This window comes from Lewinella sp. 4G2 (assembly GCF_001625015.1).
GTDB lineage: Bacteria > Bacteroidota > Bacteroidia > Chitinophagales > Saprospiraceae > Neolewinella.
In genome coordinates, this window is record NZ_LVWJ02000014.1 from 1,960,831 (window position 1) to 2,191,516 (window position 230,686).

Below are 230,686 nucleotides of genomic sequence, written 5' to 3' on the forward strand. Positions count from 1 at the left end.
AGACCGTAACTCCTTCCTGGGTAGCCAGATCAACCACAGCCCCTTCCTCGTCCTGAGCGATTACCTCACGCGGAAGGGCTTTGCCGTCCTCCGTTACGACGACCGTGGCGTAGGCGAAAGCACGGGAGATTATGCCACCGCCACTACCTACGATTTTGCCGCTGACGCAGGTGCCGCGGTAGGATATTTAAAAGGGCGCAAGGACTTCAAAAGGGTGGACGTAGGCATGGCCGGCCACAGCGAAGGCGGATTGATCACCCCGATCGTAGCCGCGGAAACGGGCGAACTGGATTTTGCCCTGCTACTGGCCGCCCCGGGTGTCTCCATTGACAGTCTGATGCTGAGCCAGCGACGGGCGGTGGGCCAAAGCATGGGAATGCCAAGTAGTATGATCGAATTGGACGACAAACGCTGGCGGGCTGCTTACGCCTTCATCAAGGAGAGCCCAGCGCTGGATACGGACCAATACATTGAAGCACTCTACGGCGTCTTCGAACGGCAAATGATGCACCTGCCGGAAGCACTGCAGCGCAGCATTAAGGACCCGAAAGCTTTTAATGCTCAGTTCGTGGAACCTATGGCCCAACCCTGGATGCGGAACTTCATCACAATGGACCCCACCCCCTACCTGGAAAAAATGACCATCCCAACCCTGGCCATCAACGGACTAAAAGACCTTCAGGTGGATGCCATGCAAAACCTGAATGGCATCAGCATCGCTATGGCCCGCAACGAAAACAAGGACGCGACGATAGCACCGCTACCCGACCTGAATCACCTCTTCCAACCCGCCGACACCGGCGCACCGAACGAATATGGCACCATCGAAACTACCTTCGATCCCACTGCTTTGGAGGTGATCGGAGCCTGGTTGGAGGAGCGGTATTAAACTGGAATACCAGGTCTAATAAGTGAAGACCTAAATAATGCTTGCTTGGGTAGCATAATAGCTACTCAATAGCCGGCCTTATCGCATTAACATCATGGTGCCGGAGAATTCAATGAGTTCACCGTCGAGCCGCCGTAATCCGCTGATGTAGGCGTAGGTCCCCGCACCGGCGAGTTCCCCGTTGATCCGCCCGTCCCAACCCGGTTGGCCGGGCTCGTATTCGTACACGAGGGCACCCCAACGGTTGTAGATGCGCAGGTAATCCACCGCGTCGTAGCCGATACCGGGGAAGACCTCGTAGGTATCGTTCACCCCATCAGCATTAGGGCTGAAGGCCGTCGGGAAGAAAGCGGGCGACCGCGTATCTACGGCAATTCTCAGCGTATCGCTGGCGAAACAACCCTCGTTACTGGTTGCCGTGAGGATGTAGGTCGTCTGGCCGGTAGGCACGGCGATGGGGTCCAGGCAGCCACGGCAGGAAAGCGTATCCCCGGAACTGAACCAGTTCAGCCGTAACCCGGGGATTTGATCCGCGGGCGGTGCGGTAAGCGTACGGATTTCGAGGGGTTCGCCGATCTTAAGCAAACGGTCTTCTCCGATCTCGATCTCAAACTCCGTGGGCCGCCGCAGGGTAACCATCTCACTGGTGACCGTACAGCCATTCGCATCGGCGACGGTGACGACGTAGTCTCCTGCCGCGGCCACGGCGACGTCCGAATCAAGACCGCCCGTTTCATTCTCCAAACCATATACGTAAGGAGAAGTGCCACCGCTGACGTTGGTGGCCAGCACGCCACCCGTCTCCGTACAAATGGCGAAAGGGACGACAGAATCGAGGCGTAAACCGATGACGGAGTCCACGGTCGTCCGGACTAGGTCTTCACAACCCGCTCCATCGCGAATGAGGAGGTCATAAACGCCGGAAGCCAGCCCGGCGGCACTTTCGTTGGTCGTGATCTCGACCCCAAAAGTATCCCGCCAGGAGTACTGGTAAGGAGCGGAACCGAGGGTGGGGATGGCTCCTAGTTCGTGCACATCTTCACAGTCCGAACTACTGATGGAGACGGCCGCACTGAAGTTATCGGTGAAGCCGACGGTGAAGGTCTCCCGTTCCACGCACCCGCCCGCAAGCGTGGTTTCGAGCCGGTAGTTTCCAGGCTCCAGGACGTTCAACGAAAGGGAATTTGCACCAGCGATAGCATCGCCATCCGGCCCGAACCACTGAAAGGTGGCGGGTTCGGTGAAACTGGTTGTGACGCTGAGTTCGCCCGTCGGTGAACTGCAATCCAGATCAGGAAGGGAAGGAGTAAAAGTCACTTGTTGGTTTTCCTGGCGCACGGTAAAGACCCGCTCCCGCGTGCAGCCTCCATTCAGGGTGTACACGAGCGTGTAGTTTCCGGCAGCAACGACGGGTAGGGTAAGATCAGTGGCGCCCGGGATGACCATCAGGTCCGGGTCTAACCAACTGTAGCTAAGGTCACCGCCAAAATCAGTACTTACCACCAGTTCCGTGCTGGGGTTGAGGCAGTCTACGGAAGGATCATTGTCGGTAAAGTTGATGGCTACTTCGTCGAAGGTCACATTGTAGTTACTCCGTTGGGTACAGGAGACGCCGTAGCTGACTTCAAGGCGGTAGCTCCCCTCTTCCGTGACGGGCAGGTTAGCCGTGGTAGCACCCGGGATTTCTTCGCCGTCGGGGTTAAACCAACGGTAAGTAATTGGGCCGGGGTCGTCGGTACTGATTCGAATGGTATCCTCTGGGTTAGCACAAGTGAGGACGGGTACCTCGGCGCTAAGGTTTACGGTCGTTGCCTGCTGCGTAACCCGGTGCAGGGTATTGTTCTCACAACCCGCTTCGGTAGTGGTGACCAGCGTGTAAATGCCGGGCTCAGTAACGGAAAGGCTGAGGCTAGTTTCCCCTACTAGCGTATCTCCCCCCGGGTCGATCCACTGGTAGGTGGCCATTTCGGTGAAATCGGGCGTCAGGGAAATACTGCCATCCGTATTGCGGCAGGAAATGGGCGTAATATCTTCTGTGAACGTAGGGGAGAGGTCACGTAAGTCAATCTCCCGAATGATGGGGTCGCCACAATCAAATGCCGCTTCAAAGCGAATTAAGGGAGAGGGGAGTACGTCAATAGTAAGCGGTGCCGCTTCCACGGCGCCGATAAAGTCGCTACTTCCGTCGTCAAAAACAGCGAAGACGAAGAAGAAACCAATATCCCAGTTAGTGATCACGGTAAACGTAGTGGGGTTATTGGGGTCGTAGCAATCCTGCCCTTCCGTCACGATCTCAAAATTGGGCACCCCGTCTCTGATGACGGAGTATTCCTCGATGGTCCGCTCGCAAGCGGTACTGATGGTTACGGCGTAATTGCCGGGCTCAAATACTTCGAAGCGGCGGCCGGTGCTGCCATCACTCCATTCGTAGTTGGCGGCAAAATTGGAAGCTGCACTAATGACAACGCTAGTCTGGTCACTACAAAGCGCGAAACTGTCCCGAATGACATTCGCCGGAATGATGGGGCGCTGGATAGTGACGGGGTCCGAAATCACACAACCGGCGGCGACGGTGGTCCGTAACTGGTAGTCTCCATCAATGTCCAGGCCGGGGACGACCCGGTAACTTTGGTTGGTGGCTCCGACGATGGCCACCCCGTCCTTGTACCACTGGTAGCCGGCGCCGGGTGCCGCGGTGCCCGTAAGGACGATGTTGTCGTCACAAATGCTCTCTCCCTGTACGGAAACGGGGCCGGGCGTGAAGCCACCGTTTTCAAAGGTCTCAAAGTTTTCGACGGTGTTTATGCGAATGTCGTCGACGAAATAATAATGGCGCCAGGAGGGGCGATCCTCAAAAAGGTTGTCATCGCAATTGGCTCCGATGGCAATGGCCTCGTAGCTAGTGGAAGGAGTGAAGTCAACCGTAGCCGCCGTCCAACTACCGGGGGTTCCGGTAACGGTAAAGTCGGTGATTTTTTCCCATCCCGGTGCGTCACTGTTTTCTACACATTCTCTTCCTTCAAACCGGACCTGATCGCAACGCCGAATGCCGTAGATGGCCAGGGGAGCAACCGGCGGGGAGCTCACGCGGCCACTATCCTGCGGGGCAACGGGTTCGGGCCCGGCGGGAAAAAAAGATTCCTCAGCGTAGCCGACGTTGATAGCTAGCCGGTAAGGTTCTCCGGCGGTGAGTCCGCCACCATCCTTGAGGCAGGCGGCAAAGTATTCGCGCGTAAAGCTGCGTTGCCGGCCGTTCCGGTCAAAGTCGTTTCGGTCCATTACGCCGGACCAAAAGCCCGCTACGCCGGAACCACTCGGTAAGGGTTGTGGGATGGATACGGGCCAGAACGGTGGGTTGCCGGAGTAGGTGAAGGCATTCCAGGAATCCGTCGTGCCGTCACTTGCTTTGATCCAGCCCACCAAACAGTCAACCTGCCCCGGGCCGTCGGGTAGGCCACCCGTCTGGCTGGAGGTGCAGCCATCCTCATTGCCATCAAAGTTTTCAAAGGAGGGGTTGGGGAAGATCGATTCCACGTTGGGCTCCAGATTGCAGCTGCAATCCGTGGTGTCCCGAATGTCCACCAGCCCGTCGGCGTCATCGTCGATCCCGTTGTCGCAGATCTCCTGGGCGGCAAGGCTGAGTGAAAACGTTGTGGTGAAAAAGAGTAATAGGGAAAGCCGTAAAAGTTGTCTCACTGGGTGCTCATTTGAATGCGTAACCCAAGGTAATCCCTTGCGTTGCGGATTTTGCCGAAAGTTTGTCCGTTTGTAGGCGTACTTGCCGGAGCGCAGATTTCTGTCCGTAAGCTTGGGGGGAACCGCGAATCAGGTGGCACCGTAGAAAGGGGTGCCGGCTAATAAAACTTTCCTTATCTTTGCACCCCCTTAGCGCGGAGCTCCGGCCCCGTGTTGGGTTTAACCAATTCTTTTCACCTCAATCAGTACGACTGATCCATATGAGAAATTACGAGACAACTTTTATCGTAGATCCGGTGCTGTCGACCGAAGACATTAAGTCGACGGCTCAGACGTACGTAGACACCCTTCAGAAAGAAGGTTGCGAGATTGTATTCGTTGACGAGATGGGCCTCCGCACCCTCGCCTACGACATCAAGAAGCGCAGCAACGGCGTCTACTACAGCGTAGAGTACACCGCTCCAAATGGTGCATTCCTTAACAACTTTGAGCTCGGTATGAAGCGCGACGAGCGCATCCTCCGTTTCCTCACCGTTAGCCTCGACAAGTACGGCGTTCAGTACAACGCCGACAAGCGTGCCGGCAAGATCGGCAAGGCCAAGCGCAAGAAGCAGGACAAGCCAGCCAAGAACGAACCCGCCGCCCACGGCATCAGCCGTAAGAAGGCCGACGCGCCCAAGCTCTCCGGTGTTCCTTCCGGCGACGCCGAAAGCTTCAAAGAAGAAGAGTAATTCGTTAATCCCCTAAATTAGACAATCATGGCATCTAGAGATGACATCAAGTTCTTGTCCAATCCAAAGATTGGCGGACGCAAAAAAAAGTACTGCCGTTTCAAGCGTTACGGTATCAAGTACATCGACTACAAAGATCCTGACTTCCTCCTCACTTTCGTGAACGAGCAGGGCAAGATCCTCCCCCGCCGCATCACCGGCAACAGCCTCAAGTACCAGCGCAAGATCGGCACGGCCATCAAGCGCGCGCGTCACCTGGCCATGTTGCCTTACCTGACGGACCTTTTGAAGTAAATAGTTTCGAGTTGCGAGTATCAAGTTGCAAGACTTGTCACTCGCAACTCGATACTTAATACTCGCAACTAATAACTAACCACTACTCCAATAGGGCACTGCCCTGAAAGAGTGGGACAACATAATTCAACATGAAAGTAATTATGCTGAAAGACGTCGATAAAGTCGGCGATAAGCACGAAGTAATCACGGTAAAGAACGGTTTCGGCCGCAATTTCCTCCTCCCCCGTGGCCTGGCCATCATCGCTAATGAGTCCAACATGGGCCGTCTGAACGAGATGATCCGCCGCGAAGATGCACAAGAGGCTAAGCGCCTGGACGTTTACAAAGAGATCGCCGAGAAACTCAAGGGCCAGGTCGTCAAAATTGGCGCCAAGGCAGGAGCAACTGGCCGTATCTTTGGTTCCATCACTGAACTCTCCGTTAAGCAGCAGCTGGAAGAGCAGTTCGGCGTAACCGTTGAGCGCAAGAAGATCAACCTTCCGGAAGACGCGAAGGAGATCGGTACCTACCCGCTCATCCTCAAGCTTCACCCCGAAGTGACGCACGAGATGCAGTTGGAACTGGTACAGGAGTAGAGGAGATTAACACCTTTACGACTCGATTAAAAAAGTCGCTATCCTTAATTGGGTAGCGACTTTTTTAGTAGCGTAGTATTGTAGTCGGGTAGTCGGGTAGTACCGTACTACCCGACTAACTCCTCATCGCCTCCACCGGGTCCATACTTGCCGCCTGGCTCGCCGGAATCACACCCGCCAGAACGCCAACGGCGGCGGAAAGACCGATGCCGAGTAATGCGTTCTTGAGGGAGAGCACGATGGAGAAGTCCTCCATGAAATTGTTCAGGATACTGGTGCCAATAAACACGAGCGCCAGCCCGGCCAAACCACCAATCAGGCAAAGGATGACGGACTCCGTCAGGAACTCCAGTAGGATCACGAATTGTCGGGCACCGAGGGCTTTTTTGACCCCGATCAAACCGGTCCGCTCTTTGACCGAAACGAACATGATGTTGGCTACACTGATCACGCCGACAATGATGGAGAAGCCACCGATGAGCCAGCCCATCAGGTTCAGTACGCCGAAGAAGGAGCCCAAAGCATCGGCCATCATGCTTAGTTCATTGAGGGCGAAGTTGTCGTCCTCCCGGGGCCGCAGCCGGCGGTTGGCGCGGATGACGCCACGGATCTCATCTTGCAACTGTGCGGTCGTGATGCCATCTTTTGCTTTGACGCCCACCGTGCCACCGTACTGATTGCGGTTCTTCAGATTGATGAACCGCGCGGCGTTGGTATAGCTCACTACGATGGCATCGTCGAAGTCGAGTGGGTTGATAAGGTCGCCTCCAGATGGCTTGAAGACGCCGAGTACCTGGTATTTACGGCCACCCATTTTCACCATTTTGCCAATGGGGTCGATGGTGCCGAATAACTCGTCCGCAATCGTAGCGCCGATGATCAGTTTATCCGCCCCACTATTGTATTCGCCTGGCGTCCAGTAACGACCCTTTTCAATTTCAATATTGAAGATGCGCTCCATTTCGTAGGTCGTCACGAAGAGGTAGCCGCCTTCCACACTGTTTTTGCGGTATTTCAGGGCCTTCGATCCGGGCACCGTCCAGTACGAAACGAGGCTGGCGGTAGCCATATTTTTCTTCAGCGCCTCGTAGTCGTCGTGGTCGGGGTAGGGGCGTTGGAAGAATTCCCACCAATCGCCGCTGTTATCCTTCCAGGGCCACTTATCGATGTACACCACGTCGTCGCCCAGTTTAGCTAGGCTACCGTTCAGGCTGTCCTCGAGCGAATCAACCGCCGAAAGCACCCCGATGATGCAAAAGATCCCGATCGAAATACCAAGTAGCGAAAGGAAGGCCCGCAGTTTATTACCCGCCAACTGCGCCATTGCCTGGCGTACACTTTCGGTGAAGACTTTCAGAAAAAGCATGGCGGGGGGGATTATTCCAATTTGGTAAGATCAATCACCAGAAGGGGACGATGGTTTAGGAAGCACCCATTTATAACTGAATTATGCGGGCGCTGCCGCAGGTGCGGTGTAGGGGGCGTTCCGTAACCTTAAAGGTAAGTACTACCCCAAGGTTGACGGCCGCATATCGACGAATGGGCCATCCGCAGGGATGAAGGTGGGGAACAATGCTTTTTAGTGGATAGAACTTTAGTTAGCGCCCAAGCCTTATTAAATGGATGCCCCCAGGAGGGCGGCCAAACGTAGAGAATCCTTTACCTTTGCCCGTTCATCCGGGCGTAGCCTTTCCGAAAATCAACAGAACCCCACAGGGAATGAGGACAAAATTATCACAATTCAAGTTCGAGCTCAACGATAAACTGATCGCCAAAACGCCTACCAAGCGGAGAGACGACAGCCGTCTGATGGTCGTTAACCGCGAGACGGGCACCATTGAGCACAAAATGTTCAGCGATCTGCTGGACTACTACGAAGAAGGTGATTCCCTCGTCTTTAATAATACCAAGGTCTTCCCCGCCCGTATGTATGGGCTAAAAGAAAAGACCCAGGCCCGTATCGAGGTCTTCCTATTGCGCGAACTCAACGCTCAGGCTCGCCTGTGGGACGTGTTGGTGGACCCCGCCCGCAAGATCCGCGTTGGTAACAAACTGTACTTCAACGACAAGAAGGGCAACAATCGTCTCGTCGCCGAAGTAGTGGACAATACCACCAGCCGTGGCCGGACGATCCGTTTCCTCTACGATGGGCCGAACGATGAGTTCCGGAAGATCCTCCACTCGTTAGGCAATACCCCCCTCCCGAAAGTGCTGGAGCGGGAGCCCGATAGCCGGGATGCCGAACGCTACCAAACCGTCTTCGCCAAGGAGATCGGTGCCGTCGCCGCCCCCACCGCCGGCCTCAACTTCAGCCGTGAGACACTGATGCGGATGGAGCTGAAGGGCATCAAGAAAGCCGAGATCACCCTTCACCTTGGTTTGGGGACTTTCCGCGACATCGAAGTAGAAGATCTGTCCAAACACAAAATGGACGCTGAGTACTTCAAGGTCACTCAGGAAGCCGCAGACATCGTCAATGCTACTAAGAAGGATGGTGGCTTGGTGTGCGCCGTCGGTACCACTGCCCTCCGTGCCTGTGAGGACAGCGTCAGTGCTGAGCGCTTGCTAGCTACGAACGAGGGTTGGACGAACCGTTTCATCTTCCCTCCCTACAAGTTCCACATCCCCGACCACTTGTTGACGAGCTTCCACCTGCCGAAGAGTAGCCTGTTCATCGTCACCTGTGCTTTCGGTGGCATTGATCTCATCCTGGAAGCGTACGCCCAGGCCCAGAAGGAGAAATACAAGTTCTTTGCCTACGGCGACGCGATGCTGATCATCTGACCCCCTCCGTTACCGATGCCAATTTAGTAGAAAGGCCGTTACGTTCAGCGTAGCGGCCTTTTTGCGTGGGGGAGTGTGAGTCCTAATTACTTTGCACCTGCGCGAGCGCCCAAACTCGTCCCGCTTTCTACCGAAGGCAGGGCTTGGTAAGGATAGTCGGGGACCAATGACCTTATTCTTCATAATAATCTGTGGAAAGGAACCCGCGCTATTGCGTGATATTGGATAAATCGGCTCATAACTAATTGTATACGTATTTATTCGCAAGTATACGTTTATTTGACTACTGCCGTTTGGGGGCGGCTTGATGTTTGTGCCATCAAATCACCCGCTAATTCTGCTACAGACATGAAAGCACAGCAACTACTCCGTATTGTAACGGACCTCGAAGGAGGCATCGACCCTACTACCCAACACCCTTTTGATCTGGCTACCTCCTCCATCGCGGTGCCGGACGTTCGTGCAGCCCTCTCCGAACTCAAACTGGTACTTACGGAGGGTAGCGCGAGTAACGAAAGTATACCAGATACTTTGCTGCTGGAGACCCACCGAGAGTTGGTGGCCCTCGGCTACCAGCCCGTGCCGGAGCAATTGGTGCGCGTGCTCCGTGGGAGCCGCTCGATCGCTGACGCGAACCTGAAGGCTGTGACTGCCTACGGGACGCTACGTGCGAAATACAGCAAACGCTACATTATCCAGACCATCGCGGATTTTGCCCGTCGCCACTCCGCTCTCTTTGCTAATTCGGGTGTAATAGCACCTAAACCAAAAAAGGAACGGTCGCCGCATTTGGACTTACCCTTCTTTCGGGAGGAGCGTTTCGACAAACTGACGGACGAAAAAGCGCTGGAATTGAAGACCGAAATCGATAAATTGGGCTTTGCGCGCCCGACGGACAAATTGCCGGAATTTAAACGCCGCGCCCGCAAGAATTACCCGAGGGCGTACGAGCCGTGGACGCGCGCGGAACATGCTCTCCTGATCGAAACGATGTGCTATACCAATGATGCGGAACGAATCGCTACGTTATTCGGGCGCACGGCCAAATCGATCACCGATGCGGGGCTAAAATTGATCTACAACAGCAAGCAGAATGCGGCCTGATGGAATTGAGGCGGTCCTAAGCCATGTTTAAGTGGAAGAAGGAGGTTTTGATGAACCTTCATTTTCTGAGGGGAAAGTTTTGCCGTACGAAAGGATGGCCGTCAGAATAAACGGTTATCCATAGCAGCGAATATTCGCTTAGCAATAGGGTAGTTGGAGTGGTCTCCGAATAATCTACGGAGCAAGTGTGGCGAGCGACAAACTTTTGTTATTTCGGCCTCAAAGTTATAATTTCGCGTTCGCTCACAATACCGCGGCCTTAACGGTAGTTAATTTCCCGTTAATGTGGTGTTGGCCACAGAGAACAAAACCTCATTTTTAAACGGGTAAGAGACCAAAGTCTTCTTTCATCATCTCTCCCAAACTTACCGCTCTAATATAATGGCTCTAACTAAGTCCCCCGCCTTTAAGTACGTTAAGAACTTCATCATCGGTGTCGGCGCCGCTATCGTAATGCTTGGTGCCCTCTACAAAATCCAGTCCTGGGAAAACCCCGCGTGGTTGCCCGAAGGTTGGGACCTCATCACGATCGGTCTCGGTGTAGAAGCATTCCTCTTCCTCCTCCTCGGCGTTCTCGGCCCTGAGCCGGACTACTACTGGGATAAACTCTACCCCGGTCTTTCTTCCTACAACGCTGACGTGCAGCCCCTCGCTACCGGTACTGGTGTGATGACTACCCCCGCCGCTCAACTCAACGGCGAAGTCGTCGAGCAGCAACTCGGCGGTATGTTGACTGAGCTCCAAACCATGTCGAAAAGCATGAGTAGCCTTAAGGCACTACAGGAAGCTGACTTCTCCGGAACCAGCGCCCAGATCAAGCAGATGGGTAACTTCTACGCCAAGCTCAACGAAGCCATGGCTGACCTCGCCGCTACCGCCGAGGACACGAAGACCTACAAGAAGAACATGGCCGAACTGAATGGCAACCTGACCACGCTCAACAGCGTCTACGGTAACATGATCAGCGCCATGCGCGCGCCTCAGGCCTAAGTGAACCACGCTATCCGTCTCTAAACAATCATCTTGCTCCGCGTACGATGATTTAGAAATGGGGTTCAACAACTCTCCAATTACAAACTATACTCCGGGTGTGGGAAGTGCGACTTCTTCGCCCAGAGCCTTAATATATATTATATGTCAATTCCAAAGGAACCCCGGCAGCTAATGATCAACATCATGTACCTGGTACTGATGGCGCTGCTGGCCCTGAACGTTTCCGCCGAGGTGATGAATGCTTTTCACACCCTGGATGAAGGAAATAAAAATTCCATCGCTACCGTCAATGAGCAGCTGAAAGGCACCGTTGAAGGTCTCGACGGATTGTTGAAGGACGACTCTAAAGCAAAATTCCGCCCCATCCAGCCGGCCATTGCTAACGTTCGTGCCATCTCTGATCAACTATCTAGTTACGTTACTGACCTTAGTAACGAGTTGATTGACCTTTCTGGCAATAACAATAATGAGCTTGACGAAGGCGATTACAAAGACTACGAAAACGGAGTCATCAAGGGCAAGAAGAACAAGGATGTCCCTACCCGTGTCCTCGTCTACGGCGAAGATGGAGCAGGTGGTGAACCCGGTAAGGGCGAAGACCTGAAAAATGAGATCCAGCGCACAGCCGACGAACTAATTGCTGCCTACTCCGCCTTGCTCACCGAGCACGGTGAAACATTCGGTCTGCAGGAAGCTGAAATCCAGACCCGTATCAACAACGTCAAGAACAATATGCCATTGGCGGTTGATGACGAGGAGTGGAGAAATGCTGCCGATAAAAAGGAGAGCTGGGCCGACTACAAGTTTGGCCACATGCCCGTTGCTGCGGTGCTTCCGCTGCTGTCTCAGATTCAGTCTGACCTGAAGTCAACCGAAGCCAACATGATTAACGATATGGTTAGCCTCGCGGGTGGCCGTACGATTGAAATTGACAAGTTCTTCCCGGTATTCTCTGCGGACCGTAGCTACGTTATTAGTGGTGAGAAGATCAACGCCAAGGTATCCGTAGGTTCTTACTCTTCAAGTCTGGATCCAAGTAACGTTCGCCTTACGGTAAACGGTCAGGCACTTCGCTTGAACGCTGACGGTACTGCTGACTACTCCATTACTGGAACTGGATCAGGCCAAAAGTCAATCAGCACCGCCGTTGCCGTAACGAACCCACTCACGGGTGAAGTGACACGTGGTGAAGGCAAGTTCACTTACGAAGTGGGTCAGCGCTCCGTCGCCGTATCCGCCGACAAGATGAACGTATTCTACATGGGCGTCGAAAACCCGCTTACCGTGTCTGCCGCAGGTGTACCCTCCGGTGATGTTCGCGTAAATGTATCCGGAGCAGCTCAGAAAAAATCTGGTAGTGGTAGCAAGTTTATTATCACTGGTACTAGCCAGGGAGAGGCAACGGTAACTGTCTCTGCCAAAGGGCAGAATCTCGGCACCTTCCCCTTCCGCGTGAAGCGCATTCCCAACCCGGTTCCCGTAGTAGGTAACTCTAAGGGTGGTAAGATTCCAATTACGCAATTCAAAGGTCAGAAAGGTATTTTCGCTAAACTCGAAAGCTTTGACTTTGATGCGCGCTGTGAAATCGCCGGCTATGAGTTGGTGTACGTCCCCAAGCGGGATGATCCACTGATCAGTAATAACGCTGGCCAGACCTTCAACCAAAAGTCCAAGCAGCTCATCGCTCGTGCTCGTCCGGGTGACAGCTTCTACGCCAACAACATTAAGGCGCGTTGCCCCGGTGATCAGGGCCCCCGCGCACTGGGTTCTATCGCGTTCCAGCTACAGTAAACCGTTAAGGTGTTGTGGCCAGTTTGGCTGCTGACCTAATAAAGCGGATATTTGCGAGCCTTCGCCCACCGATGATTCGGGGCGGAGGCTCGTTAATTTACCGCGGTGCTCACACTACGCGTTGGTGCTGTGGCGTTTGATCTATCGAATCAGCTCTTTTTCTTCCAATCAACCCCTCCATGAAGGCAGTTTTTCAATTGGCACTTACGTTGGCACTCTGTGTCTCCGCAACGCTTTCCGCACAGGTCCCAGGGCCTACCGGTAGCAACCCCAACAGTATTTCCCTCCCCGGCCAGGGCGACCCCACTGACCCCGCCAACGATCAGTTCCTGACGCCCGTCAACGACATCGTTGAGCGCACTATGGTCAACGAACGCAAGATCTTGGCCTACGAACACGTACGGGAAGCTGACCTCATGTGGTCCAAGCGGATCTTCCGCGTGCTGGACGTGCGGGAAAAGATCAATATGCCCTTCGCTAACCCGGAGCGCCCGCTGATCACCGTACTATTGGAAGCCGCCGATAGCAACAAAATCCAACTGTACGACCCCATCAGTGACGCTTTCAAAGTGCCCCTGAAAGACGCTGACCGCGCCGCACTCGCCGGTGGTATCGATACCGTCGAAGTAATTGATGAGGACTTCAACATCACCTACGAGCCCATCGCTCGTGAGTTGAATCCCGAAGACATCCGCCGCTACCGTATCCAGGAGATTTGGTTCTTCGATAAGGAGAGCAGCACCATGCAGGTACGCATCCTCGGTATCGCCCCACTGAAGAATCAGTTTGACGAGATGGGTAACTTACTTTACGAACTGCCCATGTTCTGGGTCTACTACCCCGGTGCCCGCCAGATGTTGGCCAACGAAGAAGCTTACGCTTTCGGAAACGACGCCGCTAACCGTAGCTGGGAGGACGTATTCGAAGCCCGCTACTTCAACAGCTACATCATTAAGGAAAGTAACGTACTCGATCGCCGGATCGATAACTACCTCACTTCCGGCCGTGAGCGCCTCCTCGAAGCCGAGCGCATCAAGCAGGAGATCTTCAACTACGAGCAGGATCTTTGGAGCTACTAAGGAGTACCGGATAGCTACTATCTGATCTTCGATTCAAAAATGCACCTTTCGCTTTCTGCGGGAGGTGCATTTTTCGTTGGTGGGCTATCGTTTCACTGGGCTTGTCCGAAAATCATGATTTGAGCTAGTTGTCTGGCTAGTCCGCTAGTTCTTTCCCTGGAGAGCACCTGGCAATTGCTACATTGTAGCTTAAAGTTGCTCATCAATGATCTCAAGGCTATTCGTACTCTGTTTGCTCCTTGCCAGTCTGTTCCAGTGCGCCTCCACGGAAGACATCTTACCACCGGGAATGGGAGAAGAGGAAATGGCCAGCGACCGTATTCGGCTAAATCAGATGGGGATCTACCCTAACTCAACGCTTCGCTTCAGCATCATCGCATGGGAGGGCACGACGGATACGCTGCCGGATGGCCAACCCGCCCCCGTAGCGGAAGAACCCGCCGCCTGGTACGTTACCGCGGAAGAGGGCAAGGTTATCATTGCGGATGGTCAGGTGGGTGAACTAATGGATTGGTCCGAACTAGGTGGGGTGAAGGCCTGGTACGTAGAAACCCCCGCTCCGGCCGAGGGAAGCTACCGAATCTACGTGCCGGGAGTGGGCTACTCCCACGAGTTCGACGTGCGGGAAGGTGTCTACCGGAAAGCCTTGTTGGGTTCCATGCATTCCAATTACCTACAACGGATGAGTATTGACCTTCCCGAAGAATTCGCTGGCCCCTACGCCCGCAAGGCTGGTCATCCGGATACCCGGGTAAAGTTCCACCCTTCATCGGGCCGGACGGGCTACACCTCCAGCCCCGGCGGCTGGTACGATGCGGGGGACTACGGCAAGTACGTCCTCAACGCCTCCTTCCCCCTGGCGCAATACCTTACCCTGCGGGAGGACGCCGGCCTGCAGATCCGGGAAGGTGATCTGCAAGTTCCCGAACGCACCAACGGGGTAGAGGACTACCTCGATGAACTCCGCTACGAATTGGATTGGCTCCTGACCATGCAGGACCGCGACGGCGGGATGTTCCACAAGTTGACGACTCTGAACTTCGATAAGATGATCATGCCGGAGGAAACGACGGAGCAGCGGTACATCATCGGGAAATCCACCGAAGCCACCCTCAATTTTGCCGCAGCCGCCGCCCAGGCAAGTCGCGTATGGACGGATGTAGACGATAAGTACGCGGCTACACTCCTAAAGGCATCAATAAGAGCTTATACCTGGGCCGTCGAAAACCCGGAGATGGGTTTTACTAACCCGGAAGACGTCACCACCGGCCAGTACGGGGATACGGACTGGAGTAGTGAACGGGCTTTCGCAGCAGCCGAATTGTACATCACGACGGGGGAGGAAAAGTACCTCGACGCATTTATGGCTGATTACCCCGGCGACCCGTTCCGAGCGGGCGGCGGCTGGAAGACCTTCATGGGGCAGATGGCGCTCTTTACCCTTACGCGCTTTCCTGACGGGGTGCCCGCTGAAGTCTACGACCGGGCGAAGGCAGACATTCTTACCACGGCGGATAGCCTCGTTGCCGAAGCTGAACGGCTACCCTTTCATCAACCAATATCCGTCTTTAACTGGGGGAGTAATTCAGACGTCCTCAACGCAGCCATGCTGGTGGCCACTGCCAATCGCCTGGACCCTAAACCCGAATACCGGGATATGATCCAAGCATCCGTAGACTATGTTCTTGGCCACAACGCAGTCGGTTACAGTTACGTAACGGGCTTCGGTGACCGGACGCCAATGTTCATCCACCACCGGCCCAGTATTGCGGATGACGTCGCTGAGCCTTTCCCCGGCTTTCTTTCGGGCGGCCCGAACCCCAAACAGCAGGATGCTGCCTGGGCCACTTACCCCGCCCGCGCCGCCCCCATGCAGAGCTGGACCGATCAGGAAGGAAGTTACGCAAGCAACGAGATCTGCCTGAATTGGAATGCCCCCCTCACTTACGTGCTTGGTTACCTGGAAGCGCTTAATAATCGCTAGCTTACCGAAAGGGCAAGTGTTCTAGCTCGCCCAATCACCCCCCGCGCCTTCGTAAATGGCGTAGGCGGCCAGGGCTGCTTTTAGTAGCAGGGCCAGGAACTCAAGCCAGGGCCGGCGTTCGGCTACCTCCTCAATCCGCTTAGTCGGGCTGATTGGGTAGAAGACGAATACGACCAACAGATCGCGGATCCGTTCCCGTTCCGGTGGTTTATCGCTGCTTGGGTCCACTACTGGTGGCGTTGCTTTAGGTTCTTCGTACTGGGTTTGTTGGTTTTTCATGGTCGCGTGAATTTTACCAAAACTAAGGGTTAGGTCGGTCAGATCAAACAAAATGTTTTAATTTAACCACAAATTGTTTTGAAAAGTTCCCGTATCACGTTTCCAAATGGCCGCGGCCAGGAGCTCTCCGCCCGCATCGAGCAGCCCGTCAATCGGGAACCCTTCGCCTGGGCGGTCTTCGCTCACTGCTTCACTTGCTCAAGCTCGTTGGCGGCGGTACGTAACATCAGCCGGGCGCTTAACCAGGCGGGTTTCGGCGTACTGCGGTTTGATTTCACTGGTTTAGGGAGTAGTGAGGGCGCTTTCGTAGATACCAACTTTACGACGAACATTTCGGACCTACTCGCCGCAGCGGAGTGGTTGGGCGAACACTATTTGTCTCCCGCATTACTGGTAGGACACAGCTTGGGTGGGGCGGCCGTGCTGTGCGCAGCCCACCGTTTGAACTCGGTGAAAGCCGTCGCCACGATCGGGGCTCCCTTTACTCCCGCCCACGTAAGTGACCACTTCAAGGAAGAATTGGCGACCATCGTTACGGAGGGGTCCGCCACCGTCGATATTGGAGGGCGGCCATTCCGAATTGCCAAACAATTCTTGGAAGACCTGGAGGCCCACCGCGTTGAGGAAAAGATCAAGGAATTGGATGCCGCCCTTCTCTTTTTGCACTCCCCGCAGGACCGGACGGTTCCCATCGAAGAGGCTGCCAAGTTGTACCAAGCCGCTCATCATCCGAAGTCTTTCGTTTCTCTGGATGGGGCCGACCATTTACTATCCGAGGAAGCCGATGCGCATTACGCGGGTAACGTCATTGCAGGGTGGTCCGCCCGCTATATCATTGCACCTGCGGCAGCGCCCCTGCGCTCTAAGAAACAAGTAGCCGTCCGCCTCGGAGACGAAGGGTTTACGACGGAAGTGATGGTCCGCCAACACCAGTTAATTGCCGATGAGCCGGAGAAAATCGGAGGTAACGATTACGGGCCGGGGCCCTACGAATTGGTATCCGCAGGTCTAGGCGCCTGTACGGCCATGACCATTCAAATGTACGCCCGCCGCAAAAAGTGGCCGGTGGAAGAGGTGGAAGTGCACATCGATCACCGCAAGGATTACCCGACGGACTTGCAGGAAGTGGAGGAAAAAGCCGGCAAGGTTGATCTATTCGAACGGACCATCGTGCTGCGCGGGGACCTTACTGAGGAACAATTGCAACGCTTACTAGAAATCGCCGATCGCTGCCCAGTGCACCGGACACTCCACGAAGCGGTAACAGTTACGACGACGCTAAAGCGCTAAACCTCTGCCAGGTATTGGTGGACAAACTTGATCGCCATCGCCCCTTCCCCCACGGCCGAGGCAACGCGGTTCATGGCCCCGGAGCGAACGTCTCCCGCCGCGAAAATGCCGGGCTGGCAAGTTTCGAGCAGGTAGGGTGGCCGGTCGTGCGTCCAGGCCTTGCTGTTTTTGGCGGAGCTGGTGATGTCCCGCCCCGTAACGACGAAGCCCCGCTCGTCGGTCAGGATGCTGCCGCGCTCGATCCAATCGGTACGCGGACGGGCGCCGATGAAGATGAAAAGGGCATCAGCTTCAGCGGTAAAGGTTTCCTCCTTCTCTAAGTTCTGGATGAGCAGTTCCTCGATGTGATCGTCCTGGCCGCGCACTTCCTGGATTTCCCGAAAGCCGTGCACGGTAATGTTCGGCGTGGCGTCGATCTGATCGATCAGGTAGCTGGACATGCTGGAGGTGAGATTCGGTTTACGGATGAGGATGTGGACCTCGTCGGCAAACTTGGAGAGATAGACAGCCCCCTGCCCGGCAGAATTGCCACCACCTACGACGTAGACTTTTTTGTTTTGGCAGGCTTTGGCCTCTGTCATGGCGGCTCCGTAGTAGACGCCGGCGCCGCTGAACTTATCCGCGCCCGTGGCGGGGAGTTTCCGGTACTGCACCCCGGTGGTAAGGATGACGGAACGGGTTTTAATTTCCGAGCCGTCGTCCAATGTCAGGATCTTGTAGGTATCCTGCACCCGAATATCTTCGACCGAACGAGGACTGACGATCTCCACCCCAAAGCGTAAGGTTTGGGCCATCGCCCGCCGGGTAAGTTCGGACCCAGATAGCCCGCTGGGGAAGCCGAGGTAATTCTCAATCCGACTACTCGAGCCAGCCTGGCCACCGGGTGCGCGGGCTTCGATCAACAGGGTCTTGAGGCCCTCGGAACCGCCGTAGACGGCCGCCGCCATCCCGGAAGGGCCACCTCCGACGATCACTACGTCGTACAGGTCTTCGCTGGCCGTTGCGCTCATGCCCAGTTTCTCGGCGAGGTCGGGAAGCTTAGGGTCAGATAGGGAGGACCCGTCTTCAAGGATGACGATGGGTAGGTTCTTGTGATCGCAGTTGTGTAACTCTAGTAGTTCCTTGCCTTTGTCGCTGGAGGCCTCTACCCACTGGTAAGGTTTCAGGTTGGCGGCCAGCCAGTCCTTGATGTTGTGGGACTTCGGCGAATACTGATAGCCCACCACCTGAATCCCCTGAAAGGAAGGGCGAAAGGTTAGCTTCCAGTCCTCGAGCAATTCATCGAGCACGGGGTAGAGCTTCTCTTCCGGCGGGTCCCACGGCTTGAGGAGGTAGTAATCCAGCTGGACGTCGTTAATGGCCTTGATGGCGGCCTGGGTGTCGGAGTAGGCGGTTAGGAGCGCCCGTTTGGCTTTTGGGAAGAAGACCTTAGCCTTTTCCAGGAAGTCCACGCCCAACATCTCCGGCATCCGTTGGTCGGAAAGGTAAAGGGCTACGGTTTCGTTCTTTTTCTTGAGTTCCTCAATTGCTTCGAGCGCTTCGCTGGCACTCGTAGTGGAGATGATCCGGTAGTCCGCCTTGTAGTGACTCCGCAGGTCCCGTTTGAGGGAGCGGAGGACCTGGGGGTCGTCGTCCACGGAAATGATGATGGGTTTTTGCTGGTCAGCCATGGGTTGGATTAAAGGGAGGTAACGGTAAGAAATGGACTGTGCTGAAACGAATACCTAAAACTACAAAGGGAAACATACCCGAAAGCAGGTCGAACCGGGCTTACTCTCCAACGAAACGGAACCTCCGTGGCGCTTGAGGACGCTGCGGACGATATCGAGGCCCATACCAGTGCCTTCCCCAATCCCCTTGGTGGTGAAGAAGGGCTCAAAGATCCGGCTTTGGATGTCCTCCGGTACGCCCGGTCCGTTGTCGGTGACGTCCACGCAGAGGTTATCTCTGCGGCGGTAGGTGCGGATGCCGATCTTTCCGGAGCCATCCTTGGCAACGGCGTCGAGTGCATTGGATATCAGGTTGGTCCAGACCTGGTTCAACTCGCCTTCCAGGACTTTGATGTTGGGGAGATCTTTACCCAGCTCTTTTTTCAGTTTGACGTTGCCCTGCTTGAATTTAAACTTGAGCATCGTTACGGTGGACTTGATACCCTCGTGGATATCCTTGAACTCCATACTGGCGTCATTGTCCATGTGGCTGTAGGTCTTGATCGAAGCGATCAATTCTGCAATGCGGGAGCTGGCGGTTTGGATTTCACCTACGAGGCCTTCGGTGGTGAGGTTGGTTTCAATCCACCAGATGACGGAACGGATGGCGTCTTCGGGGATGGCCTCCACGATGCGGTCCAGATGTTCCGTTTTAAAATCCCAGTCGATAAAGGTGTCGATCACTTCGTCCGCATCGTCGATGCCGTGGTCTTCGAACCAGTCTTCCAGCTCGTCATTGCGGTCTTCACGTTCCAGTAAGCTGAGGTCGGAGGTGTCGGAGCAATTGCGGATCCGATCGAAGAGCACTTCGTTGACGACGTCCACGGATTCCGGGGTAGCGTTCATCGTCATCAGGCTCTTAAAGCGCTCCGGGGTCTGGCCCAGGTGACGGTGTAGTTCCTGACTGGAGCGGACGATGGCGGAGGCGGGGTTGTTCAGTTCGTGGGCGAGCCCGGCGCTCATCTTACCGAGGGCCAGTAGTTTTTCGTCCATCAGCCGCATGTTCTGGAAGTCGCGTACCCGGTCGGTCATAATACCCACGAAGCTCTGGACGAGGTCGTAACTGACGTTGACCATTTCCACGAACTGATCCTTATGAATGCGGAGTAGTTGAACGTTTTCCAGGGCGAGGCCTTCGGCGGAGGTCTTCTTCATGCGGCTGAAAGGGAGGATGCCCATTACGTAGGGGGCCTCCCAGACACCCATTTCTTTGTTGCGGCCATCCTGGATCCGGCGGATGAGGTAGCTTCCCTTTAGCATGATGTCCATGTACTCTACGGGGGCGTCGTTTTCAAAGACGATTTCATCCTTATCAAAACAGACGAATTTGCTGTGCTCGATGAGCCACTCGAGGGAGGAATCCTCAAGGTGTTCGAACATGGGCATGGCCCGTAGCTGCTCGAGTAAATCACTGGGTTTTTCGCACTGGTACATGGTGATGGTTGTGGGGCTGGAACGCCACTGGCCCCCGATCGGTTCTATTCCCTTACCATTCGTACGAGGCTCGGCGGGGCTGCCGTATGTTTGTGGTTTAATCCACTAATATGGCGGCGACGACGCGTGGTTCTCACTTCACTTTTGAAGCCCTTTGGTGGGGATTCACCATCGTATTGGCGGCGCTGATCCTGCTGCCCCTGTACACGAAGGTGCCAGAGTTCCCCTTTTTTCTGCCCAACTTCGTATACGTAGTGGTTGCCATTACGCTGACGCGTTACCTTTTCTTGCTGGACATCAGCTGGCTCCGGGATAAGCTTTACTTGCAGGCGGCCATTACGCTGGCTTTGATTCCCCTCATTTTTTGGATGGGGCAGTGGTTTAATTACTTCATCATCCACTTCGACGAAAACGGGCCGGACGTCCTCGTCAAACACCTCCCCTGGGAGACCCGGACGATCATAGACAATTACATGCACGCCGAGTACCGGCTCTTTGGCGTTTGGGCCATCATGACGGCTGCCGTCATGCCGTTTCGGTTGCTTTATAATGCCTGGATACGGTATAAGGCGGGAGTGAGGAGTTGATCAGCTACCAAGTTTAAGCGTTTCTACTTCTCAATAGATAGGCATCCTCTTTAAAATTTACGCCGTGCACTTTGATATCATCACCGTCCTTCCCGAGCTGCTGCAGTCTCCACTTTCTCACAGCATCATGCAACGGGCGAAGGACAAGGAACTGCTAACGGTGGCGATTCACGACTTGCGGGAGTATGGCCTCGGCAAGCACCGGAGTACGGATGACTATCAGTTTGGGGGAGGCGCCGGCATGGTCATGCGCTGTGAACCCCTAGCCGCCGCCATCGATGCGCTGAAGGCGACCCGTGAATACGACGAGATCATCTACCTCACCCCCGACGGGGAACAGTACAAGCAAACCCGGGCCAATCAACTCAGTTTGGGTAAGAACTTACTCCTGATCTGCGGCCACTACAAGGGCATTGATCAGCGTATTCGGGACACCTACGTGACGTTAGAAATTAGCATTGGCGATTATGTCCTGTCGGGTGGAGAGCTGGCCGCGGCCGTCCTGGTAGATTCTATCGGTCGCCTCCTTCCCGGTGTGCTCAACGATGAAACCAGTGCTTTGACCGATTCCTTCCAGGACGATATGCTCGCTCCCCCCGTCTATACCCGACCAGCCGAATGGCGCGGCCAACGCGTACCGGATATCCTCCTCGGCGGCAACTTCCCCAAGATCGAAGAATGGCGCGAAGCCCAGGCCGAGCAACGCACTCGCGACCGCCGACCTGATTTGCTAGGGGAAGAGTAATACCCATTAAAGGAACAGAATGATCCAAATTACTTGGGGCGGTTGGGAATCCAAAGCACCACCACGAAGTAGCAGCGAAGCTAAAGCACCAAAACCTACTTCGGTAACCCAGTCGGCAACCCATCAATACTCACCCGGTTCTTCGCCTGTTGGTACTTACGAATCCCCGCCGGCCCCTGTTTCGCCGCTCCTTCTACGAGGCGGGTCCGTTCCTCCCGGAAATCCATAAAGGGAACCGCGTAGCCGCAGCTCGTCTGGACGCCCTCTATTTGAAGATCAAAAATCTGCCGGGCGCCGGGGTGTTGGAGGAGTTGGTCCGCCAACTCTTCAAAACCTGGCTCTCCGGGATGAATAGCCTTTGCCGTTCCGTAGGCCCGTAGGATTAAGGGCTTTCCTTCCATGGCGCACCACATCAGCGTCATCCGCCCGTTTTCGAGGACGTGAGCGGCCGTCTCATTGCCACTTCCGGTCAGGTTCAGCCAGATGATTCGCTGCTCGTCAATCACCCGGAGGGAGTCCATTCCTTTCGGGCTGAGGTTGACGCGACCTTCCTGCGGTGCGGTAGCCACGAAGAAGATGTGCTGCCGGTGGATGAAATCGGTGAGTTCTGCGCTGATCTTTTGGTAGAAGGTGGCCATGGGTGACTGCTTTTAAGCTTTATGGGTAAAAGTAAGGGGCACGCACCCCAATGCGCTAAAAGTCATTTAACCCATGCATCGAGTTGCAGTGGAAAGAAAAGATAGTCTATTGCGCACCCAACCACGCGGCGCGCTGCCTGGCCACTTTTTTCTTCACCTTTTCGTCAACCTCCAGGATCAATTCCGGGCTGGCGACGGCAGTAAAGGATCCTTCTTTTTCCTGACCCAAATGCTCAAACTTGAGGGTGTAGGCTTGGCCAATCTTCAACTGGTCAACGGCAGCTTCCCAATCTTCCATCGAAGCGATGCTGGTGCCGTTAAGGGCAATGATCTCGTCACCGCGGTCCAGGCCGGCGGCGTAGAGGGGGGAGTTTTCCGGGAGGGGGCGGGCGACCGTCAACGTACCGTCCCGTTCGCGGAGGCGGAGACCGTAGAAGCCGACTGAGTCCGGTTCAGCTTGGCGGAGGGTGAATCCGTAGTCGGCGAAACCAACCGCTAGGTCGGGCAATTCGGAATTGTAGATGTGGCGTTCGAACCAGCTGCTTGCCCATTCCTGGTCACCTGCGACAGCGCCCAGTGCCAATTGGATATCGCGAATGTGGTAAGGAATCTCCGGCTTGCCGTACCGCGTCCACATAAGTTCCATCAGGTCGTCGAGGCGTTTGCCGCGGCGGCGGAGTTCGAGGTCCAACGCTAAACCGATGGTGGAGCCGTAGGAGTAGTAGCTGACGAAGGTGTTACCGAAATTATCCGGGTCGTTCGCCGTGGCCGCATCCACGAAGGGGGCCTGCTGGCTCATCGCGATTGGGCCGCGATGGTTCCGGCCGGGGCTGTTCAGGACGTAATTGAGTTGCCGCGTCATGCCCTCCGCGTAATCTTCGGCGGTGAGGATGCCGGCGCGGACGAGCGTCAGGTCATCAAAATAACTGGTGAACCCTTCGGCAAACCACAGTTCCCCACTCCGGTTGGCGTGGTCGAAATGGAAGGGTTCCAAACTCGCCGGGCGAATGCGTTCCACGTTCCAGCAGTGGAAAAACTCGTGGCTTACCGTCCCGATTAGGCGTTCGGCGGCATCCGCCAGGCTAAGGGGGGCGGAGCAGATGGTGGAGTTGCGGTGCTCCATGCCGTCGCCGCCAATCCAGGGGTTGTAGGCACAGAGGAAGGTGTAGCGGCCGTAGTCAAATTCGGGCAACTCCCCGAAGATCTTTTGTTGCTCCAGTACGGTCGCTTCCGTCCAGGCTACGTAGTCATCGAACTCCTCCCGCGTGCCCTCGTGCATCATGGCGACTTCGATTTGCTGGGTTTTTCCGTCCGGGTTGGTTACGGTAAAGGCATCGCGCATGATGGTCCCCACCAGGGTAGGGGAGTCGTAGAAATAATAGTAGTTTGGTGCGGCGCTGGCGCGGGTGCCAACCGATGGGCCAGTAACCGGGACCAACTGGCTGGCCATGGACCAATCCGGCCGCTGACCCTCCTTAATCTTCAGTAAGACCGGCCGGTCGTTGAGTTCCTCCCCGTAAATGAACGTGGCCGGCATGTTGAGGTGCAGCTTACGGTCATCCACTCCGGAATACGTACCGTCACCACCATTCGCGAAAAGGGTGTAGGTAAGCCGGACGGCCCCACCGTGCCCCGCCACCTGCCATTCGGCAATGTCGCCGGGGTGGACGGCGATCTCCCGCCCGTCAGCGCCGTAAGCCTTCAGGTCGTAAACGTTCTTGGCGAAATTGTGCTGAGCGTAGCGGCCCGGGCTGGCCTGTGGCATCCGCAGTGTGAATACGCCGGGCGAGACGGCCGGGAAATCCACGGTGATCTTTAACTCGTGTTGCTGGACGTTCTCCAGATCGAGCGTGTACGTGATGGTGCCGGGGTGGTTCACCACCCAGTCCAGTTGTGCAGTCAGGGGAAGAAAGGCAGCGAGCGCCAGGGCGAGCAAAAGGGTTCTCATGCGGGAAAGCGTAAGGGATTGAGGAGTAGCCCAAAGGTAAGCCACGCCCCCGGCTACTAGAACCGATATCCGATCCGCCAAGTGATGTTGGTACCGGTATCCACCGTGTAACCATTGGCGTTGCTCGCCCGGTCAACGCTGACGTCGATACCCGCCGTAATTTCAAGGTCAAGGTGGTCCGAAAGTTGCTCCCGCATACCCCAGCGAGGGGTGACGTAAGTGCGGGCGCTGAAGTTCCGGTCGTCCCCCTCGTCAGCGTCCAGGAAAAGGGTATAACCGGTGCGGCGCAGGACGCGCAAGCCCAGAAAGCCGCCACTGTTGTTGGAAGTGATCTTGCCCTTAGCGGCGCGCTTGGCCAGGTTATAGTAATAACGGCCCTCAGCACCCCCGTAGAGGTAAGCGGTACGGTTCGTACCGTTGAACCAGCGTAGTGGCGTGAAGGCGGCAATCGGGTTAGCGGAAATGCCACCCACTACTTGCATGGTGTAAGATGATTCGCCAATCCGGCGTTCGTGAATAACCTCCATGGCCCGGAGGTTAGTCTGGATACTGGTAAAACGTTGCGTCAGGTAATCAGCGTTCTTTTCCGACGAGATGGCGTCCTGCGCATTGAGGTTGAGGAAGCCGATGATACAAATAAGGAAGATAAAAATACGGGTCATGTCTCAAGGGTGTAGTGCGTACCGGGGGAGTGTGAAGGCCAAGTCAAGTACGCGGGTTAACGGGTTGAATACGTCGTAAAGAAGCGGCGAAATCTTTAACGAAACCAGCCCCCGCACCCGGTTTGCGGGTTCGTTAACGGTGGTTTAAATGGATTTTAAGAGAAATTGGGTGACTTAAATGATTGTGGTTCGTGGTGGGGGAATAATCTGTGGGGATTTCGGTTCAGCCGGACGCTCGCAGGACCTCCTACGTCGGACGCTACGAGGACCTGGATAGTTTGGAAGTTGATTAGATTATCACCACCTGTAGAGGACCTCGTAGCGTGGTCAAAACGCGCGCAGCAAGTTTTGAACTCCTGCGAGCGTCCGGTTAATCTGCGGGATTGTGGTTCAGCCGGACGCTCGCAGGACCTCCTTCGTCGGACGCTACGAGGACCTGGAGATTTGGTAGTTGATTAGATTGTCACCACTTGTTGAGGACCTCGTAGCGTGGTCAAAACGCGCGCAGCAAGTTTTGAGCTCCTGCGAGCGTCTGATTAATCTGCGGGATTGTGGTTCAGCCGGACGCTCGCAGGACCTCCTTCGTCGGACGCTACGAGGACCTGGAGAGGGTTGAAAATTGATTAATATTCTACTACTTTTTAAGGACCTCGTAGCGTGGTCAAAATGCGCGCAGCAAGTTTTGAGCTCCTGCGAGCGTCCGGTAGGAACTGCACAGACCCTAAAATAGAGTCGGAGCACTAAAAAAGCCTTCCGGAATCATTTCCGGAAGGCTTTTCACTAAGGAAGTTGCTCCTTGCTCTTAGCGGCAGTCAGTGCTGGCGCGGTCATCTTCTACGTCCACTACGAGGCGGAGGGCGGGGAGGATGCCACCGGCGGCCTGGCCACGCGTGCGGCTGTTCATCTGCGTACGGGCGGCGGGGAGGCTACCGGAGGTACCACCGGCAGCGTCTGTAGTCGCTTCGATGACGAAGACGCCCGTATTACCCACTACGGTTACTGGCTGGCCAACGGTTGCTTTCGCGGCGGCGGCGATCACCTTCGGCTCGGCACCGACGAGGGGCAGGCTGTTAAGGCTAGGGTTCGTCGTTACGGAATCGACCTTCACTTCGTACTGTGCGGCAACGTCAGCTACGGACTTACCCGCCCAGTCAGCTTTTGCTTTCTGGCCAACGACGCGGTTGCGTACCTGTGGCGTAACGGCTTCCTTCACGGCGGCTACGGGAGCAACACCGGCGGGGATGACTTCCTTCACGGCTGCTACGACGTACTTGTTTTCGTAGAAAAGCTGAGGATCAGTAAAGCGGTAAACGCGACCACTGAGGTCACCCGCGTCAGCGGCGAAGGCCCAGCACATCATGTCTTTTACTTCCTGGCCAGTACCGAGGCCGGGGAGGTTGTAGGTAGACATCCGCAGTGGGTTGGTCGTCGACACGTCCAGGCCGGACTCTTCGAGCGCGGAGATGGAGGACTTACCGTTGATGAATTCCTGGGCCGTTGCGAGGCGGAGGTCTTCCGTTTCGGAAGAAGGCACGATTGGCTCCACTACGGTAGCGATCTTAGCGCGGGTGCTCGTTGAACGGCTACGCTCCATGATCTCCACGAGGTGGACACCGTAGGAGGTGCGGACTTTGTACAGTTTACCGACGTCGCCAGTACGGAAGAGTACGGCGTCGAAGGGGCGGACAAACTGGCCGGGAAGGACCTTCTCATAAACACCACCGTTGTCTTTGGAGCCGGGGTCTTCGCTGAACTCCTCGGCGAGGGCGGCGAACTTGCGGCGGCTGCGGCTGAGGACGGTCATCAGGCTATCCACCTTGGCGTCGGCAGCTTCGAACTGCTCGGGCGTCTGGGCGCTGATGAGGATGTGGCGGGTCTTGGCGCTGTCGGACATCACTACGCGGTCCACCAGTTTCACGAGGCGCATGGTGCCATCCTGCTGGTAAGGGCCGTAGATGTCGCCAATGGCCATGGTTTCGAGTACCTGGTCGGCTACTTCTTCACCGATCTGGGTGCGGGGCTGGTAGTTGCCGGTGTAGGTGCCACCGTTGGCTACGGCGAAGAGGCTGTCGCCATCCACGCTATTGTCGGCGCGCCAGTCGGCGGCGATCTCTTCGAGGTCGGTACGGAGTTTGGTTACGTCCTCGGGGGATGCTTCCACGTCGTACGTCACGTACTGGATTACGCGGGTTTCTTCGGGGTTGTTAAATACGCTCTGGTTCTCATCGATGTAGGCTTGTACGTCGGCGTCAGTGATGGTAGCGTCATCCGCACCGAGGGCGGTGAAGGGTACTTTGGCGACGGCGATCTTCCGGTTGCCCAGTTGGGCGTCGGCGAAAGTCTGGGCCTGCCAGCTCGGCGCGTACATGGCCTTCGTGACGAGGGCGCCCATTTTTTCCTGCAGGCGGTTCGTTACCACGTTACGGCGCTGGTATTTCCAGATCGTGCGGATGTTGGGGTTGAGTTCACCGTTTTCGATGGCTTCATCGATGGTTGCATTCTCGATGTGGCCCTGGATCTGCGTAAGTAGCTGACGGTTCAGCTGGCCCGTCTGCGGGTCGGAGAGGTTCTGGCGGACGACGGGGCTCGGGTTGGGGCCGAACTCGAGGTCGCGTACTTCTTCTTCGGTTACGGCGAGGCCGATCTCGTTGGCTTCTTCGGCGAGGATGCCCTCGTCCACGTAGAATTGCCAGAGGTTATCCCGGTTCTGGTAAGCGTCGCCGCCACTGAAAGCACCGTTTAGCGTGCGTTCGAAGTCGTTGCGGTCGATCTCCCGTTGGCCAACGCGGCCCATGATCTGCTCTACGGGGCCGATGGGGCCGTTGGCGCCACTCGTCATTTCCGAGAGGATAAAGAGCGCAATACCACCTCCGATGAAGAGGAGGACGATCAGCGGGTTGTTTCTAATTCTTCCAATCAATGCCATATTGCAAAATGCTTTAGCGAGATGCCCACCGTGAACGGCGGGTCTTTCAGTGATTCTTCGTTAACTAAATAGCCAAAGGAAGGCCCGCCTTTGGAAGGAGGGCCCTTTGGGTGCGCGAAGATACAACGGAAATTATTACGTAAGACGCTTCTTTCCCCGTCCTTATATATACGTGCGCGTCGTTTGGCTTACCCCGCCGCAACATTTTTTCCGCCGTCGCGTCCCACATAAGTGATCAAACAGCTCATTTTATGACGGACGCCCAACGGCTCTCCCTGCGCCCAACCCTTTCCCTGGCACCTGCGGCAGCGCCCGGAGAACAGTTTCAGAACGACACGCTCCGCCCCGTAGCCAAGCAGCAAAACGATCTGCTCGTAGCGGCTTTCCGGCTTTTTTTGAAGAAACGCAAAGTGAATTTCAGCAGCACCGCCATGGCTGCCCGTTTCGCGAAGGTGAAGGAGCTCGTGGCGCGCGATAACCGCCTGCGGGGCTTACTTTTCGGCATTATTATTGGCGGTTTCACCACCAAAGAAATGCAGTATTACGTGGAAAATGAAGGTGAGGTAAATCGACGGCTTACCAACTTATTGACCGAGAGGCTGCTAGCCGTTGCCCGTTCTGCGTAAAGTTCCGTTACTGCCCGCAATCCGACAATACGATACATACGGGCGCTGACGCGGGTACCGTGTTGATAGGCAAGCAATTATTCGTAGCAATATTGTTAACTTCGTTGACCTAATGCCCCGTGGTTACACCCCACCGAGGTGATTTGACCTGCTTTGTAATACTTCGAGATTTACTCAATTGGTAGAGTTGGCTGGCCTCCGGGCCGGTAGTTGTTTGGTCTGATCGCTTCGGAATTGTTGTTGGCTACGGTGGCTTTTCCTCAGTTTGACACAGTCTTTCTCATGAAGCATATTTACCTGTTTTGCCTGCTACTCTGTAGTGGGTTGATGACCGCCCAGTACGCGCCATTCACGGCAGCGAATTCACCCGCCAGTACGGATCTCTCCCCGCGCGCTCAACCGGCAAAAGCGAGCTACTACGAATTACCGGACGCCGCCCAGCTCGGTGAACGCATTGGTAATGCACCGCTCTATAACGTTGGCGGGTCGGGTGAAGAACTCGTGCTCTCCCTGCCTTCGCCCGACGGTGAGCTGCACCGCTTCCGCATCGTTCGCTACCAGATGATCAGCCCCGAACTGCAGGCCAGATACCCCAAAGCGGTTACGGCGGATGGCTGGGACGTGGACGCACCCTATCGCCAGATCTCCCTTACGTGGACGGTCCAGGGACTGCGCGCCAGCATCCTCGGGGGTAAAGAAGGCCGTTGGTACGTGGAACCCGTTTACCAACGCGACCAGTCGGTTTACCAAAGTTTCTACACCGCAGACGTGCCCCTGCCCCTCGGCGAATTCTCCTGTGAAACGACGGCCGATAAGGACCTGATCAACGAACTCAGTGAACTCGTGAGCGACGTGAAAATGGTGGGTGACTGCCAGCTACGCGAATACCGCCTGGCCCTGGCCTGTACGGCGGAGTACTTCAACGAAATTGCCGGCATCTCCTACAACGGAGACACCCCCCCGACGCCTACTGCCGCCAACGAAGCGGACGTGATCGCCGAGATGATGACGGCCATCGACCGCGTGAACCAGATCTTCAAGCGGGACCTTGCCATCCAGCTCAACATCATGAACCTACCCGTAGCCGGTGGTGGCGTGGAATTGGTGTACAGCGGCGACGTGGACGCTGACCCCTACACGAACAGTAGCGGTAACACCATGCTCACTGAAAACCAGACCACGACCGACGCCGTGATCGGTACGGCGAACTACGACATTGGCCACGTCTTCAGCACCGGCGGTGGTGGTATCGCCAGTTTGCGATCCCCCTGTACAACGAACTTCAAGGCCCGCGGCGTAACCGGCCTGCCGAACCCCGTCGGTGACCCCTTCTACATCGACTTCGTCGCCCACGAGATTGGCCACCAGTTTGGGGGGACGCATACCTTTAACTCTACCGACGAGAACTGTGCCACCCGCCAGTCGGATTTTGCCTACGAACCCGGTGGTGGTACGACCATCCAGGCCTACGCTGGTATCTGCGGCGTTGCGGCCAACATTCAACTGAACTCAGACCCATACTACCACGCCGGTTCCATCCAGCAGATGGCTGCCTACATGGAAGAGATGGGTGGGGGCGCCAGCTGTGCCGTCATCACCAGCACGGTGAATACGGAACCCGTCGTGACGGTGCCTGCCCCTAGCTACACCATCCCCATCAATACCCCTTTCGTGCTCGACGCAGCCGCGACGGATGCTGACGGAGAAGCCCTTACTTACTGTTGGGAGCAATTCGACTCCGGTAGCACACCTGTATCCGGCGTACCCAGCGGTTTTGAGGCTGACGGCCCCTTGTTCCGCTCCTACCCACCCGTCCCCGAAACGGATCGTTACTTCCCCGCGTTAGCGACGGTCGTGACGGGTTCCGGATCTGAATGGGAAGTGCTACCCCAACGCGCCCGGATGATGAACTTCATCGTGACGGTCCGCGACGGCGCCACCGGCGGCTACGGCTGTACGGTGCAGGAAACCGTAGCGATTGACGCCGTTGATACGGGTGATAGTTACGCGGTTACGAACCCAAATGGCGGTGAAGCCTGGCCTGCGGGCGACGAAGTTCCCGTAGCTTGGAACGTAGCCGGAACCGACGGTACACCCATCAACTGTACGATGGTAGAGCTCGTGCTTTCTACCGACGGCGGGGTGACCTTCGACCAATCCCTCGGAACCTTCCCCAATACGGGTACGGCCACCGTGATTGCCCCCCAGGTCACCGAAACCGATGCCCGCCTCATGATCCGCTGTGATGGCAACATCTTCTACGACGTCAGCGATGCTGATTTCTCAATTGAGCAAACGGATTATAGCCTTACCGGAGTAGTGACTGAGCTGGATAACTGTGGTGGCGATGACCCGCTGACGGGCTACGAATTCAACGTAGAAGCCCTCCAGGGTTACGTCGGCGCGGTGAACCTCTCCGCCATCGATCTGCCCGGTGGCGTAATGGCAACCGTGGATCCCAGCACCGTCACCTTCACTGCCGGTGGCGCTACCGAGATTCCGGTGATGGTCTCCCTGAGTAACATCAGCGGCCTGGCGAACGGCGACTACGACTTCAACATCCAGGCGGTGGATGCACTCGCCAACACTAAGCAGCTGCCCTTCAAACTGACGATCGATGGTGACTTTGGTATCAACGAACCGGAAGAAGGCGACGTCATTCCGGATGATATAAACGGTGGAAGTACTGTTCCGGTGAGTTGGGATGCCGTACCCGGAGCTACTGGTTACATCGTGCAAACCACTTTCGGTAATTTGGGCATTAACAATCCCAACCAAACGAGCACTAGCGTAATTTTTGGCCCAACTGCCGATGGCACCCCATTCACCATATCCGTCCGGGCCGAACCTAATGGAGAGACGACCTGTGAAGTAGACATCATTCTCGGCGTGGTTGTCCCCATGGGTACGACGCTTAGTGCAACGGGTTCCCCCCTCTTCGAATGTGAAGGCCGTGATACGGAGAACGAGTTCATCCTGCAGTTCAACAACGGTGATCTGACCGGGCCCGTCAACCTGGAAGTAACGGATGCGCCCGCCGGCTTGGTCCTCAACTTCAACACCAGCACGCTGGCCGACGGGGAATCCGCCCTCATCACCCTCGACGGTGAGGAAACCCTGGCAGCTGGTGACTACTCCATCATCATCACGGCTACGGATGGGAATATGGCTACGGAAGCCATTGAGTTGGTGCTGAGCTTGCAGGCGGATCCCATTCCGATTGTGCAGCCGCGATTGGACCAGGAGTATCAGATCCTTTCGACACTTGGTTGTGCAAGTACCAATGGCCAAGTTGCGGATCTACGATTTGAAATTGAAGCCTACCCCGGGCCGGAAACGGTGGTTAGTTACACCTACGTAGTAAGTGTTGGAAACGGCGCTTTTAACCCTATGGAGATTACGCCTGGCGTAGAGACTGGTTTTGGCGCTTGCGCTGAGGATGGTGATGCTTTCTCCGTGACTTTCTTCGCCGAATTAGATGACGGAACGATTTTAGAGTCCTGCCCCCGTAACTTCTTCGCGGCGGATAATCCTCGGGGCCTCCCTGTGGAGTGGTTGTCCTTCGAGGCTGGGGTGGCCGGCAAAGCCATCCAACTGGACTGGTCCGTGGTGCAGGACGATGCGCACGCTGATTTCACCGTAGAACGCAGTACTGATGCAGCCAGTAACTGGCAATCGCTGGGCCAGGTAGCCCGCGTTGGCCAGGACGGCATCGCTAGCTACGGCTACACCGATACCGACGTAGCCGCCGGAATGCTCTACAACTACCGTATCCGCCAGAACGACCTGGATGGTAGTACTGATTACTCTGAGATCAGGTCCGTCACCTTGGATGGCGCGCGCACCGTCCAGGTATTCCCTAACCCGGTGGCGAAAGTGGTCACCGTCCGCACGGCTGGTGACGCAGACTTCGAACTGCTGACGGCCCTGGGCCAGGTGGTCCGGACCGGCCGCATCGTGAATGGCAGCGTTGATATTGATTTGACCGAACTTCCCTCCGCCATCTACCAACTCGTAGTGACGGATGAGGCCGCGGAACGGCAGGTCGTACGGATCGTGAAGCGGTAGGACTGCTTTTGCTCCGGACCTTAAAAAAGGCTCCCCTTCCTGCTGGATGGGGAGCCTTTTTTAGCTTTAGGTCGGACTCAAAATGGAAGCGCTCCGTCAAAGTCCGGCAGGATCGCTAACTGCTTTACTGCGCCACTTCCGCCGTCTCCGCCAGGAATTTTTGGCGGATGACTTCCTGTACGGTCACGCCCTTGATCTTCGATTCCAACCAGCTGGGGATGTCGAGGAAGGTGAAGGGACGGGATTCGAAAGGTTTTTCCTTGACGCGGTCCAGTTTCTCCTTCAGTTTGATGAATTCGCCCTTCAATTGGTCTTCCCGCGTCCGGGGCAGGCGGCGGAGGAAGCGGAAGATGAGTTGTTGGGTTTCCTGGAGGTGCTCCACCTTGGCCAAGAAGCGGTAGACGGACTTCACCTGGTACTCAACGAGTTGAACGTTGCCCATTTCGAAGTGGCAGATCAGGCTGAGGATGCGGGCGTAGGCCTGGATGTCCGACCGGTAATTCGGGCTCCGCTGGTTGATGATCTCGTTGAGGTAATCGATGGCCGTATCGTTATCCCCGCTACCGAAGTAGAGGCAGGCGATGCGGTAATAGAAGATCATCTTGCGGTGGTCGTCCCAGTTGTACCGGTCGTCCTTCATTACCTCCATGATCTGGGGGACGAGGCCGAGCCCTTCCTTGAAGGTCCCCTCCATGTAGTGGCGGCGGATCTGGTGGTCGAACTGGTAGAGGTGGTACAGCCCCTGTACGTTCACGTTGTTGGTGAGGTCGAACTGGTGGGGGAAGAGATCCAGCTGGGCCAACTCATCCACGAACTTGTCGTACTGCCACATGCTGAAGAGGTTCGCCAGCTTGTTGTGGATGCCCTTCAGGTAGAGGGGGGGATTGATCTGGATCATGCTCGGATTATCCCGGAAGAGTTGCAACCACCGTTCGGTGTAGCGATAGGCCTGGGGCCGTTCCTGACACATGAGGTGCATCCAACTGTGGGCCTGGCAGCAGTAGACCTTGCCCCAGAAATCGAGGTCTTCGTAATTCCCGGCGGGTTGTTGCCCGCGGAAGAAGGATTTGACCATGAAGAAGTCCTGCTCGTTACTCACGAGACCACCTTTCAGGTAGAGGCCGTAAAGGCGGAGGGCCAGGTTGCTCCAGGCGTCGGTATCACTGATTTTTTTAGTGAGTTCCGTACACAGCAGGCTAAGCTCTTCGGCGCGGCCCTCAATGCTGCGGGTGATGTACTGGCCTTCGATGAATTTTTCAAACTGGGCGATCTCGAGGGCGACAGTATTGACTTCGGCAGTGAGGGCTCTCTTCTTTGCTTTGTCGAGAACGTCCAGCGCCTGTCGGTAAAGGCCCTTGTTGTAGAGAATGCGTGCGTAGTCGATCTGCTCGCGCAGGGTGATTTCCTCGTCCTTATTACGGTTCAGGAGGCGCAGGGAGGTGAGGAGTTGTTTGTAGAGGTGGGCCTTCAGGTTGGAGAGTTGGCTTTTTTTGATGCCTTTAATCCGTTTCAGGAGGTATTCCTCGTCGTACTCACCCGTCCGTTCCATGATGTCAAAAAGCTGCAAAAAGAGGATCTCGGTGTTGGCTTGCTGATTACGTTTGACGAAAAGACGGAAATGCCGCTTTTCGGCCCGATTGAGGCTGGCGACAAGTTTCAGTAAGTCATCAGTTTTTTGCTTTGGCATTGTATATTGAATTCGGGTAAACTATTGGAAATCAGTAATTTGCAAGCTAGGCGCTCATCGGTTGGTACGTCATTAGGCCTCAGGATAGGGGATTTAGGGATTCGTTTTGATCGGGTGCTTACCCTTACATTTATATTCCCTGACTAACCACGATCATGTACGCCCCTTTCCTTACCATTGTAACAGGGTGCCAACAAAGATAGCTACGCCCACCATTCAAGGGCGGCATTGCCATGAATAGCAACCAAGTTCAAATTTTCGATACTACGCTGCGTGACGGCGAACAAGTGCCCGGCTGCAAGCTCGACACCCAGCAGAAACTCGTCATCGCCCGCCAACTGGAGCTACTCGGTGTAGACGTGATTGAAGCTGGTTTTCCCATCTCTAGCCCGGGCGACTTCAAGTCCGTCCAGGAGATTGGCCGCGCCGTGACGGAGCCCACCGTTTGTGCCCTCAGCCGTGCCGTAGCGAAGGACATCGAGGCTGCCGCCGCTTCCCTTTCCACCGCCAAGCGCCCCCGAATTCATACCGGTATTGGCACGAGCGACAACCATATTAAGTATAAACTCCGCACGACGCCGGAGAAGATCATCGAGCGGGCCGTTGCCGCCGTCAAGCACGCCAAAAGCTTCGTGGAGGACGTAGAGTTCTACGCTGAGGACGCTGGCCGCACGGACAATGAGTTCCTCGCCCGCGTCATCCAGGCCGTGGTGGACGCCGGTGCGACCGTCCTCAATATTCCGGACACGACTGGCTACTGCCTGCCCCAGGAATACCACGATAAGATCGCCTTCCTGCGCGACAATGTAAATGGCATCCATAAGTGTACGCTCAGTACGCACTGCCACAATGATTTGGGCCTGGCTACGGCCAATTCCATCGCCGGCGCCCAGGGTGGTGCCCGGCAGATTGAGTGTACCATTAACGGCATCGGCGAACGGGCGGGGAATACCTCCCTCGAAGAAGTCGTCATGATCATGCGCCAGCACGAAGGTTTGGGGCTGTACACCAACATTAACTCCAAGCTACTGCTGGAGACCAGCCACTTGGTGAGTGAGAGTATGGGCATGGTCGTCCAACCCAACAAAGCCATCGTGGGGGATAATGCTTTCGCCCATTCCTCCGGTATCCATCAGGATGGGGTGATCAAGCGTCGCGATACTTACGAGATCATCGACCCGGCGGAAGTTGGGGTGGATGAGTCGAAGATTGTCCTCACGGCCCGCTCCGGCCGCGCGGCTTTGGCTTACCGTTTGAAGAATTTGGGCCACAACGTCACCAAAGTTCAGCTGGATGATCTTTACCAGGAGTTCCTGTTGGTAGCGGACCGGTTGAAGGAGGTGCGGGATGCGGATTTGGAGGAGTTGGTGGGGGCTTCGGCGGCTTAGTAAAGGAAACCGAATAACCAGAGCGGAATTCGATGCGGATCGTCGGTCACGTCGGTATCAACTACCGCGAAAGAGTTGACGTCTGTACCAATTTGCTTTCTTGTTTTACTCGGGCCGCCAATTTCAAATGTATAGGTGCCGTCTCTGCGCAAGAGGGTAAAATCTCCGGCCTTTGGTAATTTGATCTCCGTGGGCAGGATGTGCTTCTCGAAAGTGAGGTGGCGAAGTTGATTGATGAAGAAAGTCTCTCTAAGGGTTCCCACCGCCACATCAACCGGAGCCAAGGCGCGCATCAAGTTCGTGTTGTTGAGGTAGATTTTATCTGGCTTACTCAGTGCCGCTACCCCTTTGGTTACTGCCCTGAGCGAAATGACCAGGTCGGCTTCCTCGAGCATCTTCAAATACTTCAGCACCGTTTCGCGGCTCATTTGCAGGCGTTCCGCCAGTTTGCTAATGTTCGGTTTGAACGGAACGGAGGAGGCAATTGCGTAAAGTAACCGACCTAGTTTGGCGTAATCAGCCTCCCCGGAATCAATCGCGGAGGGAATATCGCTTTCCAGTACTAATTGCACGGACTCGTTGAGCTTGCTTATATAGCCCGTTGTGCCCTCCAGGCTAAATGGGTAGTAACCCAGATCGAGATAATCCCGAAAATGCTCCAGTGGTCGAAAATGGAACTGCTCGGGAATTTGCCTGGCGGTTTCCACACTATTTTTCAGCAGTTCCTCAACGGATAGAACCGGTAGATCCTGGATGCCTTTCGCCAAAATTAGGTACTCCCTGAAGGATAGACCGGCCACTCTATGCTGGGTTGCACGGCGGCTCAAGTCCGCTTTTTGTTGTAGGATCCGAATGGCGGAGGAACCGGTGAAAGTCACCTTTAAATCCTTGCGATAAAGGTCGTATATCTGCTTGATCTCCTGCGCCCAGTCTCCACCGAACCCGTAGCGGTGCACTTCGTCGATAAACAGGTACCGCCCTCCCTGCGCTCTAAATTCTTGCGCGAACTCTAGCAGCCGGTTCCGTTGAAAGTGTAAATCGCCCAGATCAACGTATAGGGCTTCGGATGGTGGTAGATCCAGCGCTTGCAGGCGTTGCAATAGCAAGGTGGTTTTACCAACGCCACGCGCACCGAGCAAGGCATTAAGGGAGCTATCCCAGTCTATCGTGTGGTACAACGGGCGAATAAAGTCCGTGTCGGTAGAACGGACAGCATCTTCGCTTAATCTGTAAAGTCTTTCGAGCATTTTGCAAACGACTGATTGCAAAAATACTTAAAATTGTCGATGCGCGATTGCAAAATGGCTGATTTTTGCCATTACCCATCGACAAAACGGTCGTTTTGCTGATCGACATCTTGACTCAACCCCCAAACACCCCATTCAACAACGCCGCCGCCCGGTACCCAGCCGCCGCCAACCGAGCCTCCACCACGGGTAAGTAATCGTGTTGGTAATCGTAGCCAAATTCGGGGAGGCCAGTATCTCGGTCCGTCCGGTTATAGAGGGTGTTGTAGAGGTCTTCGCGGAGGTCGATGGATTCCTGGATCCAGGTTTCTAGGTCGTCATTTTCCCACTCGGTCTTCCGGGAGCGGTTGTGGACGCTGGCAAAACGGGCAAATTCAGTGTAGCTCAGGCGTTCGTGCTCAATGATCTGCGTGTCCCACACGGAGTGGAGGTTGTAGCGGTCGCCGAAATACAGCACGCTGATCTTGTTGCCGCCGAGGTCGCGGTTCTTCCCCACGTGCATGGGTTGGTGGACGTCACCCACGAAGTGAATGAGGAAGGCCAGGGCCGTCGCATCGAGGGAGCCGGCGAGGGCTTCAACCCGGTTTTCGGCCATCAGATCTTCCAGTTTTTGGCGGCAATCGCGGTCATTTTTCAGGACGCCCAGCATGAGTTCAATGCCTTCCCGCACGTCGTCCACGGCGGGTCGTTGGCGGTTGCTGGCGTCCACGTCTTGTACCGTGCGGTCGGTATTCACGGTCATGTAGTGCCAGGGTTTGGCAAAATCCCAACCCTTTACGGCCTTGATGTAGTCCGGCCAGGTACTCAGTTGTTCGAGGAGGTTGTCGCCCATCGCGGCATCCACCCGTTGGCGGGCTGTCGGTGTCAGGTTATCGTAACAGATCTTGGCTACGATCCGGTGGCCGTTCGCCCCCCACGCACCGAGGAACTGGGGGAGGAAGATCAGGAGCAGGAGGGGGATTCGGTTCAACATATTAGGTAGTTCTTTCAACATTCAGGTTTAGGCGCTCGCGCAGGTGCAGGGTAATGGGTGAAGGGACAGGTCCTTGTTACTTGATCCCAAAACTCCGCACCCGCGGCAGCGCCCCAAGGTACGGACGTCGAGAAAAGCCCGGGATTGATCGAAGGAAGCAAAGGTGACGAATGCGCTCGGCGCAACTTGGGCCTATGAAACACCTACTGACCTTATTTATCACCCTAAACCTGGCCTGCACCATGACGCTGAACGCCCAATCTTTTGACCGGGCCCTGCTCGATAATTATTTCGACAGCCTCGCCCACCATGACCAGGCCATGGGCAGCCTCTCCATTTTTCAGGACGGAAAGGAAGTGTACGCCCGGGCCATTGGCTACGTGGATTCGGCCCGGCAGGTGCTCGCTAGCCCGACCAATGCGTACCGGGTGGGCTCCATCACCAAGACCTTTACCGCCGTGATCATCCACAAACTTGCCGCGGAGGGAAGCCTTGCGCTCGACCAGAAATTGGCCGATTACTACCCGAATATCCCCAATGCGGACCGGATCACGCTGGATCACCTCCTGCGCCACCAGTCCGGTATCGCTAACTATACCGCGGCGGCCGACGTAGAAAGTTGGATTGGCGAACACCACGAGCCCGAGTTTTTCCTGGAGCTGATGCGGAAGGGCCAACCGGACTTCGAACCCGGCGCGGCCGTCGCCTACTCCAATTCAAACTATCTTCTGCTAGGTTACATTGCCGAATGGGTGGGAGAGATGAGCTATCCGGAATTACTGGCCCATTACGTTACCCTGCCTTTAGGCTTGGAGCATACCTATTATGGTGGAGCGATTGACAGCAATAAAGGAGAGGTCCACTCCTTCTACTCAACGGGGGATGGGTGGGAAGTGGCCGAGCCCTGGGCCATGAGCTCGGCCGGCGCGGCGGGGGCGATCACCTCCACTGCGGCCGAATTGAATACCTTCTACGGAACCCTCCTTCGAGGCGAGTTGCTACCCGCCGCCACCGTAGAAGAGATGAAACTCCTGCGTGATAACTTGGGCCAGGGACTGTTCACCTTCCCCTTCGGTAAGCGAGTGGCTTACGGGCATAACGGCGGCATCGAAGGTTTCGAAACGCTATCCGCCCACTTCCCCGAGGAGAATGTGACGATCACCTACTTGAGTAATGGTGTCCGCCTACCAAGCAACGACGTGATGCTGGCTGCACTGACGGTGTACTTCGGCCAGCCTTTCACGATTCCTAACCTGGAGCCAGTGGCCGACCTGCCGGAAGATGCGGTGAGCGATTTGCTCGGTACTTACGCCAGCGATGGTTTTCCGCTCAAGATCACTATCTCCCTGGAAGGCGGTAAGCTGCACGGGCGGGCGACGGGCCAGGGTGCCTTCCCCCTCACGCCGGATGCGCCGAATGAATTTGTGTACCCGGCTGCGGGTATCCGCCTCAAGTTTGATCCGAAAAACGCGGCCATGACCCTGATGCAAGCGGGGATGGTGGTGGAGATGGAGCGGGAGTGAGCGGGAGGCGTCGGCGTTTTACTGGCTTGATTTCGTAAATCGACCTTAAGCCGACTCTTGTCAGCGCAACGGACTGGTTAACTTTGTGACCTTGGGGAAATAGTACCCCCGGGCCCACCCTTTCTGAAGGGCAATAGGAGCTCCGCTAAATCGATATGCGCTATGCCAAAAACCCTTTTTGATAAAGTGTGGGATGCCCACGTCGTCACTGAAGTACCCGGTGGCAACCAGGTCTTGTACATCGACCGCCACCTCATCCACGAAGTCACCAGCCCCCAGGCGTTCAACGGACTGCGCAAGCGAAACATCCCTCTCCTGCGGAAAGACCGGATCGTGGCCACGGCTGACCACAACGTACCGACCAAGGATCAGGATAAACCCATCCAGGATCCACTCGGCCGCAAGCAGGTGGCGATGCTGACCCAGAACTGCGCGGAATACGGCGTTGAACTTTACGGTTTGGGCCATCCCTACCAGGGGATCGTCCACGTAATCGGGCCGGAGTTGGGCATTACCCGGCCGGGCATTACGATGGTGTGTGGGGATAGCCATACGAGTACCCACGGCGCTTTCGGCGCGGTAGCTTTCGGCATCGGCACGAGCCAGGTAGAGCAGGTGATGGCAACTCAGTGCCTTCTCCTCACGAAGCCCAAGACGATGCGGATCAACGTAGATGGAGACCTGCAGGCTGGCGTGACGGCGAAGGACATCATCCTGTACGTCATCAGCATTCTCGGCACCGGTGGTGGCACGGGCTACTTTGTGGAGTACGCCGGCTCGGCCATCCGCGCCCTCAGTATGGAAGGCCGGATGACGATCTGTAACATGAGCATCGAGATGGGTGCCCGCGGTGGCCTCATCGCTCCCGACCAGACGACTTTCGACTACATGAAAGACCGCGAATTTGCTCCGAAGGGAGAGAAGTGGGACGAAGCCGTCGCCTACTGGAAAACCCTCCCCACCGAGGAGGGTGCCACCTTCGATAGTGAATACCATTTCAAAGCGGAAGAGATTACCCCAATGGTGACCTACGGCACGAATCCTGGTATGGGCATGGGTGTTGGGGAATCGATCCCCGAGCACAGCTCCCTCCACGGAGACGCCGGATTGGCCAAAGCCATGAAGTACATGGGCCTCCAGAAGGGCATCAAGCTGGAAGGGATGCCGATCGATTACGTATTCATCGGGTCTTGCACCAATAGCCGGATCGAAGACTTGCGGGCCGTCGCCAAACTGGTGGATGGTAAACGGATCGCCGCCAGCGTAACGGGCATCGTCGTGCCGGGATCTCAGCAGGTGACCAAGCAGGCTAAGCTGGAGGGGCTCGACGTCGTCCTCCGTAACGCCGGCTTTGAGTTTCGCGACGCTGGCTGTTCGGCCTGCCTCGGCATGAACGAGGATAAGGTGCCGGCGGGTAAGTACTGCGTGTCCACCTCCAACCGCAACTTTGAAGGCCGCCAGGGCCCGGGGGCGCGGACGATCCTGGCCAGCCCCCTCACCGCCGCCGCCGCTGCCCTGACGGGTAGGGTGACGGACGTTCGCGAACTTGTTTAATCCCATAGCCCAATGACCCCCTTCAAAAAACTCACCTCCAGCGCCGTCCCCCTCCCCATTGAGGATGTGGATACGGACCAGATCATTCCCGCTCGCTTTTTGAAAGCCATTACCCGGGAGGGATTTGGGGAAAATCTCTTCCGTGACTGGCGGTACAATAAGGACGGATCGCCGAAAGCGGACTTCGTTCTAAACAACCCAACCTACCAAGGGCAGATCCTCGTCGCTGGTGCCAACTTCGGTTGTGGCTCCAGCCGGGAGCACGCTGCCTGGGCCATTGGTGACTACGGATTCCGGGTAGTTGTCTCCAGCTACTTCGCGGATATCTTTCGGGGGAACGCGCTCAACAACGGTATACTGCCGCTCGTCGTGACGCCGGCGGTGCTCAACGAAATTTTCGAGACCATCGAGCGCGACCCAGCCGCCCGCTTTACGGTGGACCTGGAAGCAGAAGAATTTACCAACGAAGCAACCGGTACGGTAACTTCTTTTGAGATCGACCCCTATAAGAAAACCTGCCTCATCAACGGTTACGACGATATTGACTACTTACTGAGCCAGCGGGAAAAGATCGATGCGTTTGAAGCGGCGCGGGTGGATTTTAGTTTGGCGTAGCGAGAGTTAGCGCGGGCGATGGCACGGTTGCTGGCACAACCCGTAACTTGGTCACTACGTTAGCTTATAAAATTAATCGTCATGGGACTTAATCCATTGCAGCAGAAAATCATGGAGATGCTTCAGGATCTTACTAGTGAGCAAGATCTTCGAGATGTCGTTAATTTTGTCGCCGCAAAACGTGAAGCGGTTTTAGGAGGCCCTGAGGAACTAGACCTCACAGAAGAGCAAGAAAATCGACACGCTAATTCTATAGATGATGCGCTTTCTGGCCGGCACGAAAACTTTAAAAATTGGGATGACATCAAGCATAAGTATGAGAAATGGCTTTGATCCTCAAAATTGAAGACGTTGCGGATGAGAAACTGTCCGAAATACTTCATTACAGACTTACCCAGGGCTCTCGAGCAAGCGCAACGGCGTTCATGCAAGAATTTAATTGAAAAGTTGAGGTTTTACTTAGCCACCCTGGCTCCGGCCACCTATCTAAATCGAACAAACCAGATAAGCCAAAACGGTACAAACGAATCGGAAAGAACCATCTGATGTACTACACCTACGACGAGACCTATCTTTACGTATTTGACTTTGTGAATGCCAGGGCGGCGTCCAACGAGCACGAAGAATAGCTCCGGCATCCCACTTATTTTACCCCACTTACCATCATGCCCAACTACAACATCGCCACCCTCGACGGAGACGGCATCGGCCCCGAAGTCATCAACCAAGGCATTAAAGTCCTCAATCAGGTTGGACTGAAATTTGGCCACAAATTCCGCTTTGATTTTGCGCCCGTCGGGGCTACCGCTATCGACCAGACGGGCGTTCCCCTGCCGGACGAAACGCTGGAACTCTGTAAGCGCTCGGACGCCATCTTTTTTGGCGCCATTGGTCACCCCCGGTTTGATAATGACCCCACAGCGAAGGTGCGGCCCGAGCAGGGATTGCTGCGCCTCCGCAAAGAGCTCGGCCTTTATGCCAACCTCCGGCCCGTCGCTGGATACGACGAACTGACTCACCTCAGCCCCCTCCGCCCGGAACGCATGAAGGGCGTCGACATCCTCGTCGTGCGGGAACTCACGGGCGGGACTTACTTCGGTGATAAGGGCCGCCGCGATGGTGGCGATACCGCCTACGATACCTGCGTGTACAGCCGCCACGAGATCGAACGCATCCTGAAAGTCGGTTTTGACGTCGCCGGCAAACGCCGCGGCAAACTCACTCTGGTTGATAAGGCCAACGTGATGGAATCTTCGCGGCTCTGGCGGGAGATCACCCGCGAAATGGCCGCCAATTATCCGGACGTAGAACTCAACTTCATGTTTGTGGACAACGCCGCCATGCAACTCATCCTCAACCCCGCCCAATTCGACGTCATCGTAACGGACAATCTGTTCGGGGATATCCTATCCGATGCCTCCAGCGTGCTGGCGGGTTCCCTCGGGTTACTGCCTTCCAGTAGTGTGGGGTCGAAAGTCGGGATGTTTGAGCCCATCCACGGCTCCTGGCCGGAAGGGGCGGGGCAGGACCGGGCCAACCCCATCGCCACCATCCTTTCCGCCGCCATGATGTTGGACCACCTCGGGCTGGTGAAGGAAGGCGATGCTATCCGCAATGCCGTCAACGAAACCCTGGCGTCCGGGGTGGGGACGGAAGATTTGAGCCCGTCGCAGCAGGTGGGCACCAATGAATTGGGGGATTTGATTGCGGGGCGGATTGGGTGATGAGCCCAGGGCTTACATTAACCAGTGGGACCGGACGCTTGGAGGATCTCCTATCGTCGGACGCTCCAAGGACCTGCATTACCGTAGTTTTTTAATTCATCCGCCTCCCCCAGGTCCTTGGAGCGTCGCCAAATTTTGCGTAGCGAAGCAAGTAAAATTTGGAGTCCTTCAAGCGTCCGGCATGAACCGTAATTAAATCCACGAGCATTAGTGACCGCCCCTCACAAATCCAACACCATAAACAAATCACAACCCGAGTGGCCCGTTGCGCCCATTGGCCCCTCCACGTAGCGGAAGCCATTTTTTTGGTAGAAGGCGGCGGCATCCCGCATGGCGGTAACGGTCTCCAGGTACATCGTTTTGAACCCGTCTTTCCGGGCGCCTTCCAGGCATTGTTGGAGAAGGGCCTGGCCGACGCCCAATCCGCGGGCTTCGGGGAGGGCGTACATTTTGCGGAGTTCACAGACGTTGGGGTCACCACCGGTTAGGGGAGCGTACCCGGCTACAGCTACCAATTTACCTGGAGGGGGGCTTGGTTGCTTGCCCACTTCCCCGGCACCCGCGGCAGCGCCCAGATCTTGCACGACGAAATAATTGCTACGCGGTTTGGAGTAGGTGCCGTAGAGATCATCCATCTCAGGATCTTCGATGGAATAGCCCGGGCCGACGCAGCCGAACTCGGGCATGACGGTTTTGATGACCGCAGCGGCGGCGGCATTATCGGCGGCGGTGAGGGGGCGGACGGTGAGGTTTGGGGCCACGTCAGAAATTTTCGGCAATTTGGTAAATACCGGGCAATTGGCGGCCAATCCCATCGTAATCGAGGCCGTAACCAACGACGAATTTGGGGGGAATCACAAATCCCGCCAGGTCGATTTTGACGTCCACCTGCTGCGCCTCCGGCTTGTGGAGCAAGGTTACGAGGGTGATGGAATTGGGGTTAAGCTCCTCCAGTTTGGGCAAAAAAGCCTGCATGGTGTAGCCGCTATCGACGATGTCCTCGATCAAAATCACGTCCTTACCAGTAACGAGGGCGGGCTCCGGGGCGAGGTGCATGCGGATCTTGCCGGTCGTCTCCGTGCCCCGATAGCTCTGGGTGCGGACGAAGCCAATCTCACCGTTCAGCCGGGAAGCACGAATGAGGTCGGCCGCGAAAACGAAGGCGCCCTTGAGCATGATGAGGAAGGTTGGCTCGCCGCCCGCCATGCGAAAGGCTAGCTCCTGGCCGAGTTGCGTCACGCGCTCCTGGATCATCTCCGGGGTGAGAAACGGCTCGAAAACATGCTCGTGGAGTTGTACGGAAGTCTGACTAGCGGAGGCCATGTTGGTCGATTAAGTATACAAGTGAAGTGATGGCGGCGGCGCCCAATTCTAATTCTCTCTGGTTAACGGCTTCGAAGACGTCCACGTTCGTGTGGTGGAAATCAAAGTAGCGTTGGGAGTCCGGTAGAAAACCAAGCAGTAGCCCTCCCTGACCGATGAGCCCGCTGATATCAGCGCCGGAGCCTCCGCGTTGGAAGGCCAGGCCGTAAGGTTCTAATAAAGGGAGCCACTCATTAACGCGGCTGAAGTGGCTGGTGAATACATCCTCTCGCCCCTGGGCGCTGAAGCCGCGTGGTGTGAACCCGCCCCGGTCGCTTTCGATGGCGGCGAGGTGAAACTCCCCGGCCTCATCACTGGCCTTCCAGTAAGCTTTGCCACCGGCGAGGCCGTTCTCTTCGTTCATGAACAAAACGCAGCGAAAGGTGCGGAGCGGGCGGTGGCCGATTTTTTCCAGTAGGGGTAAGACCTGGAGCGCATGGACGACCCCAGTGCCATCGTCGTGAGCGCCTTCGCCGAGATCCCAGCTATCGAGATGGCCGCCGACGAGGATGATCTCATCGGGGTATTCACTACCGGTCACTTCGCCAATCACGTTGTAGCTCGTTACCGGCTCCAGGTCGCGCCCGTAGGATTTAAGCTCAACTTTCACTTCCCCCTGAATGATTTGGGCGGAGAGCCAGTCGGAATCATTGGTACTCAGGCCGAGAGCGGGGATGCGGTCCACACCTTCTTCGGTGGCCACCGCACCGGTGTGTGGATTATCGTCGCGCCGGGTCGTCAGGCTGCGGACGAGTACCGCAACCGCGCCAAGTTTAGCGGCCTCGACGAGACCGAAAACGCGGGAGCCGGCCGCTGCTCCGTAAGCGGCAAAAGTGTTGCGGAGGGCGGGGTCCATGGGTGTATTAAGAAATACGATGCTTCCGGCGACAGTGGCTCGATCAAGAGCACGCAGTTCGTCCAGCCCGCGTACTTCGATGACCGTCCCGGCGACGCCCCGCGGCCCGGTGCCCAGCGTATTCCCCAGGCTGACGACGCTTAGCGCTTTAGGCGCCAAACCGTTGGGGCCACTGATGACGCTAGCCGTAGCCGGAGCACCGCGTTCCCAGCGCGGGACGGTGCAGGGCTGTAGGTAAACGCGGTCAAAACCGAGGGTATCCATCAGCGCTTTCATATCCCGGACCGCCCGGTCCGCCCCGGCGGAACCCGATAGGCGTGGGCCGACGGATTTAGTAAGGTGGCGCAGCCAATCGTAGCAATCCCCTTCGGTCAGGGCTTGATCGTGGATCTTTTTGAGGGCAAATGCATCGCTCTGCTGCGCGGTTAATTGCGTTGCACCACTAAAAAATACGAGTATGAAAACAGCCGTTTTTACGATGGCAAGTTGTCGGCCCGCCGACGAGAATTGGAGCTTGGTCATATTGATGGCGTTTGCACCTAACTGCGCTTTAGAATTAAAGTCGCTTTTCAATTACTGGTCGGAACATTGTTTTGCCGAAGTTCTGAATGGAGAAACAAAGGCTAAATATTCGAATTGGTAGATTTTACGTTTTAGCCGCAGTGCAAATGAATATTCCTCAAATTCTGCTCTCGGCAACTTAATATTCTACGATTGATTCAATCCGCCAATGTCTTGCCAAGCGAAATTTTTGATGCGACCACTCGGAAAAGCGCCCTGGGGGTACTTATCTTTGAAATGAAAGTAAGGGGGTAATTCGCCTCCACTTTCAGATTTTAATTTGGTTTTATTTGGTTAGGGCTGAGGTGGAGCTGTGGTGGCTCTGCCTCATTTTTTTTGCGGTCAGCCCATCTAATCACTACCATTCCACGCGCACCATCGCGTCCACGTCGTCGCCAAATCGGTTCTCCTGCTTGGTCGTGACGATGTAGCCGAGCACCGGCCGGTAGATCATTTCGCTGCGCCCCTTGGAAAGCACGGTACCGGTTTTCCGGATGATCTTCAGTTGGATGGTCTGCCCACGTTCCTCTTCCACTTCCAAAAACTGAGTCGTCAGCGTCGAGTCTAAGGCTTTGTACTGCGTTATTCGGTGTTGGCCACTCAATTGTTGCACGTCGGTCGCGTACTTATCCACCCACGCATTGCGGTTGATGTCTGCCCCAGCGAAGAGGCCAAGGTCCTTTTCGTAGTCGAGATCGTCCAGGATCTTCACCTCCGTCTCTCCGTTCAGCGTGATGGTTTTGTGCACGCGCAGCGGTTGGCCATTCAGCCGTTCCACCTCCGCAGCGATGTATCCCTTCAGGTCAAAAAAGTCGGCCGTCTGCACCTCCCCACCTTCGGGGGCGCTGCCGCAGGTGCTAAGCAATAGGAAAAAGAGGCAAGCTGCCAGCGGAGGGAGTATTCGCATAGAGGGTAAAGGCCTGAGTACTCGGAAGGGTTCTGACGGGAGAAAGGAAAGATGGCTTCCACCCGGAATAAGGGTGAAGTAGAATGGCTAAGACAGCCAGGATTGGTAGTACTTACCGTCGTCAATCCCCATTCCCGCTTCGGTGATCTTGAGCGGAGCGAAGGTATCGATCATCACTGCCAATTCCTCGGTGCCGGTGTGGCCAATGCTGCCCTCGTACGTCCCCGGGTGCGGGCCGTGGGGGATGCCGCCGGGGTGCAGGGAGATGTAACCTGGCCCAATACCGGTCCGGCTCATGAAGTCGCCATCCACGTAGTAAAGCACCTCGTCCGAATCGATGTTACTGTGGTTGTAGGGTGCCGGGATCGACTGCGGGTGGTAATCGTACAACCGCGGTACGAAGGAGCAGATGACGAATGACTTCGTCTCAAAAGTCTGGTGCACCGGCGGTGGCTGGTGGACGCGCCCCGTGATCGGTTCAAAGTTGTGGATCGAGAACCCGTAGGGGAAGTTGTAGCCATCCCAGCCCACCACGTCGAAAGGGTGGCTGGCGTAAATCAACTCGTGAAGTACGCCCTGCTTTTTGATCTTCATCCGGAATTCTCCCGTCGCGTCGTGGGTCTCCAGGTCCTGCGGTAATTTGAGATCCCGTTCGCAAAAGGGGGAATGTTCCAGCAGTTGCCCGAAGTGATTGCGGTAACGTTTGGGCGTGTAGATCGGGTCTTTGGATTCGGCGAAGAACAGTCGGTTATCCGCTCCGTCAAACTCGATCTGATAGATCATTCCGCGGGGGATAATGAGGTAGTCCCCGTACTCAAATGGGATATTTCCCACGAGCGTGCGGAGGGTACCCGTGCCGCGGTGGACAAAAATCATCTCATCGGCATCCGCATTCTTGTAGAAGTAATCCGTCAGTGATTGCCGCGGCGCTGCTACCCCGATGGCCACACTGTCGTTGACGAGTAGGATCTTCCGGGCTTCCAGGAGGTCATCCGCCGGCGCTACGTTGAAGCCCACCATTTTACGGCTCTTCACGTGCTTGCCTTCGGCGATTTTGGGCGTCACGTCCACACTACTTACGATATCCTTCACCTGCGTTGGCCGACGGAGGTGGTAGAGAAGGGAGGACATGCCGTCAAAGCCAATTGTCCCGAACAATTGCTCGTGGTATAGCGAGCCATCCGGCTGGCGGAACTGGGTGTGGCGCTTCTGCGGGAACTTTCCGAGGTGGTGGTAGATGGGCATGGTTAGGGCGACTTTTGCTTGGCTTCGGAGCGGCGGGGTGGCCGTTCAGTAACGGTAACGGATAAACGGGGGGAAAGACTAAGTGCTCGTCCATTACTTTTGTCGTGACAAGATAATCCCCATGCGCCAATCCTCCAGCCACGCCCTCCTTTGGGGTATTTTTTCCAACGGTAACGAATCCCCCCGCGTGGGTTTGGCCTCCGGCGACCACATCCTCGACATGGCGGCCGTCGCCGAATTGGGTCTCTTCAACTTCGACGTCAGCGTCTTTTACGAGGACCACCTCAATCCCTTCATCGCCCTCGGCAAGGAGATCACCAACGGGGCGCTGTCGCAGGTGCAAAGCTGGTTGGACGAACCGGGCGCCGGCCCTTTAGCTGACCCTTCCCTGTGGGTAGATCGGAAAACGGCAACCGTCCACCTCCCGGTAAGGGTAGGGGATTACACAGACTTCTACTCCAGTATCGAGCACGCCACGAACGTAGGTAAACTCTTCCGCGATCCGGAAAACGCCCTGCTGCCCAATTGGCGCCACCTCCCGGTGGGTTACCACGGGCGGTCCTCCTCCATCGTCGTTTCCGGGACGGACATCCGCCGGCCCCACGGTCAGGTAAAGCCGAACCACTACGACGCGCCAAAATTCGAACCCACCTCCCGGCTGGATTTTGAGTTGGAGATGGGTTTCATCATCGGTAAGGATTCGGAACTGGGAAAGCCAATCTCCACCGCCGAAGCTCCGGACTACATTTTTGGACTAGCCCTCTTCAATGATTGGTCCGCGCGGGATATCCAGAAGTGGGAGTACGTTCCCCTGGGCCCCTTCCTCGGTAAAAACTTCGCCTCTACGCTGTCGGCCTGGATTGTTCCCTACGAGACGCTGGAACCCTTCCGCGTTCCCGGCCCCAAACAAGATCCGGAAGTACTGGACTACCTACAGTATGAAGGCAATCATAACTACGACGTCCACCTGGAAGTCACCCTCACCCCCGCCGGTGGGGAGCCGACGGTGATCTCCCGTTCCAACTACAAATACATGTACTGGAATATGCTGCAGCAGTTGGCTCACCATACGGTAAACGGGTGCAACGTCCGCGTCGGCGACCTATTGGCGTCAGGAACGATCTCGGGTAAAGACGCCATGAGCTACGGCTCTTTATTAGAGTTAAGCGATGGTGGGCGGAAGGATATCGTATTAAAAGACGGTACCATTCGCCGGTGGATTGAGGATGGGGATACGGTGACTTTCCGTGGATGGATGGAGCGGGGTGGGTTGCGGGTTGAGTTTGGGGAAGTTGTTGGGCGGATTGTGTGACTTCGTTTCCCTCCGGACTGTATATGGAGACCCGACCTCCGGTCGGGTTAGCGCTTTAGATCGCTCTTGGTGATCTAATTGTAATAATGCGTTAGTGACTACTTGATAAGTATCAATATTCCAAATTAGCCCGACCAGAGGTCGGGCCTCCAGTATTGGCATCCGGACCGGAGGTCCGAAACCGGGGCCCCTACTACCCCTGATACGCCTCAATCGGCGGGCAAGTACAAATAAAGTTCCGGTCCCCGTACCCGTCATCCACGCGGCCAACGGAAGGCCAGAATTTGTACCCCTCCCGCAAGTAAGGTAGTGGGAAGGCTGCCTGCTCCCGGGAATAAGCGTGCGTCCACTCATCAGCGGAGATCTCCGCGATGGTGTGGGGAGCATTGAGCAGCACGTTATCCTCTGCATCGGCGTCTCCCCGCGCAATGGCGTCGGCTTCTTCGCGGATCGCGATCAGCGCATCACAGAAGCGGTCGAGTTCGTCCTGAGATTCACTCTCGGTGGGCTCGATCATCACCGTACCGGCCACGGGCCAGGAGAGGGTGGGGGCATGGAAGCCGTAATCGATCAAGCGCTTGGCGAGGTCCGCCGCACCCATTACGGATTTGAGCGGGCGCAGATCAATAATGAGTTCGTGCGCACTGCGGCCCTGCTCACCCTGGAAGAGAACGGTGTAGCTCTTCTCAATCCGCTTGGCGATGTAGTTGGCGTTCAGGATGGCGTATTCGCTAGCCGCCTTCAAGCCCTTCGCACCGAGCATCCGGATGTATGCGTAACTGATCAGCAAAATGGAAGCCGATCCCCACGGAGCCGCAGAGACAGCCGTCGAGGCTTTTTGCCCACCCGTCTCCTGCAGCGGGTGCCCGGGCAGGAAGGGCGCAAGCTTCTCATTACAGCAAATCGGGCCCATTCCGGGGCCACCACCGCCGTGCGGGATGGCAAAAGTCTTGTGGAGGTTGAGGTGGCAAACGTCCGCGCCAATCCGGCCCGGGCTCGTCAGGCCAACCTGAGCGTTCATGTTGGCACCATCCATGTAGACCATGCCACCAGCTTCGTGAACGAGTTCGCAGATCTCGACTACCCCAGTTTCAAATACCCCGTAGGTACTGGGGTAAGTGATCATGAGCGCAGAGAGATTGTCCCGGTTCTCGTCCACCTTCAATTTGAGGTCTTCAATGTCGATGTTACCCGCTTCGTCGGACTTTACGACAACGACCTCCATACCAGCCATGACGGCGCTAGCGGGGTTGGTGCCGTGGGCGGATTCAGGAATAATGGCGACGTTCCGGTGGAAGTCGCCCCGATCGTGGTGGTAAGCCCGAATGACAAGTAAGCCCGCGTATTCACCACTAGCTCCGGAATTGGGCTGGAGGGAGCAATCCGTAAAGCCACAGATCTCCGCCAGATCACGTTCCAGTTCACTAAAGATCTGCTTGTAGCCCTGGGCCTGCGCAATCGGCGCGAACGGGTGGAGATCCGCAAATTCGGACCAGGAAACAGGAATCAGTTGCGTTGCCGCGTTCAACTTCATCGTACAGCTACCTAGCGGGATCATGCTGTGGCAGAGGCTGAGGTCCTTATTCTCCAGGCGCTTCAGGTAGCGCATCATCTGCGTCTCCGTCCGGTGGTTCTTGAAGTTGGGGTGGGTCAGGTAGTCTGACGACCGGAGCAGGCTGGCGGGAAGGCGATCCTCCACGCCCTCAATACCTCCGTCTTCAGTCAGATTGGCTCCCTGGTAGTCGAGGTTGACACCGAAGATGCGGCAGACGGCCTTTAGGTCCGTTGTCGCAACCGTTTCGTCGAAACTGATGCGGATACCACCTTCAACGGGGTAGTAAAAGTTGTACCCTTCCGCCTGGCTGCGCGCCTTGATCTGGGCCACCTTTTCGGGGCTGGCCTCCACGTGGAGGGTATCGAAGAACTCATTTCCGGCGAGGGTAAATCCACCGGCCGTCAATGCATCGGCGAAGAGGGCGGTGAAGTGGTGGGTCCGCTTCGCAATAGCCTTGAGGCCTTCCGCGCCGTGGTAGGTCGCGTAGAAGCCGGCCATATTAGCCAGCAGTGCCTGGGCGGTACAGATGTTGGATGTAGCCTTTTCCCGGCGGATGTGTTGCTCCCGCGTCTGCAGAGCCATGCGCAGGGCATACTTCCCGTGGCGGTCCTGGCTCACGCCAATGATGCGGCCAGGAATCTGGCGCTTGTATTTCTCCGTCGTAGCGAAGTAGGCGGCGTGCGGCCCACCGAAGCCCATCGGTACCCCGAAACGCTGGGAGTTACCGACGACGGCATCCGCTCCCCATTCTCCGGGAGGCGTCAGGAGGGTCAATGCCAGTAGGTCCGCCGCTACGATGGTAAAGGCGTTCGCAGCTTTGGCCTGCTCAACCACTGCGCGATGATCCTCTACCCGGCCATTGGCGCCGGGGTACTGCAGAAGGATGCCGAATACTTCTTCCTTACCAAAAGTAAAGCCAGCGACCGGCCGGACGTCCACCTTAATGTTCAGTGGCTCGGCCCGGGTTTTGAGGACGGCGATCGTCTGGGGCAGCACCTGGTCAGATACCAAAAAGGTTGCCACGGCATCGCCCTTCGTACGCTTGTTGCGGGCGGCGAAGAACATGGTCATGGCCTCGGCGGCGGCGGTGCCTTCGTCGAGCAGGGAAGCGTTGGCGATGGGGAGGCCCGTTAGGTCGCTCACCATCGTCTGGTAGTTCAGCAGCGACTCCAGGCGCCCCTGGGCGATCTCCGCCTGGTAGGGCGTGTACTGAGTGTACCAACCCGGATTAGAGAACACATTGCGCAGGATCACGCTCGGCGTTATCGTATTGTAGTAGCCCATCCCGATGAAGGAGCGGAAGACTTTGTTCTTAGCCGCAATCCCCTTTAGGTGCTGTAGGTAGTAGTATTCGCTCACGGCGGCGGGCACGTCCAGCGCCTTGTGGTCACGAATGTTGGCGGGCACGGTCTGCTCCATCAGTTCGTCGAGGGACTCGACACCGACGACGTCCAGCATGGCCGTCAGCTCTCCGGCGTCGGGACCAAGGTGGCGGTGAGCAAATTGGTCGTGGCGGGGGGTAAGAGCGGGCATACAATTACGTTTTTACGAGAAGGCGCAAAGGTAACTCCCACCCGGTGATTGGGTTGCGGCAAAGCAACACGTAAACGTCATGATTTTTGTCGCGATCAGGATCTGGCAGGGCGGGCCGTAGCAGAGGTGTTTTTTCCAATTTGTGGCTCGTGCATTCTAGCTGGGCTTAGTCTCAATTCGGGGCGCTGCCGCGGGTGCGCAGCAATGGGACTGAGGGTAGGTGGAGTGACAAAATGCCCTATCTTAGCAACTAAGACCAACGACCATGGGACAACCAAAATTAGCTAAAGTACCTTTCGAAGACTACCTCACCATCGAGCGAAGGGATGATATGCGTTATGCGTACATCGATGGCGAGATTTTCAGCATGGCGGGCGGGACGATACAGCATACCAGGATTTGCAGTAATGCTCACGGAGTATTACGTGATGTAACGAGAAAAACTGGAACTTGCGAACCATTTACTTCAGAAATGAAAATAGAAGTAAAAGCCCGCGGCAAATACTTCTACCCCGACGCTGGTTTAGCCTGCCCTGAGTACGTTGAATCAAAGCACCTCACCGGTGCGATCGTTAATCCAAAACTGATTGTGGAAGTAACCAGCAAAGAAAGTGCGGGCTACGATAACTCCGAAAAGTTTCGTGCTTATTGGTCAATTCCATCCGTTCACGAATACATCCTGATCGAGCAGGAGCAGCCACGCGTCACCATTTACCGCAGACGTAATGATCTGATGAAGATGGACCATTACGAGGGGCTGGACGCCGTCGTACCGCTCGAAAGCGTTGAAGGCGAATTGAGGCTGGCTGATATTTATGAGAAGGTTAGGTTTGAGGAGGAGGCGTAGGCAGTTGATGCCAAAAAAACAGATGCTCGCTGCGTATAGAACGAGAGGTTGTTCAAATTTCTCCCAATGAATCAAGGACGTGCTTAATCAACTTATCGTTGAGCCACAATCCAATCTCTCTGAGGGCGGTAATTTTATCGGAGACGTTATCAATTAGCCCTAATTTTTTTGCTTGAATTAGCACGCCTAAAATTCCTGTGATCTGGATACCGTATTCAGTGGCAATGCTCCTTCCTAACCGCTCATCTATTATCAGGTACTCTGCTTTTAACTCTATTGCCAGGACGATGGATTCAGATTCTCCAAGGTCCAGTTGATCCAATAACTTTTTGAGTAGGAGTTGGTCAGTGGGGTGTTTTACGATAATCCAATCAGTCTCAAAAAGAAAATCTGCCTGTGCTTGTACTCTTGACAATTCGTGATGAACACCCGGAGATATTACGATTTGTCCATAAAGGTCTTTCAGTACATCGATTAGTCCAATCTGGTATAGGTTACTGATGGCTGATGTGTCACTGACTACAATCATAGGTCAATTCCCAGGTTCTCAAGATCAGATTTCAAATCGTCTTCATCGTAATGCTGAAAGATCTTTCTTTTGCCCAGTTCCTTTTGGAATTCCAGATGATTTAAGCCAGATAATTCCCGACACTTACCAAAGCTCATTTGTTGCTTTTCGTACAAGAAGCAGGCTAGGTCGATGAGCAAATTGTTTGCCGTAGTGTCTAAGTTCTCTAGTAAGGTGTCCGAGATGACTAAGGCCATGATGTAAATTTGTTTGGAACTCCTTACGTAACGCTCAGGTATTCCCTTTGTTGCTATTCCAACCCGCCACCATGCACCCCTACCGCGCCTTCATCCATCGCTACCAACCGATCACGAACGAGGAATGGGCACGGATAGCGGACCTCCTCGTTAGGCGCGAGATTACTGCCGGCGATGTACTGCTACAGGAAGGAAAAGTATGCCGCCACGTCTGGTTCCTGGAACGGGGGTTGATGCGCTACGCAGTGGACGATGTCGGAACGGAGGTCACCAAGTTCTTCACCGTAGCGCCCTACTGTTTCACTTCTCAGCGCAGCTTTAACACCCGCCAGCCGGCGGAAGAATCCATCGTTGCTCTTGAGGACGGTATGCTGTGGCAACTCTCCAAGGACGACGTTGAGTCCCTATTTGCCCTGCCGGGTTGGAGCGCCTTCGTGCGGGCCCTTACCCAGGAGGTACAATTTTTTACCGAAGAGATCCTTCTCGACCTCCAGCGTAAATCTGCTGAGGACCGATACCGAACCCTCCTTAGTACAGGGGACCCACTACTGGAGAGAGTCCCACTCAAGTTCCTGGCCTCCTATTTAGGTATTGCACCCCAATCGCTAAGTCGCATCCGAAAAAAGATCGCCGCCGCGGGTAGAAGTTAACCTGGGTGCAGCAGCGTAGGCCACTTGAGAGATGACCTTCGTGCCATTGAACAACCCTAGTTACTTTTTATGCCTACTAGTAAGACTTCCCCACCCGAGCGACCAGCTGAACCCACCAATCGCCACTTCTGGCACAGCGTCACCACTACGGCTAGTAGTGCCGCTGTCTGGCGGGTCTGGTCCGACGTAGCCAACTGGAAAAATTGGGACGAAGGCCTCTCCGCCGCCGAGCTGGACGGCCCCTTCGAAGCCGGCGCCCGTGGGACCCTGGTCACGGATGGCCGTAAGGTGGCCTTCCAAATCGTGACCGCAATGCCAGAATCCAGTTACACCGTACTGACACCACTACCTTTAGGGCAATTGTTTGTCCGGCGCTCCTACGCTCCAGCAACTGATGGTGGACCGGGAGGGAAGATCACCCACGAAGTCTGGTTCGCCGGCCTTTCGGCCCCGCTCTTCACCTGGATACTAGGTCGGAAGTTTCGCCCAATGCTACCTGGTATTGTTGAAAACGTAAGTAAAATTGCCACGGCCTTATGATCTACCTCATCTACGCTGCCAACATCCTCGTTGCGGGTTGGATCAGCATTACGAGCCTCTTCTTCCCCCGCACAGCTTTAGTTACGGTATTCCAGAATACCGTAGAATACTCGGAAACCATCCGTCTGGTGGGTGCACTCTGGGGTGCTATCTTCCTACTCTCCATTGCCGGTTTATTCTTCCCGCAGCGGATGAGTGTGGTGCTACTCTTCCAATTGATCTATAAAGGGAGTTGGTTACTTTTCGTAGCCCTGCCGGCATTTCAGAACGACCTCCCTTACCCCAAGGGCATGGCCAATTTCTTTGTGGTTTGGGTACTGGTGCTGCCGTTTGTGATTCCTTGGGGGTATTTGTTTGGGCGATGAGGTACACTTTTGCGGCCATTTAAGTGCATAGTCGACGGGCTAAAATCAAATTTTGATTTAGGTATTTATCTACCACTTCTTTTATAGCTAAAAGAAGCAAAAGCTTTGTCCTGTAACCGTGGCTTAACGTGATTTCAGCAGCAGAAAGCTAAAATTTGCCAACTCGCCAACTAACTTTTGTTTCAAACTTTAAGCCTGCCGTTTGCATTTAATTCGTGGGTCATGCTTTAATCATTCGCGTGCTCAAACAATGCAAATTTCTTCGCGCTTTCTACCGCTGAAATCACTACCACGGTTAAGGGACGAATAACCTCCCACGGATTTAGGTCTCTCGTCCAAAATCTAAAATCCAACGTCTAATATCCTCAAACGCCTTTCCCCCAAGTACTTATTCAATACAGGCCACGCCAATAAACCCTCCAGCATTCTTCAGGTAGCCCGTCCAAAATCTAAAATCCAACGTCTAACTTCCTGCCATTAATCCCGAGCGTTCACTAATAAATCGGGCGGCCACATTTTGTTACTCCTAACAACACACACTACATACTTCACCTAACAAAAGTATTTGTTCGAACTACTGTTTCCAGTCGCCGTTGCAAGGGCGTGGCCAAACTTATAGACATCTCCCCCCTCGATAAAGTCGTTCAGTACGACGACGAGCCGGCTAAACTGTACCGGATCGAGATCCGTGACCTTTCGCGTGGCCTTTGCGGGGCGCTGTTTTTAGCCCTCCCGCTACACTATACGATGGAGATGTGGTCGCGTGCGCGGTCAATCCCGCCTTACCTGATGCTATCCATCATCCTGGTAGGATACCTGCTCAACGTTGGGTACTGCTACTATAGTAACTTTAAGGATAAACCCGCCCGGCAATCGCCCTGGTGGGATGCCCTTGAAAGCATCGGCATCGGGCTTTTCGCCAGCGCCGCAACCTTATTTCTGACGGACCAACTTACTTACCAAATGAGTTGGAGCGTGATTATTTCCTGCATTGCCATCACGTCCGTTCCGACGGGGTTCGGGGCCAGTTTGGCCAAGAGCCAGCTTAGTGCAGGTGGAGATCGGGACTTAACCAAAGGGTGGTCGCAGGACAAGAAGAAACTCATCGCCTGCCTGCTGGGAGGCATCATGTTCGCCTTCAATGTTGGCGCCACACAGGAGCCTACGGTGATCAGTACCTCCATCAATGCATGGCAGATTATTGGTTTAATTCTATTCTCTCTCTTCGTGAGTTACCTAATGGTTTTCATGACGGACTTCGAAACACAGAAGGATGATGAGGGTACAATTCTGGGCCCCGAATGGGCTGAAATGACAATCTGTTACTCCGTCTCCCTAATCGCCAGCGCCGCACTGCTCTTCATGTTCGGTTATCTATCCGGAGATACGCCCTTTAATCTGTCCGCTACGTGGGTGGTTGTATTGGGCTATGCAACCACGCTCGGTGGGTCCGCCGGGCGGCTCGTGATTTAAATCATCTATTCGTAACCGGACACCAGTTACGCAGCTTTCTCAACTTAAATATTGCGTAATGGCTAATGATAATAAAGAGGACAACTCGGATGAGCAGGGCCAATCACCTAACGAGCAAACCCCTCCGCCCACCATTCTTTCCTGGACAATCCGGGGTGTTAGTCTGCTTGTCATTTTCGGCTTGCTCATTTACTTTCTCGTAGCGGCAATTCAACCTACTGCTCCTGCGGGCGCTAACGTAGAATACAAGGTGGCGGATATCGAACAACGCGAAGGCAGATGGGTCGTCCCCTTTAAGGTGATAAACACCGGAGGGATGGGGCTTCATTTAATTAAAGTAAAGGGTACGTTGCCCGCCGAGCCGGAGGACGTGGAGAAAACAATCATCATCCCCCTCCTGGGTTCCGGGGAACGGGTTACCTCCGAGTTTCGTTTTGAGGAAGATCCCCGCGTGGCGGGCTTCGAGTTCACGGTGGAAAGCTATTTGGTCCCGTAGACATTTTTGAACTGGAATCAGCAGCATATGATTTGATATGTGGATATTGGGGATGTTTATCACTCCAACATTCTCCCCATGCGGTTTACCTTGTTCTTTGCGCTCGTCTTCTCCCTGTATTCCTGCGGAAGTCCAACGGCTGAGACCCCGTCCGCTTCCAATGGCTCTGCACCTGCGACAGCGCCCGCTGAATATGACGAGGAAATGCTGCAGGACGCCGACGAGCACGCGCCCCCCGGCTACTACGAAAACCTACCCACGGAGGCTTATAACCCCGGTGAATACGACGAGCGCTTCCGGCCAGAATACCACTTTACGCCGCTGGAAGGTTGGATGAATGACCCAAACGGGATGGTCTATTACGACGGCGAATGGCACCTATTTTACCAGCATTTTCCCGATAGCAACCGGTGGGGACCGATGCACTGGGGCCACGCCATCAGCACCGATCTGGTGAACTGGCAACACCTGCCGATTGCGTTGTACCCGGACGAAAAAGGCTACATCTTTTCGGGTAGTGTCGTAGTAGACCACGCCCAAAAAAGCCCCTTCGGGAAGGACGGTGAACCGGCGATGGTGGCCATGTTCACCTACCACGATATCGAGGGCGAAAAGGCCGGACGGGCCGACTACGAAACCCAGGGCATCGCCTATAGCAACGACCACGGGCGGACCTGGACGAAGTACGCCGGTAACCCCGTCATTCCCAACCGCGGGACGAAGGATTTTCGGGACCCCAAGGTGCTGTGGGACGAGAAAACCCAAGCTTACACCATGGTCCTCGCCGCCGCCGACCACGTGGAATTCTTCTCTTCGCCGGACCTCGTGAATTGGACCTACTTAAGCAGTTTTGGGAAGGACCAACCCGAACACTTCGGCGTCTGGGAGTGCCCCGAACTCATCCCCATGACGGTGGAAGAAACGGGGGAGGAAGCATACGTCCTCATCGTCAGTACCGGCCGTGGAAACCCCAACGGTGGGGGCTCGGCGACCTATTACTATACGGGGAATTGGGACGGCAAAACCTTCACCAAATTGAAGGAAACCAGCTACAACAAACCGGGTACCAAGTGGCTCGACCACGGCCGCGATAACTACGCCGCCGTCACCTTCGCCGACGTGCCGGATGGCGATGGCCGCACCATTTTAATGGGTTGGATGAGCAATTGGCAGTACGCTCAGGACGTGCCCACCGAAGGTTGGCGCAGCGCCATGACGGTACCGCGCAACTTGCGTTTGTACAACGACCCCGACTTTGGCTACCGCCTCCACCAGGCGCCGGTGAAGGAATTGGAACGCCTCCGGGGGAAGAAGATCGAACTCGGTACGGATTATTTGGAAGATGGCATCACGACGGTTGATTTAAGCGAGTTGGCTCACCCCGGGGTGTTCGAACTTAATTTTTCGGTGGATTTACACAGCAATTCCGAAGCGCTCTACTTTACGCTGACGGACGCTGACAATAAGAACTTTTACCGCTTTGGTTTTGACCGGAATATGGAAGAGGGCAAATGGATCTTCACCAGCCGCGACCTGGCAGGATTGCGAGAATTCCACGAAGATTTTACCAGCGAAGAGTTGACGTTTCTGGACCGACCCAGTAATAATTCCGTGATGGACATTCGTATTTTGTTTGATAAGACGAGCGCCGAGGTTTTTCTCGATGATGGCCTCGCCGTAGCCACCGATATTTTCTTTCCGACTACTGATTTTACTTATCTCGTTTTTGAGGTAAGTGGTGGGCAAAAGGATTTGGATGGGGATTTAGGGTTTTTGTTGGAGCGGGGGGATATTTGGGAATTAAAATGATATTTTGACGTTAGATTTTAGACATTGGATCTTAGATGGTGCCTGGTGCTATTTAATTAGGTAGTAATTTCTGAAATTTGCTGGAATGGCTGCTCCCCTCTCCCTTGGAGAGGGGTTGGGAGAGAGGGCGCCTGAAGCGGAATATGCCCCTTTAAACAATTAATTTTTTGGGAAAAAGGGTTTTGACTCTTCTCCCGTCTTGCACTTCTTTTGTAGCCAAAAGAAGCAAAAGCTTTGTCCTGTAACCGTGGCTTAACGCGATTTTCGGGTGGAAAAGCTAAAATCTGCCAACTCGCTAATCGTCGTTCGCTTTGAGCTCAAGCTTTTCGGTTGCATAATTCTGTGGTCCTTTATTCAATCTCTCGTGTGCTCGAACAGTGCAGATTTCTTCACGCTTTTCCACCCGAAAATCACTACCACGGTTAAGGGACGGATGACTGCCAGGTCTTTAGGAATCCCGTCTAAAATCTAACGTCTAAAATCCCTCCAGTAATCACTACCACGGTTAAGGGACGGATAACTTCCAGGTCTTTAGGTATCCCGTCTAAAATCTAACGTCTAAAATCACAAAGTCCTATCTTCACTCTCCCTATTACAAAACACATCTCCCTTGAAACACCTCAACGCATTCGTGCTCTTCCTATGTCTGCTATTGAGCAATTGCCTTGCGGGCCAGTCTACCCCCTTTCCAGGTCTTGAATTTGACAAGATCGACGTCAACGCCGAAGGGCGCAACATCACCCGGATACACAGTCAGCACACTACTGAGTTGGGGGAGTTGTTCATCCTCTGGGATTTGAACTCGCCCGGACGGGGGCCGGTACGCTTCTACACTTTTCAGGACGGCGCATTTCAGGAGCGCGCAGTACTTAACCTGGACCCGGACGATTTTGAGCTGATCGGGATTCACGGCAACTACGTGGTTTATGATGACCGATTCGGCAACAGTGTTACCGTAGAAACACTGGATCTGCGGGACGGGACAATCAAGACTATTGTCAACCCGAACGAAGTCACGTATCCGCTGGATGGCGACCATTTTCTGTATCCTGGCTCCAATGGCGGGACGTACATCAGCCAGGACGGGGATGACGGCTTTCGCTTTACCGGCCGGCAAATCAGTTTACACACCTTCCCCTTTGGTGATCGAAGTATCATCACCTCCTTCCGAGAAATGTGGGTGACGGACTACACGGAGGAAGGAACCGTACAACTCGACGTGTTTGGAACTGACCCGATTGCTGGCCGCACCATTGGAGACCGCTTCGTTTATTCTTTGGAGAACGGTAACCTGATGTCCACCGACGGGACGAGGGACGGTGCCATCCAGTTACTACCCTTCACCGATAATGAAGCTACTTACTTCGTGGCCGCCTCGGACGAGAAAATATTCTTCAAATACACCTCTTCCGCCCACGGTACCGAACTATGGGAAACGGACGGCACCCCCGCCGGCACGATGCGGCTGACCGATTACGGCCCCGGCCCGCAGGATGGCATCATCGTCAACGCGCCCTTCCCGAGCTCTACCCACCCGGGCACCGTGCCTACAGAAACGGTAATTCGTGGAGGGGGAGGCACCAACCGGAATGTTTACCTGGTCAACGCCAACGGTATTACCGAGTTGTTCACCCACGAGCCGCGTAACCTGACCAGCTTCTGGCGGCCTAAACTGATCGGGCAGTCCGCGGACGGTACTTATTTTGTCAAGGTAGAAGAGAACGGTCAGGCGGCGAGAATTATCGCGGTCAACAACGGCGTGACGACGGAGCTTTTTGCTCCCGATGACCTGCAGTTCCTCGGCGGCGAAGTCATCGTCGGTAACCACCTTTTCGCCTCCATGCGCAGCAACAACTTGGGGCGCCTCGGGCTGATGAGCGTCAATAGCCCCACTGCCGTAGTCCTTGATACCCTAAACGGAACCCGACTGTTTGCGGGTGAGGACCACGTTTACTACAACGGTTTTTCGGATTTGGATCCAACCTTCTTCAGAACTACCCTCAGTTTTAGAAGTGCTTCCGTGACGGGGGAAGTCAAGACCTTTCCCATCGTCGCCCTCGAGGAGTATACGAATAACTTTACCCCCTTCTTCTTTAGTCAGGAGGGCAACAACTACGCCATCGCTGATGAGGCTTTTTCCAAGGAGGCCATCTTCAGCTTGGAGGGTGGCGACTACGAGGTAGAAATTGATTTATTCGACATCACCGAGTCTTCGTTAACGGACGCTCATTACGCAACGGATAATTATCTCTACTACGTAGAATATAGCAATAATGGAGCCGGGCCGGGCCAATTTTATGCGCTGAGCCAGCCCGATGCCACGCCCGTTCCAGTAGCACCCCAGGGAACAGAATTTGAAGGTTTTGGTCCGTTCGTTCTGGGAGACTACTTACTGGACCAACTCCCTGACGGGGATGGGCTGTACACTTTTTTGGGGCCGCAGATAAGTGACTATAAGAAGATTGCTCCCCCCATCACTGGCCTGAGAATACTAGGGAATGCCGTTGTGCTGGATGGCTACGCTTACTTCCGAATGCGCCGGTCCTTTGGCGACATCATCTACCTCTGCCGGGTCAAACTGGAAGGGCCAGCGACGGCAGAAATTGTGCAAATCTTCACCCCCGGGCCGGACGTTGGAAGCAATCGTAGTCTTGGCGAAATGGTGGTCCACAATGGTCTCATCTACCTCCCCGCCGTCGCTGATGATACCGGGTGGGAGCTCTGGCGGACGGACGGCACCCCGGACGGCGCTGAATTCTTCCGGGACCTAAACCCCGGGCCAAATAGCGCCGACATCGGAAACGTCCGCCTGGCGGGCGATTGGTTGATTCTGGAGATGGGGCCACTCAGAGAACCCGCAGAGATCTACGTAGAGCACCTCGGTGACGGCCGCGTTTACCGCTACCCATTCGATGGCAATTTCCTTAGAGAAGTAGCTTTGGTAGGTGACTACCTCTTCGTCGGTGCCTGGATGCGGGGCCTACTTAAAATTGATACCCGAAACGGCGAGCTAAGCACGGAGAGCGAAGAAGATATCCGGGAACTCGCCACGCTCAGTGACGGCCGCGTCGTTTACCCAAGTAGGGTAGGGGTTGCCATCACCGACGGGGTAACAACAGAAACTGCAGACGTAGCTTTTGGTGAGGCACTCGGCCATTATCTGATCGGTAGGGGAGACCGCGTCAACTCGTCGGAGAACCAGATTGATGTGTTTAATACATTGACGGGTGACCTCATCAGCATGCCCGACGCTTTTTTATCTAACAACAATGAACAATGGCTGAGCGTCGGGAACCAGGTCTATTTTGATGGAATTAGCCGACAGTTCGGCAATGAGATCTACTACTTCTCCCTGGGTGGTGACCTGGATAGTATCCAGGGCACAGTGTTTCTCGATCTCAACGAAAATGGTACCCAGGACGCCGATGAACCATCCGCAAATGGCGTACTCGTATACGCGGAAACTAATGGCCGCCGTACGAGCGTGAGAACGGATGCTCAGGGTGAATTTCTGATGGTCGTCGAGGACGCTGCTTCCGCCGAAGTATACCTCGGCCGGAATGACTGCTACGGTAACCAGAGTGAGCAACGTTTCCCGGGCAATAGCGAAAACATCATCTTCTCCGTTTCCGGGCAGGCAACGAACAGCAGCGTAAACGCCCACCTCGTGACGGGGGCTGTCCGCTGTGGATTTACCGTTCCGGTTTGGGCAACCGTCACCAACACCGGTTGCGTTGCGGCTAGTTTTGACGTCACCCTGAGTGTGGACGAAGATGCCTCCGTAGAAAGCTTCACCGTTCAGCCCGACGTCTCCGAGGAGAACGTATTGACGTGGCAAAGCGTCACTTTGGAGGCCGGTCAGAGTTGGACCAACCTCGGTCAAATCCGTCAGCCAAACGAAGACCGGGTGGGTACGCCCGTCGAATACAACCTGAGCGCTATTAGCAACGATGATGACGAAGTGGAGGACGAGTTTGACTACGCTCCTAACCTCCGCTGCGCAATCGACCCGAATGACAAACTGGTCAGCCCCAGCCGGGCAGAACCGTCGATGAGCAACTATACCCAGTTCGATGAGACGCTGACCTACACCATCCGTTTTCAGAATACGGGCAACGACTTCGCCACCACGGTGCGTCTGGAAGATGAACTCGGGCCGCAGTTTGACCTGACTACCTTCAGCCCCGTCGCGGCCAGCCATAAGTACCGCTACGCCCTGGGCGACAACGGCCAACTAACGGTCACTTTTGACGAGATCAACCTGCCCGATAGCACCCGCAGCCCGGTAGAAAGTAATGGCTTCTTCTCTTTTGACGTCCGTTTACTAGATGATTTCGTAATGGGTGACGTGGAGAATACCGCGGCCATCTACTTCGACTTCAACCGTCCCATTATTACGAATACCGTCCAGTCCAGCATCGTGGAGTTCCTCGACGAGGACGAAGACGGCTTCAACTTCTACGACGAGTGTAATGACCAGGATGCATCCATCAACCCCGCCGCCATCGATGAGGCCGGCAACGGTATCGACGAGAATTGTGACGGGCAGGATGGTACGGTCTCCACCGGCGAAGCATTGAGTGCCCAAGTCCAGTTGTATCCCAACCCGACGACCGATTGGGTCCGGCTGGAAGATCCGCTGGGCCGGCAACTAACCGTTATTGTTATGGACCAGACCGGGCGCGAACTACTTCGCCGTGAAGTGCGTGCCGGTGAGGCGCTAAACCTGACGTCCGCCGCCGCCGGCGTTTACCTCGTGCAGCTACGTGACCCGATGAGTGGGCGGACGGGGTACCGGAAGTTGGTGTTGCGGCGGTAGGGTTTACGCTTGGTTGAAAGGTCAACGTAGCCGTTTGAAAACATGATTCGTGGGTCTAGGGTGTGGGTTGATCTCCGCTTCCGAATTTGTGGGTATCTGCCCGTGATAATCTGCCGTGTACGCTCGCCATTCACTATATTTGAGCCCGCCCGTTTAGCTGAAAACGATTCCGTAGACGCTTTCCACTGCTCAAAAACAACTTATCATGTTAAGATTTTTCATCGCGGCCTGTATGGCATCGCTGTGCCTGGGTACCGCAACACTTTCTGCTCAGGCGTACACCATTGATGATCAGATCGGTGTTGCCGCCTACGTCGAGTTAGGGAATGACCCGGGCGCAACGCAGGTGCCTAATTCTAAGGAGGACGACGACTATGGCCTGGTCGCACTACCCTTCGATTTCACCTTTTTCGGCGTTACCTACGTAGCTGGTTCAGACGTGAGTATCGGTACGAACGGTGGCCTATTCTTCGCCGATGATTACCTAAATCTTGGAAACGACCCTTTACCCAGTGGCGATTGGACTAATGCAGCTATCCTTGTCTTGAATGATGACCTGGACGGAAATGGAAATCTCTCGGCGCGGGGCATCTATCAGAAGCTGATTGGTACGGCTCCAAACCGCAAGTGGGTGATCGAATATAACGAATACAGTTATTTCCAGGATATAATAACTGGGCAAGAATTAAACTTTCAAATCGTTTTATACGAGGGGACTGGAGTTGTTGATATGCTTTACCAGAACCTCGTTCAGGATAGAGTAAGTCCTGGAAACGGTGGAGCCTCGGCAACTGTAGGATTACAGAATACTGGAGGGAGTACGGCTGACTTTGTGCAATACAGCTACAACACAATAATCCCGAACAACACCGGCGTTCGGTATACCCCGAGATCGATCCGCGTGCGCAATGAAACCACCGGAGTTACTTACCGAAGTATCAGCGATGCCATCCCAAGCCTTCCTGACGTTGCCACCAGTACGGAAGCCGATACGGAAACCCTCCTCATCGCTGCGGATGTTTACAATGAGTCTATTGATCTAAGTAGTAAAAGGGTGGAAATTAATGTTGTCGCCTTATCTGAAATCGCCGTGCCACAACCGGCTGGACTCAGCGCCAAGCGTAACAACGCAGCAGCTGCCCTTCGCCCAGACGCCGCAACCCGTATGCAGATGGACCGGCAAAGTAAGGTGGCGTCCGGCCAGTAGAAGGCATCCTCGTTCGTGGCAATCACGTTCCTCGTTGAGGCTGAATGGAAGCGTAAACGGTGAAGTACCGGTAGCTGAGCTAGGCATGGTCGGAAAATTTGGGGCGGCACCTCCACCGGGGTGCCAACACCCCAACTTCCCCACCAATTACTACGCACTAATCCCTACCTTCACCCGCCCCAGCCAGTTAACCACGACCAATGTCTTCCCGAATTCTGATCATCGGCGCCGGCCGATCTTCCACCGCCCTTATCAATTATTGCCTCGCCAAAAGCGAAGAACTCGGCTGGAACGTCACCGTGGCCGACGCTGACCCGAACGCCGCCGCCGCCAAGGTGAACGGCCACCCACGGGGATCCACCGCCTGGCTCGACGTGACGAAGAAGAACGACCGCAACGACCTCATCAGCCGGGCCGACATCGTCATCTCCCTGCTCCCCGCCCACCTCCACATCGAGGTCGCGCAAGACTGCATCCGCCTCAAGAAACACCTCGTCACGGCCAGCTACGTAAGCCAGGAATTGTACCGCTTGGGCGACGAGGCTCGTAGTCGCGAACTCATCTTCATGGGTGAAATGGGCCTCGACCCCGGCATCGACCACATGACGGCCATGCAGCGCATCAACGCCATCCGCGAAATGGGGGCTAAGATCACCGCATTCTACTCCTTCACCGGCGGCCTCATCGCCCCCGAGAGTAACGATAATCCCTGGGGCTATAAATTCACCTGGAACCCCCGCAACGTCGTCCTGGCCGGACAGGGCACGGCTCAATACCTCAACAAGGGGAAGCTCAAATTTCTCCCTTACCAGCGCGTCTTTGGCCGGCAGTGGGACGTCCACGTAGACGGCCTCGGCGAGTTCGAAGCCTACGCCAATCGCGACAGTCTCCTGTACCGGGAGCAGTATGGTTTGGATGATATCCCAACCATCCTGCGCGGCACCCTGCGCTACCCGGGTTACTGCGACGCCTGGAACGCCCTCGTCCAGATCGGCCTCACCAACGCGGATTTCCCAATCCTCAATAGCGACCAGATCACCTACCACGAACTCATGGAGGCCCTCGCCCCGAGCGGCCCCGGTTCGGTCAAGGACCGCATCGCCCAAATGCTGGAACTCGATACTGATGGGGACGTAATGAACCGTCTCGTTTGGCTCGGGCTCTTCCGCAAAAAGCGCATCAAACTTAAAGACGCGACTCCAGCTCTCATCCTCGAAGACCTGCTGCTTAAAAAGTGGCAACTCAAGTCCGAGGATAAGGACCTCATCGTCATGCAACACCAGATCGAATACGAACTCGATGGCCGCACGTACCGCGATACCTCGAACCTCACCATGACGGGAAAGGACGCCACGGATACGGCCATGTCCCGCCTCGTCGGCCTGCCCATGGGCATCTTCGCCCGCCTCATCGCGGAGGGGAAGATCGAGTCCAAGGGCGTCCACATACCCACGATGGCGGAGGTGTACGAGCCCGTCCTGAAAGAGATGGAAGAATACGGCATGCGGGTCGAGCACCACGAGGAGCTCATCAAATCCTGAGCCGGTAGTGGCGGCTGATTCCACGCTCATTCGCGCCGGGCAATTCGCCCAGGTAGTGCGGCAGGGCGCCATCATTTTGGTGGCCCTCGCGTTACCCCGTCTCGGCCTTGGCCGCGATATCATCGGTGAGTGGGAAGGTCTCCTCTACGTCGGTTACATCCTCGGTTTTGGTTGGCTGAGTGGCCTGTTGCAGGCCTACCTCGTCACCGTCCGCACAACCCTCGACGCTACGGTTTATTCCCGGCGCGTCCTCACGTCCATTGCCCTCACCAGCGTGGCCCTTCTCGGCGTGGCGGCGGGTTTGCACGAGTGGTTGTTCCGGTTGCTAAGGCTCGGTACGCCGCCGGAAGGCTGGTACTGGTTCTTCGTTTTTCTGGCTACTCAGTGGCCGAGTTTGTTCTTTGAGCAACTCCTCCAATTGCGCGGTAAACCCTTTTGGTTGGCCGGTTTTGGGGTGTTTTCTGGCCTCGGTTACGTCCTGGCAATCCTGCTGCCCCTCTACTTTGGCGGCACGCTCAGCGACTCCTTGGCCTGGCTGGCGGCCTTCGCGGGCGGTAAAGGTTTGCTCATCGTAGGTTGGTTATTGGCGGACCAAATACGAGATAGGCGGGCGCTGCCGCAGGTGCCAAAAAATGGGAAAAACAAGGACCGGCTCCGCGACCTGTGGACCACCGCCGGCCCCTTGATCCTCTACGCAACGGTAGGTGGACTAGTAACGGCCTTCGACCCCTGGTTCGTCAATTACTGGTACGGCGACGACGAATCTATCTTCGCCCTCTACCGCTACGGTGCCCGCGACATTCCCTTTGTGACGGCGGTAACGAGCGGCATGATCGTCGTTATCCTCCCCCGGCTGACGGAAAGCGTCGGTAGCGGGCTGGCCCAACTCAAAGCTTCCTCCCGCCGCCTGTTCCACTGGATCTTCGCAGGTACCTTACTGCTCATGGTAACGGCCCCCTTCTGGTGGGCCCCGGTCTTTACGGAGTTGTTTGCGGAGGGCTTACCACTTTTCCGCCTGTACCTATTCATCACCGTGAGCCGCCTCCTCTTCCCGATGCCGGTGATCGTCGCTCTGGGGTATACCCGTGGGCTCTGGCTCTTCAGCTTCTCGGAATTGGTGATGAACCTTGTATTAAGCTGGTTACTGGTACCAAGTTTAGGCCTTTGGGGGATCGTCCTGGCCACCGTCGTATCCGATATTATCAATAAGGGTATCCTGATGTATTTCCTCTACCGGAAGGCGCGGATCTTGCCCGGCCAGTATATGGATTTGCGGGTGTTTCTGGGGTGGTGCCTGGTGCTTTTTGTGGCTTACTGGGTGGGGTAGGGGCCTCTGGCGGTTTTCGGGTTCATTTGCGGTATTGTTTGCCTCCGGCGGTTGCAGGGGAGAAAGAGGAGGAGATAGAGATACTGAGATTTTATACCAACATTTTTGTTTCGCAGGAGTCGGAGAGGTTGGGGAGGCCTGCGGCGCTTGCTTGCGTGAGATTTGTTCGCAAGAGAGGTAGAGCAAAAGAGAATCAGAGGCCTGCGGCGCTGCGTGACATGTCGTCCCGAATGGGCCGGCCAGGGTAGCGGTGGCACACCGTCAGGTGGCCCACTCTACTCCCGCTCCGGGTCTTCGTTGTTCCCTCGGCTGACTTACCATAACAAGCATTTTTACTATTCCCTCACCGTTTCCGTAAACCCAAAACTCCCCGCCAACACTATCTTCGACCTCACGATCCTTCCTTAGCAAGGTGGCTAATTGGAAGCAGCTCACCGTATACCCAGGAACCAATGCGCGAAAGCCTCAAACACTTCTTCATCGCCACCGGTACGTGGATGGCATTCAGTTGGGCGTCCAGCCTTCTCGTTACTCAGCTTTTGCCGGAAGCGACGGGGCTGGCCACAATGGCCAGTTACGTGCTGCCCTTTCTGTGCATCCTCATTTACGGGTTGATATTTCAGGTGGGGGAATTTCTGGAGCTCATCAAGGAGTTGCTGTTGTTACCCCTGCGCTTGTTCCGCCGGCGGAAGGAAGCGGTAGAAATGGAGGAGGCCGAGCCCAACACCCACAAGCAGGAACTCTTCGTGATTCCGCTGTGCGTAGTGATCTACGGTATCGCTGGCTTTTTGCTCAGTTTGATGCACGAAACCGGCTCGTGGGTAACCATCCACCTGTTGCTGGGGCTCGCCTGGGGCGGGATCAATTACGCTTTCTTCAAGTCTGGCATCATGACCTTTGAGGAGATCCTGCGGAGCAACGATGAATTTTAAGGCGGTAGTCTTAGCCCTGACTGCCTAGCCACCAAAGCGTCGCCACCCCTCCCAAACCGCGAAGAGGTAGGCCGCTCCAATCCCCCAACTATCCGGTAGGATGGCACCCAGCAGCGTGGCACCCAGCACCACCGTAGCGAAGTTGCCCAGGAAGTCCAGCCGCTCTGGGTGGAGGAAGAACCCAGTGGTGAGAAACAGCCCAAAGCCGATCGCCAGCGGGAGGGTGGGGAGGCCCAGCGCCAACACGGTCATCAGCACAAGTGCCAGGTAAGTCATCCGCCAACCGAGGTGTACGTCCGGAGCGCAATCGAAGCCCGTCGCCGGTGGTTTGGTACCGGCGATCACCCGGCGGTTGTACGTGATGAGCCAGTACAAGGGCTTGAGGGCGGCAAGGAAATAGGGGTGACGCAGTAGGGGTTTCAGGAGGGGCAGCGCACTTGCCACAACCGTAGTCATCGCATCCAGCCCGTACCGGACTTCCCCCGTCTCTTCGTCGAGGAGGGGGATTTCGTGGCGGCCTCGGTCGATGTCCAGGGTAGGCCACTCTTTGGGGCGGAGAGTGCTGAAGCCCTTCCGCTTACTCCAGTTGAGGGTCGTGAAAACACTGGTGTAGCCTTTGCACATGGGGCAGGCGTCGTCGTAGAGAAAGGTATTTGCCATGGTCGTTTCGATTGGTTGCACGGCAAAGCTACGGGCGAAATCACAAACTTTCAATTTTTTCTGAAAGTTTAGGAAGTTTGTTTTGCGAAAGGGCTTAGTGCGCTGAAGAAGTGGATTAGAGGAGGGGGGCAACCACCGATTTAGAACTACTTCCCATCCACTCATCCGCCCGGTCATTGATGGGAGGGTCAAAGTACGTCGGCCTGTGCGCCGTCCGATACACTAGAGGTGGCCCGGGCAAACTTCCCCCGCACCTGCGGCAGCGCCAACTAATTATTTTCATATCGATAATTAAATAGTAAATAGCCATTAACCGTAAGCACTTTGTTCTCTTAACACTCCCAAAACACCCTGAGTTACCAAACCCCTAAATGAATTAAAATCATAAAATAAACGCACGATCGCCGCTTACTTTAGTGAAAACCCAATACACCATGCCAGTAAGATTTACCTATTTTACCCTATTCCTTCTCACTATTTCTTTTTTATCCAGTTGTACCGTCGTTCGCGAGGGGCAGGTGGGCGTGAAACGGAAATTGGGGAAATACCGCGAGCGGCCCGTTGACCAGGGGGTGGCCTTTTATAACCCGTTCACGACGACCATTCGTAAGGTGAGTACGCGGACGGAAAACATGGAGGTCGAGCTCCACCTGCCCTCCAAGGAAGGCCTCAACATCCGGGCGGCCATCTCCATCCTCTACGCGCTCGACCCGACGAAGGCCACGGACCTGCTCCGGCAGATCGGACCGCGCTACGAGCAATCCGTCATCCTACCCGTATTCCGGTCGGCGGCGGCGGACGTCTCCGCCCGGTATTTCGCCAAGGATATGCACACCGGTGAGCGGGCCATCATCGAAGAGGCCATCCGCGAACAAATGGCTAAAAACCTGGCCCCGCGCGGCATCGTGCTGGAAACCGTCCTCATTAAATCCATCCAATTACCGGAAAACCTAGCCCGCGCCATCGAGGAAAAACTGGAAGCGGAACAGGAAGCGTTGCGCATGCAGTTCGTCCTCCAGCAAACCCGCCAGCAAGCCGAACAACAACGCATCCAGGCGGAGGGCACCCGCGACGCCCAACTCATCATCGCCGAAGGCCTCACCCCCGAGATCCTCCGCTTCAAAGCCCTCGAAGCCTACCTCGAATTGGCGAAGTCGCCCAATACGAAGGTGATCGTCCCAGGTGGCGATACACCGATTATGATTGAGGAGTAGGTTAGATGAGACACTAGACATTAGAAGTTAGATTTTAGACGGGCGGCGGCCAGACGTTCGGAGGAGTTCAAAGCTTGCTGCGCGCGCTTTGATCACGCTACGAGGTCCTTGGAGGGAGGTAAGGCGTTAGAAACTTTTCCATTTCATCAGGTCCTCGTGGCGTCCGACGCAGGAGGTCCCGCGAGCGTCCGGCTTGGGTGAATAATTACTTGCCTGGCCAGACGCTCGCAGGAGCTCAAAGCTGGCTGCGCGCGCTTTGACCACGCTACGAGGTCCTTGGAGGGAGGTAGGGCGTTAGCAACTTTTCTATTTCATCAGGTCCTCGTGGCGTCCGACGCAGGAGGTCCCGCGAGCGTCCGGCTTGGTGAATAATTACTTGCCTGGCCAGACGCTCGCAGGAGTTCAAAGCTTGCTGCGCGCGCTTTGATCACGCTCCGAGGTCTTTAGAGGGAGGTAGGGCGTTAGCAACTTTTCCATTCCATCAGGTCCTCGTGGCGTCCGACGCAGGAGGTCCCGCGAGCGTCCGGCTTGGGTGAATTATTACTTGCCTGGCCAAACGCCCGCAGGAGCTCAAAGCTGGCTGCGCGCGCTTTGACCACGCTACGAGGTCCTTGGAGGGAGGTAAGGCGTTAGCAACTTTTCCATTTCATCAGGTCCTCGTGGCGTCCGACGCAGGAGGTCCCGAGAGCGTCCGGCTTGGGTAGAAAAACTAATTTCTTTCACAATCCTCCCCGTCTAAAATCTAAAATCTAACGTCTAAAATCCAAAACCCCTACCCCAAAACCTCCCACAAATCCTCCCACCCCTTCCGCTGGCGGACGACCACTTCCAAATACTCCCGCCAAATCGGAGCGTCCTGCTCCCGGTCCTTTATGATGGCACCAGTGAGGCTCGCCGCCAGGTGCTCCGTTTCGAGGGTGCCGGAACCGAAGTGGTGGCTCAACGCCCTAGACTGGTTCACGACCGAAATGGCCTCCGCCGTAGAGAGAGTGGACGATGGTTGCTTCACCTGCGTCCGCCCGTCCTCCGTGCGGCCGTTGCGGAGTTCGCGGAAGATGGTCACCAGGCGGGTGATCTCGTCCGCTACGTCTTTTTTGATGGGGGGCAACTCCATACCCGCCGCCGCGGCACCGCTGCGGTCGGTGACGATCCTTACCTCTTCCTCCAGGGTCGCCGGCAGGGGCATTACGACGGTATTGAAGCGCCGCCGGAGGGCACTCGATAATTCGTTGACGCCCTTATCTCGGTCGTTCGCCGTAGCGATGACGTTGAAGCCGCGGACGGCCTGCACCTCCCGGTTCAACTCCGGCACCGGGAGTAGCTTTTCCGACAGGATGGTGATGAGCGCATCCTGCACATCACTCGGTATCCGCGTCAGTTCTTCGAGGCGGACGATCTTCCCCGTCTGCATTCCTACCATGACCGGGCTCGGCACCATGGCGGCCTCGCTCGGCCCTTCGGCGAGGAGGCGGGCGTAGTTCCAGCCGTAGCGGAGGGCGTCCTCGCTCATCCCCGCCGTACCCTGCACCAGTAATTTGGAATCCCCACTGATCGCCGCCGCCAGGTGTTCTGATACCCAGGTCTTCGCCGTGCCGGGTACGCCCACGAGGAGTAGGGCCCGGTCCGTTACCAAACTCGATACGGCTACCTCGATGATCCGCCGCTCCCCGAAGTACTTGGGGGTGATCTCCGTCCCGTCCGCCAGGGTATCCCCCAACAGGTAGGTGACGACGGCGCGGGGCGAAAGGTTCCAACCCGTTGGGCGGGCGAATTCGTCCTGAGCAGCGAGGGCCTTCAGCTCGTGGGCGTAGGCCGTTTCCGCGTGGGGCCGCAGGATTTCTGGGGTGGTATTTTTTGATTTGGGCATGGTTGGCAAGATAGCAACTCAGGGCTATTAGAGACTTTCGATACCGGAGGGATCACAGTGATTTGGCGGGATCAGTCTGGACCGCAGGTAAAGGCACATCGCGTCTAAAATCCAAAATCTAACGTATAAAGTCTCCAAAAAGGAATAATCGCCAACCCCCCAGGAAGAATCCATCACCCCCCCACGCAGCCATCCCCCCAACTTTGGAGTATTGGAAAACAAATAAAATACTCCACTCATGTTTAGATCAATTCTTCCCCTTTTACTCGCCTTCTTCGCTTTTACTTCAGTTAGTGCGGCGGCGGCCCCCCAATCATTTATTGCTGATGCGGATGCGCTCTTTAAGCAGCACGTTCAATCCGGACGTGTTGATTACGCCAGTTTGAAAAGCTCCGGCGCTATCGATCCCCTGGTCGCTAAAATTGCTGCCGTCGATCTGAGCTCTTTATCTGGCAACGAGCGTAAGGCTTACCTCATTAATGCTTACAATATCCTCGTCATCAATCAGGCTTTAGAAAATTACCCGCTCAAATCAGTGATGGACGTCAGCGGATTTTTCGACGGCAAGAAGCAGACCGTCGGCGGTCGTAAGTTGACGCTGAACCAGCTCGAAAAAGAGCTTTTACTGAAGGAATACAACGACGCCCGCCTGCACTTCGTCCTCGTTTGTGGGGCCACCGGTTGCCCGCCCATCACCAACTTCGCCTACACGGCTGGTAAGCTGGAGGCGCAACTGGATCAGCAAACCAAGGCCGCACTCAACGACGCTACCTTCATCCGCACCAGCGGGTCGACGGCGCAATTGAGCCAGATCTTTGATTGGTACAAGGCCGACTTCGGGGGCAGCAAGACCAATGTCGTCAACTGGATCAATCAGTACCGCAAGGCACCCATCGCCGCCAACGCCACCGTTTCCTACTACCCGTACGACTGGTCGCTGAACAAGCCCGCCGGCAGCGCTTCCGTGGAAACGCCGACCGCCACGGACGCCACGCCCAGCAGCGGCGGCGGCAACAACGCTTCGCGCTACGTCGTCTCTTCCACCATCCCGAAGGGCAGCGTGGAGGTCAAGATCTTCAACAACCTTTACAGTCAGGAGGCCGCCAACGAGCGGTCTTCTTTCTTTACCAGCCTTACGTCGGCCATCTATGGTGTCTCTGATCGAATCAACGTGGGCCTCGACGTTCGGGTGCGGCGGGTGCGGTACGACCAGGAGGGCCTGGCCAGCAACTTCGACGTGCTGCGTTCCGGTGGCGATTACTCCCGCACGACCGTGGCGACGATCGGCCCCAAGGTGCGCATTGCGCCCTTCAATCAGTTGCCCAACTTCTCCATTCAATCTGCCTTTTGGATCCCCGTCGGTGATGACCTGACCGGTGCCGAAAACGGTGGCCGCTTTGTCGACTTCGACGGCCCCACCTGGTTCACGCAGGTCTTTAATGACTTCCCGATTGGTGATAACTTCAGCTTCTTCGCCGAGGTCGATTTCAACCTGGAGGACATCGGTTCCAAGGAAGCCGGCCGCATCAACCGCTTCTCCACGCCCCTTACCGGTATCGTCAGCTACTTCCCCACGCCGAAAGCCACCATTTACGGTCTGGCCAGCTACGCGCCGTACTGGCAGTCGGAGCCCGATTACTTCTACCAGTTGGGCGCCGGCGCGAAATACCAGTTTACGCCTAATCTGGAGTTAGAGTTGCTGTACACGGCCTTCGATAACCAGTTCCTGAGCAGCGTCGATGGTAATGCGAGCACCGTCAATCTTGGTTTGCGCTTCAATTTGTAAACGGGACTTCTCCTCACCTCAAAATTCCCCTTCCCGTGTTACGGCCCGTCCTGTTTTGCTTGCTCTTTTTGCTGGGCACCTGCGTCAGCGCCCAAATCCAGCACGATTTTACGAATCTGGCGCGGACGCGGGTGCAATATATCGCCGCCCGGACCGACCTCGAATTAACGGACCAAAACGAACTACAGGATATCTCCAAAAATACCGGTACCGAGCAGTTGGATGCCATGCGGCAAACGCTCGTCAATCTGCCGGCTTTTACCGACGCGCGCTGGGAATTGGATATCAAAATAAATAAGGACGGCACCGCCGATACCCTGGTAAATTGGACGGTAGAGGAAAGCCGGACGATCTTCCCCATCCTCAGTATCGGTGGCGTGCGGGGGAATACTTATTACCAGGTTGGATTTAACGACATACACTTCCGGGGGCGGGGGCAGGAATTAACTGCCTTTTACCAGAATAATGATGGGGAACACAATTACCTGGTATTACTCCGCAACCAAAATTACCGCGGCTCCCGCTGGGGCTACAGCCTCGAAAGCCGCCGCTACGCCGCCGTCGAACCGGTCTACTTCCCGGAGGCGGCCGTGGATTACCGGTACAGCAACCAGAGTTTCGGAGCCGGCGTCAGCTTCGCCCCAACCATTGGCCAGTCGCTCACCTTCGGCCTGACGACCTTCCGGGAAAAGTACCGCAAAATTGAGAGTGGCAACCTGGAAACACCCGGCCCCGATTTTGTGAGTCTACAGAAGTATCTCGTCAAAATGGGTTACAGTCGCAACCGGACCGACCGCTTCGCCGAACGGTTGGAAGGGACCCACCACGAAAGCAACGTCCAGGCCGTCCGCACCGTCGGTGGCAACGACAACTTCCTGATCGCCTGGCACGATTTTCGGTACTTCCAATTGCTGGGCAACCGCTCCAACCTCGCCCTGCGGCTGCGGACGGGCCTCAGCAGCAACAACGAATCTCCCTTCGCTCCGTTCGTGCTGGATAGCCAGTTTAACATCCGTGGCAGCGGCAACCGGATCGACCGGGGCACGGCCCAACTCGTCCTTAACCTGGAGTACCGCTACTCCGTGTGGCGCGACCGTAGGGAACGCTTCGCCGCCCAACTCGTCGGCTTTTCTGACCTTGGTACCTGGCGCTCCCCCGGCGGCGAACTGGCCGACCTCTGGGAACGGGAATCCGTCCGCCATTTCCTTGGTGCCGGCGTTCGCCTCATCAGCCTGAAGGCCCACAACGCCGTCCTCCGCATCGACTACGGCGTCGACGTGACCGACCGCCGCGCGAACGGGGTAGTGGTAGGCTTTGGCCAGTATTTTTAAGCTGAATAATTTAATTGGCTGATAGCCCTAAGCCACCACCGGCCGCTCCTCCATCACCCGCGTCAGGAAGTCGTCCATGTACGCGTTGAATTCGCCCGGCACTTCCATCATCGGCGCGTGGGCGCACTTATCGATGAAGTGCAGCTCAGAGTTCTCGATCAGTTCCTGGAACTGTTCCCCCACGAAGGGTGGGGTGATGGTATCCTGATTACCCCATACGAGGAGGGTAGGGGCCTTGATGCCATCCAACTTATGCGCCAGGTTGTGGCGAACGGCGGATTTGGCCGTCATGATGATGCGGATGCCCTTGTTGCGGTCGTTGACCGTAGAAAAGACTTCGTCGACCAGTTCCTTACTGGAAACGGCGGGGTCGTAAAAAGTGCTCTCCGTTTTCTTCTTGATGAACTCGTAGTTCTTTCGCGGTGGCAGGCTGTTGCCCATGGCGCTCTCGAAGAGGCCGGAGCTGCCCGACAGAATGATGGAAGCGATCTTTTCGGGGTGGTCCAGCGCGTACAGGATGGCCACGTGGCCGCCCAGGCTGTTGCCCATGATGTGGATCTGCTCCCAACCCTTGTGCTCCACAAAATCGTGAAGGTGGGCTACCAGGCCGGCGAGGGATACCTTACGTAGGGGCAGCGTCATAATGGGCAGGGTGGGTACGACGACGTTGAAGCGGTCTCGGAAGTGCTCGATCTGGGCCCCGAAGTTGGAGAGGCCCCCGAAAAGCCCGTGGAGCAAGACGAGGGGCGGGCCCGAACCACCCGTCTCCAGGTATTCGAACTTTCCATCTTTTTGCATCTGATCGGCCATAGTAAAGCTGCTTACGCCAAAGGAACGACAAAAAACCGGTAAATGTTAGCCACGGTCCCCGCTGAAAACCTTCCCCGGCGCCTCCGCCGTAAATTTACCCGCCCCAGACCAATACGCCGCTTGCACACGACCCTCACCCTTTTCAACTACGCCGGCCTCCGGAACCGCTTCTGGGCCCTCAGCCAGATGGGCCTGGCACCCGCTCAGTTGGCCACCACGCCGGGACTGCAATTCGGCCGGCTGATGGGGAGCGGCGGTGGCAACGGCTTCAGCGTATCCCCCAACTGGGGCGTCTACGCCTGGCTCGGCCACTGGGAAAGCCGGGCGGCAGCGGATGACTTCTTTGGCGGCAACGCATGGTACGTCGAAGCCCGCAAACGGTGCCAGGAAAGCCTGACAGTCCACCTTCTCCCCACCATGACCCACGGGGAATGGGGCGGCGGCAACCCCTTCGTGGCCGACCGTGACGCCTACGACCCCTCCGCGCCGGTGGCGGTCATCACCCGGGCGACCATTCACCCGAGTAAATTGCCCGATTTCTGGCGCTACGTACCGAAGACCTCCGCCTCGGTGTACGACCATCCGGAGCGGCTGCTCAGCATCGGGGTGGGGGAGTACCCGATCTTCATGCAGGCCACCTTCAGCCTCTGGAAGACAGGTAAAGCCATGCAGGCCTTTGCTTACCGCAGCGACCACCACAAGGAGGTCGTCAAACTCACCCGCGAGCGGCAGTGGTATAAGGAGGAGATGTTCACCCGCTTTGCCGTCCTGGAACTCGAGGGCAGTTGGGCCGGGCTGCGCGAGCCGGAGGCACTGTTTTCGTAGCGATTAAGGACCAGCCGTTAAAATTTGGTGGTGAACAACAATATTCTATATTTTCCCATTGAATTTGCGGTGGGTCGCGCGTACGTCGTCGGCCTATCGATTTAGGCCTTTTATTTATTGGTGGATATTGAATTACAGTTATTTCCCCACCTTTTGAGTCGTACGTCAGCATGCCACAACTTTCCTGGAGCATCAACGGAGTAAACGGGATCATTTACCGCATCGGCCTCTTCCACGGGGATAAGGACCGCCACGTCGTCGTGCACTGCAACGACAAGGTGGTGGCCGTCGATTTCAGCGTGGAGGAAGCCAAGACATATTCCGTTTTCCTCGACCAGGAACTCTGCGAAGTCGCCATCGAAACGGCCGGCCCGGACCAGTATACTTACGACTGCCGCATCAACCGGGACGCCGCCACACCCCTCAACGAGAAGCGCAAACAGCACCGGGCGGAGGAGGAGAAGCGGGATCAGTACCGCGTCATCGGTTTGCTCTCCATCGGCATCATTATCCTGCTGATCTGGTTGTTGTACTAAGAGCTTGTTTGGGATTTTTGAGAACTGAGAAGCAATGATTTATGGTTCTGGCTAAATCAAAAATTACGCACCTAGCGGGCTAAGTAAGTAATTTTTGATAACGCCAGGTCCGTAAATGCTTGTTTCTCAGGAAGCAAAAATCCGAACAAGCTCTTAATTCTCCGCGCTGTTCTAAAGACTGCTGAGGCTCCTTAGCCACGGCTCCCGTCCACTTACGCTTTGCACCCGCGTCCGCGCCCGAATACCTTCCGCCCGCGTCGCGAAGGGGCCAAGCAAAATGCGGAAAGCCGTTCGCCCATTTACTTCGCTGATGCTGACCATGACGGGCAAGCCGTACTGTTTTTCGGCGCTTTCCACCTCCCGCAACACGTTGGCTAGCTCGGCCAGGACGCTCATCTGGAGGCCGTAACCCGTCTTCGCCTGGTTGCGCACGCTGAAGCGGTACAAACCGGTACCATTGCCAATGCGGATGGGCGTGGTAGGGCGTGCCGGGGCCGGCGTAGGTTTGGGCGCTGGCCCCGATTCAATGCGGGACGAGTTGGGCGCTCGCGCGGGTGCGGGGGGAGTGGGAACAGGAGGCGCTGGCTGTGAGATTCCACCGGAATTCCGCAGCCGCAACGCTTCGGTAACGGCTCGTTCCGCATTGACGCGGCCGTAACCAAACTTGGTGGAGTAACCCCGCGCGTCGTACTCCCAACGGTTCCCAATCTTATCCGCCGTGGCTTCAAGAATGGACTTTACCTGCACGCTGGTAAGCTGAGGATTGGCGGACAACATGAGGGCGCAGATGCCGGCGACGAGGGGCGTGGCCGCGCTCGTGCCCCCAAAGTGTTTGTAGTTAACGCCCCGGTCGAGGCCGTCCACGTAGTACCGCCGCGCGCCGGATTGCCGGGTATTGCCCGCATCCCAACTCGCCCGCCCGGCGATGATGGGCCACCCGCCATCTGACGGTGCGACGACGCTGAGACCTTGCCCCCGGTTGGAATAACTGGCGTGGGTATCCGAACTCGTACTCGCCCCCACTGCGATGACGCCGGGGAGGGTGGCGTAGTAATTAACGGTATCCCGCCCCTCATTACCAGCCGCGAAAACGACGACGCAGCCCTTCCCCCCGCGGCCCTGGGTGACGGCCTTGCGAACGGACCGCGCGTGCTCCGAATCCGGCCGGTAACGCGCGTCGATCGTCCCCCAACTACAACTGATCACGTCCGCCCCGTTGCGAATGCAGTGGCTAAACATGCGCTCCGTCAGGAATTTTGAGTAGGTGAGTCCGTGGAGTGGCATCAAGCGGGCGAGGGGTGCCACCCCGACCAGACCTGTACCGTTCGCCGCCGCGACGGCAACGGTGGAGCAGGGCGTAGCGTGGTCCCCAAACCGCGAGCCGGTGGGTAACTGATTGGAATTGCTGGAGATGTTGAGTGGCGCGACGGCCTTGCCCCGCAGATCCGGGTGGGCGAGATCAAAACCATTGTCGATCACCGCCACGGTGATGTTCGGATCGCCGAGGTTGCCGAGTAGGCGCCAGGCGGCCTTCACCCGTGCGTCGGCCCCCTGCTTGAGGGGGAAGTTGGGCACGCCCCGCAGGCTCCCCTGGTTTTCGAGGTGCCAGGCCTGGGGGAGTAAACCATCACGTGGCTCGGCGAAGTATTGATCGAGGGGCACGTCCAGATCGGGGTAAGCGTGGTGCACCATACTCAGCTGGGAAAGCTGGCTGGCCACCCGCAACGGATTCGGGCTCTTTGGCGTGACCTGGCAGACGATGGTGCCATCCTCCCGCTCCTCCAGGATTTCCAGCGCAAAGGCGTCGAAAATCACGGACCGCTCCTCGGTACCAACCCCTTCGGCCATCTCTACGTACAGCACGCCGGTGGGCACCACGGGCCGGTTGTCCCCCTCCGCAAAATAGATGTGGGTGCCGACGGCCACGGCGTCCTCCTCCCGGGCTACGTCGAGGGCCTTATCGATGTCTTCCTCCCCGCTCAGGGTCACCACTTCAAACCCACCCAAATTAGGAATTACGTGCGCGTTGACGGCCTTAACCTCCGCGTTTTCGTTGGTTTTCTTTAAGCCCACCAGCCGGGTTGATTTACGCAGGGAGAGCGGCCCGGTTTCGGAGGGGATTTGGTAGGTTGGCATGGTGTGTGGGTTGGGTTTGGAAGGTAGGGGTTTTTTGGAGGTTGGATTTTAGATTTTAGATTTTGGACGTTGGATTTTAGATTTTAGACTTTGGAATATTTTGGTGATAGAGTGAGGATCATGAATACTTGATAAATTTAACGAAAACCCGGATCCGGGGTAGAGTGGGCCACCTGACGGTGTGCCACCGCTACGCAAGCCGGCCCTTCGGGGCGGGATGTGACGAGTAATTTTAACTCTTTATCTCCCACTCTCTACCTCTCCTGCGAAACAAGCGCCGCAGGCTTCCCCAACCTCCCCGACTCCTGCGAAATAGATATCGCAAAATTCAAGAACTCAGGAAATATTAAAACCAAGCCAAAATCCTCAGCAACTCTACAAACTCTTCTTTCTCCCTAGGAAACCGCCGGAGGCAAAACAGATTATCCGAAAGACTCGGCCACCGGCGGGGTAGAGTGGGCCACCTGACGGTGTGCCACTGCTACGCAAGCCGGCCCTTCGGGGCGGGCAGTTACGTAGCGCCGCAGGCCTCCCCAACCTCTCCGGCTCCTGCGAAATAGATATCGCAAACCTCAGAAACTCAGAAAATATTAGAACCAAACCAAAATCCTCAGAAACTCCACCTCCTCTTCTCTCTCCCTTGAAACCGCCGGAGGCAAGCAGAACCGCCCGAGGCAAGCCCCCCCCCGCAGGCACCTACCGCACCGGTACCGACAAAATCCCCCCATTCCCATTCACCACCGGCAAATACTGCAACTCCACCCGCGCCGGGTTCAGCGTATACGCCCCCCTGAACCGCGGCGCCAACGCAATTTTGTACGTGTATTCCCCCGCCGGCAACCGGTCGCAGAAGATGGCCACCCGGTCGCGGCGATATTCGCGGTGGACGGCGTAACTACCCTTCGCCTCCATCCGGTCCGCGTAGCTGCAACCGGCGGGGATGGGGGCTTCGATGAGGACGTATTCCCCATCCTTTTTTGCGGTGACGGTTACTTGCAGATAGGCAGTCTGGCCTTTGGTTAGCGCATCCAGCGGGCGGCCGCGCGCGTCAGTGAGTTGGGTCGAGATGGCGTAACCGTTGTCGGTGGGTTTGGCCTCCCGCTCGAAGTAGCGTTGGTAGAAGGCGCCGGGGATGGGTCCGGCACCGTCGCGACTCAGCTCGAGGGAACGAGCGGCGTCCGGCGAGAAGGAAGCGACGTAGGGAAACTCCCGCACCACCTCACTCGTGCCCGAATGGCGCACGGTAACCGTAGGCGGCCGCAGGGTTTCACTTTCCTCGATCAGGTCCGGTAGGAGATCAGCCACCAGGCGGGCGGATTCTAGGGTATTCGTCCCTAATAACGGGGTGCTGCCGGGGCGGTTCCCGTTAGGCGTCTGGCCGAGGAGGTAATTCACGGCTTCGTCGGCGGCCTCAGTAGCGCCGGTCTTGCGCAGGATGCGGTGAGCCAGCAGTGTGGCGTTCAGGCGGTTATCGAGCGGTGCGCGGTAGAAAAAGCGGCCGCGCTCGCCCCAATACCGGCCCTGCAGTTGGTGGGTAGAGGCGCTGTCCAGGATTCTGGTGACGTCCACCGTATCCCCGCGTAATTGGTGGAGACGGCTGACGGCGAGGAGCTGGAAATCGGTTTTAATGGTAATCGTGTCCACCGTCGCCATTTCGGCTTGGGTTGGCGGGCGGCCATTTTCGGCAAGTACGAGGTGGGTTTGGAGACGGTCGTTCGGCCGCATGGTTGGCAGCTCGGAAAAAAGGTAGCGGCGAACGGGTTCCAGATGGGCCACCGGGTAACTTTTCTCCGCCGCACTCAGCGCTCGGTAGGCGTGGCGGGTGATCCAGACGGTGGAGAAAGTAGAGTTTGCCCACCACCCGAATCCACCATCTGGCTGCTGTAGTTTTTCCAGGTGTTTGATCATTTTCCGGACGTCGCGATCCCGGTTAAAGGCTTTGCCCTCGGCCAGGCGAATATCCCGCAGCGCGAGGAGACCCAGCAGACGGCTGGCGGTCTGTTCAGCGCAGGCGTAGGGATAGTCGGTGATGTACTCCAGGTCGCCCAGCAGTTGTTCGAGCCGGTTACCGACGATGGTCAGTTGGAGGTTTCCGCGACCGGCTTGGGTGTAGTTTTCCGGAATGCGGAGGCCTTCTTTTCCAAGCATAAAGCGTTCTCCCGCGACCATCTCGGTACCCCGTGGGTACACCCGGATATCGCGTTGCTCACCGTCGCTGGTTGGCGTTTGGTTTTGGGCGCTGCCGCGGGTGCCGGGTGCGGGGGTAGGGGAGGCCACCAGCGAAAATTGGTAACGCAAACTATCCGTCGTCTCCCCCGCACGAATGGGGAACGTTTTGGCGATGGAAGTTTGGAGTACGGTGTCGAGCCGTGATCGCTCAATGTTATCCCCACTAAAGGCCAGACGCACCGTTCGGTCGCTCCCCGTCCGGTTGATGGCCAGCGCACGGGCTTCACTCTCGTCCCCTTGTACCAAAAACCGGGGGAGGTACAATTGAGCCTGGAGGGGGAGAAAGGATTTGGTCCGCTTACGGGTGAAACCTATCCGACGCCGCCGGTCCTGCCCCACGGCGTAGGTTTGCCAGGCAGTGATGTCGTCGGGAAAGGTCACGTCAAAAGCCGCTTCACCCCGGCTATCGGTAGCGAGGTGAGGAATGAAGGCGGCCAGGTCCGCAAAAGACTCCCGCACGTCGGGCTCTGCGTCTGCGGGAGGGAGTAGGTTGGCGGGGTTGTTGGTGGTGATGTAAACCGTCCCGTTCTCTACGTTGAGTTCGACGATGCCCTTTATGGCGGCAAAATCGACGGGTAGCTCCTGGGCGATGCCGTCGATGAAAACAGGGAGCCCTTCGGCGGGTAGGCTGGTGGCGCCGCGGATGAGGATATTTGGTGCTTCATCTACCTTTACACCGTCGACGTAATAAGTCGTGGTGTTGGTGCGGGAACCTCGGATATTGATGTTGCCAGATTCAATAATTTTAACGCCGGCAGCTTTGCTGGCGATAGTAACAATTGAACCCGTTATATCCCTTTTCAGTGTGGTGCCGTATCCTACCACAACCACTTCCTCAAGATTAGCCCAGTCCGCTTCCAATGTGATGAGGATTTCATCCGAATTGGAATAGATCTGCCTTACGTCAATCTCCGTCGATTTATAGCCGAGATAGCTGACTAGAATAATGTGTCGCTTTGCTGGCAGATCTAAGCTAAATTTTCCATCCAGGTCGGTAACGGTGCCACGCGTTGTTCCGTCAACAAGAAGAGTAACTCCAATTAGTGGTATCCCATCTTCATTGATTACGTAACCACTAACTTCCGCACCATCAAAGTCGTCAGGTAAATCAATAAAGGTTTGCGTCTGCTCGGTCAGTGTATCACCAGGGACGTGCTTGCTTTCTAAATTTTCGGAGGGTAGTGGCGGGATATATATATCAAGGCCGACTTTATTGAAATCAACTAATAGCAGTTGATTTGGCCGGGTAGTAATTGTAGTAGCGTACAGGTTGCCATTTTGATTTTTAAATATTAAGAAGTAACTGCCGGGTAGCAGCGTATTTATCTTGCTGCCTTCGAACTTGTACAGCGTGTTTTGATAGGTCGGAGCAATAACTATCTCACTGATTGTATCCGGTAGATTGAGCAGTTGAATGCGCGACTTCTCCATCGCAGGAGTAAGCTTAGGTAAATTCTTCGTACTCAGCGGTGCAATTCCGCTTTTGGGTAAGATTGGAGTTGGTAAGGCATATCTCGGAAGTCCGGGAGATTGGATGGCATTCCTTACAACTTGGCGTTGCATTCGTGCAACCTCCTCTTTTTCAAGTGAATAGAGACGATCACGATCCATTCTGACCTTATATACAGCTTTTGGCTCAAAGGGGACATTCGCCTTTCCACCGTAGGGAAAGTGAAATTCAATTAGGTCAGAATAAGTAGCTAAGCCGAGTGGAGAATGGGCTTGATAGTGGTGGCCCGTCCCGGATTGGAACATTTCATTTCTCTTGGTGCGGTAGTTGTAAACGGCCGTAGTTTCCATTTTGGTCACCGCAAAAACCCGCTTCCACAATTCCTCAATCTCCCCCTCTTCCCACTCCGGCATCGCATCTTTCTTCCACCCGGCACCTGCGTGCAGCGCCCGCTCGAAACTTAAAACGAGTTGCTCGCCAGCATTGAAATGGAGTTTTTTGGCATACCGCGCCTCATCCGTGCGGAGGACGATATCGTGCCAGCCCGTATTCAAAGGAATGGAATAAGGGGTGGTGATATTCGGGTGGTACCAATACACGAGCCGATCGTCAGCGTAAACGGTGCGGATGGCGATAGGTGCGCTTTTCTCCATAATAAATGGCGCAAAATGGGCGATGGCCGCACTGTCCGGCAAAAGGGTATCAATGGAGCGTCGCAACGTCCACTCCGGCGTAGGGTAGCGGAGGCGGTAAACGGCGGCCGTATCGATTCCAGCATTCTCGAGAAGCCACCTTGAGGCGGTCCCGGTGAATTTACGCTTATAGGTCGCCAACGCATACTTTTGCCGGCGCCGCTGCCGCTTTCTTTTTTTGATATAAGTAGGTAAAGTAACCGGAGAATCTTCAAAACGCGCGTTGTAGGTGCCCGCGCTGAGGCGCACGTTTTGGGCCGGTCGCCCCTTGTGGTCCGTCGCTTTCACCGCCACCCGCACGGTCTCGCCGGGGCGGACTTCCTCCGGTTGCTCCATCTCCAGGTTCAGTACGTTGGGGTGTTCGGTTTCCCAGTCGTAGCGCGGAGAGGTAGTTGTGAAGGAGGCCGTTCGCCAGACGCCCCCGGCGAGGTACTGGTATTGGAGGGTGTAGGTTTTGCCGGGTGGAAAGCCGGAGAAACGTTGGTGCTTCATATCTCCATCCCACATGTACAATTCGTTCTTTACCCCTTGCCCACTTATCAGTTGCCAATTACTCCGTGGCTGATTATGAGGGTTGGGGATATGTATTTTTATTGTATCTCTTGACCAGGCCGCTGGTGAACTTGTTGCGGGTCGCAGTTCGGATAAATCCTGGCTAACAATTTGATCTCCAAATTGAAATTCATATTTATATAAGAAATGGTTAATGGTCTCCGAGTAAGGCAGCGTAACCACCTCCCGCACAGTATCCAAACGCGGCGATATCCTCAGTAATTCCCCACTCGTAGCGGCGGGTTCCCCCCGGCCACGCAACTGAATTTTCAGCGAATCCGCCGCCACGTTGATGGTGGCGACTTGGGCGTAGCGCCGGTCAATCGTCATCTCCAAACTTTGCTCCTGGTATTCGCCGGAAGGGCCGGTTAGTTGCACTTCCGCCAAAACAGACAATGCATAGCCTACGGGAAAGAGGCTGTCGGGCAGGACCAGCCGGTGTTCCCGCCGGTTATCCGTCGGTTGCGTAATGGTGATCAAACTATCCGGCAAGGAAATACTTCCCGCCGTATCCACCGCAGCCGTAAACTTATCCAAATAAAGGGTCAGGCTGAGCTCGGCGTCCGGCAGGGCGAGGCCATTGACGTCCTCGGCCACCACGTCCACGTACGCGGAGTTGGGGAAACGGGTTTCCTCGGAGGCCTCCGCCGTCAGTTCGTACTCCGCCAACTCGTAATCTTCCAGCTGAAAACTGATCTCGGCGTTGACGTCCCGCTTCATAAAACCCTCCCGATCGAAAGAAATGGTGTAGCGTTTGTCCAACGTCCAGTTGGGGTCGATGGGCCCGGCGTAGGTATACCGCCCCTTCTCCGAACGGGGAATATTTTTGATTAACACGGGCGCGTAAGACCCCTGTTTCCGAATTACCATTTCCAGCGAATCTGCCCCCAGCGGCCGGCCCTTCGGCGAGGCCACGTAGGCACTCACCCGCAGGGTATCCCCCGGCCGGTACTTCGGCTGGCTGGTGGTGACGTAGCCAATGGCATTGCGGGGATTTATAATCGGGTAGATGTACCGCTTAAGTGGGTAGTTATGAATCCGCCACTGTCCCCAACGAAAACCGTGTTGCACGTATTTATACGTCCGTCGCCCGATCACGTAAGGGTAGGCGATCGTCCGCCCCGGCAGGCTGTAGCGGGCGCGGCGGAGCAACCACCCGACCTTGGTTTTGTCGATATCTTCCGTAATTCGGTATAGCAACGTATCGGTGTCCACCACTACGGTCAGTAAATCAATGTGCCAGTCCCGCCGCACGTAAGCTTGCCGCTTCTTATCGTATCGCACGCGTTTATCATCGGCCAGCACCGTAGCGTCGGCGCGATTCTTTCCATTTTTGTCAAATATCCGCGCTTCAAATTTGCCCTTCACGCCGTCCACTTGCACGGTGTGCGCATACGTATCGAAATACTGGTAATCCACTTCCGTACCGTATATCGCCGCACGCAGGTAGTGCCCGGGCCGTAGGGTATCCCGGAGAGCGCCCGGTGGCAGCGGCGCATCTAATTCGGGGAGCTCGTTGTCAGGCAATTCCCCAAGCACCAGCTGTCGGGCCAGTTTCGCGGAGATGGCGTAGATCCGCTCCGTCCGTTCCGGAAACAGAAAGGTCGTGTCCACCCCCGGCGCGCGTTGGGCGCTGGCGCGGGTGCCAAAAAATAGGAAAAGGAACAACAGGAATACGGGTAGACGTAGCTTCATAAACTGGGTGGTGTCGCTTAGGGATGCTGGGGAAGGCTGGAATGCATACGGTAGGTACGGAAAAATTGGGGTGGTTGGTTGTCATTGGGGCGACTAGGGGTGACGAAAACCCGAGGTAAGGTCGTTCCGGTCTAACTCGTAGAGTGGGCCACCTGACGGTGTGCCACCGCTACGCAAGCCGGCCCTTCGGGGCGGGTTGAGATAAGTGGTTTAACCTCTTTATCTCCCATTCTCTACCTCTCCTGCGAAACAAGCGTCGCAGGCCTCCCCAACCTCTCCGACTCCTGCGAAATAATTGCGCCAGCAATCATTAAATCTGCCGAAAGACTGAAGCCAAGCAGTAGACCTCAGATACTCAAAATCCTCTTCTTCCTCCCCAGGAACCGCCGGAGGCACCGAGTAGAGTGGGCCACCTGACGGTGTGCCACCGCTACGCAAGTCGGCCCTTCGGGGCGGGTTGTGATAAGTGGTTTAACCTCTTTATCTCCCATTCTCTACCTCTCCTGCGAAACAAGCGCCGCAGGCCTCCCCAACCTCTCCGACTCCTGCGTGCACGAAGTACTGCGAAGCAAAAAATATATCGCGAAAATTGGCAATCCGCACAAAAAAAATTAACCAGACTCTCTATCTCTCACTCTCTACCTCTCCTGCGAAACAAGTGCCGCAGGCCTCCCCAACCTCTCCAACTCCTGCGAAATTGATGCCGTAGGCCTGGAACGCGCCCCCGAAATTCTCTCCCATTTCCCTACCTTCGCCACATGGCCAAAACCAAGAAAAAATCCAACAAAACCACCCCGCTGATGGTGCAGTACAACGCTGCCAAAGCCAAGCACCCCGACGCGCTCATGCTCATGCGGGTAGGTGATTTTTACGAGACTTTCGGGGAGGACGCCATCCGCGCCGCCACCACCCTCGGCATCCACCAAACGAGTAGGAATAACGGGGGTTCCGACGTCGAATTAGCCGGATTCCCCTACCACAGTTTGGAAACCTACCTGCCCCGCCTCATCAAGGCCGGCTACCGCGTCGCGATCTGCGAACAACTCACCAAACCGGTGAAGGGAGAACTCGTCAAAAGGGGCGTGACGGAGATCATTACGCCAGGCATCGCCACCAACGATAAACTACTCGAAAACAAGGTCAATAACTTCCTGGCCTGCGTCGCCTACCGCGGCGGAAAACGGGAACTCTTCGGGCTGGCCCTCCTCGATATCTCCACCGGCGAATTCCTCGTCGCCGAAGGAGCGGCAGACTACGTCGATAAGCTCCTCCAGAGCTTCTCCCCCAAGGAGATCCTCATCAGCAAGGAACACAAAAAGGACTTCCCCGAGCGCTTCGGCGACCGCTTCTACCTCACCACCCGCGACGAGTGGATCTTTACCGAGGACTACACCCAGGAAAAGCTTCTCAAGCAATTCAACGCCCTTACGCTAAAGGGATTTGGCATCGACGGCATGGTTCAGGCCCAGATCGCCGCCGGGGGCATCCTCCATTACCTGGATACCAACCAGAATAAAAACCTCCAGCACATCACCCGGATCAGCCGCCTGGCCAACGACCGGTACGTGTGGCTAGACCGCTTCACCATCCGCAACCTTGAGCTACTGCACAGCCCCCACGACGGCGGCGTGCCCCTCGTCCAGGTAATGGACCACACCGTCACCCCCATGGGTGGGCGGCTGATACGCAAGTGGGTCGTCCTGCCGTTGTTGGACGGGAAGGCCATCCGCGACCGCCATTCAGTAGTCAGCGCCTTCGTGGCCGACCCGGTATTGCTGCAGGACCTCGACGCGGCCCTCCAACGAATGGGCGACCTCGAACGCCTCATCTCCAAGGTGCCCCTCGGCCGGGTGAACCCGCGGGAGGTTCGGGCGCTGTCGCTCGCCCTCTGCTCCATCGAACCGATCAAGGAACTGATCGCCGGCTCTGGCAACGTCCTGCTGGAAGAGATCGCTGATAAGCTTGACGCCCTCCCCGCCGTCTGCGAAGCCATCGAGCAACAGGTCAAGGAGAGCCCCGCCGTCAACCTGAATAAGGGGGGCGTGATCGCCGATGGCTACGACGCCGAACTGGACGACTACCGCGACATCACCCGCAATGGCAAGGGCCGCCTCGCCGCCATCCAGCAACGGGAAGCGGAGCGGACGGGCATCACCAACCTAAAGATCGGCTTCAACAACGTTTTCGGCTACTACCTGGAGGTCACCAACAAACACAAGAACGACGCCCCGCCTGAGTGGACACGCAAGCAAACCCTCACCAACGCCGAGCGCTACATCACCGAAGAACTCAAGGAGTTGGAGGACAAGATCCTCAACGCCGAATCCAAGATCGTCGAGCGTGAGGAACAGCTCTTCGAAGAGCTCATCGTCTGGCTCCAGCAGTACATCGGCCCCGTCCAGCGCAACGCCGCCCAGCTCGCCCGGCTCGATTGCCTACTGAGTTTCGCCAAACTCGCTAACCGCAACCGCTACTGCCGTCCGATGCTCGACGATACCCAGGATATCGAGATCGAACAGGGCCGCCACCCCGTCATCGAAAAGCAACTCGGGGTGGGGGAGCAGTTCGTACCTAACGACGTTAAACTCGATACGGAGGACCAGCAGATCATCATGATCACCGGGCCCAATATGTCCGGTAAATCCGCCCTCCTCCGCCAAACGGCGCTCATCAGTTTAATGGCGCAAATGGGCAGTTTCGTGCCGGCCAAATCCGCGCGCCTCGGATTGGTCGACCGGGTATTCACCCGCGTTGGGGCGAGCGACAATATCTCGTCGGGCGAATCCACCTTTATGGTCGAAATGAACGAGACGGCCAGTATCATGAATAATATTACTGACCGTAGTTTAATTCTATTGGATGAAATTGGCCGGGGTACGTCCACTTTTGATGGTATATCCATCGCCTGGGCCATTGCCGAATATTTACACAGCAACGGCCGCGCCCGCCCCAAGACTTTATTTGCGACCCATTACCACGAATTAAATGAATTAGCCGACCGACTGCCGCGGATTAAAAATCATTCCATCGCCATCAAGGAACACGCGGGGAAAATCATTTTTTTACGTAAGCTCATCAAGGGTGGTAGCAACCACAGTTTCGGTATCCACGTCGCCCAGATGGCGGGTATGCCGAAGGAGATCGTCCACCGCGCCACCGATATCCTGGCCCAATTAGAAAGCCAACACATCGACGCCGATCATTTGGGTACGGATAATGCGGGCGCTGCCGCAGGTGCGGAAAAAAAGGAAACGCGCAACGGACCGGCTACACCAAAAGTACAGACCCAAAACTTCTCCCAACCCGCCCCCCAACTCAGTATCTTCGAAACGGTGGACCCGACGGCCGGCAAACTAAAAGCCATGCTCGAAGAAGTCAACCTCAATTCCATGACCCCCATCGAATGCATGATGAAGTTGAATGAATTGAAGGCGGTACTGGAAGGGTAGCCCCCGTCGTCGGACGATTCACCAGGGAAATTGCACCGCAATTTTCTTGGCATCGTCCGACGACTTAACGATTGTAGTTACCTGTCCACCCGCTCCAGAATTCAAAACCTCCCCTGGTTGCACCTTGAGTTTTAGTTCTTAATCCCCCCAGTCGTCGGACGATGCTGGCAATTTTGCGCTGCAAAATCACCAGTGAATCGTCCGACGACCTAGACTCCCCCGTCGTCGGACGATTCACCAGGAAAATTGCCACGCAATTTTCTTGGCATCGTCCGACGACTTAACGACAGTAGTTACCTATTCACTAGCACCAGAATTCAAAGCCTCTTCTGGTTGCACCTTGAGTTTGAATCCTTACCCCCCCAGTCGTCGGACGATTCACCAGGGAAATTGCGCTGCAATTTTTTTGGCATCGTCCGACGACTTAGCGACAGTATTCACCTAGCCACCCGCTCCAGATTTCAAAACCTCTTCTGGTTGCACCTTGAGTTTGAGTTCTTAATCCCCCCAGCCGTCGGACGATGCTGACAATTTTGCGCTGCAAAATCACCAGTGAATCGTCCGACGACCCAGACTCCCCCCGTCGTCGGACGATTCACCAGGGAAATTGCACCGCAATTTTCTTGGCATCGTCCGACGACTTAACGATTGTAGTTACCTGTCCACCCGCTCCAGAATTCAAAGCCTCTTCTGGTTGCACCTTGAGTTTAAGTTCTTAATCCCCCCAGTCGTCGGACGATGCTGACAATTTTGCGCTGCAAAATCGCCAGTGAATCGTCCGACGACTTTCAAGCTTTAGAGTTAGATCTACGTATTCCAATTAATTTCTCAGTCGAGAAATAATTGCAAAGCGTACCTCCCCTCTGCCCAAAATAATCTAACGCAGAAGAGTAAGGCCAGCTAGTTGAATGGTCAACTATGTTTGCCTTCACAGGATTGTCGTGGATATAGTGAAAGCAGGTTTTTAGATAGGCTTTCAAGTTCTGTGGTGTCGCCGTGTCTGGTAATGAAAATGAGTTCTGTTCATACATCTTGTGTACTGGAACAACTTTTGTTTTAGGGCGAAATAGGCTACCTCTTCGGCCGTGCTGTGCATTAAACCCCCTTGTATAGCTACTAAGTAATACCTTGATTTTTTGACTGAATTGTTGCTGAAAATATACGCCTTCGGCCTCACCCGACGATGCCGGACGCTGTACCGTACTGTCGGAACAGCCATAGTCATTCGGTACCAGTAGGATGTGAAAATGAGTAGGCATTAAACAGTAACAGAGTATATCACAAACAGGAAGCAATTCCTTCCTCATCTTCTTGATGAAGTAGAGATAGTTGTCGTCTGATTTAAATAACTTTTCAGAGTTGTTCGTCTGATTGTAGACGTGGTATACTGTATTTAATGTTAACATAATTGAAGGTATGAATTTCATGGGTAATAGTTCCTTCGAGCCCCCAGTCGTCGGACGATGCTGGCGATTTTGCGTTGCAAAATCACCAGTGAATCGTCCGACGACCCAGACTCCCCCCGTCGTCGGACGATTCACCAGGAAAATTGCCACGCAATTTTCGTGGCATCGTCCGACGACTTAGCGACAGTAGTTACCTATTCACTAGCTCTAGATTTCAAAACCTCTTCTAGTTACACCTTAAGTTTGAATTCTTACTCCCCCCAGTCGTCGGACGATGCTGGCAATTTTGCGCTGCAAAATCACCAGTGAATCGTCCGACGACCTAGACTCCCCCGTCGTCGGACGATTCACCAGGAAAATTGCACCGCAATTTTCTTGGCATCGTCCGACGACTTGACATAACTCAACATAACTTTCCTAACCTATTTTTAATCCCAATTTCACAGCACCCGCGCCAGCGCCAAAAAACAACCCATGCTCAACCGCAGATCATTCAACAAAGCCCTCGCCACCAGCCTTTCCGCCGTAGCCCTGACCGGACTGGCCACCCAGGCCTGCGCCAACCCCGCCGGCAAAGAAGGAAAACTGGGCATTGCCCTCGTTGGCCTCGGCAGCTACTCCAAAAATCAACTCGGCCCCGCGCTTAAAGATGCCCAGCATTGCTACCTGGCCGGTATCGTGACGGGTAGCCCCGATAAGGTGCCCACCTGGCAAAAGGAGTACGGCATTCCCGACGAAAACGTCTATAACTACGACAGTTTTGATGCCATCAAAGACAACGACGCTATCGACGTCGTCTACGTCGTCCTGCCAAATTCCATGCACGCCGACTTCTGTATTCGGGCCGCCCGCGCCGGCAAACACGTGATCTGCGAAAAACCAATGGCTGTCAGCGTGGAGGAGTGCGACGCGATCATTGACGCATGCGCGGCCAACAACGTGAAACTGGGCATGGGCTACCGCCTCCAGTACGAACCTTACACCCAGGAAATCAAGCGTTTGCGCGAGGCCGGCGACTACGGGAAACCGCTCTACGTGCAGGCGGACGCAGCCTACCGTTCCACCTCCAACCCGGGGCAGTGGCGGCTTGATAAATCGCTCTCTGGCGGCGGCGCCTTGCTGAATATGGGCGTTTACGCTATCCAGGCGGCGATCTACGCCACGGGGCAGAACCCGACCTCGGTGAGCGCCCAGGAGTTCTCGACCCGGCCGGATTATTTCAAGGATACCGACGAAACGGTCACCGCCCAACTCACCTTTCCGGGCGACGTTATCGGAAACATTTTTACCAGCCACAACGTCAGCGCGAACCGCCTGCACGTGGCTACGGATACGAACGCCTGGTACGGTCTCCAACCCGCCACGGGTTACGGACCGCTGGCGGGCATGACCTCCGACGGAAAAGAAATCAGCTTCCCCCACGAGAGCCAGCAGAAACTGCAGATGGACGGCTTCGCCCGCCATATCCTCGAAGGCATCCCCAACCTCGCCCCCGGCGAAATGGGCAAACGTGACATGATCATCTGCGAAGCCATCTACGCTTCCATCGCCGCCGGTGGAAAGCGCATGGACCTCGACCTCGGCCGGATGGGCATCGTTGCGTAGCCTTATTCTTGGAGGGATTTGCGCGAATTCATGGAACCTGCGCGGTAACAAAAACAGGCCGCTTTTCGTTAACGGGGTAGCTAATGCCCCCACGAATGAAAAACCTGTTTGCTGCGCTTTTGATTGTCCTCACGGCTTTCGTCGCCGGAGCCTACCTGGTGCCACAGGAATGGTTGCCGGGTAAGGACGAATCCTCCGCCCAGCTCAACGTCAGTAACCGCTTTGCGGGCTCCGCAACGCGAGCTGCGACGCTGTCCGAAACGGAGGCGCCGGACCTCACGGATGAGGAAATTGCCGCCTACACCGAGGCCGAACTCCACACCATCAACCTCTTCGAACGGGCCAGCCCCGGCGTCTGCTACATCACCACTAAGGTGCGCCAGCGCAATTTCTGGAGCCGCGACGTGACGGAAGTGCCCTCCGGCTCCGGCTCGGGTTTCGTGTGGGATAAGCGGGGCCACATCATCACCAATTACCACGTTATTAAAGGTGCGGCCCAGGCCATCGTGACTTTGGCCGACGGCAACGGTTACCAGGCGTCCCTCGTCGGGGTCGCGAAGGAAAAGGACCTCGCCGTCCTCAAGATCAACGCGCCGATGGAAGCGCTGCGGCCCATTCCTGTGGGTACCTCGAGCAATATCCGTGTTGGGCAGGCGGTGTACGCCATCGGCAACCCGTTTGGCCTGGACCAGACCCTTACTACCGGCGTCGTCAGCGCGCTGGGGCGGGAGATCAACAGCCAGTCTAACGTCCCGATTAAGGGGGTGATCCAGTCGGATGCGGCCATTAACCCCGGTAATTCCGGTGGCCCGCTCATCAACTCGCTGGGACAACTGATTGGGGTTAATACCGCCATTTACAGCCCGAGCGGCGCTTCGGCCGGTATCGGCTTTTCTATTCCTATTGATGTCGTCAGTTACGTCGTTCCCGACCTCATTCGCTACGGCGAGGTGCGGCGTGCAACCATTGGCGCCGAGTTCCGCCAGTTACGTGGGGGGAGCCTAATGTTCTTTAAATTGGATCCCAACGCCTCCGCTGCGCGCTTCGGTTTGCGGGGTTTGTCTCAGGACCAACGGGGCAACTGGATTTTGGGGGATATTCTGACCGGCATCAACGGTCAGCCCATCTCCAATACCACGGAGCTTTACCTGGAACTGGAGAAGTACCAACCTGGCCAGTCCGTCCAACTCTCCATCGTCCGCGACGAGCGGGAACGGATCGTTGAAATCGTATTAGGCTCATCGGTTGATTAAAGGTAACACGCAGCAAATTATTTAAAACCATACTCCTTACTTCTCCCCTCTCCCTCGGAGAGGGGCCGGGGGGAGAGGGACACAAAGCGACGGGTTACAACAAAATATATAGACTAGTCTTCCTCCTAAAACGTCAGCGTCATCCCCCCTACGCCGGTGCCATTGTGGTAGGAGCCACCGAGGCTCAGCCGCGTCCGGTGCTTCATCTGCCAGCGCTTGTGCAGGTGGGGCGTCATAATGCCGAAAAAAGCGCCCACGCCCATGCCCACGACCGTATCGGTGGGGAAGTGCTTCAGGGCGCGGACCCGTTGCACTGCTACGAAAGCAGGAGGTAGGCTCGCCAGTGTAAAGGCCAGGGCGCGCTGTTTTCCACTCCACTGCGGGTTGTAATCGGAGAGGACTTTCGTGAAGAAAAAGGTCCCCACGGCCGTTGTACTCACGTGGCCACTGAAGAAACTATTGCGGCTGTTGCCGGTCGCGCGCAGGCCGTCGTCGACGTCTTCGTAGTAGGCCACCGGGCGCGTCCGGTCGATAAATAAGGGCCCCATCGGCGAGGCGGCGTACGTCAGGCTACTCAGGGCGTGGGTTTCAATGTACAGGGCGGTGATGTCCACCCAGTCCTTCCGGAATTTCTTATCAATGAATAAGGTCAACGGTAGCAGCACGGAGGTATTAAAAAAGATATCGCTGGAAGCCTCGGCGTCCTCCCGTTGCTCGGCGCTGGCGGGGAAGGCCCAACGGTCAATACCCGGTACGTCGTCGCGGTCCAGTTCACTCAAATCAATTTTATCCTTGCTTCGCAGCTGGTCGATCAGGGTAGTGGATACGATCATCCCCCCGAGGCCGAGGCCGCCTTCCAACCATGGTTTGACGGCGTATACCTTCTCCGTTTTTGGGTCGTAATTGCGGATGTCCGGCCGTTCCTCTGGCGTCATTTGGGCGCTGACGCAGGTGCTGAGGAAGAGGATAAGGAAGAGCGTGAAGTAATGTTGGGTCATGACGGGTAAATGGTTGCTCGTTGGAACGTAGGTTTCCGGGCGGTGTTTGCTGGTGCGTTCGGAAATGGAGTGGACCATCGCCGGGGCAACATTCAGTAAGCAGTGCACGTGAATTGGCTACCTTCGTAGTCGCCTGGTGGCCGACCCGTAGCTATGCCCGATAACCCTAAACGCCTATTCTTTCTCCTTCCTGCTCTGTTGGCCATCCTCCTTGTAGGGTCTGAGATCGTCGAGCGGAGTATGTACACTGACGGGGTGGCCTACGCGGGTATTTCCAAAAACCTGGCTAACGGCATCGGTACCTTTTGGAACCCGAAATTGAGTGAGGTCCATAATTATGATTTTCACTCCCATCCTCCGTTGATGTTCGGCCTCCAATCACTCGTCTTTCGGGTTTTTGGAGACGGGCTGGTCTCGGAACGGATTTACACTTTGTTGGTCTTTTTGCTCTCCGCCTGGTTGATGATCGTACTATGGCGAGAAGCCCTGCGCGACCGGCCCGGCCTGGCCAAAATTTGGTTTCTTCCACTCACCATTTGGCTGGCTAACGAGGTTGTTTACCATTTCTACGCGGCCAATATCCTGGAGCCAACGATGACAGCCTTTACGCTGGGGGCGGTATACCTAGGGTTGCTAAGTTTACGGGAGAATACCCCACCAAGGTTGACCTACACGCTGGCTTTTGCGGCTGGCCTGCTGGTGTTTTTAGCCACGCTGACGAAAGGAGTAGTGGGCCTGTTCCCCCTCGCCTTTTACGGAATCCACTGGCTGATCTACCGCCGGCAGTCACTGGCCCAAGCCCTCTTCTGTACGCTGCTGATGGTTTTTGCCGTAGTTGGGCTGTACGTGGTCCTGTTCCAATTCGCGGCGCCGGCAGAGGCGCTGAGGGATTACTTCTCCACGCAGGTGTTGTCCAGCCTTAACTCGGAATACGCGCACATGGCTCACCACCGCGCGGACCGTACGTACATCATCCGTAAGGGGCTGGCCATCATTTTACCGGCAGTGGTGATTTCAGCCCTGCTCTTTTATGCCGGACGGCGAAAGGGGGCCACCTGGCGAGTGGATAGCCCTTCCACCAAAGCCGCCTTTCTATTCCTGACGCTCGCCCTGGCTGCATTTCTTCCGTTGGCGATTAGTCCGAAACAATCCTTTTACTACCTGCTCCCGTCGATGGCCTACTTCGCCCTGGGCTTTTCCCTTTTCATCGCACCCGCGGCAGCGCATCTGTATGAATTGAAGCTGAGCCGGAAGTGGCAATTGGCGCTCGTGATCGGCACTGCCTTGCTCGCGGTGGCTGCTACCATAAACACCACCCGCCACTGGGGCGCGGTAAACAGTCGGGACCGCGTGGTACTCAACGATATCGACGAAATGAATGCCGTGGTGCCCGCAGGGGCTACCATTGGCGCAGTGGGCGATGCGCGGGACATGGTCAGTTACTTCGCGCGGATCAGTAACGTTTCGCTGGACACTACGCAGTCCACCGCAAAAGATTACGCGTACTTTATCGTACCGATGGATTCCGTAAATACTACCGGAACGCGGGTGCCTTTACGGACGGAGAAGTACGAATTGTGGCGCAGGCAGTAGCTTGCGCGCTGTCACGCGGATGAAGTTCTGTTGTTAGCCTCAACCTTTGTGTACGGTAGCTTTTTTGACCAACGAAAACCCAATGAACCAATGAACGAACACACCTACGTAGCCATCATGGCCGGAGGCGTTGGCTCCCGCTTCTGGCCCGCCAGCCGGGAAGTCCGCCCCAAGCAATTTTTGGACATTACCGGCGATGGCCGCAGCCTGCTCCGCATTACCTTCGAACGCTTTCTGAAGGTGACAACGGCTGATAAGATCTTCATCGTGACCAACGCTAAGTACCAGGCCCAGGTCCTCGAACACCTACCTGAGCTGACGGACAACCAAATCTTGTGTGAGCCCAGCCGGAACAACACTGCGCCGTGCGTAGCCTATACTGCGTTTAAACTGCGGGCCATCGATCCAGATGCTAACATCGTGATTGCACCGAGCGATGCCCTTATTCTCAATGAGATGCTGTTCGCGGACAACATCAATAAAGCCCTGGCCTTTACGGCCGAAAAGGACGTCCTCGTTACCCTGGGGATTGCGCCCGACCGCCCTCACACCGGCTACGGTTACATCCAATTTCTCGGGGAAGAAGGGGATGATGGGATTTACCCCGTTCGCCGCTTCACCGAGAAGCCTGATCTGACCACGGCCAAGTCATTTCTCACGAGTGGGGATTACCTCTGGAACGCCGGCATCTTCGTCTGGCGCGCCGCCACGGTACTGAACGCCTACGAACAATTCGCCCCCGAGATCTACGCCCTCCTTAGCCAGGGGACGAGCTGCTACAATACTGCCGATGAACAGGCCTTTATTGACGAGTTCTACCCGCAAACGCCCAGCATTTCCGTGGATTATGCCATCATGGAGAACGCCACCAATATCTACACCATTCCCGCCCAGTTTGGGTGGTCAGATTTGGGAGCTTGGGGCGCGCTGTATCACGAAAGCCCCAAGGATGACGATGGGAATGTGATCCAGGCCAGCCGGTCGGTAACCGAAGACCTCCACAACTGCTACGTGCGCGGCCCGGAAGGGAAGCTGATCGTAGTGGGTGGAGTGGATGACCTGTTGGTTATCGACGAAGGTGACGTGCTCCTGGTTTATCCGCGTAATCGGGAGCAGGAGATCAAAGCGCTCCGTACCCGCGCCGAACAGGAATTTGGGGAAGACTACGTTTGATCGTTGTTGAGCTATTCCTGACACCTATTGGCCAAAAAATAATTTTGTCTGATCGGGGGGCGGCATTTTGTGAACACCACGCGGTTGTTCACCTTAGGTAGTGGAAGCATCCGTTTGGTTCTCTCCTGTGGATTTTGCAGTTTTGCGTCTAGCCTGCGAACCCTTTGGTTTGCCGGCCCCTTGTTTTTTACTCAGCTTTCGTCATCTAAGCAAACGCGTTCGTCGTTTCCGCTTTCCACCCAGCTACTATGTTATCAGCGGTCATTGCCTGTTTTGTAATCGGTTACCTCGTGATCGTCTTCGAGCACCCGCTTAAGCTGGACAAGACCGTCCCCGCCCTCCTCATGGGTGCCATCTGCTGGGCACTAATCAGTCTGGGTTTCCACAGTGGCAGTCTCAACGTCGTGGATGGCCACGAGCACCTCTACGAAGGGGCCAATATGTTGCTGGACCACAGCAGCGAAGCCTACCACGAAGCCGAAGAAGGCTTCATGGCCAACCTGCTCCACCATTTAGGAAAAACGGCCGAGATCCTCATCTTCCTGATTGGGGCGATGACCATCGTCGAAATTGTAGATCTCCACCGCGGTTTCGACATTCTCAAGGGTTACATCAACACGCGTTCCAAGAGTAAACTGCTGTGGATCGTCGGCATTCTGGGCTTCATCCTTTCCGCCATTATTGATAACCTGACGGCCACGATCGTGCTCGTCACCCTCCTGCGGAAACTGGTTCCGGACCGTGAACTACGGATTTGGTACGTGGCCATGATCGTCATCGCGGCTAATGCCGGCGGGGCCTGGTCACCAATTGGTGACGTAACGACCACTATGCTCTGGATTGGTGGCCGCGTGGAGGTAGCCGGCCTGATGGAGTACCTGATTATTCCTTCCCTGGTCTGTTTCGCGCTGCCCTTCATCATCGCTACGACCGTCCTGAAGCCCTTTAAAGGGCAGATCATGACCCCGGAGTTGGAGTCCGACGAAGGCGTCCCCGAACCCGAAGAACGGTTGCTCTCCAGTAAAACGATGCTTTTCCTTGGCTTGGGGATGATCGTCTTCGTACCCGTCTTCAAAGTACTCACCCACCTCCCTCCCTACCTGGGGATGATGCTCAGTTTGGGTGTCGTCTGGTTAGTATCGGAATACATCCACCCAGAAGAGAATTTCACCGAGGAGCGTAAGAAAGCCTATTCCGCCCACCGCGCCTTGAGCCGAATTGAGATGTCCTCCATCCTCTTTTTCCTCGGCATCCTAATGGCCGTCGGCGCGCTCGAAACGATTGCGGTTGGTGACGTTGGTGCCCTCCGCGCCGTCGCTGAGGTACTTCAGGACGCCATCCCCAACCAGAACTGGGTGGTCTTCATCCTCGGCTTCCTATCCGCAATCATTGATAACGTACCGCTGGTGGCCGCCTCCATGGGTATGTACAGTTTGGATGTGTACCCGACTGACGATACCCTGTGGCACTTCATCGCCTACTCCGCCGGTACGGGTGGTTCCATGCTCATCATCGGTTCCGCCGCGGGCGTGGCCGCCATGGGAATGGAGAAGATCGATTTCATCTGGTACCTGAAGAAGATCGCCTGGTTGGCCTTCATCGGTTTTGCCGCCGGCGCCGCCGTATTCATCGCCATTGAAACGTTGTTCTAGCAGTGCTGAGACCCGCCTTCACCCTGATATTACTTTGCTGCTTCCTCGTTACCTGCTCCACGGAGCCCTCACCCCTGATTGGGTCGTGGGAAGCCGTTGAGGTACTGGAGAACGGTGATACCCTGGCGCTCAACCCCGCCGAGATCGGTTTCACCTTTCACCCCGACCAACGCTACGACTACCGTTCCACCCTTAAGTACCGGGAGGCCGGCACCTGGAGACACGAAAACGGCCACCTCTACGCGCAGGACACTACGGGCCAGAGTAATGAACCCTACGTAGTCGCAGTCGACCTCATTCGTGCAGACAGTCTGCGCCTACGCATGCGCGCTGAGACTGGTGAACGGTTAGTCTTACTGATTCGGGAGTAGGCACTGGGAACCCAGTCGGGAAGCTTGTTAGAGACGATTAAAGAAGTTCCCGACTACTTGCTTTATCAACTTGGTATCGATTGTCCTGAATTCCTACTTGTTCCACAGGAGGCAACTGTCTCCGTAACTCAAGAAGCGGAAGTCCTGCTCCAACGCTACTTGGTAAAGCTTCCGCCAGTCCTCCCCCACGATGGCGGCGATGATTAAGAGCAGCGTAGACTTCGGCTGGTGAAAGTTGGTCATCAATGCGCTGACGGTACGGACGCCGGAGACGGGAGAGAGCAGCACTTCGGTTTGTCCACCAATTACCGTGAGTGCTTCTCGTTCCATCAATCCTCGCAGGGCGGTGAACGTATCAAGCACGGCCGCCGTGCGAGTGAACTCATCCTCAAAGGCCCACTGGTCCACTGTAAAGTCACGGCTGCCATCTTCTCTGGTTCCCTGCAGACTTTCCGCCCCGAGGCAGTGCAGGCTCTCCAGGCAGCGGAGGGTGGTCGTCCCGACGGCTACGACGGGCTTCCCGGATTCGTAATTGGCGATCAATCGATCGAGTAGTTCCAGGGTGACGGAAAAGGTCTCCCGGTGCATATCGTGCCCGCCGAGGGTAGGGGTAGATACCGGGCGGAACGTCCCCGCACCCACGTGGAGGAGTACTTCGCCCCAGCCAATACCCCGCTCTTTCATGTCTGCCATCACCGCCGGGGTGAAGTGGAGGCCGGCCGTAGGGGCGGCTACGGAGCCTTCCGTGCGGGCGAATACGGTTTGGTACCGTTCCTCGTCGGCCGCTTCGGTCTCCCGGCCGAGGTAGGGGGGGAGGGGTAGGGTGCCGGCGGCCTCCAGGATTTCTCCAAAAGTGTAGTTCGCGTCCTTAGTGGAAGACCAGGAAAAGGCTACCGTAAAGGTCCCTTCCTGGCGCTCGATCCTTTCCGCCATTAGCTGGGCCGATCCTTGGTTGAGGGGGACGTCCAGCGTTAGCGCGCCCCTTTTCCAGCGGCGGTTGCCACCGATCAGGCATTTCCATTGCACCTGCGTCCGCGCCCCTAAATTCTGAGCGTGATCGACGGGGACAAGTGGGTCCAAACAGAAGATCTCGATGGGCCGCTTGCCCTCCGCTAACGGAAAGAACAGCCGGGCGTGGATGACGCGGGTATTGTTGCCCACGACGAGGGAACCGGGCGGCAATTGCCGGGGAAAATCAGCCACCGTTGCGATTTTGTGCGTGCCGTAGGTACCGTGCCAGATCAATTGCTTGGCGGCGTCCCGCCGGGCGACGGGATGGCGGGCAATCCGCTCGTCGGGCAGGTCGTAATCGAAGGTGTCGATGGAGATGTCGCGGGCGGTGGTGAGCATTGGCGGGAAGGCGATTTGGGACGGGCGAAGATAAGTCGGGGGGCGACAGGGCGACCGTGAAATTCCGTGTACCTACGAACATTGAGGCGCCGTCTCCCGCTCCATTAGCAACTTTTCGGCCCACGAGTGCGGGCCAGTTTGAGCTAACCTACCAAGCAAAACCAAATGACTAGACTTTACCTACTTCTTACGTTTACCCTTGTCACCACCTTTCTTGCCGCCCAGTGCTACAGCCCCATGCAACTGCGTGAACGGCTGGAAGACAGTGACGTCCTCGCCATTGGCCAGGTGGTGGAATCCGAGCCGTTCTTCAACAATTACGGCGAGATCTACACCAAACATACCCTGGCGGTGGACCGCATCAGCGTGGACCGTGAAGAACCCCGGGAGGTGATTGATACCCTCTTTTTCTTCACCATGGGCGGCCGGATCAACGAAGAGCAACTGATCGTTTATCCTAGCCTGCGCGGTATCGGCGACGCCGAAGGCCTCTTCATGTTACGCCGCTACGTCGGTGACCGGGTAGATGGCAGCGAAATGCTCCAGCCCGTAGCCGTCCACGAAAGCCTGTTGCCCTACGACCGCCGGATCGGCATGTTCCTGGACGGAACCGACACAATCGGAGGAATGGATGACTTGGTGCAAGTGCTCGGCCTGGACGTCCCGATGACGCAGGTATCCAAACGATCTTTTCGGGCCCAGACGGCCACTGAGAAAATGATGAACCCCAGCATTACCGGTATCTCGCCGCGCAACGTAAGCGCCGGTATTGGCGACGTGATTACGCTGACGGGTACCAATTTCGGAGCCACCCGTGGCGCCGTGTTTTTTGACAGCCCCGACGATGGCCCCGGCGGCTCCTTCACCGGCGCGGGTTCGGATGACATCATTTCCTGGTCCAATACCAGCATCCGCGTACGGGTGGTGTCCGAAGCGGGTAGCGGCCAAGTGATTGTGCGGACGGCAGCGGGCGCTCAATCCGGCGCCAGCCCCACCATCGACGTGGATTTTGCGGTGACCAACCTCAGGATATCCAACGGCAGCGTCGTGACGCCCCTGCTGATTGATGATATGGCCGACGGCGACGGTGGCTACACTTTCGCGGTCAACAACTCTACGGCCAACGGCGGCCGCTCCCTCGAAGACGACGGCCCCGCCCGTGCCGCCCTCGAACGGGCCATCCGGACGTGGCAGGTAGCCGGCGACTTCAGTGTTTACCTGGAAGGCACTACTTCCGTTCAACTTCCTGCCCGCGAGGACGGTGTCAACATCGTCTCCTACGGAAGTGATGCCTATGATTTTGACCGCGAACTGGGGTCCGGAACGGTGGGCATCGCCTTTAGCTATTACAGCGCCTGCGGTTCCAGCGAATTCGAGACCATCGGCGCCGACGTGCTGTTCCGCCGCCCCGGCAACCCCAACGGGTTCGGTGGCAGCGTCAACTACAATTTCGGCCCCGGCCAGGGTTTCGGTACGGACTTTGAAAGCGTGGCTCTCCACGAATTTGGCCACGTCCACCAGCTCAAGCACGTAGCGGACCCCGCGGAAGTGATGTCCTTCCGCACCACCAACGGCACCACGCAGCGCGAGATCAGCCCCGACACGCGTGCCGGTGCCCAGTTCGTTGCCGATCTTGCCCTGCAGTATAACCCGCCCGTCATTAATTGTGGCGGCGACTTCCCGGAGGAACGTGATTACGTGAGTTTCTCCGCCGTAAACGGAAACAGTTTACCCTTGACGTGGAATTATTTCGGCGCTGACGCAGGTGCCAAGAACGTATCCCTAACGTGGGGCACCTCCGACGAGGTGAACGCCGATTACCACCTGGTGGAACGCTCCGCTGACGGGACCAATTTTCAACCAATTGGGGAAGTAACTCCTACGGGAAGTGCCACCGAATCCGCTGATTACCTGTTCTACGACGAAGAGCCGCTCCCCGGTGATAACTACTACCGCATTACTCAGGTGGACGTTGACGGTAGTGCCCACCGGAGCCCCGTTCGCCAGATCTCGTTCGGGGGTGAGCAGCTGTCCATTAGTGTTTATCCTAACCCGGTAGTTTCTCAGCTCAACGTGCGGAATGCCGCTACTACCGATGGTGGTCGACTACGGATCTACAACGCCGCGGGCCGCGAGGTGCGCAGCATAGCCACAGTAGAGAGCCAAGCCGTGCATTCCATCGACGTAGCGGACCTTGCCGCCGGTCAGTACGTGCTGCGGGATGCTGCCGGTCAGACAATCCGATTCGTGCGGTAATTTGGATAAGGACATTTGGCTAACCACAAGGCGCCCCCATCCTGGTCTTCCGGGATAGGGGCGCTTTTTGCGTAGGGACATAGGCTTCAGAACGGCAAATGCCCTCTTTTGCTCCATAAAAAGAGACCGTTCATCGAAAACGGGGTGTCATTCACCCTGGCCTGGTGTTTCTTTGCGTCAGCATTAAATTAAGATTATGCCCAATTTCATTAAAATCCTCTTCGGCTCCTGCCTCGGTACCCTTCTCGCGCTCGGCGTCCTGTTTTTCCTGTTCTTCTCCGTGATCGCCGGCCTGGCCAATGCGGACAAGGAGGAGCCCGAAATTAAAGCCAATTCCCTGCTGGAACTGGACCTGACTACCGTCCCCGAACTAACGGGTAACCAACCCATGGATCAATTTTCCTTTGAGTTGGACAGCGACGGCGCACTGGGCCTGCACGACATCGTCCGGGCCATCGAGAAAGCGGAGAAGGATGATGACATCAAAGGCATCTACCTGAACAGTATGACCCAGGCGGGCGGCTTCACTAAGCTCCGGGCAATTCGGGAAGCACTAGCGAGCTTCCGCGCGGCGGGCAAGTTCGTCGTCAGCTACGCCCCCGCTTACGAGCAAAATGCTTACTACCTGGCCAGCGCCGGTGACGAAGTATACGTTGGCCCACTCGGCGTGGTGGATTTCCGCGGCCTTGGCGCCGAGATCCCCTTCTATAAAAATATGCTCGACAAGATCGGTGTTCGCTTCGAGGTATTCTACGCCGGCAACTTCAAGAGCGCCACGGAGCCCTACCGCCTGACGGAGATCAGCGACTCCAACCGCCTCCAGACCCGCGAATACCTGACTGGCCTCTGGAATATGATGAGCGAAGACATCGCCGCAACTCGCAATCTCGAACCCGCCACCGTACGTGGGTTCGCGAACCAGCTAACCGGCTGGCGTGGCGAGGAAGCCGTTGAGGCAGGTCTGATTGATGGCGTCTTCCGACGCAATGAGGTGGACGCCCGCCTCCGCGAACGCTTGGGCCTCCAAAAGCACGAGAAGATCGAGAGGGTGTCAATCGACGACTACTTCGACGCCCGTTTGAAGAAGCTGAAGGGCAAGGACGATGAGGTCGCCGTCCTCTTCGCCGAAGGCACCATCATTGACGGTAAAGCCGAGCCCGGTGGTATCGGAGATAAGAACTACGTCAAGGTCATCGACAAACTCGCTGAGGATGATGACGTGAAAGCAGTCGTTCTCCGCGTCAACAGTGGCGGTGGTAGTGCGAGCAGCTCCGAAAACATCTGGTACGCCTTCGAAAAGCTTAAGGATACGGGCAAGCCGCTCGTCGTTAGCATGGGCAGCGTGGCCGCAAGTGGTGGTTACTACATCGCTGCCGGGGCGGATTCAATTTTCGCCGAACCCTCCACCATTACTGGTTCCATTGGGGTATTTACCATGTTCCCCATGGTGGACGAGTTGATGAACGACAAGTTGGGCATCAACTTCGATACCGTTAATACCGCTCAGTATTCCAACGCCTTCAGCCCCTTCCGTCCATTACAGGAGGGCGCCAAGGAGGTGTTGACGGACCGCACAAAAATGATCTACGAGACCTTCTTGGACCGCGTTGCCGAAGGCCGTCCGGGAATGAACAAAGAGCAGGTGCGCCGCGCTGCTGGTGGCCGGGTCTACACGGGCGTACGTGCGCTGGAGATCGGCCTGGTCGATCGGCTGGGTGATCTGGACGATGCCATTGCCTCCGCCGCCACTCTGGCTGGCCTAGATCAGGACGATATCTCCGTGGGCCAGTACCCGAAAGTAAAGTCGCCCATCGAACAACTTATTGAAACCTACCTTGGGGAGGACGCGTTGCCGCCTTCCGTTGGTGCTTCCGTCGTACGCAAGCAGTTGGGCGAGCAAAACTACCAGCACTTTGAGTTGTTGCGGGATATGAGCCAGATGAATAAGGCTCAGTGCCGTTTGCCGGTGGTGATCAACTTCTAGTCTAACGCGCTACAACTTCCAGTATTGAAACACTAAGCAGGTGGTTCCTCCGCGGAGGGCCACCTGCTTATCTTTGCGGCCAAACCAAAATTTACTGCCATGCTCCAACGTATTCAGTCCGTATTTCTCTTTCTCGGCGCGGGTTCCGTCTTTGGCCTTTTCGCGGCAGACGCAGCGGATACGGCAGCTCCCGTACCGGAAAGCACTCTCTTTGCCGATGCGCAGTTTACGCTTTTTGATGACCCGGTCCTGCTGGGCGTATTCGGTTTAGCTGGTCTTTTATTACTGGTGACGATCTTTCTTTTTAACAACCGGAAGCTGCAAATGAACCTGACTTTGGCGGGTATCGTATTGGTCCTCATTGGCGCTGCCTACGGTGCCTTCCGGTTCTTTTCCGACGTTGCTGCTGGTAACGCTACGCCGGATTTTGGCCTCGTTTTACCCCTGTTAGCCATCGTTTTTGCCTGGCTGGCTCGCACAAACATCAATAAGGACGAGAAACTGGTGCGCAGCGCGGATCGGCTTCGCTAACCATTTTACGTGCTGGCTAGGAGCATCTGGCGCTGCCGCGGGTGCCGGGTGAATAGGGTAGGGGAGGCGCGGCCAGCGTAAGACTACATTTTGTTATTTGGCGGGTGTAGTATTAGTTTTATACGGAACTTTTAACCGTAGTAAAGGGGCTGCTCTCAACCCACTACACAAAACTGATACCATGTTACAGGAATTCAAGGCCTTCATTATGAAGGGCAACGTGCTCGAGTTAGCCGTGGCCGTCATCATCGCCGGAGCCTTCGGCGCCATCGTTACCTCCATGACGGCGGACATCATTATGCCCATCGTAGGCCTCGTAGTTGGCGGTGTTGACTTTACAGAACTGGCCATCCAGCTTTCTCCGGACGTCGTTGCGGCGGACGGCACCGTCACCGAAGGCGCAGCCATTCGCTACGGTATCTTCATTCAGCGGGTGATTGACTTCCTGATCGTAGCCTTTATTGTGTTCATGATCGTCCGCAGCTACAATAAGATGACGGCACCCAAGGTGGTGGAGCCCGCTCCGGACCCCGGCCCCACTGAGAAGGACATTCTGATTGAGATTCGGGACCAATTGGCGAAGCGTCCCTAATCGCTTTGCTGGATAAATTCCGGTAATTCAAGTTTACGCTTTTAGAATGGGCGGTAGACCATGGTTTCGGCCGGTCTTCCGCCCATTTTCATTTTGCATCGCACCTGCGGCAGCGCCCAAATTTGCTTTTGCACGCTTGCCTACCCCGCGCGATGAGCAACCTTTCCGGCGGCTGATCGCTTTACGAGTGCATGGCGAAGCAACGAAAGGGGAAGGACCAGCAGGAAGCACCTACCTGGCGCGAACAGGCGGCGGCGCTCAAAAACATTCCCCCTTTTCTCAAACTGATCTGGGCGGCGGATGCGCGGCTTACGCTGGCTAACATTTTGCTGAGGATACTGCAGGCGGCGTTGCCCACTGCTATTCTCTACGTGGGAAAGCTGATCATCGATGAAGTGATCCTGCTACTGGATGGTGGTGGCGACCTCGACTTCCTGTGGCAGATGGTGGCCGTGGAATTCGCCCTGGCGCTGGCTTCGGACCTGCTTTCCCGCGCCATTACCTTGGTTGACAGCCTGCTGACCGATCTGATCAGCAACCGGACCAGCGTCGACATCATGCGCCATGCGGCGACGTTGGACCTCTACCAGTTTGAAGACGCGGAGTTCTACGACAAAATGGAGCGCGCCCGCCGCCAAACTTCGGGGCGGAGCACGCTGATGAGCCAACTCCTGGCGCAGTTCCAAAGCCTGATCGCCATTGTCGTGCTCGGTGCTTCCGTCATTCCTTTTAACCCCTGGCTCATTCTGCTACTTATCGTGGCGGTGATTCCAAGCTTCATCCAGGAGAACTACTTCAACCAACGCAAGTACAGCCTGACGCGTAGCTGGACGCCCGAACGCCGGGAACTGGACTACCTGCGCTACCTGGGTGCTAGCGACATCACGGCCAAGGAGGTAAAGATCTTTGGTTTGGCGGACTTCATCACCAATCGCTTCGACGAGCTTTCGATGAAGTATTACTACGCCAACCGCAAACTGGCCGTCAATCGGGCGGGGTGGGGGGCCTTCTTCAGCGGTATCAGTTCCATCACTTACTACGGGGCCTACGTCCTGATCATTCTCCAGGCGGTGAACGGGCAGATCAGCGTGGGTACGTTGACGTTCCTCGCGGGCGCCTTCCGCCGGATGCAGCAGGGTTTACGGACGATCCTTTCACGAGTGGCTACCATTGGAGAAAATGCACTTTACCTCCAGGACCTGTTCGATTTCTTTCGGATCGTGCCTTCCATTAAGGATTTGGAGGGGGCTACATCCTTTCCAGCAACCATCCTTGAGGGCTGGCAATTTGAAAACGTCAGCTTCCGCTATCCGGGGGCGGAGCGGTATGCAATCAAGAATTTGTCGTTCGTTTTGCCTGTTGGCACAAAGCTCGCCCTGGTGGGTGAAAATGGAGCGGGTAAGACTACGCTAGTGAAACTGCTGGCCCGACTGTACGAACCCACTGAAGGCCGCATTCTACTTGACGGTAGAGACCTGAGAGAGTATAAATTGGAAGAGCTACGCGAGCACGTCGGGGTGATTTTTCAGGACTTTTTTCGGTACCAACTAACCGCTCGGGAGAACATTGCCGTAGGCCGAATTCAGGAATTGGAAAACCAGGAAGCGATCGAGGAAAGCGCCGAGAAATCGCTGGCCGCTGAGGTGGTGGCCAGCTTGCCGGAGCACTATGACCAGCTGCTTGGCCGCCGTTTCGCCGGAGCTATGGATCTGAGCGGCGGGCAGTGGCAAAAAGTAGCGTTAAGCCGAGCCTATATCCGCGATGCCAGCCTGCTGATCCTCGATGAACCGACTAGTGCTCTGGACGCCAGGGCGGAGTTTGAAGTGTTCGAACGCTTTACCGAACTCATCAAAGGGAAAAGCGCCGTCATCATCAGCCACCGCTTCAGTACAGTACGAATGGCCGATAAAATTTTATTCCTGGAGAACGGCGGTTTGTTGGAGGAGGGTACCCACGAGGAGCTGACTGGCCGGGGTGGGCGCTACGCCGAACTCTTTGAGTTACAGGCGAAAGGGTACCAATAGCAGGGCGTTAAAAGAAATTTTAACTTATGTGGATTTTTAATATATGGTACCAAACGATGTTTGGCCGCCGCTAAAAACGTACAGATTATTGTGAGAATTGTGCGCTTATCGGGTGACTAAAGTAAGTGGACCCCGTCTCCAGAAAGAAGCAACTGTACAAAAGTCAACGGCAACAATTGGTTATCTAGCCCACGACCTGTAAGGGTAGCATATTATTGTTACCTTCGTACGGAATTTTTTAGAACAGGTAATCTCTGAAACACGGCACGGGCATTTGGTTCAACTCATAAGCCCAACTTAGTCAGATTAATTTCACGGTTTTTCTACGATTACACTGCGAATGCCGGGCTTGTCCGGATGTATTGAGACACATGAACAACATCGACTTTAACAACAACGACTTTCCACATCGTCTACACAACTCTTCTAGTATGAAACCTACGGTACTCCGTCGGCAGGCCCTTCGCCTGCTTTTTGTGTTTGCAGCCTGTCTGTCCGTTTTTACGGGCCTTGACGCGCAAACCGAGAACAACGCAGCCGCGCAGGATATTGCTCCCGCCGCCGAGCTTAACGAAAGTGTCGCCAGTTTCTACGAGTTCATGGCGGTGGATGAAAGCCGGCCTGGTGCGCAGGACGACTACGTACGGTTCGAAACTTCCGGTGGTGCGGGTGACTTCGTCACTTTCTCCGCAACGTTCAACGGAGAGCCCTTCTCGAAGCGGCTACCAGTCAATACTGACGGCCTGGCGATGTGGAAAGCGCCAGAGAACGGTCAGTTTGACGATGTGGTGGTTCGCTTCAACGGTGCGACCGTTGTGGAGATGGAGAAGTTGATGGTGATGACGAGAGCTATGCTTTTTGGAGAAGAAAATCCATCCGAATCGCTCCCGGACAATGACGTGCCCTATACTGGAAAGCCACTGGTGGATGCTGACCCGCTTGTGAAGTCCAGCACACAATGCCAGAACAATAAACTGAGTGACCGTGGGTTTGAGCAACGTTCCAATGTGTGGTACTTGGGTGGGGCTTCAAAGTTTATCAATTCCGGTCAGGCTGACGAATACGTATACAATGGCTCTTGGGCGGTCAAATTAGACAGCCGTGGTGACGTTGTTTCTCAAACTTTCAATCTCGGTGCGAATCGCCAATTCTGCTTTTCAGCCTACGCTAAAAACCACTCCAGCGAGGGCACTATGGAAGTGGGCGTCAAATTTAGAAAGTCGAATAATCAGGTCATTTCTTCGCAACGGGTGGTCGTAAGCCGTCAGAGCGGCTATAACCTGTATAGCCTCGATGGCGTGTCACCGGCCGAGACCGCAAAAGCTGAGGTCTACTTCTACCGCGACCATTCTACTAATAATAATTCCTGGGTCGACCTGGTTTGTTTTCAGGATAAGGGTACCATTATCGACGGTGGCACCCCTCCCACCGATTTCCTGGCTACTTGTGATGAAGGGAAAACGGTGGACGCCTACGTAAGTGACGTCGATTGCTCCGCTAACCCAATGGCCGAAACGGTCATTCCTTCCAGCGGCAACGTGTACCAGGTCGTCGTCGAGGTAGTCTACAAAGGGGATAACCCTGGGTCAAGTACTTCCGTGCTGGCTAGTAACGGTAGCTACTACTTGCTCGAAAAGGTCTTGCTGACCAATAACGGTAACAGCGGCTTCCACGTCTATCGGGGTTTGATCCCAACCGGCGTCTCCTGGGTCCGGCACAACGCCCTTCCCGGGGATTGTAGCAACAACTACAGTAATAACCACGGCCTTCAGTCACTCGCCAGCTTTGCTTTCCGAAACGTCAATCAGAACGTTGCCGGATCTGGTACTTTTACGACCCTCACTGGCTATAACAGTATTGCTAGCTTTAATATCGACATTCCTACGTCTACGCTCACGCGTGACGTTGAACTTCGTATCCCCTTCTCAGAGATCACCCTTGATGGTCGTTACGTACGTCTTAACGCAAAAGTCAACGGCGTCCAGCTAGCTACTCAAGCCTGGACATTTACTGACGGCGGTGGCCCCTGTTGTATTGACCTACTGGAACTCTCCGTTCCTAATGTACCTGGGGGAGCCAGCCAAATTGAGGTTGAAATTGATACCCGTAATGGTCGTGGTCCTAATGGTGAAAACGGTCAGTCCTATACTATTGCAGGTCTGGCTTATGCGGACGTAGACTGCCCACAGAACAAAGCGGATTGTATTCTTTCCTTCCGCGCCAAGGGTGATTGCGGTCACGAACGAGTGGAACTGCGCGTCAACAATAATGCAGTTGGTACCTACGTGCTCTCGACTGGATGGCAGGAATTTACTTACAATAACTTCACTTCTGGGTCTGACGTAGAGTTACATTTTGTCAACGATGGTAACAACGGTTGTGACCTCAACGTAGCTATCGATTACGTTAAGGTTGGCGACGATACCTACCAAACCTCAACTACAGCTACTTCATCTAACCCATCTTGTAACAATCCGGCCCACGAGCGCCTGAACTGTAATGGCAAGTTTGATTACGGTAAGCTAAATTGTTGTAGCGTTACGGACCCAGGTTCCTTCCTGACCGGTCACTTCACTGTGTGCGTAGCCGATGGCCAGACTTTCGACGCGCCAGTGATTGACATGACCCGTGGGGCTTGTTCCGACGGAGGCCAGCCTCAATACCAGTGGCAAGAGAAAGCCACGATGGGTGGAAACTGGGTAAATATTCCTGGCGCAACTGGTGAGGATTACAATCCCCCAGCGCGTGGCATTGGCTCCACTTGGTACCGTCGCTTCATCAAGTGTGCTTGTGAAGATTCCTTTAAGACGAATGGTGGCACGCGGGACGTACATATCCGCCGCGCTCCCAACGTTCAGATCGCTACCTCTAATGCCACCTGTAATGGCAACGGTAGCATCACCTTCTTCTTTGACGAGGATCCTTCCGGAGAATTCACGCAGATCGATCTGAGTATTACCGGTGGTGCAACCCGCCAGCGGGTTAACCTCAGCGCTGGTTCCTATACCTTTAATAACGTTACTGTCGGCACTTACACTCCCGTGGTACAGTATATAGGTAGTCCCTGCGGTCTTACGCTAGACAACGTAATGATCAGCCAGGATGACGGTCCCACTGTCATTGCCTACTGCGGAGATGAGCAACTGTCGAAAGCGGTTCAAAACGATTCCCGGAGTTGTCAGGATGATACACAAAGTAACATCTTGCGCGCGTTTTACGCCTACCGACTTTTCCCCGGACAACTGAATGACGTTCAGGGTAAATACTACCGCGCAATCAACGGTACCTTTAAAGAGTATAACAATGGTTCTGCACGTCTTCAGTTTGACGTAGTCAACCAGCAAAATGCCAACTTCAAGCTGCGCTTCGACGTGGTGATGACGGGGCGTAGCCAGACGCCGGTTGGTGATTCGCCTAAACTGGAAATTTGCGCCACCGCCGCTAAGCCTGATTGGTACTACTACCGAGAATTCAGTGGTAATGTAACCGGACTGAATGCGCTGGCTGGTTTTAAAATGAATGTCTTCCAGAAAGGAGCTGACTTCCAGGTTGGAACCGGTGGGCATCTCCTGAACCCTAATGTCTTCGGTTTCTCTAGCTGGGCAAACTACACCATCCTTCAACAGCCTAATAACACTAATATCATTGCCAACGCTGGAGCCAATCTTGACTTCAACGTAAAACTAAACAGCAGCACACTTCCCCAATTCGGCGGCAACGACACTTGTGGTCCGGTATGTGAAGATGCGACTACGAAACTGACCGCCCAGGGTGCCGGTGGTAAAGCCCCTTACACTTACGCTTGGAGCAATGGCTTGGGAAGCGGCCAGGTCAAAAATGTATCCCCTAACGTAACGACTACCTATACAGTAACTATCACGGACGCTAACGGCTGTAAGTCCACCGACGCTATCCGGGTCGATGTGTACCCCACCGTACCTAATGCGGGCACAATTGCGGCTAACCAGTCTGGATGTGCACCTTTCAATCCCGCGGCCTTCACTGGAACCAACCTCGGAGCTGGTGTTTCTTACCGCTGGCAGAAGCAGGTAGGTTCCGGTGCCTGGACGAATATTGGTGGAGCCACCGGCGTGAACTACGATTCACCCGCGCTGAGCACGACAACTAAGTTCCGCCGCCAGGCCCGCAAGAATGCTAACTGTGCGTACAAGACCTCTAATGTTGTTACCGTAACGGTCACTCAGAACGTAACAAACGGTGGTAATCTTTCCGCCAACGAAACGCGGTGTGGCGCTTACGACCCAGCGAACATCACCGGTGCTGCGGCTACCGGCGGTGGTGGGGCGGCTATCTCCTACCAATGGCAGCGCCGCAATGGCACCTCTGGAAGTTGGGCTAATATCAATAACGCAACGGGTGCTAACTACAATCCTGGGCAGATCACTCAAACTACTCAGTTCCGCCGTCTGGCACGTCGAACGGGCGCCTGTGCTTGGGTTGCTTCGAATAATATCATTACGAAAACGGTCAGTACCAACTTCACCAATGGTGGCACCCTCACGGGGAACGAGAACCGTTGTGGAGCTTATAACCCTACTCAAATCACGGGTACTGCCGCTAGTGGTGGATCAGGCCCCGGAGTAGTTTATCAGTGGCTCTCTCGTCCCGGTACTTCTGGTGCATGGGCAATTATTAACGGTGCAACTGGTGCGAACTACGACCCAGGTAACATTACTGCGACTACTCAATTCTACCGCCGCGCGCGTCGTAACGCTGCCGGCTGTGGATGGGTAAACACCAACGTAATTACGAAAACCGTCAGCGATAACGTTACCAACCCCGGTGAAATCTCCGCTAACGAAGCTCGGTGTGAACCCTTTAACCCAGCGCAGATCAACGGTACACCTGCTTCCGGTGGAAGTGGCCCCGCTATCATTTACCAATGGCAAAGCCGTCCAAACTCGTCCTCCCAATGGGTAAATATTTTGGGTGCGGAGGGTCTTAATTATGATCCGGGTCAGATTACTACTACAACTCAGTACCGCCGCGTAGCCAGGCGAAACGCGCTTGGCTGTGCTTGGATTATTTCTAACACAGTTATCAAGTCCGTAAACAGTAACTTCACTAACCCTGGTGCCCTAACCGGGAATGAAACGGAATGTGATGATTTTGACCCCGCTAACATCACCGGTACCAACCCCAGCGGCGGCAATGGCGGGTCAACGCGCTACCAGTGGCAGTCTCGAGTTGGGACTTCCGGCAACTGGGTAAACATCAGTGGCGCTACCTCTAGCTCCTACAATCCAGGACCAATTACTCAAACTACCCAGTACCGCCGTGGCGCACGCCGGACGGGTGGATGTGGTTTCATTTATTCTGGTGAAGTAACAAAGACTGTTAAGCGGCAACCAACGAATTCTGGTAGTTTGACGGGAGACGAAACACGGTGTGGTGCTTACAATCCAACCGCTATTGTCGGTACGCCCGCTAGTGGTGGTGCCAGCGAATTCCCAATTACCTACCAGTGGCAGAGTCTCACTACCGGCGGCTGGGTAACTATCGCGAATGCCACCGGGGTTAGCTATGACCCAGGGCAGATTACGGAGACCACTAAGTACCGCCGCCTCGCCCGTCGCGGCACTGGCTGTGGCTACTCTCAGACTAATCACATCACTAAAACAGTCAGTGACAACGTCACCAATCCTGGATCGCTTGCTGGCAACCAAACTCAGTGTGGTGGTTACGACCCCGCCGTAATTACGGGTACTGCAGCCACCGGCGGTAATGGCCCAGCCATTATCTACTTATGGCAACAACGTACGGGAACAAGCGGAAGCTTCAGTAATATTTCAGGAGCTACCGGTGCTAACTATAATCCTGGTCCTATCACTCAGACTATGCAGTACCGTCGCTTGGCGCGGCGTAACGCACCGGGATGTGCCTGGATCTACTCTGGAGTAATTACCAAAACAGTTAGCGATAATGTTACCAACCCCGGCGCAATTACGGGGAACGAAACGGAATGTGAAGATTTCGATCCCGCCGTCATTACCGGTACGGCTGCATCCGGTGGCAACGGCCCCGCCGTTGTATACCAGTGGCAACAGCGCCCCGGTACGAGTGGAGCCTGGAGTAATATCTCCGGTGCAACTGGTCTGAATTACAATCCTGGTCCAATCACCCAGACTACTCAGTATCGCCGCGTGGCACGGCGTAATGCTACGGGTTGTGCTTGGATTGAGAGTGGTGTGGTCACTAAGAAAATTATTGATAACGTTACCAACGCTGGTGTGATCTCCGCCAACCAGGCGGGTTGTGATGAACTCGACGTGGCTAACCTAACTGGCCCAGCCGCCACTGGTGGCTCGGGTGCTGGCATCCAGTACATCTGGCAGTCACGTGTAGGTACCAGCGGTACTTTCACTACCATCGCTGGTGCAACCGGAACGAGCTACAATCCTGGTGTAATTACTGAAACAACTCAGTACCGCCGCGCAGCTCGCCGTAGTGCCAACTGCCCTTACATCATTAGCAACATAGTTACGGCCACCGTCCACCCACTACCTCAGGTGACGGCGACCGCTACCAATGCCTCATGTGATACGGATAACGGTACGATCGTCTTCTCCTTCGTGGATGAGCCTACTCGTACTGGTATCTCCTTCAGTATCGATGGCGGCAATACTTACCCCTACTCTTCCGATGACGACGAGGGAACTTTCACCGCTACCGGCCTGGCACCTGGCACCTACGATTTGTGGGCGCGTTGGGGTAATGCCGAATGTCCGGTTGACGTACCAAATGTCACCGTCGGAGGGTCCGATAACATCACGAACCCCGGCGCGCTTTCGGGCAACGAAACGGAGTGTGATGATTTCGATCCTGCTACTATCACCGGCACCGCTCCCACTGGCGGTTCTGGTGGCGGTATTCGCTACCAGTGGCAGTCACGCGTCGGTGTATCCGGCAACTGGGTGAACATCAGCGGTGCAACTTCCGCTAACTACAATCCCGGTCCGATCACGCAAACGACGCAGTACCGCCGTGGCGCCCGCCGTTTGGGTGGCTGTGGATTCATCTACTCTGGAGTTGTTACCAAAACGGTCAAGCGTCAGCCAACTACACCCGGTGCACTTACTGGCAACCAAACGCAGTGTGGAGCTTACAATCCCTCCATCATCACCGGCACACCCGCTAGCGGTGGCGCCGCTGAGTTCCCTCTGGCCTACACTTGGGAAAGCCGCCCCGGCACTTCCGGTAACTGGACGGTTATCGCGGGAGCGACCGGCGTGAGCTACGATCCCGGCCAGATCAGCCAAACTACTCAGTACCGCCGCCTGGCCCGCCGTGGCACCGGCTGTGGATTTGCGCAGACAAACATCATCACCAAGACGGTGAGCGATAACGTTACTAATCCCGGAGCCATTACTGGCGATCAGACGCAGTGTGGTGGTTACAATCCCTCTGTCATCACCGGTACGGCTGCTTCCGGCGGCAACGGCCCTGCCATTGTTTACCAGTGGCAGCAGCGCCCCGGTACGAGCGGTGCTTGGAGCAACATCTCCGGTGCAACAAGCTTGAACTACAATCCCGGTCCAATCACATCAACTACGCAGTACCGTCGCGTTGCTCGTCGCAATGCTACTGGGTGTGCGTGGATTGAAACGGACGTAGTGACTAAAACCGTTAGTGACAACATCACTGAGCCAGGTGATATTACGGGCAACCAAACTCAGTGTGGTGGGTACAACCCGGCGAACATCACGGGCACGGCTGCCTCAGGTGGCAACGGCCCTGCAATTGTATACCAGTGGCAACAGCGCCCCGGTACGAGCGGTACCTGGAGCAATATCTCCGGTGCAACCGGCTTGAACTACAACCCTGGCCCGATCACGGCTACTACGCAGTACCGCCGCGTCGCACGTCGCAATGCTACTGGCTGTGCATGGGTAGGCACGGATGTCGTAACGAAAACAGTGAGTGACAACATCACCAACCCCGGTGACATTACGGGTAATCAAACTCAGTGTGGCGATTACGATCCATCTGACATCTCAGGGACAGCTGCCTCAGGTGGCAATGGACCTGAAATTGTTTACCAATGGCAACAACGCCCAGGTACAAGCGGTGCGTGGAGCAATATATCTGGCGCCACTAGTCTGAACTACAACCCCGGCCCCATTACGGCCACCACTCAGTACCGCCGCGTCGCTCGTCGCAATGCTACTGGCTGTGCTTGGATTGAATCAAACGTCATTACCAAAACGGTGAGCGACAATGTAGATGATCCCGGAGCTATCAGTGGCAACGAGACCGAATGTGAAGGTTTCGACCCCGCAAATATTACGGGTACGCCCGCAACTGGTGGGAATGGCCCAAACATTCGTTACCTCTGGCAGCAGCGTACGGGTACCACTGGAAGTTGGACTAACATATCCGGCGCAACTGGACAAAACTACAATCCTGGTCCTATCACGGCTACTACTCAGTACCGCCGCTTGGCTCGTCGCAACGCTACGGGCTGTGCTTGGATCTACAGTAGCGTAGTCACCAAAACAGTAATCGATAACGTCACCAACGCTGGCGTGATCTCCGCCAATCAGGCGGGTTGTGATGAACTCGACGTCGCTACCCTAACTGGCCCCGCTGCCACTGGTGGCTCGGGTGCTGCCATCCAGTACATCTGGCAGTCTCGCGTGGGTACCAGTGGTTCTTTTGTAACTATCGCTGGTGCAACCGGAACAAGCTACAATCCTGGTGTAATTACTGAAACAACTCAGTACCGCCGCGCAGCTCGCCGTAGTGCCAACTGCCCTTACATCATTAGCAACATCGTAACGGCGACCGTTCACCCACTACCTCAGGTAACGGCGACCGCTACCAACGCATCTTGTGATACGGATAATGGTACGATTGTCTTCTCCTTCGTGGATGAGCCTACTCGTACTGGTATCTCCTTCAGTATCGATGGCGGCAATACTTACCCCTACTCTTCCGATGACGACGAGGGAACTTTCACCGCTACCGGCCTGGCACCTGGCACCTACGATTTGTGGGCGCGTTGGGGCAATGCCGAATGTCCGGTTGACGTACCAAATGTCACCGTCGGAGGGTCCGATAACATCACGAACCCCGGCGCGCTTTCGGGCAACGAAACGGAGTGTGATGATTTTGATCCTGCTACTATCACCGGCACCGCTCCCACTGGCGGTTCTGGTGGCGGTATTCGCTACCAGTGGCAGTCACGCGTCGGTGTATCCGGCAACTGGGTAAACATCAGCGGTGCAACTTCCGCTAATTACAATCCAGGCCCCATTACGCAAACGACGCAGTACCGCCGTGGCGCCCGCCGCTTGGGTGGTTGTGGGTTCATCTTCTCTGGCGTAGTTACCAAAACGGTTAAGCGTCAGCCAACTACACCCGGTGCCCTTACCGGAAACCAAACGCAGTGTGGAGCTTACAATCCTTCCATCATCACCGGCACGCCCGCTAGCGGTGGCGCCGCTGAGTTCCCACTGGCCTACACCTGGGAGAGCCGCCCCGGCACTTCCGGTAACTGGACGGTTATCGCTGGAGCGACCGGCGTGAGCTACGATCCCGGCCAGATCAGCCAAACTACTCAGTACCGCCGCCTGGCCCGCCGTGGCACCGGCTGTGGATTTGCGCAGACGAACATTATCACCAAGACGGTGAGCGATAACGTCACTAATCCTGGAGCCATCACTGGCGATCAGACCCAGTGTGGTGGTTATGATCCTTCCAACATCACCGGTACGGCTGCTTCCGGTGGCAACGGCCCCGCCATTGTCTACCAGTGGCAAGAGCGTCCTGGTACGAGTGGTGCGTGGAGCAACATCTCTGGCGCGACTAGCCTGGACTACAACCCCGGCCCAATCACGGCAACTACGCAGTACCGTCGCGTCGCTCGTCGCAACGCTACCGGGTGTGGGTGGATTGAAACGGACGTAGTGACTAAAACTGTTAGTGACAACATTACTGACCCGGGTGATATCACGGGCAATCAAACCCAGTGTGGTGGTTATGACCCCGCAATCATTACCGGCACGGCTGCCTCAGGCGGCAATGGCCCCGCTATCGTCTACCAGTGGCAACAGCGCCCCGGTACTAGTGGTGCCTGGAGCAATATCTCCGGTGCAACTGGCCTGAACTACAACCCAGGCTCGATCACGGCTACCACTCAGTACCGCCGCGTCGCACGCCGCAATGCCACCGCATGTGCGTGGATTGGTTCAAACGTAGTGACCAAAACCGTCGGTGAAAATGTCACCGACCCGGGAGCTATTACGGGCAATGAAGCTCAGTGTGAGGACTACGATCCCGCAGAAATTACTGGCACTCCCGCTAATGGTGGTAGCGGAGCTTCGATCCGTTACCAATGGCAGGAACGTGACGGCGCATCCGGCCCGTGGGTAAACATCGTTGGAGCCACTAGTGTGAATTTTAACCCTGGCCCCATCACCTCTAGAACTGACTACCGTAGAGCAACTCGCAGAAACGCGACTGATTGTCCGTGGATCTACTCTAACGTAGTGGTTAAAAACGTAATTGATAATTACACCAACCCTGGAACGCTCACGGGCAACGAGGCCGAATGCGGTCCTTACGACCCAGCTACGATTACTGGGACTGCTCCTACCGGAGGACAGGGCGGATCCACTCGCTACCAGTGGCAGACCCGAACCGGTACCTCCGGTTCTTGGTCCAACATCAGTGGAGCCACAAGTGCTAGCTATGACCCTGCAGCCATCACTGCGACTACCCAGTACCGCCGCGGATCGCGCCGCACTGGTGGGTGTCCATTTATTTGGTCTACTCCCGTCACCAAAACAGTTGACGTGATTCCTACAGTCACGGTCGCTAACGCTGCAGTCTGTGAAGGCGACAATGTTACGCTTACCGCAACGCCGAATCCTGGCGCTGCCTCTGAATACGATTACGCTTGGAGTACGGGTGCATCTACTCAGACCATCACGGTTACTGATGCACAGCTGTCTGACGAAGGAACTTATTCAGTGACCATCACCAACAAATCCACGGGATGTACCGCAGAGGACGCCGGTTCCCTCGACGTAAAGGAAACTCCCGATGTGGTAGTGACGTCTACTAATCCTACTTGTACAGAAGATAATGGTACCATCACCTTCTCTTTTGGCCCTCAGGATGGACGGTCCAATATCCAATTCAGCATTAACGGTGGAAGCTTCTCTGATAACAATGCTTCGGTTGCAAGTGGAAGTTACACAGTAAGTGATCTGGATGCAGGTACTTATACCCTAAGCGCACGCTGGGGTAATGCAGATTGTCCAGTCGATCTTTCACCCGTGACGCTAACGGATGAACTGGGCCCCCGCCCAACAGCCTCCGGTGCTACCTCAATCTGTGTCGGTGGCAATGCTACCCTAACAGCTACTGCTACCGGCGGAACCGGTACGGTCACCTACACTTGGAATAACGGCGCCGGCAACGGTGCTAGCGTAACCGTATCCCCCACGGTTACCACTACTTACACCGTCACGGCAACGGATGCCAACGGCTGTACCTCTACCGATAACGTCACTGTAACGGTAGTACCCGATCCTGAAGTGACCATCGCCATTACCGGTGATGACGAAGTCTGTGAAGGCGGTGCCTTCAACTTTACCAGCGATGTTAGCGGTGGCCTCGAATGCCGCGCCGTTCGTTGGCAGCAGCGTAGTGGTACGAGCGGTTCCTTCGCTACGGTAGCGAACGCCCCTACCTACACTACGGCCGCAAACCTCGCTCCCGGTACTTACCAGGTCCGTGCGCAGTACATCTGCGACGGCACCGGTTGTAACAATGACAACTCTAATGTGATCACCATCGAAGTGGTGGAAGATCCTGAAGTAACCATCAGCCTGAGCGATAATGTGCTGTGTCTTGGCGAAACGGCTACTATCACGGCTAGCCCAAGCGGTGGCCTTGATTGTCAGGATGTTCGCTACCAACTCCGTTCGGGCACGAGCGGCGCTTGGTCTACGGTCAGTGGTACCGGTAACACCTTTACCACCGACGGAACGCTCGCGGCGGGTACCTACCAGTACCGTGCTTACCTGCGCTGCTCCGGCACGGATTGCGACCAGGACATTAGTAACGTGGTGACGTTAACCGTCAAGCCCGATCCCACCGCCACAATCGCCGACCAGACGATTTGTAACGGTGAGTCCGCCACGCTTACTGCCGTCCCCGTAGTTGGCGACGCGCCATTCACCTACGTTTGGAGTAACAATGGTGGTACGAGCAATTCGGCAACTTTCAGCCCCAGCGCTACTACTACCTACACTGTAACCTTCACTGATGCCAATGGCTGTGAAGGAGAAGCTACCGGTCGCATCGTGGTTAAGCCTCAGCCAGTTGCGGATATCTCAGCCGTCCCCGCTACAGTATGTACGGGCGAAACCGTGACTTTTGAAGCAGACCTTACGGTTGGTGGCACGGTGTACACTTGGGACTTTGGTATCAACGCCAGCCCAGCTACCGCAACCGGTGCCGGCCCTCACGTGGTAACCTACACGCTACCCGCGAGTCAGAATGGCAATGGTGCCTCAACGGCCACTTTGACCACAACACGCAATGGTTGCACCGATGAAGATCAGCAAGTGATCACCATTTTTGACGAACCTGAAGTGACCAGTATCTCTACCGTGGATCCAACCTGTACGCAGGCCAATGGCTCCATTACGGTAAATTTTGTGAATAACCCAAGCCGAGTAAGTATCTCCTTTAGCATTGACGGAGGTGTCACGTATCCTTACTCAACCTCAGTTGATCAGGAAAGCATCACCATTACCGGACTTAGCGCTGGCAACTACGACCTATTTGCTCGTTGGGGTAATGCTAATTGCCCGATCGACATCGAAGACGCTACGCTTATCGATCAATCAGGCCCTGCAGTGACTGCCTCAAACGATGTAGAGATCTGCGTTGGTGGTAGTACAACCATCTCGGCAACCTCTGCTGGCGGAACTATGCCCGTTTCATTCGTATGGAATATGGGCGCTGGCGCGGGTGCGAGCGTAAGTGTGACGCCTACTGAAACAACGACCTACACCGTTACTGCGACCGACGCTAACGGCTGTATAAGTACCGATGAAGTTACGGTAACGGTTAACCCACTTCCGGTTGTTTCGGTTCCTAACCAAACGATCTGCCAGGAAGAGGATGTGACCCTCGTTGCTAATGTCACCGTCGGAGAAGCTCCATTTACTTATGCTTGGAGCACTGGCGCTACCTCTAGTTCAGTTACTATTGATAACCTGCAGGCTACCACTAGTTACAGCGTTACGGTAACGGACGCAAACGGATGTGTAGGTGAGACAAATACAACAGTTACGGTAAATCCCCTTCCGGTTCCGGATCTGAGTGATGACATATCTATCTGCCAGGGAGAGTCTACTACCCTTTTGGTAGAAGGCGTATTCTTTTCTACGGCGATGCCTTTCACTTATGAATGGTTTAAAGCTGATGCCCCATCCAATATTCTGAGTACAACTACTGAGCTTACGGTAACTCCGTCAACGATTGGTGTACACAATTACTTCGTCCGTGTGACTGACGCCAATGGCTGTTTTGAGCGCGACGTAGTAATGGTCACCGTCCTGCCTCAACCTTCCGTTGAGGTAAATGATGATGAGATCTGTCTCGGAGCTACCGCTACCCTCACCGCAACCGTAACCGGAGGAGATGGTACGATCTCCTACGAATGGTCTACTGGAGAAACGACTCAGTCTATCCAGGTATCTCCCCAGACAACTACCGATTACACTGTAACGGTAACTGCTACTTCCGTCAGCTCTGATGGCGGCGTCACGGAATGTACGGATGAAGCGACCTCAACCGTCACGGTGAATGAGCTTCCGTCTATCACTGTTACTAGCGATGATCCTAACGATACGCTTTGTGAAGGTGGTTCCGCATCCGTTACGGCAACCGTCAACGGTGGCGCAGCTCCTTACACGTATGTGTGGACGGTAGCTGGCTCTTCGACGGTAATCTCTACTCAGAATGCCATTGAGGTATCTCCATCATCCACCACTACCTACGAGGTGGTTGTTACGGACAGTAAGGGTTGTGAAAACTCAGAAACCTTTGAACTTGGCGTAGACGATAAGGAGTGTGCAACGCTCGGAGATCTGGTCTTCCTAGATCGAAACGCCAATGGTCAGCAAGATGCCATGGACGTAGGAATCGAAGATGCGACTGTTAACCTGCTTTCTGAAGGGACGCTTGTAGCGACAACTCAAACAGACAACGACGGTATTTACGAATTTGACGGCCTGGTTCCAGGCGTTGAATATCAGGTTGAATTCCCTGCTCCAGCTGGTCTGGAACGTAGCCCCGCCAATACGGGTAATGACGATACGATTGATTCCGATGCCAACATAAACACCGGACTTTCTCCAACAATCATCCTCGCTACTGGTGAAACAAACAATACGGTGGATGCAGGCTTCTACGAAACTGCATCTATTGGTGACTACGTTTTCCACGATGAAAACGCTGATGGTCTACAGAATGCGACCGAAGAAGGTATTGACAATGTCACTGTCAACCTGCTTGAAGATGGATCTCAGGTAGCCACAACCACAACAGATGCTGACGGCGCTTACGAGTTTACTGATCTTACACCAGGGGTAGAATATGTCGTGGAGTTTGAAGCTCCCGCCGGCACCGAGCCTAGTCCAGTGAACGTTGGAAGCGACGATACTAAAGATTCCGATGCTGATCCAATTTCCGGACGGACAAGCACAATCATCCTAGCTAGTGGTGAAAATGACGAAACCAATGATGCAGGCTTCTTCTCGACGGCCTCTATTGGAGACTTTGTCTTCCTCGACGATAACGCAAACGGTCAGCAAGATGCCGGTGAAGAAGGTATCGACGATGTAACGGTTAACCTTTTGGTCGATGGCACCGAAGTGGCATCCACCACAACCGACGCTGACGGTGCTTACCAATTTACTTCTCTTACCCCCGGTGAAGAATATGTCGTTGAATTTGAAGCTCCAACCGGTTTGCGCGCGGCTCCGCAAAATGTAGGAGGCGACACTACTGATAGCGATGCTGATGAGACAACCGGTCTCAGCCAGACTGTTACCCTAATGAGTGGAGAGAATAATCCAACTATTGATGCTGGATTCTTCCAGCCAGGAGTAATTGGCGACTTCGTTTTCCTCGACGAAAATGCTGATGGTATCCAAGATCCTGGTGAACGAGGCATTGCCGACGCTACCGTAAATCTATTAGATGAGAACGGAAACGTGGTTGCAACAACCACAACGGACGCAAACGGTAACTATGAATTCAGAGATGTCACTCCCGGAGATTACATCATTGAATTTGTTACTCCACTTGGTACCGTCACTTCACCAGTTAATGTCGGTAGTGACGATGAAAGAGACTCTGATGCCGATATGACTACCGGCCAGACGTTTGCTTTCACCCTTTCTAGTGGAGAAGAGGATATGTCTAACGACGCTGGTTTCTATGAAACTGCTTCTATCGGTGACTTCGTCTTCCTCGACGACAATGCTAACGGCCAGCAGGATGCCGGCGAAGAAGGTATCAAAGATGTGACTATCAACCTATTGGAAGACGGTGCTCAGGTAGCAACCACTACCACGGATGCCGACGGTGCCTACGAGTTCACGGAACTCACGCCCGGCGTAGAGTACGTAGTTGAGTTCGAAGCTCCAACCGGCTTCCGCACCGCTCCACAAAACGTGGGCAACGATGCTACGGACAGCGATGCCGACGAAACGACTGGTCTAAGCCAGCCTATCGTCCTTACGAGTGGCGAGGACAACGAAACCATCGATGCTGGTTACTTCGAAACTGGTGTGATCGGCGACTTCGTCTTCCTTGACGAAGATGCAGATGGTATCCAAGACCCAACTGAAGACGGAATTGAGGGTGTCACTGTCAACCTGCTTGACGAGAACGGTGATGTGGTAGCAACCACGACTACTGATGCTGACGGCGCCTATGAGTTCACGGACGTTGTTCCTGGTGACTACGTGGTAGAGTTTGAAGCTCCCGCCGGAACCGAGCCTAGCCCAGTTGATGCTGGTGGCGACGACGCAACTGATTCTGATGCTGACCCAATTACAGGTCGGACGGGTACGATCACGATCACGAGTGGTGAAGAAGACGACACGAACGACGCTGGTTTCTACGAGACCGCCGCAATTGGTGACTTCGTCTTCCTTGACGACAACGCTAACGGCCAACAAGATGCTGGCGAAGAAGGTATCGAAGACGTAACTGTAAATCTGTTAGCCGACGGCACTCAAGTAGCCACGACTACCACTGATGCAGACGGTGCATACGAATTTACCTCCCTCACCCCCGGTGAAGAGTATGTGGTCGAGTTCGAAGCTCCCACTGGCTTCCGTGCCGCCCCACAAAACGTAGGCGACGACGCAACCGACAGTGATGCCGACGAGACGACTGGCCTGAGCCAGACAGTAGTCCTGATGTCCGGAGAGAACAACGAGACCATCGACGCTGGTTACTTCGAGACTGCTTCTATCGGTGACTTCGTCTTCCTCGATGATGATGCGGACGGTGTTCAGGATGCCGGCGAAGAAGGCATCGAAGACGTTACCGTCAACTTGCTTAACGAAAATGGCGACGTGGTAGCAACGACCACCACCGATGCCGACGGCGCCTACGAGTTCACGGATGTAATTCCTGGTGACTACGTAGTGGAGTTTGAAGCTCCCGCAGGTACTGAGCCAAGCCCAGTTAACGCTGGCGGCGACGATGCAATTGACTCTGATGCCGATCCAATTACCGGTCAAACTGGTACGATTACGCTCACGAGTGGCGAAGAAGACGATACTAACGACGCCGGTTTCTACGAGACCGCTTCGCTTGGTGATTTCGTCTTCCTCGACGACAATGCCAACGGCCAGCAGGATGCTGGCGAAGAAGGCATCGAAGCGGTTACCGTCAACCTACTGGAAGACGGTGCGCAGGTAGCAACGACTACCACTGATGCTGACGGTGCCTACGAGTTCACCGAACTCACGCCTGGTGTGGAATATGTAGTTGAGTTCGAAGCCCCTCTCGGACTACGCACTGCTCCGCAGAATGTGGGTGACGATGCTACCGATAGCGATGCGGATGAGACTACCGGTTTAAGCCCAGTAGTTATTCTTTCCAGTGGCGAGAATAATGAAACAATTGATGCTGGTTACTTTGAGACTGGTTCCATTGGCGACTTCGTCTTCCTAGATATGGATGCCGATGGTGTTCAGGATCCAGGTGAAGAAGGCATCGAAGACGTGACCGTAAACCTGCTTGACGAAAACGGTGATGTGGTAGCAACTACTACGACGGATGCTGACGGCGCCTACGAGTTCACGGACGTTATTCCTGGTGACTACGTAGTTGAGTTTGAAGCACCTGCCGGTACCGAGCCTAGCCCGGTTGATGCTGGTGGCGATGATGCAACTGACTCCGATGCCGATCCGGTAACGGGCCAGACGGGTACGATTACCATTTCGAGTGGTGAAGACGACGACACGAACGATGCCGGCTTCTTTACGACTGCCGCCATCGGTGACTTTGTCTTCCTTGACGACAATGCTAACGGTCAGCAAGATGCAGGCGAAGAAGGCATCGAAAACGTAACGGTCAATTTGTTGGTCGACGGCGCTCAAGTAGCAACTACAACAACTGATGCTGACGGTGCTTACGAGTTCACTTCCCTAATGCCTGGTGAGGAATACGTCGTAGAGTTCGAAGCTCCGACCGGCTTGCGTGCTGCCCCACAAAACGTGGGTGACGACGCTACTGATAGCGACGCCGACGAGACGACTGGCCTGAGCCAGACGGTAGTCCTCATGTCCGCAGAGAACAACGAGACGATTGACGCTGGATTCTACGAGACTGCATCAATCGGTGACTTCGTCTTCCTCGATGAGGATGCCGACGGCGTTCAGGATGCCGGCGAAGAAGGCATCGAAGACGTGACCGTCAACCTGCTTGACGAGAACGGTGATGTAGTGGCAACGACCACTACTGATGCTGATGGCGCCTACGAGTTCACGGACGTCGTTCCTGGTGACTACGTAGTAGAGTTCGAAGCTCCCGCAGGTACTGAGCCTAGCCCTGTTAACGCTGGTGGCGACGATGCAACTGACTCCGATGCCGATCCGATTACCGGTCAAACCGGTACGATCACGCTCACGAGCGGAGAAGAAGACGACACGAACGACGCTGGTTTCTACGAGACCGCTTCACTTGGTGATTTCGTCTTCCTCGACGACAACGCTAACGGTCAGCAGGATGCTGGCGAAGAAGGCATCGAAGATGTCACCATTAATCTGTTGGAAGATGGCGCTCAGGTAGCAACCACTACCACTGATGCTGACGGTGCTTACGAGTTCACCGAACTCACGCCTGGCGTAGAGTACGTAGTTGAGTTCGAAGCTCCAACCGGCTTCCGCACCGCTCCACAAAACGTGGGCGACGATGCTACGGACAGCGATGCCGACGAAACGACTGGTCTAAGCCAGCCTATCGTCCTTACGAGTGGCGAGGACAACGAAACCATCGATGCTGGTTACTTCGAAACTGGTGTAATCGGCGACTTCGTCTTCCTTGACGAAGATGCAGATGGTATCCAAGACCCAACTGAAGACGGAATTGAGGGTGTCACTGTCAACCTGCTTGACGAGAACGGTGATGTGGTAGCAACCACGACTACTGATGCTGACGGCGCCTATGAGTTCACGGACGTTGTTCCTGGTGACTACGTGGTAGAGTTTGAAGCTCCCGCCGGAACCGAGCCTAGCCCAGTTGATGCTGGTGGCGACGACGCAACTGATTCTGATGCTGACCCAATTACAGGTCGGACGGGCACGATCACGATCACGAGTGGTGAAGAAGACGACACGAACGACGCTGGTTTCTACGAGACCGCCGCAATTGGTGACTTCGTCTTCCTTGACGACAACGCTAACGGCCAACAAGATGCTGGCGAAGAGGGTATCGAAGACGTGACTGTAAATCTGATAGCCGACGGCACTCAAGTAGCCACGACTACCACGGATGCAGACGGTGCTTACGAATTCACCTCCCTCACCCCCGGTGAAGAGTATGTGGTCGAGTTCGAAGCTCCCACTGGCTTCCGTGCCGCCCCACAAAATGTGGGCGATGACGCAAGCGACAGTGACGCTGACGAAACGACTGGTCTGAGCCAGACGGTAGTCCTGATGTCCGGTGAGAACAACGAGACCATCGACGCTGGTTACTTTGAGACGGCTTCTATCGGTGACTTCGTCTTCCTCGATGATGATGCGGACGGTGTTCAGGATGCCGGCGAAGAAGGCATCGAAGATGTAACCGTCAACTTGCTTGACGAAAATGGCGACGTGGTAGCAACGACCACCACCGATGCCGACGGCGCCTACGAGTTCACGGATGTAATTCCTGGTGACTACGGAGTGGAGTTTGAAGCTCCCGCAGGTACTGAGCCTAGCCCAGTTAACGCTGGCGGCGACGATGCAACCGACTCCGATGCCGATCCAATTACCGGTCAAACTGGTACGATCACGCTCACGAGTGGCGAAGAAGACGATACTAACGACGCTGGTTTCTACGAGACCGCTTCGCTCGGTGACTTCGTCTTCCTCGACGACAACGCTAACGGCCAACAGGATGCTGGCGAAGAAGGCATCGAAGGGGTGACCGTCAACCTACTGGAAGATGGCGCTCAGGTAGCAACGACTACCACGGATGCAGATGGTGCCTACGAATTCACGGAACTCACGCCTGGCGCGGAGTACGTAGTTGAGTTCGAAGCCCCCATGGGTCTGCGCACAGCTCCACAAAACGTTGGTGACGACGCCACCGATAGCGATGCGGATGAGATTACCGGTTTAAGCCCGATCGTAATTCTTTCCAGTGGCGAGAACAACGAGACCATTGACGCTGGATACTTCGAGACTGGTTCCATTGGTGACTTCGTTTTCCTAGACATGGATGCCGACGGTATCCAGGACCCAAGCGAAGAAGGTATTGAAGACGTGACCGTCAACCTGCTTGACGAAAATGGTGATGTGGTAGCAACTACCACCACTGATGCTGACGGCGCCTATGAGTTCACGGATGTTGTTCCTGGTGACTACGTAGTAGAGTTTGAAGCACCTGCCGGTACCGAGCCTAGCCCGGTCAATGCTGGTGGCGATGACGCAACCGACTCCGATGCTGATCCGGTAACGGGCCAGACGGGTACGATCACAATCACGAGTGGTGAAGAAGACGACACGAACGATGCTGGCTTCTTTACGACCGCCGCCATCGGTGATTTTGTCTTCCTCGACGACAACGCCAACGGCCAGCAAGATGCTGGCGAAGAAGGCATCGAAAATGTAACGGTCAATTTGTTGGTCGACGGCGCTCAAGTAGCAACTACAACAACTGATGCTGACGGTGCTTACGAGTTCACTTCCCTAATGCCTGGTGAGGAATACGTCGTAGAGTTCGAAGCTCCGACCGGCTTGCGTGCTGCCCCACAAAACGTGGGTGACGACGCTACTGATAGCGACGCCGACGAGACGACTGGCCTGAGCCAGACGGTAGTCCTCATGTCCGCAGAGAACAACGAGACGATTGACGCTGGTTTCTACGAGACTGCTTCTATCGGTGACTTCGTCTTCCTCGACGACAATGCTAACGGCGTTCAGGATGCCGGCGAGGAAGGCATCGAAGACGTGACTATCAATCTGCTTGACGAGAACGGTGATGTAGTGGCGACCACGACTACTGATGTCGACGGTGCCTACGAGTTCACGGATGTTGTTCCTGGTGACTACGTAGTAGAGTTTGAAGCACCTGCCGGCACCGAGCCTAGCCCAGTTAACGCTGGTGGCGACGATGCAACCGACTCCGATGCTGATCCAATTACCGGTCAAACCGGTACGATTACGATCACGAGTGGCGAAGAAGACGATACTAACGATGCTGGTTTCTACGAGACCGCTTCGCTCGGGGATTTCGTCTTCCTCGACGACAACGCTAACGGTCAGCAGGATGCTGGCGAAGAAGGCATCGAAGATGTCACCATTAATCTGTTGGAAGATGGCGCTCAGGTAGCAACCACTACCACTGATGCTGACGGTGCTTACGAGTTCACCGAACTCACGCCTGGCGTAGAGTACGTAGTTGAGTTCGAAGCTCCAACCGGCTTCCGCACCGCTCCACAAAACGTGGGCGACGATGCTACGGACAGCGATGCTGATGAAACGACTGGTCTGAGCCAGCCTATCATCCTCACGAGTGGTGAGAACAACGAGACCATCGACGCTGGCTACTTTGAGACTGGTTCTATTGGTGACTTCGTCTTCCTAGACATGGATGCCGACGGCGTTCAGGACCCAAGCGAGGAAGGCATCGAAGACGTGACCGTTAACCTGCTTGACGAAAACGGTGATGTGGTAGCAACTACTACGACGGATGCTGACGGCACCTACGAGTTCACGAACGTGGTTCCTGGTGACTACGTAGTAGAGTTTGTAGCACCCGCCGGTACCGAGCCAAGCCCGGTCAACACTGGTGGTGATGACGCAACCGACTCCGATGCTGATCCTGTAACGGGCCAGACGGGTACGATCACGATCACGAGTGGTGAGGACGACGATACGAACGATGCTGGCTTCTTTACGACTGCCGCCATCGGTGACTTTGTCTTCCTCGACGACAACGCCAACGGCCAGCAAGATGCTGGCGAAGAAGGCATCGAAGACGTAACGGTCAATCTGTTAGTCGATGGCGCTCAAGTTGCCACGACTACCACTGATGCTGACGGTGCCTACGAGTTTACTTCCCTAATGCCAGGTGAAGAGTACGTAGTTGAGTTCGAAGCTCCGACCGGCTTCCGTGCCGCGCCACAAAATGTGGGCGATGACGCAAGCGACAGCGACGCTGACGAAGTGACTGGCCTGAGCCAGACGGTAGTCCTGATGTCCGGCGAGAACAACGAGACGATTGACGCTGGTTTCTACGAGACGGCTTCTATCGGTGACTTCGTCTTTCTCGATGAGGATGCGGACGGCGTTCAGGATGCTGGCGAAGAAGGCATCGAAGACGTAACCGTCAACTTGCTTGATGAGAACGGTGATGTAGTGGCAACGACCACGACTGATGCTGATGGTGCCTACGAGTTCACGGACGTCGTTCCAGGTGACTACGTAGTGGAGTTTGAAGCTCCCGCGGGTACTGAGCCAAGCCCAGTTAACGCTAGTGGCGACGACGCAACTGACTCTGATGCCGATCCAATTACCGGTCAAACTGGTACGATTACGCTCACGAGCGGTGAAGAAGACGATACGAACGACGCCGGTTTCTACGAGACCGCTTCACTTGGTGACTTCGTCTTCCTCGACGATAATGCCAACGGTCAGCAGGATGCTGGCGAAGAAGGCATCGAAGCGGTTACCGTCAACCTACTGGAAGACGGTGCTCAGGTGGCAACCACTACCACGGATGCTGACGGTGCTTACGAGTTTACCGAACTCACGCCTGGCGTAGAGTACGTAGTTGAGTTTGAAGCTCCAACCGGCTTCCGCACCGCTCCACAAAACGTGGGCGACGATGCTACGGATAGTGATGCTGACGAGACGACTGGTCTGAGCCAGCCTATCATCCTCACGAGTGGTGAGAACAACGAGACCATCGACGCTGGCTACTTCGAAACTGGTGTGATCGGCGACTTCGTCTTCCTCGATGAAGATGCGGACGGCGTTCAGGACCCAGGTGAAGAAGGCATCGAAGACGTGACCGTCAACCTGCTTGATGAGAACGGTGATGTGGTCGCAACCACGACTACTGATGCTGACGGCGCCTACGAGTTCACGGACGTTGTTCCTGGTGACTACGTGGTAGAGTTTGAAGCTCCCGCCGGTACCGAGCCTAGCCCGGTAAACGCTGGTGGCGATGACGCAACCGACTCCGATGCTGATCCGGTAACGGGTCAAACGGGTACGATCACGATCACGAGTGGGGAAGAAGACGACACGAACGACGCTGGCTTCTACGAGACGGCTTCTATCGGTGACTTCGTCTTCCTCGACGACAATGCTAATGGTCAGCAAGACGCTGACGACGAAGGCATTGAAGGCGTAACAGTTAACCTACTGGTCGATGGCGCTCAAGTTGCCACGACTACGACGGATGCTGACGGTGCTTACGAGTTCACGGATCTCACCCCGGGTGAGGAGTACGTAGTCGAGTTTGTCGCTCCTGCTGGCTTAGAAGCTACGCCTCAGGATGCGGGCGATGACGCTACGGATAGCGACGCTGACGAAGTGACTGGCCTGAGCCAGACGGTAGTCCTGATGTCCGGCGAGAACAACGAGACGATTGACGCTGGTTTCTACGAGACGGCTTCTATCGGTGACTTCGTCTTCCTCGATGAGAATGCGAACGGCGTTCAGGATGCCGGTGAAGAAGGCATCGAAGACGTGACCGTCAACTTGCTTGACGAGAACGGTGATGTAGTAGCAACAACCACGACTGATGCTGATGGTGCCTACGAGTTCGCGGACGTTGTTCCTGGTGACTACGTAGTGGAGTTTGAAGCTCCCGCGGGTACTGAGCCAAGCCCAGTTAACGCTGGTGGTGATGATGCAACTGACTCTGATGCCGATCCAATTACCGGTCAAACTGGTACGATCACAATCACGAGCGGAGAAGAAGACGATACTAACGACGCTGGTTTCTACGAGACCGCTTCACTCGGTGACTTCGTCTTCCTCGACGACAATGCCAACGGTCAGCAGGATGCCGGCGAAGAAGGCATCGAAGCGGTTACCGTCAACCTACTGGAAGACGGTGCTCAGGTGGCAACGACCACCACGGATGCGGATGGTGCTTACGAGTTCACCGAACTCACGCCTGGCGTGGAGTACGTAGTTGAGTTTGAAGCTCCAACCGGCTTCCGCACCACTCCACAAAACGTGGGCGACGACGCTACGGATAGTGATGCTGACGAGACGACTGGTCTGAGCCAGCCTGTCGTCCTCACGAGTGGTGAGAACAACGAGACCATCGACGCTGGCTACTTCGAAACTGGTGTGATCGGCGACTTCGTCTTCCTCGATGAGGATGCGGACGGTGTTCAGGATCCAGGTGAAGAAGGCATCGAAGACGTAACCGTTAACCTGCTTGATGAGACCGGTGATGTGGTCGCAACCACGACTACTGATGCCGACGGCGCCTACGAGTTCACGGACGTTGTTCCTGGTGACTACGTGGTAGAGTTTGAAGCTCCCGCCGGTACCGAGCCTAGCCCGGTAAACGCTGGTGGCGATGACGCAACCGACTCCGATGCTGATCCGGTAACGGGTCAAACGGGTACGATCACGATCACGAGTGGGGAAGAAGACGACACGAACGACGCTGGCTTCTACGAGACGGCTTCTATCGGTGACTTCGTTTTCCTCGACGAAAATGCTAATGGTCAGCAAGACGCTGACGACGAAGGCATTGAAGGCGTCACCGTTAACCTACTGGTCGATGGCGCTCAAGTTGCCACGACTACGACGGATGCTGACGGTGCTTACGAGTTCACGGATCTCACCCCTGGTGAGGAGTACGTAGTCGAGTTTGTCGCTCCTGCTGGCTTAGAAGCTACGCCTCAGGATGCGGGCGATGACGCTACAGATAGCGACGCTGACGAAGTGACTGGCCTGAGCCAGACGGTAGTCCTGATGTCCGGCGAGAACAACGAGACGATTGACGCTGGTTTCTACGAGACGGCTTCTATCGGCGACTTTGTCTTCCTTGATGAAGATGCCAACGGTGTTCAGGATGCCGGCGAAGAAGGCATCGAAGACGTAACCGTCAACTTACTTGACGAGAACGGTGATGTAGTGGCAACGACTACGACGGATGCTGACGGTGCCTACGAGTTCACGGATCTCACCCCCGGTGAAGATTACGTAGTTGAGTTCGAAGCACCTGTCGGTACTGAGCCTAGCCCAGTAGATGCTGGTGGCGACGATGCAACTGACTCCGATGCCGATCCGGTAACGGGGCAGACGGGTACGATCACGCTCACGAGCGGAGAAGAAGACGACACGAACGACGCCGGTTTCTACGAGACCGCTTCGCTCGGTGACTTTGTCTTCCTCGACGACAATGCTAATGGGCAGCAGGATGCCGGCGAAGAAGGCATCGAAGATGTTACCGTCAACCTATTGGAAGATGGTGCTCAGGTAGCAACGACTACGACGGATGCCGACGGTGCTTACGAGTTCACCGAACTCACACCTGGTGTAGAGTACGTGGTTGAGTTTGAAGCTCCAACCGGCTTCCGCACCGCTCCACAAAACGTGGGCGACGACGCTACGGATAGTGATGCTGACGAGACGACTGGTCTTAGCCAAACGGTAGTCCTCATCAGTGGTGAAAACAACGAAACGATTGATGCCGGTTACTTCGAAACTGGTGTGATCGGCGACTTCGTCTTCCTCGATGAGAATGCGGACGGTGTTCAGGATCCAGGTGAAGAAGGCATCGAAGACGTGACCGTCAACCTGCTTGATGAGAACGGTGATGTGGTAGCAACCACGACTACTGATGCCGACGGCGCCTACGAGTTCACGGACGTTGTTCCTGGTGACTACGTGGTAGAGTTTGAAGCTCCCGCCGGAACCGAACCTAGCCCGGTAAACGCTGGTGGCGATGATGCAACTGATTCCGATGCTGATCCGGTAACGGGTCAAACGGGTACGATCACGATCACGAGTGGGGAAGAAGACGACACGAACGACGCTGGCTTCTACGAGACGGCTTCTATCGGTGACTTCGTCTTCCTCGACGACAATGCTAACGGTCAGCAAGACGCTGACGACGAAGGCATTGAAGGCGTAACCGTTAACCTACTGGTCGATGGCGCTCAAGTTGCCACGACTACCACGGATGCTGATGGTGCTTACGAATTCACGGACCTAACTCCCGGTGAGGAATACGTGGTCGAGTTTGTCGCTCCTGCTGGCTTGGAAGCCTCACCCCAAGATGAAGGCGATGACGCTACGGATAGCGACGCTGACGAAGTAACTGGCCTAAGCCAGACGGTAGTCCTGATGTCCGGCGAGAACAACGAGACGATTGACGCTGGATTTTACGAGACTGCAACAATCGGCGACTTCGTCTTCCTTGACGAAGATGCGGACGGCGTTCAGGATGCCGGTGAAGAAGGTATCGAAAACGTAGTCGTCAACTTGCTTGACGAGAACGGTGATGTAGTGGCAACCACTACGACAGATGCTGATGGTGCCTACGAGTTTACAGATCTCACCCCCGGTGAAGATTACGTAGTTGAGTTCGAAGCACCTGCAGGTACTGAGCCTAGCCCAGTTGATGCTGGTGGCAACGATGCAACTGACTCCGATGCTGATCCAATCACCGGTCAAACCGGTACGATCACGCTCACAAGCGGTGAAGAAGACGACACGAACGACGCCGGTTTCTACGAGACCGCTTCGCTCGGTGACTTCGTCTTCCTCGACGACAACGCCAACGGTCAGCAGGATGCTGGCGAAGAAGGTATTGAAAACGTAACCGTCAACCTGCTGGAAGATGGTGCTCAGGTAGCAACCACTACCACGGATGCCGACGGTGCCTACGAGTTCACCGAACTCACGCCCGGCGTAGAGTACGTGGTTGAATTCGAAGCTCCAACCGGCTTCCGCACCGCTCCACAAAACGTGGGCGACGACGCTACTGACAGTGATGCAGACGAGACGACTGGTCTAAGCCAGACAGTAGTCCTCACGAGCGGCGAGAACAACGAGACCATTGACGCTGGTTACTTCGAAACTGGTGTGATCGGCGACTTCGTCTTCCTCGATGAGGATGCCGACGGTGTTCAGGATCCAGGTGAAGAAGGCATCGAAGACGTGACCGTCAACCTGCTTGATGAGAACGGTGATGTGGTCGCAACCACGACTACTGATGCCGACGGCGCCTACGAGTTCACGGACGTTGTTCCTGGTGACTACGTAGTAGAGTTCGAAGCACCTGCCGGAACCGAGCCTAGCCCGGTAAACGCTGGTGGCGACGACGCAACCGACTCCGATGCCGATCCGATTACGGGCCAGACGGGTACGATCACCATTACGAGCGGTGAAGAAGACGACACGAACGACGCTGGCTTCTACGAGACGGCTTCTATCGGTGACTTCGTTTTCCTCGACGACAATGCTAACGGTCAGCAAGACGCTGACGACGAAGGCATTGAAGGCGTCACCGTTAACCTACTGGTCGATGGCGCTCAAGTTGCCACGACTACGACGGATGCTGACGGTGCTTACGAGTTCACGGATCTCACTCCCGGTGAGGAGTACGTAGTCGAGTTTGTCGCTCCTGCTGGCTTGGAAGCTGCTCCTCAGGATGAAGGCGATGACGCTACGGATAGCGACGCTGACGAAGTGACTGGCCTGAGCCAGACGGTAGTCCTGATGTCCGGCGAGAACAACGAAACGATTGACGCTGGTTTCTACGAGACGGCTTCTATCGGCGACTTCGTCTTCCTTGACGAAGATGCGGACGGCGTTCAGGATGCCGGCGAAGAAGGTATCGAAGACGTGACCGTCAACCTGCTTGATGAGAACGGTGATGTAGTGGCAACAACTACGACGGATGCTGATGGTGCCTACGAGTTTACTGATCTCACCCCCGGTGAAGATTTCGTAGTGGAGTTCGAAGCTCCTGCGGGTACTGAGCCTAGCCCAGTTAATGCTGGTGGCGATGATGCAACTGACTCTGATGCCGATCCAATTACCGGTCAAACGGGTACGATCACGCTCACGAGCGGCGAAGAAGACGACACGAACGACGCTGGTTTCTACGAGACCGCTTCACTTGGTGACTTCGTTTTCCTTGACGACAATGCCAACGGTCAGCAGGATGCTGGCGAAGAAGGCATCGAAGCGGTTACCGTCAACCTACTGGAAGACGGTGCTCAGGTGGCAACGACCACCACGGATGCTGATGGTGCTTACGAGTTCACCGAACTCACGCCTGGCGTGGAGTACGTAGTTGAGTTTGAAGCTCCAACCGGCTTCCGCACCGCTCCACAAAACGTGGGCGACGACGCTACTGATAGCGATGCAGACGAGATGACTGGTCTAAGCCAGACAGTAGTCCTCACGAGTGGTGAGAACAACGAGACCATCGACGCTGGCTACTTCGAAACTGGTGTGATCGGCGACTTCGTCTTCCTCGATGAGGATGCGGACGGTATTCAGGATCCAGGTGAAGAAGGCATCGAAGACGTGACCGTTAACCTGCTTGATGAGAACGGTGATGTGGTCGCAACCACGACTACTGATTCCGACGGCGCCTACGAGTTCACGGATGTAATTCCTGGAGATTACGTAGTCGAATTTGAAGCACCTGCCGGAACCGAGCCAAGCCCGGTCAACACTGGTGGCGACGACGCAACTGACTCCGATGCCGATCCGGTAACGGGCCAGACGGGTACGATTACGATCACGAGTGGAGAAAAAGATGACACGAACGACGCTGGCTTCTACGAGACGGCTTCTATCGGTGACTTCGTCTTCCTCGACGACAATGCTAACGGTCAGCAAGACGCTGACGACGAAGGCATTGAAGGCGTTACCGTTAACCTACTGGTCGATGGCGCTCAAGTTGCCACGACTACCACGGACGCCGACGGTGCTTACGAATTCACGGACCTGACTCCTGGTGAGGAATACGTGGTCGAGTTTGTCGCTCCAGCTGGCTTTGAAGCCTCACCCCAAGATGAAGGTGATGACGCTACGGATAGCGACGCTGACGAAACGACTGGCCTAAGCCAAACGGTAGTCCTCATGTCCGGAGAGGACAACGAGACAATCGATGCTGGTTTCTACGAGACTGCTTCTATCGGTGACTTCGTCTTCCTCGATGAGGATGCGAACGGCGTTCAGGATGCCGGTGAAGAAGGTATCGAAAACGTAGTCGTCAACTTGCTTGACGAGAACGGTGATGTAGTAGCAACCACTACGACTGATGCCGACGGTGCCTACGAGTTTACGGATCTCACCCCCGGTGAAGATTACATAGTTGAGTTCGAAGCTCCCGTGGGTACTGAACCTAGCCCAGTTGATGCTGGTGGCGACGATGCAACTGACTCCGATGCCGATCCAATCACCGGTCAAACGGGTACGATCATGCTCACGAGCGGAGAAGAAGACGATACGAACGACGCTGGTTTCTACGAGACCGCTTCGCTCGGTGACTTCGTCTTCCTCGACGACAATGCTAATGGGCAGCAGGATGCCGGCGAAGAAGGCATCGAAGATGTAACCGTCAACCTGCTGGAAGATGGTGCTCAGGTAGCTACCACTACCACGGATGCAGACGGTGCCTACGAGTTCACCGAACTCACACCTGGTGTAGAGTACGTGGTCGAGTTTGTTGCTCCGGCTGGGTTTGAAGCTTCTCCACAGGACGAAGGCGACGATGCTACAGATAGCGACGCCGACGAGACGACTGGTCTGAGCCAGCCTATCGTCCTCACAAGTGGTGAGAACAACGAGACCATCGACGCCGGTTACTTCGAAACTGGTGTGATCGGCGACTTCGTCTTCCTCGATGAGGATGCGGACGGTGTTCAGGATCCAGGTGAAGAAGGCATCGAAGACGTAACCGTCAACCTGCTTGACGAGAACGGTGATGTGGTCGCAACCACGACTACTGATGCCGACGGCGCCTACGAGTTCACGGACGTTGTTCCTGGTGACTACGTGGTAGAGTTTGAAGCTCCCGCCGGAACCGAGCCTAGCCCGGTAAACGCTGGTGGCGACGACGCAACCGACTCCGATGCTGATCCGGTAACGGGTCAAACGGGTACGATCACGATCACGAGTGGGGAAGAAGACGACACGAACGACGCTGGCTTCTACGAGACGGCTTCTATCGGTGACTTCGTCTTCCTCGACGACAATGCTAACGGGCAGCAAGATGCAGGCGATGAAGGCATTGAAGGCGTTACCGTTAATCTACTGGTCGATGGCGCTCAAGTTGCCACGACTACCACGGATGCTGATGGTGCTTACGAGTTTACGGATCTCACCCCTGGTGAGGAATACGTGGTCGAGTTTGTCGCTCCATCTGGCTTCGAAGCCTCACCCCAAGATGAAGGCGATGACGCTACAGATAGCGACGCTGACGAAGTAACTGGCCTAAGCCAGACGGTAGTCCTGATGTCTGGCGAGAACAACGAGACGATTGACGCTGGTTTCTACGAGACTGCATCAATCGGCGACTTCGTCTTCCTCGATGAAAACTTGGATGGTATCCAAGATGCCGGTGAAGAAGGTATCGAAGACGTAACCGTCAACCTGCTTGATGAGAACGATGATGTGGTAGCAACCACGTCCACCGATACTGATGGTGCGTACGAGTTCTCCGGCCTGACTCCTGGCGAGCAGTACGTAGTAGAATTTGAAGCACCTACAGGATTTGAAGGTTCTCCTCAAGATATTGGTGATGATACTCTGGATAGTGATGCTGATCCTGTCTCTGGACTCAGCCAGTCAGTAGTTCTCTCGTCTGGAGAGAATAATGAAACGGTAGATGCAGGACTGTTCGAATCCATCTATGACCTATCACTAGATAAGTCTGTAACATCTGTTGGCCCATACACTCAAGGCTCTGTTGTCTCCTACGACATTACTGTTTCTAACGACGGAAATCTTGATGCCAACTTGGTTGTTGTCGAGGATCGTCCAGCCATCGGACTAACCTTCGTTAGCCTCAACAGCGGAGATGTAACTGATAACGGTGATGGTACTTTTACCTTAAACAATACTCTTGTACGTCGGGACCAAATCACCTTCAACGTGAGCTACGAGATCAGCGCGACCTTCCAGGGCACCAGCCTTGCGAACGTAGCCGAGATCACGGAAGATGATGGTGACGACAACGACTCTACGCCGGACAACGACATACCGACTGAAGATGATCAGGACGATGAGACGATCACGGTGGATCAGGTATACGACCTGTCCCTCACCAAATCTGTCACTTCTTCCGGTCCTTATGCCCAAGGCTCCACGGTTTCTTACGATATCGTCGTAACGAACGACGGTAGCCTCGACGCCAACCTGGTAGTAGTAGAAGATCGCCCAGCTGCTGGCCTGACGTTCACCAGCCTCAACGGTGGTGATGTAACGGACAACGGTGACGGCACCTTCACGCTCAACAACACGTTGGCCCAGGGTGAAAGCCTGACCTTCAACGTGAGCTACGAGATCAGCGCGACCTTCCAGGGCACCAGCCTTGCGAACGTAGCCGAGATCACGGAAGATGACGGTGACGACACCGACTCTACGCCGGACAATGACGTTCCGACGGAGGACGATCAAGACGACGAGACGATCACGGTAGATCAGGTTTACGACCTGTCCCTAACTAAGTCCGTCACTTCTTCCGGTCCTTACGCCCAAGGCTCCACGGTTTCCTACGATATCGTCGTAACAAACGACGGTAGCCTCGACGCCAACCTGGTAGTAGTAGAAGATCGCCCGGCTGCTGGCCTGACGTTCACCAGCCTCAACGGTGGTGATGTAACGGACAACGGTGACGGCACCTTCACGCTCAACAATACGTTAGCTCAGGGTGAGAGCCTGACCTTTAACGTCAGCTACGAGATCAGCGCGACCTTCCAGGGCACGAGCCTTGCGAACGTAGCCGAGATCACGGAAGATGATGGTGACGATACCGACTCTACGCCGGACAACGACGTACCGACGGAAGACGACCAGGACGACGAGACGATCACGGTAGATCAGGTCTACGACCTGTCCCTAACCAAGTCTGTCACTTCTTCCGGTCCTTATGCCCAAGGCTCCACGGTTTCTTACGACATCGTCGTAACGAACGACGGTAGCCTTGACGCCAACTTGGTAGTAGTAGAAGATCGCCCGGCTGCCGGCCTGACGTTCACCAGCCTGAACGGCGGTGACGTAACGGATAACGGCGACGGCACCTTTACGCTCAACAACACGTTGGCCCAGGGTGAGAGCCTGACCTTCAACATCAGCTACGAGATCAGCGCAACCTTCCAGGGCACCAGCCTTGCGAACGTAGCCGAGATTACGGAAGATGATGGTGACGACAACGACTCTACGCCGGACAACGACGTACCGACGGAAGACGACCAGGACGACGAGACGATCACCGTAGATCAGGTTTACGACCTATCCCTGACTAAGTCCGTCACTTCTTCCGGTCCTTACGCCCAGGGCTCCACGGTTTCCTACGACATCGTCGTAACGAACGAGGGTAGCCTTGACGCCAACTTGGTCGTAGTAGAAGATCGCCCGGCTGCCGGCCTGACGTTCACCAGCCTCAACGGTGGTGATGTAACGGACAACGGTGACGGCACCTTCACGCTCAACAACACGTTGGCTCAGGGTGAGAGCCTGACCTTCAACGTGAGCTACGAGATCAGCGCAACCTTCCAGGGCACCAGCCTTGCGAACGTAGCTGAGATCACGGAAGATGATGGTGACGACAACGACTCTACGCCGGACAACGACGTACCGACGGAAGACGATCAGGACGACGAGACGATCACGGTAGATCAGGTCTACGACCTGTCCCTCACCAAATCAGTCACTTCTTCCGGCCCTTATGCCCAAGTCTCCACGGTTTCCTACGACATCGTCGTAACGAACGACGGTAGCCTCGACGCCAACCTGGTAGTAGTAGAAGATCGCCCAGCTGCCGGCCTGACGTTCACCAGCCTCAACGGTGGTGATGTAACGGACAACGGTGACGGCACCTTCACGCTCAACAACACTTTGGCCCAGGGTGAAAGCCTGACCTTCAACGTGAGCTACGAGATCAGCGCAACCTTCCAGGGCACGAGCCTTGCGAACGTAGCTGAGATCACGGAAGATGATGGTGACGACAACGACTCTACGCCGGACAACGACGTACCGACTGAAGACGATCAGGACGACGAGACGATCACGGTGGATCAGGTCTACGACCTGTCCCTCACCAAGTCCGTCACTTCTTCCGGTCCTTACGCTCAGGGCTCTACGGTTTCTTACGATATCGTCGTAACGAACGACGGTAGCCTCGACGCCAACTTGGTAGTAGTAGAAGATCGCCCGGCTACTGGCCTGACATTCACCAGCCTCAACGGCGGTGACGTGACGGACAACGGCGACGGCACCTTCACGCTCAACAACACGTTGGCCCAGGGTGAAAGCCTGACCTTCAACGTGAGCTACGAGATCAGCGCAACCTTCCAGGGCACGAGCCTTGCGAACGTAGCCGAGATCACGGAAGATGATGGTGACGACAACGACTCTACGCCGGACAACGACGTACCGACTGAAGATGATCAGGACGATGAGACGATCACGGTAGATCAGGTATATGATCTATCCCTTACTAAGACGACACTGAATGGTGGGCCTTTCCAGCCTGGTAACATTGTATTCTACGCACTCGTAGTCACCAATGAAGGAAGTCTGGATGCTACTCAGGTTGAGGTGACGGATGATCCACAATCAGGATTAGTGTTTACTTCTATGACCTCAAATCCTAACGTAACCAACAATAATGATGGCACCTTCACGATCGCCTCTCTACCTCAGGGAGCGACCGAGACGATCATCATTACCTACGTTATTGATGCGACCTTCACTGGAACAAGTCTGACGAACTACGCTCAGATTACTGAAGATGATGGCGATGATGTTGACTCGGACCCAGATAGTGGAAACTTCGACGATGACTTTAACGATGGCGTTGAGGACGACGATGAAGATGAAACTACCGTCACGATCAATCAAACTCCCAGCATTGAAATCGAGAAGGCTACTTTCGATCCGATGAGCGGTATGTTCATGGATGCGGATACGTACAATCCAGCCAACCCAATGGGAGTTCCGACTTACGTTTACGTACGTCAGGTAGGTGCTACGGTCTCTTGGGAGTACACCGTATGCAACAACGGAACTCAGGATTTGGTGAATGTAGATGTTGTCGATGACCGTGAAGGATTCATTGGTACGATCATGAACCTGCCAGTAGGAGAATGTACCACGCTTAATGCATCGGCACCAGCTCAACCTACTAATCCAAACTACCGTAACGAAGCAACTGCGACTGGACAACCCGTCGATCAGTTTGGCAACCCATCCGGTAGCCCGGTCTCTGATTCAGATCCTTCGAACTACGTAGGTATTGAATTTAACGTAGAGAAAGTGGCGAGCCAGGATACTGTTTGTGCAGGAACGGAAGTCGAGTACTCGATTTTCCTCCGGATCAACGGCCCGTCAGGTACCAATGCTCGCCGGGTAATGCTGACGGACAATATGTTCCCCAACGTCGAGGACCAGTTCATTGAGTCTACGGACGTCAACATGAACAACCGTCTGGATGATATGGAAGAGTGGACTTACCGCTACTCCGTGATTCTGGACGAGACACGGACCAACATCGCCACGGAGATGTTCAATATCTACATCGGTGACCAATTCATCACAATGATCGAGAATGACTTCGAGACTACGGTTACCGTTCTTGATGGTCCTGAAGGCGTTGCTGCTGATGCGGATATTGATGGAAGTATCTCCTGCAACGGAGCCGAAGATGGCTCTGCCACGGTTACTGTAAGTGGCGGTACTGCGCCATACTCAATTACTTGGGATGCCGCTACGGGTAACCAAATGGGTGCAACCGCTACTGGCCTCGGTGCCGGTACGTACGAAGCCATTATTGAGGATGCAAACGGATGTAGAGATACCGCTACCGTCACGCTCATTGAACCAACCGTCCTAGAAACAGAAGTAGTAAACGATACCCTACCTTGCTTCGGTGATGTAGGTACGGTTACAGTTGCTGCCACGGGTGGTACGGAAGATTACACGTATGCTTGGTCTTCCGGAGAGACAACTGCTACGATTAGTGATAAGACCGCAGGTGATTACATAGTCACCGTCACGGACGCTAACGGCTGTACCTCACTCGACACGGCAACTATCGTTCAACCTGCAGCTCCACTCTCTGCTACGGTTGAAAGCACTTCCGCAAACTGTGAAGGCTCCATTGATGGCACCCTTACGGTAATTGCTGAAGGAGGTACTCCAGACTACACGTACCGTTGGGCTACCATCCCCGTACAGACAACTGCGACCGCAGAAAATCTGACGGCTGGTACCTACTCAGTGACAGTGACCGATGCAAACGACTGTGAATTTGTTACAACCGGAACAGTGGCTGAGCCTGGTGGCTTGACTGTTTCTGTTGTCGATGCCACCGTCGAATGTGCCGGTGACGCCACCGCTACCCTTACCGCTATGACCAGTAGTGGAACGGAGGCTTACACCTACGTATGGAGCAATGGTGAAACATCCCCGAGCATCAGCGACTTAGCTGCTGGTACTTACGGTGTTACCGTTACTGATGCAAACGGCTGTGATGCGGAAACAACGGCATCGGTAACTGAACCACCCGTACTGACAGTAACTGTAGAAATCACGGAACTGGAATGTAACGAGGTGAACGCAGGTATCATCGAACTATCCATCATCGGAGGCACTGAGCCTTATGCCATCGACTGGGCAGATATTGATGGGACGGACGACCCTGCACTGAGAACTGACCTAGCTGCGGGAACCTACTCAGTTACAGTATCCGACGCTAACGATTGTACTTACGAAGATGATATCGTGATCGCCCCCGCACCCACACTGGTAGCTAGTGTCGCCAATGACACTATTTGTGTCGGTGCTGGAGATCAGGGTGAGCTCACGGTTGAAGCAGTCGGCAGTGGCACGTACACTTACCTTTGGAGCGATGGACAAACGGAGCAGACTGCTACCAACTTGGTAGAGGGCACTTACACCGTTACGGTCACGGATGAAATGTCCGCCTGTAGCGTTGAAGTAACCGCTCAAGTTGTAGAGTCTGAACTGGCTTGCAACGAACTAGGTAATTACGCTTGGTTCGATGCTAACCAAAACGGTATCCAGGACAACCTTATGTCAGGTGCTCCTGAGATGCCGGTTGCTGGCCTGGTTGTAGACCTCTACACAAGTGATGACGTACTCGTCGGCTCCGAAACAACTGACGAAGACGGATTCTACCTGTTCACTGGCCTGCCGAATGGTGACTACTACGTAACCTCCGATGGCCTACCAGTCCCTGCCCAGGGCCAGCCATTTACGGTAACGATCGAAAACCAGGGTGGTGATGATGAACTCGATAGTGACGTCATTCGCGTAACTGGACGTACCGAAGTAATTAACCTCGGTCCGAACGAAAGTGACCTGACCTGGGATATTGGCTTCGTACGCAGCTTCGATGGAGAGATCTCCGATCCTTGTAATTGCTTGAACGATGCTACTAACGCAGTGAACGGACGCTTTACCGATGTAGTCGAAGTAAACGGTATCCCCGGTGATACTTGGACCATTGTGGAGCAGTCCGGAATGATCCTACTCGATGTAGCTACGTCAACTGAATTCCAAACGCCAGTTCCAATTGGAACCGTTATCCCTGAACTCACGCCAGGTACTTACCAGGTTACACAAGATGATGGTACGGTAGAAACCAGAGTGATTGGCCCCGGTACTTTCGAGTATGACTTCATCCACCTACAGGACGTAGGCTACGAGGTAACTATCGTTAACACCGGCGGAGATACACTCCGTATCGACAACCGCTGCTCTTACCCAGAGATAGAGATCGTCGGGATTCCGCTGGAATTCTGTCTCTACGCTGGGCCGGTAGTAATTGAAATCGACGTTACGGACTTCGAAGGCATGGAAGGTGAATTGTTCACTGAAATTGCTATACCCACATCAGTAAACGGACCCGCCGATACCATTGAAGTAGATCCATCGAATATCGATCCTTTCGCCCTTGGGGTAGGAGAGTTTGAAGTGATCATCACCTTCGTTCCCGAAGATACATTTGAATGCTTCTCTTACCGCTTTGAGTCCCTCACCATCTTTATTGACGGTGACTGCGCCCCAGGCCAAATCGGAGATTACGTTTGGACGGATACCAACAACAACGGTCTACAGGATGATAATGAAACAGGTGTAGAAGGCGTGACCGTCTACCTCCTCGATTCTCTTGGATCACCTATTGATACGGTAGTTACTGATCAGGATGGTATGTATGCATTCACTGGCTTAAGCGCTGGTGATTACAGCGTCCAATTTGTACTACCTGACGGTGAACTTTGGACCGTGCCAAACGCCGGTGATGATGAACTAGATAGTGACGCTGATCCGCTTACCGGTATTACACCCGTAATTACGCTGGCAGTCGGTGAGACTAATAATTCTATCGACGCTGCAATTGCCGGTCCCGTCTGTGATGCAATCGTCACTGTCATGGATGCGCAGGTAGAGTGTAACGGTGATCAGACCGCTACGCTTACCGCTGAGGTAACTGGAGGTCTTGCACCTTACAGCTATTTGTGGAGCACGGGAGACGTCACTGAAACGGTTTCTGGCCTTGGCGCCGGCACTTACGGTGTTACGGTAACCGATGCTAACGGCTGTGACACGACTACAACCACTGCGATGGTTACTGAACCACTTCTCTTGGAACTTGCCGCTACGACGACAGACGTTGATTGTAATGGCGGCGCAACGGGAACAATTGATCTCGTAGTTTCCGGCGGTGTCCTGCCGTACACCTACAGCTGGACGGGTGCTGGCGTCGTAGCAGACGCTCAGAATCAATCTGGTCTTGCCGCGGGCAGCTACGATGTAGTTGTAACTGACGCCAATGATTGTACGGTGGATTCCACGATTGTCATTGAAGAAAGTTCTTCACTAGTGGCCGATATCATCAACGCTACTGTCGGTTGCGCTGGCGATGCCACTGCATCTCTCACCGTAACGGTGACGGGTGGTGCTGAACCATATGCTTACAACTGGAGCAATGGAGAAGCTACTGCAACAATCACTGACCTTACGGCCGGAACGTATGAAGTGACGATCACCGACGCTAACGATTGTGAAACCGTTACCTCCGGTAGTGTAACCGAGCCTGATGCCCTTACGGCGGAGGTCTCTACTGCTACCGTCGCTTGTGCCGGTGATGAGACAGCAAGCCTCAATGTGACCGTCACGGGTGGAACGGAACCTTACTCCTACAACTGGAGTAATGGTGCTGGCACCGCCACTATCGGTGACTTGGCTGCCGGAACGTATGAAGTAACGATCACCGACGCCAACGACTGTGAAACGATTGCCTCCGGAAGTGTAACTGAACCTGATGCGTTTACCGCTGAAGTCACCAATGCTACCGTTGACTGTGCGGGTGACGCCACGGCTAGCCTTACTGCAGAGGTCAATGGCGGAACGGAGCCCTACTCCTACAATTGGAGCAATGGTGCCACTACCGCAACGGTTACTGACCTTGCAGCTGGCCTCTACGGTGTAACCGTTACTGATGCCAATGATTGTGAAATCATTACGGATGGTACGGTAACCGAACCAGAAGTGCTTGACCTCACGGTATCAACTTCCGATGTTGATTGTAATGGCACGGCCTCTGGCACCATCGAATTGACGGTCTCCGGCGGTGAAACGCCCTACACCTTCGCTTGGACTGGAACTGGTGTCGTTAGTGACGCTCAAAACCAGACCGGATTAGCTGCTGGTAGCTACGACGTTGTCGTTACGGATGCTAACAATTGTACGGTGGACTCCACTATCGTTATCGAAGAGAGCGCTGCACTAGTAGCCGAAGTGGCTAACGCCACCGTTGATTGTGCTGGCGATGCCACGGCTAGTCTGACTGCCTCAGTAACTGGCGGAACTGAGCCTTACTCCTACGATTGGAGCAATGGCGCGTCAACCGCTACGATTACGGAGCTGACCGCTGGCACTTATGATGTCACCATCACTGATGCTAACGACTGTGAAACAATTACCTCCGGTAGTGTCATCGAACCTGATGCCCTTACTACTGAAGTGATTAACGCTACCGTTGAGTGCGCGGGCGATGCTACGGCTAGCCTGACCGTTATGGTAACGGGTGGTACCGAGCCTTACTCCTACAACTGGAGCAATGGCGCTACAACCGCTACCATCAGTGAGTTGACTGCTGGCACCTACGACGTGACGGTTACGGATGCTAATGACTGTGAGATTATTGGTGGAGGTTCCGTCACCGAGCCGGATGCCATCGAGCTTACTGCCGTTACCAGCGATGTCGAATGTAACGGAACGGCTTCCGGAACGATCGACCTCACCGTTACGGGTGGTGTTGCTCCCTACACCTATGCTTGGACCGGTGACGGTGTCGTTACGGACGCTCAGAATCAGTCTGACTTGGCCGCTGGTAGCTACAATGTTGTAGTAACGGACGCTAACGATTGTACGGTAGACTCAACCATCGTGATCGAAGAAAACTCCTCTCTCGTAGCGGAAATTATCGATGCTACTGTTGACTGTGCAGGCGATGCTACGGCTAGCCTTACCGTTACCGTCTCCGGTGGCACCGAACCTTATGGATTTAACTGGAGTAACGGTGCTACCACCGCTACGATCAGCAACCTGGTCGCCGGAACGTACGAGGTAACTATTGTTGACGCCAACGACTGTGAGACAACAACCTCCGGTACGGTTACCGAACCGGATGCACTTACCGCTACTGTATCTGATGCAAGGGTAGATTGTGCCGGCGACGCCACGGCAAGCCTCACCGCAACTGTAGCTGGTGGCACGGAGCCATTCGCATACAGCTGGGATAACGGCGGGACTACCGCAACGATCTCTGATCTGGCTGCTGGCACCTACGAGGTAACCGTTACCGACGCTAATGACTGTGAATTCATCACTAGCGGCACGGTGACCGAGCCAGCTGCACTTACACTCGCCGCGACCACTACCAATGTGGAATGTAATGGTGACGCATCCGGCACCATCGAACTGATGGTCACGGGTGGTGAAATGCCTTACACATACGTATGGACTGGTGCCGGTGTCGTCAGCGACGCTCAAAACCAGTCGGGCTTAGCCGCCGGAACCTACGACGTAGTCGTAACCGACGCTAACGACTGTACGGTCGATTCCACCATCGTTATCGAAGAGAACACTTCTCTGTCTGCAGAAGTAGCTGACGCTATGCTTGATTGTGCTGGCGATGCCACGGGTAATCTGACGGTTACGGTATCGGGTGGTTCCGAGCCATACGCTTACAACTGGAGCAACGGCGCCACTACTGCTACTATTAACGATCTGACTGCCGGAACCTACGAGGTGACGATCACTGACGCTAATGATTGTGAGACGACTGCCTTCGGTAATGTTACCGAGCCAGCTGCGCTCACGCTTGAAGTAGCTGATGCTATCCTAGACTGTGCCGACGATGAAACCGCTAGCCTCACTGCTGCGGTAACTGGCGGCACGGAGCCATTCGCTTACAACTGGAGCAACGGTGCTACGTCCGCCACTGCATCAGATCTCGCGGCAGGTACTTACAGTGTAACCGTGATTGATGCCAATGATTGTGAAATCATCGGTACCGGAACGGTTACTGAACCGGCTGCCATCGAACTCTCCGCTTCAGTAGAGAATGTCAACTGTTCAGGCGACGCGACTGGATCTATTACGCTCACCCCAAGCGGTGGTGTCGAACCATTCACCTACGTATGGACGGGTAACGGTGTTGTAGCTGACGCTCAAAACCAAACCGACCTTACCGCGGGTAGCTACTCCGTCACCGTCACGGATGCCAATAACTGTACCGCAGATTCTACCATCGTGATTGAGGAAAACACTTCCCTCGTCGCTACGGTAGCTGATGCTACGACTGGCTGTGCGGATGATGCCACCGCATCACTCACGGTAATGGTAACCGGTGGTACTGAACCGTTCGCATACGCATGGAGTAATGGGGCTACCGAAGCTACCGTCACGGACCTCACCGCCGGCGAGTACACAGTGACCGTAACCGATGCTAAAGATTGTTCAACCATCACTACTGGTACCGTAACTGCTCCTGATGTTCTCGCGATCGAAGGAACAACGTCTAATGTGGACTGTAGCGGTGATGCCTCTGGCACTATCGACATCACGGTAACCGGAGGAACGCCTCCTTATACTTATGCATGGACGGGCGCTGGCGTAGATGCTATGCAAGAGGACCAGGCAAACCTGAGCGCTGGATCCTACTCCGTAGTAGTGACCGACGCTAACGACTGTAGTATCGAAGCTACTTACACCATCGAGGAAGGCATTGTATTCACCGCAACGGTGGAGGATGCATCTGTTGACTGTGCGGGTAACACTGATGCTGCTTTGACGGCCGTTCCCAACGGTGGAGCTGAACCGTTCACCTACGTATGGAGCAATGGCACTACCAACGCAACCGCTACGGATCTTGCCGAAGGTATCTACGAGGTTACGGTAACCGACGCCAATGGCTGTACCGCCATCGCGGAAGGTGAAGTAACTGCACCGGAAGTACTGACGGCAACCTTCGTCACTACTGAACTGGAGTGTAACGAAACCAATACTGCCGCAATCGACGTATCCATCCTCGGAGGAACACCTCCGTACACGGTGGACTGGGCCGATCTGGACGGCATGGACAACGTAGTAGACCGTGAAGGTCTTACCGCTGGACAGTACGCCGTTACTATCCGTGACGCCAACGACTGTGCCTTTGCCGAGATCTTCACCATCATGCCCGCTGCAGTACTTACTACTGCGATCGAGCCGGATACGATCTGTACTAACTCTGGTGTAGGTGAACTCACGGTTGAGGTAAGTGGCGACGGGCCATTCACCTACCTCTGGAGTAACGGTGAGACCACCGCTACAATCACCACGCTGGATGGTGGAACCTACTCCGTTACCGTCTCCAACGAGGATGGAAGTTGTACTTCTATTCTGACTACCGATGTAGTAGAACTCGACGAGCTCTGTAACGAACTTGGAGACTACGTCTGGATTGACCTCAACCAGAACGGTCTCCAGGATCCAATGGGTGGCCCCGCCACCAGCCCTGGAGCGGGAGCTAACGATGAGCCTCCAGTACCCGGTGTACTCGTCGAACTCTTCAATGGTGACGGTACTTCAACCGGACGCTTTGAAACTACCGATGAGAATGGTCTTTACCTGTTCACCGGCCTACCAAACGGTGAGTACTTCGTAACCTTCAGCAATCTGCCTCCCGATTACATCGTGACCACGCCTAATGTAGATGGCAACGCAAGCGATGAAATTGATAGCGATGGTGTTGACGTTGCGGGAGTAATCACCACCCAAACGGTAGCCCTCAACGGTAATGAATCAAACTTGACGCTTGACCTTGGTCTCTTCCAAAATCTCCCCTGTGAGATTGATGCGACGATCACTGAGGCACCCGCTTGTGATGACAATGGCACCGGCCGCTTTGTCTCGGACGACACTTACAGCTTCACCATCGTGGTGAATGGTGAGAACAGCTCCGAGCAGTGGACGATCAACCAGACCGACAACAACGGCAACGCTATCATCGCGACGGGTAACTACGGCGAGGAATTCACCTTCTCCGGCTTGCCGGTACTTCAGGATGGTGACAATACCAGCCCAGTTGAACTGGTCATCACGGATGCTGAGGACAGCACTTGTGAAACGGTGATCACGTTCATGCCGACCTTCCCTTGTTCCGATGATTGTCTGATCACGGGTAGCGTTACTACCGAACCTTTCTGTGACGATAACGGCACGCCATTTGACGACAGCGACGATGGCTTCTTCTTCGGATTTACCGTAGAAGCGCTCAACGCTACTTCTTCCGGATTCACCGTATTCGATGCGGATGGTAACGAAATTGCCACCGGCACATACGGAACCGAAGTGATCGTCGGCCCATTCACTGCTGAAGACGTCCAAACAAGTTCCTCTGGAACCATGACTGTCATGGTGATGGCACGCGACAATGAGACGCCAGGTTGTAGCTACGTAGCTCGCCCGGTTGTGACAGACAACGTACTGACGTGTTCTGATAACTGCCAGGTAACACTCACTCTCCTTGGTACTGAGTGTGATGACAACGGCACGCCGGATATCTTCTCCGACGATGTGTGGTACGCCGATGTTGATGTTCAATTGAGCAACGTCGCTCAGTGGACCTCCAACTCACCCGGCGGCAACGGAGCAAATAACCCAGGTGTTACTCGCTTCGGTCCGTTCAACGATCCCGTTAACGGAGTGGCTGAGATCACCGTCCGGTCTACGCGCTCTGACTTGAGCTGTGCCGAAACGATCACGGTGGAGGCTCCGGGCGAGACGTGTTCCAATGATTGTACGCTGGCAGCAACCGTAATTTCTACGGAATGCTTCGACAACGGCACCCCATCACCACTGGATGATGAGTACACGGTGACGATTACCGTAACGGGATCTGGTGATAACATCAGCCCCGACGGGTACATTATCAGAAATGTAGCGACTGGCGAAGTCGCCGGTGTTGGCCTCTACGGTCAGACCTACGTCTTCGGTCGCTTCCCGATCTTCGATGCTGACGGTAATCAGATTACTACTGATGTGTTCCGCGTAGAGGACGCTGAAAATGTCGCTTGTGGCTTCGACCTCGGTGTCGAAGTACCGGCTCCATGCTCCGTCCCGGATGAGGAATGCGAACTCGACATCGAAATCGTGTCAACTACCTGTCTGGATAACGGTACGGTAACGAACCCGGACGATGATGAGTACATCTTCGAATTGTTGGCTACTGGTGCAAGTGGTACTTACACAATTACCTACAACCTGCCTGACGGTCCGGTAACTGCTACCGGTACTTTCGGCGTGGTAGAAACGTTTGGCCCCGCACCCGCTGACATTGCCGTCAACGGTAACATCTTCCCGGATGACGTTACGTGCACCGATGTAGGCGCTTTCTTCGTACAACCTACGGGCCCCTGTACGGAATGTCGCCTTACCGTGACTGAACTCAGCAATGAGTGCAACGATAACGGTACGGCTACTCCGTCTGACGACTTCTTTACCGTAACGGTACGAGTCACCGCTGCATCCGGAGGAGCTGGCTACATGGCTACGCTTCCGGACGGAACTACGCTAATTGGTCTTTACAACTCCGCGGATTCCATCGTGGTAATTGACTTCCCCGTCGCCGACGGTGATGCAACCGTAACCTTCATGGATCTTCAGTTCACCGACCAGTGTGAGCAGACGATCACCTTCGCCGCTCCAACCGAGCCTTGTGGAGACTGTGAGATCAATGCTGCCCTTATCACTCAGTCCGACTGTAATGATGCGGGTACGAATGATGACCCAAGTGATGACTTCTTCACCGCAACCATCATCGTGACCGCTGAGAACGGCAGTGCAGATGGCTGGCTGATAGCAGGTTCTGATTTCACTGGTGCCTACAATGAGCCGACTACGCTCACGCTTCCGGTAGGTACAGATGTGCTGCTCGAAATCATCGATCAGGTTAACGCTGATTGTACGACCGAGCTGGCCATTGCTGCTCCGGATGCTTGTTCCGTTCCTCCGTGTGATATCACTATCACCCAAATTGGTACGGCACAGTGCCGCGACCGGGCTGATGGCGGTTACACGGTAACCATTGAGGTCAACAACACTGGTGCTCTCGCTGGCGGAACCTTCACCCTTGCCGGTGGAAGAACCGGAACCTATGGTGTACCAATCGTTGTGACTGTTGAGGACGCTTGCCGCCCCATCACGGTTACCATCACGGATACTGCTGACGATGAGTGTACGGAAACAATTACTCTCGAGGCGCCAGTGGTCACGGTTGTAGCTCCAGCTGACGTAGACCAGGTTAATGACACCGACCTGGTATGTACTGACATAAATGGAATCCTCAACGTGACGAGTAGCACCGACCTTACGGGTAACGCAACCGTCACGGGTTGTGGAACCTCCGGAATCTCTTTCGTAGATAACATCATTGAAAATGATGCCTGTGACGGAGTCGTGATCGAACGGACTTTCCAGGTAACCTCCTGCGATGGTGAAGTGATTAGCGACAAGCAACTTATCACTATCCGCGCTCCACAAATCACCGATGTTGTCTTCCCCACGGGTGACTTCAACTTCACGTGTGATGATGAGCTTACGGACACTGATGACAATGGCAATCCTACTATTGCTGTTACCGGATCTCCTTACCTGGTTACGGCCTTCACCGACTCTCTGTCGATTCCAAACGGTTCTTGTGACAACATCACCGTAACCTACGTGGATACGGAGAACGACGACGCAACTTGTGCAGGAAACCGTACGGTAACCCGTACCTGGACGGCCACCGATGCTTGTACTGGTGAGGAAACAACCAGCTCGCAGACCATCAACTTTGTCGATGAAACTGCTCCGGTTATCTCTTGCCCGATCAGCAATCACTACTGCCCGGTTATTGAGGAGAACATCATGCTCTTCCCAATGGACGCCTTCGATTGTGTCGCCACCTTCGAGGTGCCACTTCCCGAAGTGACCGATGCCTGTTCCGATGAGTTCACCATTGTGACCACGATATTGGATGCCAACGGCGATGTTGCATTTGTACTCGACGCAAATGCAACTGACCGTACCATTCAGTTAGGGGCTGGCGACTACACCATCCGCTACGACGTAACGGACGACTGTGGAAATGCTAGCTCTATCGACTGCATCATCCGCATTGCGGATACGCAGGAGCCCGCGGCCATCTGTATTGGCGATATTAATATCAGTGTCGGTGGATACGGCCTCGCACGCATCTACAGCCAGATGATTGACCTGGGTAGCTACGACAACTGTGGCGTAGACAGCCTCCTGGTCCGCCGTGAAATTCTCGTGGATCCAATTACTGGAGATACGCTGGATACACCAATTTGGAGTGCATGGAATGAATTCGCTACGGTAGACTGTAACGACGCTGGCTCAATCGTTCGTATTGAGCTCCGCGTAGTTGACCTGGCCGGAAACGAAAACGTCTGTACTACTCGCGCTTCAGTTGTGGACAATACGCTGCCTTACTGTACCGGTCTGGAAGACCTCGTACTCGAATGTACTGACCTACCCGCCGGATTTGACGGTAGCGATACCCTCGCTCTCCAAGCACAATTCGGTACGCCTGTTGTCATCGACAACTGTGCTGCTAGCGCAATCGAACTGGAGCCCGTCACCAACCTCGACGTTTGTAATGGATCCGGAACTATCCTGCGCCGCTGGTTGGCCGTCGACGGAGTTGGTAACGTGAGCGCTCAGGAGTTCACCCAACTGATTACGATTAACGCTAATACTGGCTTCACGCTAGCATTCCCCGCCGACCTGGTGACGGACTGTACCGAAAGCCTGGCTGGTGTCGATGTGATTGGTGGTGGTTGCGCTGATCTCTCCATCACATTTGTTGATGTGGAAGGCGAAGTGACCAATGAGGACGGTGATGTTTGCCTCGTTATCGAGCGTACCTACACGGTGATCAATAACTGTGTATTCAACGCCGATAGCGACACGCCAGTAGCCATTAACCGTGATGAGGCTTGTGTGGGTGCCAACGGCACCTCCATCACTTACGCCAACGTAAATGGTGGCTTGACCTACGTCGACGTAGACGCTGACTTTACCAACAACACGCCCGCCGCTGGTGAGCTTGCTTGTACCGATGCTAACCCCGCCGGTTACGTGCGTTCCTTCACCAATACGGGTGCCTGGACGTACACGCAACGGATCGCCATCGATGACAACACCACTCCGGTACTTGTCCCAACGGTGCCCGAAGCATTCTGTACGACGGAAGGTGATGACTGCGAGGCGATGGTAACCATCCCAATCACGCTCGAAGCTGAGTGTACTACCGTTGGTGCCAACTGGCTCGTACTCATCGATCTGAACAGTGACGGAATCACGGAAATGAATCTCCCACAGAACCTCGTCGTTCAGGGCACATTCCCGAACTTCTTTATCGAAGCTTCCCTGCCGGTTGGTGACCACATCATGACCCTGCGTTACGTAGATGGTTGTGACAATGGTACCTCAGAAACGATTCCGTTCTCCGTGATCGACTGTTCAATCCCGGATCCGATCTGTTTCGATGGATACGTCGCTAACCTGGAGGTACTCGATACACCAGTTACTACCACTGATGGCGAAACCGTCACGGAAGGCGTACTGGTAGATGCCGCCGTGCTCGCTAGCTGCAACATTGAAGACTGTAGCGGAGCATTCCGCTTCTCAGTCAACCGGATCGGTGAAGCTGCCAATGTTGAAGCTTCCAACGTTCTGCTCACTTGTGACGACCGCTACCGCGTAGAACTGGAAGTCTACATGTGGGACCAGGCGAACAACCCGAATGCTGTACAACCTGATGGATCTATTGGCGGTCCGAACTGGAAGATGTGTACCGTTGAGGTGCTGGTACAAGATCCTGATGCAGTCTGTAATAACTGTGCAGGAAACGGTAGCATCACCATCGGTGGTAACATTAAGCTATCCAATGGCATCGCTGTACCAAATGTAGAAGTCGAGTTCGAAGGCACGCAGAACGGTCTTGATCTCACTGATGACCAGGGTGATTACGCAATGACCGACGCTACGCCAGGTGATTACACGATCACTCCATTCCTCGAAGATGATATCGCAAATGGTGTCACTACGATTGATGAGTTGATCCTACAACGCCACTTACTTGGTCTGACGGTCATCACTGACCCACACGTATTCATGGCGGCTGACCTGAACAATAGTGGTACGCTGACTATCCTTGACCGGATTATCATGCGCTCCATTATTCTCGGCAATACGCAGACTCTGCCTGCGGGTGATGTCTGGCGCTTCGTCCCGGTCAGCTACATGGATGCCATGACGAACGCAAACATCGGACTGACGAAGGATGCGCCGAGCGAGATCGTTCTGGATGACATCACAAGCTGTACCTACGACAATGACTTCGTAGCCATCAAGATGGGTGACCTCAACAACTCAGTTGAGATCTACTCTACGGATGGCATCCTGATCAATGGTCGGGTAGGGCGCGCCGACAACGGTACGCACCCCATTAACGTTGAGAACGTGAAGTTTGAGCGGGGCGCTACCTTAGAAGTACCCGTACGGATGCAGGACATGACGACACTAGCCGGCATGCAGTTCTCCCTGCGATTAGCTACGGATGCTCTCCAAATCCTCGACGTAACGCCAGGTTTGCTTCCCGAAGCTAAACTAGGACTGTTACGGATGGATGCCGGAATCATTTCCGCCAACTGGACCAATCTGAACGCTGATGTGTCGGGTAATGAAGTCTTGTTCACGCTGACGCTCAAGGCATCGACAACTGGTGAACTCAGTGAGATCCTCAAGTTGGGCAATGCACCAACGCCCACCGAAGCTTATACCGTCGGTGATGAAGAGGTACTTGACCTCACGCTGAATTTCACGGAGGCACCGGTCACGGTAGCTCCTGGAGTTGCTGGAGTGGGAGAGGAAGTGCTTGAACTAGGTATTGAACTTGGGCAGAACTTCCCGAACCCGTTCATCGACCAAACACAGATCACTTTTACCCTCCCAGAAGCGGGTGAAGCCACGCTTAGTGTTTACGATCTCTTTGGCCGGGTACTCCGCGAAGTGAAGAGTGATTTCGTAGCCGGTCAACATACTGTAACCATTGACGGCGATAATCTCGCTTCCGGCACCATGATCTACACGCTCTCGTTCAAAGACCAGACGCTTTCTCGGACAATGATCAAGACCCAGTAGGGCCACACAGTAAGCTCAGGATAAACTGAGCATTGGATAGGTACGGGGAAGTAGCGATAGCTGCTTCCCTGTACTACGTTTTACTACCTACTGATGATGGAAAACCACCTCTAGCAGTTCGAGTATACTCCCAAAAAGGGGAGGGGATGCAACATCATATTTTATCAGCATCCGGTGAATAGAGATTGATGGCTTGCAGTCAAAGAACAACAAGTTGACAACCCCATACAGGGTGGTAAAGACTTACAAATTCTATGCGTACTTTTGTACCGTTATAGGATTTCAAGGTTACTATTCTTTATTCTACACGTCTTTACACTGTCAGTCACAGACTTCTATCAGTTAGTTGGATCTTCTCTCTGAGTTGATTTTGGTCTTGTTGTCTTTCCACTTGAACAAACACATCATGTTTTACAACTTTAACCGTGCCAGCAGGTCGCTTGCGATCTTCTTCAATGTGCTCATAGTGAGCCTGTTGTCGCTAGGTTCTTTGTACGGAGCTGGTACTGCTAACCTTGCTTCGCCGGACAGCGACCCCGTAATGCTTTTCGTAGGTGAGGAAACCTTTGGGGATTTCGCGAGCTACAATGGCCCGGAAACCAGTAGGCTCAACTTCAGGGTAGCTACCTCCAACGAGGTCGTCTACTTCGGTTTTGGCAGAGGGTTCAAGGCTGATGGTACCCAAGAAACATTGGGTCAGTACCGATTTCGGGTACGGAGCGCGGCCACCGGTGAGACCGTCTTTGGCCCCTTCACCATCAACTCCAATACGGAGAATCTCTTAAACCTCAGCCAGGCTGCTGCCGGCCCACAAGACCTGAACCCCGGAGGTTACGCCATGACTGACTACTCTACGTTTACTCCAGCTAAGGCGGGTGAGTACTACGTAGAATTTGACCAAACCAGAAATCGACCGCGCTACATCGGCCTGTGGGACATTACCATCGCGAATAATGGTAATGTTCAGACCGGACGTGTCTACTCCAAAAACTGGGCCTTCCGGGTACCAGAAGTAAAACCGGTTCAGCCCTACTGTTCCTTTGGCGCCGAGCTATCTACGGAATTTTACTCCTACACGAGCGGCGGGTTCGTTACCCGGATCGACTTTACCGACTCCGGTTTTCAACCCCTATCCTTCAACCTGGCCTTTAACCGGAAAGGCCCGGGCACTACTGGTGACCTGATTGAAGACCGAAAATCCGTTCCCTTCATCAACGCTACGGATGATGCGGCGGAACACCTCATTTTTTTGGAGGAACCCGACATTGCCCTTTTCCCGGATGGGGAATGTGGCCAGGCCACAACAACCGGCCGCCTCCAGTGTGCCGGCGATGACCAACTGTGTATCCCGGTTACGCTATCGATGCCCGGCCAGCTGGATATTTTGCTCGACTTCAATCAAAATGGAATCTTTGACGAAGATATGGACCGCTTCCTGGTCTACGCCTCCGGGCCCGATGGACCACTCGAGGATTGTGTGCCATGGGATGGCTTGATGGGTAATGGCAACCCTGTACCTGATGGTGCATTATTCGATATTCAATTAAGATTTGCACAAGGCGTCCAACACTGGTCCCTCTACGACGGAGAGTTGATGCGCAACGGCTTCTGCCTGGAACCTATTCGCCCCGCTTGTAGCGTGAGTAGCGATACGCCCATCTACTACGATGACGAGAACATCGTCGAGGACCCCGGAACAGGAGGCACCAAAGTTGAACTCAATGGTTGCCAGTGCCGGACCGATGACTGCCGTACCTGGACTAATTTTGAAGCCAATGCTTCGGACGACTGTATCATCATCGACAGTGAAACTACCGGCTACGGGGATCGCAATACGCTTAATACCTGGTGGTTTGCCTATGCGTTCAATACCAGCGAGCTCGACGTACCTTTCTCAATAGTAACAATTGATGGACCGGATGACATTTGCCCCGGGGCCGAAGCGGAACTCGAAATTTCCGTCAGCAGCAGTAACACCGTCGAAAGCATTAGTTGGACTGGGCCTAACGGTCCCCTCCCACAATTTGCCGGAGAGTTCAGCATTGTGGTTACTGATCTGGGTGCCTATTCCGTCACCGTAACGGACATCGCAGGTTGTACCAGCTCGAGTACCTACGTCCTCCGCACGGTCGATTGTAGCCTGGACGCTACGGTCACCTCCGTTACCTGCAATGATAATGGTACGGACACCGATATGTCGGATGATACCTTCACGGCATCCGTATTAGTTACCGGGGATAACAGCGCTGGCTTCACCTACGCAGGAAATGAGTACGCCTACGGGGACGTGATCGAACTCGGTCCCTTTTTGATCTCTAATGGCGATTTAGAACTGACCTTTACCGATCTGTTTTACGACTGTTGCGAAGAAACCGTCACCGTGGTCGCCCCACCGCCCTGTAGCGATGGTTGCGCTATCACCAGCGTTAACATCATCAGTGTGGATTGCTTCGATGAGGGCACTTCTACTGATCCAACGGACGATTCCTTCACCTTTACCATGGTGGTCACTGGCATCAATGGTGGTGACAGCTGGGTAGATGAAGCGTCTGGCCTAACGGGAGAATACGGGGTCACAAACACTTTCGGTCCCTTCCTCATCAGCGACGGAGACCTTAACTTCTACTTTCAGGACGTTACCGATCCGGACTGTGCCATCGCCGCTACCGTGCAAGCACCGCCGACTTGTTCCGACGAATGTATCCTGACGCCGGTCGCGACCAACATCACCTGTTTTAATAACGGTACGCCTTTTGATTCCTCTGACGATCTGTACACTTTTGACCTTCAGGTTACGAGCATTAACTCTCCGTCAGTTGCTTACAGCGTTGATGGTATGGGCGCCTACTTGTACGGCGCCGTCAACACGATTGGCCCGCTCCGAATAACTGGTGATGACTTCACTTACCAAATCACTGACCTGGGTGGCCCTGGATGTTTCACTTCATTTACGCTGCCTGAATCTCCGGCTACCTGTTCGAACGAATGTGCCATCGCCATCGATGACGTGATACTGACCTGCCGGGACGATGAAGAATCCTTTAGCGGCCAACTGCAGATCGAGGTACTGGTAACGAACGCCAATCCCGGTTCCGCCGAGTGGGTATCCAGCACGGGCGTCAGCGGCGCCTACGGTGTTTACGTGCCCATCGGCCAGCTCAACCAGGGCGGTGCTTCCCTCAACTTCACCATCAACGAAGCCGGCCGGCCCACCTGTTCAGCCTCCGGTGCTATCACATCTCCTGAAGTCACTTTCGAGTGTCCACAGCCCATTAGCAGTACAGGATTCCCAATGTCCGTCCAAACATTTGGCGCTGCCGCAGGTGCGGGGGAAGAGGGAACTTGCTACCTCGGTGAAGAAGTCGACGGCGGTAACCGCAGGACCAGTCGTCTCACCTTGGAATCCGCCGCATTGAATCAGAACGGTAGTGAAGTGATAACGCTCTACCTCTACGGCGAGTCCGGCCAAGATTTCACGGCCGCCGCCTTTGCGCAGCAGGCAGAGGCCACCCTGACGTGTGATCTCCTGGCCAGCGTTTTGGCGACTTCTGGATCACCAACTACTGGTTTCGTTCCCGCATTGCCAACGGAGTTGGTCCCGGCTGGATTGGTAGCTTACGGGCACCTAACCGTTGCTCTTCAACCCGGAGAAGTGTTCTCATTAGTTACCTCCACTACGGCTTCCGGGAATGATGCGGCTTTCACGTACGTTGCCGTCCTCGCTCAGGGGGGCGCACTACGGGTGCGCTCGGCCAATGGCAGCCCATTAGAAACGACTACGGCTGAAGCTGAATTCAACTTCCTAACTTCTGCGGACCAGATCAACCTATGGTTTGGTAGCCGGTCTTCGGCGGACTCGTTGGGTCTTCCCACCGTAGCGAATCTCTGTGGTACGGGGGAGTTCCTTATTCGCGATACCTTGCTTGGCACCTGCGCCAGCGCCCAGATGATCCGGCGCTTTGATCTGGCGATCGGTGATACCGTGCTGACGGACGTTTGCGAACAGGTATTCTCCATAAACGTATTGCGCCCCGAGGACGTGATCTGGCCGCGGGCGAATTACCGTTTCCGCTGCGACGAAGACTATCTGGCGCTCGACAATGGTGCTCCTTCGCCGGATGTGATGGGCTACCCAATCGTCTACCGCGATGGCCGCCCCGTGCTACTGACGGGTGATCAGGTGAATGAACTCTCGGTTACGTTTGGGGACACCATATCAACCAATGAAGCGGGTGAAACCGTCGTGGTGCGCCGCTGGCGAGTGACTGGAGAATGCTCCGACGACGAAGCTGTTTTCACCCAGACCTTTATTCTACAGGGTGAAGGCCAGGCTTTCTTTACCTGCCCCATCAGTAACCATTACTGCCCAATCGTTGATGAGGACATCATGGTTTGGCCCATGGACGAACACGCCTGTACCGCTACCATTGAACTGCCGGAAGTAGAACTGAATGGCCTTTGTGACACAATGGGCTGGACCTTCACGACGGAAGTTCTCCGCATCACTGAAACTGGGGACAGCATCCTTTTCCTCACGCTGATTGATGGCGATGACCGCACGATTACGGACCTCCCCGCCGGAGATTACCTGCTCTACTTTACGGGTGAACACCCAACGGAAACCATCGAGGGCCGGTACTGCCGTTTCCGGGTCGCCGATCTGGAAAACCCGATCGCCGTGTGCCGGGGTAATCTGACCGTATCCATCGCCGGCAACGGACAAGTTTGGATCAGCACCCAAATGATAGATCTGGGTAGTTACGATAATTGTGCGCTCGGAGAAATAGGCATCCGCCGCGTTGATGGGGATAGTGTATTGCTGCCTTACACTCCCACCCTCACCTTTAACTGTGAAGATGCTGGTGAATTCACCACCGTAGCGATGCAGGTTACGGACGCCGTGGGGAATGAAAACTTTTGTACTACAATCGTCGAAGTAGTTGACCAAACCGACCCTTACTGCACTGGTCTGGATGACGTAACGATCAGTTGTGCGGACCTTCCGGATGGCTTTGATGCCACGGATACGCTACAGCTGGCCAATCTCTTCGGGGTGCCAGATGTGATCGACAATTGTGCCGCCTTCTCTACGGAACTGACTCCCATCATTGCGGGTGATGCTTGTAACCCTGAAGTCATTCGCCGCTCCTTCCGCGCGCGGGACCAGAACGGCAACTTGAGCAGAAATCTTTTCTTTCAGGACATTACGGTAGTCCCTTCACTTGACTACGTGATCGTAATGCCGGAAGATGTAATCACCGATTGCGCGGCGGATGCCAAGGCGCCCGATGTACTCGGGGATGCTTGTGACTCAATTACCGTAACCTTCGTAGACGAAGAACTTACGCCAGGTCAGGACGATTGCCGCTTCTTAAGCCGTACGTATACCATCACGAGTTGGTGCGAGTGGGATGGAACTAGCCCCGCAACGGTGATTGCGCGGGACGAAAATTGCTCGGTCGTTGCAGGCAGTGCACCAATTTACCTTATTCGCACTCCTGACGCGGCTTACGTTGACGTCGATACTTCCATGATGAATGGCTTGCCAGCCGCTGGTACTTGTGGCGATAACCCTGCCGGCTACCTCAGGAGCTTGTCTGTGAACCTGACCGGTCGTTATACCTACACCCAACTTATTCGGGTACAGGATGATGTCGCGCCTGAACTAGCCGTGGTGGTCCCGGATACTATTTGCGCCCAAGCCACCAACTGTGAATCAACCTTCACGATTGGCTTTGAGGCCGTAAACGCTTGCGCAGGCGAGGGAGGAAATATCAGCCTTGCAATCGATTTGATGGGAGACGGTTCCACGGACGGAAACGCGGAGGACTTCGGCACCCTGACCGGTACCTATCCCAGTTTCGCTTACGAAACGACACTACCACTCGGTAGCCACCAGTTGACGGTAATGTTGACGGATGCTTGCGGTAATGTGGCCACCGAAACGCGTGAGGTAGCCGTGCAGGATTGCAACGCACCTTCCTTTACTGCCCGCGAAGACCGCGCCTACGTACTTGATCTGCTCCCCGAAAACGGTGGGGTAGCGTCAGTACAAGTTAGTGCCATCGATCTGGTCCTGCGTGGAGAGTCAACTTGTAACGATGACCTAACCTATTCCGTGAATCGCAAGGGGGAGACGCCGGATCCAGAACTGGTAGATATCTACCTGAACTGTGATGATCGCTACCGGATTGAGCTGGAAGTCTACGCTTGGGATGGAGCTGACAACCCACTGGCCGTCCAACCTGATGGAACCGTTGGCGGTCAAAACTGGGAGGTACGAACCGTCCCGGTACGCGTAACTGATCCGAATCAGGTTTGCCAGGATTGTCAGGTGGGTACCAACATTACCCTGAACGGACGCATCGTAACCCGCACGGGAGTAGCGATGGAATTAGTGACCGTTGAGCGGGGCGATGGAGTTTCCTCCGTCACCAGCCGCTTCGGTACCTACCAATTGGCGGGTGAATTGAATAAAGACTACACCCTAAGTGCGACTCTTCCAGCAGCAGACCGCCGGGAAGGACTCAGCACTATTGATATGTTGATCCTACGCAGCCACATCCTGGGAATCCACGCGATGACGGATCCACTTCAGCTATTAGCCGCGGACGTCAATCAGGATGGTTTGATCAATCTTCAGGATATGATGCTCCTGCAGGGGCTCATCATCGGCAACGAACGGTTCTACCCGGCGACAAACCCTTGGGTTTTTGTTGCCGCGGATTGGTCCGGCCAGGGGAAGCCCAGTCAGGAGATCAGTATCCTGAACCCTACCGCATGTAGTGACGGGCACGACTTTATCGGCGTACGTTTGGGAGATTTGAACGCTAGCGTTACGTTACCATCAAGTTCAACCGGGAATGCTAATGTAGCGACCGCAGCTGTAGCCGCCGATCCTGGCAATCATGCAGAATAAAGGGTGGCAGTTCAGTACAAAAAGGGGCCGGATAGTACGGTTCTATGCCTGACAGCCGTGCTATGTATGTCGAAAAGACATAAATAGTAAAATTTCACCATACGATATGCCCGAATAAAAGCCCAATGTGCTACCTTGCGATTACAATCGGATGGCTCGTTTGATGCTGGCTTCTGATTTCAAGAATTGTTTGTTCAAGTGTTGTTTTCGTCCCTCCCCGATTTAGATCGAGGAGGGGCTTTCATTTAGGAGTAAATCACCGGGAGTAATTATGACTCCTGACACTGCTTATCGATTTGGAAAGCAGCCGATATCAGTGCAAGGTGGGAGAAGGCCTGAGGGAAATTACCGAGCTGCTCGCCGTGGATCCCTATCTCTTCACTGAACAGGCCGACGTGGTTCCCATAGCCCAAGAGTTTTTGCATTACTACAATGGCTTCGTCGACGCGCCCAGTGCGCGCGAGGCATTCTGCGTACCAAAAAGAGCAGATGGTGAAGGAAGCTTCCTCCCCTTCAAGACCGTCCGTAGCGCCGTGCTCCTGGCGGTACCGGAACACGAGAACGTCTGCCGTCAGTTGCTCTTCAATTTTTTCGAGGGTCTTGATCCAACGGGGTTCCTTGCTGGAGACGAAGCGGAGGAGGGGCATCAGCAGCGCGCTGGCGTCCACGGTATCACTGCCGAGAAATTGGGGGTAGGCTTGTAGTTCCTCATTCCAAAAGTTCTCGAAGATGTCCTGGTGAATTTCATCGCGCACATTGCGCCACTTTACGAGGGGGCAGGGGAGGGACCGGTCCTCCGCAATGCGGATGGCGCGGTCAATCGCCACCCAACAGCAAACGGTGGAATGAAGGAAGCGTTGTTTACCACTCCGCACTTCCCAAATTCCGTGATCCTTGGTTTTCCAATTGTCTACTACGTGCTCAACCAGGGTGGAGATGCTTTTCCAGAAGTCCATCGTGATGCTGCCACCAGCCTTGTTGTAGAGGTAGATCGTATCGATGAGTTCGCCGTAGATATCCATCTGAGTCTGGTCGTAGGCACCGTTGCCGATCCGGACGGGTTGGCTCTTGCGGTAGCCTTCGAGGTGGTCCAGCTCAATCTCTTCGAGTTCTTTCCGCCCGTCGATGCCGTACATGAGCTGGAGGTTGTCCATACACTGCTCTTTGATCCAACCGACGAAAGCTTCGGCCTCTTCGGTGTAGCCCAGGCGCAAGAAGGCGTAGATGGTGAAGGCGGAATCACGAATCCAGGTGAAGCGGTAATCCCAATTGCGTTCGCCCCCAATGGTTTCGGGCAGGCCGAAAGTGCCGGCAGCCACGGTACTGCCGAAGTGCTTTGAGGTAAGAAGCTTCAGCGCCAGCGCGGACCGCACGACGGACTCCTTCCACATTCCGTCGTACTTGCAGCGGTTGGACCAGGCCGTCCAGTACTTACGGCATTTTTCAAATTCGGGGAGGAAGTCGTTGACGTATTCCTGGCCCTCATCCAGGGTAAGCAGGAAATCAATGTTCTCGCCACCCTTTAGGGAGACGACTGCTTGAAGACCGCCATCCACTACGTCTAACTCCGCGGTGGTGGCCAGAAAGAGGGTAGGCTGATTGCCCAACGGATCGTGCATCAGGTAGCCGGAACCGTCTTCTTTTGCTTCTACGGTACAAGTCTCCCGTGCGTAATCGTAGCGTGGGCGGATGTCGATGGTCAGTTCATGGTCTCCGTACACTCCCTTGATGCGGCGGTAAATGGCAAAGTCCTGCTCCTCTTCCGCAATGGGCATGAAGTCGGTGACCTCCACGATGCCCGTCGGGTTGTGGTAGCGCGTCAAGAGAATATTCGTACCAGGTAAGTAGAGTTGTTTGTGGCGGATATCCTCCCCGGCTACGGTGATGGAGAAGTCGCCGCCTTTATTGTCATCTAGGATTTTAGCAAATACCGTTGGAGAATCGAAACGGGGGAGGCACATGAAGTCGATCGTCCCGTGAGTGTCCACCAAAGCGATGGTGTGGAGGTTGCCGATAACGGCGTGATCTTCAATGGGTAGGTAGGGCATGGGGAAAGAGCTTTGGCGATAGTTAAGACACGAATGCGTTGCGATAAACGTACACTCTGCCTAACCTAGAACTGAGGGCGGTGTTTCCGGCGGGGTTAGATACTTACATCGGGATGCCGGTAGCATCGATCCCACACCTTAAGTTTTTGCTAACGGGGGTAATCTGTTACGGTGGTGTCCTAACTCTGAAATATGGGTTTTTATAGTGTGTGTTTTACGCGAGCCAGTAGTTCTGGCTCGCGCTTTTTTGTAATACGGCTCTTTCCATCCAGGCACGGAAATACCGTCCGTTGAGTGGGCTTCGTACTACCTTTGGCGGATGGTCCTCAGATTAATTATCCTACTGTTTACTTGCCTTTTACTGTGTACCTGCGGCAGCGCCCCCGCGGAAGTTGTGGTGGATAGCCAACCCCGAAAATGGGAGATCAGCGGCCGGGCCATGGGATCTTACTACAAGATCACTTACCTCGGTGATAGCCTGTCGGGATTGAGTGCCCGCATTGACAGCTTGCTCGATGCGTATAATCTGGAGCTCAGTGCGTGGGTGCCCGAGAGTAAATTGAGTGTGTTCAACCGGGAAGCCGAGGGGGTGAATTTGGAAGGCACCCAACACTTTATCCCCAATCTGAACCTGGCGCGGATCGTCCACCAAGCGACCGGAGGCGCATACGACCCCACCATTGCCCCCCTGGTGAATTACTGGGGCTTCGGTACGGGCCAACCGCGGCAGTCGGCGGAAGTAGTGCAGGAGGAGATTGATCGGCTACTCCCACTGGTGGGTTTTGAGAACCTTGAATTAGAGGGCCAGCAACTCGGCAAAAAGTACCCCGGCGTACAACTCGATCTAAACGCCAGCGCCAAAGGATACGGGGTAGATCTGATCGCCCAACTACTGAAGAACAGCGGCCGGCCTGACCACCTGGTGGACGTCGGCGGGGAAATGCGCGGTGGCGGAACCAAAAACGGACAAGCCTGGACGGTAGCCATCCGCTTGCCCGACGAAGACAAGGCAAAAATCGCCCTCGCGGGCACCCTCCCGCTGAGTAACGACCGGGCCATCGCGACCTCCGGCAACTACCTGAATTATTATAAAGTGGGTGGGGAGACCTTCAGCCACACCATCAATCCGAAAACTGGATTGGTAGAGCGTAACCGCTTACTGAGTGCATCCGTACTCGCGCCCGATTGCGCGACGGCCGATGCCTTCGCCACCGCCTGCATGGTGCTGGGGCCGGAGCAAGCCATGGCGCTAATTGAGCAGGACCCTAAACTGGAGGCTTACTTCCTGGTACGTGGCGAAGGCGACGCCCTCGAAACGCTGAAGTCTTCCGGGCTATAGACTACCGCTGGGGTGGGGTGGCTTACCTTCGCCGCCGTGAATACCAAGCAAAGCCCCGGATGGATAGATTACGTGACCCTGATCGGGCTGAGTTTGATCTGGGGAACGAGTTATATCCTCATTAAAAAAGGATTGGACGTATTCACGCCCGCACAGGTCGCGAGTTTGCGTTTGGGTATTTCCGCCCTGGCCTTATTACCGCTCGCCGTTACCCACTTAAGAAAGATAACGCGGCGGCAAATACCGCTATTAATCGTCATCGGGATAACCGGAACGGGTTTGCCCTCCTTTCTTTTCCCGTTCGCGCAAACCGAATTAAGTAGCAGTTTGACGGGGATGTTGAGTGGGCTGACGCCGCTCTGCACCTTCATCGTAGCGTACTTTTTATTCCGCAAAACTGCCGGTGGTGGGCGGCAATTTGCGGGGGTATTGCTCGGGCTGGTTGGGGCTGGTTTGCTCGCTTGGTCCGCCCCCGGAGAAGCGGGGCAGACGACGCAATTTGCCTACGCCGGGTTCATTTTATTGGCGTGTTTTTGCTACGCGACCAGTTCTAATTTAGTCGGGGCTTACTTCAAAGAAACGCCGGCGCTTACGATTACGGTGGCCAGCTTTTTTCTGGTTGGGGTGCCCGCTTTAATCTGGGCGCTGAGCGCAGGTGCCGTGCCGGAGACGGTAATGAGCGAGCCGGATGGGGCGGGTTGGTGGGCGCTGGCTTACGTAGGATTTCTGGCCGTGGTCAGTACCGTGCTGGCGAGTATCATCTTTTTCAAGATGGTGCAACGCTCCGGCGCCGTATTTGCCAGTACGGTGAGTTACATCATTCCGCTGGTGGCGCTGAGTTGGGGCCTGCTGGATGGGGAAGCCCTCAGCTTTTGGCAGTTACCCGCCGTCGCTCTGGTCCTGGTAGGTGTATTCCTGAGCAAGTAAGACCGGCGTCAAACTGCGGGAGGCGAACGGGCATCATTAGTGCAGGATTGACGTTATTGCGGCGATGCTTGCACTTCTACGGATTCTGCTGATGGCTTTTTGCGGTCTCTACCTGGCCCCATTGGTGGGGCAGGGTGGGGGAGCATCAATAGCGACCGTAAGCAAAACATCGGAAAGGGATACCATCGTTTTATCCGATTCCGTACAGGTAGTCGGTATATACCTTAACGGACAGAAGCGGACGCGGCAGCGCGTCATCTTCCGGGAGATGGGCTTGAAAAGGGGCGCTCGGATTCCCTCTACGGAAATCCGAGAACGGGTGGACCGGAGCTACGCCACCCTCATGAATACCGGTTTATTCGCCAGCGTAGATATTGCGATCGATACCCTCAACGCCGACGAGATCGCTTTGGAATTACAGATCAGAGAAACCTGGTACCTATACCCAGTACCAGTATTCTCGCTGGCGGACCGGAATTTTAACGTATGGCTCAACGAAATGAACGCGTCGCTGGACCGGGTGAATATCGGGGCTAAATTGACCTACTATAATTTCACGGGCAGGCGCGACCGATTAAAGATTGGTTACGAAACGGGGTACCGCCGCTTATACGAATTAAGCTATCGCCACCCATACATCAATCAGGCTGGAAGCCTCGGCCTCGAAGCAAGTTATCGGTACCGGCAGCAGCGGGAACAGAATTACCTCACGGTGGGGAACCGCCAGGAATTTGTACGCTTGGAAGATCGATTTATCTACGAGCAGCAGTCGGTGGATGTAAAATTGACCTACCGCCGCCGGTTGTACGTAAGCCATTCCCTGACGGCAGGGTACCAAAGCAGTGAAATTGCGGATACGATTGCTACCATCCTAAACCCGGAATTCTTTGGTGGTGGACGCAGCTCTCAGGAATTCGCTTCCCTGCGCTATTCCTTTACGGATGACCGGCGGGACGTTAGAAACTACCCCTGGCGTGGTTATTTCCTCCGCGCTACGCTCGATAAGGACGGGTTGGGGATTACCGGTGAACGCGATGGGTTAACGGCCGGCCTCACCTATTCAAAATTTATTCCCCTCAATGAGAAGTACAGCATCAACGTAGGGGCGGGGGCGAAGTATAGTTTTATCCGGAGCCAGCAACCCTTTCTGGAAAATAGGGCCATTGGGTTCGGTAGCAATGGCATTGTGGGGTACCAATTTTACGTAGTGGATGGGCTGGATATGTTGATCTGGCGCGCTGGCATCCGGCGGGAGTTATTCCGGACGAAAGTGAATCTCGGCAAATGGGTATTCATCGATGCTTTCCGGCAAATACCAATCCGGGTGCTATTTGCCGTGCAGGCTAACCAAGGATTTGCCAACGCCCCGTTCGCCGGTGAAGCGAACCGACTAAATAATACCCTGCTAACGGGGGTGAGCGCCGGGTTTGACGCCGTTCTTTACTACGATATGGTAGGGAGCGTGCAGTATAACCGCAATCACCTGGGGGAAGACGGGGTTTTCTTAGCTTTACAACTGAGCTTTTGATCTTTCTCCAGACCTTACGCGGCCGGCCAGACATGGTGCAGGGGCGGTAGAACCGATATTATGCAAGTCGTCATTTATAGCCAGGTCCTGAAAGAAAAGGACGTGCCCGTCATTCAGGATCTATTTGATCTGCTGGCGGATAATGGATTTTCCACGTACGTATACGGCCCCTACCTGGAAGAGATTCGTCCCCACATCACCTTTAAAAAGGACGTTGGCAATTTTGGGGGATACCTTGATTTCCGTATCAAGCATTTTGATATGTTCATTTGCCTGGGGGGGGATGGTACCATTCTGCGGGCGGCTACCATTGTGCGGGATACCAAGATCCCCATCCTGGGCATTAACCTGGGGAGGTTAGGATTCCTGGCCCGCGTTGAAAAGAGCAGACTGCGGGAAACATTGGAATTACTCTCCCGTGGTCGGTTCAGTACGGAGCGGCGGGATATGCTTTATCTGGAAAGTAATTTGCCAGTATTCGGCGAGACGCCTTATGCGCTGAATGATTGTACGCTGTTGAAGCGGGATACGTCTTCCATGGTAACCATTCATACCTACGTAAATGGAGCCTACTTAAATAGTTACTGGGCGGACGGTATTATTATTGCCACCCCGACGGGTTCAACGGGGTATTCCTTAAGTTGTGGTGGGCCCATTGTTTTTCCGGGTAGTGGTAATTTCGTAATTACACCCGTTGCCCCCCATAACCTCAACGTAAGGCCGATCATTATCTCGGATGACGCCATCGTCAGTTTTGAGATAGAGGGCCGCGCCGAGAATTTTCTCTGTACGTTGGATAGTAGATTCGAAACCATTACCTCCGTGCATAACCTGGCGGTGCGCAAGAATAAATTTGGCCTGCATTTGGTAGAATTACCCGGCATCAGCTTTATGGATACATTACGGGGCAAATTGCACTGGGGGGATGACCGGCGTAACTTTTAACGACGATCCCCCGAGCGCTCTATAGCGTAATTACACTGTTGTCAATAGAGGTGTACGGGTGGTAATACATGAAACCGCAAAAGGGTATCAATTTTAGATCTTCGAAAAGAGCCGGGTTCACGTGGAGAATACCAGCGTTTAATAATTTAGGTATATATTTGCGTATCGCTGCAAAATGAATGCTAGATTTTCAGTCGGAGCTATACAACCAAAGATGTCTGGCATACCTTTCGTAGATCGTCTTTTTAAGCTACATCCCCGTTGCACATTTAGGTTGCATGAGGCATAAGCCTGTGCCAACTTAAATCGGGATTTTTATTAGCAAACAACAACCGTACCTATTCTTACGCCACCCGGTATTTTTTTTGATGCAAGGCTTAGTGCCTAATTCAAACTAGGTACTCTGGCTAAACCAATTTTTTAACTCACTCAAAGCAAATGGCTAATATTAAAAAAGAAGTCGCCGCGTTGATCTCACGATTTGACGCTGCGCAAGAAGCTTTTCTCGCAAATTCCGCCGACGTAAAGAAATTACGCAAAACCCACAAAAAGGAGCTCAAGCAAGCTGGCAAGGACCTGAAAAAAGCCAACCAGCAAATTGCAGCGCTCAAGGAAGAGGTAGTCGAATTGCAAAAAGCCCTTTCCGAAAAGACCAGTGCGCTAACGCTAGCGGAAGCGAAGGTTATGGATCAGAAAAAACCTGCCGCCAAAACCACCCGCAAGCCAGCCACTAAATCTACGGGCCGCCGCGGCCGCCCCCGCAAGAACGCACCTAAGCCAGCAACGGCCGAAGCGACCCCAGCCAAGTCTGCCCCAACAACCGCCACCGCAGCCGTTACTTCCGCCGCGAAGGCCAAGGGTGGTGCTGCCCCCAAAGCAAGCGAGGCCAAGCCCGCCGCACCCAAGCGCCGTGGACGCCCCGCCGGTAGCAAAAACAAGACTACGGCAACGCCCACCAAAGCAACCGCGAAGCCAACCGCTGCCGCCAAGAAAACGGCTGCTAAAAGTTCCGCCAAGCCCGCCACCAAGGCAGCTCCCAAGCCGAAAGCTGCGCCAGCTCCCGCCGGCGTAAAGCGTGGCCGTGGCCGCCCCCGCACCAAGCCAGTTGTTGAGGCTAGCCCGCTGACGAAGATCAACGGCGTAGGCCCAGCACTTGCAAAAGCCCTCGAGGCAGGCGGTATCACTACCGTTGCTCAGGCCGCTAAAGCCAGCAACTCGAAGATCACTGAGATCTTCAACACTGTGGGCCGCCGTTACAAAGATCCGGACCAGGCCAAGATTCAGGCCTTCCGCGACGCTGCAACTGCCGCCAAGTAGGTAGTACGCTAACTCATTTTGCTACATAAAAGGCCACTTTTGGGGGATCAACCTCGGAAGTGGCTTTTTTCGTGCCCGGCCCCGTCAGATAATGGTGGTGTAATCGCACATCTGAAAGAAATAATCGTTGAAATTGCCAGCTGGGCAGCAGGTCTTTATCCTGCATTTGCTCAGCCATCGATTTAATCAACGTAACTGATTCCCACAAATCAACCTTTAGTTATGCGCTCAATAGTACGCCTCTCCTTACCACTCTTGGCCTTGTTTGCCATTTTCTTTTCCACCGGCTGTGACGACGGTACGACGCCCGGCAGTGGCGTCACCCTGCCACCACTGCTGCGGCTGAATTCCGGTGCCGGCATTATTGACGTGGACCAGGAACTCGACCTCTCCGAAGAAAGCTTTATCGTCAATCTGACGGCCACTACCGGAGACGCAAATCTCAATAATCTCCGTATCGAGCAGGATGGCCTATTGGTCCCCGCTAGCCGCCTGAACTTCAGGACCGGCCAAACGGCCAACAACCCTATTCTTCTCTTCGGGAGTGATGCCGCCGGTTTTACCTACGAAATCGAAATTCTGCGGGACCCCGCCCAGGTTACCGGGCCTTCCACGTATAGCTTTACGGTTAATGACGAAAATAATCTCGCAGCCTCTGAATTCCTCGTCATCAGTTACGTGCAGTCCGCCCCTACGGTGGAGCTCGTCATTGAAGACGGCTTTGTGAGCAGTGATGCTACGGTACTGAGCCGCGGCGGTGTCTTCAACGTCCGCGTCCGGAGCACCTCCACGGGTACTGACTTGCAGAGCCTGACCGTCCTCGAAGACGGTAACGTGATGGACGCCTCTCAGCTCTCCATCAACGGTGGCAACGTAGATGCAATGAACCCGCTGACGTTCGCCACGGGCGAGATGTCCGGCGCAACCTACCGCTACCAGATTTCCCCAGAAAATACCACTACTGATACGCGGACCTACACTTTCCAGACGACGGACGTCGACGGCGGCGTAGGCGAAGTCTCCATCAACATCACCTTTGATACACCTCCCGGGACGGCGCTTACGCTGGATACTATGGGTGTTTTCTTCAACGCTACCGGGCAGCTTAACGGGGGGCTTGACCTCGATAATGGCATCGCCGTAGCCTTCGACAGCCCCGACGCTGAGATTCAGGATGAAGGTATCGACGACCGCATTGCTCCGGGTACCGAGAACTGGCGCGCCCAGATCAGCTCAGTCAACGGCACTACTGTGCGCGCCGCCGATCTTTCCATGTTTGGCGACGGCATCACTTTTGGTGAGGTGGATTTGAAGGAAACCATCCAGGCCATTTTTGAGGATCCATCCGTCAGCACGGCGCTTGCGGGTACTGACTTTGTTACCGTTCTTGGCGATCCGGATGGTACCGAAGAGGTGTCCCTCCCCATCCAGGGTGGTGGTGATAACGGCGAAGTCTTTGCCGTCCGCAAGGGCGATACCTACTACCTCGTTCAGTTCACCAGCGTCAACTACGTAGCCGGATCCAACGCCGATAGTTACGACGTTTCTATTCGGTACTAGGTAAACATTTCAGCTTTTACTGGGGCGCTGCCGCAGGTGGAAAGTTGGGGATCAAGCGATCCGGATCGGCACTGGGCTAAGGGATAATTCCTGCGGTTAGTGGACTGGTCCTTACGTCTTGATCCTTAGCTAGCACCCGCGGCAGCGCCCTTGCAATGTCCGGGAATGGGTCTAAATGGCTGTTAAACCCCGGAAAAGTCGGCACGGAGCAGCGAAGGGGTAGGGTAAACCGTTTATCTTACGGTCCGCAACAGACCCGCCCGAATATGGACTATACCGCAATACTGCACAATGATGAGCGAAGCTTCGTCGATGCCCTTTCGAGGGGAGACCGGCAGGCCCAGCGCGTGCTGTACGAAGAGTACTACGGAGCCTTGATGTCCATTTGCCAGCGTTATGCCGGCAGTGAGGACGAAGCGTTGGATCTGTTGCACGAGAGTTTCATCAAGATCTTCCAAAAAATTGGTCGCTACGAATCCGGTACCGCGCTCATCGCGTGGATGCGCCGGATTACCGTGAATACGGCCATCGATCAGTACCGGCGCAATAGCCGCCGCCGTACGGAGGATCTGGATAGCGCCTACGGTATCTCATCGGATGCACCGGATGTGTTCGCACAGTTCGGCGCCCGGGAGATCCTCAGCGCGGTACAAAAGTTACCACCCACGTACCGGACCATATTCAACCTCTACGTTGTGGAGGGATACAGTCACAAGGAAATCGCCGAACAGCTCTCCATTACGGATTCCACGAGCCGCTCGAACCTGGTAAAAGCCCGGGGTAAACTGCAAAAAGTTTTGACCGCCCCCGGCCGCTAACCGTATGAAGGATACTCACGAACAATTCGACGACCTGGTGCGCCAAGGGCTGGAGAACCTACCTCCCGCAGCCGCTACCCCGGCAGCCTGGAACCGCCTGCAGGATGCCCTGGATAACCCGCCCGAGGACCAACTCGTCCGCGACGCACTAAGTCAACTTCCCATTGCCGCGCCGGTAGGCTGGGCCACCCTCGAACGCCGCCTCGACGCTGCCGCCGGAGACGCGGGCCTGGCCGAAAAACTACGCGGTCTGGAACCCACCCCCGCCCCCGGCGCCTGGATGGCTTTCGCTGACCAACTAGACGCCAGAACGGCCGAAGAGGTAGATGCCATTGTCCAGGAAAAACTCAGCCTGGAACCCGGCGGGCCGGCCACAGGATGGGCGGCTTTGGCTGCGCGGTTGGAACTCATCAAAGAACGGATCCACTGCCTGACGGCCTGGAAGATCACCGAGCTTTCCCTGATGGCCAGCTTCTTGTTGTTATTGATGCGTTTTGGCCCTACGGGAACAGAAAATCTTAACGCCTTCCCCGTGGACGCTGATGTTCCCACACGAGCTGACGTGCAATTTGAAGGTCAGGGCGTCAACCCCATTGCCACCGTCGATCTGGCAGCGACAGAATCAACGAAGGCGGTTCGGTATATGCCATCGTCCGTTGGAAATTCAGAAGATGGTGCCGCGGAGAATTACCACTCTGATATTATAGCAAGCTTAGCAGCTTCTGAAAACGCTGCTGGACCAATAACCGAAGGGCAAGATGCTGTCGGTACACGCGTAGGCAATCCGGAGTTGCTACCTACTGCAGGCCAATCAACCGAGACGGCTGCCCAAATCACAGGACTGAATAACCGGCCCATACTCCTTGCGACGGCGCTGGTGCCCGGTCTGGGGCTGCCCAATCTGCAACGGGATGGAGCAGTGCCCGAGCGGAAGATTCTGATCACTTCCCAACCGGCGCAGGTTACGCCGAAAGCATCTGGTATCTACCTGAATGCCTTCGCCTCGCCCTTCGATGTGAACCAGATCATCACGCGGTACATTCCCGTCTACGATCTCGAAGTATTGGCGGATAACCGCTTTACCCAGGGTAGTTCCTACGGTTTGCAGCTGGAATCCGTAAAGGGTAAATCCCGCTTCCAAATTGGGGCGGTGTACAGTGAAACCAGTTACATCCCTACGGCCCTGAAGTGGTACCTGCAGGAGGACCTACCGATCTTCGAGCCCGTGAATGGTTACAGCCGCTTTAACTACGCGCGGGTGGAAGTGCCCCTGACGTTCACCCAGGTATTTGCGGAGAGTGATAAGTGGCGCTGGAGCGCACAGGCCTCCGCCAGCCTTTCCGTGATCGCCCGGTCTTCCTTCTTTGTGGATGACGATGAGATCGTGCAAGCGCTTAATTTGCGGGAAGAGCGTGGTGCGGCCGCCGCGGAATTCCTACCCGGCGGTGGTGGCGGTCGTAACGCCGTTGACCGTAAGGACCTGCGCCAGTTGACGGACCCAACCCTTGGCATCTTCCAGGGTGGTGGCTTGTTCGAAAATTCGGGATTATACCTGGGTGGTGGATTCATGGTAGAGCGCATTCTCTCGCCCCGGAGCAGTATTTATCTCTCGCCAACCTTCGGCCGCGCCGTTTACCTCAATCCGGAAAAAATTGGCTTAGGCCCCTATCAGGATCGCATCCATACTGGCCAATTACGCGTAGGAGCTCGCTACAAATTAGGGCAGCAATAAAACTGGCTCGTCTTCTATCTTCGCCGCTGCAAAGGGCCATGAATACCATGGAGCCCGATCGCCTGGCGTATGTATAGATCCGTTGTAATCAAGGTAGGTACTAATGTGCTGACACGGCCCGACGGCCGGTTGGACGTAACGAATATCAGCCATTTGGTTGATCAGATTGCCGCGCTAAAGCGAGCGGGGGTTTCCCTTGTACTGGTCTCTTCGGGAGCCGTAGGGGCGGGCCGGGAACTATTGACCGTCGGGGAGGAGTTCGGCGACGTCGCCCGCCGGCAGGTACTCAGCGCTATCGGTCAGGTACGGCTTATGGAGTTGTACCGCCAATTGTTTGCGGGCCACCAATTATTGTGCGCGCAAGTACTGGCCACGAAAGGAGACTTTCGCGATGAACTCCACGCCGACAATATGCTGAATTGCTTCCGGGCGCTCCTCCACGATCAGATCGTGCCGGTGGTGAACGAGAACGATGTGGTGTCCGTCACCGAACTCATGTTTACGGATAACGACGAACTGGCTGGCCTTGCCGCACGGATGCTGGAGGTTGATGCCCTAATCATCCTCTCCAGCGTGGACGGGCTCTACGATGGCCCGCCCGACGCTTCGGAGAGCCGACTGATTCGCGAAGTGGCGGCGGCGGATGAATCCGTGCACAGCTTCGTGCAGGAAGCCAAGACCAGCTTTGGCCGCGGCGGAATGGCAACGAAGCTGCGGATTGCGGGGGAAACCGCCCGGGAGGGCATCCCGGTCCTGCTTGGTAATGGCCGGGCCCCGAACATCCTCGAAGCCTTGCTGACGAAGGAGTGGCCGGGGACCCGCGTATCGTAAGCCAAGGGAAAGGTACCAAAGAGTGGTTTCAGCTAGGAGCCCGCTAACGCCACACGTTAGGATGGGGGACCATTTGGTTAACTCGATACTGGGCGTAATTCCAGGAACGCCAGTCTGCGTAGCGATAGGTACTCGTGTAGCGGCGTTTATCGCCAACTACGTCTACGGCAATGGCTTTGGGGTGGGTATAGAGGAGGAAGTCGTTGCGGCCGCCGAAACCGTAATAGAGATAATCCCAATCAATCTCTGTAGTGTCCTGGGTGCTCAGGTTATAGCGGGTGATCACCCCGGCCCAATTGATGGCGCCGAAGAGTAGTAGGCTCAACCAGAGAGCCATCCCGTTGCTGTGCAGCAGGTAGGTCAGACTAAGTTGTTGAGTTACCTTTCGGTAGAGGGTGAGCAGTCCAAACGCCAAAATCAGGAGGGCAATGAAAACGTAGATTCGACCAATGGCAAGGCCGTAAGCATCCACGTAATGGTAATTCCGCAGGCCAACGGAAAGGAGCAGGAGGAAATTCTGGGCCACCCAGGCGACGGCAAGTGGCTTCAGCCCCGGCGTAGCGAGAAAGTTGAGGCTCCCCCGGAAGAAGTAGAGGATGACACCCATCGCTAGGAAGATGGAGGCGATGAGATGAGTCGTACCCGCGTGTACGTACTGGCTGAGGGTGGCGGCGGTCAGCTCGTCCGTACTCAACCACACGTAACGTAGGTCGGCCAGGTTAACGGTCAGTAACAAAACGTTGAGGATGGCCAAAGTAGAGATGGCCAGACGTGCCTCCCGTTTCAATTTTTTATAGGTCCTGAAGGGAGGTAGAAGTACTTCGAAATCAGACTGATGGGGAGCTAATTCATCCGTAAACCCGGCCTGTAGGTCGACGAGGCTTGACTTGCGCGTCTTCACAAGCGTAGCCGTCGCTATTACTGCCCCGAGGAGCATCAGTAAAAGTGTAGGCAGAAGGGTAGATGAAAGCTCAACGTCAGAGAAGTATAGACTGATCTCGCCGAAGAGATCTCCCAGGGCAGCGTTACCGAGCAGGTAGAAAAGGAAGAAAGGGGTGGCAATTATCAGTGCTGCCAGAACGGGGCCGAGTTGCCGATAGAAGCGTGTGGTCCAGGAAGCGTCGTGGTTGCTATGGAATTTTTTCAGCCGGGGCAGTAGTCCTGCGGTAAGGTGGAAGCAGCCCAGGAGTAGTCCAAACCAAATGAAGCGCAGTTCCCGAGCTTGCACGCACCCCACGAAGAGCAAAAGGCTGATGTGGTGAGCCACTAGGCTGGCCGGGGAGTTCACGATAACGACTGCCACTGCACTGAAGAGCAGTCCGCCCGTTACCCACGGGAAACTTCGGTATTTAGGCAGGTCCGGTCGTAAGCGGAGGGCCGTCAACAACAAGAGAGTGTCGAAGATGAGTACGTTCAGGCCCAGTTCGTAATGGAAGAAGAGGAAGGCATAGCTTGCGGCCAGGCCTAGAGTGGCAATCAGCGACTTGGAAAGGGATGGGGCAATGGCGGCTGTTTCGCCTTGCGTAGTGCTTTGAATTTCAAAGTTATGGTCCATAGGATTGGAATTTTTTAGTCGGTAAAGTGATGTTTTTGTTGCTTGCCAATTAACGGGGCACCTGCGGCAGCGACACGCAGTGAGTCGCGTACTTAATCGGGGCGCCCCAATTGGCTGCTTAATTATCGATGCGCTTGATGAAAGCTTCGAGTTCCGCTAAATGTGCTTCGAAGGCCTTGCGGCCAGCCGGGGTGGCGCGGTAGCTGGTCTTGGGCTTGTCGTCGACAAACTTCTTCTCGACCTGCACCTGGTGCTCTTTGACCAGCGCCTTGAGGTGAGAGGCGAGGCTGCCGTCCGTCAACTTAAGTGCTTTGCGAAGTTCGACGAACTCTACCCACTCATTGACCATCAGCAGGGCCATGATGCCCATCCGCGTACGGTGGTTGAAAAGTTTATTGAGGCCACCGATGTTGATGGCGGGATTTTTAATGCTAACGTCTTTCATGCTTGGTCGTATTTGCGGTACATCCAGGCACCGTAGATGATGTGGCAGACCCCGAAACCGAAGGCCCAAAAGTGAAGGCCGTAGCCGATAAAGAAGCAGGAGATGAGGCCGAGGATGACCATCACGTAGCCGAGCGTGCTCAATTCTTCCTTAGCGTAACCGCTACCGTTGAGCAGGGCTAATCCATAAAAGGTAAGGGTTGCCGGCGCGATGAGCCCTCCGTGTTCGTGGTAGATCAGGGCAACGCAGAATACGCCGCCGACAACGAGGGGGACCAGCAGGTGGAAGAACAATTTGTACCCTTTATCGTCGAGAATAACCTGCCCGAGCCGGCTGGCCCGTTTGGAAGTGAAGTAGTACCCACCCACAAAAGAACCCACCATAACGGTAGCGGCCACGCCCAGAATGAAGGGTAGGGGAGCAATCCCCCACGGATGTTCGGATACTAATCTTAGCGAGCGGTTGATAAATACTACATCCTGACCGGCGGCAAACTGGTAGGCGGTAATCAACAACGCACCCGTCAACGCCAAGCTACCGGCGCAGATGCCGGAAAGACCACTTAAACCAATGAAGTACCGGGACCGCTCCATGAGTGAGCGAATTTCCCGAAGGTCACTGATTGGCGTCGAGATTTTCTTAGTCATAAAGAACTTTGAGTTGCAAAGTTAATGCCGGGCGTACTACATTTGCAAACCAATTTCACGGTTATTACTGCGTTTGACGTAGCGAATGCCGTAACCTGATCAGGGACTTAGTCCCGCTCATTCTTGCTACCTTCGCGCTTACCAGCTCTCTACCTTTAATGTCCTTAACTATCACTACGCTAAACCACCGATTGCGCGCGCGCGTCCCCTCCCGGACGGACGATCTGCACGTCACGGAAAAGCGTTGGTTTGCCGTCAGAACCTCCAGCCGCCACGAGAAGCGGGCCGTGCAGGAATTGCGCAAAGCAGGTATCGAGGCTTACATCCCTTTGCGGGAAAAGGTCGTCCAGTACGCCAGCAAAACCGTTAGTCGAGAGCTGCCCCTCTTGACTGGATACGTATTCGTACGCATCGTATTGGCGGAAGAGCTGACCGTTCGTAAAGCTCACTATACCGCAGGGTTTGTTACCCTCGGGCGGGACCGCCGCCGAGTCCTGGACGAAGAGATCGAGGTGCTGAAAAAACTAAGTACGGACCGGCAACTGGACTGGGTGGAAGTGGAGGAAGCGTTTGCCTTCAAACCGGGCACACCGGTTGAAATTATTTCCGGGCCACTGGCTGGCGTCCGCGGTACGTACCAGGACAAAAAATCTAAGAAACGTTTCATCATTTCTCTGGGTGGCCTCGGGGCCTGCCTGGCTACGTGCGAGATCGACCCCCGTCTTTTGGCGGTCATCGGATCGGACCAGCCCTTGCCGGAAAGCCATTCCACGGAGAATACAAAACCTCTTTGGTAGGATCACCAAGCCGATTATCAGTAAGGATTTACGTGCCACCCGGGTGGTTAGGGGTGAGCGTCTTCGACGCTTGGACGCCGGAGGCCTATGCCTTCACCAAAGCTTTTTCGCCCAATGATCTTAGTAACCGGAGCGGCGGGCTTTATCGGCCACCACCTCATTAATGCGCTGGCTACGGCCGGCCACGAGATCATTGGGATCGATAACCTGAATAACTACTACGACCCCCAGATCAAGCGGGACCGTTTAGCAGAAGCCGGGCTCGATCGGAAGTCCGTTGAAGAGGGTGGGGCGGTAGTCAGTACCCGCTTTCCCAATTACACCTTCCGCAAGTTGGACCTGACCAACTCCCGTGGTATGCAGCGGCTCTTTGATACTTACCCCATCACTAAAGTTTGCAACCTCGCCGCGCAGGCGGGCGTGCGATACAGTATCACCAACCCCCAGGCCTACGTAGCCGCAAACGTGACCGGGTTCGTCAACGTGCTGGAAAATTGCCGGCGCAAGGAAATTGAACACCTCGTTTACGCCAGTTCCAGTAGTGTGTACGGGCTCAACGAAAAGGTACCCTTCAACGAGAAGGACCCGGTTAACCACCCCGTCAGCCTTTACGCGGCTACCAAGATCAGTAATGAGTTAATGGCTCATACCTACAGCCATTTGTACGGATTCCCCACCACGGGGCTGCGCTTCTTTACGGTGTACGGACCCTACGGCCGGCCGGATATGGCCTACAGTCTCTTCAGTGATGCCATCCTGAACGACCGGCCCATTAAGGTATTCAACCACGGAAAGATGTCGCGCGACTTTACCTACGTGGGCGACATCGTGGAGGGCGTACGGCGGGTGCTGACCATGCCCATCCCGGAGCGGAAGGGAACACCCAATACCGTTTATAACATTGGTAATGGCAGCCCCGTCAGCCTGCTGGAGTTCATCGAGACGATGGAACGACACCTTGGTAAGGTGGCCCAGAAGGAGTACTTAGGTATGCAGCCGGGCGACGTCGAGAAAACATTCGCCGATACCACGGCACTGGAGCGAGACTACGGTTACCGCGCGCAGACGAGCCTCGATGTGGGCATCAAGTCATTCGTGGATTGGTACAAAGCTTACTACGGATAGTCAGGTAGCTCTTGAGCTATCCTGCTACCACCCTAGAATGAAAGCCAAAAAGCGCGTATTGATCATCACCTACTACTGGCCACCCAGTGGGGGAATCACCGTGCTGCGCTGCCTCAAGATCGCCAAGTACTTGCGGGATTACGGTTGGGAGCCGGTGATTTACACCGCGAAGGATGCTCATTATCCAACCATCGACCCGAGCAATGAAAAGGACGTGCCAGAGGGACTGGAAATCATTCGCCAACCCATTTGGGAGCCCTACGCGTTGTACAAGAAATTCGTAGGGAAACCGGCGGATGAGAACGTCAATAATATCTTCTACACCGACGATAAGGACGGCGGCTGGAAGCATAACCTGGCGGTTTGGGTCCGTAGTAATTTCTTCATCCCCGACGCTCGCGCCACCTGGATCAAGAGTTCCGTCTCGTTCCTTACTCAGTACCTGCGGCAGCGCCCCGTGGACGCTATATTTAGCGATGGCCCACCCCACACGAACACTCGAATCGCTAACCTCGTAAGTAATGCGACGGGCACCCCCTGGCTAGCGGATTTTCAGGATCCCTGGACGCAAGTCGACTATTACCAACTCCTCAACCTTACCGGTTGGGGCCGCCGCAAACACGAGCGGATGGAGCAGGAAGCCTTCGCTGGTGCTACCAAGATGAGCATCGTTAGCCCTACCTGGAAGAAAGAACTGGAGGCAATTGGTGCCCGCAATGTCGGCGTGCTGCCCTACGGCTACGACCCCCAGGATTTTGCCCATCTGAAGCGCACGGCGCACGAAAAATTTACGCTCATTCATTTGGGCATTATGGGGTACGACCGGAACCCGGTAGTACTCTTTAAAGCCATCGCTACGCTGAAGGAAGCCGATCCCACTTTCGCCGATCGTTTTGAACTGCGCTTATTCGGGCAGGTCGACTACCGCGTGAAGGAGGCCATGGAAGCTACCGGCATTGAGGACATCGTCAACTTCGCGGGGAACGTCCCGAGAGCCGAAGCCTTGCAGCAAATGGTGGATTCCCACCGGCTTTTACTGTTACTGAACCAACAGGATAATGCGCAGGGTCGCATCCCCGGTAAACTCTTTGAATACCTGGCGGCGCGCCGGCCCGTTTTGAATTTTGGGCCAACCAACAGCGACGTTGCCGGTATCCTGAACGAAACCGAGAGTGGGCAAACCTTTGCTTACGACGCCGAAGTAGCTGAAGTAACTGAGGCGCTGCGCCGGGCCGACCGGGCATTTCGGAAGGGAGAAGCCACGGAAGTTGGTGGCAAGGGCATCCAAGCCTACAGCCACCCCGAACTCGTGAAACGCCTCGCCGGCTGGCTCGATGAAATCACTGAACCCTCAACGGTAACCGCGGCATGAGCCAACTAGAAAAAACAATCCTCGTAACCGGCGGCGCCGGATTCATCGGTAACCACGTGGTGCGCCGGCTGGTAAAAAACTACCCGCACTACAAAGTCATCAACCTGGATGCCCTCACCTACGCCGGCAACCTGGAAAACGTGGCCGACGTAGCCGATGCGCCCAACTACAGCTTCGTCAAGGCGGACATTACCGAGTTGGAAGAAGTAAGGGGCGTCTTCGCCGTCTACAACCCGGACATCATCATTCACCTCGCCGCAGAGAGCCACGTGGATCGTAGCATTGAGGACCCACTCGTATTCGTCAAGACCAACCTGATGGGGACGGCCACGCTGCTGCAGGCGGCCAAAGAAGTCTGGAACGGCCAGTATGACGGGAAGCTTTTCTACCACGTGAGTACCGATGAGGTTTACGGTTCGCTGGGCGAAACCGGATTCTTTGTGGAAACGACTCCTTACGATCCGCGCAGTCCCTACTCGGCCTCGAAGGCCGGTAGCGACCACCTCGTGCGGGCTTGGGGGCATACTTACGGGATGCCGATCGTACTGAGTAACTGCTCGAATAATTACGGCCCTTACCAGTTTCCCGAAAAATTACTGCCACTCTTCATCAACAACATCAAACACCTGAAACCACTGCCCGTCTACGGCAAAGGCATCAACGTGCGCGACTGGTTGTACGTGGAGGATCACGCGCGGGCCATCGACGTCATCCTGCATGAGGGAAAGCACGGCGAGACCTATAATATTGGTGGCCACAATGAGTACCGCAACATCGACTTAATTCACCTGTTGTGCGAGGTAATGGACGCCAAACTGGGGCGCGACCCGGGCACTAGCGCCGGCCTCATCACCTACGTCACGGACCGCGCGGGGCACGATATGCGTTACGCGATCGATGCGACCAAACTACAGAACGAACTGGGCTGGACGCCGAGTCTGGAGTTCCGGGAAGGGTTGGAGAAGACTATTGATTGGTACTTGGGTAATGAGGAGTGGATGGAGCAGGTTACGTCCGGAGCATATCAGAAGTATTACGAAAAGATGTATGGTGATGCTTAAGCTCCGGTTGACACGCGCTACCACGCTGCTACGAATTTCGCAGGAGAGGTAGAGTGAGGGAGAACTAGAGGAGACTGGATCAGGCCACCGCCCATTACACGCTCATACTCTAAATCTCTACCTCTGCTGCGAAACAAAATATTGCCCAGTGGCAATACACGATTAAAGAAAAGAGTCGCTAGACCGATAAATATTTGCTACACTCTCGTACTCTAATGCTCTACTTCTTCCTGCGAGAAGTCATCAATGCACTCTTGAAACCGAGCTGCCGCACTGCCGCAAATTTCGCAGGAGAGGTAGAGTGGGGGAGAACTAGAGGAGACTGGATCAGGTCACCGCTCATTACACTCTCATACTCTAAATCTCTACCTCTCCTGCGAAACAAAATATTGCCCAGTGGCAATACACGACTAAAGAAAAAGGCGTCACACCAAACCGCTAAAAACCCAGACTTCCGATAATGAAAGGAATCATTCTCGCCGGCGGCTCCGGCACGCGCCTGTACCCCATTACTAAGGGGGTTTGCAAGCAGCTCATGCCGGTTTACGATAAGCCCATGATCTACTACCCGCTCAGCATCCTCATGCTGGCTGGTATCCGGGAGGTGCTCATCATTACGACGCCGGAGGACAATACGGCCTTTCGAAATCTACTCGGAGACGGATCGGAACTAGGCTGCAGCTTTGAGTACGCCGTGCAGGAGGTACCTAACGGCCTCGCCCAGGCTTTCGTCATCGGCGCGGATTTTGTTGCCGGTGGCCCGGCGGCCTTGGTGCTGGGGGACAACATCTTCCACGGCGCTGGCCTGAGCCAATTGCTGCAGGAGACCGCCAAGATCACGTCTGGCGCCCGCGTTTTTGCTTACCCCGTCCACGACCCCGAGCGGTACGGCGTGGTGGAGTTCGATGATAATAAAAAGGCACTCTCCATCGAAGAGAAGCCCGCGAAGCCCAAGAGCAGGTACGCCGTGCCGGGGCTTTACTTCTACGACCATCGCGTTACGGAAATTGCTAAAAATATTGCTCCCTCGGCCCGCGGTGAGTACGAGATCACCGACGTTAACCGCAAGTACCTGGAAATGGGGGAGCTCGAGGTTGGCGTCATGGCTCGCGGAACGGCCTGGCTCGATACTGGTACTTTCGAGAGCCTTCACGATGCGGCGGAATTCGTACGCGTCATCGAGAAACGCCAGGACTTCAAGATCGGCTGCATTGAAGAGATTGCCTGGCGCATGGGTTGGATCGACGACGATGCTTTGCGTGCTATTGCGCTGCCGCTGGTGAAAAGCGGGTATGGCAAATATTTAGTTGGGTTGTTGGGGGACCAAGCCTGAGCATTGAGACAATTATCAAAGACTTATTTGGCTACTTCCAGTTTTTTCGAAGCTACCTGGGTAACGCCCTGTACTTCGCGTTTACCGGTAGCCTGTTGGTAGCGGTACTGGATGGGATTGGCCTGGCCATGTTCATCCCACTACTGCAGAAAATAGCCGCCCCTACGGCGGATGCAGGCGCTAATCTGGGAAAGCTCGCCATGGTAGTTGAATGGCTGGAGGGAGTTGGAGTGGACTTTAATCTGACCGGTGTCCTCCTCGTAATTCTCGGCTTCTTTACGGCGAAGGGCATTATCCGTTTTCTGGTGCAGTACTACGAAGTGCAATTGAATAAACGTTTTGCTAAACGGCTGCGCAACATCAACGTCGACCTCCTAGCTGGATATAGCTACCTCGATTTTGCGAAAATGGATGCCGGAGCCCTGCAGAACAGTTTTAACGCTGAAGTGCTGAGGATTCACCAGGCTTACCAACAGTATTTCGTTGCGCTGAAAAACGCCGCCATGGCCGTTGTTTACGTGATACTGGCCTATCTGGCTAACCCAGGGTTCGCGCTCCTGGTTATTCTGCTTGGCGTTGTGGCTAGTTTCTTATTTAAGAATCTCTACCGCCTATCAAAGCGGGCATCAGGGGAAATCACTGCTGCCATGTCCAACTTGCAGGGATTACTGATCCAGAGTATTAACAACTTTAAGTACCTGAAAGCGACCGACCTTATCAATCAGTACAAAGACCATTTGAAGGGGGCCATCCTGAATTTGGAGACCCAGCAACGTAAGGTGGGCCTTGTCAATGCCATTTCTGCCGGCGTGCGGGAACCACTGGTGATTGGATTGGTGGTCTTTGCTATTCTCGTGCAAGTAAAATACTTCGGGGCTCCTTTCGGTGAGCTCGTCCTGGGTTTACTCTTCTTTTACCGCGGCCTCAATAACGTGGTGAGCGTGCAAAACAGCTACGGCGTCTTCCTTGGCCTTTCGGGCAGTATTGATGGGATGCAGGCACTGTCACTTAAGCTACGGGAAGGTCAGGAAGCTAAAGGGGGCAGCACGTTTCAATCCACTGGGTCGGGGATTCAACTCCGCCAGCTCCAATTTGCCTTTAAGGACGAGCAAGTACTGGAAAACTTGACCTTAAATATAGAGGCGAAGTCCAGTCTGGGCATCGTAGGAGAAAGTGGGGTAGGGAAGACCACCCTGGCGAACGTACTCGCGGGTTTGTACCCGGTTGCCCCCGGTCAGCTCTTCGTAGGTGGCCAGGACCTTACCGAGGTAGATCTGGCAAGCTACCGCCGAAAGGTGGGCTACGTCACACAAGAACCACCGATTTTCAGCGACTCTTTGTTCAATAACGTGAGTTGTTGGGATGTCGATTCTACAGCCACCCGGGAGCAAGTTTGGCGGGCGCTCGAACTGGCCAATGCCGCTGGTTTCGTCCGGGAGTTGCCGAAGGAGCTTGACGAAGAGATCGGTATCAACGGTCTTCAACTCAGTGGTGGCCAGCGGCAGCGCCTGGCCATCGCCCGGGAGGTTTACCGTAACGTGGAGTTGCTGCTGCTCGACGAGGCTACTTCGGCACTCGATACGAATAGCGAAGAGATCGTCCGGGAAAACCTACGTGGCCTGGCGGGCCAGTTTACCACCGTCGTGGTAGCGCACCGCTTGGCGACCGTCCGGGAGGCGGACCAGATCCTGTTCCTCGAGCCGGGGGGTGGTTACCAAATTGGTACCTTTGCGGCGCTTTTAGAAACATCCGCCGGCTTTCGCGAGCTGGCCCGGTTACAGACCGACAGTTAAATCCAGCTATGAAAAGAGTTCTCATCACCGGTGCGGCCGGTTTTCTGGGTTCCCACCTGTCGGATCGCTTCCTCGCCGAAGGCTACGAGGTAATCGGAATGGACAATTTGCTGACGGGATCGATGGACAACATCGCCCACCTGATGCCACGCGAGGACTTCACCTTTTACCACCATGACGTCAGTAAGTTCGTGCACGTACCGGGTGAGTTGGACTACATCCTCCACTTCGCGTCTCCCGCCAGCCCGATTGACTACCTGAAGATGCCCATCCAAACCTTGAAGGTAGGGAGCCTCGGCACCCACAATCTGCTGGGACTGGCTAAAGCGAAGGGCGCCCGGATGCTCATCGCCAGTACGAGTGAGGTGTACGGCGACCCGCTCGTCCACCCCCAACGGGAGGACTACTGGGGCAACGTTAACCCCGTTGGCCCACGGGGTGTATACGACGAAGCCAAGCGGTTCCAGGAAGCGATGACGATGGCTTACCATACCTACCACGGTTTGGAGACCCGGATCGTCCGCATCTTTAATACCTACGGCCCGCGGATGCGCATCAACGATGGCCGGGTACTGCCCGCTTTCATTAGCCAGGCCATTCGTGGTGAAGGCCTTACGGTGTTTGGGGACGGGAGTCAAACACGGTCCTTTTGCTACGTGGATGACCTCGTTGAAGGCATCTACCGGTTACTGCTGAGTGACTACCCCCAGCCGGTCAACATTGGTAACAGTGACGAGATCACCATCATGGACTTTGCCAAAGAGATCCTTGAACTCGTAGGGAATAAAGCCGCTTACCTCGACCACCGTCCACTGCCGGTAGATGATCCTAAAAAGCGCCGCCCGGATGCGAGTCTGGCGAAAAAGGTGCTGGACTGGGAGCCCACCGTCAGCCGGGCGGAGGGCCTTCGGCGGACGTTACCTTATTTTTTGGAGGCCGTCAAATAGAGGCCCCTTCTCAGTTGCTGCCTACAGCTAACAGATTTTGACTTTACCCAAAACGCCCCTGAATGCATTTCAATAAAGGAACCACCTCCACCGAAATGACCCCGCAGCGCTTGCAGGACCTGCTTGACAGGAAGTCCGCCGTATCGGTCATTGGTCTTGGCTACGTTGGTTTGCCCCTGGCGCTAGAGTTGGCGAAGAAATTCCGCGTAGTCGGCTTTGATATATCGGCCCCCCGGGTAGAAATGATGCGGAACCGGCAGGACCCCAGTGAAGAGCTAGAACCGGAGGCTTTTGATAATAAGGACATCCTTTTTAGTTCGGACCCCGCAGACCTGGCGGATGCTACCTTCCATATTGTGGCCGTGCCCACGCCGGTAGATGAAAGCCGGACGCCCAACCTCAAGCCTCTACTCGGTGCCTCGGCAACGGTGGGCAAGGTTTTGAAGAAGGGGGATATCGCCGTTTTCGAATCCACCGTTTACCCCGGTTGCACGGAGGAGGATTGCGTCCCGATCCTCGAAAAAGAGAGTGGCCTAACCTACCTGAAGGACTTTGGGGTGGGATACTCTCCTGAAAGAATCAATCCGGGAGATAAAGAACACACGGTAGCCAATATCTTAAAAATTGTGAGTGGGAGTGACCCCGAAACACTCCGGATCGTATCGGGTGTTTATGGCGAGGTCATTACCGCCGGCCTCTACGAGGCCAAGACCATTAAGGTAGCGGAAGCAGCCAAGGTGATTGAGAACAGCCAACGGGACGTGAACATCAGTTTCGTCAACGAGCTCAGCGTCATCTTCAGTAAAATGGGAATCGATACCCAGGACGTGCTGGAGGCAGCCGGCACCAAGTGGAATTTCCTTCCATTCCGGCCCGGTCTGGTGGGTGGCCACTGTATCAGCGTAGACCCGTACTACCTATTGCATAAGAGCGTGAAACTGGGGTACGATCCCCAAGTCATTGCCAGTGGCCGCCGGGTGAACGACCAGATGCCGGGGTTTATCGCCAAAGAATTGGTACAGCACCTGCTGAAGGTCGATAAAAACCCTAACCAAAGCAAGGTCCTTATGCTGGGGGTCACCTTCAAGGAAAACGTTTCCGATATCCGGAACTCGAAAGTAGTGGACGTCGTACGGGAGCTCATGGATTACGGGGTGAACGTGCATTTGTACGACCCTTACGCCAACCCGAACGAGGTTGCCCACGAATATGGTTTGACGATGGTGGATGAGATTGGTAAAAATTATGACGCCATCGTCGTAGCCGTGGCGCACGATGAGTTTAAAGGCCACGACCTGTCCTTTTTCAGGGGAATCAGCAACGGTAATTTGATGCTGTTCGACCTAAAGGGTATCTACTCCCGGGATGAGTTGACCCAGGGGGAAACCATTTGGCGGCTGTAGCCACCTTCCCTCGCGCCTCCACCTATCCATTAAAGAAAACGAATGATGATCAGAGTTTTCCTATTGTTTTTTACCCTACTCGCTTTGGCACCTGCGGCAGCGCAAACTCCGGCGATTGATGGGCGTGCTGCGCTCCTGACTGAGTTAGAAACGCGCAATGTGGACGTAGCGGAGCTTCGCCGGCGACTGCAGACGGAAGGAATTGAGTTGGACGCATTAACTAATGAACAATTAGTGGCAGCCAGACCGCAAATTGAGGGGATCATTCGGGAGATCCAGCTAGAGCGAGAAGCTGCGGCGCCGGCCCCGGAAGTCCAGGTGACTACCACCGAGAATGGTGATGGCGAGGGCACGAAGGAAACTAGCGTTGAAATAGTGGAGGTTACCCAGGAGGAGTTACCGGAAAGTGCTATTTACGGGCATGATATTTTTCGCAATAAAAGCCTGCGGGTTTATCAAGCTGGAGAAAATATAACCGCCCCGGACAATTATCCCCTACAAACGGGAGATGAATTGGCCGTGACCATCTTTGGAGCCAGCCAATCTAACTTCCTGCTCACCGTTGGGGATGATGGCTTTGTCACTTTCCCGAATGGGCTTAAGCTTACTCTGGAAGGAGTGACCATCAACCAGGCGAAGGGACTGCTCGAACGAAGATTACGGCAGTTCTACACTTTTCAGCGGGGGCAGCTAAGTATTATCGTCCAGCGTACGCGCGCCGTTGCGGTAAATATATTTGGCGAAGTGGAGAGTAACGGCACGTACTCGTTGTCATCAGTAAATACCGCTTTTAATGCCCTTGTAGCCGCCGGCGGGCCAACAGAAAACGGTACGGTGAGGAACATTCAGGTCATCGATGGCGGCAACACAACCGTAATTGACGTTTACGATTTTTTGCGAAATCCCCAGCCCTCCGCCGAGATTTTCCTGCGAAACGGAATGACCATCTTCGTACCACCATCGGGGATACTGGTCGAACTTGAAGGCGGCGTCCGTCGCCCACTTTTCTATGAAATGCGGCCGGAAGAAGGGATAAGTGACCTAATTACTTTTGCTGGTGGGGCCACCGCCAGAGCGGAGACGGGAGCCATTCGAGTGACACGGTACACGAACGGAACGCTGAAAACGATCAACGTTGATCTGCAGCAAAACCCAGGGTTTCGGCTGCAAGATGGTGACAGAGTCATCGTCCCACAAGTAGAAAACCCACTTGATGAGTTTGTGTCGGTAGAGGGTGCTGTCCTGCTAGAAGGCCGTTTTGCCTACGAAGAAAATTTGACTATCGGCAATTTGGTCGAAAACGCTCGTTTACGCCCCGGAGCGCGCCGTGATGTGGCCTTCGTCTACCGTGCACAGGATGATGGCACGTTTGCACTACAAAAACTAAACCTTTCGGATGGCTCACCCGATCTTAATATTAGCGTGAGGAAGGGAGACCGCTTACGCATCCTTACCCAAGCGTCCTTTTTGGACGGAGGGGAGGTAAGCATTGCCGGTGCCGTACGCGCGGTGGATACCATTGCCTACCCAATCGATGGTGGCCTGAACTTAGAAGAATTAATCCTATTGAGTGGTGGGCTACAGCGAAATGCTGCCGATGAGGTCATCGTCGTCCGTACCCCACCCGAGAATAGGGAGGAGCGGCAGTACCTCCGCCTTTCTCTCACTGAAGACCAACAATTTGAGCTACTCCCGGGTGATGCCGTGACGGTATATAGCCGCGAGCGCTTTACCGATCCATTTGAAGTGAAACTGGGTGGGGCGGTACGCGACCCGGGTACTTACCGATACGATCCATCTCTGGGATTGGACGATCTATTTGTACTGGCGGGTGGCTTTACTCCCGCCGCGGCACTGGATAAGATTGACGTCTTTAGACTGAAAACTTTCGACAATGAGGCGACGCAGACACTGACGACCACGCTGGTGGTGGATTCTACCTTTAATATCCTAAGTAGTTCTGATCCTGATTTTATTTTGCAGCCCTACGATGTGCTGGTGGTCCGTAGGATTCCAGGTTTTGAGCCCATCCGTACGGTTGAGGTACAAGGGCAAGTTCAGTACCCCGGGGAGTACGCCATTGACGTTGCCAATATGCGGTTGACGGATCTAATTGCAAAGGCTGGAGGTATAACACCCGACGCTTTTCCTCCCGGAGGTACGCTTTTCCGTCGAGATGCTCAGATAGGCCTGATTGTCATCCAGCTAGATGAAGCCTTGAGCAATTCTAACATTGCTTCCAATATCGTGCTAAAGGACGGTGATATTTTGACCGTTCCCCGTGCCAGGGATTTGGTAAGGATCAACACGCAGAATACAAAGGCCAATAGTATTTATATCGATTCGCTGTTGCGACGCGACCGGATCAATATTGCTTATGACGGCAAGAAGGATGCGAAGTGGTACGTGGAGAACTATGCAGCCGGCTACGCGGATGATGCCTGGAAGCGGTCTACGGTAGTAGAATATCCAAATGGTGAGGTCAAGGCCACCAAGCGATTCTTGTTCTTTAACAACTATCCGGATATCCGCCCTGGTTCCATTATTTCCGTTTCGGAGCGGCCGGAGCGCAAGAAAAGGGAGCGGCGCGTCCGCACTGAGCCACGCGAAAAGGTGGATTGGGGCAAATTTGCCCGTGATACGATCGCTATTGCTACGAGTACAATCAGCTTGATCCTGCTGGTTGATCGCTTGGATTAGGAGTCTCCTGAGCCACTAATAGACATGAATTTTCACATCATTATCCCCACGCATAAGCGCAACGACCTGCTGAAGGTATTGTTGGACTCTCTGGTGGTGATTGATTTAATAAGCCTGGAGGGTAAGTTGACCGCTACGGTCGTGGAAAATGGTAGCCACGTTTCGGAAGAGCTAGTGGCCCGGTACGAAGGTGCTCCCTTCCCCATTAAGTACCGCCACCTGGAGCAGGGGAATAAAAGCGCGGCGCTCAATGCAGTGATCAAAGAAACGGCCTCGGATACTTTCTTGCTCTTCTTTGATGACGACGTTATCCTGGACGCTGGCATCATTACAGCGTACGTGAAAGCCATCGCTACCTTTGGCGATCAGTATTTCTACGGTGGCCCGGTACGTGGCTATTACGACGAAGAGCCTGCTCCGTACTTACTAAAGTACTTACCGGAGAGCGCTGGTAGCTTCGTACTTCCTCAATGGACGGAGCCTACTGACATCAGTAAGGACCGTAGTACCATGCTGGGTGCTAACTGGGGGATATTGGCCAGCGTACTGCTGACCAACGGCACTTTTGACCCGCAAGTCGGTCCAGGATCCAAGAAAGGTATTCGTGGGCAGGAAACGGACGCTATGCGCCGGCTGGTAAGTGCCGGAATAAAGCCGGTGTACGTCCCTGGAGCGGAGGTGCAGCACTACGTGCCCGCAAAGGTGTTGACGGAAGAATGGCTGGTGGATCGTTTTACGAAAACGTTTACTTATGCGGGTAGCCGGCGTAAGACGCCGACGATTATTGGAAGAGAACTGGCGCGGCTGGTACTTAGCTACGGCGCAAAAATCAAGGGTGAGATAACTGGCCAGCCCGAAGATGTCTTAAAAGCCAAAATTACCGCCGCCAAGAGTAGGGGATTTTTTGCGGGGCTTGGCCATTCCTGGCTAACGAAGGGCCTCTAGTAAATTTAGGATCGTCCAGAGCGATCACGTAACTTACGACTGATGAATAATCAAAGTGCCAGGTACGGAATCATCAAGATTTGGACCTTCTTCAGGAGGTGGTTGCGGTTGGAATGTGCTTGCTGCTGAAGCGGTATGTATTTTTGCTATTTGTTATGGCTGTTAGTGGGTTGATTCTTGACAGTACAGTAATATTTAGTAGATAGCTGTAGAACCTACGGCTTTGAGGAAACGCAATTAGCCACCAAACACCCAAAGCGCTAAACTATGATACCGAATACAATACCCTATTTAATTGGAGAGACAGCCTTTCATCATCAAGGTGACGTGCCCTTCCTGGAAGAGCTTATAGCGAATGCCGTAGAAGTAGGCGTTGACGCCATGAAATTCCACCTAACGATTGACCTTGATGACTACATGGTTTCTAATCATGAGGCAATTGAAGTTATTCGCCCCTGGTGTCTGAGCGCCAACGATTGGTCTACAGTTCTACCCAACGTCATTGAGCAAAGCTTGGATCTAATATTGCTTTGTAACGATGTAGCAAGTTTGAGATGGGTCAATGATAGCGCAATTCCGGTGAAGGCGATTGAACTACATGCTACTGGCCTAAATGACTATTTCCTACTGGAGGAAGCGGCTAAGTTTGAGCAGACGGTGGTCTTAGGAACGGGAGGGTCGACGATCGAGGAGATTCAGTATGCCGTAGACTTCTTGAGAAATCGAGGCAAAACGGACATATTCTTAATGCATGGCTTTCAAAATTACCCTACCGACTTCAAGGATATCAATCTTTCCAAGATGAGGTTGCTTGCCGGCCTATTTGATCTCCCCGTCGGGTACGCCGATCATACTGATCCAGCGGACCCTGATAACGAGGCCATTAGTGTCATGGGAGCAGCCGCAGGATTTAACGTGCTTGAAAAACACTTCACCCATGCATTTGGGGAAAAGAGAATAGATGCTCAGGCAGCAGTGTCAGTTGACCAATTGAGAAATGTTAAGCGTCTCTTAGGTAAAGCTGTTGCTGCCTACGGGTTTAATGATTTGAGAATGTCAGCCGCGGAGAAGAAATACGGTGACACAGGACCAATGAAAAAGGCCATTGTTGCCAGAAGAGAGATCAAGAAAGGCGAGACAGTTAGCATCGAGGATGTTGCCTTTAAAAGAACGAACGAAAGTGCACCATTGAAGCAATTGGACCTCCCCAAACTAATTGGCCTAAAGGCAGCTACAACAATCGACAAAGATACCTTCATTGATTATTCAAACGTTGAGTACGTGTACCAAAGCAACGAAATCTCTCAATTTAAAAATACCGATAGCTAGATGAATATTGGTTTCTTGATCACCGCGCGGTTGAAGTCCTCCAGACTACCGCTCAAGCTGTTGAAAGATTTGGGAGGGCGCTCAGTCGTAGAGCGGGTCATCGATCGTACTAAGCAGGTTAGTTACGTCAACGATATTGTACTCTGTACTTCGACTAATCCACAGGATCGACCTTTGGCAGATCTCGCCCTGAAAAATAATATCTACTACTTTCTGGGTAGTGAAGAAGACGTACTGAAGCGATTAGCGGATGCTGCCGACTTCTTTGAGATGGACTGCTTCGTAAACATCACGGGGGAAAACCCACTGTTTTCTATTGAATATGCAAATCTGATTGCAGACAGCTTGAGGACGGGGCACTATGACTTTGTATACCTAGAGGGATTGCCTATTGGATGCGCGTGCTACGGCTTAAACACGAAGGCCTTGAAGGTTATTTGCGAGGTCAAAAAGGAAGTAGATACTGAAATATGGGGGATGCTGATCAACCGGCCGGACATATTCAGGGTGAAAAAGATCGAAGTATCGCCCGCTTTTAACATCGGTGATGTCAGAATTACCACGGATTACATCGAGGACTATCAGATGATCCAGAAGATATACAGCAACTTTCCAAATGCGCACACGCCTTCGTATTTCGAAGTCGCGGAGTTGTTGAAACGGAAGCCTGAAATTTTGAAGATCAACGCCATGAGGAAACAGCTCGCGTTAGATCCACAGGTAATAAAAAGAATTGATACATTCTATACCGAACATAAAGACATGGTTTTAGAAATGTTGAGCAAAAGAAACTAAGTATGATCATCGATAAAGTAGAAAATTTGGACCGATATGCTCTCTCAGAGGACTTGAGGGCAGCCATTAAGGAAAATGCCAAGACTGATACGGAGCATTTTGAAAGGGGAAAATTTGATATAGCGAGCGACGACAGTTTGTTCGGAATCCGGCTGGAATATGACACTAAGGATGAAGGCGAGTGTTTGTGGGAAGCACACCGTAAATATGTTGATGTGCACCTCATCCTAGAAGGAGAAGAAATGGTATTCGTAAATGACATTCAGAGTATGAAGAGTTCGAAGCCTTACGTGAATGCCGATGACTATGAACTCTTTGTAGGAGAGGCGAAGGATGAGGTTGTCCTTAGGAAAGGAATGTTTTTGGTCTTATATCCTAATGAGGTGCACAAGACCAGCGTACATCACGCAAAACCAAATCAGGTGTCCAAAGTGGTACTCAAAATGCTTGCGTTGCGGTAGCAGGATTTTAAGACTACAGAAATGAGTGCACTTTAAGACAACCTACGAGGTTAGTCATAACACATCCTAATTCCAACTACTACTACGCAAGTTCACAAACTACACTCTATGGCAAAGGGAATACTATTTCATCACTTTCATGACGCAGCAGATAAGCAAGCAGTTGTTCTGCCAGGATCGATTGAGAAGAAAGATTTCAAGCGGATAATAGAGCGAGTTAAGGAAAAATACTATCTGAATGATGCAGATGAATGGATCGAAAAAGCGAGACATGGCGGATTGACGAACAAAGACGTATGCCTGACCTTTGATGACGGAATAAGGAGTCAGTACAGTATTGCTAAGGAGGTGATGGATGAATACGGGGTAAAAGCATTCTTTTTCATCTATTCCGGCATGTACGTTGGAGAAACACCAAGATTGGAAATATACAGGCTCTTTAGATCCAAGTTTTTTTCCAGCTTTGATGACTTCCTTGAGCATTTTCTAGCGAAAATGAAGCAAGAGCAAGACGTGGAAAAGATCCTGGAGCAGTTTCCTGAAGAGTACTTGTCTCAATTCTCCTTCTATTCTAGAAATGAAAGAAGATTCAGGTACATTCGGGATTTAATACTTTCACGTAGTGCCTACAACCGTATCATGGATGCGTTGATAGCTGAGTTTACTACCATCGAAAAACTGTCTGAAAGTGTTTGGATAATGAAGGATCAACTGGTGGAACTAAGTAACGATGGACATACTATCGGTCTTCACTCCGTTTCACATCCAACGAAGATGGAAATACTGGATGACTCAACTCAGTACGAGGAGTACTTTAATAACAAGAACCACTTGGAGGCAATAACGGGTAAAGAAGTCGTTTCGATTGCTTACCCGTCCGGCTCATACAATAAGTACACGCTAAAATTGATGAATGAATTAGGAATTCAGGTTGGTTTCCGAGCTGATGAAAGGGCTGGAGATCAGTTCTTGTTAGAGACTCCGAGAATAGATGGAATTGATGCGCTTAGTCGGCTTTAGAATACCCATCCTGCTGATAGATAGAATGTAACGTCAGAATCTTGGAAGGTTTACGAACATTAAATTATCCGTTAAGGCCTTGAGTAAGAGCCCTGTGATTTTGGGTGGACGCCTATCACTTGATTGATATTGGGCCTTAAATTAATCCTTAAAAAGTATAGCTTGAAGGGCAAGCCTGATAGTAAAAAGACCTTTTGGTTGTACTGCAAATGGGGCATCACGAAATGGCCGAAAGCTTAGAAGATAATGCTATGAATAATATTTTCATCACAGGACTATGGAGAAGCGGTACCTCACTCTTACTACGATTGTTTGACTCTCATCCCCAGATTTTTGCAATGCCAATTGAGACTGGGATCGTTGGTGTACTCGAGAAAGATCCTGAATATTTGGATAAGCTGAAGAATTGTCAGAGTAGTTACCAACTTCTAAGTTTGATCTCCAGCAATCCTGTATTTAGATTTCAGGACATCATCCGGGGGGCAATTAGTGGGCTGTCTTTTTCCAGGACAAAGGATCACTATCCTTTTGACTTTGATTTTGAGCTATTTGCTACTTCATTTTTTGAGGTTTTAAGGGACCATTCGTCTCTCAATAAGATTGTTTACGGGTACTACGAGTCTATACAAAAAGCCTGGATCAGTCAAAAAGGAGCCGATGAGAAATCGACTTTTGCTATACAAAGGGCGCACAGAATCGAGAAATACCCGGGTGAGGATAGTGTTCGATTTTTGATGCAAAACGTTGACAGTATGGTCGTGTTTGAACTGATTCGTGACCCGGTCTTTCAAATCGAGTCCGCTTTGAGGAACGATCCTGGTTTGACGCTTGCTCAGGCAGTTGTTTCCTGGGCCTACTCCTATGACGTGGTAAAACAAAGAAGCCGAGCATATCCTGAAATGTACAAGGCCATTCGGTACGAAGACCTAGTGGAAGATACGTCATCCACTATGAGGCAGCTGGTAGATTTAGTCGGTATCGAGTGGAATGAAGTACTGACTAAGCCCACCTTCAGCAGTCATAATTGGAAGCCTAATTCGGATATTAACACCAATTCAGGAATAAGAAGGCGATACAAGACGAACCTGTCTACACAGCAATTAAAGTACATTCAAAACAGCCTGCATCATCATAGATCAGAACTGAGCTATCCAACGATCAGTGACATAATTACGATTAATTAATGGGCGCAAAGAAAAAGGTAATTGCTATCGGCGATTCACTGGCTTTGCCAGGCCACGGTAATGGTTACGAAGATACCTGGATTAAAAAAGTTAAGACTAGGTTTCCCGCTTGGGACTTCATAACCGTTTTTAGACGCTCCACCACGACTAATGTTCTGGTGCAATCAGGAGGAGGTGGAGACAACTCCAAAACTCCACGTGGATCTGATTGTCTGGAATACTATCAACCGAATATAGTCATTACAAACCTAGGGATTGTCGATTGCGCACCAAGGTTGTTCTATTCAATAGAGAATAAGGTCGTGAAACACATGCCAGGAAGCCTTAGGAAGCCTTACATCAAGTTGATGAAGAGGATCAGAAGTAAGAGCCCAAAAAAAGCTTACGTTTCCATTGGTAAATTTGAGCACAACTGGACTACCTACTTGTCAAGGTGTGAGGCTATAAATGTTGAGAAAGTCATTATAATTGGAATTCCCCATCCCGACGAGAATATGGTCAAACTAAATCCTGGTATAGTCAAAAGTGTGAAGGCATACAACGAGGTTTACGAAGGCTTGAGCCGTAAATTCAATTTTGTTTCTTTGATCTATCCTTTGGATTCAACCAGGTACGATTTTACCATTTTTGATGATGGGTATCACCCAAATCCTTCCGGCAACGAATTAGTATCGAATGAACTAGAGCTTATATTGGCATCCCATGCCTAAAGCTGTACAGGCTCGAGGAGTGGGTCTATTCTCCAACACGTATTTGTCTATAATTATGTTCCGCATGGAGCGTTTGTAGTTTACAACCAAGGCAGCAGTTTGCTAAGCCGCTTTTTTGGAAGATGTCAAGCCAGGCTTGATCTATGTCTTCTCAGTCCTCGATGCTAAAAAAGCTCTTTTCACATTCTTTAATCTACGCTATTGCTCCTCAGGTGGCTAGCATTGCGGGGATTCTGGCGCTGCCAGTCATAACCAAAGACTTAACAACAGTTGATTATGGAGTGTGGGGTGTGTTGATGGCTTACACCGGGGCATTACAGGCACTAGCAATTTTGGGGATGGGTGTTGTATTGTCAAATGCATTCTTCAAGATGCCCCGGCAGTACAAGTGGCTTTGGCGGCAGATCTATGGTATGTTGTTACTTTGGGCATTGCCTTACGGCCTGATCGTCGGCTGCTTACTCTACTTCGTAATGCCGGTGGAAGCTCAGGAACATACCCTATTACTGATATTTCTCCTGCTTGCGCCAAACGTTCTCTTCGGACCCACTTCGCTTTTGGGGACGTACTACTACCAACTTAATCAGCGTCCTGTCCCTATTGTGGTGCGTACGACGTTATTTGGGTTGTTGACCGTAGGCTTAAGCGTATACACCATATCTCACCTGAAAATGGGGTACCTGGGTTGGGCCTGGACGAATTTCATCGTTACTGTTTTGATGAATGCTTCTTATTGGTATGTCATCAACGTCAAACTGGGATATCGACCCATCTTCAACTTTAAAAGGAGAACCATACGAAGGGCACTTAATGTGTCTTTACCGACTATCCCACACACTTACGCTGCTTATCTGCTGGATAGTTCTGACCGTATCGTAATGGACCGACTACAAGTCAGTACTTCCAATCTGGGCATATATAATCTGGCGGCGAAGTTTGGTGGCTATTTCCGGGCACTCACGACGGGGGCGAATAAAGCCGTAGCTCCAATGATGCTGAAAGCCTACAAGGAAGGCAAGGATGAAATTGCTCGGAACTTGATTGTTGCCCTGCAAATAGCTGTGCTTAGTGGTACTTTCATATTCGCGCTCTGGTCCCGGGAGATATTCGAGATATTGATCAAGAACGAAGAATTGAAAGAAGCTTACCCACTAGCAATCGTCATAGTGATGGCATATAACTATCGCCCTATGTACACGGGAGCGTTAAATAAACTGTACTTTCTGGAAAAGACACAACTGTTGTGGCGGGTAAGCTTCATTGCGGGAGGGTTGAATGTCATACTCAACCTGATTTTAATTCCAATATATGGGTTTGAAGTCGCAGCATACACTACTTTTGTCGCTTTCATGTACATGGGATTTGCCGGCCATTTCATCCCTAAAATTAAAGAAGTACATCGAGCTAACTTCTACCCCCTTTTTTGGTTAGGGGTCATTGTTTTAACTTCGATCATAGTTAGTTTCGCAGTTGAGCTAGAAATACTATATAAATTTTGGATAAGCATTATCCTTCTGGGGGCAATGACCATGTTCCTTGTTTTTAATCGGAAAAGTCTTAACCATAAGTTCGGATGAGTACAGGGCTGGACAAGCAATCTTCAACGTTGAGGTTTGAGGCAATCGCCATGTTTCAACGACTGGAAAAAAACTATAGGGTATCCAGTTGGGAGCTTCACGGTCTGCATATTTGGCCCATTCTCAGGATCAAAATCGGACACGAAATCGCCCGAAGGGGGCTGGCTTCATCGGAACAAGTCGTCGACAGACCCCCGATGGAAAAGCTTCGGATGCTTACTTGGGGGCTACAAGAATATCTGGTTACCAAAAGGAACCTTGCAGCCACTGACGTTGCCTTCCTTGGTAGTTACTCCCACGAGGTAGCGATGGAGAACAGACCCTACAATCGCTTCTTCGAGCCACTACTAGAAGAAGAGTTAACACAGCAACTTCACACGACGTATTTGCAGTACGGGTACAAAGAAGCAATGCGATGCAACAAGGGTGCGTTTGATCAACTTTTCGGAACCATGTCTTTGCATGTTTTTGCCCAACTGGGACTAAAAGTGGGAAGGAAACGAATGGCAGAGGACTGGTGGAAGGATTTTCTATTGCTCCCAGACGTTGAGGTAGTTTTTGAGAAGCTTCAGGAACAGCTAGAACTCAGTAGTTCGACGCTGAAAAAGTACGTTTTATCCAGTTTCAATATTCATTTGCGTAGTCAGCAGTACGGTAAATTATTTAAAGATCTGAAGCCTAAAGTTTTAGTTTGCCTGTACTTCTACGGTAATGACGGCCTGGCTGCTGTCTATGCTGCAAAACGTCAGGGAATTCTTACGGTAGACATGCAGCATGGCCCCTTGCGCAATGCTACGTATTCTGCGTGGTATAATGTTCCTTCAAAAGGATTCAATGTCTTCCCGGATATCTTTTGGACCTGGGACAAGAATAGCAGCCAAAATTTATCTGACTGGACCAGGGAAACTGCTCATGCTGTCGTAATCGGCGGGAATCCATGGGTCGAGTATTGGCGTGATTTACGTGGAGATGTGGCGGCACGGACTAAAAATTCAGGAGTAAGTAAGGTTCTTTACACCATTCAGCCATTAACCACGATACAATTGTTCTTCGACGAGTTAATAGATTGCATACGATCGCGAGACGATTTAATGTGGGTGGTACGATTGCATCCACGGCAAGATGCGGCTCAAATACAGGAAATTGAAAAGCATCTGACCGCAAAAGGAGTGTGGGATAAGGTAGAGCTGGAATCCGCTCTCAGCAGCCCGCTTCCTTTGTCGCTTTCCTCCTCCTCAGTTCATCTTACAAATTATTCAGGGACGGCGATCGAAGCCTCCATTTTAGGGGTTAAGACGATTTTACTTCACGATAGAGGAGCTAAAGTCTATTCGGATCTGGTAAAGCAAAAGCAAGCTCTCGTATTAGATACAGGCAATTCGTTAAATGAACTTTTGGATGAGATATTAGATACCCCTACAGTTACTCATAACTCACACTCTATCTCTCCAAGTCAAGTTCTGTTAGACCTGGTAAAGCAAGCTCATGCGTAGGAGAAAATCTATTTTTGGCTATTTGAAGTTCCAGTTTGAGAAAATCAATCAAATCTCCCTCCAGGGAAAAGCTGATGTCTCGAAGGCGGCTCTTCTCACGAATAGCAAATTCAGTGGTCAGGTATCCCTAGGTGAGAATGTCAAGATTATCCACGGTGTTAGGATACTTGCAAAATCTCCAGTAAATATTGGACGCTACACTATCATTAATGGTCCCAATACAGATATATCTGCAAGTGTTTTTCCGGTGAATATTGGACAGTTCTGCTCGATCGCTCGCAACGTATCTATCCAAGAGTACAACCATGCTTATAAGGGACTCACGACATTCTTCATAAGTAGGCACGTATTCAATGATGCTAACGGGGTAGACAACTTTATACAATCCAAAGGTGCAGTTGAAATTAAGAATGACGTTTGGGTTGGAACCCAGTGCGTTATTCTCAGTGGTGTCACCATTGGAAATGGTGCCATCGTTGCAGCTAACAGCGTTGTCTCAAAAGATGTGCCGGACTATGCAATTGTCGCTGGTTCTCCCGCGCGAGTAATTGGGTACCGATTTGACGAGGATATAATTGATCGACTGTTAACTATTAAATGGTGGAACTGGACCAAAGAAAGGATCCAATCCCACCGACAATTGTTTATGAAGCAAGATATTAGCTTACAAGACCTACAGGGCCTTTAATCAAAACACCAAAGACTGACCATAGAAGTTGCTATTTCGTACTTTCACCGATTCGGGCCTAGTTGTCAGAATCTTATATTATTGCGAATTTTGGATGCTTTGGCTAACCCAGACCTAGTACCCATTTACTTTGATGCATACACAGAAACCGAAAGCAAAACGCTTTTTACTGAACCTTGCATGCCTTTATAAGCAGCAGCCTTTGTAAGGCTAGGTGAAACTAGTAACTATTTAAATTGTAATCCCAATCTATGGAAAATAACCAAGCTTCGGATGGAATTATTACCTTTCGAGACCTCGTCCATGAGGTGGCAGCCATTGGTGGATACCTTCTACGAAAATGGTACGTGGTTCTCTTATTCGTAGTGGGTATTGCGAGTGTAATGGTTTACATCGCGGTAACTACACCATCTCCCTACATTGCTCAACTTACTTTCTCTGTAGCTGGTGCTGAATCCGAGGGATTTGCTGGTGGTGGAGTTTTGGCTCAGCTAGGTTTGGGGGGCACTCAATCTTCGTCCGGTTTGAACTTGGCGCGCCTACAAAAGATCGCTAAATCGAGAATCATCGTTAAGAGGTTACTCTTTACACAAGTAAGCATAGACGGGAAAGAAGATTTTATTGCTAATCACCTCATTAATCTGTACGACCTTAGGAATACCAGTTGGAAGGATAATCCACAGCTGTCTACCTTTCAAGGATTTTCGGAAGTTTTGATCGAAGAAGATGACCTGCAGTCCAATATTGTACTTAAAAGCCTCGCGGCCTTGCTTACCAGCGTCGCCGACGGTGAACCTATGATTCTCTTTGTTTTTGATGAATTCACTGGGATCCACCAAATTGAGGTTAGAACTCCGAGTCAGGAGCTTTCAGCCAGAATGGCCGAAATTGTTTACAGCGTGCTGGATGATTTTTACGTCGAAAACTCGATTGCTAAACAACAGGGAATTGTCGACCGTCTCCAGGAACGAACAGATAGCATTCAAACCTTGGTGATGCAAACTGAAGCTACCCTGGCATCCAGTAGGGACCGCGGCAATGACTTGGTCCTGCGCCGAAGTGAAGTGGGTTTAAAGCAGCTTGAGCGCCAATTGCAGATCAACACCGCTCAATACTTGGAGATTATTAAAAACCTGGAACTTGCACGGTATACACTCAACAACATCACCCCTTCCTTTCAAATCATTGATCTACCCATCTTTCCGTTAGGAAGGGATCGAACTAGTCCCGTCTTATTTGGTGCCATTGGAGCAATAATTGGGCTAATCATATCTGTGACCTGTCTGGTGGTCGCCAGAGCTGTCCGGAATGCAATGAAAACGAGCTAGATGAAGGTCCTTGGTGTCGAATTGCCTCTGACTCTAGTTAGGCGGCTACGTGCGCTCAAACAGTTGCGGTACACGGTAATGGATTTAGCCATACGGGCTGGCCTCAAGCGGGGTGGTAAAGAACACTATCAACCTTTCGTGGTGGTTAGTCGGTCCCGCACTGGGTCTACGCTAATTGATTACTCGCTGAGACTGCATCCAGAAGTAGAGATGGATGGCGAGATCCTTAATCGTCTGCTAGGCCGTAGGGAGGAACAAGTACTTCTGAACTATTTCTCCAATAAGCCCAGTAATGTGAAGGCCGCTGGCTTTAAGATTTTCTACTATCATCCACTAGATGGTAGCCCTGAATTTGTGTTCTCTCTTTTGCACGGAATGAAGAACTGCAAGTACATTCACTTGACCAGGGAGAATAAACTGGCGGTTCACCTTTCCAGGTCCGTGGTGGAGCAAACACAGGCATGGTCAACGAAAAAGGATACGCCACGGGTGATAGCGCCGCTAATTACTGTTGATCCAGAAGCCTGCCAAGAAGATTTTGAGCGGACTCAGGTCTGGGAGAATAAGTTTAGAGAGGCTTTTGCCGACCGAGAGGTTTACCACATCACTTACGAAGATCTGGTACAGGAGCCCGTGGCAGCACTGACAAGAATACAACGTTTCCTTGGGGTGACGCCCCTTCAGATTGCTCCGCCTACCAAGAAGCAGCAGCGGGGCTCGATTGCCTCCCGCATTGCGAATTACTCAGAGCTACAGGATCATTTTGCTAATACACAATGGGCAAATCTCTTTAAGTAGGTGGGAAATAAGCTCTTACAGCCCATTGATATTTTGGTAGCTCCACTGGTCCTACTGGTGATCATCTTATTGGGAGCACTGATTGTTCAGCGCGACAGGAAGGCACTCGGTGCAAAATTCGTCCAGTTTTTCTGGATTGCATTAGCCGCTCGGCTGCTGGCCAGTATAACCCGGATTCTCATCACGGACTACATCGTCCCCTCGTGGGGAGTGGATACGAAGACTTACGTGTTATTCGCGGGTAGGATGGTAGAGCACTTTTTCGTAGACCCCACTACGACGCTGGAAATTATTCTAACCAGTTACGATGACTATTCAGTAGCAGCCCAGCAATTAACGGGTCACTATTTCTGGGAAAATCTACGTACGTCCATCATCATCAGGATCGGATTTTTCCTGTATGCAATAACTGCAGGGAGTTACCTGGGAATTAGTTTTCTCTGCACGTTCCTGGCGTTCATTGGCTCCTGGTTACTCTACAAGACTTTCTATCAAGTCTATCCGCAGTATGGGAAAATAATGGCGATCGCCTGCCTGTTTTTACCAACGGTCGTTTTTTACAGTACTAATCTTTTCAAGGATCCGTTTTGCATTCTTGGATTGGGGCTCGCCTGTTACTATAGCTTTCAGATCCATCGGTTCGGTAGTTCAATAGTCGGATGGTCAATGTTGCTGTTTGGAATGGTTATCCTGGGTTTGATCAAAGCTTATATTCTCTTTGCCTTTCTTCTGGCTTTCGGTGTTTACTGGTTCGCGGCGCTCGATGTACCGCTAAGGGCTGGCATCATGAAGAAGTTCGCAAAGACGGCTATCATTGTATTAGGTCTACTTTTATTGATTGGAGGAGTTGTCGGGTTCCTGAATCTTGGGTTGGACCGATACAATCCGGCTTCAATAGCCCTCCGTTTGGAATACTTAATCTCGGGTAACCGTGGAGATGAAACTGGGTCAGGTTACGCCTTGCCGGTGATTAGTCTTACTCCGGCGGGCTTCTTTTACTTCCTCTTCTCCGCTTTCAACGTCTCTCTGTTTAGGCCGTACCCGTGGGAGGTCAATGGCGTCGGTCCATTGATTCTTTTCTTCGAATCTTTCCCTACGCTAATTGTCACCACCCTGCTTTTATTACGTACTGCGGTGATCAATTTCTTCGTACAGATTTTTCGGGATCCAGTACTACTATTCTGTTTCACCTTCGCGTTCATATTTCTTACCATTACTGGTGCTTTTTCTCCTACATTTGGTGCCTTGTGTCGTTACAAGATCCCTGGATTCCCCCTCTTTGTAATTGTTTTAGGGGTAGTAGCCGCCCGCTATTATGAAGCCGAAAAAAGGCAGCAGTCAAATCGGGCGCGAATTAACACCAATCCCACATGATCTTCTTCGTAGGCCCCCAAAAAGCAGGGACCAGCTGGGTAGACGCCTACCTACGCTGGCACGGCGGCGTCGCGCTGCCGGAAGATTTGAAGGAAACCATGTTTTTCGACAAGTTCTACGATAACGGCCTGCCCTGGTATGTAAAATTTTACACAAATGCCGAGCCCGACCATACACGGGTTGAGGTAGCCCCCACCTATTTTGCCAGCGCGGAAGCCCGCCAACGTATCAAGGAATATGCGCCGAAAAGCTCCATCGTGGTGTCCGTTCGCGACCCGGCGAAGCGCACTTTCTCCAGTTACCTTCATGAGCAGCGCTATGGCTTCATTCCCGCCCACGTTGGTTTCCGGAAAGCCGTAGAAGAGCAAAATTTGGAGGACGCCTCCCGGTACTACGAACACACGACCGCCTGGCAACAAGCATTTGGTGCCGAAAGGATTCACTTCCTTCACCTAACGTCCATGAAAGATCTGGATGACTACGCCCGCCAGATTTGCACCATCGCGGGGATAGAATTTAAACCGGTACCGGATGAATTACGTGGGAGAGTCAACGAAGCCAGCGTGCCCCGGAGCTACGGCGTAGCTTCTTTAGTCTCCAAACTCAACCAGCTCAGCCGCAAGTTGGGCTTGCTAAAATTCCGCAAATGGCTAATCGGTCTTGGTCTGAAAAAGCTCATATATAGCGGAGGAGGAGACGGCCCCGCAAGTCTTTCTGTAGCCGATCGAGAGTGGCTTATGGAGCATTATCTGGGCGACGATTGGGCGCGCTTTCAACAAGAATTCCCGCATGGCCAGTCTTAAACGCGTACTCTACCTTACGCCCGTTTTGCTGGATACCATGCCAAACGCCGGTATCCGAAAAAAGGTGTTCGGGCAACTGCAAGCCCTGCGTGCGCTCGGCTACGAGGCCCAGTTGTTATACCTCCATGGCGACGGCCTGCTGTTGACCAACGGCGACGGGGAGGAAAAACAATTCACTCTACCCAAACAACGGCCGCTATTTAGGCAGTGGGGCTACTACGACCACGTCGCAAAATTAATAGGCAATTTGGCACGCTTCAGCCATGTTTATTTACGCTACCACGTCCCCACGCCGGCCTACCTGCGCTTCCTCAAAATGGTCGCAGCGATTGAGCACAATCCCTTCGTTTACTGCGAGGTGCCTACGTATCCCTACACCCGCGAGTTCAACGGGCTGAAGGGTAGGGCGTACCACTTCCTGGATAGCTACTACGCCAACAAAGCGGGTCAATACTACGATGAAGTCATTTCTTTTTATCCCGCGAAATCCATTTTTGGTCATACGCCCATCTTGCTGGAAAATGCGCTCGCTCGTAGTATTATTGATGAGGGCGCTGCCGCGGGTCCCAGGGAGATGGGCAAGCAAACCGGACCACTCCGCATGATCGGATTGGCCGCCAACCTGGAACGTTTCCACGGGTACGATCGGGTAATCCGCGGGATGAAGGAATACCTCGACCACAAAACGGAAGACCAACGCGACGTCCACCTGACCATTATCTCCCAGGGGGATGTGTTCGAAGAACTCAAAGTCCTGGCCAATGAATTTGGCCTTACCGAAAAGACCACTTTCCTTAGCCCCAGGGTAGGGAAGGACTTGTACGACATCATCCAAACCATGGATCTCGGGATTGGCACCATCGCCCGCTACCGCGTAGAACTATTCACGGATAGTTCCCTGAAGACTCGTGAGTACTGCGCCTTTGGCGTACCCCAACTCCTGTCTGCGGAAGACCGCTCATTTCCGAAAGAGCTTACCTTCGTCCGCTACATCCCCAACGACGATTCCCCAGTACCCGTCGGAGATTTGGTGAGCTGGTTAGAAGACCTCCACCAACAACCCAATTGGCAGGTTGCCCTGTACCGCCACGCGGATGAGCAATTGAGTTGGAAGGGACAAATGAGTAAAGCGTTTGCCGTTAGCCACACCGTGCCAACTTGATGCATTATCGAATAACTATTTTGAGGGATTTGGACGGAGAGACGCAAAATTGATTATTGGTGAGTAGACGAATCGTTCTAGTAGGTAATACATCCTGGAGCATGTACAATTTTCGCATGCCGCTATTCAAGCTCCTGCGTGAGCACGATTATGAGGTGCACATCGTCGCTCCAGCCGATGAATTTGGCCAGCGGTTGGAAGAAACCGGCTTTACTTTTCACCCAATTAAGATTGATAACAAGGGTAGTAATCCGCTGGCTGATCTCACTACTTTGAGAGCTTTTCGACAGATCTACCGGCGAATTTTGCCGGATATAGTCGTCCATTACACGATTAAACCCAACATCTACGGAACCCTCGCCGCTGCTCGTTTGGGTATCCCGAGTATAGCCATTACTACGGGGCTTGGGCAGATTTTTAATGAACGAAGCGTCAGGTCTCAGGTGGCTAAAAGCCTCTACAAATACGCTTTTCGTAAACCTGAAAGAGTTCTTTTTTTGAATGGTGACGACCGGGATATCTTTGTAACCAATAAAATCGTACCTAACGGTAGTATTACGAAGGTCTTAAGGGGGGAAGGAATCGATACGGCAAATTTTGTTAGAAAATCACCACTACCTACTGGGCAAAGGTCCTTTGTTTTAATCGGAAGGCTACTTTGGCCGAAGGGGGTAGGAGAATTCGTGGCTGCTGCTCGAACACTCAAAGCAAAGTATCCGGACGTAGCGTTCAATATTTTGGGCTTCGTCAATCCGCAAGACCCTACGAGCGTAAGTCTTGAGGACCTTGACCAATGGGAAGTCGAAGGAATAATCAACTACCTGGGTTCGACCGACGATGTTGCCAGTTTCATCGAAAAAACGACCTGCGTCGTTCTTCCTTCGTATTACCGGGAAGGCGTCCCGAGGACGTTGATGGAGGCAGCTAGCATGGCAACACCCATAATAACCACTGACAACGTTGGGTGCCGGGAAGTAGTGGATCACGGAGAAAATGGGCTATTGGTGCCAGTCAAAGATGCCGAAGCCTTGGCCAATGCTATGGAGCGCATCATACTGGCAAATCCGGAAGATTTGTTGGCCATGGGCCGGGCCGGCCGCAAGCTGATGGAGGATCAATTTTCTATTGAAACCATCAATGGCGAACTCATTGAATTATTCGACTCGATACTGACGAAATCCGGCAGATAATAAGCTGAGCACGATTTACGACCAATGGTTTCCTGGCCGTTCAAAACAAGTGCAAAGACAGACCGAACCAACCCAATCCGTACTGCGATACTGATTGAGAGGATGGAAACAGCCATTTCCCTATCAATGTGGCACTAACCAACAGACATGCGTTGCTACCTATTTTTGGTCCTTCTGATTTCAGGCTTCGGGAGCTGTGCCAAACAAGTGATAGAAACAGCTCCGGCTAGTTCCATGGCAAGTAACGGTCAAGCTATTAGTATTCTTAGTGAAGCGCTGACCTCCGCCGGGCTGGAGGTTGAAGTTGTTCGGTCGGATGAGCTGCGCGTTGCTGGGAAGGGCCTGGTTTTAGCCGTTGATGCCTCCTTGCCACCCAACGTAGCTTACCAGGTAAGTTCTCGGGGAGGCAATAGTATAGTTGTGAAAGCCCGCAATGAATCACTCCTGGCAGATGCCGCTTACGGATTACTCCGCGAATTAGGTTTCAAATATCTTCATCCTGCGCCGGGTTGGTCAATTGTTCCCAAGCTTAGTAGCCAAGACTTAAATGCTATCAACCTCACCGGTAGCAATGCCTTTCCCTACGCCAAAATCTTTAGTAGCCGTAGCATAAACGGCCTGCCAGCCTATGGTGAGTGGCTGCAACAGAATGGAGTTTACTCCATCACCAACGTGCAACTCGGACACTACGGAGTTACTTTCAACAAGCGCTACCGTGATCAGATTGAATCGAATCCTGAATGGAGGCCCATTGTCAATGGCCAGCGGATCAAGTACAACAAGAAAATGAAATTGGATTACACCCATCCGGGTGTCATTCAATTGATGAAATCGGATGCGGAAAAGAACCTGCGCAAGCTGATCGCAGCAGACGTACCACCGCCTTACTTTATCTCCGTAGAGCCTACCGATCGGGGGGGCTTCACCGAACGGCCTTATCGAAAAGGTAGCTCCGTCAGCGATCAGGTGTTCTTTGCAGCAAATGAAGTGGCCAAACATCTCAGTTCGGTTCATCCTGAGGCTAATGCTAGCCTGCTAGCCTATACCCACCACAGTGATTTACCTTCCTTCCCGCTGGAGCCGAACGTAGCGGTAACGGTCGTTACTGGCTGGTTCCAATACACCGGATCAACGGAAAATCTGCTACAACAATGGGGGCGGTCCAGCTTGGACTACTTGGGGCTACGTACCTATTCCGGAGTGCCGAAAGCGAAGGAAGTTCGGGTTCAGTTTCCAGCCCCAGCTACCCCAGTGGATCTACTTCAGACCGGGGCAAAATATGGCTACCAACTTTATCGTGAACAATCGGTCTACTCCGGCGGGGCCATGGGTTACCGGCACTACCTGACGGCTAAACTATTGGCCGAGCCCAACGCCGATCTTAATGCAGTAAAGGAGGAGTATTTCCGCCTAGCTTTCGGGCCCGCCGCCGCCAAAATGCGTGAACTATACGATGTCGTATGGTACGGTTTTAACGGTAAACAGGATTTGCAACTTAGCGTCCAGCTCATTAATGAGGCTGACGCACTTACCCGCAACGATCCCGCAATCCAAAAACGAATCGCCGACGTAATGGCCTACGTGATCTATCTCGACCGCGCACTCGGCATTTCCGGCTCAGCCGATGTTGCCGGTATTGAAAGCTTGCTGGCTTACGCTAGTAGCATTGATGATCGGATGATGGTCAATACCGAACACCTGGCGCGCCACTTCCGAAATATGCTGCGTAAAACGCATGCGATCAGTATTCCAAAGGGTCCAGGTCTCAGCCCTCAGCTTGACGACCGTGCAGTGCGGAACCTATTTGCAACTCTTGATCCAGGCACAGCACCCGCGGCAGCGCCCAAAATGGCTACCGTAGGCAAAGCGAAATTTCCCGATGAACGACTTGGTGAACCGATGCTGTCCCTCCGTGGTGGTAGTGAATTTGGCCTGCAGGATATTGATAGTGATGGCTTTATTAACACCCAAATCACTACGACGGGATTAGGAAAATCAGACTTGTTCATCGCTTTGGACTTCTTTACGGATTCTGGCGAATTGGTACGCAGCGAGAAAATTTCCACCAATAACAAGCAGGCAAAAACACTGCGAATCCCCGTACCGCGAGGTGGGACGCTGCGCCTTAAATGCCACGCACGCGGAGGCCGGTATGCCCTGAAAATCACTGAGGAAGTACGATTTTGGGAGGGGCAATCGCTCAGGCTATCAAAACCCTTTTCCGGGCTCGTTTACCTGGATTTGGATGCCAAAAGAAAAGTAATTAAACCCAGCCCCAATGCCGCCAACCTAACCGCAGTAGGTCGTACTACCGGCCGAGAGGCCTCAATCACCGGCGGCCGTAGCTTGGACCTTAACCAGGTGTTTGAAGGGGAAAGCATTATCGCGATCAGTGGCTTAAATAGCAGTTTTGTATCCCCGGATAGGCTGCGGTTGTTCTTTGATTATGCTCCGTAGTGGCTTTTCTACGGGATGAGTAGTTAGATTTGATATGATCTAATTTTCTTACACTTGTCGCTTGAAATGAGCGTACAGTGGAGGAAGATCGCCGCGGGATTTCATATGATATGGTAGAGAGCAATGCAATTTCATTTACCAATTTCTTTGAAAAGATACCAAACTGATGAGCAATGTCGGCACTATAAAAGTCGATCTACGCACTAAAGTTAAATACTACTGCGATACCTAGGGCTTACGAAGGGCGGGCCAGTGAATTAGATAGACATTACATCGTTTGCTTTTATCAGCTCGCCAAAAAGTGCGCTCTTCCCACCTCCTGAACTACCTTTACGGCAACTCCACCCCTTCCCCATGATCCCACTCTCCATCCCCAACCTAGCCGGCAACGAATGGGCCTACGTCAAGCAGTGCCTCGATACTGGGTGGGTCTCCTCCGCCGGAAAGTTCGTCAATCAGTTTGAGGACGAGGTGCGGGGCTTCACCGGGGCCGGCCACGCCATCGCGTGTATGAATGGTACGGCAGCCCTTCACGTAGCGCAAATTATTGCCGGAGTCGGACCTGGTGACTTGGTCATCGCCCCCAACATCACTTTCGTAGCGACGCTGAACAGCATCAGTTACACGGGGGCGGAGGCCATTCTGCTGGATACAAATCCCGCTACCTGGCAGTTGGATCTTGACGTCCTAGAACGCTTCTTTGAGGAGGAATGCGAACTCACCGACCAGGGTCTTATCCACAAAGCTGATGGAAAAACGATCAAGGCCGTCATGCCCGTCCACGTACTGGGGAATATGTGTGACATGGCCCGCCTATCCGAACTTTGCACCCGCGTCAGCGCCCCGATAATTGAAGACAGCACGGAAGCGCTTGGTTCGACTTTCCGCGGTAAACACGCCGGAACTTTTGGGTTGTTCGGAACGAGTAGTTTTAATGGAAATAAAATCATCACCACTGGCGGCGGAGGAATGATCTTTACAAATGATGCTGATTTAGCCGCCCGCGCTAAGCACCTGACCACCACGGCCAAAACGGATCCGCTCGACTATTTCCACGATGAAGTGGGGTATAATTACCGCCTGGTAAATATCCTGGCTGCCGTGGGTGTCGCGCAAATGGAACAATTATCTGGCATAATTGAGACCAAGAAATTTATTGACGAATATTACCGGAGTGAACTCGCTGGGGTAGGGGACATTCGTTTTCAAAAAATTACGGATGGGGTGGACGCCAATTGCTGGTTATTCACTTTCCGGACCAGTCGGATGCGAGAATTGCTTACTTACCTAAACGCAAACGGTGTGCAAAGCCGGCCGTTTTGGACGCCTATGAATCAACTCCCGATGTACAATGGTTACCGGTATTATCACGTCAGTGATGAGAGTAGTAAGCTCCACGCGGAAGCCATCAGTATACCGAGCTCCAGCAACCTAACCGAGACGGATTTGGCTACCGTTGTGGCCACCATCAAAAATTTTTACGCTAGCTAAGCCTATGGCCTCCTTCGATTTACACGCATTTATTAACCAATACGTCACCGGGCGGGACGAAAGTCTATTTACCCGTGACCTGGCCGAGAACCACGACGCCATGGCGGCGCGCATTGATGGCAAGCGACTGCTCGTCATTGGTGGCGCCGGCACTATAGGAAGTTCATTCATCCGGGCTGCGCTGCAATTTCACCCCGCCAAATTAGTAGTGGTAGATACCAATGAAAATGGACTGACGGAACTGACCCGAGACCTCCGTTCCGCCGGTAAATTTAACGTGCCAGCTGATTATTTGACGTATCCAATGGACTTCGGCGCGCCGGTATTTGAAAAAATGTTCCGCCACCATGGCGGCTTTGATATTGTCGCAAATTTCGCGGCGCACAAACACGTACGGAGCGAAAAAGACCGCTTCAGCATCGAAGCGATGTTGAATAATAATGTCTTCAAAGCGAAGGATCTACTTGATCTTTTATTAGAATATAAGCCCGAGCGCTACTTCAGCGTGAGTACGGACAAAGCGGCCAATCCCGTTAACGTGATGGGCGCGAGTAAGAAATTAATGGAGGAAGTTATTTTGGCTTACGGTCGCGATTTCCCCGTTACTACCGCCCGTTTCGCTAACGTCGCATTCAGCAATGGCAGCCTCCCCGCCGGCTTCCTGGAGCGACTCAACAAACGTCAGCCGCTTAGTGCGCCGACCAACGTCAAGCGTTATTTCGTGAGCCCGGATGAGTCCGGCCAATTATGTCTTATCGCATGTATTCTCGGCGAAACGGGGCAGGTGTTCTTCCCCAAATTGGGCGAGGAACAGATGATCACTTTTAGCGGCATTGGCGAAGACTTTTTGCGTGTCCAGGGTTTCACGCCACTTTACTGTGAGACGGAGGAAGAGGCGCTGTCGCGGGTGCAAAGCATGGGGGCAAGCAGTACGGAATACCCCGTATTATTCCACCCCGCCACGACGAGTGGTGAAAAAAGCTTTGAAGAATTTTATACCCCCGGCGAAGAGGTGGACCTCCAACGTTTCGCCGAACTCGGTTTCGTGAAAAACGCCGCCCGCAGGGATCGGGAAGAACTTAGTCCGTTGATTAAAGAGATCCAGGATTTAATGGACCGCCCCACCGTAACGAAAGCAGACATCGTTGGTGCCCTTGCAGAACGGATACCAAATTTTGCGCATATCGAGACGGGGAAGAGTTTGGACGGAAAAATGTAATGGGAACCAATGACCTAAATACACAACCAATCCTGGTAGGCATGGGTGGCCATGCCCTAGTCGTTCGGGAATTACTGGAATCTCTTGGCTTTTCCCCGAAAGGATATTTGGACGATTCTTCAGGCGATGACTTCGCGGAAAAGCTGCCTTACCTGGGGAGTGAAAGTTCCCCCGAAATCCAACCGTTATTGCGGGAACACCCACTTTGCATTACCGTGGGTACCAATGCTATTCGGGCACGCCTGGATGAACAGTTAAGCAGTTTGGGAGGGCAGATACTGGAGCCCATTATCCACCCCACTGCTTACGTTTCCGATTCCGCTTCATTGGCAGCTGGAACGCAAGTACTCCCGCAGGCTGCGGTTAACGCGCGTTCCGTAGTTGGCCGCTGCGTAATTATCAACACCAGTGCGATTGTGGAGCACGAATGCCAGATTGGGGATTACTGTCATTTGGCCCCAGGGTCAGTACTGGCAGGAAATGTCACGCTGGGGAAAAGCGTTTTTGTGGGGGCTAACGCTAGTATTATTCAAGGTATTAAAGTGGGCGAAAAGGTCATCATTGGTGCGGGAGCGGTGGTTATTCGCGACGTTCCGGCTGGCGCCACCGTGGTGGGTAATCCCGCCCGGATCATTAAACTAAGGTAAATGAGTCAACGCCAAAGAACATTGATCATCGCCGAAGCCGGCGTTAACCACAACGGAAGTCTGGAGCTAGCTAAGCAGCTAATTGATGCTGCCGCTGCCGCGGGGGTTGACTACGTGAAATTTCAAACCTTCAAGACGGAGAAACTGGTAAGTAAGGCTGCCGCCAAAGCGGACTACCAGGTGGCCAATACCGGCGATGCGGTGGAGACCCAGTTTGAAATGATCAAAAAACTGGAGATCGATGCGGATACCCATCGATTGTTGATTGACTATTGCTCGGAAAAAGGAATCCAATTCTTCAGTACCGCCTTTGACCTGGATAGCATTGATTTGCTGGAAGAGTTGGGACTTGATTTGTATAAAGTTCCCTCGGGCGAAATGACGAATCTTCCTTACCTAAGGGCAATCGCCGCTAAAGGAAAGCCGGTCATCCTCTCCACCGGTATGTGCACCCTGTCGGATATCGAAGCAGCGCTGAACGTGATGTTGGCGGCAGGTCAGGACCGGGAACGAATTACCATTCTTCACTGCAACACTGAATATCCTACCCCGATGGAGGACGTAAACCTCCGGGCCATGCAAACCATCGGGACAGCCTTCGGGGTACGGGTGGGCTATTCGGACCACACCCTGGGCATTGAGGTGCCCATCGCAGCGGTAGCCATGGGCGCCGTCTGCATCGAGAAACACTTCACCCTCGACCGAACTATGGAAGGCCCCGACCATCGAGCTAGCCTGGAACCGAATGAGCTCAAGGCCATGGTCAGCGCCATTCGAAATATCGAAGTTGCGTTGGGCTCAACTCAAAAACTTCCTTCCTCTTCGGAGCGGAAGAACATCCCCATCGCCAGGAAATCCATCTTCGTCAGTAAGGATCTCCCGAAGGGTCACGTCCTGACGGAAGCCGACCTCAGTATGATGCGACCTGGAGACGGTATCTCGCCCATGCGTATGGAAGAGTTAATTGGTCGCTCGCTGAGCCGCCCCCTCGCCGCGGCCACCAAAATTGCTTTGGGTGATTACCAGTAAGGATAAGATGATGACGGTTCGGCTCATCACCACTTCCCGTGCGGATTATGGTATCTATGCGTCCCTGCTGACAGCCTTGGAAGCTGACCCTGCGATTGATCTTCAATTGGTGGTGGCTGGTACTCACTTGTCAAAAGAGCATGGATATACTGTCACCGCGATTGAGCTCGATGGGTATCAAATAGCCGGAAGGGTTGAAACGGTACCAAGCGATGACTCGCCCGCCGGCATTGCCCGGATGCTGGGGGAAGCCACCCGTAAATTTGCCGACCTCTGGGCGGAAATAGCCGATAACACTGATTGGGTCATTGCGTTGGGTGACCGCTACGAGATGTTCGCCGCCGTTGCAGCTACCGTCCCTTTCAACCTGCGGGTGGCGCACCTTCACGGCGGAGAGACTTCTTTGGGAGCAATCGATGATAAGTTTCGGCATGCCATCACGGTGATGTCCACCGCTCACTTTACCGCAACTGCAGCTTACGCAGATCGCGTCACGGAGCTTATTGGGAGCGAACGGAGCGTGCACTACGTTGGTGCGCCGGCTTTGGACGGGCTGGAAGAAATGGAACTCTTTGAACCGCAAGAAATGCTTCCAACTTTCGGAACGGACTTTTCGGAGCCACCCATCCTGGTAACTTTTCATCCCGAAACCGTTGCCACTAAACGGAACCAGGTGTACGGAGAGGCCCTTTGTAGTGCATTAGCTAGACTTTCTGGTCAGTATCCGGTAGTGATTACCATGCCGAACGCCGATACCATGGGCTCAGTACTTCGGCAACAATTCAATAATTTGGCTGATGATAATGATCGGATAACTACGATCGAGAATTTCGGTAAAAAGGGGTACTTCTCCGCCATGAAACACTGTGCTTTTCTGCTGGGCAATACTTCCAGTGGAATCATTGAGGCCGCTTCTTTCGGTAAATATGCCATCAATTTGGGTAACCGTCAGGACGGCCGTATGCGAAGCCCAAACCTCATCGACGTAGAAGTAGACGAACAAGCCATCTTGTCAGCTGTCGATATTCTCAGGACAAAAGGCTTTCTTTATGCCGGGGATAATGTCTACCGGAAAGATAGCCCCGCAGCTGCCGCTATTGTCGCGGCCCTAAAAGCAGCCAATGATTAATAGTATTCAACGCCACCTATTACCGCAATCAGCTAGCGTAAGGGAGGCCCTTGCCCGCCTCGACAAACTGGCTTCCGATGCTGTTGTTTTTCTGATCAAAGACAGAAATATCTTGGTCGGTTCCATCACCGACGGAGACATCCGCCGCGGCTTGATCAACGGCCTGACACTGGAAACACCCCTGATGGAGTTTGTTCAGGCTGCCCCTAAAGCGTTTCGCCGCTCGACCTTCAACCTGCAGCAAATGCAGGAATGGCGAGAGAAGAACTTCAGGATATTACCGGTCATCAACGATGAAAACCGGATTGTGGACATCATCAATTTCCGCAAGCAACGCTCCTTTCTGCCGATGGATGCAGTAATCATGGCCGGTGGGGTAGGGAGCCGTCTCCGACCCTTGACGCTTGATACCCCAAAACCGCTGCTGAAGGTGGGGGATAAGCCCATCATCGAGCACAACATTGAAAGGCTCAGGTCATTCGGCGTAGTCAACCTGACCATCAGTATCAAGTACCTCGGCCAACAGCTGATCGATTATTTTGGTGATGGCAGCGACCGTGGAATGAATATCACCTACGTCACCGAAGACGAACCGCGGGGAACAATTGGCGCCGTGAGTGAGATCCAGGAGATATTTAATCCCTACGTACTCGTCATGAATTCAGATTTGCTGACGACTATTGACCTCGAAGAAATGTTTTCGGAAATGCTCGCGAAAGAAGCGGACATGACCGTCGCTACCGTGCCCTACGAAGTAGAAATTCCCTATGGTGTAATCGAGACCGAAGGTGATCTGATCAAAGCGCTCAAGGAGAAGCCCACCTACACGTACTACTCCAACGCCGGGATCTACATCATCCGCAAAGAGCATATCGCTAAGGTGCCCGCGACGGGCCGGTACAGTGCTCCGGATCTGATGGAGAATCTCTACACCTCCGACCACCGGGTGACTCACTTCCCCATCCTGGGCTACTGGCTTGATATTGGCAAGCATAACGACTTTGAGAAGGCGCAGCGGGACATTGAACACTTGAAGCTTTAAGTGAACAGGAGAAATTCCACCCCGGTATACCTGTGTACGGCGACTTAGGACCTTTTATGCAAGGCATCACCGAATGGCTTATTGCGCAAGAAGAAATTTGCATTTAAGGGGAGTCAGTCTCTCAGGTAGGTATAAGTTGTGTTAGCCCGTAATTATGCCAACCCTCCTAATCATCTCCCAAACCCTCCCCCCCCGGCCAGCCGCCGGAACCCGCCGCTTGCGCTACCTCGCCGAGCAGGCCCTGAATAACTACGACCGCGTTTTCGCCATCCAACTAGACCGGGGCTACGCGGGCGAAACCATCCCCGGCGTGGTGACGACGGTACTACCCGCCCGAGATCTGCGCGCGGCCGTATCCCCCGATTCCCCGGCGGGCACCGTCGCAAAGTCCGGAGAGCCCAGGTGGAAAGCCCACCTCCGCCACCTCCGCCACTCCTTCCCCTTAGTTTGGTTTTTTGATGATGGTGGCCCGATCTACCGGCGCAAAGCCTTTGTCCGGGCTTGCCAACTCGTGGAAGAAGAAGGCATCACTCACCTTCTCTCCTCCTTCCGCCCCTACTCCGATCACCTAGTCGCTAAACGCCTCAAAGCCCGCTACCCCCACCTCCACTGGGTCGCCGATTTCCGCGACCTCCCCGTCGATCCCATCCGCCAGGATGTTTGGTCGCCCAACCTCCAAACCTGGTGGGGCAAACGCGTCATCGCGGCGGCGGATGAAGTCTGGTGCGTCTCCCGCGGCCAGCGGGCACAGCTGCGGGGCTGGCACTCCAACATCAAGGTCCGCTACAATCCACTACTCACCTTGCCGCCAGCAAGCACTGCCCCGGTATCCGATCAATTCACCATTGTCCACACCGGCAGCGTGTATCCCGGTTTGCAGTCCGCAGAACCCCTGGTTCAAGTATTGTCAAAATTATTGGCAGAGGGTGCCGTCCAGCCCCACCAACTCTGCATTAAGTACCGGGGAAAAGATGGCGGGGTATTCCAAAAAATGATGCGCGGTCTTCCGCAGGAGTGCCTGGATATCCAACCTTCCATTGCACCCGCGGCAGCGCAAAAAATGCAACGCGAGGCACAAGTATTATTAATGATGAATTGGTCCGCCCCCAATTATTACGGCGTCCTTACCGCCAAGCTCTGGGATTACCTCGCCACCGGCCGCCCCATCCTCGCCCTCGTCAATGGCCCGGGCGATGTCGAATTAAATGAAATAATCACGGGCGCTGCCGCAGGTGCCACCTTCGGGAACGATAACGGACCCACCTTAAAAACATTCGTATCCAATTTAATTAATACTTGGAAACAGCAGAATTCTGTACCGTGGACAGTTAATGTCGAGTTTCTTAAAAAGTATCGATGACTTGCTGGGACGTTAGATTTTAGACGTTAGATTTTGGACGTGATATCTTATCCCCCCGGACTGAATTCGTCCCTTAACCGTGGTAGTGATTTCTCGGCGGAAAGGCGTAAAGAAATCTGCATTGTTCGAGCACGCAAATGATTAAGGCTTTACCCACACAATTATGCAATCAATTGAATGAAGTGCAGCGCTAAAGGCGGATGGCGAGTTTGCAGATTTTAGCCTTTGCGCCGAGAAATCGCGTTAAGCCACGGTTACAGGACAAGACTTTTGCTTCTTTTGGTCACAAAAGAAGTGTTACAAAAGAAATGACTGAAAATCCCGGCCGGAGGTCGGGAACCGGGAAACCACAGCCTTACATTCGCACTACAACAACCGCTAAACACGACCTGAAGCAGCAGAGAATACCCCCATGCCAACCCACCTAATCATCCCAACCCACAACCGCCCCAACCTCCTAAGCCGCTGCCTAAAAAGCATCGCCGCCCTCGGAGAAGAACTAACCGGTACGGTAGTGCACGTGGTAGAAAATGGGTCAAACGTATCACAAGCAATCGCGCAGCAATACGCGCAACAACTCAACCTCCGCTTCACCCAAACCGAACGCGGCAACAAGAGCCTGGCGCTGAACCAAGTCATTAAGGACATCGGAAATGATAACCTGCTGATCTTCCTCGACGACGACGTCGCCGTCCGCCCCGGCATCATCACTGCTTTCCAAAAGGCCCACGACAAATATGGCCCCGGCCACTACTTCGGTGGCGTGCTGTACCCCGACTACGAAGTAGAACCGAAGGCCGAACACCGCTCCCACCTCCCGCCCTCCGCCAGAATGATCGACAATTCTCAGGGTAAGGACTACCGGGAATTCACCGAATTCCAGCTCTTCATGGGTGCCGTTTGGGCCTGCCACGCGGGTGACCTGGCCGCCATCGGTGGCTTCAACGCGGCCTTCGGGCCCGGCGCCAAATCGGGCGCGCGCGGCCAGGAAATGGACGCCGAGTTGCGACTCTTCGAGAACGGCGTGAAACCGGTATTCGTCCGCGCCGCCGCCGTGGACCACTACGTCACCGCCAAAATGGTGACGCCCGACTACGCCGTGGAACGCATCTTCCTGTCCAGTATGCACCTTGGCCGAGAACGCCCCGCTCTGATTCATTCCCTGGGGCTCACGGCCAAGCTCATCTACAGCTTCCTGCTGCTCCCCTTTGCGCCAAATAGCATCGGCCACCGTTACCGGATTGCGAAAGCGGCCGGATATTTCATCGGCCTGGCGCGCCGAAGTGACGACTAGTGCGTTCTCCCTGTCATGATCGAAACCCTCGTCCAATCCCCCCTTCTCCTCCTATTCACCGTCATCGCAATCGGTTACGGGATAGGGGACATTAAGATCCGGGGCTTCAAGCTCGGCGTCGCGGCGGTTCTTTTCGTCGGCCTGGCGTTTGGTGGGCTGAGCCCGGACCTCAAGGTGCCGCAGTTCATCATCTTCCTCGGGCTGGCGATTTTCGTGTATACGGTGGGCCTGAGTTCCGCGCCCGCCTTCTTCGCCAGCTTCCGCCGCCACGGTTTTCGCGACCTCTATTTCGCCACTTTCACGGTATTGTTATCGGCAGTGTTAGCCTACGTCATTGGCCGCGGCCTGGGCTTTGATGCGGCGCTGACGAGCGGTCTTTATGCCGGCGCAAGTACCAACACCCCGGCGCTGGCCGGTTTGCTCGACGCGATCCAACAATCAGTGGGCGCTGACGCAGGTGCAGCGGAAGGGATGAGCGAACAAGCCGTCGTTGGTTATTCCCTCGCCTATCCCATGGGAGTGCTGGGCGTGATGCTGGCGATCGTCCTCCTGCAGAAGGCAATGGGGGTGGACTACCAAAAAGAAGCCGACGAGCTCTCCAAAGAATACCCTCTCGGCAGCAAACTGACCAGCCGGACCTACGTGGTGGCACACCCGGAGATCACCGGCAAAACCCTCCGGGAATTCCGCCGCGGCCACGACGTAAGGGTCGCCTTCGGCCGCATCCAACACGACGGAAAGACCACCCTCACCAACTGGGATACCATCCCCCTAGCTGGCGACAAACTCGTCCTGGTCGGGACGGAAGAAGCCATCACCGAAGCCGCCGCACACGTAGGCCCCGCCGCCGCGGATCAGCTTACCCACGACCGGACGGTATTCGACGTCCGCCGCATCTTCATCTCCAACGACGCAATTGCGGGCAAGACCATCGCGAGCCTCAACCTCCAGGAGAAGTTCAACCTCCTCATCACCCGCGTCCAACGTGGAGATATGGACCTCCTCGCTACTGGGAATACCACCCTTGAGCTTGGCGACCGCATCCTCATGGTGGCCCACCGGGATGACCTACCGGCCCTCTTCAAAGTGTTTGGTAATAGCTACGAGGCCCTGTCGCGCGTCAATCTCCTCAGCTTCGGGTTGGGTATCGCCCTGGGACTGATCCTGGGTATGATCAGCATCACGCTGCCGGGAGGCTATACCTTCAGTCTGGGCTTCGCCGGTGGCCCGTTGATCGTCGCTTTGGTCCTGGGACAACTCCGCCGTACCGGCCCTATCCTCTGGACCTTGCCCTACGGCGCCAACCTCACCCTCCGCCAGGTTGGCCTGATCTTCTTGTTGGCGGGCATAGGGATCCGCTCCGGCCAAACCTTTTTCCAGACGCTTCAAACGCAACTTGGATACCAGGTATTCCTGGCCGGCGGCGTCATCGCCATTTTAAGTACGGTGGCCACCCTGATCGTAGGCTACCGAATGCTGAAGATCCCCTTCAGCTTTCTCGGCGGCATGGTCGGTAGCCAACCCGCCGTTCTCGATTTCGCCCAGGAACAAGCTGGGAACAATTACCCCACCATCGGCTACACCCGCTTACTGCCGATGGTGCTGATCGGGAAGATTCTGGCGGTGCAGATTCTGTATAATATCCTGGCTTGAGGAAAGCGCCGCCAAACATTGAGGCTAGTGCTGCGCAAGGAGTCACCGTCGCCCTAGTAGCCAACGCAACCTGGAATTTCCACAACTTCCGCCGCGGCCTCATCAACGCCCTAGCGGAACGTGGTCACCAAGTGTTGCTGTTGGCTCCCGCCGACGATCACGCCGCGGATTTGACGGATTTAAACGCCACCTTCATTCCCCTCCACCACCTCTCCCGTTCCGGCCGCAACCCGGGAAAGGATCTACAATTGGTATTGGAACTACGCCATCACTACCGTAAGTACGGTGTGAGTCTTGCCTTCCTATTCACCATCAAGCCCGTGATCTACGGGACGCTGGCGGCGGTGGGTACGGCTACCCGTACGATCGCTACCCTTACTGGCCTCGGCTACGCGTACACGGGGAAGGGTAGGGGTGGTGCCCTCGTCAGCACCCTATACCGTTTGGCCCTGAAACGGGGAGACTTCACCTACTTCCATAATCCGGATGACCGGCAGTTGTTCCTGGAAAAGGGATTGGTGTCCGAGCAACGGTCAGATGTTATCCCCGGCTCCGGCCTCGACGTCACGGCTTACGAACCGACTCCCTTTCCCGGAGGAGAAGACCACCAAATACTTTTCGTCGGTCGCCTCCTTGAGGACAAGGGCATTCGCGAATTCGTGACTGCCGCAGCGAGCTCAGCCCCCAGTCATCCCAACTGGACTTTCCACGTAGTGGGAGACTTGGATCAGGAAAACCCCGCCGCCATCTCCGCCGAAGAAGTGAGCGGTTGGAAAGAACGCCCCGAACTCACCTTCCACGGGCAGGTAGCCGATGTGAAACCATACCTCAGTGCCGCTAGCCTAGTCGTCCTGCCCTCCTACCGTGAGGGTTGCCCCCGCGTCCTCCTGGAAGCCGGCGCCATGGAGCGCCCGGTTATTGGCGCAGACGTCCCCGGCGTACGTTCCGTAATCGATCACGAAAAAACAGGTTGGCTGGTACCGGTAGGCAATGCGTCGGCCTTATCTGATGCCATGAAAACCGCGTTAAAACAGCCACAAAAACTAGCCGAAATGGGCCAGGCCGGCCGAAGGCGGGTTGCCGAAGGGTTTAGTGAAAATATTGTAGTCAGTGAATACCTGAAACAGATGGATGAATTGACTATTTAATTTTTAAGTCTATAGTCTGCAGTCTGTAGTAGCGGCACTGCAGACTATAGACTAAAGACTGCAGACTAAAAAAGCCCCGGCAGCGAATTCACGCAGCCAGGGCTTTTTTATTAAAAGAGGGGGAAGAGTAATCCCAGCAACATTACCGCAGGGCAATCTGCTTCTCGTCCACCATTTTGCGCATGTTGATGAGCGCGTAACGCATCCGGCCCAGGGCCGTATTGATGCTGACGCGGGTCAACTTCGCGATTTCTTTGAAGGACATATCCGCGTAGTGGCGCAGGATGACGACTTCGCGCTGCTCGGGCGGGAGGGCATCGACGAGGCCGCGCACCTTGTCGTGGGTTTGGCTGCGGATCATGTCGGCCTCCGCGTTGCGCTCGGAGCTCTGGAGCACGTCGAAGATGTCGAAGGTTTCCGTTTGGCCAACGATGGGGCGGCGCTTGTTGCGGCGGAAGGAATCCACGCACATGTTGTAGCTGATCCGCATGGCCCACTGCAGGAACTTGCCTTCGTGGTTGTACTTACCCTTGCGCAGGGTATCGATGATCTTGATGAATACCTCCTGGAAGATGTCCTCAGCCTGGCTGTGGTCCTTGGTAAACAGGTAGATGGAGGTGTAGATTTTCTGTTGGTGGCGACCGAGGAGTTCCTCAAAAGCGCGGTCCGTTCCAGAAAGGTAAAGCGTGATCAGTTCCTGATCATTCAGCGACTTGATGTCCATGACTAACGTTTGAATGCATTGGGGGGATTATTCCCGGGGGGCCGCCGGCCTAAAAGTGATCGGCGTAGTTAGTGTAGACGTTGCTGTATATAAATCGCTTTAGTAGTGAGTTGTCGGCGCAAAACGCTGCGCTTCGTGATGGACCAAAGATAGGGAAAGGATTTTCACTTATACAAGCCCTATCCCTGGGTAAACCTTGCTTTAACGCGCACTTAACGCCGGTTTTAACCCTTTTTTAGTGGCTCATTCTACCCGTCGATCCCCGAATTCATTGGCATTTTGCTGCCTCCTCCTAATTTTCTTCGCCCGCCCACTTTATTGCGTGAATTAGCCGTACACCTTGCACAATAAGCAGTGAGGGCGCTGCCGCAGGTGCAATGCAATGGGATAAAACGGGACCGGTCACGTAGCTTTAGGACCATCATCTTTGAATAGGAAAGCACTATACCAATATTCATGTCCAAGCAGAACCAACCCAACTTCGCCACTAAATGCATCCACGGTGGCCTCAGCCCGGACCCAGCCACCGGCGCGGTGATGACCCCAATCTACCAAACCTCTACCTACGCGCAGTCGGCACCCGGCGTGAACCAGGGGTACGCGTATGCCCGGACCAAGAACCCCACCCGCAGTGCCCTCGAAAGTAACCTGGCTTCCCTAGAGAATGGTAAGCACGCCATCTGCTTCAGCAGCGGTCTCGCCGCCATGGATAACATCCTGAGGCTACTATCCCCCGGCGACGAAGTACTGGCCAGCGACGATCTCTATGGCGGCTCCTACCGTCTCCTGACTTCCGTTTTCGCAGGCTTCGGAATCAAATCCCGTTTTATCGACATGCGGGACGCAACTACCGTGGCCGCTGAGGTAAGTGATGCCACCAAAATGCTCTGGATCGAGACTCCCACCAACCCCATGCTCAACCTGGTGGACATTGCCGCGCTCACGGAAATCGCCAAAGAGAAAGGTCTCCTGTCCGTGATCGACAACACCTTCGCCAGCCCCTACCTCCAACAACCCTTGGATATGGGGGCTGACCTCGTACTCCACTCCGCCACAAAGTACCTGGGCGGCCACTCCGACGTGGTGATGGGCGCCGTCGTCACGCACAACGAAGAATTTGCCCAACGGCTTTACTATCTACAAAACGCAGTCGGCGCCATTCCCGGCCCACAGGATTGCTTCCTCGTTCTCCGCGGTATCAAAACACTACACCTCCGTGTCGAACGCGCCTGCCAGAACGCCCAGCGGATCGTGGAAGTCCTGCAGCGTGACGACCGCGTTGCCCATGTCTATTACCCCGGCCTTCCGGATCACCCCGGCCACGCCCTCGCCCGACGGCAAATGCGCGATTTCGGCGCCATGGTCTCCTTCGATCTGAAAGTGGATACTATGGAGGCTGCCTCCGCCCTCATGCAGAAAACCCACTACTTCACCCTGGCCGAATCTTTGGGCGGCGTCGAATCACTGATTGGCCACCCCGCCACCATGACCCACGCCAGCATCCCCCGCGAACAACGCCTTCAGGTGGGACTGACCGATTCCCTCATCCGACTCAGCGTGGGCATCGAAGACGCGGATGATTTAGTAGACGACCTCACCAACGCCCTTCGCTAAAGAGCGATTAATTTTCCTCCGTCCCCACTTTCTGGCTCAACGTAGCCCCACCACCTGGTGTAAGCGGCGCCGCCACCCGGTTCTGCGGTAAACAGTGCCGGTAATTCTCCTGGATCCAGTTGATACAGTGCTCCCGGGTAGCGCAACGTAGCGTAAACGTATCCCCCGCATTCCTGGCGCTGACGAGGATACGGATAGTCATCGCGCGGTCGCTGTTATCCGTCACCATGACGGAGTTGACGCGCTCATCCCACAATTCTTGGGTAGGAAGGAAACGGGTAACCTCTTCGCGCAGGTCCGGGACGGGGAAGGTGTAGTCCACGTAGAGTAGCACCGTACCGGTGAGTTCCGTGTTCGTCCGCGTCCAGTTTTGAAAAGTGTCGTCGATGAATTTTTGGAGGGGGACGATCTGCCGCCGCTGGTCCCACAAACGCATCGTGACGTACGTCAACGTAATTTCTTCCACCCAGCCGTACTCCCCGTTCACAATGAGAGCATCGTCAATTCGGATGGGTTGCGTAAAGGCAATCTGAAAACCTGCCAGCAGATTAGCGATGGATTTCTGGGCGGCCAAACCAATGATAATGCCGCCAACCCCGGCAGTCGTCAGCAGGGTAGTACCCAGCTTCTGCATCGCGGAGAATTGCATCAGGATCAGCGCCGCGAAGACGATGAACACGACGATCCCGACTACCCGCTGGATGTACTGCAACTGGGTAAGGATCTTCCTTTCCCGCAAGTTGTTCCCATCCTCAGCCGCGTAGTGGTGACGAATCGTATCGGCCCCCACGTTCACGACCCGGATGATGAAGAGGGCAATGAAAACGTAGAGAAAGGTCCTTACCAGAATCTGGAGCCCGCGCACGAATAGCGGGAAGGTAGCCGCTTCGGGCGATCCAGCCTCCGGCGTCAACGTACTCCAAAAGATCAGCGTGAGCCCGGCCGAAAGAATCCAGAAGACACTGGACCGCGTCCGGTCAGAAAATTTGTCCAGCGATACGCTATTGATCCGCTTTGCGGTCGCCTTCAGGATCGGATACGTGACCATAACCACCACGGTACTGATCAACAAAGCCGTTCCCAGCAGGATAGCCATGCGTACGGATAAGGGTAGTTCTGCGATGTAATTCAGCAATTGCTCCAAGAGAAGTTCGTTTATTAAAATTTACTCCGAAAGTTAAGTAGCAGCGCAGCTAAAGCACCACGACGAAGTAGCAGCGTAGCTAAAGCACCACCACGAAGTAGCAGCGCAGCTAAAGCACTAAAATACCAAAGCACCAACCCTAATCCTCCTCCTTCTCCACCCGAATCAACTCAACCTTAGTATTAGAAACCTCCACCATGATCAGACGGTAGCCTTTAATCTCAATGAGTTCATTGCGCTCCGGTACCCGTTCGGCTACGCCGGTGACGAGACCCGAAAGCGTGTGGTAATCTGCCTCAGGCAGCTGCAGGTCGTATTTTTCATTGAGGTAACTGACCTCCAGGCGGCCACTGAAAAGGTAGCGATCGTCCTCTAGTTCTTCCTCCACGTAAGTATCGTCGTCGTGCTCATCGTCGATCTCGCCGAAAATCTCTTCCAGCATGTCCTCCATGGTGATTACGCCGGCTACGCTGCCAAACTCATCCACCACGCAAGCGATACTGAGTTGCTCTTTGATTGTATCGTGTAATACGTCAGTTACCCGGGCTACTTCGGGGAGGAATTTGATGTCCAGTACGATATCCGCCAAGGTTTCGGGCATCCGGAGTAGCTGGTGGTGGTGGACGTACCCGAGAATTTCATCAACGTCATCCTTGTAGACCAAAAGCCGGCTCAGACGGGAGTCGCGAAATTTCTCCTCTAACTCATCAATGGTGGCGTTGACGTCAATCACGACGATCTCATTTCGCGGGATCATGCAGTCGCGCAGGCGGACGTTGTTGAGGTTCAGGGCATTCCCGAATAGCTTGGTATCAATACCACCGGGTTCTTCGTCGCCCGAGCCACTTTCGTTGACGAATTTCTCCAGGTCGAGACGGGTCAGTACGTTATCCAGGTCTTCACCGGGTTCTTTAAAGACGAGTTGCAGCAACAGGTTGCTCACGCCCGTCATGATCTTGCTCGGTAGGTAGAGTAACCACGCGAGGCCACGGATAGGGTAGGCCAGGGTGTACAGGGCGTCATCGGCGTAAAGGCGGAAGAGTGTTTTGGGTAAGTACTCCCCGAAGATCAGCACGATTAATGTGATAATGAGGGTATTTACGAGTAATAACGTAAGCTCTCCCGTTATCCCGGTATAGCTTGCGAGCAGCGTGGTGATGGGAACGGTAATCAGACTGGTGAAGGCCACCAGCGCGATGTTATTCCCCACCAGCATGGCGCTCAAGAAATCGGCTGGCCGCTCGTACCAACTCGCCAGGATGCGGCTTTGGCCGGTACCGCGCTTCTTCTTGAGCTCTACCTTCAGCTTGTTGGCGCTCACGTAGGCAATCTCCGAACCACTGAACAGGGCGGAGAGAAACAAAAAGGCGATGATGGCGAAGGTGAGCATAGCTTATGGGTCCTTCGGTCGGTTGAGGGGAATGCGGCCGGATACCTCCAGCACTTTAGCGTTCTCGAAGGCCTGGTCCGCTTCCAACCCGTAGCCCGTGATCAGGTAATCGGGTTGCTGCAGCACGACGAATTTGTTTGTGTGGATGCGGCCACTCTTCTCGTCCCAGTTCAACTCCTCGGTCTCCAGACGCTGTTGATCTACGGATTGCCACACGACGCTGTCCCGCACGGTGATCTTGCTGGTTCGCTGGTGGTACACGCCCCATTTTGCGATGAGGGTGGAGCTGGTGTCCTGCAATTCATCGAAGAAGGTGAGGTGTAGGCCATCGGGAAATTCCTGCCGGGCTTTGGCCTGGTCGACGTAATTCAGCATGGTCGGGGCTGTCACGATCACCCGCACTTTGGCCGAGTCGCTGTAGATCATTCGCACCCCGGAGGCCACCTCAACGTTGGGCTCATAGCGTTGCTGCAATTCCGCCACTTCCGCCGGATCATTGATACAGGCGGAGACCAGAAAGAGCAGGAGAAACAGTAGGGGAATTCGAAATAAAGGGCCAGGCTCGGGCATGGGGTAGGGGGCTTACGCGCGCATCAGCGACCGTGCTCCGTCCAGCAGCGCTCCGTAGAGTTGGGGCTCCGCCGGGACGTTCTCCTGGTTCGCTTTGTAGATGTAAACAACCAGGATGGTAAAGAGCATCAGGCCAACGAATGCGCCCAGGATTACGTAGCCTTTGATACCGGCTTGCTTGATTTCTGACATAATTATTCTAGATCTTAACGCAAAGATAACTCCGGCCCGCCGATCTGGGATGGCCCGCCAGTTTAATCCTTGGGTCTTTTCCCCGCAGCCTGAGCCACCGAGCATTTGGGTGAATTTCTATACCTCATGAACGGACCGCCAGCCCGCCAGGTTTGCCCGGCGGGAGTGCTATTTAATCGCCAGTTTACCGTTCA

General features: G+C 54.4%; 136 protein-coding genes (2 of these 136 running past the window's edge). 99 read left to right on the plus strand and 37 right to left on the minus strand.

Annotated elements, in window-relative coordinates:
- Positions 1-889, plus strand: partial view of a S9 family peptidase gene (locus A3850_RS08675; RefSeq protein WP_068215653.1) — the 3' portion only. It extends 542 nt beyond the left edge of the window; only the last 889 of its 1,431 coding nucleotides appear in the window; the start codon falls outside the window, past its left edge; the stop codon is at positions 887-889.
- A gap of 78 nt (positions 890-967) precedes the next feature.
- Here the strand turns inward: A3850_RS08675 and A3850_RS08680 are convergent, their stop codons facing one another.
- Complete coding sequence (locus tag A3850_RS08680) at positions 968-4,585, minus strand: gliding motility-associated C-terminal domain-containing protein (RefSeq protein WP_068215655.1); 3,618 nt, start codon at positions 4,583-4,585, stop codon at positions 968-970.
- 260 nt (positions 4,586-4,845) lie between these two features.
- On the opposite strand from A3850_RS08680, the gene rpsF reads away from it, so the two are divergent.
- The 3 genes from rpsF to rplI all read left to right on the plus strand — a co-directional run bounded on the left by rpsF (position 4,846) and on the right by rplI (position 6,188).
- On the plus strand, positions 4,846-5,316 hold the full coding sequence (gene rpsF / locus A3850_RS08685) for a 30S ribosomal protein S6 (protein WP_068215657.1): 471 nt from the start codon (positions 4,846-4,848) through the stop codon (positions 5,314-5,316).
- 27 nt (positions 5,317-5,343) lie between these two features.
- Positions 5,344-5,610, plus strand: a complete 267-nt coding sequence (gene rpsR / locus A3850_RS08690) for a 30S ribosomal protein S18 (protein ID WP_068215659.1) — start codon at positions 5,344-5,346, stop codon at positions 5,608-5,610.
- A gap of 131 nt (positions 5,611-5,741) precedes the next feature.
- Positions 5,742-6,188, plus strand: a complete 447-nt coding sequence (gene rplI / locus A3850_RS08695) for a 50S ribosomal protein L9 (RefSeq protein WP_068215660.1) — start codon at positions 5,742-5,744, stop codon at positions 6,186-6,188.
- 115 nt (positions 6,189-6,303) lie between these two features.
- Here rplI and A3850_RS08700 read toward each other — a convergent pair whose 3' ends face one another.
- Positions 6,304-7,554: an ABC transporter permease gene (locus A3850_RS08700; protein ID WP_068215661.1), complete on the minus strand. Its 1,251-nt coding sequence runs from the start codon at positions 7,552-7,554 to the stop codon at positions 6,304-6,306.
- Between the two features lie 353 nt (positions 7,555-7,907).
- Here A3850_RS08700 and queA point away from each other — a divergent pair, with 353 nt between their 5' ends.
- The 6 genes from queA to A3850_RS08730 all read left to right on the plus strand — a co-directional run bounded on the left by queA (position 7,908) and on the right by A3850_RS08730 (position 15,923).
- The gene (gene queA, locus A3850_RS08705) at positions 7,908-8,972 is read left to right on the plus strand and encodes a tRNA preQ1(34) S-adenosylmethionine ribosyltransferase-isomerase QueA (protein WP_068215662.1); all 1,065 of its coding nucleotides are present in this window, start codon (positions 7,908-7,910) and stop codon (positions 8,970-8,972) included.
- Positions 8,973-9,320: 348 nt separating this feature from the next.
- Positions 9,321-10,076 (plus strand): hypothetical protein, encoded by a 756-nt coding sequence (locus A3850_RS08710; RefSeq protein ID WP_068215664.1) that lies wholly within the window; start codon positions 9,321-9,323, stop codon positions 10,074-10,076.
- Positions 10,077-10,457: 381 nt separating this feature from the next.
- Positions 10,458-11,066 carry a gliding motility protein GldL gene (locus A3850_RS08715; RefSeq protein ID WP_068215666.1) on the plus strand — a complete coding sequence of 203 codons (609 nt, stop codon included), beginning with the start codon at positions 10,458-10,460 and terminating at the stop codon, positions 11,064-11,066.
- 144 nt (positions 11,067-11,210) lie between these two features.
- Entirely contained in the window at positions 11,211-12,860 is a 1,650-nt protein-coding gene (locus A3850_RS08720; RefSeq protein WP_068215667.1) for a GldM family protein, read from the plus strand.
- A gap of 179 nt (positions 12,861-13,039) precedes the next feature.
- Positions 13,040-13,939, plus strand: coding sequence for a gliding motility protein GldN (gene gldN / locus A3850_RS08725; protein ID WP_068215669.1), 900 nt, complete (start codon positions 13,040-13,042; stop codon positions 13,937-13,939).
- Positions 13,940-14,144: 205 nt separating this feature from the next.
- Complete coding sequence (locus A3850_RS08730) at positions 14,145-15,923, plus strand: glycoside hydrolase family 9 protein (protein WP_082921712.1); 1,779 nt, start codon at positions 14,145-14,147, stop codon at positions 15,921-15,923.
- Between the two features lie 21 nt (positions 15,924-15,944).
- Here A3850_RS08730 and A3850_RS08735 read toward each other — a convergent pair whose 3' ends face one another.
- Positions 15,945-16,202 carry a hypothetical protein gene (locus A3850_RS08735; protein WP_157500999.1) on the minus strand — a complete coding sequence of 86 codons (258 nt, stop codon included), beginning with the start codon at positions 16,200-16,202 and terminating at the stop codon, positions 15,945-15,947.
- A 78-nt stretch (positions 16,203-16,280) separates the two neighbouring features.
- Here A3850_RS08735 and A3850_RS08740 point away from each other — a divergent pair, with 78 nt between their 5' ends.
- Positions 16,281-17,492, plus strand: coding sequence for an alpha/beta fold hydrolase (locus A3850_RS08740; RefSeq protein WP_068215673.1), 1,212 nt, complete (start codon positions 16,281-16,283; stop codon positions 17,490-17,492).
- Here A3850_RS08740 and A3850_RS08745 read toward each other — a convergent pair.
- Together A3850_RS08745 and A3850_RS08750 are read right to left on the minus strand one after the other, a co-directional pair.
- Entirely contained in the window at positions 17,489-19,162 is a 1,674-nt protein-coding gene (locus A3850_RS08745) for an FAD-dependent oxidoreductase (RefSeq protein WP_068215675.1), read from the minus strand. The genes A3850_RS08740 and A3850_RS08745 overlap by 4 nt on opposite strands.
- A 60-nt stretch (positions 19,163-19,222) precedes the next feature.
- Positions 19,223-20,635 (minus strand): ATP-binding protein, encoded by a 1,413-nt coding sequence (locus tag A3850_RS08750; protein ID WP_068215677.1) that lies wholly within the window; start codon positions 20,633-20,635, stop codon positions 19,223-19,225.
- Between the two features lie 110 nt (positions 20,636-20,745).
- On the opposite strand from A3850_RS08750, the gene A3850_RS08755 reads away from it, so the two are divergent.
- Positions 20,746-21,222, plus strand: a complete 477-nt coding sequence (locus tag A3850_RS08755; protein WP_068215679.1) for a hypothetical protein — start codon at positions 20,746-20,748, stop codon at positions 21,220-21,222.
- A gap of 64 nt (positions 21,223-21,286) precedes the next feature.
- Positions 21,287-21,967, plus strand: a complete 681-nt coding sequence (gene trmD / locus A3850_RS08760; RefSeq protein ID WP_068215681.1) for a tRNA (guanosine(37)-N1)-methyltransferase TrmD — start codon at positions 21,287-21,289, stop codon at positions 21,965-21,967.
- Positions 21,968-22,062: 95 nt separating this feature from the next.
- Here the strand turns inward: trmD and A3850_RS08765 are convergent, their stop codons facing one another.
- The 4 genes from A3850_RS08765 to A3850_RS08780 all read right to left on the minus strand — a co-directional run bounded on the left by A3850_RS08765 (position 22,063) and on the right by A3850_RS08780 (position 28,141).
- Positions 22,063-22,605: a pyridoxamine 5'-phosphate oxidase family protein gene (locus A3850_RS08765; protein ID WP_068215684.1), complete on the minus strand. Its 543-nt coding sequence runs from the start codon at positions 22,603-22,605 to the stop codon at positions 22,063-22,065.
- Between the two features lie 106 nt (positions 22,606-22,711).
- Positions 22,712-24,553 (minus strand): M61 family metallopeptidase, encoded by a 1,842-nt coding sequence (locus A3850_RS08770; protein ID WP_068215686.1) that lies wholly within the window; start codon positions 24,551-24,553, stop codon positions 22,712-22,714.
- Positions 24,554-24,609: 56 nt separating this feature from the next.
- A complete protein-coding gene (locus A3850_RS08775) occupies positions 24,610-25,215 on the minus strand; it encodes a hypothetical protein (protein ID WP_068215688.1) in 606 nt (201 codons plus the stop codon).
- Between the two features lie 802 nt (positions 25,216-26,017).
- The gene (locus A3850_RS08780; protein WP_068215690.1) at positions 26,018-28,141 is read right to left on the minus strand and encodes a peptidylprolyl isomerase; all 2,124 of its coding nucleotides are present in this window, start codon (positions 28,139-28,141) and stop codon (positions 26,018-26,020) included.
- 251 nt (positions 28,142-28,392) lie between these two features.
- Between A3850_RS08780 and A3850_RS08785 the strand changes: the two genes are divergently transcribed.
- Positions 28,393-28,767, plus strand: coding sequence for a hypothetical protein (locus A3850_RS08785; RefSeq protein WP_068215692.1), 375 nt, complete (start codon positions 28,393-28,395; stop codon positions 28,765-28,767).
- 282 nt (positions 28,768-29,049) lie between these two features.
- A complete protein-coding gene (locus tag A3850_RS08790) occupies positions 29,050-32,835 on the plus strand; it encodes a zinc-dependent metalloprotease family protein (protein WP_082921713.1) in 3,786 nt (1,261 codons plus the stop codon).
- Positions 32,836-32,959: 124 nt separating this feature from the next.
- Here the strand turns inward: A3850_RS08790 and A3850_RS08795 are convergent, their stop codons facing one another.
- Positions 32,960-34,522: a hypothetical protein gene (locus A3850_RS08795; RefSeq protein WP_068215696.1), complete on the minus strand. Its 1,563-nt coding sequence runs from the start codon at positions 34,520-34,522 to the stop codon at positions 32,960-32,962.
- Positions 34,523-34,755: 233 nt separating this feature from the next.
- Here A3850_RS08795 and A3850_RS08800 point away from each other — a divergent pair, with 233 nt between their 5' ends.
- On the plus strand, positions 34,756-35,910 hold the full coding sequence (locus tag A3850_RS08800; RefSeq protein WP_068215698.1) for a 2-isopropylmalate synthase: 1,155 nt from the start codon (positions 34,756-34,758) through the stop codon (positions 35,908-35,910).
- Here the strand turns inward: A3850_RS08800 and A3850_RS08805 are convergent.
- Positions 35,907-37,157 (minus strand): ATP-binding protein, encoded by a 1,251-nt coding sequence (locus A3850_RS08805; RefSeq protein WP_068215700.1) that lies wholly within the window; start codon positions 37,155-37,157, stop codon positions 35,907-35,909. The two genes, A3850_RS08800 and A3850_RS08805, sit on opposite strands and share 4 nt — an antisense overlap.
- A 115-nt stretch (positions 37,158-37,272) precedes the next feature.
- Positions 37,273-38,130, minus strand: coding sequence for a S1/P1 nuclease (locus A3850_RS08810; protein ID WP_068215702.1), 858 nt, complete (start codon positions 38,128-38,130; stop codon positions 37,273-37,275).
- 194 nt (positions 38,131-38,324) lie between these two features.
- Between A3850_RS08810 and A3850_RS08815 the strand changes: the two genes are divergently transcribed.
- The 5 genes from A3850_RS08815 (at position 38,325) to leuB (ending at position 43,546) form a co-directional block, all read left to right on the plus strand.
- Complete coding sequence (locus A3850_RS08815; protein WP_068215703.1) at positions 38,325-39,653, plus strand: serine hydrolase; 1,329 nt, start codon at positions 38,325-38,327, stop codon at positions 39,651-39,653.
- Positions 39,654-39,815: 162 nt separating this feature from the next.
- A complete protein-coding gene (gene leuC / locus A3850_RS08820; protein ID WP_068215704.1) occupies positions 39,816-41,207 on the plus strand; it encodes a 3-isopropylmalate dehydratase large subunit in 1,392 nt (463 codons plus the stop codon).
- A 12-nt stretch (positions 41,208-41,219) separates the two neighbouring features.
- Complete coding sequence (gene leuD / locus A3850_RS08825) at positions 41,220-41,822, plus strand: 3-isopropylmalate dehydratase small subunit (RefSeq protein WP_068215705.1); 603 nt, start codon at positions 41,220-41,222, stop codon at positions 41,820-41,822.
- Between the two features lie 81 nt (positions 41,823-41,903).
- Positions 41,904-42,155, plus strand: coding sequence for a hypothetical protein (locus tag A3850_RS08830; RefSeq protein WP_068215706.1), 252 nt, complete (start codon positions 41,904-41,906; stop codon positions 42,153-42,155).
- A 332-nt stretch (positions 42,156-42,487) separates the two neighbouring features.
- Entirely contained in the window at positions 42,488-43,546 is a 1,059-nt protein-coding gene (gene leuB, locus A3850_RS08835) for a 3-isopropylmalate dehydrogenase (protein WP_068215707.1), read from the plus strand.
- A gap of 221 nt (positions 43,547-43,767) precedes the next feature.
- On the opposite strand, the gene A3850_RS08840 is transcribed toward leuB, so the two are convergent.
- From A3850_RS08840 to A3850_RS08860, 5 genes are all read right to left on the minus strand, one after another.
- Positions 43,768-44,307, minus strand: a complete 540-nt coding sequence (locus tag A3850_RS08840) for a GNAT family N-acetyltransferase (RefSeq protein ID WP_068215709.1) — start codon at positions 44,305-44,307, stop codon at positions 43,768-43,770.
- Between the two features lies 1 nt (position 44,308).
- The gene (locus tag A3850_RS08845; protein WP_068215710.1) at positions 44,309-44,869 is read right to left on the minus strand and encodes a phosphoribosyltransferase; all 561 of its coding nucleotides are present in this window, start codon (positions 44,867-44,869) and stop codon (positions 44,309-44,311) included.
- Positions 44,856-46,286 carry a M28 family peptidase gene (locus A3850_RS08850; RefSeq protein ID WP_082921911.1) on the minus strand — a complete coding sequence of 477 codons (1,431 nt, stop codon included), beginning with the start codon at positions 46,284-46,286 and terminating at the stop codon, positions 44,856-44,858. The genes A3850_RS08845 and A3850_RS08850 overlap by 14 nt, the downstream gene beginning before the upstream one ends.
- A 397-nt stretch (positions 46,287-46,683) precedes the next feature.
- Positions 46,684-47,232, minus strand: a complete 549-nt coding sequence (locus A3850_RS08855) for a hypothetical protein (RefSeq protein WP_157501001.1) — start codon at positions 47,230-47,232, stop codon at positions 46,684-46,686.
- Between the two features lie 87 nt (positions 47,233-47,319).
- Positions 47,320-48,477, minus strand: coding sequence for a homogentisate 1,2-dioxygenase (locus tag A3850_RS08860; protein WP_068215715.1), 1,158 nt, complete (start codon positions 48,475-48,477; stop codon positions 47,320-47,322).
- 121 nt (positions 48,478-48,598) lie between these two features.
- Between A3850_RS08860 and fahA the strand changes: the two genes are divergently transcribed.
- A complete protein-coding gene (fahA, locus tag A3850_RS08865; protein ID WP_068215717.1) occupies positions 48,599-49,789 on the plus strand; it encodes a fumarylacetoacetase in 1,191 nt (396 codons plus the stop codon).
- Positions 49,790-49,982: 193 nt separating this feature from the next.
- On the opposite strand, the gene gcvP is transcribed toward fahA, so the two are convergent.
- Positions 49,983-52,877 (minus strand): aminomethyl-transferring glycine dehydrogenase, encoded by a 2,895-nt coding sequence (gcvP, locus tag A3850_RS08870; RefSeq protein WP_068215719.1) that lies wholly within the window; start codon positions 52,875-52,877, stop codon positions 49,983-49,985.
- Positions 52,878-53,142: 265 nt separating this feature from the next.
- On the opposite strand from gcvP, the gene A3850_RS08875 reads away from it, so the two are divergent.
- Positions 53,143-53,724, plus strand: a complete 582-nt coding sequence (locus tag A3850_RS08875) for a Uma2 family endonuclease (protein ID WP_068215721.1) — start codon at positions 53,143-53,145, stop codon at positions 53,722-53,724.
- Positions 53,725-53,776: 52 nt separating this feature from the next.
- Here A3850_RS08875 and A3850_RS08880 read toward each other — a convergent pair whose 3' ends face one another.
- Positions 53,777-54,253 carry a DUF3368 domain-containing protein gene (locus tag A3850_RS08880; protein WP_068215722.1) on the minus strand — a complete coding sequence of 159 codons (477 nt, stop codon included), beginning with the start codon at positions 54,251-54,253 and terminating at the stop codon, positions 53,777-53,779.
- The gene (locus tag A3850_RS08885) at positions 54,250-54,489 is read right to left on the minus strand and encodes a UPF0175 family protein (protein ID WP_068215725.1); all 240 of its coding nucleotides are present in this window, start codon (positions 54,487-54,489) and stop codon (positions 54,250-54,252) included. The genes A3850_RS08880 and A3850_RS08885 overlap by 4 nt, the downstream gene beginning before the upstream one ends.
- A gap of 71 nt (positions 54,490-54,560) precedes the next feature.
- Here A3850_RS08885 and A3850_RS08890 point away from each other — a divergent pair, with 71 nt between their 5' ends.
- The 11 genes from A3850_RS08890 to A3850_RS08940 all read left to right on the plus strand — a co-directional run bounded on the left by A3850_RS08890 (position 54,561) and on the right by A3850_RS08940 (position 69,648).
- Entirely contained in the window at positions 54,561-55,139 is a 579-nt protein-coding gene (locus A3850_RS08890) for a Crp/Fnr family transcriptional regulator (RefSeq protein ID WP_068219603.1), read from the plus strand.
- A gap of 69 nt (positions 55,140-55,208) precedes the next feature.
- Positions 55,209-55,679, plus strand: a complete 471-nt coding sequence (locus A3850_RS08895) for an SRPBCC family protein (RefSeq protein WP_068215727.1) — start codon at positions 55,209-55,211, stop codon at positions 55,677-55,679.
- Positions 55,676-56,044 (plus strand): hypothetical protein, encoded by a 369-nt coding sequence (locus A3850_RS08900; RefSeq protein WP_068215731.1) that lies wholly within the window; start codon positions 55,676-55,678, stop codon positions 56,042-56,044. The genes A3850_RS08895 and A3850_RS08900 overlap by 4 nt, the downstream gene beginning before the upstream one ends.
- Before the next feature lie 603 nt (positions 56,045-56,647).
- Positions 56,648-57,517, plus strand: coding sequence for a DUF2391 family protein (locus tag A3850_RS08905; RefSeq protein ID WP_068215732.1), 870 nt, complete (start codon positions 56,648-56,650; stop codon positions 57,515-57,517).
- A gap of 58 nt (positions 57,518-57,575) precedes the next feature.
- Positions 57,576-58,013 carry a hypothetical protein gene (locus A3850_RS08910; RefSeq protein WP_068215734.1) on the plus strand — a complete coding sequence of 146 codons (438 nt, stop codon included), beginning with the start codon at positions 57,576-57,578 and terminating at the stop codon, positions 58,011-58,013.
- Between the two features lie 78 nt (positions 58,014-58,091).
- A complete protein-coding gene (locus A3850_RS08915) occupies positions 58,092-59,822 on the plus strand; it encodes a glycoside hydrolase family 32 protein (RefSeq protein WP_068215736.1) in 1,731 nt (576 codons plus the stop codon).
- Positions 59,823-60,432: 610 nt separating this feature from the next.
- Positions 60,433-64,641, plus strand: coding sequence for a T9SS type A sorting domain-containing protein (locus A3850_RS08920; RefSeq protein WP_068215738.1), 4,209 nt, complete (start codon positions 60,433-60,435; stop codon positions 64,639-64,641).
- Positions 64,642-64,846: 205 nt separating this feature from the next.
- Positions 64,847-65,848, plus strand: coding sequence for a hypothetical protein (locus A3850_RS08925; RefSeq protein ID WP_157501003.1), 1,002 nt, complete (start codon positions 64,847-64,849; stop codon positions 65,846-65,848).
- Positions 65,849-66,048: 200 nt separating this feature from the next.
- Positions 66,049-67,389 carry a saccharopine dehydrogenase C-terminal domain-containing protein gene (locus A3850_RS08930; RefSeq protein WP_068215750.1) on the plus strand — a complete coding sequence of 447 codons (1,341 nt, stop codon included), beginning with the start codon at positions 66,049-66,051 and terminating at the stop codon, positions 67,387-67,389.
- 7 nt (positions 67,390-67,396) lie between these two features.
- The gene (locus A3850_RS08935; RefSeq protein WP_068215751.1) at positions 67,397-68,716 is read left to right on the plus strand and encodes a lipopolysaccharide biosynthesis protein; all 1,320 of its coding nucleotides are present in this window, start codon (positions 67,397-67,399) and stop codon (positions 68,714-68,716) included.
- A 452-nt stretch (positions 68,717-69,168) separates the two neighbouring features.
- Positions 69,169-69,648 carry a hypothetical protein gene (locus A3850_RS08940; RefSeq protein WP_068215752.1) on the plus strand — a complete coding sequence of 160 codons (480 nt, stop codon included), beginning with the start codon at positions 69,169-69,171 and terminating at the stop codon, positions 69,646-69,648.
- Between the two features lie 24 nt (positions 69,649-69,672).
- Here the strand turns inward: A3850_RS08940 and A3850_RS08945 are convergent, their stop codons facing one another.
- Positions 69,673-70,308 carry a DCC1-like thiol-disulfide oxidoreductase family protein gene (locus A3850_RS08945; RefSeq protein WP_157501005.1) on the minus strand — a complete coding sequence of 212 codons (636 nt, stop codon included), beginning with the start codon at positions 70,306-70,308 and terminating at the stop codon, positions 69,673-69,675.
- Between the two features lie 434 nt (positions 70,309-70,742).
- Between A3850_RS08945 and A3850_RS08950 the strand changes: the two genes are divergently transcribed.
- Positions 70,743-71,522, plus strand: a complete 780-nt coding sequence (locus A3850_RS08950; RefSeq protein ID WP_068215755.1) for a prohibitin family protein — start codon at positions 70,743-70,745, stop codon at positions 71,520-71,522.
- Between the two features lie 772 nt (positions 71,523-72,294).
- Here A3850_RS08950 and A3850_RS08955 read toward each other — a convergent pair.
- Positions 72,295-73,389 carry an AAA family ATPase gene (locus A3850_RS08955; protein ID WP_068215757.1) on the minus strand — a complete coding sequence of 365 codons (1,095 nt, stop codon included), beginning with the start codon at positions 73,387-73,389 and terminating at the stop codon, positions 72,295-72,297.
- Positions 73,390-73,627: 238 nt separating this feature from the next.
- Between A3850_RS08955 and A3850_RS08960 the strand changes: the two genes are divergently transcribed.
- Together A3850_RS08960 and A3850_RS08965 are read left to right on the plus strand one after the other, a co-directional pair.
- Entirely contained in the window at positions 73,628-75,175 is a 1,548-nt protein-coding gene (locus tag A3850_RS08960; RefSeq protein WP_068215759.1) for a DUF547 domain-containing protein, read from the plus strand.
- A 35-nt stretch (positions 75,176-75,210) separates the two neighbouring features.
- Positions 75,211-76,506, plus strand: coding sequence for a hypothetical protein (locus A3850_RS08965; protein ID WP_157501007.1), 1,296 nt, complete (start codon positions 75,211-75,213; stop codon positions 76,504-76,506).
- Between the two features lie 27 nt (positions 76,507-76,533).
- Here the strand turns inward: A3850_RS08965 and A3850_RS08970 are convergent, their stop codons facing one another.
- A complete protein-coding gene (locus A3850_RS08970; protein WP_068215763.1) occupies positions 76,534-77,316 on the minus strand; it encodes an alpha/beta fold hydrolase in 783 nt (260 codons plus the stop codon).
- A gap of 42 nt (positions 77,317-77,358) precedes the next feature.
- Between A3850_RS08970 and A3850_RS08975 the strand changes: the two genes are divergently transcribed.
- On the plus strand, positions 77,359-78,141 hold the full coding sequence (locus tag A3850_RS08975) for a hypothetical protein (RefSeq protein WP_231915301.1): 783 nt from the start codon (positions 77,359-77,361) through the stop codon (positions 78,139-78,141).
- A gap of 170 nt (positions 78,142-78,311) precedes the next feature.
- Positions 78,312-78,677, plus strand: coding sequence for a hypothetical protein (locus A3850_RS08980; RefSeq protein ID WP_068215766.1), 366 nt, complete (start codon positions 78,312-78,314; stop codon positions 78,675-78,677).
- 171 nt (positions 78,678-78,848) lie between these two features.
- On the opposite strand, the gene A3850_RS08985 is transcribed toward A3850_RS08980, so the two are convergent.
- Positions 78,849-80,813: a S8 family serine peptidase gene (locus A3850_RS08985; protein ID WP_068215768.1), complete on the minus strand. Its 1,965-nt coding sequence runs from the start codon at positions 80,811-80,813 to the stop codon at positions 78,849-78,851.
- 696 nt (positions 80,814-81,509) lie between these two features.
- Positions 81,510-87,431, minus strand: coding sequence for a carboxypeptidase-like regulatory domain-containing protein (locus tag A3850_RS08990; protein WP_068215770.1), 5,922 nt, complete (start codon positions 87,429-87,431; stop codon positions 81,510-81,512).
- A 758-nt stretch (positions 87,432-88,189) separates the two neighbouring features.
- On the opposite strand from A3850_RS08990, the gene mutS reads away from it, so the two are divergent.
- The 3 genes from mutS (at position 88,190) to A3850_RS09010 (ending at position 95,144) form a co-directional block, all read left to right on the plus strand.
- A complete protein-coding gene (mutS, locus tag A3850_RS08995) occupies positions 88,190-90,880 on the plus strand; it encodes a DNA mismatch repair protein MutS (protein ID WP_068215772.1) in 2,691 nt (896 codons plus the stop codon).
- Between the two features lie 1,880 nt (positions 90,881-92,760).
- The gene (locus tag A3850_RS09005) at positions 92,761-93,891 is read left to right on the plus strand and encodes a Gfo/Idh/MocA family protein (protein ID WP_068215776.1); all 1,131 of its coding nucleotides are present in this window, start codon (positions 92,761-92,763) and stop codon (positions 93,889-93,891) included.
- Positions 93,892-93,986: 95 nt separating this feature from the next.
- Complete coding sequence (locus A3850_RS09010; protein WP_068215778.1) at positions 93,987-95,144, plus strand: S1C family serine protease; 1,158 nt, start codon at positions 93,987-93,989, stop codon at positions 95,142-95,144.
- A 125-nt stretch (positions 95,145-95,269) separates the two neighbouring features.
- On the opposite strand, the gene A3850_RS09015 is transcribed toward A3850_RS09010, so the two are convergent.
- Positions 95,270-96,250, minus strand: a complete 981-nt coding sequence (locus tag A3850_RS09015; RefSeq protein WP_157501009.1) for a phosphatase PAP2 family protein — start codon at positions 96,248-96,250, stop codon at positions 95,270-95,272.
- Positions 96,251-96,295: 45 nt separating this feature from the next.
- Here A3850_RS09015 and A3850_RS09020 point away from each other — a divergent pair, with 45 nt between their 5' ends.
- The 4 genes from A3850_RS09020 to A3850_RS09035 all read left to right on the plus strand — a co-directional run bounded on the left by A3850_RS09020 (position 96,296) and on the right by A3850_RS09035 (position 100,931).
- Complete coding sequence (locus A3850_RS09020; protein WP_068215782.1) at positions 96,296-97,735, plus strand: glycosyltransferase family 39 protein; 1,440 nt, start codon at positions 96,296-96,298, stop codon at positions 97,733-97,735.
- Between the two features lie 90 nt (positions 97,736-97,825).
- Positions 97,826-98,908 (plus strand): mannose-1-phosphate guanylyltransferase, encoded by a 1,083-nt coding sequence (locus tag A3850_RS09025; protein ID WP_068219609.1) that lies wholly within the window; start codon positions 97,826-97,828, stop codon positions 98,906-98,908.
- A 248-nt stretch (positions 98,909-99,156) separates the two neighbouring features.
- On the plus strand, positions 99,157-100,560 hold the full coding sequence (nhaD, locus tag A3850_RS09030; protein ID WP_068215784.1) for a sodium:proton antiporter NhaD: 1,404 nt from the start codon (positions 99,157-99,159) through the stop codon (positions 100,558-100,560).
- A gap of 2 nt (positions 100,561-100,562) precedes the next feature.
- A complete protein-coding gene (locus A3850_RS09035; protein WP_068215786.1) occupies positions 100,563-100,931 on the plus strand; it encodes a hypothetical protein in 369 nt (122 codons plus the stop codon).
- Between the two features lie 93 nt (positions 100,932-101,024).
- On the opposite strand, the gene A3850_RS09040 is transcribed toward A3850_RS09035, so the two are convergent.
- Positions 101,025-102,281, minus strand: a complete 1,257-nt coding sequence (locus tag A3850_RS09040; RefSeq protein ID WP_068215788.1) for an S-adenosylmethionine:tRNA ribosyltransferase-isomerase — start codon at positions 102,279-102,281, stop codon at positions 101,025-101,027.
- A gap of 165 nt (positions 102,282-102,446) precedes the next feature.
- Here A3850_RS09040 and A3850_RS09045 point away from each other — a divergent pair, with 165 nt between their 5' ends.
- The 7 genes from A3850_RS09045 (at position 102,447) to A3850_RS09075 (ending at position 165,309) form a co-directional block, all read left to right on the plus strand.
- A complete protein-coding gene (locus tag A3850_RS09045; RefSeq protein ID WP_082921718.1) occupies positions 102,447-104,537 on the plus strand; it encodes a T9SS type A sorting domain-containing protein in 2,091 nt (696 codons plus the stop codon).
- Positions 104,538-104,733: 196 nt separating this feature from the next.
- Positions 104,734-106,521 carry a signal peptide peptidase SppA gene (gene sppA / locus A3850_RS09050; RefSeq protein ID WP_068215792.1) on the plus strand — a complete coding sequence of 596 codons (1,788 nt, stop codon included), beginning with the start codon at positions 104,734-104,736 and terminating at the stop codon, positions 106,519-106,521.
- 99 nt (positions 106,522-106,620) lie between these two features.
- Positions 106,621-107,052: a DUF4293 domain-containing protein gene (locus A3850_RS09055; RefSeq protein WP_068215795.1), complete on the plus strand. Its 432-nt coding sequence runs from the start codon at positions 106,621-106,623 to the stop codon at positions 107,050-107,052.
- A gap of 181 nt (positions 107,053-107,233) precedes the next feature.
- Positions 107,234-107,644, plus strand: a complete 411-nt coding sequence (mscL, locus tag A3850_RS09060) for a large-conductance mechanosensitive channel protein MscL (RefSeq protein WP_068219611.1) — start codon at positions 107,234-107,236, stop codon at positions 107,642-107,644.
- A 191-nt stretch (positions 107,645-107,835) separates the two neighbouring features.
- On the plus strand, positions 107,836-109,668 hold the full coding sequence (locus A3850_RS09065; RefSeq protein ID WP_068215797.1) for an ABC transporter ATP-binding protein: 1,833 nt from the start codon (positions 107,836-107,838) through the stop codon (positions 109,666-109,668).
- Positions 109,669-110,099: 431 nt separating this feature from the next.
- On the plus strand, positions 110,100-158,390 hold the full coding sequence (locus tag A3850_RS09070) for an SdrD B-like domain-containing protein (protein WP_068215799.1): 48,291 nt from the start codon (positions 110,100-110,102) through the stop codon (positions 158,388-158,390).
- A gap of 406 nt (positions 158,391-158,796) precedes the next feature.
- On the plus strand, positions 158,797-165,309 hold the full coding sequence (locus A3850_RS09075; protein WP_157501011.1) for a hypothetical protein: 6,513 nt from the start codon (positions 158,797-158,799) through the stop codon (positions 165,307-165,309).
- 269 nt (positions 165,310-165,578) lie between these two features.
- On the opposite strand, the gene A3850_RS09080 is transcribed toward A3850_RS09075, so the two are convergent.
- On the minus strand, positions 165,579-167,357 hold the full coding sequence (locus tag A3850_RS09080) for a glycoside hydrolase family 15 protein (protein ID WP_068215803.1): 1,779 nt from the start codon (positions 167,355-167,357) through the stop codon (positions 165,579-165,581).
- Positions 167,358-167,676: 319 nt separating this feature from the next.
- On the opposite strand from A3850_RS09080, the gene A3850_RS09085 reads away from it, so the two are divergent.
- The 9 genes from A3850_RS09085 (at position 167,677) to proB (ending at position 178,354) form a co-directional block, all read left to right on the plus strand.
- Entirely contained in the window at positions 167,677-168,696 is a 1,020-nt protein-coding gene (locus A3850_RS09085; RefSeq protein WP_068215804.1) for an FAD:protein FMN transferase, read from the plus strand.
- A 36-nt stretch (positions 168,697-168,732) separates the two neighbouring features.
- A complete protein-coding gene (locus tag A3850_RS09090) occupies positions 168,733-169,623 on the plus strand; it encodes a DMT family transporter (RefSeq protein ID WP_068215806.1) in 891 nt (296 codons plus the stop codon).
- Between the two features lie 64 nt (positions 169,624-169,687).
- Complete coding sequence (locus tag A3850_RS09095) at positions 169,688-171,151, plus strand: BamA/TamA family outer membrane protein (RefSeq protein WP_157501013.1); 1,464 nt, start codon at positions 169,688-169,690, stop codon at positions 171,149-171,151.
- Positions 171,152-171,211: 60 nt separating this feature from the next.
- On the plus strand, positions 171,212-172,096 hold the full coding sequence (locus A3850_RS09100) for an NAD kinase (protein WP_068215810.1): 885 nt from the start codon (positions 171,212-171,214) through the stop codon (positions 172,094-172,096).
- A 438-nt stretch (positions 172,097-172,534) separates the two neighbouring features.
- On the plus strand, positions 172,535-173,413 hold the full coding sequence (locus A3850_RS09105; RefSeq protein ID WP_068215811.1) for a helix-hairpin-helix domain-containing protein: 879 nt from the start codon (positions 172,535-172,537) through the stop codon (positions 173,411-173,413).
- Positions 173,414-173,635: 222 nt separating this feature from the next.
- Positions 173,636-174,973 (plus strand): hypothetical protein, encoded by a 1,338-nt coding sequence (locus A3850_RS09110; RefSeq protein ID WP_068215813.1) that lies wholly within the window; start codon positions 173,636-173,638, stop codon positions 174,971-174,973.
- Positions 174,974-175,239: 266 nt separating this feature from the next.
- Positions 175,240-175,791: an RNA polymerase sigma factor gene (locus A3850_RS09115; protein ID WP_068215815.1), complete on the plus strand. Its 552-nt coding sequence runs from the start codon at positions 175,240-175,242 to the stop codon at positions 175,789-175,791.
- 4 nt (positions 175,792-175,795) lie between these two features.
- Positions 175,796-177,523: a hypothetical protein gene (locus A3850_RS09120; RefSeq protein ID WP_068215817.1), complete on the plus strand. Its 1,728-nt coding sequence runs from the start codon at positions 175,796-175,798 to the stop codon at positions 177,521-177,523.
- Between the two features lie 69 nt (positions 177,524-177,592).
- Complete coding sequence (gene proB, locus A3850_RS09125) at positions 177,593-178,354, plus strand: glutamate 5-kinase (RefSeq protein ID WP_068215819.1); 762 nt, start codon at positions 177,593-177,595, stop codon at positions 178,352-178,354.
- A 43-nt stretch (positions 178,355-178,397) separates the two neighbouring features.
- Here proB and A3850_RS09130 read toward each other — a convergent pair whose 3' ends face one another.
- The 3 genes from A3850_RS09130 to A3850_RS09140 all read right to left on the minus strand — a co-directional run bounded on the left by A3850_RS09130 (position 178,398) and on the right by A3850_RS09140 (position 181,001).
- Positions 178,398-179,909 carry a DUF4173 domain-containing protein gene (locus tag A3850_RS09130; protein WP_068215822.1) on the minus strand — a complete coding sequence of 504 codons (1,512 nt, stop codon included), beginning with the start codon at positions 179,907-179,909 and terminating at the stop codon, positions 178,398-178,400.
- Between the two features lie 118 nt (positions 179,910-180,027).
- Positions 180,028-180,354: a transcriptional regulator gene (locus tag A3850_RS09135; protein ID WP_068215824.1), complete on the minus strand. Its 327-nt coding sequence runs from the start codon at positions 180,352-180,354 to the stop codon at positions 180,028-180,030.
- Complete coding sequence (locus tag A3850_RS09140) at positions 180,351-181,001, minus strand: hypothetical protein (protein ID WP_068215825.1); 651 nt, start codon at positions 180,999-181,001, stop codon at positions 180,351-180,353. The genes A3850_RS09135 and A3850_RS09140 overlap by 4 nt, the downstream gene beginning before the upstream one ends.
- Positions 181,002-181,159: 158 nt before the next feature.
- Between A3850_RS09140 and A3850_RS09145 the strand changes: the two genes are divergently transcribed.
- The 36 genes from A3850_RS09145 to A3850_RS09320 all read left to right on the plus strand — a co-directional run bounded on the left by A3850_RS09145 (position 181,160) and on the right by A3850_RS09320 (position 224,858).
- Positions 181,160-181,798: a UpxY family transcription antiterminator gene (locus tag A3850_RS09145; RefSeq protein ID WP_068215827.1), complete on the plus strand. Its 639-nt coding sequence runs from the start codon at positions 181,160-181,162 to the stop codon at positions 181,796-181,798.
- A gap of 114 nt (positions 181,799-181,912) precedes the next feature.
- A complete protein-coding gene (locus A3850_RS09150) occupies positions 181,913-182,923 on the plus strand; it encodes an NAD-dependent epimerase/dehydratase family protein (protein ID WP_068215828.1) in 1,011 nt (336 codons plus the stop codon).
- Positions 182,924-182,960: 37 nt separating this feature from the next.
- Complete coding sequence (locus A3850_RS09155) at positions 182,961-184,295, plus strand: hypothetical protein (protein WP_068215830.1); 1,335 nt, start codon at positions 182,961-182,963, stop codon at positions 184,293-184,295.
- A complete protein-coding gene (gene rfbB, locus A3850_RS09160; RefSeq protein ID WP_068215833.1) occupies positions 184,292-185,356 on the plus strand; it encodes a dTDP-glucose 4,6-dehydratase in 1,065 nt (354 codons plus the stop codon). The genes A3850_RS09155 and rfbB overlap by 4 nt, the downstream gene beginning before the upstream one ends.
- Positions 185,357-185,816: 460 nt before the next feature.
- Entirely contained in the window at positions 185,817-186,689 is an 873-nt protein-coding gene (gene rfbA / locus A3850_RS09165) for a glucose-1-phosphate thymidylyltransferase RfbA (RefSeq protein ID WP_068219615.1), read from the plus strand.
- Between the two features lie 95 nt (positions 186,690-186,784).
- Positions 186,785-188,482, plus strand: coding sequence for an ABC transporter ATP-binding protein (locus tag A3850_RS09170; RefSeq protein WP_082921720.1), 1,698 nt, complete (start codon positions 186,785-186,787; stop codon positions 188,480-188,482).
- A gap of 8 nt (positions 188,483-188,490) precedes the next feature.
- Positions 188,491-189,429, plus strand: a complete 939-nt coding sequence (locus tag A3850_RS09175) for a UDP-glucuronic acid decarboxylase family protein (protein ID WP_068215834.1) — start codon at positions 188,491-188,493, stop codon at positions 189,427-189,429.
- A gap of 62 nt (positions 189,430-189,491) precedes the next feature.
- Complete coding sequence (locus A3850_RS09180; RefSeq protein ID WP_082921721.1) at positions 189,492-190,832, plus strand: nucleotide sugar dehydrogenase; 1,341 nt, start codon at positions 189,492-189,494, stop codon at positions 190,830-190,832.
- 42 nt (positions 190,833-190,874) lie between these two features.
- Complete coding sequence (locus tag A3850_RS09185) at positions 190,875-193,532, plus strand: SLBB domain-containing protein (RefSeq protein ID WP_068215836.1); 2,658 nt, start codon at positions 190,875-190,877, stop codon at positions 193,530-193,532.
- 24 nt (positions 193,533-193,556) lie between these two features.
- Positions 193,557-194,477: a glycosyltransferase family 2 protein gene (locus A3850_RS09190; protein ID WP_068215838.1), complete on the plus strand. Its 921-nt coding sequence runs from the start codon at positions 193,557-193,559 to the stop codon at positions 194,475-194,477.
- A gap of 267 nt (positions 194,478-194,744) precedes the next feature.
- The gene (locus A3850_RS09195) at positions 194,745-195,806 is read left to right on the plus strand and encodes an N-acetylneuraminate synthase family protein (protein WP_068215840.1); all 1,062 of its coding nucleotides are present in this window, start codon (positions 194,745-194,747) and stop codon (positions 195,804-195,806) included.
- Complete coding sequence (locus tag A3850_RS09200) at positions 195,807-196,601, plus strand: cytidylyltransferase domain-containing protein (protein WP_068215842.1); 795 nt, start codon at positions 195,807-195,809, stop codon at positions 196,599-196,601.
- Between the two features lie 2 nt (positions 196,602-196,603).
- Positions 196,604-197,062 carry a YhcH/YjgK/YiaL family protein gene (locus A3850_RS09205; protein ID WP_068215844.1) on the plus strand — a complete coding sequence of 153 codons (459 nt, stop codon included), beginning with the start codon at positions 196,604-196,606 and terminating at the stop codon, positions 197,060-197,062.
- Positions 197,063-197,170: 108 nt separating this feature from the next.
- The gene (locus A3850_RS09210) at positions 197,171-198,082 is read left to right on the plus strand and encodes a polysaccharide deacetylase family protein (protein WP_068215846.1); all 912 of its coding nucleotides are present in this window, start codon (positions 197,171-197,173) and stop codon (positions 198,080-198,082) included.
- A 194-nt stretch (positions 198,083-198,276) separates the two neighbouring features.
- Positions 198,277-199,266, plus strand: a complete 990-nt coding sequence (locus A3850_RS09215) for a sulfotransferase (RefSeq protein WP_068215847.1) — start codon at positions 198,277-198,279, stop codon at positions 199,264-199,266.
- Positions 199,266-199,976, plus strand: a complete 711-nt coding sequence (locus A3850_RS09220) for an SGNH/GDSL hydrolase family protein (protein WP_068215848.1) — start codon at positions 199,266-199,268, stop codon at positions 199,974-199,976. The genes A3850_RS09215 and A3850_RS09220 overlap by 1 nt, the downstream gene beginning before the upstream one ends.
- Before the next feature lie 143 nt (positions 199,977-200,119).
- Entirely contained in the window at positions 200,120-201,553 is a 1,434-nt protein-coding gene (locus A3850_RS09225) for a lipopolysaccharide biosynthesis protein (RefSeq protein WP_197494022.1), read from the plus strand.
- The gene (locus tag A3850_RS09230; RefSeq protein WP_068215850.1) at positions 201,550-203,046 is read left to right on the plus strand and encodes a hypothetical protein; all 1,497 of its coding nucleotides are present in this window, start codon (positions 201,550-201,552) and stop codon (positions 203,044-203,046) included. Before A3850_RS09225 ends, A3850_RS09230 begins: the two co-directional genes overlap by 4 nt.
- A gap of 22 nt (positions 203,047-203,068) precedes the next feature.
- A complete protein-coding gene (locus A3850_RS20510) occupies positions 203,069-203,734 on the plus strand; it encodes a CatB-related O-acetyltransferase (protein ID WP_304440660.1) in 666 nt (221 codons plus the stop codon).
- A gap of 251 nt (positions 203,735-203,985) precedes the next feature.
- The gene (locus tag A3850_RS09240) at positions 203,986-205,062 is read left to right on the plus strand and encodes a hypothetical protein (protein WP_068215852.1); all 1,077 of its coding nucleotides are present in this window, start codon (positions 203,986-203,988) and stop codon (positions 205,060-205,062) included.
- Between the two features lie 78 nt (positions 205,063-205,140).
- A complete protein-coding gene (locus A3850_RS09245; RefSeq protein WP_369916965.1) occupies positions 205,141-205,860 on the plus strand; it encodes a Stf0 family sulfotransferase in 720 nt (239 codons plus the stop codon).
- Entirely contained in the window at positions 205,861-207,234 is a 1,374-nt protein-coding gene (locus A3850_RS09250) for a hypothetical protein (protein WP_068215856.1), read from the plus strand. It abuts the gene before it with no gap.
- Complete coding sequence (locus A3850_RS09255) at positions 207,231-208,037, plus strand: sulfotransferase (RefSeq protein ID WP_068215858.1); 807 nt, start codon at positions 207,231-207,233, stop codon at positions 208,035-208,037. Before A3850_RS09250 ends, A3850_RS09255 begins: the two co-directional genes overlap by 4 nt.
- Positions 208,024-209,199, plus strand: coding sequence for a hypothetical protein (locus A3850_RS09260; RefSeq protein ID WP_068215860.1), 1,176 nt, complete (start codon positions 208,024-208,026; stop codon positions 209,197-209,199). Before A3850_RS09255 ends, A3850_RS09260 begins: the two co-directional genes overlap by 14 nt.
- 59 nt (positions 209,200-209,258) lie before the next feature.
- Positions 209,259-210,389 carry a glycosyltransferase family 4 protein gene (locus tag A3850_RS09265; RefSeq protein WP_255360093.1) on the plus strand — a complete coding sequence of 377 codons (1,131 nt, stop codon included), beginning with the start codon at positions 209,259-209,261 and terminating at the stop codon, positions 210,387-210,389.
- Positions 210,390-210,536: 147 nt separating this feature from the next.
- Complete coding sequence (locus tag A3850_RS09270) at positions 210,537-212,846, plus strand: DUF4838 domain-containing protein (protein WP_068215864.1); 2,310 nt, start codon at positions 210,537-210,539, stop codon at positions 212,844-212,846.
- Between the two features lie 354 nt (positions 212,847-213,200).
- The gene (locus A3850_RS09275; RefSeq protein ID WP_068215866.1) at positions 213,201-214,337 is read left to right on the plus strand and encodes a LegC family aminotransferase; all 1,137 of its coding nucleotides are present in this window, start codon (positions 213,201-213,203) and stop codon (positions 214,335-214,337) included.
- Between the two features lie 4 nt (positions 214,338-214,341).
- On the plus strand, positions 214,342-215,556 hold the full coding sequence (locus A3850_RS09280) for a polysaccharide biosynthesis protein (RefSeq protein WP_068215868.1): 1,215 nt from the start codon (positions 214,342-214,344) through the stop codon (positions 215,554-215,556).
- Positions 215,557-215,597: 41 nt separating this feature from the next.
- A complete protein-coding gene (locus A3850_RS09285; RefSeq protein ID WP_197494024.1) occupies positions 215,598-216,203 on the plus strand; it encodes an acetyltransferase in 606 nt (201 codons plus the stop codon).
- Positions 216,204-217,232 (plus strand): N-acetylneuraminate synthase, encoded by a 1,029-nt coding sequence (gene neuB, locus A3850_RS09290; protein WP_068215872.1) that lies wholly within the window; start codon positions 216,204-216,206, stop codon positions 217,230-217,232.
- The gene (neuC, locus tag A3850_RS09295) at positions 217,219-218,361 is read left to right on the plus strand and encodes a UDP-N-acetylglucosamine 2-epimerase (RefSeq protein WP_082921723.1); all 1,143 of its coding nucleotides are present in this window, start codon (positions 217,219-217,221) and stop codon (positions 218,359-218,361) included. Before neuB ends, neuC begins: the two co-directional genes overlap by 14 nt.
- Complete coding sequence (locus tag A3850_RS09300; protein ID WP_068215874.1) at positions 218,354-219,403, plus strand: nucleotidyltransferase family protein; 1,050 nt, start codon at positions 218,354-218,356, stop codon at positions 219,401-219,403. Before neuC ends, A3850_RS09300 begins: the two co-directional genes overlap by 8 nt.
- A 154-nt stretch (positions 219,404-219,557) precedes the next feature.
- Complete coding sequence (locus tag A3850_RS09305) at positions 219,558-220,763, plus strand: hypothetical protein (RefSeq protein WP_068215876.1); 1,206 nt, start codon at positions 219,558-219,560, stop codon at positions 220,761-220,763.
- A gap of 412 nt (positions 220,764-221,175) precedes the next feature.
- Positions 221,176-222,057, plus strand: coding sequence for a glycosyltransferase family A protein (locus tag A3850_RS09310; RefSeq protein WP_068215877.1), 882 nt, complete (start codon positions 221,176-221,178; stop codon positions 222,055-222,057).
- A 15-nt stretch (positions 222,058-222,072) separates the two neighbouring features.
- On the plus strand, positions 222,073-223,710 hold the full coding sequence (locus A3850_RS09315) for an aspartate:alanine exchanger family transporter (RefSeq protein WP_068215879.1): 1,638 nt from the start codon (positions 222,073-222,075) through the stop codon (positions 223,708-223,710).
- On the plus strand, positions 223,707-224,858 hold the full coding sequence (locus A3850_RS09320; RefSeq protein WP_082921724.1) for a glycosyltransferase family 4 protein: 1,152 nt from the start codon (positions 223,707-223,709) through the stop codon (positions 224,856-224,858). The genes A3850_RS09315 and A3850_RS09320 overlap by 4 nt, the downstream gene beginning before the upstream one ends.
- Positions 224,859-225,000: 142 nt before the next feature.
- Here A3850_RS09320 and A3850_RS09325 read toward each other — a convergent pair whose 3' ends face one another.
- Positions 225,001-225,582: an RNA polymerase sigma factor gene (locus A3850_RS09325; protein WP_068215881.1), complete on the minus strand. Its 582-nt coding sequence runs from the start codon at positions 225,580-225,582 to the stop codon at positions 225,001-225,003.
- Between the two features lie 456 nt (positions 225,583-226,038).
- Here A3850_RS09325 and A3850_RS09330 point away from each other — a divergent pair, with 456 nt between their 5' ends.
- The gene (locus tag A3850_RS09330; RefSeq protein WP_068215883.1) at positions 226,039-227,196 is read left to right on the plus strand and encodes a cystathionine gamma-synthase; all 1,158 of its coding nucleotides are present in this window, start codon (positions 226,039-226,041) and stop codon (positions 227,194-227,196) included.
- A gap of 7 nt (positions 227,197-227,203) precedes the next feature.
- On the opposite strand, the gene A3850_RS09335 is transcribed toward A3850_RS09330, so the two are convergent.
- The 5 genes from A3850_RS09335 to A3850_RS09355 all read right to left on the minus strand — a co-directional run.
- Positions 227,204-228,292, minus strand: coding sequence for a mechanosensitive ion channel family protein (locus A3850_RS09335; protein ID WP_157501015.1), 1,089 nt, complete (start codon positions 228,290-228,292; stop codon positions 227,204-227,206).
- Between the two features lie 187 nt (positions 228,293-228,479).
- Positions 228,480-229,730 carry a hemolysin family protein gene (locus A3850_RS09340; protein WP_068215887.1) on the minus strand — a complete coding sequence of 417 codons (1,251 nt, stop codon included), beginning with the start codon at positions 229,728-229,730 and terminating at the stop codon, positions 228,480-228,482.
- Positions 229,731-229,733: 3 nt separating this feature from the next.
- Positions 229,734-230,300: an LPS export ABC transporter periplasmic protein LptC gene (gene lptC, locus A3850_RS09345; RefSeq protein ID WP_068215889.1), complete on the minus strand. Its 567-nt coding sequence runs from the start codon at positions 230,298-230,300 to the stop codon at positions 229,734-229,736.
- A 12-nt stretch (positions 230,301-230,312) separates the two neighbouring features.
- Positions 230,313-230,492 (minus strand): hypothetical protein, encoded by a 180-nt coding sequence (locus tag A3850_RS09350; protein ID WP_068215891.1) that lies wholly within the window; start codon positions 230,490-230,492, stop codon positions 230,313-230,315.
- A gap of 168 nt (positions 230,493-230,660) precedes the next feature.
- A protein-coding gene (locus A3850_RS09355; protein WP_068215893.1) for a GNAT family N-acetyltransferase crosses the window boundary here: on the minus strand, positions 230,661-230,686 show its 3' end. The gene runs 421 nt beyond the window's last position; only the last 26 of its 447 coding nucleotides appear in the window; its start codon lies beyond the right edge, outside the window; its stop codon occupies positions 230,661-230,663.

What these genes read in the sequence shown, in the direction of transcription:
- rpsF (WP_068215657.1), top strand. Translation starts at nt 4,846, where the DNA reads ATGAGAAATTACGAGACAACTTTTATCGTAGATCCGGTGCTGTCGACC.
- rpsR (WP_068215659.1), top strand. Translation starts at nt 5,344, where the DNA reads ATGGCATCTAGAGATGACATCAAGTTCTTGTCCAATCCAAAGATTGGC.
- rplI (WP_068215660.1), top strand. Translation starts at nt 5,742, where the DNA reads ATGAAAGTAATTATGCTGAAAGACGTCGATAAAGTCGGCGATAAGCAC.
- A3850_RS08700 (WP_068215661.1), bottom strand. Translation starts at nt 7,554, where the DNA reads ATGCTTTTTCTGAAAGTCTTCACCGAAAGTGTACGCCAGGCAATGGCG.
- queA (WP_068215662.1), top strand. Translation starts at nt 7,908, where the DNA reads ATGAGGACAAAATTATCACAATTCAAGTTCGAGCTCAACGATAAACTG.
- A3850_RS08710 (WP_068215664.1), top strand. Translation starts at nt 9,321, where the DNA reads ATGAAAGCACAGCAACTACTCCGTATTGTAACGGACCTCGAAGGAGGC.
- A3850_RS08715 (WP_068215666.1), top strand. Translation starts at nt 10,458, where the DNA reads ATGGCTCTAACTAAGTCCCCCGCCTTTAAGTACGTTAAGAACTTCATC.
- A3850_RS08720 (WP_068215667.1), top strand. Translation starts at nt 11,211, where the DNA reads ATGTCAATTCCAAAGGAACCCCGGCAGCTAATGATCAACATCATGTAC.
- gldN (WP_068215669.1), top strand. Translation starts at nt 13,040, where the DNA reads ATGAAGGCAGTTTTTCAATTGGCACTTACGTTGGCACTCTGTGTCTCC.
- A3850_RS08730 (WP_082921712.1), top strand. Translation starts at nt 14,145, where the DNA reads ATGATCTCAAGGCTATTCGTACTCTGTTTGCTCCTTGCCAGTCTGTTC.
- A3850_RS08735 (WP_157500999.1), bottom strand. Translation starts at nt 16,202, where the DNA reads ATGAAAAACCAACAAACCCAGTACGAAGAACCTAAAGCAACGCCACCA.
- A3850_RS08745 (WP_068215675.1), bottom strand. Translation starts at nt 19,162, where the DNA reads ATGGCTGACCAGCAAAAACCCATCATCATTTCCGTGGACGACGACCCC.
- A3850_RS08750 (WP_068215677.1), bottom strand. Translation starts at nt 20,635, where the DNA reads ATGTACCAGTGCGAAAAACCCAGTGATTTACTCGAGCAGCTACGGGCC.
- A3850_RS08755 (WP_068215679.1), top strand. Translation starts at nt 20,746, where the DNA reads ATGGCGGCGACGACGCGTGGTTCTCACTTCACTTTTGAAGCCCTTTGG.
- A3850_RS08765 (WP_068215684.1), bottom strand. Translation starts at nt 22,605, where the DNA reads ATGGCCACCTTCTACCAAAAGATCAGCGCAGAACTCACCGATTTCATC.
- A3850_RS08770 (WP_068215686.1), bottom strand. Translation starts at nt 24,553, where the DNA reads ATGAGAACCCTTTTGCTCGCCCTGGCGCTCGCTGCCTTTCTTCCCCTG.
- A3850_RS08775 (WP_068215688.1), bottom strand. Translation starts at nt 25,215, where the DNA reads ATGACCCGTATTTTTATCTTCCTTATTTGTATCATCGGCTTCCTCAAC.
- A3850_RS08780 (WP_068215690.1), bottom strand. Translation starts at nt 28,141, where the DNA reads ATGGCATTGATTGGAAGAATTAGAAACAACCCGCTGATCGTCCTCCTC.
- A3850_RS08785 (WP_068215692.1), top strand. Translation starts at nt 28,393, where the DNA reads ATGACGGACGCCCAACGGCTCTCCCTGCGCCCAACCCTTTCCCTGGCA.
- A3850_RS08790 (WP_082921713.1), top strand. Translation starts at nt 29,050, where the DNA reads ATGAAGCATATTTACCTGTTTTGCCTGCTACTCTGTAGTGGGTTGATG.
- A3850_RS08795 (WP_068215696.1), bottom strand. Translation starts at nt 34,522, where the DNA reads ATGCCAAAGCAAAAAACTGATGACTTACTGAAACTTGTCGCCAGCCTC.
- A3850_RS08800 (WP_068215698.1), top strand. Translation starts at nt 34,756, where the DNA reads ATGAATAGCAACCAAGTTCAAATTTTCGATACTACGCTGCGTGACGGC.
- A3850_RS08805 (WP_068215700.1), bottom strand. Translation starts at nt 37,157, where the DNA reads ATGCTCGAAAGACTTTACAGATTAAGCGAAGATGCTGTCCGTTCTACC.
- A3850_RS08810 (WP_068215702.1), bottom strand. Translation starts at nt 38,130, where the DNA reads ATGTTGAACCGAATCCCCCTCCTGCTCCTGATCTTCCTCCCCCAGTTC.
- A3850_RS08815 (WP_068215703.1), top strand. Translation starts at nt 38,325, where the DNA reads ATGAAACACCTACTGACCTTATTTATCACCCTAAACCTGGCCTGCACC.
- leuC (WP_068215704.1), top strand. Translation starts at nt 39,816, where the DNA reads ATGCCAAAAACCCTTTTTGATAAAGTGTGGGATGCCCACGTCGTCACT.
- leuD (WP_068215705.1), top strand. Translation starts at nt 41,220, where the DNA reads ATGACCCCCTTCAAAAAACTCACCTCCAGCGCCGTCCCCCTCCCCATT.
- A3850_RS08830 (WP_068215706.1), top strand. Translation starts at nt 41,904, where the DNA reads ATGGGACTTAATCCATTGCAGCAGAAAATCATGGAGATGCTTCAGGAT.
- leuB (WP_068215707.1), top strand. Translation starts at nt 42,488, where the DNA reads ATGCCCAACTACAACATCGCCACCCTCGACGGAGACGGCATCGGCCCC.
- A3850_RS08845 (WP_068215710.1), bottom strand. Translation starts at nt 44,869, where the DNA reads ATGGCCTCCGCTAGTCAGACTTCCGTACAACTCCACGAGCATGTTTTC.
- A3850_RS08850 (WP_082921911.1), bottom strand. Translation starts at nt 46,286, where the DNA reads ATGACCAAGCTCCAATTCTCGTCGGCGGGCCGACAACTTGCCATCGTA.
- A3850_RS08855 (WP_157501001.1), bottom strand. Translation starts at nt 47,232, where the DNA reads ATGCGAATACTCCCTCCGCTGGCAGCTTGCCTCTTTTTCCTATTGCTT.
- A3850_RS08860 (WP_068215715.1), bottom strand. Translation starts at nt 48,477, where the DNA reads ATGCCCATCTACCACCACCTCGGAAAGTTCCCGCAGAAGCGCCACACC.
- fahA (WP_068215717.1), top strand. Translation starts at nt 48,599, where the DNA reads ATGCGCCAATCCTCCAGCCACGCCCTCCTTTGGGGTATTTTTTCCAAC.
- gcvP (WP_068215719.1), bottom strand. Translation starts at nt 52,877, where the DNA reads ATGCCCGCTCTTACCCCCCGCCACGACCAATTTGCTCACCGCCACCTT.
- A3850_RS08875 (WP_068215721.1), top strand. Translation starts at nt 53,143, where the DNA reads ATGGGACAACCAAAATTAGCTAAAGTACCTTTCGAAGACTACCTCACC.
- A3850_RS08880 (WP_068215722.1), bottom strand. Translation starts at nt 54,253, where the DNA reads ATGATTGTAGTCAGTGACACATCAGCCATCAGTAACCTATACCAGATT.
- A3850_RS08885 (WP_068215725.1), bottom strand. Translation starts at nt 54,489, where the DNA reads ATGGCCTTAGTCATCTCGGACACCTTACTAGAGAACTTAGACACTACG.
- A3850_RS08890 (WP_068219603.1), top strand. Translation starts at nt 54,561, where the DNA reads ATGCACCCCTACCGCGCCTTCATCCATCGCTACCAACCGATCACGAAC.
- A3850_RS08895 (WP_068215727.1), top strand. Translation starts at nt 55,209, where the DNA reads ATGCCTACTAGTAAGACTTCCCCACCCGAGCGACCAGCTGAACCCACC.
- A3850_RS08900 (WP_068215731.1), top strand. Translation starts at nt 55,676, where the DNA reads ATGATCTACCTCATCTACGCTGCCAACATCCTCGTTGCGGGTTGGATC.
- A3850_RS08910 (WP_068215734.1), top strand. Translation starts at nt 57,576, where the DNA reads ATGGCTAATGATAATAAAGAGGACAACTCGGATGAGCAGGGCCAATCA.
- A3850_RS08915 (WP_068215736.1), top strand. Translation starts at nt 58,092, where the DNA reads ATGCGGTTTACCTTGTTCTTTGCGCTCGTCTTCTCCCTGTATTCCTGC.
- A3850_RS08925 (WP_157501003.1), top strand. Translation starts at nt 64,847, where the DNA reads ATGTTAAGATTTTTCATCGCGGCCTGTATGGCATCGCTGTGCCTGGGT.
- A3850_RS08930 (WP_068215750.1), top strand. Translation starts at nt 66,049, where the DNA reads ATGTCTTCCCGAATTCTGATCATCGGCGCCGGCCGATCTTCCACCGCC.
- A3850_RS08940 (WP_068215752.1), top strand. Translation starts at nt 69,169, where the DNA reads ATGCGCGAAAGCCTCAAACACTTCTTCATCGCCACCGGTACGTGGATG.
- A3850_RS08945 (WP_157501005.1), bottom strand. Translation starts at nt 70,308, where the DNA reads ATGGCAAATACCTTTCTCTACGACGACGCCTGCCCCATGTGCAAAGGC.
- A3850_RS08950 (WP_068215755.1), top strand. Translation starts at nt 70,743, where the DNA reads ATGCCAGTAAGATTTACCTATTTTACCCTATTCCTTCTCACTATTTCT.
- A3850_RS08955 (WP_068215757.1), bottom strand. Translation starts at nt 73,389, where the DNA reads ATGCCCAAATCAAAAAATACCACCCCAGAAATCCTGCGGCCCCACGCG.
- A3850_RS08960 (WP_068215759.1), top strand. Translation starts at nt 73,628, where the DNA reads ATGTTTAGATCAATTCTTCCCCTTTTACTCGCCTTCTTCGCTTTTACT.
- A3850_RS08970 (WP_068215763.1), bottom strand. Translation starts at nt 77,316, where the DNA reads ATGGCCGATCAGATGCAAAAAGATGGAAAGTTCGAATACCTGGAGACG.
- A3850_RS08975 (WP_231915301.1), top strand. Translation starts at nt 77,359, where the DNA reads ATGTTAGCCACGGTCCCCGCTGAAAACCTTCCCCGGCGCCTCCGCCGT.
- A3850_RS08980 (WP_068215766.1), top strand. Translation starts at nt 78,312, where the DNA reads ATGCCACAACTTTCCTGGAGCATCAACGGAGTAAACGGGATCATTTAC.
- A3850_RS08985 (WP_068215768.1), bottom strand. Translation starts at nt 80,813, where the DNA reads ATGCCAACCTACCAAATCCCCTCCGAAACCGGGCCGCTCTCCCTGCGT.
- A3850_RS08990 (WP_068215770.1), bottom strand. Translation starts at nt 87,431, where the DNA reads ATGAAGCTACGTCTACCCGTATTCCTGTTGTTCCTTTTCCTATTTTTT.
- mutS (WP_068215772.1), top strand. Translation starts at nt 88,190, where the DNA reads ATGGCCAAAACCAAGAAAAAATCCAACAAAACCACCCCGCTGATGGTG.
- A3850_RS09005 (WP_068215776.1), top strand. Translation starts at nt 92,761, where the DNA reads ATGCTCAACCGCAGATCATTCAACAAAGCCCTCGCCACCAGCCTTTCC.
- A3850_RS09010 (WP_068215778.1), top strand. Translation starts at nt 93,987, where the DNA reads ATGAAAAACCTGTTTGCTGCGCTTTTGATTGTCCTCACGGCTTTCGTC.
- A3850_RS09020 (WP_068215782.1), top strand. Translation starts at nt 96,296, where the DNA reads ATGCCCGATAACCCTAAACGCCTATTCTTTCTCCTTCCTGCTCTGTTG.
- A3850_RS09025 (WP_068219609.1), top strand. Translation starts at nt 97,826, where the DNA reads ATGAACGAACACACCTACGTAGCCATCATGGCCGGAGGCGTTGGCTCC.
- nhaD (WP_068215784.1), top strand. Translation starts at nt 99,157, where the DNA reads ATGTTATCAGCGGTCATTGCCTGTTTTGTAATCGGTTACCTCGTGATC.
- A3850_RS09040 (WP_068215788.1), bottom strand. Translation starts at nt 102,281, where the DNA reads ATGCTCACCACCGCCCGCGACATCTCCATCGACACCTTCGATTACGAC.
- A3850_RS09045 (WP_082921718.1), top strand. Translation starts at nt 102,447, where the DNA reads ATGACTAGACTTTACCTACTTCTTACGTTTACCCTTGTCACCACCTTT.
- sppA (WP_068215792.1), top strand. Translation starts at nt 104,734, where the DNA reads ATGCCCAATTTCATTAAAATCCTCTTCGGCTCCTGCCTCGGTACCCTT.
- A3850_RS09055 (WP_068215795.1), top strand. Translation starts at nt 106,621, where the DNA reads ATGCTCCAACGTATTCAGTCCGTATTTCTCTTTCTCGGCGCGGGTTCC.
- mscL (WP_068219611.1), top strand. Translation starts at nt 107,234, where the DNA reads ATGTTACAGGAATTCAAGGCCTTCATTATGAAGGGCAACGTGCTCGAG.
- A3850_RS09065 (WP_068215797.1), top strand. Translation starts at nt 107,836, where the DNA reads ATGGCGAAGCAACGAAAGGGGAAGGACCAGCAGGAAGCACCTACCTGG.
- A3850_RS09070 (WP_068215799.1), top strand. Translation starts at nt 110,100, where the DNA reads ATGAAACCTACGGTACTCCGTCGGCAGGCCCTTCGCCTGCTTTTTGTG.
- A3850_RS09075 (WP_157501011.1), top strand. Translation starts at nt 158,797, where the DNA reads ATGTTTTACAACTTTAACCGTGCCAGCAGGTCGCTTGCGATCTTCTTC.
- A3850_RS09080 (WP_068215803.1), bottom strand. Translation starts at nt 167,357, where the DNA reads ATGCCCTACCTACCCATTGAAGATCACGCCGTTATCGGCAACCTCCAC.
- A3850_RS09085 (WP_068215804.1), top strand. Translation starts at nt 167,677, where the DNA reads ATGGTCCTCAGATTAATTATCCTACTGTTTACTTGCCTTTTACTGTGT.
- A3850_RS09095 (WP_157501013.1), top strand. Translation starts at nt 169,688, where the DNA reads ATGCTTGCACTTCTACGGATTCTGCTGATGGCTTTTTGCGGTCTCTAC.
- A3850_RS09100 (WP_068215810.1), top strand. Translation starts at nt 171,212, where the DNA reads ATGCAAGTCGTCATTTATAGCCAGGTCCTGAAAGAAAAGGACGTGCCC.
- A3850_RS09105 (WP_068215811.1), top strand. Translation starts at nt 172,535, where the DNA reads ATGGCTAATATTAAAAAAGAAGTCGCCGCGTTGATCTCACGATTTGAC.
- A3850_RS09110 (WP_068215813.1), top strand. Translation starts at nt 173,636, where the DNA reads ATGCGCTCAATAGTACGCCTCTCCTTACCACTCTTGGCCTTGTTTGCC.
- A3850_RS09115 (WP_068215815.1), top strand. Translation starts at nt 175,240, where the DNA reads ATGGACTATACCGCAATACTGCACAATGATGAGCGAAGCTTCGTCGAT.
- A3850_RS09120 (WP_068215817.1), top strand. Translation starts at nt 175,796, where the DNA reads ATGAAGGATACTCACGAACAATTCGACGACCTGGTGCGCCAAGGGCTG.
- proB (WP_068215819.1), top strand. Translation starts at nt 177,593, where the DNA reads ATGTATAGATCCGTTGTAATCAAGGTAGGTACTAATGTGCTGACACGG.
- A3850_RS09130 (WP_068215822.1), bottom strand. Translation starts at nt 179,909, where the DNA reads ATGGACCATAACTTTGAAATTCAAAGCACTACGCAAGGCGAAACAGCC.
- A3850_RS09135 (WP_068215824.1), bottom strand. Translation starts at nt 180,354, where the DNA reads ATGAAAGACGTTAGCATTAAAAATCCCGCCATCAACATCGGTGGCCTC.
- A3850_RS09140 (WP_068215825.1), bottom strand. Translation starts at nt 181,001, where the DNA reads ATGACTAAGAAAATCTCGACGCCAATCAGTGACCTTCGGGAAATTCGC.
- A3850_RS09145 (WP_068215827.1), top strand. Translation starts at nt 181,160, where the DNA reads ATGTCCTTAACTATCACTACGCTAAACCACCGATTGCGCGCGCGCGTC.
- A3850_RS09150 (WP_068215828.1), top strand. Translation starts at nt 181,913, where the DNA reads ATGATCTTAGTAACCGGAGCGGCGGGCTTTATCGGCCACCACCTCATT.
- A3850_RS09155 (WP_068215830.1), top strand. Translation starts at nt 182,961, where the DNA reads ATGAAAGCCAAAAAGCGCGTATTGATCATCACCTACTACTGGCCACCC.
- rfbB (WP_068215833.1), top strand. Translation starts at nt 184,292, where the DNA reads ATGAGCCAACTAGAAAAAACAATCCTCGTAACCGGCGGCGCCGGATTC.
- rfbA (WP_068219615.1), top strand. Translation starts at nt 185,817, where the DNA reads ATGAAAGGAATCATTCTCGCCGGCGGCTCCGGCACGCGCCTGTACCCC.
- A3850_RS09175 (WP_068215834.1), top strand. Translation starts at nt 188,491, where the DNA reads ATGAAAAGAGTTCTCATCACCGGTGCGGCCGGTTTTCTGGGTTCCCAC.
- A3850_RS09180 (WP_082921721.1), top strand. Translation starts at nt 189,492, where the DNA reads ATGCATTTCAATAAAGGAACCACCTCCACCGAAATGACCCCGCAGCGC.
- A3850_RS09185 (WP_068215836.1), top strand. Translation starts at nt 190,875, where the DNA reads ATGATGATCAGAGTTTTCCTATTGTTTTTTACCCTACTCGCTTTGGCA.
- A3850_RS09190 (WP_068215838.1), top strand. Translation starts at nt 193,557, where the DNA reads ATGAATTTTCACATCATTATCCCCACGCATAAGCGCAACGACCTGCTG.
- A3850_RS09195 (WP_068215840.1), top strand. Translation starts at nt 194,745, where the DNA reads ATGATACCGAATACAATACCCTATTTAATTGGAGAGACAGCCTTTCAT.
- A3850_RS09200 (WP_068215842.1), top strand. Translation starts at nt 195,807, where the DNA reads ATGAATATTGGTTTCTTGATCACCGCGCGGTTGAAGTCCTCCAGACTA.
- A3850_RS09205 (WP_068215844.1), top strand. Translation starts at nt 196,604, where the DNA reads ATGATCATCGATAAAGTAGAAAATTTGGACCGATATGCTCTCTCAGAG.
- A3850_RS09210 (WP_068215846.1), top strand. Translation starts at nt 197,171, where the DNA reads ATGGCAAAGGGAATACTATTTCATCACTTTCATGACGCAGCAGATAAG.
- A3850_RS09220 (WP_068215848.1), top strand. Translation starts at nt 199,266, where the DNA reads ATGGGCGCAAAGAAAAAGGTAATTGCTATCGGCGATTCACTGGCTTTG.
- A3850_RS09225 (WP_197494022.1), top strand. Translation starts at nt 200,120, where the DNA reads ATGTCTTCTCAGTCCTCGATGCTAAAAAAGCTCTTTTCACATTCTTTA.
- A3850_RS09230 (WP_068215850.1), top strand. Translation starts at nt 201,550, where the DNA reads ATGAGTACAGGGCTGGACAAGCAATCTTCAACGTTGAGGTTTGAGGCA.
- A3850_RS09240 (WP_068215852.1), top strand. Translation starts at nt 203,986, where the DNA reads ATGGAAAATAACCAAGCTTCGGATGGAATTATTACCTTTCGAGACCTC.
- A3850_RS09245 (WP_369916965.1), top strand. Translation starts at nt 205,141, where the DNA reads ATGGATTTAGCCATACGGGCTGGCCTCAAGCGGGGTGGTAAAGAACAC.
- A3850_RS09255 (WP_068215858.1), top strand. Translation starts at nt 207,231, where the DNA reads ATGATCTTCTTCGTAGGCCCCCAAAAAGCAGGGACCAGCTGGGTAGAC.
- A3850_RS09260 (WP_068215860.1), top strand. Translation starts at nt 208,024, where the DNA reads ATGGCCAGTCTTAAACGCGTACTCTACCTTACGCCCGTTTTGCTGGAT.
- A3850_RS09270 (WP_068215864.1), top strand. Translation starts at nt 210,537, where the DNA reads ATGCGTTGCTACCTATTTTTGGTCCTTCTGATTTCAGGCTTCGGGAGC.
- A3850_RS09275 (WP_068215866.1), top strand. Translation starts at nt 213,201, where the DNA reads ATGATCCCACTCTCCATCCCCAACCTAGCCGGCAACGAATGGGCCTAC.
- A3850_RS09280 (WP_068215868.1), top strand. Translation starts at nt 214,342, where the DNA reads ATGGCCTCCTTCGATTTACACGCATTTATTAACCAATACGTCACCGGG.
- A3850_RS09285 (WP_197494024.1), top strand. Translation starts at nt 215,598, where the DNA reads ATGGGTGGCCATGCCCTAGTCGTTCGGGAATTACTGGAATCTCTTGGC.
- neuB (WP_068215872.1), top strand. Translation starts at nt 216,204, where the DNA reads ATGAGTCAACGCCAAAGAACATTGATCATCGCCGAAGCCGGCGTTAAC.
- A3850_RS09300 (WP_068215874.1), top strand. Translation starts at nt 218,354, where the DNA reads ATGATTAATAGTATTCAACGCCACCTATTACCGCAATCAGCTAGCGTA.
- A3850_RS09305 (WP_068215876.1), top strand. Translation starts at nt 219,558, where the DNA reads ATGCCAACCCTCCTAATCATCTCCCAAACCCTCCCCCCCCGGCCAGCC.
- A3850_RS09310 (WP_068215877.1), top strand. Translation starts at nt 221,176, where the DNA reads ATGCCAACCCACCTAATCATCCCAACCCACAACCGCCCCAACCTCCTA.
- A3850_RS09315 (WP_068215879.1), top strand. Translation starts at nt 222,073, where the DNA reads ATGATCGAAACCCTCGTCCAATCCCCCCTTCTCCTCCTATTCACCGTC.
- A3850_RS09325 (WP_068215881.1), bottom strand. Translation starts at nt 225,582, where the DNA reads ATGGACATCAAGTCGCTGAATGATCAGGAACTGATCACGCTTTACCTT.
- A3850_RS09330 (WP_068215883.1), top strand. Translation starts at nt 226,039, where the DNA reads ATGTCCAAGCAGAACCAACCCAACTTCGCCACTAAATGCATCCACGGT.
- A3850_RS09335 (WP_157501015.1), bottom strand. Translation starts at nt 228,292, where the DNA reads ATGGCTATCCTGCTGGGAACGGCTTTGTTGATCAGTACCGTGGTGGTT.
- A3850_RS09340 (WP_068215887.1), bottom strand. Translation starts at nt 229,730, where the DNA reads ATGCTCACCTTCGCCATCATCGCCTTTTTGTTTCTCTCCGCCCTGTTC.
- lptC (WP_068215889.1), bottom strand. Translation starts at nt 230,300, where the DNA reads ATGCCCGAGCCTGGCCCTTTATTTCGAATTCCCCTACTGTTTCTCCTG.
- A3850_RS09350 (WP_068215891.1), bottom strand. Translation starts at nt 230,492, where the DNA reads ATGTCAGAAATCAAGCAAGCCGGTATCAAAGGCTACGTAATCCTGGGC.